Origin of the sequence: Streptomyces sp. NRRL S-37 (genome assembly GCF_000721605.1) — a bacterium.
Lineage (GTDB): Bacteria > Actinomycetota > Actinomycetes > Streptomycetales > Streptomycetaceae > Streptomyces.
The window spans coordinates 1-224,542 of the sequence record NZ_JOIZ01000016.1; the positions used below are offsets into that span (position 1 = coordinate 1).

211 protein-coding genes, 1 rRNA gene, 2 pseudogenes and 2 riboswitches (1 of these 216 cut by a window edge) are annotated in these 224,542 nt (G+C 73.0%); of the genes and pseudogenes, 101 read left to right on the plus strand and 113 right to left on the minus strand.

Going from position 1 to position 224,542, the window contains the following annotated elements; all coding sequences use genetic code 11:
- The 11 genes from rrf to IH50_RS0122550 all read left to right on the plus strand — a co-directional run.
- A 5S ribosomal RNA gene (gene rrf / locus IH50_RS38845) occupies nt 1-99 on the plus strand; the annotation flags it as partial.
- 107 nt (nt 100-206) lie between these two features.
- Entirely contained in the window at nt 207-815 is a 609-nt protein-coding gene (locus tag IH50_RS0122505) for a CDP-alcohol phosphatidyltransferase family protein (RefSeq protein WP_030865165.1), read from the plus strand.
- A gap of 115 nt (nt 816-930) precedes the next feature.
- Nucleotides 931-3,426 (plus strand): mannose-1-phosphate guanyltransferase, encoded by a 2,496-nt coding sequence (locus tag IH50_RS0122510; RefSeq protein ID WP_030865168.1) that lies wholly within the window; start codon nt 931-933, stop codon nt 3,424-3,426.
- 127 nt (nt 3,427-3,553) lie between these two features.
- Entirely contained in the window at nt 3,554-4,447 is an 894-nt protein-coding gene (locus IH50_RS0122515; protein ID WP_234328224.1) for a DUF881 domain-containing protein, read from the plus strand.
- Nucleotides 4,444-4,776 (plus strand): small basic family protein, encoded by a 333-nt coding sequence (locus IH50_RS0122520; protein WP_030808725.1) that lies wholly within the window; start codon nt 4,444-4,446, stop codon nt 4,774-4,776. The genes IH50_RS0122515 and IH50_RS0122520 overlap by 4 nt, the downstream gene beginning before the upstream one ends.
- A gap of 5 nt (nt 4,777-4,781) precedes the next feature.
- Nucleotides 4,782-5,681: a DUF881 domain-containing protein gene (locus IH50_RS0122525; RefSeq protein WP_037872720.1), complete on the plus strand. Its 900-nt coding sequence runs from the start codon at nt 4,782-4,784 to the stop codon at nt 5,679-5,681.
- A 61-nt stretch (nt 5,682-5,742) separates the two neighbouring features.
- A complete protein-coding gene (locus IH50_RS40015) occupies nt 5,743-6,675 on the plus strand; it encodes an FHA domain-containing protein (RefSeq protein ID WP_078914070.1) in 933 nt (310 codons plus the stop codon).
- Nucleotides 6,676-6,713: 38 nt separating this feature from the next.
- A complete protein-coding gene (locus tag IH50_RS0122535; protein ID WP_030865176.1) occupies nt 6,714-7,454 on the plus strand; it encodes a MerR family transcriptional regulator in 741 nt (246 codons plus the stop codon).
- Between the two features lie 84 nt (nt 7,455-7,538).
- On the plus strand, nt 7,539-8,012 hold the full coding sequence (locus IH50_RS0122540; protein WP_004934251.1) for a bifunctional nuclease family protein: 474 nt from the start codon (nt 7,539-7,541) through the stop codon (nt 8,010-8,012).
- Nucleotides 8,013-8,199: 187 nt separating this feature from the next.
- Nucleotides 8,200-8,883, plus strand: a complete 684-nt coding sequence (locus IH50_RS0122545; RefSeq protein WP_078914071.1) for a MerR family transcriptional regulator — start codon at nt 8,200-8,202, stop codon at nt 8,881-8,883.
- 59 nt (nt 8,884-8,942) lie between these two features.
- Nucleotides 8,943-10,334 (plus strand): DNA polymerase IV, encoded by a 1,392-nt coding sequence (locus IH50_RS0122550; RefSeq protein WP_030865180.1) that lies wholly within the window; start codon nt 8,943-8,945, stop codon nt 10,332-10,334.
- A 10-nt stretch (nt 10,335-10,344) separates the two neighbouring features.
- Here the strand turns inward: IH50_RS0122550 and IH50_RS0122555 are convergent, their stop codons facing one another.
- Complete coding sequence (locus IH50_RS0122555; protein WP_030865182.1) at nt 10,345-10,719, minus strand: PRC-barrel domain-containing protein; 375 nt, start codon at nt 10,717-10,719, stop codon at nt 10,345-10,347.
- Between the two features lie 114 nt (nt 10,720-10,833).
- Nucleotides 10,834-10,929: riboswitch (glycine riboswitch) on the plus strand.
- 174 nt (nt 10,930-11,103) lie between these two features.
- Between IH50_RS0122555 and gcvP the strand changes: the two genes are divergently transcribed.
- Complete coding sequence (gene gcvP / locus IH50_RS0122560; RefSeq protein WP_030865185.1) at nt 11,104-13,989, plus strand: aminomethyl-transferring glycine dehydrogenase; 2,886 nt, start codon at nt 11,104-11,106, stop codon at nt 13,987-13,989.
- Between the two features lie 40 nt (nt 13,990-14,029).
- Here the strand turns inward: gcvP and IH50_RS0122565 are convergent, their stop codons facing one another.
- From IH50_RS0122565 to IH50_RS0122595, 7 genes are all read right to left on the minus strand, one after another.
- Nucleotides 14,030-15,112 carry an ABC transporter ATP-binding protein gene (locus IH50_RS0122565; protein WP_030865188.1) on the minus strand — a complete coding sequence of 361 codons (1,083 nt, stop codon included), beginning with the start codon at nt 15,110-15,112 and terminating at the stop codon, nt 14,030-14,032.
- Nucleotides 15,112-15,939 carry a molybdate ABC transporter permease subunit gene (gene modB, locus IH50_RS0122570; protein ID WP_030865190.1) on the minus strand — a complete coding sequence of 276 codons (828 nt, stop codon included), beginning with the start codon at nt 15,937-15,939 and terminating at the stop codon, nt 15,112-15,114. The genes IH50_RS0122565 and modB overlap by 1 nt, the downstream gene beginning before the upstream one ends.
- The gene (gene modA / locus IH50_RS0122575; protein ID WP_030865194.1) at nt 15,936-16,730 is read right to left on the minus strand and encodes a molybdate ABC transporter substrate-binding protein; all 795 of its coding nucleotides are present in this window, start codon (nt 16,728-16,730) and stop codon (nt 15,936-15,938) included. Before modA ends, modB begins: the two co-directional genes overlap by 4 nt.
- A gap of 151 nt (nt 16,731-16,881) precedes the next feature.
- The gene (locus tag IH50_RS0122580) at nt 16,882-17,277 is read right to left on the minus strand and encodes a TOBE domain-containing protein (RefSeq protein ID WP_030865197.1); all 396 of its coding nucleotides are present in this window, start codon (nt 17,275-17,277) and stop codon (nt 16,882-16,884) included.
- 31 nt (nt 17,278-17,308) lie between these two features.
- Entirely contained in the window at nt 17,309-18,340 is a 1,032-nt protein-coding gene (locus tag IH50_RS0122585; protein WP_030865200.1) for a LacI family DNA-binding transcriptional regulator, read from the minus strand.
- Nucleotides 18,341-18,573: 233 nt separating this feature from the next.
- Nucleotides 18,574-18,774: a DUF5999 family protein gene (locus IH50_RS0122590; RefSeq protein WP_030833720.1), complete on the minus strand. Its 201-nt coding sequence runs from the start codon at nt 18,772-18,774 to the stop codon at nt 18,574-18,576.
- 314 nt (nt 18,775-19,088) lie between these two features.
- Complete coding sequence (locus tag IH50_RS0122595; RefSeq protein WP_030865203.1) at nt 19,089-19,673, minus strand: hypothetical protein; 585 nt, start codon at nt 19,671-19,673, stop codon at nt 19,089-19,091.
- Between the two features lie 561 nt (nt 19,674-20,234).
- Between IH50_RS0122595 and IH50_RS0122600 the strand changes: the two genes are divergently transcribed.
- Together IH50_RS0122600 and IH50_RS0122605 are read left to right on the plus strand one after the other, a co-directional pair.
- Nucleotides 20,235-21,752 carry a glutamate-cysteine ligase family protein gene (locus tag IH50_RS0122600; protein WP_030865206.1) on the plus strand — a complete coding sequence of 506 codons (1,518 nt, stop codon included), beginning with the start codon at nt 20,235-20,237 and terminating at the stop codon, nt 21,750-21,752.
- A 79-nt stretch (nt 21,753-21,831) separates the two neighbouring features.
- A complete protein-coding gene (locus IH50_RS0122605; RefSeq protein WP_030865209.1) occupies nt 21,832-22,632 on the plus strand; it encodes a CPBP family intramembrane glutamic endopeptidase in 801 nt (266 codons plus the stop codon).
- Between the two features lie 68 nt (nt 22,633-22,700).
- Here IH50_RS0122605 and IH50_RS0122610 read toward each other — a convergent pair whose 3' ends face one another.
- Nucleotides 22,701-23,510, minus strand: coding sequence for a PhzF family phenazine biosynthesis protein (locus IH50_RS0122610; RefSeq protein WP_030865212.1), 810 nt, complete (start codon nt 23,508-23,510; stop codon nt 22,701-22,703).
- Nucleotides 23,511-23,672: 162 nt separating this feature from the next.
- On the opposite strand from IH50_RS0122610, the gene IH50_RS40020 reads away from it, so the two are divergent.
- From IH50_RS40020 to IH50_RS0122630, 4 genes are all read left to right on the plus strand, one after another.
- Complete coding sequence (locus IH50_RS40020; RefSeq protein ID WP_078914080.1) at nt 23,673-24,305, plus strand: PadR family transcriptional regulator; 633 nt, start codon at nt 23,673-23,675, stop codon at nt 24,303-24,305.
- Between the two features lie 180 nt (nt 24,306-24,485).
- Nucleotides 24,486-25,019 carry a Clp protease N-terminal domain-containing protein gene (locus IH50_RS0122620; protein ID WP_030865217.1) on the plus strand — a complete coding sequence of 178 codons (534 nt, stop codon included), beginning with the start codon at nt 24,486-24,488 and terminating at the stop codon, nt 25,017-25,019.
- Nucleotides 25,020-25,086: 67 nt separating this feature from the next.
- Nucleotides 25,087-26,067, plus strand: coding sequence for an EamA family transporter (locus IH50_RS0122625; RefSeq protein ID WP_107062116.1), 981 nt, complete (start codon nt 25,087-25,089; stop codon nt 26,065-26,067).
- A 223-nt stretch (nt 26,068-26,290) separates the two neighbouring features.
- Nucleotides 26,291-27,247: a DMT family transporter gene (locus tag IH50_RS0122630; RefSeq protein WP_030865223.1), complete on the plus strand. Its 957-nt coding sequence runs from the start codon at nt 26,291-26,293 to the stop codon at nt 27,245-27,247.
- A gap of 93 nt (nt 27,248-27,340) precedes the next feature.
- Here the strand turns inward: IH50_RS0122630 and IH50_RS0122635 are convergent, their stop codons facing one another.
- Together IH50_RS0122635 and IH50_RS0122640 are read right to left on the minus strand one after the other, a co-directional pair.
- Nucleotides 27,341-27,817 (minus strand): hypothetical protein, encoded by a 477-nt coding sequence (locus tag IH50_RS0122635; protein WP_158801291.1) that lies wholly within the window; start codon nt 27,815-27,817, stop codon nt 27,341-27,343.
- A gap of 30 nt (nt 27,818-27,847) precedes the next feature.
- Nucleotides 27,848-28,531 (minus strand): pyridoxamine 5'-phosphate oxidase family protein, encoded by a 684-nt coding sequence (locus IH50_RS0122640; RefSeq protein ID WP_030865228.1) that lies wholly within the window; start codon nt 28,529-28,531, stop codon nt 27,848-27,850.
- 35 nt (nt 28,532-28,566) lie between these two features.
- On the opposite strand from IH50_RS0122640, the gene IH50_RS0122645 reads away from it, so the two are divergent.
- Nucleotides 28,567-29,904, plus strand: coding sequence for an aminotransferase class I/II-fold pyridoxal phosphate-dependent enzyme (locus IH50_RS0122645; protein ID WP_030865231.1), 1,338 nt, complete (start codon nt 28,567-28,569; stop codon nt 29,902-29,904).
- A 216-nt stretch (nt 29,905-30,120) separates the two neighbouring features.
- On the opposite strand, the gene IH50_RS0122650 is transcribed toward IH50_RS0122645, so the two are convergent.
- Nucleotides 30,121-31,068 carry a DMT family transporter gene (locus IH50_RS0122650; protein ID WP_030865233.1) on the minus strand — a complete coding sequence of 316 codons (948 nt, stop codon included), beginning with the start codon at nt 31,066-31,068 and terminating at the stop codon, nt 30,121-30,123.
- A gap of 75 nt (nt 31,069-31,143) precedes the next feature.
- Between IH50_RS0122650 and IH50_RS0122655 the strand changes: the two genes are divergently transcribed.
- Nucleotides 31,144-32,085, plus strand: a complete 942-nt coding sequence (locus IH50_RS0122655; protein ID WP_030865235.1) for a LysR family transcriptional regulator — start codon at nt 31,144-31,146, stop codon at nt 32,083-32,085.
- Here IH50_RS0122655 and IH50_RS0122660 read toward each other — a convergent pair.
- Both IH50_RS0122660 and IH50_RS0122665 read right to left on the minus strand, forming a co-directional pair.
- Nucleotides 32,060-32,530, minus strand: a complete 471-nt coding sequence (locus tag IH50_RS0122660; RefSeq protein ID WP_030865237.1) for a pyridoxamine 5'-phosphate oxidase family protein — start codon at nt 32,528-32,530, stop codon at nt 32,060-32,062. The genes IH50_RS0122655 and IH50_RS0122660 overlap by 26 nt on opposite strands.
- Nucleotides 32,531-32,585: 55 nt before the next feature.
- Nucleotides 32,586-33,089, minus strand: a complete 504-nt coding sequence (locus IH50_RS0122665) for a Rieske (2Fe-2S) protein (protein WP_030865241.1) — start codon at nt 33,087-33,089, stop codon at nt 32,586-32,588.
- Between the two features lie 190 nt (nt 33,090-33,279).
- Here IH50_RS0122665 and IH50_RS0122670 point away from each other — a divergent pair, with 190 nt between their 5' ends.
- A complete protein-coding gene (locus IH50_RS0122670; RefSeq protein ID WP_030865244.1) occupies nt 33,280-34,044 on the plus strand; it encodes a HipA family kinase in 765 nt (254 codons plus the stop codon).
- A complete protein-coding gene (locus tag IH50_RS0122675; protein ID WP_030865246.1) occupies nt 34,041-34,424 on the plus strand; it encodes a DUF3037 domain-containing protein in 384 nt (127 codons plus the stop codon). Before IH50_RS0122670 ends, IH50_RS0122675 begins: the two co-directional genes overlap by 4 nt.
- Nucleotides 34,425-34,528: 104 nt before the next feature.
- On the opposite strand, the gene IH50_RS0122680 is transcribed toward IH50_RS0122675, so the two are convergent.
- Nucleotides 34,529-35,095, minus strand: a complete 567-nt coding sequence (locus IH50_RS0122680; protein ID WP_030865249.1) for an excalibur calcium-binding protein — start codon at nt 35,093-35,095, stop codon at nt 34,529-34,531.
- A gap of 281 nt (nt 35,096-35,376) precedes the next feature.
- On the opposite strand from IH50_RS0122680, the gene fabG reads away from it, so the two are divergent.
- From fabG to IH50_RS0122705, 5 genes are all read left to right on the plus strand, one after another.
- Nucleotides 35,377-36,138, plus strand: coding sequence for a 3-oxoacyl-ACP reductase FabG (gene fabG, locus IH50_RS0122685; protein WP_030865253.1), 762 nt, complete (start codon nt 35,377-35,379; stop codon nt 36,136-36,138).
- A 13-nt stretch (nt 36,139-36,151) separates the two neighbouring features.
- The gene (locus IH50_RS0122690) at nt 36,152-36,910 is read left to right on the plus strand and encodes an SDR family oxidoreductase (RefSeq protein WP_030865255.1); all 759 of its coding nucleotides are present in this window, start codon (nt 36,152-36,154) and stop codon (nt 36,908-36,910) included.
- 279 nt (nt 36,911-37,189) lie between these two features.
- Nucleotides 37,190-38,776 carry an ABC transporter substrate-binding protein gene (locus IH50_RS0122695; protein WP_030865258.1) on the plus strand — a complete coding sequence of 529 codons (1,587 nt, stop codon included), beginning with the start codon at nt 37,190-37,192 and terminating at the stop codon, nt 38,774-38,776.
- A 90-nt stretch (nt 38,777-38,866) separates the two neighbouring features.
- Nucleotides 38,867-39,550 carry a uracil-DNA glycosylase gene (ung, locus tag IH50_RS0122700; RefSeq protein ID WP_030865262.1) on the plus strand — a complete coding sequence of 228 codons (684 nt, stop codon included), beginning with the start codon at nt 38,867-38,869 and terminating at the stop codon, nt 39,548-39,550.
- Nucleotides 39,551-39,689: 139 nt separating this feature from the next.
- Nucleotides 39,690-40,205 carry a tetratricopeptide repeat protein gene (locus IH50_RS0122705; protein ID WP_030865267.1) on the plus strand — a complete coding sequence of 172 codons (516 nt, stop codon included), beginning with the start codon at nt 39,690-39,692 and terminating at the stop codon, nt 40,203-40,205.
- Nucleotides 40,206-40,227: 22 nt separating this feature from the next.
- Here IH50_RS0122705 and IH50_RS0122710 read toward each other — a convergent pair whose 3' ends face one another.
- The 3 genes from IH50_RS0122710 to IH50_RS0122720 form a co-directional block, all read right to left on the minus strand.
- Nucleotides 40,228-40,584: a hypothetical protein gene (locus IH50_RS0122710; protein ID WP_324617149.1), complete on the minus strand. Its 357-nt coding sequence runs from the start codon at nt 40,582-40,584 to the stop codon at nt 40,228-40,230.
- A gap of 247 nt (nt 40,585-40,831) precedes the next feature.
- Complete coding sequence (locus tag IH50_RS0122715) at nt 40,832-41,344, minus strand: DinB family protein (RefSeq protein WP_030865272.1); 513 nt, start codon at nt 41,342-41,344, stop codon at nt 40,832-40,834.
- 30 nt (nt 41,345-41,374) lie between these two features.
- Nucleotides 41,375-41,977 (minus strand): TetR/AcrR family transcriptional regulator, encoded by a 603-nt coding sequence (locus tag IH50_RS0122720; protein ID WP_030865274.1) that lies wholly within the window; start codon nt 41,975-41,977, stop codon nt 41,375-41,377.
- A gap of 92 nt (nt 41,978-42,069) precedes the next feature.
- Here IH50_RS0122720 and IH50_RS0122725 point away from each other — a divergent pair, with 92 nt between their 5' ends.
- Together IH50_RS0122725 and IH50_RS0122730 are read left to right on the plus strand one after the other, a co-directional pair.
- The gene (locus tag IH50_RS0122725; protein ID WP_030865277.1) at nt 42,070-43,263 is read left to right on the plus strand and encodes an FAD-dependent monooxygenase; all 1,194 of its coding nucleotides are present in this window, start codon (nt 42,070-42,072) and stop codon (nt 43,261-43,263) included.
- Between the two features lie 13 nt (nt 43,264-43,276).
- The gene (locus IH50_RS0122730) at nt 43,277-44,182 is read left to right on the plus strand and encodes a Gfo/Idh/MocA family protein (RefSeq protein WP_030865280.1); all 906 of its coding nucleotides are present in this window, start codon (nt 43,277-43,279) and stop codon (nt 44,180-44,182) included.
- Here IH50_RS0122730 and lnt read toward each other — a convergent pair.
- Nucleotides 44,106-45,671, minus strand: coding sequence for an apolipoprotein N-acyltransferase (gene lnt, locus IH50_RS0122735; protein ID WP_030865284.1), 1,566 nt, complete (start codon nt 45,669-45,671; stop codon nt 44,106-44,108). The two genes, IH50_RS0122730 and lnt, sit on opposite strands and share 77 nt — an antisense overlap.
- A gap of 70 nt (nt 45,672-45,741) precedes the next feature.
- Nucleotides 45,742-46,227, minus strand: coding sequence for a nuclear transport factor 2 family protein (locus tag IH50_RS0122740; protein WP_030865285.1), 486 nt, complete (start codon nt 46,225-46,227; stop codon nt 45,742-45,744).
- A gap of 93 nt (nt 46,228-46,320) precedes the next feature.
- On the opposite strand from IH50_RS0122740, the gene IH50_RS0122745 reads away from it, so the two are divergent.
- Together IH50_RS0122745 and IH50_RS0122750 are read left to right on the plus strand one after the other, a co-directional pair.
- A complete protein-coding gene (locus tag IH50_RS0122745) occupies nt 46,321-46,932 on the plus strand; it encodes a DUF4291 domain-containing protein (RefSeq protein WP_030865288.1) in 612 nt (203 codons plus the stop codon).
- A gap of 45 nt (nt 46,933-46,977) precedes the next feature.
- Nucleotides 46,978-47,718 carry an SDR family NAD(P)-dependent oxidoreductase gene (locus IH50_RS0122750; protein ID WP_030865290.1) on the plus strand — a complete coding sequence of 247 codons (741 nt, stop codon included), beginning with the start codon at nt 46,978-46,980 and terminating at the stop codon, nt 47,716-47,718.
- 18 nt (nt 47,719-47,736) lie between these two features.
- Here IH50_RS0122750 and IH50_RS0122755 read toward each other — a convergent pair whose 3' ends face one another.
- The 3 genes from IH50_RS0122755 to IH50_RS0122765 all read right to left on the minus strand — a co-directional run bounded on the left by IH50_RS0122755 (nt 47,737) and on the right by IH50_RS0122765 (nt 49,565).
- Complete coding sequence (locus tag IH50_RS0122755) at nt 47,737-47,916, minus strand: hypothetical protein (RefSeq protein ID WP_030865293.1); 180 nt, start codon at nt 47,914-47,916, stop codon at nt 47,737-47,739.
- A 136-nt stretch (nt 47,917-48,052) separates the two neighbouring features.
- Nucleotides 48,053-48,928 (minus strand): undecaprenyl-diphosphate phosphatase, encoded by an 876-nt coding sequence (locus tag IH50_RS0122760; RefSeq protein ID WP_030865296.1) that lies wholly within the window; start codon nt 48,926-48,928, stop codon nt 48,053-48,055.
- Between the two features lie 166 nt (nt 48,929-49,094).
- Nucleotides 49,095-49,565 (minus strand): winged helix-turn-helix transcriptional regulator, encoded by a 471-nt coding sequence (locus tag IH50_RS0122765; protein WP_030865299.1) that lies wholly within the window; start codon nt 49,563-49,565, stop codon nt 49,095-49,097.
- Between the two features lie 132 nt (nt 49,566-49,697).
- On the opposite strand from IH50_RS0122765, the gene IH50_RS0122770 reads away from it, so the two are divergent.
- Nucleotides 49,698-50,867 carry a thiolase family protein gene (locus tag IH50_RS0122770; RefSeq protein ID WP_030865302.1) on the plus strand — a complete coding sequence of 390 codons (1,170 nt, stop codon included), beginning with the start codon at nt 49,698-49,700 and terminating at the stop codon, nt 50,865-50,867.
- A gap of 16 nt (nt 50,868-50,883) precedes the next feature.
- On the opposite strand, the gene IH50_RS0122775 is transcribed toward IH50_RS0122770, so the two are convergent.
- Nucleotides 50,884-51,657: a TVP38/TMEM64 family protein gene (locus IH50_RS0122775; RefSeq protein WP_030865305.1), complete on the minus strand. Its 774-nt coding sequence runs from the start codon at nt 51,655-51,657 to the stop codon at nt 50,884-50,886.
- 49 nt (nt 51,658-51,706) lie between these two features.
- On the opposite strand from IH50_RS0122775, the gene IH50_RS0122780 reads away from it, so the two are divergent.
- The 3 genes from IH50_RS0122780 (at nt 51,707) to IH50_RS0122795 (ending at nt 54,828) form a co-directional block, all read left to right on the plus strand.
- Nucleotides 51,707-52,435 carry a DNA alkylation repair protein gene (locus IH50_RS0122780; protein ID WP_030865309.1) on the plus strand — a complete coding sequence of 243 codons (729 nt, stop codon included), beginning with the start codon at nt 51,707-51,709 and terminating at the stop codon, nt 52,433-52,435.
- A 302-nt stretch (nt 52,436-52,737) separates the two neighbouring features.
- Nucleotides 52,738-53,907, plus strand: a complete 1,170-nt coding sequence (gene tuf, locus IH50_RS0122790) for an elongation factor Tu (protein ID WP_030865311.1) — start codon at nt 52,738-52,740, stop codon at nt 53,905-53,907.
- Nucleotides 53,908-53,982: 75 nt separating this feature from the next.
- Nucleotides 53,983-54,828: a spermidine synthase gene (locus IH50_RS0122795; protein WP_030865314.1), complete on the plus strand. Its 846-nt coding sequence runs from the start codon at nt 53,983-53,985 to the stop codon at nt 54,826-54,828.
- Between the two features lie 108 nt (nt 54,829-54,936).
- Here the strand turns inward: IH50_RS0122795 and IH50_RS0122800 are convergent, their stop codons facing one another.
- A complete protein-coding gene (locus IH50_RS0122800; protein ID WP_030865317.1) occupies nt 54,937-56,235 on the minus strand; it encodes an MFS transporter in 1,299 nt (432 codons plus the stop codon).
- Nucleotides 56,236-56,295: 60 nt separating this feature from the next.
- Nucleotides 56,296-57,318: a hypothetical protein gene (locus tag IH50_RS0122805; RefSeq protein WP_030865320.1), complete on the minus strand. Its 1,023-nt coding sequence runs from the start codon at nt 57,316-57,318 to the stop codon at nt 56,296-56,298.
- Between the two features lie 134 nt (nt 57,319-57,452).
- Between IH50_RS0122805 and IH50_RS0122810 the strand changes: the two genes are divergently transcribed.
- Entirely contained in the window at nt 57,453-57,890 is a 438-nt protein-coding gene (locus IH50_RS0122810) for a DUF4442 domain-containing protein (RefSeq protein ID WP_030865323.1), read from the plus strand.
- Nucleotides 57,891-57,974: 84 nt separating this feature from the next.
- Entirely contained in the window at nt 57,975-58,604 is a 630-nt protein-coding gene (locus tag IH50_RS0122815; RefSeq protein ID WP_030865325.1) for a DedA family protein, read from the plus strand.
- Between the two features lie 90 nt (nt 58,605-58,694).
- Here IH50_RS0122815 and IH50_RS0122820 read toward each other — a convergent pair whose 3' ends face one another.
- Nucleotides 58,695-59,225 carry a gamma carbonic anhydrase family protein gene (locus tag IH50_RS0122820; RefSeq protein WP_030865328.1) on the minus strand — a complete coding sequence of 177 codons (531 nt, stop codon included), beginning with the start codon at nt 59,223-59,225 and terminating at the stop codon, nt 58,695-58,697.
- A gap of 115 nt (nt 59,226-59,340) precedes the next feature.
- Between IH50_RS0122820 and IH50_RS0122825 the strand changes: the two genes are divergently transcribed.
- The 3 genes from IH50_RS0122825 to IH50_RS0122835 all read left to right on the plus strand — a co-directional run bounded on the left by IH50_RS0122825 (nt 59,341) and on the right by IH50_RS0122835 (nt 61,447).
- Entirely contained in the window at nt 59,341-60,138 is a 798-nt protein-coding gene (locus IH50_RS0122825; RefSeq protein ID WP_030865331.1) for an acyltransferase, read from the plus strand.
- A 155-nt stretch (nt 60,139-60,293) separates the two neighbouring features.
- Nucleotides 60,294-60,866, plus strand: a complete 573-nt coding sequence (locus IH50_RS0122830) for a helix-turn-helix domain-containing protein (RefSeq protein ID WP_030865334.1) — start codon at nt 60,294-60,296, stop codon at nt 60,864-60,866.
- Nucleotides 60,867-60,889: 23 nt separating this feature from the next.
- On the plus strand, nt 60,890-61,447 hold the full coding sequence (locus IH50_RS0122835) for a YbaK/EbsC family protein (RefSeq protein ID WP_030865337.1): 558 nt from the start codon (nt 60,890-60,892) through the stop codon (nt 61,445-61,447).
- A 68-nt stretch (nt 61,448-61,515) separates the two neighbouring features.
- On the opposite strand, the gene IH50_RS0122840 is transcribed toward IH50_RS0122835, so the two are convergent.
- Nucleotides 61,516-62,544, minus strand: coding sequence for a cation diffusion facilitator family transporter (locus tag IH50_RS0122840; protein WP_030865339.1), 1,029 nt, complete (start codon nt 62,542-62,544; stop codon nt 61,516-61,518).
- A 60-nt stretch (nt 62,545-62,604) separates the two neighbouring features.
- On the opposite strand from IH50_RS0122840, the gene IH50_RS0122845 reads away from it, so the two are divergent.
- A complete protein-coding gene (locus tag IH50_RS0122845) occupies nt 62,605-62,964 on the plus strand; it encodes an ArsR/SmtB family transcription factor (protein WP_030865342.1) in 360 nt (119 codons plus the stop codon).
- 10 nt (nt 62,965-62,974) lie between these two features.
- On the opposite strand, the gene IH50_RS0122850 is transcribed toward IH50_RS0122845, so the two are convergent.
- Together IH50_RS0122850 and IH50_RS0122855 are read right to left on the minus strand one after the other, a co-directional pair.
- On the minus strand, nt 62,975-64,198 hold the full coding sequence (locus IH50_RS0122850; protein ID WP_030865345.1) for a 4-hydroxybenzoate 3-monooxygenase: 1,224 nt from the start codon (nt 64,196-64,198) through the stop codon (nt 62,975-62,977).
- Between the two features lie 38 nt (nt 64,199-64,236).
- Complete coding sequence (locus IH50_RS0122855; protein ID WP_030865347.1) at nt 64,237-64,644, minus strand: CoA-binding protein; 408 nt, start codon at nt 64,642-64,644, stop codon at nt 64,237-64,239.
- 201 nt (nt 64,645-64,845) lie between these two features.
- Here IH50_RS0122855 and IH50_RS0122860 point away from each other — a divergent pair, with 201 nt between their 5' ends.
- From IH50_RS0122860 to IH50_RS0122870, 3 genes are read left to right on the plus strand one after another with little or no spacing between them, the layout of a single operon-like run.
- Nucleotides 64,846-65,559: a hypothetical protein gene (locus IH50_RS0122860; protein WP_030865350.1), complete on the plus strand. Its 714-nt coding sequence runs from the start codon at nt 64,846-64,848 to the stop codon at nt 65,557-65,559.
- Nucleotides 65,556-66,098 carry a SixA phosphatase family protein gene (locus IH50_RS0122865; RefSeq protein WP_030865352.1) on the plus strand — a complete coding sequence of 181 codons (543 nt, stop codon included), beginning with the start codon at nt 65,556-65,558 and terminating at the stop codon, nt 66,096-66,098. Before IH50_RS0122860 ends, IH50_RS0122865 begins: the two co-directional genes overlap by 4 nt.
- Before the next feature lie 28 nt (nt 66,099-66,126).
- Nucleotides 66,127-66,753 (plus strand): YigZ family protein, encoded by a 627-nt coding sequence (locus IH50_RS0122870; RefSeq protein ID WP_030865356.1) that lies wholly within the window; start codon nt 66,127-66,129, stop codon nt 66,751-66,753.
- Nucleotides 66,754-66,907: 154 nt separating this feature from the next.
- Here IH50_RS0122870 and amcB read toward each other — a convergent pair whose 3' ends face one another.
- Both amcB and IH50_RS0122885 read right to left on the minus strand, forming a co-directional pair.
- On the minus strand, nt 66,908-68,056 hold the full coding sequence (gene amcB / locus IH50_RS0122880; protein ID WP_030865362.1) for a cyclophane-forming radical SAM peptide maturase AmcB: 1,149 nt from the start codon (nt 68,054-68,056) through the stop codon (nt 66,908-66,910).
- On the minus strand, nt 68,053-70,320 hold the full coding sequence (locus IH50_RS0122885) for a tetratricopeptide repeat protein (protein ID WP_158801293.1): 2,268 nt from the start codon (nt 70,318-70,320) through the stop codon (nt 68,053-68,055). The genes amcB and IH50_RS0122885 overlap by 4 nt, the downstream gene beginning before the upstream one ends.
- 150 nt (nt 70,321-70,470) lie before the next feature.
- Between IH50_RS0122885 and IH50_RS0122890 the strand changes: the two genes are divergently transcribed.
- Both IH50_RS0122890 and IH50_RS0122895 read left to right on the plus strand, forming a co-directional pair.
- Nucleotides 70,471-71,634 (plus strand): exonuclease SbcCD subunit D, encoded by a 1,164-nt coding sequence (locus tag IH50_RS0122890; RefSeq protein WP_030865368.1) that lies wholly within the window; start codon nt 70,471-70,473, stop codon nt 71,632-71,634.
- Entirely contained in the window at nt 71,631-74,624 is a 2,994-nt protein-coding gene (locus IH50_RS0122895; RefSeq protein ID WP_030865371.1) for an AAA family ATPase, read from the plus strand. Before IH50_RS0122890 ends, IH50_RS0122895 begins: the two co-directional genes overlap by 4 nt.
- Nucleotides 74,625-74,634: 10 nt before the next feature.
- On the opposite strand, the gene IH50_RS0122900 is transcribed toward IH50_RS0122895, so the two are convergent.
- Nucleotides 74,635-75,081 (minus strand): Lrp/AsnC family transcriptional regulator, encoded by a 447-nt coding sequence (locus IH50_RS0122900; protein WP_030865375.1) that lies wholly within the window; start codon nt 75,079-75,081, stop codon nt 74,635-74,637.
- Between the two features lie 94 nt (nt 75,082-75,175).
- On the opposite strand from IH50_RS0122900, the gene IH50_RS0122905 reads away from it, so the two are divergent.
- The 3 genes from IH50_RS0122905 (at nt 75,176) to IH50_RS0122915 (ending at nt 77,386) form a co-directional block, all read left to right on the plus strand.
- Complete coding sequence (locus tag IH50_RS0122905) at nt 75,176-75,652, plus strand: rhodanese-like domain-containing protein (RefSeq protein WP_030865380.1); 477 nt, start codon at nt 75,176-75,178, stop codon at nt 75,650-75,652.
- 43 nt (nt 75,653-75,695) lie between these two features.
- Nucleotides 75,696-76,208, plus strand: a complete 513-nt coding sequence (locus IH50_RS0122910; protein ID WP_030865383.1) for an immunity 21 family protein — start codon at nt 75,696-75,698, stop codon at nt 76,206-76,208.
- A 332-nt stretch (nt 76,209-76,540) separates the two neighbouring features.
- Nucleotides 76,541-77,386 (plus strand): SDR family oxidoreductase, encoded by an 846-nt coding sequence (locus IH50_RS0122915; RefSeq protein WP_030865386.1) that lies wholly within the window; start codon nt 76,541-76,543, stop codon nt 77,384-77,386.
- Nucleotides 77,387-77,401: 15 nt separating this feature from the next.
- Here IH50_RS0122915 and IH50_RS0122920 read toward each other — a convergent pair whose 3' ends face one another.
- Together IH50_RS0122920 and IH50_RS0122925 are read right to left on the minus strand one after the other, a co-directional pair.
- Nucleotides 77,402-79,090 (minus strand): DUF885 domain-containing protein, encoded by a 1,689-nt coding sequence (locus IH50_RS0122920; RefSeq protein ID WP_030865389.1) that lies wholly within the window; start codon nt 79,088-79,090, stop codon nt 77,402-77,404.
- 32 nt (nt 79,091-79,122) lie between these two features.
- Entirely contained in the window at nt 79,123-79,614 is a 492-nt protein-coding gene (locus IH50_RS0122925) for an Lrp/AsnC family transcriptional regulator (protein ID WP_030865391.1), read from the minus strand.
- Nucleotides 79,615-79,674: 60 nt separating this feature from the next.
- Between IH50_RS0122925 and IH50_RS0122930 the strand changes: the two genes are divergently transcribed.
- Entirely contained in the window at nt 79,675-80,862 is a 1,188-nt protein-coding gene (locus tag IH50_RS0122930) for a trans-sulfuration enzyme family protein (RefSeq protein WP_030865393.1), read from the plus strand.
- 123 nt (nt 80,863-80,985) lie between these two features.
- Here IH50_RS0122930 and IH50_RS0122935 read toward each other — a convergent pair whose 3' ends face one another.
- The 3 genes from IH50_RS0122935 to IH50_RS0122945 all read right to left on the minus strand — a co-directional run bounded on the left by IH50_RS0122935 (nt 80,986) and on the right by IH50_RS0122945 (nt 85,076).
- The gene (locus tag IH50_RS0122935; protein ID WP_051767416.1) at nt 80,986-82,248 is read right to left on the minus strand and encodes a GNAT family N-acetyltransferase; all 1,263 of its coding nucleotides are present in this window, start codon (nt 82,246-82,248) and stop codon (nt 80,986-80,988) included.
- A 110-nt stretch (nt 82,249-82,358) separates the two neighbouring features.
- Nucleotides 82,359-83,945, minus strand: a complete 1,587-nt coding sequence (locus IH50_RS0122940) for an alkaline phosphatase D family protein (protein WP_030865398.1) — start codon at nt 83,943-83,945, stop codon at nt 82,359-82,361.
- A 300-nt stretch (nt 83,946-84,245) separates the two neighbouring features.
- Complete coding sequence (locus IH50_RS0122945) at nt 84,246-85,076, minus strand: alpha/beta fold hydrolase (RefSeq protein ID WP_030865400.1); 831 nt, start codon at nt 85,074-85,076, stop codon at nt 84,246-84,248.
- Nucleotides 85,077-85,239: 163 nt separating this feature from the next.
- Here IH50_RS0122945 and IH50_RS0122950 point away from each other — a divergent pair, with 163 nt between their 5' ends.
- Nucleotides 85,240-86,127 carry an RNA polymerase sigma-70 factor gene (locus IH50_RS0122950; RefSeq protein ID WP_030865402.1) on the plus strand — a complete coding sequence of 296 codons (888 nt, stop codon included), beginning with the start codon at nt 85,240-85,242 and terminating at the stop codon, nt 86,125-86,127.
- 161 nt (nt 86,128-86,288) lie between these two features.
- The gene (locus tag IH50_RS0122955; RefSeq protein ID WP_030865405.1) at nt 86,289-87,050 is read left to right on the plus strand and encodes a GntR family transcriptional regulator; all 762 of its coding nucleotides are present in this window, start codon (nt 86,289-86,291) and stop codon (nt 87,048-87,050) included.
- 429 nt (nt 87,051-87,479) lie between these two features.
- Here IH50_RS0122955 and IH50_RS0122960 read toward each other — a convergent pair whose 3' ends face one another.
- From IH50_RS0122960 to IH50_RS0122970, 3 genes are all read right to left on the minus strand, one after another.
- The gene (locus tag IH50_RS0122960; protein WP_030865407.1) at nt 87,480-88,637 is read right to left on the minus strand and encodes an ROK family transcriptional regulator; all 1,158 of its coding nucleotides are present in this window, start codon (nt 88,635-88,637) and stop codon (nt 87,480-87,482) included.
- 97 nt (nt 88,638-88,734) lie between these two features.
- Nucleotides 88,735-89,397 (minus strand): response regulator transcription factor, encoded by a 663-nt coding sequence (locus IH50_RS0122965; RefSeq protein WP_030865409.1) that lies wholly within the window; start codon nt 89,395-89,397, stop codon nt 88,735-88,737.
- Between the two features lie 14 nt (nt 89,398-89,411).
- Nucleotides 89,412-90,578 (minus strand): sensor histidine kinase, encoded by a 1,167-nt coding sequence (locus tag IH50_RS0122970; protein ID WP_030865411.1) that lies wholly within the window; start codon nt 90,576-90,578, stop codon nt 89,412-89,414.
- 108 nt (nt 90,579-90,686) lie between these two features.
- Between IH50_RS0122970 and IH50_RS0122975 the strand changes: the two genes are divergently transcribed.
- Together IH50_RS0122975 and IH50_RS0122980 are read left to right on the plus strand one after the other, a co-directional pair.
- Nucleotides 90,687-91,607 carry an ABC transporter ATP-binding protein gene (locus IH50_RS0122975; protein ID WP_030865413.1) on the plus strand — a complete coding sequence of 307 codons (921 nt, stop codon included), beginning with the start codon at nt 90,687-90,689 and terminating at the stop codon, nt 91,605-91,607.
- Between the two features lie 3 nt (nt 91,608-91,610).
- Nucleotides 91,611-92,336, plus strand: a complete 726-nt coding sequence (locus IH50_RS0122980; protein WP_030865415.1) for an ABC transporter permease — start codon at nt 91,611-91,613, stop codon at nt 92,334-92,336.
- Nucleotides 92,337-92,500: 164 nt separating this feature from the next.
- Here the strand turns inward: IH50_RS0122980 and mug are convergent, their stop codons facing one another.
- The 7 genes from mug to IH50_RS0123015 all read right to left on the minus strand — a co-directional run bounded on the left by mug (nt 92,501) and on the right by IH50_RS0123015 (nt 99,251).
- Entirely contained in the window at nt 92,501-93,049 is a 549-nt protein-coding gene (gene mug, locus IH50_RS0122985) for a G/U mismatch-specific DNA glycosylase (protein WP_063759502.1), read from the minus strand.
- Entirely contained in the window at nt 93,046-94,488 is a 1,443-nt protein-coding gene (gene purB / locus IH50_RS0122990) for an adenylosuccinate lyase (protein ID WP_030865421.1), read from the minus strand. Before purB ends, mug begins: the two co-directional genes overlap by 4 nt.
- A 72-nt stretch (nt 94,489-94,560) precedes the next feature.
- The gene (locus IH50_RS0122995) at nt 94,561-95,343 is read right to left on the minus strand and encodes an SGNH/GDSL hydrolase family protein (protein ID WP_030865423.1); all 783 of its coding nucleotides are present in this window, start codon (nt 95,341-95,343) and stop codon (nt 94,561-94,563) included.
- A gap of 58 nt (nt 95,344-95,401) precedes the next feature.
- Nucleotides 95,402-96,415 (minus strand): hemolysin family protein, encoded by a 1,014-nt coding sequence (locus IH50_RS0123000; RefSeq protein WP_030865426.1) that lies wholly within the window; start codon nt 96,413-96,415, stop codon nt 95,402-95,404.
- Nucleotides 96,416-96,430: 15 nt separating this feature from the next.
- Nucleotides 96,431-97,729 (minus strand): hemolysin family protein, encoded by a 1,299-nt coding sequence (locus tag IH50_RS0123005; protein ID WP_234328226.1) that lies wholly within the window; start codon nt 97,727-97,729, stop codon nt 96,431-96,433.
- A 159-nt stretch (nt 97,730-97,888) separates the two neighbouring features.
- Nucleotides 97,889-98,314: a GNAT family N-acetyltransferase gene (locus tag IH50_RS0123010; RefSeq protein WP_030865433.1), complete on the minus strand. Its 426-nt coding sequence runs from the start codon at nt 98,312-98,314 to the stop codon at nt 97,889-97,891.
- Nucleotides 98,315-98,429: 115 nt separating this feature from the next.
- Nucleotides 98,430-99,251: an ABC transporter ATP-binding protein gene (locus IH50_RS0123015; protein ID WP_030865435.1), complete on the minus strand. Its 822-nt coding sequence runs from the start codon at nt 99,249-99,251 to the stop codon at nt 98,430-98,432.
- A 181-nt stretch (nt 99,252-99,432) separates the two neighbouring features.
- Between IH50_RS0123015 and IH50_RS0123020 the strand changes: the two genes are divergently transcribed.
- Together IH50_RS0123020 and IH50_RS0123025 are read left to right on the plus strand one after the other, a co-directional pair.
- The gene (locus tag IH50_RS0123020) at nt 99,433-99,672 is read left to right on the plus strand and encodes a hypothetical protein (protein ID WP_030865436.1); all 240 of its coding nucleotides are present in this window, start codon (nt 99,433-99,435) and stop codon (nt 99,670-99,672) included.
- Between the two features lie 4 nt (nt 99,673-99,676).
- Nucleotides 99,677-100,051 carry a hypothetical protein gene (locus IH50_RS0123025; RefSeq protein ID WP_030865438.1) on the plus strand — a complete coding sequence of 125 codons (375 nt, stop codon included), beginning with the start codon at nt 99,677-99,679 and terminating at the stop codon, nt 100,049-100,051.
- Here the strand turns inward: IH50_RS0123025 and IH50_RS0123030 are convergent, their stop codons facing one another.
- The 4 genes from IH50_RS0123030 to bioB all read right to left on the minus strand — a co-directional run bounded on the left by IH50_RS0123030 (nt 100,052) and on the right by bioB (nt 103,952).
- Nucleotides 100,052-100,741 carry a class I SAM-dependent methyltransferase gene (locus IH50_RS0123030; protein ID WP_030865440.1) on the minus strand — a complete coding sequence of 230 codons (690 nt, stop codon included), beginning with the start codon at nt 100,739-100,741 and terminating at the stop codon, nt 100,052-100,054. It abuts the gene before it with no gap.
- Nucleotides 100,742-100,809: 68 nt separating this feature from the next.
- A complete protein-coding gene (gene bioD, locus IH50_RS0123035) occupies nt 100,810-101,526 on the minus strand; it encodes a dethiobiotin synthase (protein WP_030865442.1) in 717 nt (238 codons plus the stop codon).
- Between the two features lies 1 nt (nt 101,527).
- Complete coding sequence (locus IH50_RS0123040; protein WP_030865444.1) at nt 101,528-102,808, minus strand: adenosylmethionine--8-amino-7-oxononanoate transaminase; 1,281 nt, start codon at nt 102,806-102,808, stop codon at nt 101,528-101,530.
- Nucleotides 102,801-103,952 carry a biotin synthase BioB gene (gene bioB / locus IH50_RS0123045; RefSeq protein WP_030865446.1) on the minus strand — a complete coding sequence of 384 codons (1,152 nt, stop codon included), beginning with the start codon at nt 103,950-103,952 and terminating at the stop codon, nt 102,801-102,803. Before bioB ends, IH50_RS0123040 begins: the two co-directional genes overlap by 8 nt.
- Nucleotides 103,953-104,098: 146 nt before the next feature.
- Here bioB and IH50_RS0123050 point away from each other — a divergent pair, with 146 nt between their 5' ends.
- Nucleotides 104,099-105,226: an 8-amino-7-oxononanoate synthase gene (locus IH50_RS0123050; protein WP_030865449.1), complete on the plus strand. Its 1,128-nt coding sequence runs from the start codon at nt 104,099-104,101 to the stop codon at nt 105,224-105,226.
- 52 nt (nt 105,227-105,278) lie between these two features.
- On the opposite strand, the gene IH50_RS0123055 is transcribed toward IH50_RS0123050, so the two are convergent.
- Entirely contained in the window at nt 105,279-105,503 is a 225-nt protein-coding gene (locus IH50_RS0123055) for a DUF397 domain-containing protein (protein ID WP_030865451.1), read from the minus strand.
- 9 nt (nt 105,504-105,512) lie between these two features.
- Nucleotides 105,513-106,373, minus strand: coding sequence for a helix-turn-helix domain-containing protein (locus IH50_RS0123060; RefSeq protein ID WP_030865454.1), 861 nt, complete (start codon nt 106,371-106,373; stop codon nt 105,513-105,515).
- 212 nt (nt 106,374-106,585) lie between these two features.
- Between IH50_RS0123060 and IH50_RS0123065 the strand changes: the two genes are divergently transcribed.
- Nucleotides 106,586-107,047 carry an ATP-binding protein gene (locus IH50_RS0123065; protein ID WP_030865458.1) on the plus strand — a complete coding sequence of 154 codons (462 nt, stop codon included), beginning with the start codon at nt 106,586-106,588 and terminating at the stop codon, nt 107,045-107,047.
- Nucleotides 107,048-107,086: 39 nt separating this feature from the next.
- On the opposite strand, the gene IH50_RS0123070 is transcribed toward IH50_RS0123065, so the two are convergent.
- The 3 genes from IH50_RS0123070 to IH50_RS0123080 form a co-directional block, all read right to left on the minus strand.
- Complete coding sequence (locus tag IH50_RS0123070; protein WP_030865460.1) at nt 107,087-107,560, minus strand: C40 family peptidase; 474 nt, start codon at nt 107,558-107,560, stop codon at nt 107,087-107,089.
- A 3-nt stretch (nt 107,561-107,563) separates the two neighbouring features.
- A riboswitch (cyclic di-AMP (ydaO/yuaA leader) is annotated at nt 107,564-107,766 on the minus strand.
- A gap of 334 nt (nt 107,767-108,100) precedes the next feature.
- Nucleotides 108,101-108,409 carry a hypothetical protein gene (locus IH50_RS0123075; RefSeq protein WP_030865466.1) on the minus strand — a complete coding sequence of 103 codons (309 nt, stop codon included), beginning with the start codon at nt 108,407-108,409 and terminating at the stop codon, nt 108,101-108,103.
- Between the two features lie 7 nt (nt 108,410-108,416).
- Entirely contained in the window at nt 108,417-109,052 is a 636-nt protein-coding gene (locus IH50_RS0123080) for an ATP-dependent Clp protease proteolytic subunit (RefSeq protein ID WP_030865468.1), read from the minus strand.
- A gap of 68 nt (nt 109,053-109,120) precedes the next feature.
- On the opposite strand from IH50_RS0123080, the gene IH50_RS0123085 reads away from it, so the two are divergent.
- Nucleotides 109,121-109,408 (plus strand): type II toxin-antitoxin system Phd/YefM family antitoxin, encoded by a 288-nt coding sequence (locus IH50_RS0123085; protein WP_030865472.1) that lies wholly within the window; start codon nt 109,121-109,123, stop codon nt 109,406-109,408.
- A gap of 87 nt (nt 109,409-109,495) precedes the next feature.
- Here the strand turns inward: IH50_RS0123085 and IH50_RS0123090 are convergent, their stop codons facing one another.
- Nucleotides 109,496-110,497 carry a membrane protein gene (locus IH50_RS0123090; protein ID WP_030865475.1) on the minus strand — a complete coding sequence of 334 codons (1,002 nt, stop codon included), beginning with the start codon at nt 110,495-110,497 and terminating at the stop codon, nt 109,496-109,498.
- 107 nt (nt 110,498-110,604) lie between these two features.
- Here IH50_RS0123090 and IH50_RS0123095 point away from each other — a divergent pair, with 107 nt between their 5' ends.
- Both IH50_RS0123095 and IH50_RS0123100 read left to right on the plus strand, forming a co-directional pair.
- Nucleotides 110,605-111,234 carry a TetR/AcrR family transcriptional regulator gene (locus IH50_RS0123095; RefSeq protein ID WP_030865478.1) on the plus strand — a complete coding sequence of 210 codons (630 nt, stop codon included), beginning with the start codon at nt 110,605-110,607 and terminating at the stop codon, nt 111,232-111,234.
- Nucleotides 111,235-111,465: 231 nt separating this feature from the next.
- Nucleotides 111,466-113,067, plus strand: coding sequence for an alpha/beta hydrolase (locus IH50_RS0123100; RefSeq protein WP_030865481.1), 1,602 nt, complete (start codon nt 111,466-111,468; stop codon nt 113,065-113,067).
- A 70-nt stretch (nt 113,068-113,137) separates the two neighbouring features.
- On the opposite strand, the gene IH50_RS0123105 is transcribed toward IH50_RS0123100, so the two are convergent.
- The gene (locus tag IH50_RS0123105) at nt 113,138-113,860 is read right to left on the minus strand and encodes a lysophospholipid acyltransferase family protein (protein ID WP_030865484.1); all 723 of its coding nucleotides are present in this window, start codon (nt 113,858-113,860) and stop codon (nt 113,138-113,140) included.
- A gap of 165 nt (nt 113,861-114,025) precedes the next feature.
- Here IH50_RS0123105 and IH50_RS0123110 point away from each other — a divergent pair, with 165 nt between their 5' ends.
- Complete coding sequence (locus IH50_RS0123110; protein WP_030865486.1) at nt 114,026-114,481, plus strand: RpiB/LacA/LacB family sugar-phosphate isomerase; 456 nt, start codon at nt 114,026-114,028, stop codon at nt 114,479-114,481.
- 163 nt (nt 114,482-114,644) lie between these two features.
- Here IH50_RS0123110 and IH50_RS0123115 read toward each other — a convergent pair whose 3' ends face one another.
- The 4 genes from IH50_RS0123115 to IH50_RS0123130 form a co-directional block, all read right to left on the minus strand.
- A complete protein-coding gene (locus IH50_RS0123115; protein ID WP_030865488.1) occupies nt 114,645-117,110 on the minus strand; it encodes a SpoIIE family protein phosphatase in 2,466 nt (821 codons plus the stop codon).
- Nucleotides 117,111-117,248: 138 nt separating this feature from the next.
- Complete coding sequence (gene rocD / locus IH50_RS0123120) at nt 117,249-118,475, minus strand: ornithine--oxo-acid transaminase (RefSeq protein ID WP_030865490.1); 1,227 nt, start codon at nt 118,473-118,475, stop codon at nt 117,249-117,251.
- Nucleotides 118,472-119,284, minus strand: a complete 813-nt coding sequence (gene ddaH, locus IH50_RS0123125) for a dimethylargininase (protein ID WP_030865492.1) — start codon at nt 119,282-119,284, stop codon at nt 118,472-118,474. The genes rocD and ddaH overlap by 4 nt, the downstream gene beginning before the upstream one ends.
- A gap of 124 nt (nt 119,285-119,408) precedes the next feature.
- Nucleotides 119,409-119,912: an Lrp/AsnC family transcriptional regulator gene (locus IH50_RS0123130; RefSeq protein ID WP_030865494.1), complete on the minus strand. Its 504-nt coding sequence runs from the start codon at nt 119,910-119,912 to the stop codon at nt 119,409-119,411.
- Between the two features lie 77 nt (nt 119,913-119,989).
- Between IH50_RS0123130 and IH50_RS0123135 the strand changes: the two genes are divergently transcribed.
- Genes IH50_RS0123135 through IH50_RS0123150 form a run of 4 tightly spaced genes read left to right on the plus strand, consistent with a single transcriptional unit; the run spans nt 119,990 to nt 124,065 of the window.
- Nucleotides 119,990-120,763, plus strand: coding sequence for a LytR/AlgR family response regulator transcription factor (locus IH50_RS0123135; protein WP_030865496.1), 774 nt, complete (start codon nt 119,990-119,992; stop codon nt 120,761-120,763).
- A gap of 11 nt (nt 120,764-120,774) precedes the next feature.
- Nucleotides 120,775-121,131 (plus strand): hypothetical protein, encoded by a 357-nt coding sequence (locus IH50_RS0123140; protein WP_030865499.1) that lies wholly within the window; start codon nt 120,775-120,777, stop codon nt 121,129-121,131.
- Between the two features lie 19 nt (nt 121,132-121,150).
- Complete coding sequence (locus IH50_RS0123145; RefSeq protein ID WP_030865503.1) at nt 121,151-122,863, plus strand: cation acetate symporter; 1,713 nt, start codon at nt 121,151-121,153, stop codon at nt 122,861-122,863.
- Complete coding sequence (locus IH50_RS0123150; protein WP_030865505.1) at nt 122,860-124,065, plus strand: sensor histidine kinase; 1,206 nt, start codon at nt 122,860-122,862, stop codon at nt 124,063-124,065. Before IH50_RS0123145 ends, IH50_RS0123150 begins: the two co-directional genes overlap by 4 nt.
- A 21-nt stretch (nt 124,066-124,086) precedes the next feature.
- On the opposite strand, the gene IH50_RS41085 is transcribed toward IH50_RS0123150, so the two are convergent.
- The 7 genes from IH50_RS41085 to IH50_RS0123185 form a co-directional block, all read right to left on the minus strand.
- Entirely contained in the window at nt 124,087-124,263 is a 177-nt protein-coding gene (locus IH50_RS41085; protein WP_030865508.1) for a membrane protein, read from the minus strand.
- 13 nt (nt 124,264-124,276) lie between these two features.
- Complete coding sequence (locus tag IH50_RS0123160; protein WP_030865511.1) at nt 124,277-126,082, minus strand: serine/threonine-protein kinase; 1,806 nt, start codon at nt 126,080-126,082, stop codon at nt 124,277-124,279.
- Nucleotides 126,083-126,086: 4 nt separating this feature from the next.
- Nucleotides 126,087-127,358 carry a PASTA domain-containing protein gene (locus IH50_RS0123165; RefSeq protein WP_324617150.1) on the minus strand — a complete coding sequence of 424 codons (1,272 nt, stop codon included), beginning with the start codon at nt 127,356-127,358 and terminating at the stop codon, nt 126,087-126,089.
- Nucleotides 127,359-127,560: 202 nt separating this feature from the next.
- Entirely contained in the window at nt 127,561-128,511 is a 951-nt protein-coding gene (locus IH50_RS0123170) for a cytochrome c oxidase assembly protein (RefSeq protein ID WP_030865516.1), read from the minus strand.
- 208 nt (nt 128,512-128,719) lie between these two features.
- Nucleotides 128,720-129,745 carry a 6-phosphofructokinase gene (locus IH50_RS0123175; RefSeq protein ID WP_030865519.1) on the minus strand — a complete coding sequence of 342 codons (1,026 nt, stop codon included), beginning with the start codon at nt 129,743-129,745 and terminating at the stop codon, nt 128,720-128,722.
- A gap of 199 nt (nt 129,746-129,944) precedes the next feature.
- Nucleotides 129,945-130,673, minus strand: a complete 729-nt coding sequence (locus IH50_RS0123180; protein ID WP_030865521.1) for a type 1 glutamine amidotransferase — start codon at nt 130,671-130,673, stop codon at nt 129,945-129,947.
- A gap of 25 nt (nt 130,674-130,698) precedes the next feature.
- Complete coding sequence (locus IH50_RS0123185) at nt 130,699-131,937, minus strand: MurT ligase domain-containing protein (RefSeq protein ID WP_030865523.1); 1,239 nt, start codon at nt 131,935-131,937, stop codon at nt 130,699-130,701.
- 146 nt (nt 131,938-132,083) lie between these two features.
- Here IH50_RS0123185 and def point away from each other — a divergent pair, with 146 nt between their 5' ends.
- On the plus strand, nt 132,084-132,629 hold the full coding sequence (def, locus tag IH50_RS0123190; protein ID WP_030865526.1) for a peptide deformylase: 546 nt from the start codon (nt 132,084-132,086) through the stop codon (nt 132,627-132,629).
- Between the two features lie 74 nt (nt 132,630-132,703).
- Here def and IH50_RS0123195 read toward each other — a convergent pair whose 3' ends face one another.
- A complete protein-coding gene (locus tag IH50_RS0123195) occupies nt 132,704-133,345 on the minus strand; it encodes a TetR family transcriptional regulator (RefSeq protein WP_030865529.1) in 642 nt (213 codons plus the stop codon).
- A 170-nt stretch (nt 133,346-133,515) separates the two neighbouring features.
- Here IH50_RS0123195 and IH50_RS0123200 point away from each other — a divergent pair, with 170 nt between their 5' ends.
- Together IH50_RS0123200 and IH50_RS0123205 are read left to right on the plus strand one after the other, a co-directional pair.
- Entirely contained in the window at nt 133,516-134,742 is a 1,227-nt protein-coding gene (locus IH50_RS0123200) for an acyl-CoA dehydrogenase family protein (protein WP_030865533.1), read from the plus strand.
- Between the two features lie 103 nt (nt 134,743-134,845).
- Nucleotides 134,846-135,502 carry a transcriptional regulator gene (locus IH50_RS0123205; RefSeq protein WP_030865535.1) on the plus strand — a complete coding sequence of 219 codons (657 nt, stop codon included), beginning with the start codon at nt 134,846-134,848 and terminating at the stop codon, nt 135,500-135,502.
- Nucleotides 135,503-135,563: 61 nt separating this feature from the next.
- Here the strand turns inward: IH50_RS0123205 and IH50_RS0123210 are convergent, their stop codons facing one another.
- From IH50_RS0123210 to IH50_RS0123230, 5 genes are all read right to left on the minus strand, one after another.
- Nucleotides 135,564-135,800 carry a DUF6213 family protein gene (locus IH50_RS0123210; protein WP_030865537.1) on the minus strand — a complete coding sequence of 79 codons (237 nt, stop codon included), beginning with the start codon at nt 135,798-135,800 and terminating at the stop codon, nt 135,564-135,566.
- A gap of 25 nt (nt 135,801-135,825) precedes the next feature.
- Nucleotides 135,826-137,211, minus strand: coding sequence for an NADP-dependent succinic semialdehyde dehydrogenase (locus IH50_RS0123215; protein ID WP_030865539.1), 1,386 nt, complete (start codon nt 137,209-137,211; stop codon nt 135,826-135,828).
- A 76-nt stretch (nt 137,212-137,287) separates the two neighbouring features.
- Entirely contained in the window at nt 137,288-137,752 is a 465-nt protein-coding gene (locus tag IH50_RS0123220) for an NUDIX domain-containing protein (RefSeq protein WP_030865541.1), read from the minus strand.
- Nucleotides 137,749-139,287: an ATP-dependent DNA ligase gene (locus IH50_RS0123225; protein ID WP_030865542.1), complete on the minus strand. Its 1,539-nt coding sequence runs from the start codon at nt 139,285-139,287 to the stop codon at nt 137,749-137,751. Before IH50_RS0123225 ends, IH50_RS0123220 begins: the two co-directional genes overlap by 4 nt.
- 51 nt (nt 139,288-139,338) lie before the next feature.
- The gene (locus tag IH50_RS0123230; protein WP_030865544.1) at nt 139,339-140,286 is read right to left on the minus strand and encodes an NAD(P)/FAD-dependent oxidoreductase; all 948 of its coding nucleotides are present in this window, start codon (nt 140,284-140,286) and stop codon (nt 139,339-139,341) included.
- A gap of 77 nt (nt 140,287-140,363) precedes the next feature.
- Between IH50_RS0123230 and IH50_RS0123235 the strand changes: the two genes are divergently transcribed.
- From IH50_RS0123235 to IH50_RS0123260, 6 genes are all read left to right on the plus strand, one after another.
- Nucleotides 140,364-140,939: a helix-turn-helix domain-containing protein gene (locus IH50_RS0123235; protein ID WP_030865546.1), complete on the plus strand. Its 576-nt coding sequence runs from the start codon at nt 140,364-140,366 to the stop codon at nt 140,937-140,939.
- A 117-nt stretch (nt 140,940-141,056) separates the two neighbouring features.
- Nucleotides 141,057-142,034, plus strand: coding sequence for an NADPH:quinone oxidoreductase family protein (locus IH50_RS0123240; RefSeq protein WP_030865549.1), 978 nt, complete (start codon nt 141,057-141,059; stop codon nt 142,032-142,034).
- Complete coding sequence (locus IH50_RS0123245) at nt 142,031-143,212, plus strand: acyl-CoA dehydrogenase family protein (RefSeq protein WP_030865552.1); 1,182 nt, start codon at nt 142,031-142,033, stop codon at nt 143,210-143,212. The genes IH50_RS0123240 and IH50_RS0123245 overlap by 4 nt, the downstream gene beginning before the upstream one ends.
- Nucleotides 143,209-144,285: an acyl-CoA dehydrogenase family protein gene (locus IH50_RS0123250; RefSeq protein ID WP_030865555.1), complete on the plus strand. Its 1,077-nt coding sequence runs from the start codon at nt 143,209-143,211 to the stop codon at nt 144,283-144,285. Before IH50_RS0123245 ends, IH50_RS0123250 begins: the two co-directional genes overlap by 4 nt.
- A 179-nt stretch (nt 144,286-144,464) precedes the next feature.
- The gene (locus IH50_RS0123255) at nt 144,465-145,328 is read left to right on the plus strand and encodes a phosphatidylinositol-specific phospholipase C/glycerophosphodiester phosphodiesterase family protein (RefSeq protein WP_030865557.1); all 864 of its coding nucleotides are present in this window, start codon (nt 144,465-144,467) and stop codon (nt 145,326-145,328) included.
- A gap of 102 nt (nt 145,329-145,430) precedes the next feature.
- Complete coding sequence (locus IH50_RS0123260; protein WP_030865562.1) at nt 145,431-145,625, plus strand: hypothetical protein; 195 nt, start codon at nt 145,431-145,433, stop codon at nt 145,623-145,625.
- Nucleotides 145,626-145,646: 21 nt separating this feature from the next.
- On the opposite strand, the gene IH50_RS0123265 is transcribed toward IH50_RS0123260, so the two are convergent.
- The 3 genes from IH50_RS0123265 to xylB all read right to left on the minus strand — a co-directional run bounded on the left by IH50_RS0123265 (nt 145,647) and on the right by xylB (nt 149,216).
- Nucleotides 145,647-146,042, minus strand: coding sequence for a luciferase family protein (locus tag IH50_RS0123265; RefSeq protein WP_030865565.1), 396 nt, complete (start codon nt 146,040-146,042; stop codon nt 145,647-145,649).
- A 252-nt stretch (nt 146,043-146,294) separates the two neighbouring features.
- The gene (locus IH50_RS0123270; protein WP_030865568.1) at nt 146,295-147,503 is read right to left on the minus strand and encodes an ROK family transcriptional regulator; all 1,209 of its coding nucleotides are present in this window, start codon (nt 147,501-147,503) and stop codon (nt 146,295-146,297) included.
- Nucleotides 147,504-147,770: 267 nt separating this feature from the next.
- Nucleotides 147,771-149,216, minus strand: coding sequence for a xylulokinase (gene xylB, locus IH50_RS0123275; protein WP_030865571.1), 1,446 nt, complete (start codon nt 149,214-149,216; stop codon nt 147,771-147,773).
- Nucleotides 149,217-149,343: 127 nt separating this feature from the next.
- On the opposite strand from xylB, the gene xylA reads away from it, so the two are divergent.
- Complete coding sequence (gene xylA / locus IH50_RS0123280; RefSeq protein ID WP_030865575.1) at nt 149,344-150,510, plus strand: xylose isomerase; 1,167 nt, start codon at nt 149,344-149,346, stop codon at nt 150,508-150,510.
- A 426-nt stretch (nt 150,511-150,936) separates the two neighbouring features.
- Complete coding sequence (locus tag IH50_RS42090) at nt 150,937-151,326, plus strand: hypothetical protein (RefSeq protein ID WP_199822123.1); 390 nt, start codon at nt 150,937-150,939, stop codon at nt 151,324-151,326.
- A 158-nt stretch (nt 151,327-151,484) separates the two neighbouring features.
- Here IH50_RS42090 and IH50_RS0123290 read toward each other — a convergent pair whose 3' ends face one another.
- Both IH50_RS0123290 and IH50_RS0123295 read right to left on the minus strand, forming a co-directional pair.
- Complete coding sequence (locus IH50_RS0123290) at nt 151,485-152,756, minus strand: SWF or SNF family helicase (RefSeq protein WP_030865579.1); 1,272 nt, start codon at nt 152,754-152,756, stop codon at nt 151,485-151,487.
- Nucleotides 152,753-155,557, minus strand: a complete 2,805-nt coding sequence (locus IH50_RS0123295; RefSeq protein WP_078914074.1) for a DEAD/DEAH box helicase — start codon at nt 155,555-155,557, stop codon at nt 152,753-152,755. The genes IH50_RS0123290 and IH50_RS0123295 overlap by 4 nt, the downstream gene beginning before the upstream one ends.
- A 346-nt stretch (nt 155,558-155,903) precedes the next feature.
- On the opposite strand from IH50_RS0123295, the gene IH50_RS0123300 reads away from it, so the two are divergent.
- Nucleotides 155,904-156,086: a hypothetical protein gene (locus IH50_RS0123300; RefSeq protein WP_030865582.1), complete on the plus strand. Its 183-nt coding sequence runs from the start codon at nt 155,904-155,906 to the stop codon at nt 156,084-156,086.
- Nucleotides 156,087-156,275: 189 nt separating this feature from the next.
- Here the strand turns inward: IH50_RS0123300 and IH50_RS0123305 are convergent, their stop codons facing one another.
- The 3 genes from IH50_RS0123305 to IH50_RS0123315 all read right to left on the minus strand — a co-directional run bounded on the left by IH50_RS0123305 (nt 156,276) and on the right by IH50_RS0123315 (nt 158,501).
- Nucleotides 156,276-157,148 (minus strand): hypothetical protein, encoded by an 873-nt coding sequence (locus tag IH50_RS0123305; RefSeq protein WP_030865585.1) that lies wholly within the window; start codon nt 157,146-157,148, stop codon nt 156,276-156,278.
- Between the two features lie 138 nt (nt 157,149-157,286).
- A complete protein-coding gene (locus IH50_RS0123310; RefSeq protein WP_030865589.1) occupies nt 157,287-157,619 on the minus strand; it encodes a hypothetical protein in 333 nt (110 codons plus the stop codon).
- 282 nt (nt 157,620-157,901) lie between these two features.
- Nucleotides 157,902-158,501 carry a class I SAM-dependent methyltransferase gene (locus IH50_RS0123315; protein ID WP_030865591.1) on the minus strand — a complete coding sequence of 200 codons (600 nt, stop codon included), beginning with the start codon at nt 158,499-158,501 and terminating at the stop codon, nt 157,902-157,904.
- A 312-nt stretch (nt 158,502-158,813) separates the two neighbouring features.
- On the opposite strand from IH50_RS0123315, the gene IH50_RS0123320 reads away from it, so the two are divergent.
- Together IH50_RS0123320 and IH50_RS0123325 are read left to right on the plus strand one after the other, a co-directional pair.
- On the plus strand, nt 158,814-159,221 hold the full coding sequence (locus IH50_RS0123320) for a roadblock/LC7 domain-containing protein (RefSeq protein WP_030865594.1): 408 nt from the start codon (nt 158,814-158,816) through the stop codon (nt 159,219-159,221).
- 125 nt (nt 159,222-159,346) lie between these two features.
- On the plus strand, nt 159,347-160,267 hold the full coding sequence (locus IH50_RS0123325) for a DUF6397 family protein (protein WP_078914075.1): 921 nt from the start codon (nt 159,347-159,349) through the stop codon (nt 160,265-160,267).
- Nucleotide 160,268: 1 nt separating this feature from the next.
- Here the strand turns inward: IH50_RS0123325 and IH50_RS0123330 are convergent, their stop codons facing one another.
- Together IH50_RS0123330 and IH50_RS0123335 are read right to left on the minus strand one after the other, a co-directional pair.
- Nucleotides 160,269-161,135 (minus strand): acyl-CoA thioesterase, encoded by an 867-nt coding sequence (locus IH50_RS0123330; protein ID WP_030865598.1) that lies wholly within the window; start codon nt 161,133-161,135, stop codon nt 160,269-160,271.
- A gap of 19 nt (nt 161,136-161,154) precedes the next feature.
- Nucleotides 161,155-163,668, minus strand: a complete 2,514-nt coding sequence (locus tag IH50_RS0123335) for a DEAD/DEAH box helicase (RefSeq protein WP_030865600.1) — start codon at nt 163,666-163,668, stop codon at nt 161,155-161,157.
- Between the two features lie 145 nt (nt 163,669-163,813).
- On the opposite strand from IH50_RS0123335, the gene IH50_RS0123340 reads away from it, so the two are divergent.
- A complete protein-coding gene (locus IH50_RS0123340) occupies nt 163,814-164,608 on the plus strand; it encodes a metal-dependent hydrolase (RefSeq protein WP_030865603.1) in 795 nt (264 codons plus the stop codon).
- Nucleotides 164,609-164,628: 20 nt separating this feature from the next.
- On the opposite strand, the gene IH50_RS0123345 is transcribed toward IH50_RS0123340, so the two are convergent.
- The 5 genes from IH50_RS0123345 to IH50_RS0123365 form a co-directional block, all read right to left on the minus strand.
- Entirely contained in the window at nt 164,629-164,886 is a 258-nt protein-coding gene (locus IH50_RS0123345) for a type B 50S ribosomal protein L31 (RefSeq protein WP_030865605.1), read from the minus strand.
- Between the two features lie 15 nt (nt 164,887-164,901).
- The gene (locus tag IH50_RS0123350) at nt 164,902-165,372 is read right to left on the minus strand and encodes a DUF5709 domain-containing protein (protein ID WP_030865607.1); all 471 of its coding nucleotides are present in this window, start codon (nt 165,370-165,372) and stop codon (nt 164,902-164,904) included.
- A gap of 467 nt (nt 165,373-165,839) precedes the next feature.
- Complete coding sequence (locus IH50_RS0123355; protein WP_030865608.1) at nt 165,840-167,621, minus strand: ABC transporter ATP-binding protein; 1,782 nt, start codon at nt 167,619-167,621, stop codon at nt 165,840-165,842.
- Nucleotides 167,618-169,450, minus strand: a complete 1,833-nt coding sequence (locus tag IH50_RS0123360) for an ABC transporter ATP-binding protein (RefSeq protein ID WP_030865610.1) — start codon at nt 169,448-169,450, stop codon at nt 167,618-167,620. Before IH50_RS0123360 ends, IH50_RS0123355 begins: the two co-directional genes overlap by 4 nt.
- 192 nt (nt 169,451-169,642) lie before the next feature.
- Nucleotides 169,643-170,107 carry a MarR family winged helix-turn-helix transcriptional regulator gene (locus IH50_RS0123365; RefSeq protein WP_030865612.1) on the minus strand — a complete coding sequence of 155 codons (465 nt, stop codon included), beginning with the start codon at nt 170,105-170,107 and terminating at the stop codon, nt 169,643-169,645.
- Between the two features lie 100 nt (nt 170,108-170,207).
- On the opposite strand from IH50_RS0123365, the gene IH50_RS0123370 reads away from it, so the two are divergent.
- Nucleotides 170,208-172,007 carry an ABC transporter ATP-binding protein gene (locus IH50_RS0123370; RefSeq protein ID WP_030865613.1) on the plus strand — a complete coding sequence of 600 codons (1,800 nt, stop codon included), beginning with the start codon at nt 170,208-170,210 and terminating at the stop codon, nt 172,005-172,007.
- Nucleotides 172,008-172,050: 43 nt separating this feature from the next.
- Entirely contained in the window at nt 172,051-172,959 is a 909-nt protein-coding gene (mltG, locus tag IH50_RS0123375) for an endolytic transglycosylase MltG (protein WP_078914076.1), read from the plus strand.
- Here the strand turns inward: mltG and IH50_RS0123380 are convergent.
- The gene (locus tag IH50_RS0123380; RefSeq protein ID WP_030865619.1) at nt 172,919-173,989 is read right to left on the minus strand and encodes an NAD(P)-binding domain-containing protein; all 1,071 of its coding nucleotides are present in this window, start codon (nt 173,987-173,989) and stop codon (nt 172,919-172,921) included. The two genes, mltG and IH50_RS0123380, sit on opposite strands and share 41 nt — an antisense overlap.
- A gap of 92 nt (nt 173,990-174,081) precedes the next feature.
- On the opposite strand from IH50_RS0123380, the gene IH50_RS0123385 reads away from it, so the two are divergent.
- Nucleotides 174,082-174,504 (plus strand): secondary thiamine-phosphate synthase enzyme YjbQ, encoded by a 423-nt coding sequence (locus IH50_RS0123385; RefSeq protein ID WP_030865621.1) that lies wholly within the window; start codon nt 174,082-174,084, stop codon nt 174,502-174,504.
- 68 nt (nt 174,505-174,572) lie between these two features.
- Here the strand turns inward: IH50_RS0123385 and IH50_RS0123390 are convergent, their stop codons facing one another.
- Entirely contained in the window at nt 174,573-177,158 is a 2,586-nt protein-coding gene (locus tag IH50_RS0123390) for a DEAD/DEAH box helicase (RefSeq protein WP_234328227.1), read from the minus strand.
- 162 nt (nt 177,159-177,320) lie between these two features.
- Here IH50_RS0123390 and IH50_RS0123395 point away from each other — a divergent pair, with 162 nt between their 5' ends.
- Nucleotides 177,321-180,317 carry a helicase-related protein gene (locus IH50_RS0123395; protein WP_234328228.1) on the plus strand — a complete coding sequence of 999 codons (2,997 nt, stop codon included), beginning with the start codon at nt 177,321-177,323 and terminating at the stop codon, nt 180,315-180,317.
- 560 nt (nt 180,318-180,877) lie between these two features.
- Nucleotides 180,878-181,259 (plus strand): annotated as a pseudogene (locus tag IH50_RS40025) (transposase); the annotation flags it as partial.
- A gap of 255 nt (nt 181,260-181,514) precedes the next feature.
- Here IH50_RS40025 and IH50_RS0123400 read toward each other — a convergent pair.
- A complete protein-coding gene (locus IH50_RS0123400; protein ID WP_030865630.1) occupies nt 181,515-182,729 on the minus strand; it encodes an IS110 family transposase in 1,215 nt (404 codons plus the stop codon).
- Nucleotides 182,730-183,024: 295 nt separating this feature from the next.
- Here IH50_RS0123400 and IH50_RS0123405 point away from each other — a divergent pair, with 295 nt between their 5' ends.
- Genes IH50_RS0123405 through IH50_RS0123425 form a run of 5 tightly spaced genes read left to right on the plus strand, consistent with a single transcriptional unit; the run spans nt 183,025 to nt 192,878 of the window.
- A complete protein-coding gene (locus IH50_RS0123405) occupies nt 183,025-186,330 on the plus strand; it encodes a DUF4132 domain-containing protein (protein WP_051767419.1) in 3,306 nt (1,101 codons plus the stop codon).
- An 8-nt stretch (nt 186,331-186,338) separates the two neighbouring features.
- On the plus strand, nt 186,339-187,436 hold the full coding sequence (locus tag IH50_RS0123410; protein WP_030865634.1) for an AAA family ATPase: 1,098 nt from the start codon (nt 186,339-186,341) through the stop codon (nt 187,434-187,436).
- Nucleotides 187,433-189,766: a DUF5682 family protein gene (locus IH50_RS0123415; RefSeq protein ID WP_030865637.1), complete on the plus strand. Its 2,334-nt coding sequence runs from the start codon at nt 187,433-187,435 to the stop codon at nt 189,764-189,766. Before IH50_RS0123410 ends, IH50_RS0123415 begins: the two co-directional genes overlap by 4 nt.
- The gene (locus IH50_RS0123420; RefSeq protein WP_030865641.1) at nt 189,763-190,923 is read left to right on the plus strand and encodes a VWA domain-containing protein; all 1,161 of its coding nucleotides are present in this window, start codon (nt 189,763-189,765) and stop codon (nt 190,921-190,923) included. Before IH50_RS0123415 ends, IH50_RS0123420 begins: the two co-directional genes overlap by 4 nt.
- Complete coding sequence (locus tag IH50_RS0123425; protein ID WP_051767420.1) at nt 190,920-192,878, plus strand: hypothetical protein; 1,959 nt, start codon at nt 190,920-190,922, stop codon at nt 192,876-192,878. The genes IH50_RS0123420 and IH50_RS0123425 overlap by 4 nt, the downstream gene beginning before the upstream one ends.
- A 138-nt stretch (nt 192,879-193,016) precedes the next feature.
- Here the strand turns inward: IH50_RS0123425 and IH50_RS0123430 are convergent, their stop codons facing one another.
- The 4 genes from IH50_RS0123430 to IH50_RS0123445 all read right to left on the minus strand — a co-directional run bounded on the left by IH50_RS0123430 (nt 193,017) and on the right by IH50_RS0123445 (nt 199,702).
- Complete coding sequence (locus IH50_RS0123430) at nt 193,017-195,926, minus strand: ATP-binding protein (protein ID WP_030865650.1); 2,910 nt, start codon at nt 195,924-195,926, stop codon at nt 193,017-193,019.
- Nucleotides 195,927-196,125: 199 nt separating this feature from the next.
- Nucleotides 196,126-197,136, minus strand: a complete 1,011-nt coding sequence (locus tag IH50_RS0123435; protein WP_107062127.1) for a (-)-alpha-amorphene synthase — start codon at nt 197,134-197,136, stop codon at nt 196,126-196,128.
- Complete coding sequence (locus IH50_RS0123440) at nt 197,111-198,523, minus strand: cytochrome P450 (RefSeq protein WP_063759501.1); 1,413 nt, start codon at nt 198,521-198,523, stop codon at nt 197,111-197,113. Before IH50_RS0123440 ends, IH50_RS0123435 begins: the two co-directional genes overlap by 26 nt.
- Before the next feature lie 342 nt (nt 198,524-198,865).
- Nucleotides 198,866-199,702 (minus strand): universal stress protein, encoded by an 837-nt coding sequence (locus IH50_RS0123445; RefSeq protein ID WP_030865657.1) that lies wholly within the window; start codon nt 199,700-199,702, stop codon nt 198,866-198,868.
- 297 nt (nt 199,703-199,999) lie between these two features.
- On the opposite strand from IH50_RS0123445, the gene IH50_RS0123450 reads away from it, so the two are divergent.
- Both IH50_RS0123450 and IH50_RS0123455 read left to right on the plus strand, forming a co-directional pair.
- The gene (locus IH50_RS0123450; protein WP_030865659.1) at nt 200,000-200,470 is read left to right on the plus strand and encodes a cation:proton antiporter regulatory subunit; all 471 of its coding nucleotides are present in this window, start codon (nt 200,000-200,002) and stop codon (nt 200,468-200,470) included.
- A gap of 4 nt (nt 200,471-200,474) precedes the next feature.
- Entirely contained in the window at nt 200,475-201,722 is a 1,248-nt protein-coding gene (locus tag IH50_RS0123455) for a cation:proton antiporter (protein WP_030865661.1), read from the plus strand.
- Between the two features lie 31 nt (nt 201,723-201,753).
- Here the strand turns inward: IH50_RS0123455 and IH50_RS0123460 are convergent, their stop codons facing one another.
- On the minus strand, nt 201,754-202,839 hold the full coding sequence (locus IH50_RS0123460; protein WP_030865665.1) for a MerR family transcriptional regulator: 1,086 nt from the start codon (nt 202,837-202,839) through the stop codon (nt 201,754-201,756).
- Nucleotides 202,840-202,999: 160 nt separating this feature from the next.
- Between IH50_RS0123460 and IH50_RS0123465 the strand changes: the two genes are divergently transcribed.
- Nucleotides 203,000-203,305, plus strand: coding sequence for a hypothetical protein (locus IH50_RS0123465; protein ID WP_030865668.1), 306 nt, complete (start codon nt 203,000-203,002; stop codon nt 203,303-203,305).
- On the opposite strand, the gene IH50_RS0123470 is transcribed toward IH50_RS0123465, so the two are convergent.
- Both IH50_RS0123470 and IH50_RS0123475 read right to left on the minus strand, forming a co-directional pair.
- Nucleotides 203,271-203,759: a hypothetical protein gene (locus IH50_RS0123470; protein ID WP_030865671.1), complete on the minus strand. Its 489-nt coding sequence runs from the start codon at nt 203,757-203,759 to the stop codon at nt 203,271-203,273. The two genes, IH50_RS0123465 and IH50_RS0123470, sit on opposite strands and share 35 nt — an antisense overlap.
- A 100-nt stretch (nt 203,760-203,859) precedes the next feature.
- Nucleotides 203,860-204,258, minus strand: a complete 399-nt coding sequence (locus IH50_RS0123475; RefSeq protein ID WP_030865675.1) for a DUF5997 family protein — start codon at nt 204,256-204,258, stop codon at nt 203,860-203,862.
- Nucleotides 204,259-204,316: 58 nt separating this feature from the next.
- Between IH50_RS0123475 and IH50_RS0123480 the strand changes: the two genes are divergently transcribed.
- Complete coding sequence (locus IH50_RS0123480) at nt 204,317-205,069, plus strand: LysR family transcriptional regulator substrate-binding protein (RefSeq protein WP_030865678.1); 753 nt, start codon at nt 204,317-204,319, stop codon at nt 205,067-205,069.
- Between the two features lie 5 nt (nt 205,070-205,074).
- Here the strand turns inward: IH50_RS0123480 and IH50_RS0123485 are convergent, their stop codons facing one another.
- The 4 genes from IH50_RS0123485 to IH50_RS0123500 all read right to left on the minus strand — a co-directional run bounded on the left by IH50_RS0123485 (nt 205,075) and on the right by IH50_RS0123500 (nt 210,090).
- The gene (locus IH50_RS0123485; RefSeq protein WP_030865680.1) at nt 205,075-205,824 is read right to left on the minus strand and encodes a DUF4142 domain-containing protein; all 750 of its coding nucleotides are present in this window, start codon (nt 205,822-205,824) and stop codon (nt 205,075-205,077) included.
- A gap of 92 nt (nt 205,825-205,916) precedes the next feature.
- Complete coding sequence (locus tag IH50_RS0123490; RefSeq protein ID WP_030865684.1) at nt 205,917-208,733, minus strand: beta-L-arabinofuranosidase domain-containing protein; 2,817 nt, start codon at nt 208,731-208,733, stop codon at nt 205,917-205,919.
- A 164-nt stretch (nt 208,734-208,897) separates the two neighbouring features.
- The gene (locus tag IH50_RS0123495; RefSeq protein ID WP_030865687.1) at nt 208,898-209,593 is read right to left on the minus strand and encodes an HAD family hydrolase; all 696 of its coding nucleotides are present in this window, start codon (nt 209,591-209,593) and stop codon (nt 208,898-208,900) included.
- Nucleotides 209,594-209,613: 20 nt separating this feature from the next.
- Nucleotides 209,614-210,090 (minus strand): Lrp/AsnC family transcriptional regulator, encoded by a 477-nt coding sequence (locus IH50_RS0123500; RefSeq protein ID WP_030865691.1) that lies wholly within the window; start codon nt 210,088-210,090, stop codon nt 209,614-209,616.
- A 205-nt stretch (nt 210,091-210,295) separates the two neighbouring features.
- Here IH50_RS0123500 and IH50_RS0123505 point away from each other — a divergent pair, with 205 nt between their 5' ends.
- Together IH50_RS0123505 and IH50_RS0123510 are read left to right on the plus strand one after the other, a co-directional pair.
- Nucleotides 210,296-211,783 carry an FUSC family protein gene (locus IH50_RS0123505; protein WP_030865694.1) on the plus strand — a complete coding sequence of 496 codons (1,488 nt, stop codon included), beginning with the start codon at nt 210,296-210,298 and terminating at the stop codon, nt 211,781-211,783.
- A 94-nt stretch (nt 211,784-211,877) separates the two neighbouring features.
- A complete protein-coding gene (locus tag IH50_RS0123510; protein WP_030865698.1) occupies nt 211,878-212,927 on the plus strand; it encodes a lactonase family protein in 1,050 nt (349 codons plus the stop codon).
- 64 nt (nt 212,928-212,991) lie between these two features.
- Here the strand turns inward: IH50_RS0123510 and IH50_RS0123515 are convergent, their stop codons facing one another.
- The 5 genes and pseudogenes from IH50_RS0123515 to IH50_RS0123535 form a co-directional block, all read right to left on the minus strand.
- A complete protein-coding gene (locus tag IH50_RS0123515; protein ID WP_030865701.1) occupies nt 212,992-213,915 on the minus strand; it encodes a sirohydrochlorin chelatase in 924 nt (307 codons plus the stop codon).
- Nucleotides 213,916-213,999: 84 nt separating this feature from the next.
- Nucleotides 214,000-215,007: an N-acetylglucosamine kinase gene (locus IH50_RS0123520; protein WP_030865702.1), complete on the minus strand. Its 1,008-nt coding sequence runs from the start codon at nt 215,005-215,007 to the stop codon at nt 214,000-214,002.
- Nucleotides 215,004-215,681 (minus strand): uracil-DNA glycosylase, encoded by a 678-nt coding sequence (locus IH50_RS0123525; RefSeq protein WP_030865705.1) that lies wholly within the window; start codon nt 215,679-215,681, stop codon nt 215,004-215,006. Before IH50_RS0123525 ends, IH50_RS0123520 begins: the two co-directional genes overlap by 4 nt.
- 82 nt (nt 215,682-215,763) lie before the next feature.
- Nucleotides 215,764-216,919: pseudogene (locus IH50_RS0123530) on the minus strand (WD40/YVTN/BNR-like repeat-containing protein).
- 90 nt (nt 216,920-217,009) lie between these two features.
- Nucleotides 217,010-218,689, minus strand: a complete 1,680-nt coding sequence (locus IH50_RS0123535; RefSeq protein WP_030865712.1) for an acyl-CoA dehydrogenase family protein — start codon at nt 218,687-218,689, stop codon at nt 217,010-217,012.
- A 72-nt stretch (nt 218,690-218,761) separates the two neighbouring features.
- Between IH50_RS0123535 and IH50_RS0123540 the strand changes: the two genes are divergently transcribed.
- A complete protein-coding gene (locus tag IH50_RS0123540; protein WP_030865716.1) occupies nt 218,762-219,520 on the plus strand; it encodes a PaaX family transcriptional regulator C-terminal domain-containing protein in 759 nt (252 codons plus the stop codon).
- 72 nt (nt 219,521-219,592) lie between these two features.
- Here the strand turns inward: IH50_RS0123540 and IH50_RS0123545 are convergent, their stop codons facing one another.
- The gene (locus IH50_RS0123545) at nt 219,593-220,390 is read right to left on the minus strand and encodes a pectate lyase (protein ID WP_030865719.1); all 798 of its coding nucleotides are present in this window, start codon (nt 220,388-220,390) and stop codon (nt 219,593-219,595) included.
- Between the two features lie 238 nt (nt 220,391-220,628).
- Nucleotides 220,629-221,708, minus strand: a complete 1,080-nt coding sequence (locus IH50_RS0123550) for an NADH:flavin oxidoreductase/NADH oxidase (RefSeq protein WP_030865721.1) — start codon at nt 221,706-221,708, stop codon at nt 220,629-220,631.
- 127 nt (nt 221,709-221,835) lie between these two features.
- On the opposite strand from IH50_RS0123550, the gene IH50_RS0123555 reads away from it, so the two are divergent.
- On the plus strand, nt 221,836-222,195 hold the full coding sequence (locus tag IH50_RS0123555) for an ArsR/SmtB family transcription factor (protein WP_030865725.1): 360 nt from the start codon (nt 221,836-221,838) through the stop codon (nt 222,193-222,195).
- A 471-nt stretch (nt 222,196-222,666) separates the two neighbouring features.
- Nucleotides 222,667-223,134 carry a DUF6214 family protein gene (locus IH50_RS0123560; protein WP_030865729.1) on the plus strand — a complete coding sequence of 156 codons (468 nt, stop codon included), beginning with the start codon at nt 222,667-222,669 and terminating at the stop codon, nt 223,132-223,134.
- 67 nt (nt 223,135-223,201) lie between these two features.
- Here the strand turns inward: IH50_RS0123560 and IH50_RS0123565 are convergent, their stop codons facing one another.
- Nucleotides 223,202-223,864 (minus strand): DUF305 domain-containing protein, encoded by a 663-nt coding sequence (locus tag IH50_RS0123565; protein WP_030865732.1) that lies wholly within the window; start codon nt 223,862-223,864, stop codon nt 223,202-223,204.
- 189 nt (nt 223,865-224,053) lie between these two features.
- On the opposite strand from IH50_RS0123565, the gene IH50_RS0123570 reads away from it, so the two are divergent.
- Nucleotides 224,054-224,542 carry the 5' end (the start) of an LVIVD repeat-containing protein gene (locus tag IH50_RS0123570; RefSeq protein ID WP_030865735.1) on the plus strand. The gene runs 1,014 nt beyond the window's last position, so the window shows 489 of its 1,503 coding nt (coding positions 1-489); it begins with the start codon at nt 224,054-224,056; the stop codon falls past the right edge of the window.

Sequence of the window (224,542 nt, forward strand, 5' to 3'; positions counted from 1 at the left end):
GGGGAAACGCCCGGTTACATTCCGAACCCGGAAGCTAAGCCTTACAGCGCCGATGGTACTGCAGGGGGGACCCTGTGGGAGAGTAGGACGCCGCCGAACTCCTTTTAGAGCTCTGGCTCTCGGGCATACAGCCCGAGAGCCAGAGCTTTTTTGCGTTGAGGTAAGGTCGGTGCATCATCGACACGTTTCCCACAGGAGGATCCCGGGTGGAGGTCCAGGAGACGCGGGTCCAGACAGACCGCGTCCTCACCATCCCGAACATGCTCAGCATGGCACGGCTCGTTGGCGTACCGCTGTTCCTGTGGCTGATCCTCAGGCCGGAGTTCGGCGGCCCGAAGAGCGACGGCTGGGCCCTCTTGGTGCTGGCCTTCAGCGGCGTCAGCGACTATCTGGACGGCAAACTGGCGCGACGGTGGAACCAGATCAGCAGCCTCGGCCGGCTGCTCGACCCCGCCGCCGACCGGCTCTACATTCTCTCGACGCTGGTCGGCCTCACCTGGCGCGAGATCCTGCCCCTCTGGCTGACCATCGTTCTGTTGGCACGTGAGCTGGTCCTCCTGGTCATGGTGGGCATCCTCCGGCGGCACGGCTATCCGCCGCCGCAGGTGAACTTCCTGGGGAAGGCCGCCACCTTCAACCTGATGTACGCCTTCCCGCTGCTCCTGCTCAGTGACGGAACTGGCTGGATCTCGTCACTCGCTGCTATTTTCGGCTGGGCGTTCGCCGGATGGGGTACAACTCTGTATTGGTGGGCAGGAGTGCTTTACGTGGTCCAAGTCCGCCGTCTGGTTCGTGCGGACGCTGTGACCGATTGAACTCGCTGATCAGCACGCGCATCGTGGCGCGGCGGCCCGCACTGTAAAAGTGCCGGCCAGTCCTGGCGGGTGAAGTCGGTCAGACCGTCGTCTCTTCGAGGAGGACGCTTCCGACATGAAGGCCGTCGTGATGGCCGGGGGTGAAGGCACCCGCCTTCGCCCCATGACCTCAAGCATGCCCAAGCCGCTCCTGCCGGTGGCCAATAGGCCGATCATGGAGCATGTTCTGCGGTTGCTCAAAAAGCATGGGCTCAACGAAACCGTTGTGACCGTCCAGTTCCTTGCGTCACTCGTCAAAAACTACTTCGGTGATGGCGAAGAGCTCGGAATGGAGCTCACCTATGCCAATGAGGAGAAGCCACTCGGTACCGCCGGGAGCGTGAAGAACGCCGAGGAGGCACTGAAGGACGACGCTTTCCTCGTCATCTCCGGCGATGCCCTCACCGACTTCGATCTCACTGAGCTGATCAATTTCCACAAGGAAAAGGGAGCCCTGGTCACGGTCTGCCTGACCCGCGTCCCCAATCCGCTGGAATTCGGCATCACCATCGTGGACGAGGAAGGCAAGGTCGAGCGTTTCCTCGAGAAGCCGACCTGGGGGCAGGTCTTCTCCGACACGGTGAACACCGGCATCTACGTCATGGAACCCGAGGTCTTCGACTACGTCGACCCCGATGTGCCCGTCGACTGGTCCGGCGACGTCTTCCCGCAGTTGATGAAGGAAGGCAAGCCCGTCTACGGCTATGTCGCCGAGGGCTACTGGGAGGACGTCGGCACGCACGAGAGCTATGTGAAGGCGCAGGCCGACGTCCTGGAGGGCAAGGTCGACGTCGACATCGACGGCTTCGAGATCTCCCCGGGCGTGTGGGTCGCCGAGGGAGCCGAAGTGCACCCCGACGCCGTGCTCCGCGGGCCGCTCTACATCGGCGACTACGCCAAGGTCGAGGCCGGTGCGGAGATCCGCGAACACACGGTCGTGGGGTCCAACGTCGTCGTGAAGAGCGGCGCCTTCCTGCACAAGGCCGTCGTCCACGACAACGTGTACGTCGGACCGCACAGCAATCTGCGGGGCTGTGTCGTCGGCAAGAACACCGACATCATGCGCGCGGCACGGATCGAGGACGGCGCCGTCATCGGTGACGAGTGCCTGATCGGCGAGGAATCGATCGTCCAGGGCAATGTACGGGTCTACCCGTTCAAGACCATCGAGGCGGGCGCGTTCGTCAACACCTCGGTGATCTGGGAGTCCAGAGGACAGGCACATCTCTTCGGTGCCCGGGGCGTGTCCGGGATCCTGAACGTCGAGATCACACCGGAACTCGCGGTGCGGTTGGCCGGCGCGTACGCGACGACGCTGAAGAAGGGCTCGACCGTCACCACGGCCCGCGACCACTCCCGTGGTGCCCGTGCGCTGAAGCGAGCGGTCATCTCCGCGCTGCAGGCCAGCGCCATCGACGTACGGGACCTGGAGAACGTGCCGCTGCCCGTGGCACGGCAGCAGACCGCACGGGGCAGCGCGGGCGGCATCATGATCCGGACGACGCCCGGAGTGCCGGACTCCGTCGACATCATGTTCTTCGACGGACAGGGCGCAGACCTCTCCCAGGGCAGCCAGCGGAAGCTGGACCGGGTGTTCGCGCGGCAGGAGTACCGGCGCGCGTTCCCCGGGGAGATCGGGGACCTGCACTTCCCGGCCAGTGTCTTCGACTCGTACACGGGCTCGCTGCTGCGCAACGTCGACATCACCGGTATCGCGGAGTCCGGGCTCAAGGTGGTCGTCGACGCCTCCAACGGCAGTGCCGGTCTGGTGCTGCCGAGCCTGCTCGGCAAACTGGGCGTCGACTCGTTGACCATCAATCCCGGTCTCGACGAGTCCAGGCCGACCGAGACGGCCGAGATGCGGCGCTCGGGGCTGGTCCGGCTCGGGGAGATCGTGGCGTCCTCCGGCGCCGCGTTCGGCGTACGGTTCGACCCCGTCGGTGAGCGGTTGTCCCTCGTCGACGAGAAGGGGCGGATCATCGAGGACGACCGGTCGCTCCTCGTGATGCTCGACCTCATCGCCTCCGAGCGGCGCAGTGGCCGGGTGGCGCTCCCGGTGACCACCACCAGGATCGCCGAGCAGGTCGCGGCCTATCACGGCACGCAGGTCGAATGGACGACCACCTCGCCCGACGACCTCACCCGCGTGGGCGGCGAGGAGGGGACGATCTTCGGCGGTGACGGCAAGGGCGGTTTCATCGTCCCGGAGTTCAGCAGCGTCTACGACGGTACCGCGGCCTTCGTGCGGCTCATCGGGCTGGTGGCGCGCACCCAGCTCACGCTCAGCCAGATCGACGCGCGCATCCCGCGGGCGCATGTGCTCAAGCGGGACCTGGCGACCCCGTGGGCCGTCAAGGGCCTGGTGATGCGGCGGGTCGTGGAGGCGGCCGGAGACCGGTTCGTGGACACCACCGACGGCGTGCGGGTGGTGGAGACCGACGGCCGCTGGGTGATGGTGCTGCCCGACCCGGCCGAGGCGGTCACCCATCTGTGGGCCGAGGGCCCCGACGACGCTTCCGCACAGGCCCTGCTCGACGAGTGGTCCGCGGTCGTGGACAGCGCGGGCCGGTGAGCGGCCGGCGTCGGCGGTAGAACGAGCGGTACACGTGCGTGCCGGACAAGTGTCCCCAAGGGGGCCTGTCCGGCACGCCGGTAGGTCCGTTCGGAGGTAGTGGCCGCGGCGTGCGACGATGTGCGGCATGCCGCAGCAACCCCCCGTTCGGAGCACACCCGTGCGGCCCGCGCGCCCGGACGCCTCCATGTCGTTGCTCACCAACGTCATGGACCACAGCCTTGACGACGGATACGCCGAGGCCGCCGCGCGGAGGAAGACCTCCGGCGAGGGCGGCATGCCGAAGACCCTCAGGGCGAGGCTGGGGCTCGCCGTCGGCCTGGTGTTCGCCGCCCTGATCGTGACCGTCGGGGCCGCTCAGGCCCGGGTCGCGGCTCCCGTCGTCGCCAAGGAGCGCGAGGAGCTGATCGACCGGATCGACCAGGAGACCGAGGCCGCGGACAAGCTCGAGGACAGCGTCGACGAACTGCGCGCGGACGTGAGCGCGCGGCAGCGCGAGGCGCTCCGGGACAGCGGAGGCGACCGGTCCGCACTGGTGGGCATCCTGTCCGGCGCCGTCGCGGTGCACGGGCCCGGCGTGCGGCTCGTGGTGAACGACGCCAAGGACGCGAGTACGGGCGGCGACGGCGGTCCGCGGTCGACCACCGGCTTCTCCGACACCGGGCGGGTCCGTGACCGTGACATGCAGCGTGTGGTCAACGGTCTGTGGGAGTCCGGTGCCGAGGCCGTCTCCATCAACGGGCAGCGGCTGACGGCCCTGTCGGCGATCAGGGCCGCGGGAGACGCGATACTGGTCGACAACAGGCCGCTGGTGCCGCCGTACACGGTGCTCGCGGTGGGGGACGGCGGGGAGTTGAGTGACCGGTTCCAGAACAGCGCGGACGGGCTGTATCTGCATGCCTTGCAAGAGAACTACGGGATCCGGACGGCCCTCTCCGTGGAGGACGACGTCCGGCTGCCCGCCGCACCGAGTGTGATCGTACGTACCGCACAGCCGATAACCGAGAAGGGCACATCGTGATCGCCGTACTGGGCCTCGTCGTGGGAGTCGTGGCCGGACTGTTGGTCCGGCCCGAGGTTCCGGCGGTCGTCGAGCCTTACCTGCCGATCGCCGTCGTCGCGGCGCTCGACGCCGTGTTCGGAGGTCTGCGGGCCATGCTCGACGGCATCTTCGACGACAAGGTCTTCGTGGTCTCGTTCCTGTCGAACGTGGTCGTCGCCGCGCTGATCGTGTTCCTCGGCGACGAGCTCGGCGTGGGGGCCCAGCTGTCCACGGGTGTCGTCGTGGTCCTCGGTATCCGTATCTTCTCCAACGCCGCGGCGATCCGCCGGCACGTGTTCCGGGCGTGAGGCCGATGAGTGCGCACGAATCCGACGAGACGACGCGCCCGGCGGTGTCCCCGCCCCGGCCCGCACCGGACGCCTCGCCCCTGACCGGGCTGCGCAGGGAACTGCCCGCTGAGGTGCCCGCCGAAGTGCCCGCGAAGGCGCCCACACCGGCGGATGAGCACGTTCCGGAGCCCCCGCCCGGGCTGACCGGCCGACAGCGGCTGGTGAACGGGCTGTGGCCGCCGCGGGTGACCCGGGCCCAACTCATCGTCGCCCTTCTGCTGTTCGGTCTCGGTTTCGGTCTTGCCGTCCAGGTGGCGTCCAACAGCGACGGTGACAGCGCGCTGCGCGGGGCGCGCCAGGAAGATCTTGTGCGCATCCTCGATGAACTCGACGACCGCACAGAGCGTCTTGAGGACGAGAAGCAGGGACTCGAGAAGCAGCGCGACGAGCTGGAGAACAGCTCCGACCAGGCCGAGGAGGCCCGCAAGCAGACGATCGAGAAGGAGCGGCAACTCGGTGTGCTGGCGGGCACCGTGGCCGCGCAGGGGCCCGGGATCACGATGACCATCGAGGACACGAAGGGGACGGTCGAGGCGGACATGCTGCTCGACGCCGTCCAGGAGCTGCGCGCGGCCGGTGCCGAGGCGATCCAGGTGAACGATGTGCGGGTGGTGGCGGGCACCTATCTGACGGACTCCGGGAACGGTGTCGCCGTGGACGGGAACAAGATCACCACGCCTTATCGTTTCAAGGTCATCGGCAAGCCGCAGGACCTCGAGCCGGCGCTCAACATCCCCGGAGGCGTGGTGCAGACTCTCGAGAAGGAACAGGCCACCGTTACCGTGGAGCGGTCGGCCAAGATCGTCGTGGATGCCTTGCGGGTGGTGAAGCGGCCTGACTACGCTCGGTCGTCCTCCCAGTGAACCGGGGGTGCATGCGGGGCGTCCGGCGAGGGCATGAGGTTGCGGGGGGTCGGCGCACCGAATGGGTGGTGCGTGGTGGAAACTGTCTGGCGGAGGCGGACGTTGTGAAGATGTCCGGGTCGGCCAATGTGTTCAGTCAGGGTTCGTCCTGCCCCACGGGCGGGTCTGTTTCGGTCAAGGGGAATCGCCCGTGAAGTTGTTTGCGAAGTTGTTCGGCAAGAGCGCGCGGCGAGAGGGCAGCGACAACGCGACCGCTCGCCATCGCGCACAGCCTGAGGCGGAAGGTCAGCGTCCGCTGTACCGGGACCAGGTGGGTCAGGGCGCGTCGTCCGTTGACCCCGCACAGTCGGGCGGCATAGGTTTCGGGCAACCGTCGACCTCAGGTACGGGTGGAGAGTTCTCCGGCCCGTACGCGTCCCACGCCCCCGGGGGGCAGCCGCGGCAGGAGGATCCGTCCATGTCGGCCCTGGTGTGTACGAGGTGCGGCAACCGCAACGCGGAGAACAGCCGCTTCTGCTCCAACTGCGGCGCGCCGCTGAGGCCCGGAGTCACCCCGGAGCGCCCCTCGGAGACGACGTCCACGATCTCGATCTCCGGTCTCGAGGCCTACGACGCGGAGGCCACCGGCCAGACGCCGACGCCGATGCTCTCTCCCGAGGCGCAGGCGGCCGTCGACGCGCTGCCGGTGGGTTCCGCGCTCCTGGTCGTGCGCCGCGGGCCGAACTCGGGCAGCCGCTTCCTGCTGGACGGCGACCTGACCACGGCCGGGCGTCACCCGCAGAGCGACATCTTCCTGGACGACGTGACGGTCTCCCGCCGGCACGTGGAGTTCCGGCGCGGCCCGGACGGCTCCTTCACGGTGGCCGACGTGGGCAGCCTGAACGGCACGTACGTCAACCGTGAGCGGATCGACCAGGTCGCCCTGGCCAACGGCGACGAGGTGCAGATCGGCAAGTACCGGCTGGTCTTCTACGCGAGCCAGCGGGGCTACTGACCTCCCGGATCCGTCCGGGGGACCCCCAGGGAAGGTTCATGGTTCAGACACCGAGCGGCGGTGCCGGCGACGGCGCCGCCGCCGCGGGCACCGGACTGATGAGCATCGGCACGGTACTGGGCGTGCTGCGCGAGGAGTTTCCCGAGGTCACCATCTCCAAGATCCGCTTCCTGGAGTCGGAGGGGCTGATCGAGCCGCAGCGGACCCCGTCGGGGTACCGCAAGTTCAGCGCCGGGGACGTCGAGCGCCTCGGCCATGTGCTGCGCATGCAGCGCGATCACTACCTGCCGCTCAAGGTGATCCGTGAGCACCTCGACGCCATGGAGCGCGGTGAGGCCGTCCAGCTGCCGGTGCTGGGCCGTCCGGGGGACGGGGAGACCGCTCAGGAGCCCGCCGCCGAGGGGCCCGCGGTGGCGCGTATCGGGCGCGGCCGACTGCTGGCCGCGGCCGGCATCGACGAGCGGACGCTCGCCGAGTGGGAGTCGTACGGGCTGCTCGCCCCGGTCGAGGACGGCCTGTACGACGCCGAGGCGGTCACCGTCGCCGGGCTCATCACCGAGCTGGGACGGTTCGGGATCGAGCCGCGTCATCTGAGGGCGATGAAGGCCGCCGCCGACCGTGAGGCCGGGCTGGTGGACCAGGTGGTCGCCCCGCTGAAGCGCCACCGGAACCCGCAGACCAGGGCCCACGCGCAGGCGCGTACGAAGGAGCTGGCGGGGCTCACGATGAAGCTGCACGCGGCGCTGGTGCAGGCGGCACTCGGGATACGGCTGCCCTGAGACGGAGCGGCGCGGGGGCCCGGATCGGCCACCCGTTCCCTGCCCGACTACCCAAACGTCCCGGGCACGGCCTAGGGTTGCTGTGTGAACGAGCTCGATGTCGTAGGTGTCCGGGTCGAGATGCCCTCCAACCAACCGATCGTGCTGTTGCGTGAAGTGGGCGGCGACCGCTACCTCCCCATCTGGATCGGACCGGGGGAGGCGACGGCCATCGCCTTCGCCCAGCAGGGCATGGCACCCGCACGGCCGCTGACCCACGACCTGTTCAAGGACGTGCTGGAAGCCGTCGGACAGGAGCTCACGGAGGTACGCATCACCGATCTGCGCGAAGGTGTCTTCTACGCGGAGCTGGTGTTCGCCAGCGGGGTCGAGGTGAGTGCCCGCCCCTCCGACGCCATAGCGCTGGCCCTGCGCACGGGTACGCCGATCTACGGCAGTGACACGGTGCTCGACGACGCCGGGATCGCCATCCCGGACGAGCAGGAGGACGAGGTGGAGAAGTTCCGCGAGTTCCTCGACCAGATCTCGCCGGAGGACTTCGGAACCAGCAACCAGTGAGGGCGGCCGTCGGCCCGGTCGGCCGCCGGGGCTCACGCCGAGGGCATTCGGCTAGCCTTTCCCCGCGACGGGGTACGGGAAACCACTCTTAGGGTGATTATCACTCGGCGTGCCGAGTGTGGCGATCGTTGACGCACCCTTGGTGACTGCCTACCTTCGAGGAGGCAGGTCAAGGACGGAGGTCGGCGTGAGAAGCAGCGGCGACGGTACGGCTGGGGGTGCCCCCGGACGCGGTTTCGGGGCGAGCGGGCCGTACCCTCCCCAGAGCTCCCGGCTCCGTCCGAGCGGGGGGCATCCCGCGCACGGCGGTGCGATCGACCAGGTTCCGCAGCGACCGACGGCTGTGCCGAGCAGCGGAGGGGCGACATCCATGGCGTCCGAGGAGATCGGCTACCGGGGGCCCACGGCCTGCGCCGCCGCCGGCATCACCTACCGGCAGCTCGACTACTGGGCCCGTACGGGCCTGGTCGAACCGAGCGTGCGGCCGGCCCACGGATCGGGCACGCAGCGGCTCTACAGCTTCCGTGACGTCGTCGTGCTCAAGATCGTCAAGCGGTTCCTGGACACGGGCGTCTCCCTGCAGAACATCCGCACCGCGGTCCGGCATCTGGGTGAGCGCGGCTTCAGCGACCTGGAGCGCATGACGCTGATGAGCGACGGGGCCACGGTCTACGAGTGCACCTCGCCCGACGAGGTGCACGCCCTGCTCCAGGGTGGCCAGGGCGTCTTCGGCATCGCCGTGGGCGTGGTGTGGCGGGACGTGGAGAGCGCGCTGTCCCAGCTGCACGGGGAGCGCGTCGACACCGGGGAGACGCTGGTCGGGCACAACCCGATGGACGAGCTGGCGCGGCGGCGGAACAAGGCGGTCTGAGGCCGTCCGGGGCCGCCCGGGAGCGGCCGTTGTCAGTGGCGTAGGGCAGCATCGGAGATGTGAGATCCGCGCCCACGATCCTGCACCTCGACATGGACGCCTTCTTCGCCTCGGTGGAGCAGGCGTCCAAACCGAGCCTGCGCGGGAAAGCGGTCGTCGTGGGCGGGCTCGGGCCGCGGGGTGTGGTGGCCACCGCCTCGTACGAGGCGCGGATCTTCGGTGTCCACTCGGCGATGCCCATGGCGCAGGCCCGGCGACGCGCGCCGAACGCCGCGTACCTGGTGCCGAGGTTCGCTCTCTACCGGTCGGTCAGCGAGCAGGTGATGGGGTTGCTGCGGGCCCTGTCACCGCTGGTGGAGCCGCTCAGCCTGGACGAGGCGTTCGTGGACCTGGAGGCCGGCGGCACAGCCTGGGACGAGCGGTCGGCGCGGCTGGCCGGGGCGAAGCTGCGCGCGGACATACGGGCGGTCACGGGGCTCACCGGGTCGGTGGGGCTCGCGGCCTCCAAGATGCTGGCGAAGATCGCCTCGGAGCAGGCGAAGCCGGACGGACTGGTGCTGATCGAGCCGGGCACGGAGCGGGCCCTGCTGGGGCCGCTGCCGGTCCGCACCCTGCCGGGCGTCGGACCGGCGACCGGTGACCATCTGCGGCGGGCGGGGATCCACACGGTCGGCGAGCTCGCCGAGGCCGGGGAGGACGAGCTCGTACGGCTGCTGGGCAAGGCCCACGGCCACGCGCTGTTCGCGATGGCACTGGCCCGGGACGAGCGGCCGGTGGTGGCCGAGCGGGAGACCAAGTCGGTCTCGGTCGAGGACACGTACGACGTGGACATCCACGACCGAGTGCGGGTGGGGACGGAGGTGCGGCGGCTCGCGGACCGGTGCGTGCGCAGGCTGCGGGAGGCGGGTCTGTCGGGGCGGACCATCGTGCTGAAGGTGCGCCGGTACGACTTCTCGACCCTCACCCGGTCCGAGACGCTGCGGGGCCCCACGGACGATCCGGCGGTGGTGCGGGAGGCGGCCGCGCGGCTGCTGGACTCGGTCGACACGACCGGCGGGGTACGGCTGCTGGGCGTCGGGGTCAGCGGGCTGGCCGACTACACGCAGGAGGACCTGTTCGCGCAGGCGGCGGGCGTACCCGCCGACGACCTCCCGCGCGAGGAGGCCGAGGCCGTGCCCGCGCCGGAGCCGGAGACGCCCGCCGAGCGGCGCTGGCCGGCGGGGCACGACGTACGGCACGCCGTGTACGGGCACGGATGGGTGCAGGGCAGCGGGCTGGGCCGGGTCACGGCGCGCTTCGAGACGCCCGGCTCGGAGCCGGGCCGGGTGAGGACCTTCCGCGTCGACGACCCGGCTCTGCAGCCGGCGCAGCCGCTGCCGCTGGTGTCCCGGGGACCCGGGGAGGACGAGGGCGCGGAGACCGGTGGAGGGATGCGGACGGAGAGCCGGTGAGCGGGGCGGATCAGGCCGGCTTGTCGTTCCCGGCGAGTTTGCCGAAGTCGCGGTCCGGGAGGGGAGGGGGAGCGGCGAGGTCCAGGCCGTAGTGGTGGTAGAGCTGGAGTTCCTGTTCGGGGGAGAGATGGCGGCCCACGCCGAAGTCGGGTGCGTCCTTGATGAGGGCGCGTTCGAAGGGGACGTGGAGGGCGCCGTCGATGAGTTCGCTGGGTTCCAGGGGGACGAAGGCGTCCCTGCTGAACAGGCCGGTGCGTATCGCCGCCCACTCCGGTACGCCGGTGGCGTCGTCGAGGTAGATCTCGTCGATGGTGCCGATCCGGGTTCCGTTGCGGTCGAACGCCTTGCGGCCGATCAGGTGGCGCGGATCGATGTCGGTCTGCACAGGCCCTCCATTGGTCGCAAACTCATCCGTAAGCACTACAGAACGGCACAATCGGCTGGACGGCCACTCGAAGGTTCTGGTGCGGTGCTCGCTGGTACGCTGGCAAACGGCTGCTGACCCCGTGCGGGAGAGCCCTCCGGACGTCATCGGAGGCGCCGAAGGAGCAAATCCTCCCCGGAATCTCTCAGGCACACGTACCGCACGGACGAGGTCACTCTGGAAAGCAGGGCGGGTGTCGACGGCTTCCGCTCTCACCGACGGTGAAAGCCGGGCGCCTTCGGGCCGTCCGGTGAAGCTCTCAGGTCGAGATGACAGAGGGGGAGGCCGTTCGGGCACCCGCGCCGTGGTGCCCCTCGAAGGTCGTCGGACCAGGAGGCCTCCTCAATGACCGCCCCTCGCACTCCGCTCTCCGAGCTCGAACAGGGAATCCCCTTCGAGCAGCGCCATATCGGCCCCGACCATGAGGCCCGGGCCAAGATGCTCGCCCAGGTCGGCTACGGCTCGCTGGACGAGCTGACGGCCGCCGCCGTGCCGGACGTCATCAAGAACGCCGACGCGCTGGACCTGCCGGGTGCCCGGAGCGAGGCCGAGGTACTGGCCGAGCTGCGCACGCTGGCCGACCGCAACGAGGTGCTCGGCTCCATGATCGGGCTCGGGTACTACGGGACCTTCACCCCGCCCGTCATCCTGCGCAACGTGATGGAGAACCCCGCCTGGTACACGGCGTACACGCCGTACCAGCCGGAGATCTCCCAGGGCCGGCTCGAGGCGCTGCTGAACTTCCAGACCATGGTCGCCGAGCTCACCGGCCTGCCGACCTCGGGCGCCTCGCTGCTCGACGAGGGCACCGCCGCCGCCGAGGCGATGGCGCTGTCGCGGCGCATGGGCAAGAACAAGAAGGGCCTGTTCCTGGTCGACGCGGACGCGCTGCCGCAGACGATCGCCGTGATCGAGACCCGTGCCGAGCCGACCGGCGTCGAGGTCGTCGTCGCCGACCTGAGCGAGGGCATCCCCGCCGGGCTCGCCGAGCGCGAGATCAACGGCGTGCTGATCCAGTACCCGGGCGCCTCCGGTGCCGTACGCGACATCAAGCCGCTGATCGACCAGGCGCACGAGCTGGGCGCGCTGGTCACCGTCGCCGCCGACCTGCTCGCCCTCACGCTGCTGAAGTCGCCCGGTGAGCTGGGCGCGGACATCGCGGTCGGCACCACGCAGCGCTTCGGTGTGCCGATGGGCTTCGGCGGGCCGCACGCCGGCTACATGGCCGTGCAGGAGAAGATGGCGCGCAGCCTGCCCGGACGGCTCGTCGGCGTCTCCGTCGACGCCGACGGGCACAAGGCGTACCGCCTCGCCCTGCAGACCCGTGAACAGCACATCCGCCGCGAGAAGGCCACCAGCAACATCTGCACCGCCCAGGTGCTGCTCGCCGTCATGGCCGGGATGTACGCGGTCTACCACGGCCCGGAGGGGCTGCGGCTGATCGCCCGGCGCACCCACCGGTACGCCACCGTCCTCGCCGAGGGCCTGCGGGCCGGCGGGGCCGAGATCGTGCACGGCTCCTACTTCGACACGCTGACCGTGCGCGTCGCCGGGCGGGCCGCCGAGGTCGTCGCCGCCGCCCGTGACCACGGCGTCAACCTGCGCCTGGTCGACGCCGACCACGTCTCGATCGCCTGCGACGAGACCACCACCCGGGAGCGGCTGACCGCCGTGTGGAGTGCCTTCGGCGTCGACGGCGACGCCGAGGCGCTGGACGCGGCCGCGCGGGACACCCTGCCGGACGCGCTGCTGCGCGACGACGAGTACCTGACCCACCCGGTCTTCCGGCAGCACCGCTCCGAGACCGCGATGCTGCGCTACCTGCGCCGGCTCTCCGACCGCGACTACGCGCTGGACCGGGGCATGATCCCGCTGGGCTCCTGCACCATGAAGCTCAACGCGACCACCGAGATGGAGCCGGTCACCTGGCCCGAGTTCGGTCAGCTGCACCCCTTCGCGCCCGCCGAGCAGGCCCGGGGCTACCTCACGCTCATCCACGAGCTGGAGGAACGTCTCGCCGAGGTCACCGGCTACGACAAGGTGTCCCTCCAGCCCAACGCCGGCTCCCAGGGGGAGCTGGCCGGTCTGCTCGCCGTACGCGGCTACCACCGCGCCAACGGTGACGAGCAGCGCACCGTCTGCCTGATCCCGTCCTCCGCGCACGGCACCAACGCCGCCAGCGCCGTGATGGCCGGCATGAAGGTCGTCGTCGTCAAGACGTCCGACGACGGCGAGATCGACGTCGCGGACCTGCGGGCGAAGATCGCGCAGCACCGTGACGAGCTCGCCGTGCTGATGATCACGTACCCCTCGACGCACGGCGTGTTCGAGGAGCACGTCGCCGACATCTGCGCCGAGGTGCACGAGGCCGGCGGCCAGGTGTACGTGGACGGCGCCAACCTCAACGCCCTGGTGGGTCTGGCCAAGCCGGGCCACTTCGGCGGTGACGTCTCGCACCTGAACCTGCACAAGACCTTCTGCATCCCGCACGGCGGCGGCGGCCCCGGCGTCGGTCCGGTCGGTGTGCGGGCGCACCTGGCGCCGTATCTGCCCAACCACCCGCTCCAGCCGGAGGCCGGCCCGGAGACCGGCGTCGGGCCCGTCTCGGCGGCGCCGTGGGGCTCGGCGGGCATCCTGCCGATCTCCTGGGCGTACGTCCGTCTCATGGGCGGCGAGGGCCTCAAGCGGGCCACGCAGGTGGCCGTGCTCAGCGCCAACTACATCGCCAAGCGTCTGGAGCCGCACTACCCGGTGCTCTACACCGGCCCCGGCGGGCTGGTCGCGCACGAGTGCATCATCGACCTGCGCCCGCTGACCAAGGCGACCGGCGTCACCGTGGACGACGTGGCCAAGCGCCTGATCGACTACGGCTTCCACGCGCCGACGATGTCGTTCCCGGTGGCCGGCACGCTGATGATCGAGCCCACCGAGTCCGAGGACCTCACCGAGCTCGACCGGTTCTGCGAGGCGATGATCGCGATCCGCGCGGAGATCGAGAAGGTCGGCTCCGGCGAGTGGCCCGCGGACGACAACCCGCTGCGCAACGCCCCGCACACCGCCGCCGCGCTCGGCGGGGAGTGGGACCACGCGTACGCCCGCGAGGAGGCCGTCTTCCCGGCCGGGGTGAGCGCCGCCGACAAGTACTGGCCGCCGGTGCGCCGTATCGACCAGGCCTTCGGTGACCGCAACCTGGTCTGCTCCTGCCCGCCGCTGGACGCGTACGAGGACTGACACACACTGAAGGGGGCCCTTTGCGGAGGGCCCCCTTCGGCTACGCCGGGTACGCGTGGGTCTGCGCCGCCTTGACCGCCGCCCAGACCGTCGCGCCCGGACGCAGGTCGAGTTCGGCCGCGGCGACCGCGGTGAGGTCGGAGGCCAGGGCGAGCTCGCCGGTGAGCTCCGCGCGGATCTGATCCCCGTGGGTCTCCAGACCGGCGACCTCGCAGCGCCAGAGGTTGCGGGCGCTGGAGCCGGTCGGCCGGTCCCGGTACAGGGTGACGGCGCCGGGCGGGAACGCCACGAACGCGGGCCCGGAGAGGTCCTCCGTGGTGCTCACGGCGGGACCCGCGTCGAGCCGCACCGTGTGGCCGTCGGCCCGCCCGCGGTACAGGTTGAGGCCGACGAGCTGGGCGATGTACTCGGTACGCGGGTGGCGGGCGATGTCGGGGGGTGTGCCCTCCTGCACGATCCGGCCCCGCTCCACGACGACCAGGCGGTCGGCGAGCACCATGGCGTCCAGCGGGTCGTGCGTGACCAGGACGGCGACGGCCTCGAAGGCGGCCAGATGGCGGCGGAGCTGCGCGCGCACCTCCAGCCGGGTGCGGGCGTCCAGGGCGGCGAGCGGTTCGTCCAGGAGCAGCAGCCGGGGACGGGTGGCCAGGGCGCGGGCGAGGGCCACCCGCTGGGCCTGGCCGCCGGACAGCCGCCGGGGCTTGGCGCCCGCGTGCTCGGCCAGCCCCATGCGGTCGAGCCACTCGGCGGCCTGGGCGCGTGCCTCCGCCTTGCCGGCGCCCCGGCAGCGCGGTCCGAAGGCCACGTTGTCGAGGGCGGTCAGGTGCGGGAAGAGCAGATAGTCCTGGAAGACGACACCCACCGGGCGGGACTCCGGCGGGGTGTGGCGCAGATCCACGCCGTCCAGCCGCAGGTGCCCGGCGCCGAGCGGGGCGAGGCCTGCCAGGGCGCGCAGGGCGGTGGTCTTGCCGGCCCCGTTCGGGCCCAGCAGGGCGACGACGTCACCGGGCGCGGCGGTCAGCGCGACGTCCAGGCGGAAGGAGCCGCGGTCCACGACGAGGTGTGCGTCGAGCCCTTCGGCGGCCGGGCCCGGTGTCTTCCCGGCATTCTTCGGCACGGCCATCAGACGGCCCTCATCCAGCGGTCCCGCAACCCGGCCAGTACGGCGACGGACACCGCCAGCAGGACCAGGCTGAGGGCGATGGCGGCGGCCGGGTCGTTCTGCAGGGCGAGGTAGACCGCGAGCGGCATGGTCTGGGTGCGGCCGGGGAAGTTGCCGGCGAAGGTGATCGTCGCGCCGAACTCCCCGAGGGCCCGCGCCCAGGCCAGTACGGCACCGGCCGCGACGCCGGGGGCGATCAGCGGCAGCGTGACCCGGCGGAACGCGGTGAAGCGGGAGGCGCCCAGGGTGGTGGCCGCCTCCTCGTAGCGCGGGTCGGCGGCCCGCAGCGTGCCCTCGACGCTGATGACGAGGAACGGCATCGCCACGAACGTCTCGGCGAGGACGACGCCCGTGGTGGTGAAGGGCAGGGTGATGCCGAACCAGGCGTCCAGCCACTGGCCGACGACGCCGTTGCGGCCCAGGGCGAGCAGCAGGGCGACACCGCCCACCACCGGGGGCAGCACCAGCGGGAGCGTCACCAGGGCGCGGACCAGACCCCGGCCGGGGAAGTCCGTACGGGCCAGCAGCCACGCCAGCGGAACGCCGACGACCAGGCTCAGCGCGGTCGCCGTCGTGGCGCACAGCAGCGACAGGCGCAGCGCCTCCCACACCCCGGGGCTGGTCAGCTGCCCGGGGAGGTCCCGCCAGGGGGCGCGCAGGAGGAGGGCGAGGAGGGGCACCAGGAGGAACGCCATACCCAGGAGGGCGGGCGCGAGGAGGGCGAGGGGGACACCGCGGCCGGGGGCGCGGGGGCGTGCCTTCCGGGGGGTTTCCCGGCCGTCGGTCATGGCTTCAGGAATCCCGCCTCGGCCAGGACCTTCTGGCCCTGCGCGGACTTCACCAGCGCCACGAACGCCTTCGCCGCCGACGGATTGGGCGCGTTCTCGAGCCGGGCGATCGGATAGTCGTTGACGGCCTCGGCGGACTCCGGGAATTCCACGCCCTCCACCTTGTCACCGGCCGCCCTCACATCCGTGCGGTACACGAGGGCGGCGTCGGCCTCCTTCAGCCGGACCTTCGTCAGGGCGCTCTTGACGTCCTGCTCGTACGAGACCGGCTTCAGCTCGACGCCGCCGGCGGTGAGGGCGGTCCGCGCGGCGGCTCCGCAGGGCACCGTCTCGTCGCACAGCACGACCTTGAGGCCGGACGCGGTCAGGTCCTCGAGGGAGTCGATCGCGTGCGGGTTGCCCGGCGTAGTGGCGATCTCCAGCCGGTTGCGGACGAACGTGCTCGGGCTGCCCGCCGTGAGCCCCTCGTCCGTGACGAGCTTCATCGTCTTCGCGCTGGCCGCCGCGAAGACGTCGGCCGGGGCACCGCTGTTGATGCCGGCGGCCAGGCCGTCGCTGCCGCCGAAGTTGAAGGTGACCTCGGTCCCCGGGTGCTCCTTCTCGAACCGCTCGCCCAGCGTCGTGAAGCTCTCCTTCAGCGAGGCGGCCGCGAAGACGGTGACCGTGCCGGTGACGCCCTGCCCGCCGGACGCCGGCGAGCCCGAGCCGGACGCGGAACAGGCGCTCAGCATCAGTACGGCGGCGGCTGTCCCGGCACCGGCGATCCGAAGGGTCCCATGCGAACGGGGCATGTCGGAGCACTCCCTCTGCGGGTCTGCGGAAGAGCCCGCAACGCCCTCCCGCTACGCCGATCATACTGGCGCGTCTGCAAGGCGTTCACCCGATGTCGCATCGCATGAGCCAGGGAAAGTGGTCAGGGGGTACGCATGTGCGTCTCCATCGTCAGGTGCGGTCGATATGGACGTTCGTCGACTTCACGCGGGCCGTGGCCTCCATGCCGACCTCCAGCCCCAGTTCCTCGACGGCCTCCCGGGTGAGCAGCGAGACGAGGCGGTGCGGGCCGGCCTGGATCTCGACCTGGGCGGCGACGTCGCCGAGCTTGATCGCGGTGACGATGCCGGGGAAGGCGTTGCGGGCGGAGGTGTACGGAGTGCCCTCCTCGACGGCGCCGGCCCTGGCGAGTTCGACGGAGAACGCCGCCAGGGCCCGCCCGTCGACGAGCCGGCGTCCGCTGTCGTCGCGGTGGGTGGTGATACGTCCCGCGTCCGCCCAGCGGCGGGCGGTGTCCGGGCTCACGCCGAGCAGCCTCGCTGCCTGGCCGATCGTGTAGGACTGCATGCCGGTCACGATAGGTGGTGCCGGAGGCGCCTCAGCCCCGCTCGGCGGGAGCGGCCGTGCTCGCCCGGACGACGAGGTCCGTGCCCAGTTCCACACGGGGGGAGTCCGGCTGTTCGCCACGGGTGAGACGGAGCACCGTACGGACGGCGAGTTTGCCCATGTCGGCCAGGGGCTGGCGGACGGTGGTCAGCGGCGGCGCCGACCAGCGGACCTCCGGAAGGTCGTCGAAGCCGACCACGCTCATGTCCTCCGGGACCCTGAGCCCCCGGCCGCGCAGCGCCTCGATCGCCCCCAGCGCCATCTGGTCGCTGGCCGCGAACACCGCGGTCGGCGGCTCCGGCAGGTCCAGCAGGGCGTTGCACCCCGCGAAGCCGGCCTCCGGGCGGAAGTCACCGGGGACGATCAGCGATGCGTCGAGCGTGATGCCGGCGCCCTCGAGGGCCGCCCGGTAGCCGTCGAGCCGCGCGCGTGCGCAGAGCAGACGCGACGGCCCGGCGATCAGCCCGATCCTGCGGTGTCCCAGGGCCAGCAGGTGTTCGGTCGCGGCCATGCCGCCCGACCAGTTGGCGGCGCCGATGGTCGGCACGTCCGCGGCGGGGAAGCCGGCCGGGTCCACGACCACCAGCGGGACGCCCAGGATCTGCAACTCCTCGTGCAGTGTGTTCATCGCGGAGGTCACGAGGATGACGCCGTCGGACGCGCGCGCCCGCAGATTGCGCGTCCACTCCCGGGCGTCGCCGGAGCGTCCGTGGATCGCCGATACCACCGTGCCCGCCCCGGCCGCGTGGGCGGCCTCCTCGACACCGCGGATGATCTCCACCGCCCAGGGGCTGCCGAGGTCGTTGAAGACCAGGTCGAGCAGGACCGCGCGCGAGGTGGAGGCGTTGGGGCGCTTGCGGTAGCCATGACGGCGCAGCAGGTCCTCGACCCGGGCGCGGGTTTCCGGGGAGACGTCGGAACGGCCGTTGACCACGCGGGAGACGGTCGGCACGGAGACGCCGGCCTGCCGGGCGATCTCCGTGATCGTGACTCTGCCCCCGGCGTCGGCCTCATGTGCTGCCACTTGCCCCACCTCCGTGACGGAACCCGCGAAACTTCCAGGAGTCTTCCGGAAAGCGGGCGTCCGTGGGAAGGCGTCGCGGGACCGGCTCTTGGCGGAGGGGCCGGCCGGTCACCCCTCCCACGTGCCGGACCACGGTGGGTGACCGGTCCCGGACACGCGTCGGGGCCGGCGCGCAGAAGGTCCTGCGTCCGGCCCCTCGTCGCCTCGGGCGGCCCCGTTCCGCCCGGTCGTGCTCAGGCGGTGGTCAGGCTGGCGTCCCGGGGACGCTGCGGGGCGATGACCCTGCCGTCGGGCAGGAGTTCACCGGTGTCCTCGAAGAACACGACACCGTTGCACAGCAGGCTCCACCCCTGCTCCGGGTGGTGCGCCACGAGACGGGCGGATTCCCGGTCGGCGGAGTCTGCTGAGGGGCACGGTGGCTGGTGCTGGCACATGGGTGGGATCTCTCGCTCTGTGGTGATCTGTGAGTCGGCTGTCGTTTCAGTTCCGCGGCGTGAAGCTTCGTTCATGGCCGCCCCCCGTTGTGATAAGTCGGTCGGAAACCAGTGTTGCCCCGTGGGCGAGGATCCGCAGGGATTTCGCGGCACCGCTCCTCACAGCTTGAGGACGCGTCACCCGCGCGGACGGTTCATCCCAACTGCACTGTCACTTCGGGTGGTTCGCCGTGGCCGGATGAGGCTAGTCCGTCCGGGAGACACGTGTGCCCCGCCGCGTCGGGGGTCCGGGCGGCGGGGCACGGGGTGAACGCTCAGGCGGACGAGCCGAGCAGGCGGGTCGGTGCCACCCGGTGCGTCAGGACCGGGAGCAGGTCGGTGAACCGGTGCGGGCGGTGGGCCGCGATGCCGGGCGGCGCCGGGGCGAGCGGGACGAGCAGATCGGTGGCGGCCGGGTGTCCGGTGGCGCTGTCCGCGGTGGGATCGCCGTGCAGCCAGAGCGCCAGCATGTAGAGGCTCGGCACCGACAGCAGCCGGGGCTGGTACGGCTGTGTCATGGCCTCGGCCTGGCGCAGCGCGAGCTCGGTGGAGGTGATGTAGGGGCCCTCGAAGAAGCGGGAGAACGTCCAGCCGTCGGCGGTGGGCACAGTGTCCGCGGCGGCCACCGCGCGGTCGCCGGTGCGGATCAGGAAACGCCAGCCGGCCAGCCGGGTCGAGGTCCCGTCGTCGGGGGTGGTCCGGTCCAGGACGTGCACGGGAAGGGGCAGCTCGGGTGAGACGGGTCCCTGGGTGACGAGCAGGGAGGGGGTTCGGGCTTCGCGGACCGCGGTCGGCGAGGAGAGCGCGGTCAGGACGGAACGCAGTGCGGGCGCGGGAGCCGGGGGAACATGCAGCGGCATGGTGGGTCGCCTCTCATTCGAAGGCACAGTGGCGCGAGGGCGGGGCGTGGCGGGGCGGACGGCGCTGTCAGCTCGCGAAGGTCAGAGAGGCAGGGGCCGGGGGGCTGAGCCCGGGAGACGGAGGTGAGGAGTGCCGCACGCCACCTCCCGGCTGGATCGCTCGAACCGTGGGCGCCACCTTCTGCCTTGTGCGCAAAGTTTATACGACACGCGTTCGGGCTGTGTTTCGCCTAGCTGTTTTCGACCGGCGGAACAAGGGTACTTCTGGCCGGTAAAATGTGGAAATCATCCCGATCTCGGGCCGGATGCACGCCGATGACCTCGGATAATGGCCGCGAAGCGGTCGGCCTATTCTCGTCGGCGTTTTTCACGAGTTCGCAACCGACCCGTAAGGCGTCTTCTGTGCCATGCCTCGTGAATGTGCCACTGGTCACCCCGACCAGACTAGCGGTCGACGGTTCCGTCCGGGGCGTTATCGATCGCATCGACGGGGCATCCTCCCCTGTGGACCGGGACCCGGCGGCCGCTCTTCGGCCCGCCCGTGCGAGGAAGGACCCTTCGATGGGGGAGAAGGTCGTGGCAGGTCAGTTCGACCTGTCCGATCGCCAGCGCTACCGCGAGAAGCTCCGCAGCTGTCTGATGGGCTTGGAACGACTGCTGGCGGAGAAGCGGTTCGACCGCCCCAAGAACCTCATGGGGCTGGAGATCGAGTTGAATCTCGCGGGCGCCGACGGCATGCCGAAAATGTTGAATGCGCAAGTCCTCGAACGGATCGCCAGCAGGGACTTCCAGACGGAACTCGCCATGTTCAATCTGGAAGTGAACATCGCCCCCCACCGATTGGGCGGGCGGGTATTCGACCGGCTCGACGAGGAACTGCGCACTTCGCTCACGTACGCCGACCGGAAAGCCGGTGAAGTGGACGCGGGGATCGTGATGATCGGCATCCTGCCGACACTGGACCGGGACGACCTGGTCTCCTCGAATCTTTCCGATGTCGACCGTTACGCATTGCTCAACGAACAGATCGTGGCCGCGCGCGGTGAGGAGTTCACCCTCGACATCGACGGCGTCGAACGCCTCAGCTGCACCTCCAAGTCCATCGCCCCCGAGGCCGCCTGCACCTCGGTGCAACTGCACCTCCAGGTCACCCCGGAGCGCTTCGCCGGTGTGTGGAACGCGGCCCAGGCCGTCGCCGCCGCCCAGATCGCCGTCGGCGCCAACTCGCCGTTCCTCTTCGGCCGCGAACTGTGGCGCGAGTCCCGGCCCCCGCTGTTCCAGCAGTCCACGGACACCCGCCCGCCCGAGCTCCAGGCCCAGGGCGTACGGCCGCGCACCTGGTTCGGGGAGCGCTGGGTGACCTCGGCGTTCGACCTGTTCGAGGAGAACCTGCGCTACTACCCGGCCCTGCTGCCCCTCTGCGACGACGAGGACCCGCTCGAGGTGCTGGACCGGGGCGGTGTCCCCAGCCTCGCCGAACTCGTCCTGCACAACGGCACCGTCTACCGCTGGAACCGCCCCGTCTACGGCATCGCCGACGGCGTGCCCCACCTGCGCGTGGAGAACCGCGTGCTGCCCGCCGGTCCCACGGTCACCGACGTCATCGCCAACGCGGCCTTCTACTACGGCGTGGTCCGCGCCCTCGCCGAGGACAGCCGGCCGGTGTGGACCCGGCTGCCGTTCGAGGCGGCGGCCGCCAACTTCGACGCCGCCTGCAGGTACGGCATCGACGCCCGCCTCACCTGGCCCCGGCGCGGCCGTCTCGGCGGGCTGGGCGAGGTGGACGCGGTCACCCTCGTACGGGACGAGCTGCTGCCGCTCGCCGAGGCCGGGCTGGACGCGTGGGGGATCGAGCCGGCCGACCGGGATCTGTATCTCGGAGTGATCGAGGAGCGGTGCCGGCGAAGGGTGAACGGCGCGACCTGGCAGGCCGCGACCTTCCACCGGGCCCTCGACCTGGGCCTCGGCCGGGAGGCCGCCCTGGCCGCCACCACCCGCCGTTACCGCGAGCTGACGGAGCAGGGCGATCCGGTGCACAGCTGGCCGGTGGGACTGCCGGAACGGGTGCCCACGGGCTGACGCCGTCACCGGCCCCCCGGCCGGGCGCACAGCCGCTGCCCTCATACTGATCGGACCGATCGGTGATGTGGAGGCAGGTGTGCAGGCGGAGGCGGGCCCGGCGGCCGGTTCGTACCCTGAGCGGAGGCCCTCGCGGACGACGCTGCGCGACGAGACGCTTCTCGTGCTCGCGCTGTCGCTCGGCGCGAGCGGTGTGTCGGCCCTGATCAGCTTCGTCGGCTCGGTCACCGAACCGGGCGGCCTGAAGGACCAGGCGGCCACCCTCAACGCGTCGGCCGCGCCGGGCCGCCCCTGGCTGGACCTCGCCTGGCAGCTCTTCGGGATCACCACGGCGCTCGTCCCGGTGGCGTTGGTGGCGCACTTCCTGCTGCGTGAGGGCGCGGGGCCGCGCACCCTCGGCTTCGACCGCACCCGGCCCTGGTCCGACCTCGGCCGCGGAGCGGCGGTCGCGGCGGTCATCGGCAGCAGCGGCATCGCCTTCTACCTGGCCATGCGCGGCCTCGGCTTCAACCTCACCGTGGTGCCGGAGGCGCTGCCCGAGGTGTGGTGGAAGTACCCCGTGCTGATCCTGTCCGCGATGCAGAACTCGATCCTCGAAGAGGTCATCGTCGTCGGCTACCTGTTGCGCCGGCTGGACCAGCTGGGCTGGTCCCCGGGCGCCTCGCTGGCGGCCAGTTCGGTGCTGCGCGGCTCGTACCACCTCTACCAGGGCATCGGCGGCTTCATCGGGAACATGGTGATGGGCGTGGTGTTCGTGTACCTCTACCGGCGCTGGGGGCGCGTCGGGCCGCTGGTGGTCGCGCACACGCTGCTCGACGTCGGGGCGTTCGTGGGGTACGCGCTGCTGGCCGGCAAGGTGGGCTGGCTGCCGACGGCGTGAGGCGGCGGCGAAGGGGCGTGCGGCGCGGGCGGTTTCCCGGGGCCGCACGCCCCTTCGCCGTACCGGGTTCAGACCAGCAGATCGCCCTCGATGACCGTCACGGCCCGTCCGCCCAGCAGGGTGCGCCCGCCGCGTACCTCGGTGCGGACGCGGCCGGAGCGCGGTGAGGCCTGGAGGCCGGTGAGGGCGGGGCGGCCGAGGCGCTCGGACCAGTACGGGGCCAGAGCGGTGTGCGCGCTGCCGGTGACCGGGTCCTCGTCGATGCCGACGTTCGGGAAGAAGCAGCGGGAGACGAAGTCGTAGCCGAGGGCGGGGTTCTCTGCGCGGGCGGTGGCGATGAGGCCGCGCTCGGAGTAGGCGGCCAGGGCCTTGAGGTCGGGCCGCAGGGCGTGGACGGTCCGCTCGTCGGCGACCTCGACGAGCAGGTCCCCGATGTCCGGGCCGGTGTCGAAGGCCGTGAGCGGCCGGGCGCCCAGCGCCTCGGCGACGCCCTCGGGGACGTCGACCCGGGTGAGCGGGGCGGTGGGGAAGTCCAGGGTGACGGCGCCGTCCTCGCCGGGCGTGGCGATGAGGACGCCGCTGCGGGTGGCGAACCGCACCGGGCCCCGGTGCGCGCCGGTGGTGTGCAGGACGTGCGCGGTGGCCAGCGTCGCGTGGCCGCACATCGCGACCTCGGTGACGGGGGTGAACCAGCGCAGCGCCCAGTCGGCCCCGCCTCCCGCGGGGAGCGGGTGGGCGAAGGCCGTCTCGGCGTGGTTGACCTCCAGGGCGACGTTCTGCAGCCAGGGGTCGTCCGGGAAGGCGTCCAGCAGCAGTACCCCGGCGGGGTTGCCGGCGAAGGGCCGGTCGGTGAAGGCGTCGACGATTCGAATCCGCATGTCCTGACGGTAGAGGCTCCGTGAAGTCGCAGGCCAAGGCCAATTCGAGGGTGCCGGCCCGGTTGCCGCGGCTGTCGCCCGGGCGGAGGGGTTGTCGGACGAACTGTTCCGATATATCTTTGAAGCATCGCGACAGATCAACGACAGGATGGAGTGGTGGCGATGCGTACCCATGGTCACGAGCATGGACACGGTCATGGCGGCCCGCGTGGCGGTCGTGGCGACTTCGAGCGGCTGCGGGCGGCTTTCGGGCCTTTCGGCCCGGGGGGCCCGGGTGGTCCCGGCGGCCCCTTCGGCCCGGGCTTCGGGCATGGCGGCCCCTGGGGCGGGCGAGGGCGCGGCGGACCGAGGGGAAGGGCGCGGCGCGGTGACGTACGGGCCTCGATCCTGGCCCTGCTGAAGGACCGTCCGATGCACGGCTACGAGATGATCCAGGAGATCGCCGAGCGCAGCGGCGGAGCGTGGAAGCCCAGTCCCGGCTCGGTGTACCCCACCCTCCAGCTGCTGGAGGACGAGGGGCTGATCGCCAGCGAGTCCGAGGGCGGCAAGAAGCTGTTCTCGCTGACCGGCGCCGGCCGCTCGGCGGCCGAGGAGGGACCCGAGGCTCCCTGGGAGGAGGCCTCGCGCGGGGTCGACTGGGAGGCCCTGAGCGAGATCCGGCAGGCAGGCTTCGGCCTGATGGAGGCCTTCGGGCAGGTCTGGAAGACGGGCAGCAGGGAGCAGCGGGAGAAGGCTCTCGCCGTCATCAACGAGGCCCGCAAGAGGCTGTACCTGATCCTCGCCGACGAGGACTGACGGGCCGGTGAGGGCCGCCCGAGGGGCGTGACGCAAACCGGCGCGCGCCCCTCGGGCGGAAACACCCTGATCTCCTTCGCAAGGAGGAGATTCCGGCCCGGGGCATCCGCTTCCCGTGGGACGCCAAGATGCTTCCCGCCGGGGATGCCCCGGGCCCGTGGGGCTGATGGGGTGGGGGACGTGCAACCCCGTATCCCCCGGCAGCAGGCCCGCGAGCTCCATGAGCAGGGCATCCACCGCGCGGAGAACGATGTCAGGCTCGGCGCCGAACTGGCAGCGGTGGTGGCCGGTGCCCGGCGCAGAGCGGTCCGGGACGGGGACCGGCAGATCGACACCGCCCATCTGCTGCACTCGCTCCTGGAGTCCGACGCCGAGGTGAGGGCCGTCTTCGGCGAGGGCCCGCGGATCGCCCGGCTGCTCGGCTACCTGGTCCAGCGCAGCATCGGCTACGGGCTGCGCTGGCAGGGTGCCGTCGAGGACTCCGGAGGCGTCCCCGTGGTGACCGAGGCCGCGGGCCTCTCGCCGCTCGCCGCGGGCTGCATGGAGTACGCCCATGAGCGCGCCGCCCGTCACGGCCGCGGCCCGGCGTGCGGTACGGACCTGCTCGCGGCGATCGTCGCGGACCCCCGGGCGCGCGCCGTCGAGGTGCTCGAACGTGCCGGGATCGACCCCCGTGAACTGTTCGTCCGGCTCGAGGCGCCGTCCGGCCGGTGAGACAGGTGCCATAAAGGATGACGCTCCTGTCGGAGCCTGTCATCATGTGCCGGTGCCTACCTCTGTGATGACCCCGGGCGACCACCGGAAGGGCGTCGGACTCGGCCTCGCGCTGCTGTCCGCGCTGGCCTTCGGAGGTTCCGGTGTGGCGGCCAAGCCGCTGATCGAAGCGGGTCTCGACCCGCTCCACGTCGTGTGGCTGCGGGTGGCGGGCGCGGCGCTCGTCATGCTGCCGTCGGCGGTGCGCCACCGGGGACTCCTGCGCAGCAGGCCCGGACTGCTCGCCGGGTTCGGCCTGTTCGCCGTGGCCGGCGTCCAGGCCTGCTACTTCGCCGCGCTCTCCCGCATCCCCGTCGGAGTCGCCCTGCTGGTCGAGTACCTGGCGCCCGCGCTCGTGCTCGGCTGGGTGCGGTTCGTGCGGCGGCGGCCGGTGACCCGTGCCGCCGCGGTCGGCGTGGTCCTGGCGGTGGGCGGGCTCGCCTGTGTCGTGGAGGTGTGGTCGGGCCTCGGCTTCGACGCGCTCGGTCTGCTGCTCGCGCTCGGCGCGGCCTGCTGCCAGGTCGGCTACTTCGTCCTGTCCGACCAGGGCGGCGACGGCGACGAGGCACCCGACCCGCTCGGTGTGATCGCCTACGGGCTGCTGATCGGCGCCGCCGTCCTGACCGTCGTCGCCCGCCCCTGGTCCATGGAGTGGTCCGTGCTCACCGGCAGCGCGGAGATGGACGGCACCCCGGTCGCCGCCTTCGTCCTGCTGGCCTGGATCGTCCTCGTCGCCACGGTGGCCGCGTACGTCACCGGGGTGGTGTCGGTGCGACGGCTCTCCCCGCAGGTCGCCGGCGTCGTGGCCTGTCTGGAGGCGGTCATCGCCACCGTCCTCGCCTGGGTCCTGCTCGGCGAGCATCTGTCGGCACCGCAGATCGTGGGCGGCGCGGTGGTCCTGGCGGGCGCTTTCATCGCCCAGTCCTCGACCCCGGTGAAGGGCTCCGGGGAGCCGGTGGCGAGTGGCGGGACCGAACGGGAGTTGTCCACGCCGGGAACGACCGCCTAGGGTGCTGATCATGTACGCACGCGCACGTGTCCTCCCGCCTCCGGCCGCCTGAGGCGGGCACTCCGGTCCATCCGCCCGGCTGGTCGCCGGGCGTGACGGTGCTGCCCGCAGACGGAGTCCGCGGATCCCGCCGCCCCGGTCCCGGCCGGGACTGACCCGGGATCCCTTCCCGAACTTCCGCGCCCACGCCGACGCGCGTGGCGCGCCTCCGCGGAGAGAACACGTGTCGAACACCGTCTCCGGCCTGCCCGTCGGGCGAGGCCTCCTCTATCTGATCGTCGCCGGTGCCGCCTGGGGCACCGCGGGCGCCGCCGCGTCGCTGGTCTACCGGACCAGCGACATGGGCCCCGTCGCCCTGTCCTTCTGGCGCTGCGCCGTCGGCCTGGTCCTGCTGCTCGCCGTCCGGCCGCTGTCCCGCCGCCCCCGGCCCGCCGCACCCGAGCCGCTCGGCCGCCGGGTGCTGCGGGCCGGGGCCACCGGCACCGGGCTCGCGGTCTTCCAGACCGCCTACTTCGCGGCCGTCTCCGCCACGGGGCTCGCCGTGGCCACCGTCGTCACCCTCGGCGCCGGACCCGTACTGATCGCGCTCGGCGCGCGGCTGACCCTGGGGGAGCGCCTGGGGCGCGGCGGACTGGCCGCCGTCGTGGGCGCGCTCGCCGGACTCGTCGTGCTCGTCCTCGGCGGCGGAGGCGCGACCGTGGACCCGTGGGGCGTCCTGCTCGCCCTGGTGTCCGCGGCCGGGTACTCGGCGATGACGCTGCTCACCCGCTGGTGGGGACGTGACGGCGGCACGGACTCCTCCGGTACGACCGTCGGGGCGTTCGCCGTCACCAGCCTGGTGCTGCTGCCGTTCGCCGCGGCCGAGGGACTGGTGCCGCACACCGACGCCCCCGGCGCGCTGCTGTGCCTGCTGGCGTACATCGCCTCCGTGCCGACGGCGCTCGCGTACGGCCTCTACTTCGCCGGTGCGGCCGTCGTGCGGTCGGCCACCGTCTCCGTGATCATGCTGCTGGAGCCGGTGAGCGCGGCGGTGCTCGCGGTGGCCCTCCTCGGTGAGCGGCTGACGGCGGCCACGCTGGCCGGCACCCTGCTGATGCTCGGCTCGGTCGCGGGCCTCGCGGTCGGCGAGGCGCGGGGCGCGCGGACCCGCGGGGAGGAGCCGGACGTGGTGCCGGTGTGATGGCGCGGGGCCCTGCCGCGCGGGGGCCCCTCCGGCCGGGAGCGGCCCGGCCGGAGGGGCCCGCTCCGGTGCCCCGTCGTCCGAGCGACGCGGTCACTCGACGATCTCGACGGCGTCCGGCTTGGGGAACGGCAGCATCTCCCAGCCGGCGGGCCAGCCACGCACTCGACGCTCCCCTCGCTCGGCTTCGAGGATCCGGGGAACACGTCGCCTCCACCACTGGTGCGGATCCTCGTCCCGACCGGGCCACGGAACAGTGGCCGCGCGGAAACGGTCGTCGAGCTCGGTCAGTTCCGAAAGCCGCGCCGCCCGCACCCGCGGAGGCAGGAGCCGCCAGGCGCCCGCCAGCGCGTGCCGGCACCGGATTTCCTCGTCGAACTCCGGCGCGCACCACGCATAGCCCTCCTCCACGGCCGTCACGACGTCCCGCCAGCTCTTGAAGAGCGAGTTGAGCGTGTACGGCTCCCCGCCGGCCCGGCGTCCGGCGGTGGCCGGGACGGCGTGGCGCACCGCCTCGTACTCCTCGGCGGTCAAAGGCGCCCCGTCCGCGGGCGCAGGCGATCGGTCCATGGACCGACTGTCCCACGCCCCGGGCGCGGATCAGCGTCCCAGGGACGACAGGTAGCCGGGCAGCTCGGTGCCGGGGGCCAGGTCCGGGTCGGCGAGCGGGGTGCCGTAGCCCTTGCGCAGCGGGACGACGCCGGCCCAGTGGGGCAGGGCGAGGTCCTCGGGCTCGTCGTTGACACCGCCGGTGCGGAGCTTGGCGGAGACCTCGTCCAGGTCGAGGCGGATCACCGCGGTGGCGGCCAGCTCCTTCTTGTTCGCGGGCCGGGAGTCGGCGGCGCGGCCCGGTACGACATGGTCGACCAGGGCGTCGAGGGCCTGCCGCTTCTCCTCGGGGTCGGTCACGTCGTACGCCACGCCGTGCACCACCACGGAGCGGTAGTTGACCGAGTGGTGGAAGGCCGAGCGGGCCAGCACCAGCCCGTCGACGTGGGTGACGGTCAGGCAGACCGGGAGACCGGGGCCGGCCTGGCCCGCCGCGCGCAGCGGGCGCGAGCCGGTCGAACCGTGCACGTAGAGACGCTCGCCGACCCGGCCGTACAGCGTGGGCAGCACCACCGGCGCGCCGTCCCGGACGAAGCCGAGATGGCAGACGTAGCCCTCGTCGAGTATCGCGTGCACCAGCGCCTTGTCGTACGCGGCACGGTGGGGGGAGCGGGTGGGGACGGTGCGCTCGGTGGGCGGGTAGGTGTCGGCGGGCTGCCGCGGGGTTCCCTGCATGGCGTTCTCCATTGTACTAGTGCATAATTGGTTTTGTGCTAGGAGAGTATCGGATCAGTGGGCGGCGCGCAGCGGAGATTTCCGCGAGCATCGAGCGCGCGGTGGGGGAGGGGGCGCTGGGGCCGGGCGAACCGCTGCCTCCCCTGCGGGAGTTGGCGGAGCGGCTCGGGGTGAACCCGAACACCGTCGCCGCCGCGTACCGGACCCTGCGTGAGCGCGGGGTCATCGAGACCGCGGGCCGGCGGGGGAGCCGGGTGCGGTCCAAGCCGGCCACCACCGCGCGTGAACTCATCCGGGTGGAGGCCCCGCCGGGCGTGCGGAACCTGTCCGGGGGCAACCCGGACCCGGCACTGCTGCCCGCGCTGGCCGGGGCGTTCGCGGCGGCGGCCGGGGAGGGGGACCGGGAGCCGGTGCTGTACGGGCACGCGCCCGTGGAGCCCGAACTGGCGCGGCTGGCGCGGGCCTGGCTGGACGCCGACGGCGTTCCCGACGGGCCCGTCGCCGTCACCTCGGGCGCGCTGGACGCGATGGAGCGGGTGCTCGCGGCGCACCTCAGGCCCGGGGATGCGGTCGCGGTGGAGGACCCGGGGTGGGGGAGCCTGCTGGACCTGGTCCCGGCGCTGGGACTGCGGACCGTCCCCGTGGGGGTCGACGACGAGGGCCCGCTGCCCGATGACGTACAGAAGGCACTGACGGGCGGGGCGCGGGCCCTGATCGTCACGGACCGGGCGCAGAACCCGACCGGCGCCGCGCTGAGCGCCGCACGCGCGCGTGCCCTGCGCCCGGTGCTCGCCGGCCATCCGGAGACGCTGCTCGTCGAGGACGACCACGGGCACCACATCGTCGACCTGCCGCTGCACGCCTTGGCGGGTACGACCCGTAGCTGGGCCTTCGTGCGCTCGGCGGCCAAGGCCTACGGACCCGACCTGCGGCTCGCGGTACTCACCGGGGACGCGGTCACCCTCGACCGGGTCCGCGGACGGCAGCGGCTCGGGCCGGGCTGGGTCAGCAGGATCGTCCAGCGCGCGGTGGTGCGGCTGTGGAGCGAGGGCGCGGTGGACCCGGCGGCCGTGGCCGCGCGGTACGGGCGGCGCCGGGAGGCGCTGATCGGGGCGCTGGCCCGGCACGGGGTCGCCGCGCGCGGGCGCAGCGGCATGAACGTGTGGGTGCCGGTCCCCGACGAGACCGGCGCGGTCGCCCGCCTGCTGCACGCGGGCTGGGCGGTGGCGCCCGGCGCCCGCTTCCGGACGAACGCGGCGCCGGGGATCCGGGTCACCGTCTCGACGCTCACCGAGGAGGAGATCGGGCCGCTGGCCGAGGCGATCGCCGAGGCGATCGGTCCGGCCGGAGGGCCGGGGCGGACATATGCCTGAGGCAGTGTCCGGAAGTGCGGGCCACCTGCGGTCGGCTGCGTCGGTGGTGAGCTCCGGAGGCGCTGGCCGGGCGAGGGTGCTCGTGCGGCCCGGCGTTTGCGGGGTGCTCCCCTCACTCCCGGCTTCGTTCGAGCGGGGGGCCCATCGCCCCGGGGGCACCTCCCAGGCCTTTGAGGCACTGGGGAAGACACGACTGCCCGCGGTGACGGGGCGGGGCTACGCGGGCTTCCTCGGTCTCACCTGGGTGAGGGCCGCGCCGGCCAGGACGATCGCCGCGCCCACCGGTGTCGACCAGGTCAGGGTCTCGCCGAGGAGGGCGATACCGGCCGCGGCGGCGATCACCGGGACGAAGTAGGTGACCATCTGGCCGGTCGTCGGGCCGACCTCGGCGACCAGGCCGTACTGGATGAGTACGGCCAGACCCGTGCCCAGCGTGCCCAGCGCGGCGATCGCCAGCAGCGGGCCGACGGCGAACCCGGTCGGCAGCGTGGTGAACAATGGGGTGACGACGGCCAGTTGGACCGTGGCCAGCAGCAACTGGCCGCCGGTCAGGGACAGGTTCGAGTGGCTGCTGCCCGCCAGGGTGCGGCGGACGTAGATCCAGCCGACGGGGTAGCTCAGCGAGGCCAGCAGGGCCAGCGTCGTGCCGCGGGCGTCCAGGCCCGCGAAGCCCTGCCAGGCGCCCAGCACGGTCAGCACCCCGAGGAAGCCGAGGCCGAGCCCCGCCACCCGCACCCGGGTCGGCCGGTCCTCGGACAGCGCCACCAGCGACAGGGCCATGCCCCACAACGGCGAGGTGGCGTTGCAGATGCCGGCCAGTGTGGACGGGATGGTCAGCTCCGCGAAGGCGAACAGCGAGAACGGCAGGGCGTTCAGCAGGAACCCGGCGACCGCGAGATGACCCCAGGTGCGCACACCGCGCGGCAGCCCCTCCCGCCGCACCGCCATCGCCACCGCCAGGACGGCGGTACCGAAGGCCAGCCGGCCGAAGGTGACCTGGAAGGGGGCGTAGCCCTGGGTGCCGACCTTGATGAGGAGAAAGCTGAACCCCCAGATCAGGGAGAGCGCGCCGAAACGCAGCCGCCAGTCCAGGCGGGGGCGGACGGGTTCCGGGGCGGGACCGGCCGGGGCCGGTGCGGTGGTGGTCGCGGTGACGCTGCTCATGGACGCAACGATGCGGGACATCCATCTCGTAGCACAATCGAGATTTCGCACGCGATATCTCGTAGCATCGCTTACATGTTGAACCTGGAGCGCCTGCGCACCCTCGACGCCCTCGCCCGGCACGGCTCGGTCAGCGGCGCGGCCGAAGGACTGCACATCACGACCTCGGCCGTCTCGCAGCAGATGTCCAAGCTGGAGCGCGAGGTCGGCCAGCGGCTGCTGGCCAAGAACGGGCGGGGCGTCCGGCTCACGGACGCGGGCCGGCTGCTCGCCGAGCACGCGGCGCGCATCCTCTCCCAGGTCGAGCTGGCCCAGTCCGACCTGGAGGCGCAGCGCGGACAGGTCGCCGGTGAGCTGCGGGTCTCGGCGTTCCCGACCGCCGCGCGGGGACTGTTCCCGGTCGCGCTCGCGGATCTGCGCGAGCGGCACCCCGCGCTGCGCGTGCGCTCCCGCGAGCAGGAGCCGGAGCAGGGCATCCGGGGAGTGGTGCGCGGGGACCTCGATCTCGCGGTGGTGCTCGACTGGTACAACAAGCCGATGCCGCTGCCCGACGGCCTGGTCAAGGCGCCCCTGCTGGACGACCCGGCCGATGTGGCGCTCCCGGCCGGCCACCGGTTCGCCGGCCGCGACGAGGCGGACCTCGCAGACTTCGCCGAGGACGAGTGGATCACCTGGGGCGAGGGCGAGTTCTGCCACGAGTGGCTGATGTTCACCCTGCGCTCCAAGGGCATCGAGCCGGTCATCGGCCACCGCGCCGCCGAGAGCCACACCCAGCTCGGCCTGGTCGCGGCAGGGCTCGGCGTCTGCATCGCCCCGCTGCTGGGCCGCGACCCGCTGCCCGACGGGGTGGTGACCGTCCCGCTCCGGCAGCGCGTACGACGGCACGTCTTCGTCGTCTGGCGCGCGGACGCCGACCGCCGCCCGTCGATCCGGGCGGCGGTACAGGCCCTGCGGGCGGCGGGGGAGCGCGTCGGGGCGACGGGCGAGAGGCCTACGGCAGTGTCGGCAGCTTCCTGAAGTCCCAGGACACGATCTTCTCCGGGGTCAGGCGCAGCCAGGCGTGCCGGCCGTCGTGGGGCATCTCGTCCAGGCCGAAGTTCTTGCGGGCGAACAGCGTCTCCGGAACGTCGAGTTCCGCGCGCAGTTCGCCGGTGCGCGGGATCTCGCCCACGAACTCCGCCCGCCCGGACAGCTCCGCACCGCGCAGCTCGTCGTACTCCTCACCCGTGTCGACCACGATCGCCACCCGCGGATCCCGCCGCAGATCCGCCCAGCGCCTGCTGCGCACCACGGAGTACAGCCACAGCGAGGTGCCGTCCCAGGCGAACCAGAGCGTGCTGACGTGCGGTGCTCCGTCCGCGGACACGGTGGCGACCCGGCAGGTGCGCTGGACGGTGAGGAAGTCGTCCAGTTCACCGGGTGTCATCATGATCTTCCGGCCCCGGCGCTGCGTGGCGGTCATACGGTCCCTTCGTCTCTCGTGTCGTGCCCGGTGCCTGGTGCCTGGTGCCGGCGGCTCAGGCGAGGGTGATCGAGTCCCCGCTCACCGTGATCTCCACGGCGGGCAGCGGCTTGGTCGCCGGGCCGCTCTGCACACTGCCGTCGGCGATGGAGAAGTTGCTGTTGTGGCAGGGGCAGTTGATGACCCCGTCGGCGACGCTCTTCACCGCGCACCCCTGGTGGGTGCAGGTCGCCGAGAACGCCTTGAACTCGCCCGCCGTCGGCTGGGTGACGACCACCTTACGGTCGGCGAAGACCTTTCCGCCGCCCTCGGGGATGTCGGCGGTCGAGGCGAGCGGGTCGGTACCGGCGCCGGCGTTCCCGCCTCCGTCCGAACCCCCGCCGCTCGCGCCGCCGTCCGAGGAACCGCCGGCCGAGCCGGAGTCCGCGGAGGAGCCCGACGCGTCGTCGTCGGAGCCGCCGCACGCGGTCAGCGCGACGGCGAGGCCCGCCGCTCCGGCCGCCGCCACGACGGTTCGGCGAGCGGGTCCGGAGGTGCGGTGGAGCGATGCGCTGGTCATGCGTGTTCCTTCCGGGATACGTGATCTGGGGAGAGGTACGGTCGGCGGGCCCACGCCGTTCATGCGCTGCCGAGCCTGGCCTGTCCGCGGTCGGGCGGGCGTAAATCACGGCTGTCGTTTCGCTGTCGCCCCCGGACCGTCCCGCCCGGGTCGCCTCCGACGTGCGGCGACACGCCAGTAGCCTGGTGCGATGCTGAAGGAAGTCACCGCGACCCGGTTCATCGCGCCGCTGCGCGAGGGCGGCTCGCTGCCGGGACTGATCGAGGCCGACGACCTCGGCACGTACGTGCTGAAGTTCGCCGGCGCCGGACAGGGCCGCAAGACACTGGTCGCCGAGGTCGTCTGCGGGGAACTCGCCCGCCGGCTGGGACTGAGGGTGCCCCGCCTGGTCACCGTCGAACTCGACCCCGTGCTGGGGCTCGGCGAGCCCGAGCCGGAGGTGCAGCGGCTGCTGAAGTCCAGCGGCGGCACCAATCTCGGCATGGACTTCCTCTCCGGTGCCCTCGGCTTCGATCCGCTCGCCTTCGAGGTGAGCCCGGAGGAGGCCGGACGGATCGTCTGGTTCGACGCGCTGGTGAACAACGTCGACCGCTCCTGGCGCAACCCCAACATGCTCCGCCGGCGCGGCGAACTGTGGCTCATCGACCACGGCGCGACCATGATCTGGCACCACAACTGGCCCGGCGCGGCAGCCTCCGCCGCCCGCCCCTACGACGCCTCCGACCACGCCCTGAAGCCGTTCGCGCCGGACATCGCGTCCGCCGCGGACCGGCTCGCGCCGCGGGTCACCGAGGAACTGCTCGCCGAGGTCACCGCGGAGATCCCCGACCTCTGGCTGACCGGCGAGCCCGGCTTCGACACCCCGGACGAGCTCCGGTCGGCCTACGCGCGGCCGCTGATCGCCCGCGCGGCCACCGTCCACCACCACATCCACGGCCTCGAGGGGGACCAGTGAGCGACCGGCACGTCTTCGAGTACGCGCTGCTGCGGGTCGTACCGCGCATCGAGCGCGGGGAGTGCGTCAACGCCGGGGTGCTCCTGTACTGCCGCCCCAAGTCGTTCGTCGCGGCCCGCACCCATCTCGACGAGGCGCGGCTGCTGGCCCTCGACCCGAAGGCCGACCTGCCGGGTGTGCGGGCGGCGCTGCGTGCCGTCGAGGGCGTCTGCGCGGGCGGGGACGCGGCGGGGCAGGCGGCACGGGACGACGCCGGACGGCGCTTCCGCTGGCTGATCGCACCCCGGTCCACCATCGTCCAGCCCGGCCCCGTGCACACCGGGCTCACCACCGATCCGGCGGCGGAGGCGGAACGGCTGCTGGAACTGCTGGTGCGTTGACGGCCGCGGGCGGCCGGTGGCTTCCCGCACCCACGCGGCCCCGTGCCTCTTCCGGGCAGGTCCGGCCGACCCACCGCAAAGGGCGCGGGGAACAGCGCGACCGGCTACCGGCAGCCGCCCACGGCCCGTCGCCGCACGACGTATCCCGTCGCGGCCACCGCACTCGTCACGAACGTCGCCCCGATCCCCAGATCCCAGCCGCTGGGCCCGGACGCCGCCGAGCCACCTAGTCCGCCCTCCACACCGCGTGCAGGCGCGACGGAGGCGGAGGGCGCGGGCGCGGTCCGGGTCGCCGGCGCGGACGTGGGAGTCACGGTGCGCGTGGGCGTGACGGTCGTCGGCGCCGGTACCGGCGGCCGGGTGGGCGCAGCGGTCGTCGGTACCTGTGACGGTGACGGCGGCCGGGTTGGCGCCGGGGTGGCGGGGGCCGGACGGAAGGTGGACGACGTGAGACCGCGCCGGGGCAGCGCCTCGCAGGCCACTCCGTCGTCCGGACCCGGGTCCTCGTCGAGCCGGTGCGGATCGCTCCGGTCCGTGTCGAAGAAGACCTGCGCGTCCTCCTGGTAGGTGAAGTCGCCGCAGTCCAGGTCCTGGGCGTGAGCGGTGCCGGCCAACGGCACGATCGCGGCGAGCGCGATCAGTGTGCCCAGGGCACCGGTGCGACGGCGCATGGAGTGCCTCCTTTCCGGCCGCGGGTGGCTCGCGCTTCGACGCTAGGGGCCGTCCGGCGCCGGGGCGCGCAGCGCTGGGCCGATCGGGTGTTCCGCCTGGGGGCCGTCCACGGCGGGGCGGAGACGGTCCCCGCGCGGGGAATGGATCACACCCGCGCGGTGTGCCGTTGACACCGGGTGCCAGGGCTTCTAGCGTCACGTCTGCTGAAGGTACTAAGCGGTCGCTCACCGATGTCGGTCCGGCCGCAGGAGCCGCATCCCAAGCGCGAGGAGAAGCAGCAATGTCCACCACTGAGCAGCGGGTCGCGGTCGTCACCGGCGCCGCGCGCGGCATCGGCGCCGCCACCGCCGTACGACTGGCCGCCGAGGGCCGCGCGGTCGCCGTGATCGACCTCGACGAGGCCGCCTGCAAGGACACCGTCGAGAAGATCACCGCCGCCGGCGGCAAGGCGATCGCGGTCGGCTGCGACGTCTCCGACGAGGCGCAGGTCGAGGCGGCCGTCGCGCGGATCGCCGAGGAGCTCGGCGCGCCCACGATCCTCGTCAACAACGCGGGCGTACTGCGTGACAACCTGTTGTTCAAGATGAGCGTCTCCGACTGGGACACCGTCATGAACGTGCACCTGCGCGGCGCGTTCCTGATGTCGAAGGCCTGTCAGAAGCACATGGTGGACGCCGGGTTCGGCCGGATCGTCAACCTGTCCTCCTCCTCCGCGCTCGGCAACCGCGGCCAGGTCAACTACTCGGCGGCCAAGGCCGGCCTCCAGGGCTTCACCAAGACCCTCGCCAAGGAGCTCGGCAAGTTCGGCGTCACCGCCAACGCCGTCGCCCCCGGCTTCATCGCCACGGAGATGACCAAGGCCACCGCCGACCGCGTCGGCATGGGCTTCGAGGACTTCAAGGCCGCCGCCGCCACCCAGATCCCGGTCGCCCGCGTCGGCGAGCCCGAGGACATCGCCAACGCGATCGCCTTCTTCACCGGCGAGGCGGCCGGCTTCGTCTCCGGCCAGGTGCTGTACGTCGCCGGCGGACCGCTCGACTAGGAAGACCGGGAACATGACTGCTGTGGAACTCTCGGGCAAGGTCGCCCTGATCACCGGCGCCAGCCGCGGCATCGGCTACGGCGTCGCCGAGGCGCTGGTCGCGCGCGGCGACCGGGTCTGCATCACGGGCCGGGGCGAGGACGCCCTCAAGGAGGCCGTCGAGAAGCTCGGCTCCGACCGTGCCGTCTACGTCGCCGGCAAGGCACACGACGAGGCCCATCAGGCCCTCGCCGTCGAGCGCGTGATGGAGGCCTTCGGCCGGGTCGACTACCTGGTCAACAACGCCGGCACCAACCCGGTGTTCGGGCCGATCGCCGACCTCGACCTGAACGTGGCGCGCAAGGTGTTCGAGACCAACGTGATCTCGGCGCTCGGCTTCGCGCAGAAGACCTGGCACGCCTGGCAGAAGGACAACGGCGGCGCGATCGTCAACATCGCCTCCGTCGCGGGCATCGCGCCCTCGCCGTTCATCGCCGCCTACGGCGTCAGCAAGGCCGCGCTGATCAACCTGACCCAGCAGCTGGCGCACGAGTTCGCGCCCGGGGTGCGGGTCAACGCCATCGCTCCGGCCGTGGTGAAGACCAAGTTCGCGCAGGCGCTGTACGAGGGCCGGGAGGCGGAGGCCGCCGCCGGCTACCCGCTGGGCCGGCTCGGTGTGCCCTCCGACATCGGCGGTGCCGCCGCGTTCCTCACCTCGGACCAGTCGGACTGGGTCACCGGCCAGACCCTGGTCGTCGACGGCGGCATCTTCCTCAACGCCGGCGTCGCCTGAACCGGACGTCCCGCGCGGTGCGACACGTGCGCCGCGCGGGACGGTTCCGCACCTCGCGCGGGTGACGCGTGGGCCCGCGCGGGGCCCCTGTTCGACGATCCGGCACGGGCGTCCGTCGACGAGAACGGCGCCCGTGCCGGCGTACCGGGGTCGCGACGGTGCGTGACAACGTAGTCATCGGAGAGTTGATCTCAAGGGCCGTACAGATGGGGGGTCAACGGGGCGAACACTGCGGTATGGTCTGCCGACTCTTGGGACGGCAGAGCGAGGAGCGTGCGCGTGTTCAAGCGGAACCGATGCCTGCGGCGGGTGGCGGCCATCGCGTCCATAGCGTCCTTGATGACCGGGTGCGGCGTCCTGTCGTCCGACACCTCGGACGACGAGGGACCCATCGTCGTGGGAACCACCAGCTCGCCGAGCACGCTGGATCCCGCCGCCTCCTGGGACAGTTCCTGGGAGCTGTTCCGCAACATCTACCAGACCCTGCTGAGCTACCCGGTCGGCGCGAGCACCCCGCAGCCGGACGCCGCCAAGAGCTGTGAGTTCTCCGACGCCTCCAACCAGGTGTTCCGCTGCGAGCTGCGCGAGGGACTGACGTTCTCCGACGGCGACGCCCTCGACGCCCAGGCCGTCAAGCACTCCATCGACCGGATCCGGGAGATCGACGTCAACGGCGGCCCGGCCGGTCTGCTGGGCAGCCTCGAACGGGTGCAGGCGCCCAGCGAGCGCGAGGTCGTCTTCCACCTCGACAAGCCGGACGCCACCTTCCCGTTCGTGCTCGCCACCCCGGCCATGTCCATCGTCGACCCCGACGCCTACCCGGCCGACGCCCTGCGCGAGGACGACGGCGTCGTCGGCTCGGGTCCCTACACCCTCCAGTCGTACAAGGAGGGCGAGGAGGCCGAACTCGCCCGCAACGACCGCTACAAGGGCTTCGCCGAACGCCGGAACGACGCGGTGACCATCCGCTACTTCCAGGACTCCGGCACCATGGTCAAGGCGCTGCGGGACGACCGGATCGACCTGACCTACCGCGGTCTGGCGGCGGACGACATCATCGATCTCCAGGGCAAGACCTCCAAGGAGGAGGAGCTCCAGCTGATCGACGGCACCGGGACGGACATCAACTACCTGGTGTTCAACCCGGAGGACCCGTGGGCCGGCAAGAAGGCGGTGCGCCGGGCCGTCGCCCAGATCGTCGACCGCGCGGCGATCGCGCACAAGGTCTACAAGGACACCGTCGACCCGCTGTACTCCATGGTCCCCAAGGGGCTGACCGGGCACACCACCGGCTTCTTCGACGACTACGGCGAGCCCAGCGTGGCCAAGGCGCGGCGGATCCTCACCGAGGCGGGCATCACCGAGCCGGTCCCGCTCACCCTCTGGTACACCACGGACCGCTACGGCTCCGAGACCGCCCTGGAGTTCAAGGAGCTCGAGCGGCAGCTGGAGGCGTCGAAGCTGTTCGACATCACGCTCGAGAGCCGTCCCTGGAAGACGTACGTCGAGGGCTACCAGAACGGTGAGTACCCGGTGTTCGGGCGCGGCTGGGCTCCCGACTTCCCGGACGCGGACAACTTCATCGCCCCGTTCGTCGGCAAGCAGAACGCGCTCGGCACACCCTACGAGGCGACCAGGATCACAGACGAGCTGCTGCCCAGTTCCCGCCGGGAGAGCGACCGCGGGAACGTGGTGAAGCAGTTCGAGGAGGCCCAGCGGATCCTCGTCGACGACGTGCGGCTGCTGCCGCTGTGGCAGGGCCGGCCGTGCGTGGCGGCGAGCCGCGACATCTCGGGCGCGGAGCGGGCCCTGGACCCGTCCACGATCATGATGATGTGGCAGCTCTCCCGGAAGACGAGCTGGTAGAGCCGGGTACGGTCGTTCGCCGGGCCGGTTGTCAGTGGTCGCCTGTAGGTTTTGTGGTCTGGAAGCGACCGCACACGTAAGGACATTGACGTGACCGACATCGCCATGCTGCCCGAGTCCTGGCGCGGGGTTCTGGGCGACGAGCTGCAGCAGCCCTATTTCAAGGAGCTGACCGAGTTCGTCGAGGAGGAGCGGGCGAACGGTCCGGTCTACCCGCCCCGCGAGGAGGTCTTCGCGGCGCTGGAGGCCACGCCGTACGACAAGGTGAAGGTCCTGGTCCTCGGCCAGGACCCGTACCACGGCGAGGGCCAGGGACACGGTCTGTGCTTCTCCGTCCGCCCGGGCGTGAGGATCCCCCCGTCCCTGCGCAACATCTACAAGGAGATGCACGCCGAGCTGGGCACGCCCGTCCCGGACAACGGCTATCTGATGCCGTGGGCCGAGCAGGGCGTGCTGCTGCTCAACGCGGTGCTCACGGTCCGCGCCGGTGAGGCCAACTCGCACAAGGGCAAGGGCTGGGAGCGGTTCACCGACGCGGTGATCCGCGCGGTGGCGGACCGCCCCGACCCGGCGGTCTTCGTGCTGTGGGGCAACTACGCGCAGAAGAAGCTGCCGCTGATCGACGAGAGCCGGCACGTGGTGGTCAAGGGGGCGCACCCCTCGCCGCTGTCCGCGAAGAAGTTCTTCGGCTCCCGGCCGTTCACGCAGATCAACGAGGCGGTGGCCGCGCAGGGCCACGAGCCGATCGACTGGACGATCCCGAATCTGGGCTGACGTCGCCCCACCGGGTGCGGAGCGCTCCATCGGCCCCGCACCCGGCCCGCTCGAGGCGCTACGGAGCGGCTTGTGCGGTATCGCCCCGGCCTGCGGTTAGCGTCGGGGGCGACAGCCGGCGAGCGGTGCGGAGGACGTGGTGGCGGAGCGACAGGAGCGGGCGGCGCCGGACGCCGTGCTCACCCGGATCGGTCAGGTCGTGATGCTGCACCACGCGGGGGACCGTGAGGAGGCCCGGCACCGGCTGCTCGGCCTGTGGGCGGAGATCGGCGAGCACGGGGACCCGCTGCACCGCTGCACCCTGGCCCACTACCTCGCCGACACACAGGACGACCCCGAGGACGAACTGGCCTGGGACCTGCGGGCGCTGACGGCTGCCGAGGAGGCCGTGGACGACCGCGCCGGCGTGTCCGGGAAATCCCCCGCCGTGCGCGCGCTCTACCCGTCCCTGCAGCTCAGCCTGGCCGCCGACTACGCCCGCCTCGGCCGCCCCGACGCCGCCCGCACCCATCTCCACCGGGCCCGGGGCGCCGTCCGCACCCTGGCCGACGACCGCTACGGCGAGGGCGTACGGGCCGCCATCCGGCGGCTGGAGATCCGGCTGGACGAGGACGGGCCGCCCGAGGGCCGGTGGCCGCCGGAGCGACGTTCCTAGGACCGGCACCGCCCCGGCCGGTTCAGCGTCCGTACGTCTTCTCGCAGATGGCCGCCTCCGGGCTGCCCGGGCGCCAGCCGCCGTACCGCCTGCCCAGCGCGCACACGTCCGCTCCGCCGGAGGAACCGCGGCGCATCGACTCCGCCATGTCGGGGAAGTCCGTCGCGGGAGGCCGCGGCCGGCCGTTCCCGCCGGTCGCGGGACGGGGTGGCCGGGCCTGCCCGGTCCGGTCACCGGACGGTGCGTCCCGCTCCGGCGTGGCCCCGGGAGCGGCCCGGCGCGACGGGGGCGCGGAGGTCTTCGAGGGCCGGGACGGGCCGATCATCTCCAGGGCCTCGCGCGCCGGTGCCTGCACGACCTCCGTCTCGTCGCCCCCCACCGGACGCGGCTCCGGCCCCCGGGACGGTGCCGTCGCCGGTCCGGGCGCAAGGGGGCGGTGGACCGTCGTACAGCCCGAGAGGACCGAGAGGGCCACGGTCACCAGAAGCGTTGCTGTGGTCGTCGTTCGATGCACCCGCTCCACTCTGCTGGCTCCGGCCGCCCCGGGGAGGCCGGACGGACACCGCATGCCCCGCACGGGTGATCTCCCGCCCCGTACGGAGGTCCCGGGAGTGCCGCGGGTGACGTCAGTCGCCGGTGGCGCCGTCGATCCGTTCGCGGATCAGATCGGCGTGGCCGTTGTGACGCGCGTACTCCTCGATCATGTGCGTGTAGATCCAGCGCAGGGTGTACGGATCCTCGCTGAACCGGTGGCGGCCCCGGGACGGATCGTCGAGGGTGAAACCGGCCGCGCTGCGCCGGGCGGCGCCTATCTCGGACTGCCAGGTCGCGTACGCCTCCTGCCAGGTGTCCGCCCCGGTCAGATGGAACTCGCCGTCCGGGTCGGCCTCGCTGTAGTACAGGGGACCGGCGTCCTCGTCCGCGAGCACCCTGCGGAACCAGCTCCGTTCCACCTCCGACATGTGCCGCACCAGGCCCATCAGGGAGAGCTCCGAGGGCGGCACCGACGCGGTGCGCAGCTGTTCGTCGGTCAGTCCCTCGCACTTCTGGGCGAGGGTGTCGCGGTGGTAGTCGAGCCACCCCTCCAGCATGGTGCGTTCGTCGGCGTCGACGGCGGGTTCACTGCGTTCGGTCGTCATGCCGCCATCCTTGCCCGGCGTGAGCTTCCTTCACCAGGGCTTTTCGGTGCCGAGCATTCCCGCCAGCAGTTCCCCGAGGTCCGCGCGCACCTCCGCGAGGCTCGGCACGCGCGCGCTGAAGGAACCGGCCACGCAGGAGAACATCAGCCCGTCCGCCCAGGCGACCAGCGACAGGGAATGACGGTCGGGGTCCGTCGAGCCCAGCCCGGTGACGAGGGCGGTGAGCAGGTCGCGGAAGCGGGCACCGGCCGCGTCGAAGTGTGCCCGCAGCTCGGGGCGGCGGGTGGCCTCCAGGGCCAGCTCGTAGCGGGCGATCGTCAGCGCCCGGTTACGGGTCAGCGCGCGGTGCGTGGCCAGCGCCAAGGCGTCCACCAGTGAGCCGGCGCCGGCCCGTGGGTCGGGCATCTCGTGCAGTGCGAGGACCCGTGCCTCCCGCTCGGCGAGCCGCCGTACCGCCAGATCGAGGAGTGCCTGGCGGGTGCGCGCCAGATTCGAGGTGGACCCCTGGGGGAGTCCGGCCGCCTCGTCGACCGCCCGGTGGGTGAGGCCGCGCATCCCGCGTTCGGCGAGCAGGGCGAGGGCGGTGTCGGCGACGAGATCGGCACGGGCGGCGCCTGCGGTGCGTACGGACATGGAGGTCAAACTACCCACCTCACTACGGGTGTAGTACGTTGGAGTCCTGCGTTCACTACAGATGTAGTTCAGGTGGGGTGCGAGGAGGAGTCATGGCGCGGACCGAACGGGCGGTCGTCATCGGCGGAGGGATCGGCGGCCTGACCGCGGCGGCCGCCCTGCACCAGTGCGGTGTGCGGGTGACGGTGCTGGAGCGGGCCGGCTCGCTGGAACCGGTCGGCGCGGCCATCTCCCTGGCCCCCAACGCGCTGCGCGGCCTCGACGTCATCGGCCTCGGCGACGACATCCGCGCCCTGTCCGTCTGGCAGGGCGACGGAGGGCTGCGCGCGCCGGGCGGACGGTGGCTGTCCCGTACCAGCGCCGCCGCGGCGGCCGAGCGCTTCGGCGGCCCCCTCGTCCTGCTGCACCGCGCCACCCTCGTCGGCCGCCTGGCCGCACTGCTCCCGCCGGACGCCGTCCGCACGGCCACCGACGCCCGCCTCCTCGACCCCGGTGTCCCCGGCGACTCCGGCCGGCCGGCCCGCGTCGGCACCCCCGACGGCGAACTGGAGGCCGACCTCGTGGTGGCGGCCGACGGCATCCACTCCGCCGTACGCCGCGTGCTGTTCCCCGGCCACCCCGGGCCCGTGTACGCCGGGTTCACCACCTGGCGGATGGTGATCCCGCTGCCCGGCGTGGAGTTCGCCTCCCACGAGACCTGGGGCCGGGGCCGCATCTGGGGCACGCATCCGCTCAAGGACGGCCGGATCTACGCCTACGCCGCCGCCGTGGCCCCTGCCGAAGAGCACGCCCCCGACGACGAGCGGGCCGAACTGCTGCGGCTCTACGACGACTGGCACACCCCGATCCCCGAGGTACTGGCCGCCACCCGCCCCGAGGACGTACTCCGTCACGACGTCCACCACATCGCCGAGCCGCTGCCCGCCCACCACCACGGCCGGGTGGCCCTGGTCGGCGACGCCGCGCACGCCATGCCGCCGACCCTCGGCCAGGGCGGCAACCAGGCCATCGAGGACGCGATCACCCTCGCCCACCACGCCGGTGACCTGCCCGCCTACACCGCGACCCGGCTGCCCCGCACCACCAGGATCGCCCGCCGGGCCGTGCGGGTGGCCCGCTTCAACCTGATGACCGACCGCGTCGGCATCGCCGTACGCGACCGGGCGGTCGCCGCGCTGTCCAAGACCGGACCGGCCCTGCTCCTGCGCGGCTTCGACTCGATCGCCGGCTGGCGGCCGCCGCAGCAGCCGTATGCTTCGCAGCACAGCACGCAAGGCAAGGGCTAGAGGAGAACACACGGTGAAGGTCGGCTGCATCGGACTCGGTGACATCGCGCAGAAGGCCTACCTCCCGGTGCTCGCCCACCAGCCCGGAGTGGAACTGCACCTGCAGACCCGCACCCCCGCGACCCTCGACCGGGTCGCCGACGGCCTCCACCTCCCGCCCGCGCGGCGCCACGCGGACCTCGGCTCCCTGATCGCCCAGGACCTCGACGCGGCCTTCGTGCACGCGCCCACCGAGGTCCACCCCGAGATCGTGACCCGGCTCCTGGAGGCGGGTGTGCCGACGTACGTCGACAAGCCGCTCGCCTACGAACTCGCCGATTCCGAGCGGCTGGTGGCGCTCGCCGAGGAACGGGGCACGAGCCTCGCCGTCGGCTTCAACCGGCGCTTCGCCCCCGGCTACGTCCAGTGCGCCGACCACCCGCGCGAGCTGATCCTGATGCAGAAGAACCGCGTCGGACTGCCCGAGGACCCCCGCACGATGATCCTCGACGACTTCATCCACGTCGTCGACACCCTGCGCTTCCTGGTGCCCGGCACGGTCGACGACGTGACCGTGCGCGCCCGCACCGAGGACGGGCTGCTGCACCACGTGGTGCTCCAGCTCTCCGGGGACGGCTTCACCGCGCTCGGCGTGATGAACCGGCTCAGCGGCTCGGCCGAGGAGATCCTCGAGGTCTCCGGGCAGGACACCAAGCGTCAGGTGGTCAACCTCGCCGAGGTGATCGACCACAAGGGACAGCCCACCGTGCGCCGGCGCGGCGACTGGGTGCCGGTGTCGCGGCAGCGCGGCATCGAGCAGGCGGTGCTCGCCTTCCTGGACGCGGTCCGCGCGGGCGAGGTGCTCAGCGCCCGGGACGCGCTGGCGACCCATGAGCTGTGCGAGCGGGTGGTGCGAGCGGTCCACGAGCGCCCCGCCTGACCCGCGGCACCTCGGTGACGCCCCAGACCACGAGGATCACGGGGGCCCCGTACAGCGCCCAGTCGCCGAAGCGGACGTAGGGCGTGGTGCCGTGGGCCAGGGGAACCTCGTACACCCGCGCGGCGGCGGTGTCCGTGCCGAGCCGCGCGCCGACGCGCTCCCCGCTCGGCCCGTACACCGCGGAGACGCCCGTCAGGGTCGCGTGCACCATCGGGCGGCCGGTCTCGGCGGCCCGCAGCGCGCCGAGCGAGGCGTGCTGCGCGGGCGCCCAGCTCTGCTGGAACGTCGACGTGGAGGACTGGGCGAGCAGCACCTCGGCGCCGTCCTCGGCGAGATGCCGGCTCATGTCGGGGAACGCGGACTCGAAGCACACCATCGGGCCGATCCGCAGCCCGCTCCCCGCGTCCATCACCACCTGCTCGGAGCCCTGCCGGCGGTCCTCGCCGGCCGCCTCGCCGACGGAGGTCGCCCAGCCCAGCAGGGAACGGGCCGGGACGTACTCGCCGAACGGGACCAGCCGCATCTTGTCGTACCGGTCGCCGGTCGGGCCGTCCGGGCCGATCAGCACCGAGCTCTTGTAGATACCGGGCTTGTCCGACCGCCGGGCGTCCACGTTGACCAGGAGTCCGGCGCCCGTGTCGCGGGACAGCGCGGCCAGCCGCCGCGCGAGGTCGGGCCGGTCCCCGAGGTCGAAGCCGACGCTGCTCTCGCCCCAGACGACCAGGTCCACGTCCTGCCCGGCGAGCTCGCGCGTGAGCCGTTCCTCGCGGTCGAAGCGGCGGTCCGCGCTGCCGGGCCCGGCGACGACGCCCGGCTGCACGAGCGCGATCCGCACCCGGTCGTCGGTGCCGGGCCGGGGCGCGAGGACCCAGGCGGCGGAAGCGGCGGCGGCCGCGGCGACGAGCCCGGCCAGGGCGGGCACCCGGGCCCGCCGGACCGCGACCAGCACGGCCACGGCGACGTTCAGGACCACCACCAGGAAGCTGAGCAGCCACACTCCTCCGACCGACGCCAGCCGCAGCGCGGCCCCCACCTGCCACTGGCTCGCACCGAGCACGCCCCAGGGACCACCGAGCCCCTGCCAGGAGCGGACAAGTTCGATCACCAGCCACCCCGACGGCACCACGACGAGCGCGGCCGCGACCCGCCCGCGCGACGGCACCCCGCCGAGCAGCCGCCGCACCAGCCACCCCCACGGCGCCCACAACGCGCCCAGCAGGGCGGCGATGACGAACGTGAACACGTGCAGATTCGGCAGCAGCCAGTGGTGCATGGCCAGCATGAAGCCGAACCCGCCCCACCAGCCGTCGAGGGCCGCCCGTTTTCCCGTGGGAGCGGTACGGGCCAGCAGCACCCACGGGACCAGGGCGACGTAGGCGAACCACCACAGGGACGGGGCGGGAAAGGCCAGGACGGGCAGGGCACCCACGAGCGCGGCGACGGCCGAGCGCCGCCAGGGGGAGGTGAGCCAGTGGCCGAGCGTCTTCATAGGCGGCTCCCTACCCCGTGGTGCCTCCAGTGTGCGTCCCCCTGGTGATCCGGGACAGCGCACGCCGGGGTCAGCCGGTCACAGGAGCCGTCCGCCGGTCGGACGGGCGGCGCCACTTCTCCCGTACGACCACCTCGCTCAGCCGCCAGCCGTCGTCCGTGCGCAGCATCGCGAAGGCGCACCGGCCGCCGCACACGAAGTCCGGAGCGGCGAGGGCGCCGTCCTGCCCGGCGCGGCCCATCGGATTGACGTAGTCGGCCTGCACCTGGGCCGTGTCGCCGGTGTCCTGCTCCCAGACCCCGAACCGCACCCGCCGGTTGACGATCAGGTGCTGCCGCACGGGGAAGCCCCCAAGACGGTCCGCCAGCCATCCGGCCACCGCCCGGGCGCTGCCCTCGATGCCGCCGGCCGAGCGGTAGTCCGCCCGCCCGTCCGGGGTGAACAGCCCCCGGTACGCCTCCCAGTCACCGTCGTCCACGGCCACCGCGTACTCGGTGACGAGCCCGTCCACGGCCAGCCGGTCCCGCACGGTCGCGAGCTCCACACGCTGCGTCATCGGCTCAGTGTTGGCCATGGCACGTGCGCAGCCAAGGGGCGTGCGCGGATATTCGCTGGCCTTCGCCCTGTCGCGCGGCCGAGGCTGTACGCCGTGAACGATCAGCAGACCGCACAGCACCCGAAGTTCGAGGTGCGCGCCCGCCACACCGGGTCCACCCTCACCGTCTACCAGGCCTACCGCCCGAAAATAGGCCACGCGGCGGCACGCCACGGCCGCTTCCCGGCGTCGTGGAGCAGGGAGCGCATGACGTGGATCAAGCCGTCGTTCCTGTGGATGATGTACCGCTGCGGGTGGGGCACGAAGAAGGACCAGGAGACCGTGCTGGCCGTGGAGATCAGCCGGGAGGGTTTCGTGTGGGCGCTGCGGAACGCGTGTTTGTCGCACTACGTGCCCGCCCTGCACGGTGACGGCGGCACCTGGAAGCGGGAGCTGCGGATGGCGCCCGCGCGGGTGCAGTGGGACCCGGAGCGGGATCTGCGTCTCGACCCGTTGCCGTACCGCTCGCTCCAGCTGGGGCTCGCCGGGGAGGCGGCCGCGCGGTACGCGGACGAGTGGATCGTGGGCATCGAGGACGTGACACCGCTCGCCGCCGAGCTCCGCGCCCTGGTGCGGGAGGGGGAGCTCGGCCGTGCGGCCGGGCTGCTGCCCGAGGAGCGCCCATACCCCCTCGACGACGAGGTGCTCGCGCATCTGCGAGCCTGAGGATCCTCGTCCCGCGATCTTCGCGCTCTTCGCCTGGAGGTACTCATGAAGCGTCTCGTCACGGTGGTCACCGGCGGCAGCCGGGGAATCGGTGCCGCGACCTGTCTGCGGCTCGCGGCGGAGGGGCACGACGTGGCGGTGAACTACGTCCGGGACGCCGCGGCCGCCGAGGACGTGGCGGAGAGGGTGCGGGCGGCCGGGGTGCGGGCCGTGACCGTGCGCGCGGACACGTCCGTCGAGGCGGACGCCGACCGTCTCTTCGAGGTGGCGGAGCGGGAACTCGGGCCGCTGACGGGACTGGTGAACAACGCGGCGGTGACGGGGCCGCTGGGGCGGTTCACCGAGGTCGGGACGGACGTCCTGCGACGGGTCGTCGACGTCAACCTCATCGGCACGCTGCTGTGCTCACGGCGGGCGGCGCAGCTCATGACGCCCCGGGGTGAGGGCGTGATCGTGAACATCTCCTCGGGGGCCGCCACCCTGGGCAGTCCCGGCGAGTACGTCCACTACGCGGCGACCAAGGCCGCCGTCGACGCCCTCACCCTCGGTCTGGCCAAGGAGCTGGGTCCGGACGGCGTCCGCGTCAACGCGGTCGCGCCGGGACTGATCGACACGGAGATGCACGCCGCGATGGGGGCTCCGGACCGTGTCCGGGAGATGGCCGGGAGCATCCCGCTGCGGCGGGCGGGACAGGCCGAGGAGATCGCGGCGGCCGTGGCGTGGCTGATGTCGCCGGAGGCCTCGTACACCACGGGGACGGTGCTGCGAGTGGCGGGCGGGCGCTGAGCCGCGGCGCGGGGAGGGTCAGGCCGCCTTGACGACGCGGCCGCGGATCGCCGCCGCCCACTCGACCACCAGCAGTTCGTACTGCTCGCGTTCCTGGGCGGACAGGGACCCGCCCGCGCGCAGCCAGAGCGCGCGGATCTGCTCGTTGATTTCGGCGGCGGACCGCACGGAACCAGGGGTCACTAAATCGGGGGACATGCGGACAAGCCTAGGGCCAGGGACTGACAGTGCGCTACCGGACGGCTACGCGCACCGTATGTCTTCGGTCACGTGCCCGAGTCACGTTTCCGCCGGGGCACCGTTCCCGACGGGGAGGTGCGGGCCCCGTCGCGGCTCAGCCCGCCGACTCCGCCGCGTGCGGGCTGAGGGTGCCCATGGCGACCAGCACGATGATGACGATGCCGAGCGCGATGCGGTACCAGACGAAGGGCATGAAGCTCTTGGTCGAGATGAACTTCATGAACCAGGCGATCACCGCGTACCCGACGGCGAAGGCGATCACCGTCGCGAAGAGCGTCGGACCCCAGGAGACGTGCCCGCCCTCCGCGGCGTCCTTCAGTTCGAACGCGCCGGAGGCCAGCACCGCGGGGACGGCGAGGAGGAAGGAGTAGCGGGCCGCGGCCTCGCGCCGGTAGCCCATGAACAGACCGCCGCTGATGGTGGCGCCGGAGCGGGAGACGCCCGGGATGAGGGCCATGGCCTGGCAGACGCCGTAGATCAGACCGTCCTTGACGCTCAGGTCCTTCAGTTCCTTGCGCTCCTTGGCCACGCGGTGCCGGCCGCCGCTCTCGCTCCGTGCCGCGAGGCGGTCGGCGACGCCGAGCACGATGCCCATGCCGATCAGCATCGCCGCGGTGAGCCGCAGATCGCGGAACGGGCCCTCGATCTGGTCCTTGAGCGTCACCCCGAGCACACCGATCGGGATCGAGCCGACGATGACGAGCCAGCCCATGCGCGCGTCCTGGTCGCGGCGCATCTCCTTGTTCGTCAGCGAGCGGGTCCAGGCCGACAGGATCCGCCCGATGTCCTTGCGGAAGTAGATCAGGACCGCGGTCTCCGTGCCGATCTGGGTGATCGCGGTGAAGGCCGCGCCCGGGTCCTCCCAGCCGGAGAAGGCCGCGGTCAGCCGCAGGTGCGCGCTGGAGGAGACGGGCAGGAACTCGGTCAGCCCCTGGACGAGTCCGAGGATGAGTGATTCGAACCAAGACATGAGGTAGCGGAGTCCAAGTGCCGATCGTGGGACGGGCGACGGCGCACCGCACCGCCGTGAGCGGTGATCGATGATCGGGCGCGCCGAGGGGGAAGCGTAGCGCCCCAAGATGAACAGTCCCGCCACAGGGGCTCCACGGCCCCTCCCTCGGTGGAGAGCCGGCGGTTCAGGCCGCCGTGGGGCCGCTCACCGTCCACCCCGGCGCCTGCGGGTGCGAGGTCAGGTCCTCGTGACGCGCCTCGTCGCCGCAGGCCCGGCAGGTGACGACCGGGACGAACTCGTTGCCGCAGGCGTGCTCGAGCACCATGGGCAGGTCGCCGTCCTGGTGCAGATGGCGGTCGCCCCACTCCTTGAGGGTCAGCAGGACGGGCTCCAGTTCCAGCCCCGCCCGGGTGGGCCGGTACTCGAAGCGCTGCGGGCGCTCACTGTAGGGGTGCTTGACCAGGATCCCGGCGTCGACCAGCCGCCGCAGCCGGGTGGCCAGGATGTCGCGCGGAGCGCCGATGTTGCGCACCAGCTGGTCGAAGCGGCCGTTGCCCAGGCACACCTCGCGCAGAACCAGCAGGGAGTACTTCTCGCCGACCAGCGCGAGCGTATCGGCGATCGAGCAGGGACGCGGGTCTTTGGAGGCGGCCATACGGCCGAGTCTAGAGGAGGGTTTGCTTTTCCAACTGACAGGGCTATGGTGAGTTCGGATTTCCTACTCACCGGCACTTTCCTACTCACCGGTACGTCGTCCTGAACCGGTCCCGGCCAAGGAGGCCCACCCATGCGTGACGCGGTCGTCGTCGAAGCCGTACGCACCCCCATCGGCAAGGGCAAACCGCAGGGCGCCCTCGCCCATGTCCACCCCGTCGAACTCCTCGCCCACACCCTGCGCGCCCTCGTCGAGCGCTCCGGCGTGGACCCCGCGCTGATCGACGACGTCATCGGCGGCACCGTCGACCAGGTCGGCGAGCAGGCCATGAACACCACCCGCTACGCCGTCCTCTCCGCCGGTCTGCCGGAGTCCGTCCCGGCCACCACCGTGGACCGCCAGTGCGGCTCCTCCCAGCAGGCCGTGCACTTCGCGGCGCAAGGGGTCATGTCCGGTGCGTACGACCTCGCCGTCGCCTGCGGCGTGGAGTCCATGAGCCGGGTGCCGATGTGGTCCAACGTGCCCGCCGGCCAGGACCCCTTCGGTCCCGGAGTCGCCGGGCGCTACCCGGAAGGGCTCGTCCCGCAGGGCATCAGCGCCGAACTCATCGCCGCCAAGTGGTCGATCGGCCGCGAGCGGATGGACGCCTTCGCCGTCTCCTCGCACCGCAAGGCCGCCGCGGCCTGGGACGCCGGACTGTTCGACGCCGAGGTCGCACCGCTCGACGGCGTCACCCGTGACGAGTGCGTACGGCCGGACAGCACCACCGAGACCCTGGCCGGCCTGCGGCCCGCCTACCACGACCCGGTCTTCGCCGAGCGCTTCCCGCAGATCGAGTGGAACGTCACCGCGGGCAACGCCAGCCCCGTCAACGACGGCGCCTCCGCCGTGCTCATCACGTCGAGCGAGACCGCCGCCCGCCTCGGCCTGCGCCCCCTCGCCCGGCTGCACAGCTTCGCCGTCACCGGCTCCGACCCGCTGCTGATGCTCACCGGCGTCGTCCCGGCCACCGAGAAGGTGCTGCGCCGCGCCTCCCTGTCGCTCGACGACATCGACCTGTTCGAGGTCAACGAGGCGTTCTCCAGTGTGGTCCTGGCCTGGCAGCAGGAGACCGGCGTCGATCTGGCCCGGGTCAACGTGCACGGCGGCGCCCTCGCCCTCGGCCACCCGCTCGGCGCCAGCGGCACCCGGCTGACCACGACCCTGGTCCACGCGATGCGCGAACGCGGCGCCCGCTACGCCCTGCAGACCATGTGCGAGGCCGGCGGGCTCGCCAACGCGATGATCCTGGAGCGGGTCTGACGCACCGCCGGCCGGCTCACCGTCCGCGTAGCCGGTGCCGCTTGCGCCACGCCACCACCGCGCCCGCCAGACCCGGTACGGCGATGCAGGCCAGCGCGATCAGGAAGGCCGGGGACGTCGGCGTCGACGCGCGGGCGCCGGCCACCACGTAGGCGGCGGTGTTCGGGACCGACCCGAGCGCCGTCGCCAGCAGGAACGGCAGCAGGCCCATACGGGAGACCGCGGCGCAGTAGTTCGAGGCGGCGAACGGGATGCCCGGGAACAGCCGGGCCGCCAGCATCGAGCGGAAGCCGTGCCGGCTCAGCTGGTCGTCCGCGGCCTTCAGCCAGCGTCCGCGCAGCAGCGGACGGAGCGCCTCCTGGCCGAGGGCCCGCCCCAGGCAGAAGGCCAGCCCGGCGCCCAGCACCGTGCCGCCCAGCGCCGCGCCCAGGCCGAGCTGGGAGCCGAACAGCGCGCCCGCGGCGAGGTTCAGCAACGGGCGCGGCACGAACGCCACCGTGCACACCCCGTAGGCCGCCGCGTACGCCACGACCGCGGCGGCCCCGCCGAGCTGTGCGGGCCAGCCGTCGGTCAGCAGCCGCTGCGGCTCGAACGCGAGCACCAGCGACGCGGCGGTGACGAGGAGCACGACGAGCAGGGACAGCCGTGACCGGGGCGACAGCAGGATTCTGGCGCACCGGGCGGCGAATCCGGTGGCCGTGGCCGGCGGCAGTGGCGCGGCGAGGTTCGTGGCGGTGGCCCGGGGAGAGGCCGTGGCGGTGCCCCCAGAGCGGTTGGTGGCATCGAGCATTCGGTGACACTAACCGACAAATATGTGTGATCGCCGTAGTGTTCGTCTCATGCGCGTCACAGAGGACGGTACGGCGACGCCACGGGTGCCGGGCAGTCCGCTCGCCGACATGGTGCTGGAGCGGCTCACCGCCGCGTACGGGCCGGCGGCGGACCCGGAACGGGCCGTGGCGATGCGCGCCTACATGAAGGACGTCGCCCCCTTCCTCGGCCTGACCACCCCGGTCCGCCGCGCCCTGTCCCGCACGGTCGTGGCCGGGCTGCCCCGCCCCGATGAGGCCGACTGCGCGGCCGTCGCCCTGCGCTGCTGGGAGCTGCCCGAGCGCGAGTACCAGTACTTCGCCGTGGACTACCTGCGCCGTCACGTACGGCACTGCTCCTCGGGCTTCCTACCCGTCGCCCGGCACCTCGTCACCACGGTCCCCTGGTGGGACACCGTCGACCTGCTCGCCGCGCACGTCGTCGGGGCGCTGGTCGCCGCCGACCGGAGCCTGGCCGCCGAGATGGACGAGTGGATCGGCGACGACGACCTGTGGCTCGCCCGCACCGCCCTGCTCCACCAACTGCGGTACAAGGAGCGCACCGACACCGCGCGCCTCTTCGATTACTGCCTGCGCCGGTCGGGCCATCCGGACTTCTTCGTCCGCAAGGCCATCGGCTGGTGCCTGCGCGAGTACGCCAAGACCGACCCCGACGCCGTACGGTCCTTCCTGGCGCGCGAGCAGGGACGGTTCGCTCCGCTGTCGGTACGGGAGGCGATGAAGAACATCGGCGCGTAGGGGCGGCGCGGAAAACCATTCGACGCGGGGCGAGTCGTCGACGATGATCGACGACATGTTCCGGTACGCCTTCCACCTCGCAGCGTCCGCGGTCGCGGATGCCCCGAAGGCTGCCGTTCCCGTCTTCCTCGCCGCAGTCGACGGCGCCCGAAGCTGACCCTCCCCGGATCGTCCGGCGGACCCCCCAGGGGGAGGGTCGGCCAGGTTCCTGGGGTCCCCGTCCCGGCCGCGTGCCGATCCGCCGCGCCCGGGGCCGTCACGCGTCACCACGCGTCATCACCGAGAGGCTTCGAGGTACCGCCATGTCCAAGACGGCGTACGTCCGCACCAAACCGCATCTGAACATCGGCACGATGGGCCATGTCGACCACGGCAAGACCACCCTGACCGCCGCCATCACCAAGGTCCTCGCCGAGCGCGGCTCCGGCCGTTTCGTCCCGTTCGACCGCATCGACCGGGCACCGGAGGAGGCCGCGCGCGGCATCACCATCAACCTCGCGCACGTCGAGTACGAGACCGACACCCGGCACTACGCCCACGTCGACATGCCCGGCCACGCCGACTACGTCAAGAACATGGTCACCGGCGCCGCGCAGCTCGACGGGGCGATCCTCGTCGTCTCCGCGCTCGACGGGATCATGCCGCAGACCGCCGAACACGTGCTGCTCGCCCGGCAGGTGGGCGTCGACCACATCGTCGTGGCGGTCAACAAGGCCGACGCGGGCGACGAGGAGCTGACCGACCTGGTCGAACTGGAGGTCCGCGACCTGCTCTCCGCGCACGGCTACGGCGGCGACTCCGCGCCGGTCGTACGGGTCTCCGGGCTGAAGGCGCTGGAGGGCGACCCGCGTTGGACGGCGTCGATCGACGCGCTGCTCGACGCGGTGGACACCTATGTGCCCGTGCCCGAGCGGTACCTGGACGCGCCGTTCCTGCTGCCGGTGGAGAACGTGCTCACCATCACCGGCCGGGGCACCGTCGTCACCGGCGCGGTGGAGCGCGGCACGGTCCGCGTCGGCGACCGGGTCGAGGTGCTCGGCGCCGGGGCGGAGACCGTGGTGACCGGACTGGAGACCTTCGGCAAGCCCATGGAGGAGGCGCAGGCCGGGGACAACGTGGCGCTGCTGCTGCGCGGGGTGCCGCGCGATGCGGTGCGACGCGGGCACGTGGTGGCCGCGCCGGGCAGCGTGGTGCCGGGCCGGCGCTTCACCGCGCGGGTGTACGTGCTGTCCGCCCGCGAGGGCGGCCGCACGACACCGGTGTCGACCGGGTACCGGCCGCAGTTCTACATCCGCACGGCGGACGTCGTGGGTGACGTCGACCTCGGCGAGGTGGCCGTGGCGCGGCCCGGGGACACGGTCACGATGACCGTCGAACTGGGACGGGACGTGCCCCTGGAGCCCGGGCTCGGCTTCGCCGTCCGCGAGGGCGGCCGCACGGTCGGCGCCGGCACGGTGACGGCGGTCGGTTGAGCGGCGGAACGGCCGCCCGCCCCCGTACAGGGGGGGGCGGGCGGCCGTTCGTACGGGCGACGGCACAATGGGACGGTGAGCGAGCCCATCCCCGTGACCCGCGCCGTCGATCACGGCACCGCCAAACTGATGCCCGACGTCGACCGGGAACGGGCCTGGCTGCTGACCGTCGACGGGGCACCGCAGTCCTACGTCGACCTCGACGAGCCGACGCATCTGGAGTTCGAGTACGCGCGGCGGCTCGGGCACGTCCTCGACACCGCGGGCGAGCCGGGACGCCCCCTGGACGCCCTGCACCTCGGCGGCGGCGCGCTCTCCCTGCCCCGCTATCTGGCCGCCACCCGCCCCGGCTCCCGGCAGCACGTCGTGGAGTCCGACCGGGGACTGCTGGAACTGGTCGCCGAGCACCTGCCCCTCCCCGCCGGCGCCGATGTCACGCTGCACGCGGCGGACGCCCGCGCCTGGCTGGAGACCGCCCCCGACGACAGCGCGGACGTCCTGGTCGCCGACGTCTTCGGCGGCTCACGGGTCCCGGCGCACCTGACCTCCGTCGCCTACGCGCGGGAGGCCGCGCGTGTCCTGCGGCCCGGCGGGGTCTACCTCGCCAACCTCGCGGACGCGGCCCCGTTCGCCTTCCTGCGCTCCCAGCTCGCCACCCTGGGGACGCGGTTCGAGGAGCTGGCGCTGATCGCCGAGCCGGGAGTACTGCGCGGCCGCCGCTTCGGCAACGCGGTCCTGGCCGCCGCCCACCGGCCCCTGGACATCGCCGCCCTGTCCCGCGCCACCGCCGCCGACGCCTTCCCCGCGCGGGTCGAGCACGGCGCGGCCCTGCGGGACTTCACCCGCGGTGCGCGCCCGGTGCACGACGAGGACGCCGTACCGTCCCCCGTGCCCCCGGAGGGGGCGTTCGGCATCGGCTGACGCGGTGTCCGTGCCGGGCACGCCGAGGGGCGTTCGGTGGTGGCCGGTGCGGTGCTCGTGCCGGGTCCGGCGGTGTGGTCCCGTGCGACGTGGCGCGGGGCGCGCCCGTCATCCGGGTCCGCCGACGGGGCGTTCGGCGCCGGCCGACGCGCTGTCGGCGTTCGGGGCCGCGCCGGTGATCCGGAGGGTTCGGCGGCGCAGATTCCGTACGTCCGGGACGCACAGCACCGCCGCCGTGACGACCACGACCAGCGCCGCGCACCCCCACAGCGCCTCCGGGCGGCCGAACGCCGTCTCCGCGGGGCCCGCCAGGGCCATCGCCGCCGGCACCAGCGCGACCGAGCCGAACCAGTCGTACGCCGAGACCCGGGACAGCTTCTCCTCCGGTATCTCCTGGTGCAGCGCGGTCATCCAGGAGACGCCGAACACCTCCAGCGACACACCGGTCACGAACATCACCGCGCACAGCACGGTGACCGGCGCCGGCACGGCGAGCGCGGCGGACGGCAGGGCCAGCGGGAACACGCACAGGGTGCCGGCGAACAGCAGACGGCGCGGCTGCCAGCGGGTCATCAGCAGCGCGCCCGCCACCGTGCCCCCGCCGAAGAAGGCCAGCGCCACACCCCAGGGCCCGGCGCCGCCCAGGTGGTCCCGGGCGACGAGCGGCCCGTAGACCGCGTCGGCCGCGCCGACGACCGCGTTGGCGACGGAGAACTGGACGACGACGCCCCACAGCCAGGGCCGGCCGGTGAACTCCCGCCAGCCCTCCTTGAGATCGGCGAGCATGCCGCCGCCGGGGGCACGCTCCGGTATGTGCCTCACGTCGAGGAACGCCCGCAGCGCGGCGGCGACAGCGAACGCCACCGCGTCCGCCGCCAGCACCCACCCGGGCCCGATCGCGGCGACCATGGCACCGCCCAGCGCGGCACCGCCGAGGGTCGCCCCGTGCGTCGCCATCCGGAACACCGCGAACGCCCGGCCGGCCTCCTCGCCCCGCACCGACGACAGCAGCATGCCCTCGGCGGCCGGGTTGAAGAACGCCTGACCGGTACCGCCGAGTGCGCTGAGCAGCATCATCTGCCACAGCCGCGCCTCGCCCGCCAGCACCAGCGCCGCGAACGCGGCCTGCGAGACGCAGTTCAGGGCGTTGGCCGCGACCATCACCCGGTGCCGCGGCAGCCGGTCCGCGACGGCACCGCCGATCAGCAGGAACAGCACCAGGGGCAGGGTGCGGGCGGCGGCCACCAGACCCACGTCGCCGCCGTCGCCGCCCGAGCCCAGCACGGCGAACGCGGCGGCGATCAGCGCGCCGTGGCTGCCCAGGTTGGTCACCACGGCGGCGGCGGTCAGCAGGGAGTAGTTGCGGCCGGCCCAGGCGGGGCGGCGGCGGATGACGGTGGTCGGCACCCCGTGACTATCGCCGGGCCGCGGCCGACTTGCCAAATGGGCCGCCGCCCTCCCGACCCGCTACGACCCCTGCGGCCCGTCCTCCGTCAGGCGCACCGTGCTGAGGATCTTCTGCACGGTCTCCTCCGGGATCTCGTCCTTGACGCCCTTCGCGCCGTACAGGTTCCAGGTGACGAAGTCCCCGGCGCCGTTCTTGAAGGCGAACGTGATCGCCTTGCCCTCGCTGTCGCACTTGCCGTTCTGCGGCGTGTTCTCCGAGTGCGACGTGGCGACGTGGCCCTTGATGCCCGACGCCGTGGTGTACGCCTTCGGCTTGTCCTGCTTCACACTCTTCTTGTCGGGCTGCGTGTACCCGCCGTAGATCCACCACGGCACGCGGGTCTCGGCCGCCTCCTGGGTGGTCTTGGCGCCGTTCTCACCGCGGGTTCCGGCGGTGGCGAGGGCGGTGTCCTCCTCGCGGCCGTCCTTGTTGTCGTCGCTCGTGCACCACTTGGACTTCAGATACGCGGGAGCGGTGACGGTGGTGCGGTCCATCTCACCGTCCTTCTCCTCCCACTCGAAGCCCACACTGGTGCCGGGCGTCTCGATCTCCCAGTCGGCCGGGACGTCGAACTTGGTGCCGAAGCGGGTGTTGACGACGACCTGCCAGCCCGGAACGGTCGCCTTCTCCCCTTCGCCGCCGCGCGGGTTGTCGTCCGAGGCGGAGGCGCTCGGTTCGGCGGAGGTGTCCTTGGTCGCCGTCGCGGTCGGCTTGGCGCCCTTCTCGCCGTCGGCCTCGTCGTCCTTGTCGCCGCCGAGCACCAGGAACCCCGTGACACCGGCGGCCACGACGACGGCCGTCGCGGCGATGAGCGCCACCAGCTTCGTCCGGTTCTCGCCCCCGCCCTGCGGTGGCTGCGGCCCGCCCACCACGGTCTGCGCGCCCCACCCGGGCTGCTGCTGATACGGGTTCGGCTGCTGATGACCGGGCTGCTGATAGCCGGGCTGCTGATACGGATTCGGCTGTTGGTACCCCGGCTGCTGGTACGGGTTGTTCGACTGCGGGTTCTGCTCGCCCCCGGGCGGCTGCTGTCCTGGCCACATGGGCAGCCACCCTAGCCGCGCCAGGGACACGATTGGGTCACCGCCCTTTGACAGGGACGTAGCAAACCGGATGCCGCGCGGCATGGCGAGTTGAGGCTACTCGTGGGTAACCTGCGGTCATGAGCGCAGACCAGATGTCCATCGGCGAGATGCTCGCCGCCACGGTGCCCATGGCCCGGACCCTCAACCTCCAGTTCCTGGAGACCACACCCGAGCGGGCCGTGGTGGCCCTGCCGGACCAGGCCGACTACCACAACCACGTGGGCGGGCCGCACGCCGGCGCGATGTTCACCCTGGGAGAGTCGGCGAGCGGCGCGATCGTGCTCGCCGCGTTCGGGGACCAGCTCGCGCGGGCCGTACCGCTGGCCGTCAGCGCCGAGATCGCCTACAGGAAGCTGGCGATGGGCCCGGTCACCGCCACCGCGACCCTCGGCCGCCCGGCCGCCGAGGTCGTCGCCGAACTCGACGAGGGCGCGCGCCCCGAGTTCCCGGTCTCGGTCGCCATCCGCCGCGAGGACGGCGCCGTCACCGGCGAGATGACCGTCGTGTGGACCCTGCGCCCCAACGGCTGACCACCGGCACACCGGCGGGGCCGGTAGGCTTCCCGTTCGTGCGCCGGGACCGGCGCACGAACGGCGGACCGGGAGGACAGGGCGTTGCACGTGCAGGAGTGGCTCGAGACCGTACCCGCGGTCGCCGTGTACGCCCTGGTGGGGCTGGTCATCGGACTGGAGAGCCTGGGCATCCCGCTGCCGGGCGAGATCATCCTGGTCTCCTCCGCGCTGCTCGCCTCCCAGCACGGCGACATCGACCCGGTGGTCCTCGGCGCCAGCGCCACCGCCGGCGCGATCATCGGCGACTCCATCGGCTACGCCATCGGCCGCAAGGGCGGCCGGCCACTGCTGGCCTGGCTGGGCGCCAAGTTCCCCCGCCACTTCAGCGAGGGACACATCGCGACCGCCGAGCGCTCCTTCCAGAAGTGGGGCATGTGGGCCGTCTTCTTCGGCCGCTTCGTGGCCCTGCTGCGCATCTTCGCCGGCCCGCTCGCGGGCGTGCTGCGGATGCCGTACTGGAAGTTCCTGATCGCCAACGTCCTCGGCGGCATCGTCTGGGCGGGCGGCACCACCGCCGTCATCTACTACGTGGGCATCGTCGCCGAGTCCTGGCTGAAGCGCTTCTCCTGGCTGGGCCTGGTACTGGCGGTACTGATCGGCGTGACGTCGATGCTGGTCCTGAGGCGCAAGGCGAAGAAGGCGACCCCGGAACCGGTCGTCGCCGCCGAGTAGAAGCGTCCGAAGAGGCGCGGGGCTGTGCCGATGTGCGGCTCCGCGGGCGGGCGCGAGAGGCCCGGTCGGCCCACAGCCCGCCCGCCACCGTCACCCCTCGTGCTGTTCCCGGTGAACCCCGGCCAGCTCCGCGTACATCGTGCCGTTGAGGGTGAGCCCCTCGCGCTCCTCGGGGCTCAGTTCCCGCCGCACCTTCGCCGGCACCCCCGCCACCAGCGACCCCGGCGGCACCCGCATCCCCTGCGGCACCAACGCCTGCGCGGCGACAAGGGACCCCGCGCCGATCACGGCGCCATTGAGCACCGTCGCCCCCATCCCGATCAGGCAGTCGTCCTCGACGGTCGCCCCGTGCACCACGGCGTTGTGCCCGATGGAAACCCGCTCGCCCACGCTGACCGGGAACCCCGGATCGGCGTGCAGCGTGCAGTTGTCCTGCACGTTGCTGCTCGCCCCGACGGAGATCCGCTCCACGTCACCGCGCAGCACCGCCCCGTACCAGACGCTCGCCCCCGCGTGCAGCGTCACATCCCCGATCACCGAGGCCGTGGGCGCCACGAAGACGTCCCCGTCCACCTTCGGCTCCTTGCCCCCGATACCCGTGATCAGCGCGCGGTGCGTCATCGCCTTCTCCTCCACACGACGTCGTCGACACCCCGCACCGTACGCCGGCCCGGTGGGGTGAAGATCACAGGGGCGTGGGCCCGTCCCCGGGGTGCCCGCCGACTACGGTGAGCGGGTGCCGAAGCGCAAGAACACGTTCTCGTCCTGGTCGCGCCGCCTCGCTCAGCGCGCGGTCCACGCGGGCTGGGCCTGGGCGCAGCGCACGGGCTCGGTGACCGCCGAGCATCCCGGCCGCTTCCGCTTCGGGGCGATGGGAACAGGTACCAGGCTCGCCTTCCCGCTCGGCACGGTCTTCGGCGAACCCTGGATCCGGATCGGCGCGCACTGCATCGTCGGCGAGCAGGTCACCCTCACCGCCGGTCTGATGCCCGGCCTCGACCTCGGCCCCGAGCCGATCCTGCGCATCGGCGACGGGGTCGTGCTGGGCCGCGGCAGCCACGTCATCGCCGACACGACGGTCACCATCGGCAGCGACTGCTACTTCGGGCCGTACGTCTACGTCACCTCCACCAACCACTCCTACGACGATCCGCACGAGCCCATCGGCAAGCAGTGGCCGCGGATGGAGCCGGTGGAGATCGGCCCCGGCTGCTGGATCGGCACCGGCGCGGTGATCCTGCCGGGGGCGCGCATCGGACGGAACGTGGTGGTGGCCGCGGGCGCGGTGGTCCGGGGCACGGTGCCCGACCACGCCGTGGTCGCGGGCGCCCCGGCCCGTGTCGTACGCCGCTGGACGCCCGCCGACGGCTGGCAGCCGCCGCTGCGCACCCCGGCGCCCGTACCGATCCCGGAGGGCATCACCCCGGAGCAGTTGCGGGCGCTGTCGGAGCTGGACGAGGAGGACATCGCGCGGCTCGCGGAACCGGCCGAGGAGGACGCGGTCCGGCTCGCCGGGCTGGAACCCGAGGGCTGAGTTGCCCTCACCCGGTCGTGAGCGGCGCCGATTCCGGGCGCGGTACAGGGCGCCGATTCCGGTCGCAGTACAGTGCGACGGACGACCGGGTCCGCCCCGCGGCAGCCGGACACGGAGCCCCGGTCGCCCCACCTGCTGGACGGAACGGACGGAACGTGTCGGACCTCGACCTGCTGACCCAGTCCCTGGCGCGCAACGTCAGACGCTGGCGCACCGAGCGCGGTTTCACGCTGGACGCGCTCGCCGCGCGGGCCGGTGTCAGCCGCGGCATGCTCATTCAGATCGAACAGGCCCGCACCAACCCGAGCATCGGCACGGTCGTCAAGATCGGCGACGCGCTCGGCGTCAGCGTCCCCACCCTGCTCGACTACGAGCGGGGCCCGGAGGTCCGGATCGTCCCCGCCGACCAGACCGTGCGGCTGTGGCACACCGAGGGCGGCAGCTACAGCCGGCTGCTCGCCGGCACCGAGGCGCCCGGTCCGCTGGAGATGTGGGACTGGCGGCTCATGCCGGGCGAGAGCAGCGACTCCGACCCGCACCCCGCCGGCACGGTCGAACTCGTCCACGTCACGTCCGGGGAACTGACCCTCACCGTCGGCGGAACGGAGCACCGGGTGCCGGCCGGCGCCAGTGCCTCCTTCGAGGCCGACACGCCGCACACGTACGGCAACCGGGGCGACGCCCCGATGGAGATGATCATGACGGTCTCGGTGCCTCCCGTGCACTGAGGCGCCCCTGTTACGGTGCGGCCATGCGCGCACCCATCGGAGACTTCGACCACGCCACCCCCGCCCCCGACTGCCTCGACGAGCTGACCGCCCCGGTCGCCGCCGCCGTCCGCGCCTGGAGCGGCAGCGTCCCCGCGGACCAGATCCTCTACGTCGACACCGACCCGCGCTGGGCGGACACCACCGTCTTCGTCGAGCACTACGGCCGGGAGCTGCTGGAGCGGTCGGCGAACTGCGTGGTGGTGGCGGGCAAGCGGGGCGGAGAGACCACGCTCGCCGCCTGTGTCGTCCTGTCCACCACCCGGCTCGACGTCAACGGCGTCGTACGGCGTCACCTCGGCGCTCGCAAGGCGTCCTTCGCCCCGATGGACACGGCCACGGGGGAGACCGGCATGGAGTACGGCGGCATCACCCCGGTCGGACTGCCCGGCGACTGGCCGGTACTGGTGGACGCGGCCGTCGTGGACCTGCCGTATGTGCTCGTCGGCAGCGGCCGACGGCGCGGCAAGCTGCTGGTGCCGGGCAAGGCGTTCGCGGAGCTGCCCGGATCGGTCGTACTGGAGGGGCTGGGAGTGGCCTGACCGGTCGTACTGGAGGGGCTGGGAGCGGCCTGACCGGTCGTGCCGGAAGGGCCGGGAGCGGCCTGAGCTCACCGCACCGCGTGGTGGGCGAGCGGCAGGTGCGGATCCGCCGCGCCGGGCACCGGTTCCGGGTCGGCGTGGACCAGGGCCGCGGTCAGCCGGGGGACGGCGTGCAGCAGCGCGTGCTCGGCCTCGACGGCGACGCGATGGGCCGCGCGCACCGTCGCCTCGCCGTCCACCACGACCGCCACCTCCGCGCGCAGCCGATGGCCGATCCAGCGCAGCCGCAGCTCGCCCACCCCGCGCACCCCCGGAACCGCCGTCAGGGCCCGTTCGGCCCGGTCCACCAGTGCCGGGTCGACGGCGTCCATCACCCGCCGGAACACCTCCCGCGCGGCGTCCCGCAGCACGCACACGATCGCCGCCGTGATCGCCAGCCCCACCACCGGGTCCGCGTACCGCCACCCCAGGGCCGAGCCGCCGGCGCCCAGCAGCACCGCCAGCGAGGTGAACCCGTCCGTACGGGCGTGCAGCCCGTCGGCGACCAGCGCGGCCGAGCCGATGTCACGCCCGACCCGGATGCGGTACCGGGCCACCCACTCGTTGCCCGCGACCCCGGCCAGCGCCGCGACGGCGACCGCCGGGACGTGTGCGACCGGGCGCGGGTCCAGCAGCCGGTCGAACGCCGTCCAGCCGGCGAAGGCCGCGGACGCGGCGATCGTCAGCACGATCGCGATGCCCGCCAGGTCCTCCGCGCGCCCGTAGCCGTAGGTGAAACGGCGGGTGGCGGCGCGCCGCCCCAGGACGAAGGCGATGCCCAGCGGCACGGCGGTCAGCGCGTCCGCCGCGTTGTGCACCGTGTCGCCGAGCAGCGCCACCGAGCCCGACACGGCCACCACGGCCGCCTGCGCCAGCGCCGTCACGCCCAGCACCGCGAGCGAGACCCACAGGGCGCGCATGCCCCGGGCCGAGGACTCCAGCGCGGAGTCGAGCTTGTCCGCGGTCTCGTGGGAGTGCGGGGTGAGGAGGTGGGCGAGGCGGTGCAGCGGTGAGGCCCGGTGGTGCCCGTGCTCATGACGGTGGTGGCGGTCGCTCACGGTCGTCCCCTTCCGGTGCGCGGGTGGACACGGCGGCGCCCACCCCACCATTATGTGCGTATGAGCGCACGCATGCACTTGTCACCTGCGCACGGCGCGCACCCGCGCACTCCCGGCGAGGAGCACTTCGCGCTCGCGGCGGAACTGCTCGCCCTGCTCGGCGACCGCACCCGGCTGACCCTGCTGCACGCCCTGACCGGCGGCGAGGCCGACGTCACCACGCTCACCGAGGCCTGCGGCGCGGCCCGGCCCGCGGTCAGCCAGCATCTGGCGCGACTGCGGCTCGCGGGTCTCGTGGACACCCGCAAGAAGGGCCGCCGGGTGATCTACTCCCTGCGCGACGGCCATCTGCGGCGGCTGGTGGACGAGGCGCTGAACGTGGCCGACCACCGGATCGGCGACCGGCCTCCGCACGACTGACGGGCCCGCCTCAGTACCGCGCGGCCGTGCCCAGGTACTGCTCCGCGAAGGCGGCAGCGGCGGCGGGGGAGGAGAACAGGCGGCGCAGCCGGGCGACCGTGGTGCCCGCGCGGAACGGGTCGCCCGCCGCACTGCCGTGGTACAGCTCCGACAGCCACTGCGAGAACTCCTGGTAGTCCCACACGCGCCGCAGACACTCCTGCGAGTAACCGGCCAGTCCGCTGTCGTCGCCCTCGGCCAGCCGGGCGACCAGCGCGTCGCCGAGCAGGAACGCGTCGTGCAGGGCGAGGTTCAGGCCCTTGGCGGCGATCGGCGCGACCAGGTGGGCCGCGTCCCCGGCCAGGAAGAGCCGGCCGGACGCCATCGGCTCGGTGACGTAGTCGTGCATGTCCAGTACGCGCTTCTCGATCAGCCGCCCCTCGGTGAGCGGGGCCGCTCCGGCCGCCCCGAGCCGGCGCCGCAGCTCGGCCCAGACCCGCTCGTGCGGCCAGTCGTCCGGGTCGTCGCCGGGCGGGCACTGGAGGTAGTAGCGGGTCACCTCGGGGCTGCGGGGCATCTGACCGGCGAAGCCGTCCGGATGGCAGCCGAACAGGACGCAGTCGGCGGACGGCGGCGCCTCGGCGAGCAGGGCCAGCCAGCCGATGCCGTAGTCGTGCCGTGCCACCCGGGCCCGCCCCGGAGCGAGGGCGGCCCTGGTCACCCCGCGGGCCCCGTCGCAGCCCGCGACGAAGTCACAGGCGACGACCTCCCGCCGGCCGGTCTCCGGACAGACGTACGACACCGAGGGACGGTCGCCGTCCAGGTCGTGCAGCCGCACGTCGCGCACACCGAACCGCACGGCCCCGCCCCGCACGTCCGCGTACTCCCGCACCAGGTCCGTCACCAGCGACGGCTGCGGGTACACCCAGTGGTGACTTCCCGTCAGCTCCCGGTACGAGAAGCGGTACCGCTCCCCGCCGAAGCGGAACTCGCACGCGGTGTGCAGCCCGGCCCGCTCCAGCAGGTTCCGCGCGAGGCCCCGCCGCTCCAGACCCCGTACCGCCCGCTCCTCGATCACCCCGGCCCGCGGCCGCCGCTCGATGAACTCCCGGCTCTCCGTCTCCAGGACCAGACACTCCAGACCGGCCGCCCGCAGGATGTTGCCCACGGTGAGCCCGGCGGGCCCGGCACCCACGACGACGACCGGAAAGCGTCGCGGGGAAAGGGAGTCGAGGCGGGGAGAACGCTCGTCCATCGCGCCATTATGGCGGCCCGGCGCCCCCGGGACAGGCCCTAACCGAGCCGGGGTATCTCGATCGCCGGGCAGCGGTCCATCACCATCTCCAGGCCCGCCGCGCGGGTCCGCTCGTAGGCCGCCTCGTCGATGACGCCGAGCTGGAACCACACCGCCCCGGCGCCCCTGGCCACCGCCTCGTCCGCGACGGCCCCGGCCAGGTCGCTGTTGACGAACACGTCCACGACGTCCACCGGGAAGGGGATGTCCGCGAGGGAGGCGTAGCCCTGCTCGCCGTGCACGGTCTCGGCCTTCGGGTGCACCGGCACCACCCGCTTGCCGAACCGCTGGAGCACCTGGGCGACCCCGTACGCCGCGCGCTGCCGGTTCGACGACAGGCCGACCACGGCCCAGGTGTCACCGAGTCCGGTGAGGATCTTGCGGACCGTCGCCTCGTCGCCGTACACCGTCGGCCTCCCGGGAGTCGTGAAACAGCTGTCGCCCCGCACAACGAAGCGGGACGCGTGGTGATTCCCGAAACCGCCCGTCTCCGCCGGGAGGTGGACTGTACCGGCCACCGGGCCGCCCGGCGCCGGGAACCGCACACGGTGACCCGAAAAGCGGCCCGGATACCTGCGTACGCCCGCTCACGCGCCTACGCTCGCCTCGTGCTGCGCATCACCGACGCCCGAACCGGCGAACCCGTGGACGCCGCCCCCGCCCGGCGGGGCCTGATCCGGGTCGAGGCCCACACCCAGGGGTCCGACCCGACGAACCTGCGTGTGCTGCTCGTCGCCGACCTGCTCGTACGCGCCCTGGAACTCGGCGGCACGCCGGTCTGGGCGCTGCTCACCGGCGACCGGCGGCGGGCGGAACTCCGCGCGGCGGGCGCGGCCCTCGGGGTCCGGCCCTTCGAGGACGGCGGGGACACCGGCACCGGTCTGGGCGAGGCCCAGGTGCTGCACGTGGTGAGCGAGGGCGGCGCGACACCCGACGGAGTGCGCGTCGCCGTGGCCCCCGCGCACGGGGAGGCGGCCGGCGCCGACCCCGCCGCCCTGCGCCTGGCTCTGCTCGCCCGCCCCAGAAGCGAGCCCGTGACGATCGGCCCGGCCGTCCTGGGCGACGCCGCCGCAGCCCTCGACCGCTGGCGCCGCGCGGTCGCCGACTGGGCGCGACGGCCCTCGAAGCCGGTCCCCGACGCGGTACGCGCCGATCTGCGCACCGCGTGGGAGGACGATCTCGACACGGCCGGCGTGCTGGGCGTCCTCCGCGCGGTGGAGACGGACCCCGGCCTGGCGGACGGCGCCCGCTTCGAGACGTACGCCTACGCCGACCGGCTGCTCGGTCTCGACCTCACCCGGGACCTGGGGTCCCCGGCATGATCGAGCGTGCCGGGCCGGGACCGCTGCGCCGTCTGGTCGTCCTGCGCCACGCCAAGTCCGCCCGGCCGGAAGGCGTCACCGACCACGAGCGTCCCCTCGCCCCGCGCGGCCTCCGGGACGCCCCCGCCGCCGGACGCGCGCTCGCCCAGGCCGACTGCCTGCCGGGCCTCGCCCTGTGCTCCACCGCCGTCCGGGCCCGCCGCACCTGGGAGCTGGCCGCCGCGCAGTGGGGCACGCCCCCGCCGGTCCGCCACGACCCCCGCCTGTACCACGCCGACGTCCCCGGGCTGCTGGACGTGGTGCGCGAGACACCGGCCGAGGTCGAGACGCTGCTGCTGATCGGACACAACCCGGGCCTTGAGGACCTCGTCCTGACCCTGGCCGGCGACGGCCTGGACGACACCCTGGACCGGATCCGCGCCACGTTCCCCACCTCCGCGATCGCCGTGCTGTCCTGGCGCGGCGCCGCATGGCGGGACCTCGTTCCGGGCGCCGCCCTCCTGACGTCGCTGACCGTGCCCCGGGGCGGGCGACGGTAGCCCGCGCGGGGACGCATAGGCTGGCCGGATGCAGGACGAGTACCGCACCGTCGCCCGCGCGGGTGTGCACGAGACCGAGATCAACCGCTCCCGCTTCCTGTGCGCCCTCGCCCCGGCGGCCACCGAGCAGGAGGCGCAGGACTTCGTCGCGGCCGTCCGCAAGGAGCACGCCGACGCCACCCACAACTGCTGGGCCTACGTCATCGGCGCCGACGCCTCCACCCAGAAGGCCAGCGACGACGGGGAGCCCGGCGGCACCGCCGGCGTCCCCATGCTCCAGATGCTGCTCCGCCGCGACATGCGGTACGTCGTCGCCGTCGTCACCCGCTACTACGGCGGTGTCAAGCTCGGCGCCGGCGGCCTCATCCGCGCGTACGGCGGCGCCGTCGGCGAGGCACTGGACACCCTCGGCACGATCACCCGGCGCCGCTTCCGGCTGGCCACCGTGACCGTCGGCCACCAGCGGGCCGGCAAGGTCGAGAACGACCTGCGTGCCACCGGACGCGAGGTGCGCGACGTGCGCTACGGCGAGGAGGTCACGATCGAGATCGGCCTCCCGGACGCCGACGTGGACGCCTTCCGCACCTGGCTCGCCGACGTCACCGCCGGGTCGGCGGGGTTCGAGCTGGGCGGGGAGGCGTACGGGGACGCCTGAGGGGACTCACGAGACGGGCTCGTGCAGCGGGATGGGGTCGGAGCCGCCCGAATAGAGGGTCACGGCGTGCGTGCACGGGGCGTCTCCGCAGTCCTCGCAGACTTCGGCAGCCGGCGGGGGGAACAGCTCCGCACCGAGGGACCGCATGCGGGCCTCAACCGTGGGCTCTTCCGGCGACTCGTTCCGCATCGCGCATCACTCCTTCCACCAGAAGTTTTCTGCCGTTGCGGCAGAAGAGGGTCTCGGTCGCGTCCAGTCGGCCCGTCTCGAAGTACTTGTTGGCGGCCTGCCCGCCGCGGCAGTAGGCGAACAGGTCGCACACGGCGTGACAGGCGTCCACCCCGGCCAGGGCTTCGGCGACCCACGCGACCTCCTCGGCACGGGCGAGGCAGCCGGCCAGCCCCCGTTCCCGCACGTCGCCGACGGTGAACCGGCCGTGACGCGCGGAGGAGAAGCCGGCGAGGTCCGGGCTGAGCGGCACCACCTGCCCGTCCCAGGTGACCATGGGAAGCGGATCGACCGGCAGGCCGGCCCACCGTCCGGCCACACCGGCCAGCTCCGCCCTGACATACCGCCAGGCGTGCTCCAGGTCCCGCAGCGCCGTACGCCGGTCGGCGCGCCCACGAGCGGCCAGCGCGGCCCAGAACTCCGCGATGTTCTCGTCGTCGTGGAGGATCCCGGCATGCACGCCCTTGCGTTCCACCAGGTTCACCCCCAGAACGCGGCAGCCGAGAGCGGTGAACCACTGATGCAGTTCGGCCGCCTTGCGCGGGGACGGGTCGGACACGACGGCGACGGCCCCGAACGCGATGCCGTGCTTCTTGAGCAGCTCGATGCCGCGCAGCACGCGGTCCGTCGCCTCCCGGCCGGCGCGGTCCACCCGGTCGGTGCCGGGGCCGGGACCGTCGACACTGACGGAGACTTCGATCCGCCGCTCCGTGAACAGCCGGCACCACGCCTCGTCGATGAGCGAGGCATTGGTCTGCACGGCGTGCCGTACCGGGTGCCCACGGCCCGGAGGAAACCGGTCGAACAGCTCCCGCAGCCGGGACACCCCCGTGGCGAGTGGCTCGCCGCCGTGCCACAGCACGGTGACCGGGTGGTGTTCCGACCAGGAGTCGACGGTCCCCGCGACGGCGTCGGCGACCTCGTCGGACATCACGCGGGCGAGCCCACGGGAGGGCAGGTAGCAGTAGCGGCAGTCGAGGTTGCACAGCGGGGTCGGCTGGAGCAGGACGCGGGAACTGGTCTTCGCCAGTCGTGCGGCCGGGGCGGCGAGGGCCGGTGGCGGCGGCCGCGTCATCGGCTCCCCGCTTCCCCGAGCGCTTCTTCCTCCCTGTGCCCGGCGGCGGTGAGGAGCTTCAGCGTCTCGTCCTCGCCGTAGCGGTCGGCGACCTCCCGGTAGAGGCACAGCGCCTGGAGATGGGCCGCGACGGCCTCGTCGAGGCGGCCCGCGCGCCGCAGTGCGACTCCGAGGTCGTTGGCGGCGATCGCCTGGCCGTGCCGATGGCCCACCTCCTGCTGCTCCCGTACGGCGAGCAGGTGGGCGTCGACGGCCTCGTCGAGGCGGCCCAGCGCGGACAGGGCGACACCGAAGTCGTTCCACGCCGTGGCGGTACGTTCCCGGGCGCCCAGCTCCTGGAAGACCGCGCGAGCGGTGGTGTGCGCCGCCAGGGCTTCCTCGAGGCGCCCGGTCTCCCGGAAGGAGCGTCCCAGATTGTTCGTCGCGGTGGCCTCGTGGAACCGGTCGCCGACCGCGCGGAACATCTCGCGGGCCCGGGTGAGCGCGACGACCGACTCGTCACAGCGGCCCAGCTTGAACAGGGCGCGGCCGACGTTGTTCCAGGTCGACGCCTCAACCTGTCGGTCGCCGGCCGCGTGCACCAGCTCGCGGGCGCGTTCGTGGGCCTCGATCGACTCGTCGAACCTGCGCGCTTCGGTCAAGGAGACTCCCAGCATGTCCCAGCTCTTTCCCTCTTCGAGCCGGTCCCCGCGCGACGCGTGGATCCCGCGGGCCCGCGTGTGCGCCGCGACGGCCTCCTCGATCCTGCGGCTGTAGCGCAGGGCCAGCCCGAGAGCGTTCCACGCCCGGCCCGCGCCGAGGTCGTCGCCCAGGGCGCGTGCCGCCTCGACCGCGCACCGGTAGACGGACACGGCGTCATCGAAGTACCGCCGCCAGCTGAGATAGCCGTAAAGGCTCAGCGCCAGCTCCAGTCCGTCCCGTGCGTGGACGGGGTCGGACGCCCACAGCGCGGCGGAGACGAGGCCGGTGCGCTCGTGGTCGAGCCAGCTCAGCGCGTCCCTTCGGTCGCTGAACCCGGGGGCGGGGCCGGGACGGGACTGCACGTGCCGGTCGGCTTCCTCGGCGCGCCGCCGGTAGTGGGCGAGGAGCCGGGCCCGTGCCTGTGTGCCCTCGGCACGCAGCGACTCCTCGCGGGTCACGCGGTCCAGCGCGTAGGCGCGGACCAGGTCGTGCATGGTCCAGTAGCCGCGCACGCTGCCGGGCCCGACCAGATGGGCGCGGACCAGCACGTTCAGCTCCGGCCGAGGCAGCGCGCCGGCCCCGTACAGCATGGTGATCGCCTCATCGCTCGTCTCCGGTCCCGGGGCGAGCGCCAGCAGCCGGAACAGGCGGGAGGGGCCCGGACCGAGGCGACGGTAGGACAGGTCGAACGCGGCCCGCACGCCGCGTTCACCGTCGTCCAGGTGATCGATGACCGTGGCGGAGTCGGCCAGCTCCGCGACCAGTTCCGTCACCGGTTTGCCCGGATCGGCGATGAGCAGGGCGGCGGCGATCTGCAGCGCCAGGGGCAGATACCCGCACAGGGCGCACAGGTTCCCGGTCGCCTCGGGGGCGTCCAGGACGCGTGGGTCGGCGGGGGCGGCCGTGCGCAGGGCCACGTCCAGCACGTCGCGGGCCACCTCGGGCCGGAGGATGTCGAGACGGAGGAGGTGGGCACCGAGCTGCGGCATGGTGTCGCGGGAGGTGACGAGGACGCGGTGCGCGCCGTGGCCGGGCAGCAGCGGTCTGACCTGCCCGGGGTGCGAGGCGTTGTCCACCACGATCAGCACCGCGCCGCTCGTGCGGGCCCGTTCGGCCAGGACCGAGCGGTAGAGGCCGGCTCGTTCGTCCAGCGTCGTCGGCACGTGGGCGGCCGCCACGCCCAGGGCGCGCAGCAGGGCCTCCACGAGCTGTTCGGCTCCGGCGGGCGTCTCGTCGTAGCCGTGGCAGTCGACGAACAGCGCGCCGCCGGGGAACCAGCCGCGTTCCCGTGCCGTGTGAGCGGCTCGCACGGCCAGCGCGGTCTTGCCCACGCCGCCCAGCCCGGCCACCGCGGTCACCGGGACCGGAACGTGGCCGTCGGGGCCGGGGGCCAGTGCCGCCAGCAGCGCGTCGAGCTCCTCGGCGCGCCCGGTGAACTCGGCGGCGACCGGCGGAAGCGCGTCCTCTACGTGCGGCATGGGGCCGTAGTGGTGATGATGCTCCACCTTCTTCCCGATCGCCTCGCCCCGGAACGTCCCGTTGCGGAAGTCGATCCGGTCCCCGCTGTGTGTGTCCCCGCTCACACAGCCCATCCTGCCCTGAGAGGAAGGCCTCCGACAGGGCGGCAATCGGCAATGAATCCGACATAGCTGACGTTCATGGGATCTGTCCTGACGGGCGATACGGGAGTAACCGCCCGTGCTGTCGGGCCCTCCGGTTACGCTGCGGGGATCATGAGACTGCTGCACACTTCCGACTGGCACCTCGGCCGGTCCTTCCACCGGGTCGGCATGCTCGGTGCCCAGGCCGAGTTCATCGGCCACCTCGTCGCCACCGTGCGTGAGCGCGAGGTGGACGCGGTGGTCGTGTCGGGAGACGTGTACGACCGCGCGGTGCCGCCGCTCGCCGCGGTCGAGCTGTTCGACGACGCCCTGCACCGTCTCGCCGGCCTCGGCGTGCCGACGGTGATGATCTCCGGCAACCACGACTCGGCCCGCCGCCTCGGCGTCGGCGCCGGGCTCATGGGGCGCGCCGGCATCCACCTGCGCACCGAACCGTCCGCGTGCGGCACGCCCGTGGTGCTGTCCGACGGGCACGGGGACGTCGCCTTCTACGGGCTGCCGTACCTCGAACCCGCGCTGGTGAAGGACGAGTTCGCGGTGGAGAAGGCCGGCCACGAGCCGGTGCTCGCCGCCGCCATGGACCGCGTCCGCGCGGACCTCGCCACCCGCGCGCCCGGCACCCGCTCGGTCGTCCTCGCGCACGCCTTCGTCACCGGCGGCCAACCCAGCGACAGCGAACGGGACATCACCGTCGGCGGGGTGGCCGCCGTGCCCGCCGGGGTGTTCGACGGCGTCGACTACGTGGCGCTGGGGCACCTGCACGGCTGCCAGACCCTCACCGAGCGGGTGCGCTACTCCGGCTCCCCGCTGCCGTACTCCTTCTCCGAGGCCGCGCACCGCAAGAGCATGTGGCTCGTCGACCTGGCCGCCGACGGGGCGGTCACCGCCGAGCGGGTGGACTGCCCGGTGCCGCGCCCGCTGGCCCGGATCCGCGGCACCCTCGAGGAACTGCTCGCCGACCCCGCGCTGGCACGGCACACGGAGGCGTGGGTCGAGGCGACCCTCACCGACCCGGTCCGCCCGGCCGACCCCATGGCCCGCCTCACCGAGCGCTTCCCGCACACCCTCAGCCTCGTCTTCGACCCGGCCCGGGCGGCGGACGACCCCGCGGTCTCCTACGCCCGCCGCCTCGCCGGCCGCGACGACCAGCAGATCGCCGAGGACTTCGTCGCCCATGTGCGCGGCGCGGGACCCGACCCGCACGAGCGGGCCGTCCTGCGGGACGCCTTCGACGCGGTCCGCGCGGACGACGCGGTGCGGGAGGTGGCGCGGTGAGGCTGCACCGGCTGGACATGACGGCCTTCGGGCCCTTCGGGAGCACCCAGAGCGTCGACTTCGGGGAGCTGTCCGCCGCGGGGCTCTTCCTGCTGCACGGCCCCACCGGCGCCGGCAAGACCTCCGTCCTGGACGCCGTCTGCTACGCGCTGTACGGCTCCGTCCCCGGCGCCCGGCAGAGCGGCCAGGGCATGACCCTGCGCAGCGACCACGCCGCCCCGGGCGTCCGCACCGAGGTCACCCTCGAACTCACCGTCGCGGGACGCCGGCTGGAGATCACCCGGCAGCCGCCCTGGGAGCGTCCCAAGAAGCGCGGCACCGGTACCACACTGGACAAGGCCCAGACCTGGCTGCGCGAACGCGACGCCGCCTCGGGCACCTGGAAGGACCTCAGCCGCTCGCACCAGGAGATCGGCGAGGAGATCACCCAGCTCCTCGGCATGAGCCGGGAGCAGTTCTGTCAGGTCGTGCTGCTGCCCCAGGGCGACTTCGCGCGCTTCCTGCGCGCCGACGCCGAGGCCCGCGGCAAGCTGCTGGGCCGCCTCTTCGACACCCGCCGCTTCGCCGACGTGGAGAAGCGCCTCGCCGAACGCCGGCGGGCCGCCGAGTCCCGGGTGCGCGAGGGCGACGCCGACCTGCTCGCCGACGCGCACCGGATGCAGCAGGCCGCGGGCGGCTCCATGGAGCTGCCCGAGCTGACGCCCGGCGAACCGGGACTGGCCGAGGCCGTGCTGTCCGCCGCCGCCGTCGCCCGCAGCACCGCGCGGGAACAGCTCACCGCCGCCCGCTGCCGCCTCGCCACCGCCGAGTCCGCCCTCGCCGACGCCGGCCGCGCCCTGGACGCCGTACGCGAACGGGACCGGCTGCAACGGCGGTTCGCCGAGGCACGGGAGCGGGCGGACCGGCTCCGGGAGCGGTCCGGCGTTCATCACGAGGAGCGGGCCCGCATGGAGCGGGCCCGCAAGGCCGAGACCGTCGCCCCCGCCCTGGAGCTGCGGGACTCCGCCGGGGCCGAGCACGCACGGGCGGCCGGTGCCGAGCTGCGCGCGCGTGCCCTGCTCCCGGCGTCCCTCACGGACGCGGGGGCGGCCGGGCTCGCGGCCGCCGCCCGCCGGGCCGCCGAGGAACTGGGCGGGCTGGAGTCGGCCCGCCGCGCCGAGCGGCGACTGACGGAACTCCTCGGCGAGCGCGCCGACCTGGACCGCCAGGAACGCGCCGACGACGAAGCGCGGGAGGACGCGGAGACCTGGCTCGCGGACTGGGAGGAGACCCGTGCGGGTCTGCGGGCCGGCATCGAGTCCGCTCAGCAGGCCGCGACCATGGTCCGTGAACTCGCCGTGCGGCGCGACCCCGCGCGGCAGCGGCTGAACGCCGCGCGGCTGCGCGACCGGCTGGCCGGGGAGACGGAAACGGCCGAGGAGCAGGCCCGCGCCGCCCGGGAGCGGGCGCTCGCGGCGAAGCAGCACTGGCTCGACCTCAAGGAACAGCGGCTGAACGGCATCGCCGCCGAACTGGCCGCCGGTCTCACCGACGGCGAACCCTGCGCGGTCTGCGGCGCCACCGAACACCCCGCCCCCGCCCGCAAGACCGCCGGACACGTCGACCGCGAGACGGAGGAACGCGCCCTCGCCGGCCACCAGCACGCCGACGACCGGCGCGCGCAGGCCGAGCAGCGGCTCGGCGCCCTGCGGGAGGCGCTGGCCGCCGCGAGCGCCGAAGCCGGGGACGGCGCCACCGAACAGCTCTCCCGCGCGGTGGACGAGCTGGAACGGCAGTACGCCCAGGCCCGGGACGCCGCCTCCGTGCTGCACACCGAGCAGGAACGGCTGCGCCGCGCGGAGGACGAGCACGAGCTGCGGATCACCGCCCAGCGGGAGGCGGCCGTCCGGGCCGCCTCCCGCGTGGGCCACCGTGAGCGGCTGGACCGGGAACACGCCGCGCTGGAGGAGGAGCTGGCGCAGGCGAGGGGGGACGCCACCAGCGTGGCCGCGCGCGCCGCGGAGCTGGAGCGGAGCGTCGCACTGCTCACGGACGCCGCCGACGCCGCCCGCGCCGCCGAGGAAGCGGCCCAGCGGCTCAAGGAGGCCGACGCCCGGCTCGCCGACGCCGCCTTCCGCGCGGGCTTCGACACCCCGGAGGCCGCCGCCGAAGCCCTCCTCGACGACGCGGCCCATCGCGAGCTTCAGCGGCGCCTGGACGCCTGGCAGCACGAGGAGGCCGCCGTACGGGCCGTCCTCGCCGAGCCGGAGACCGTCGCCGCCGCACAGCAGCCGCCCGCCGATCCCGGCTCCGCGCAGCGGGCCGCCGAGGACGCCGGCCGTAGGGTGCGCGAGGCGGCCTCCGCGCGGGACGCCGCGGACAGGCGCTGTGCCGAACTCGACCGGCTCTCCGCGCGGGCCGCCGCCTCGGTGCGCCGGCTGGGTCCCCTGCGCGAGGAGTACGAGCGGGTGGCCCGTATGGCCGGACTCACCGCGGGCACCTCGGCGGACAACGAACGGAAGATGCGCCTGGAGTCGTACGTCCTCGCCGCCCGCCTGGAACAGGTCGCCGCCGCCGCGACCGCACGGCTGCACCGCATGTCGTCCGGCCGGTACACCCTCGTCCACTCCGACGACCGCACCGGCCGCGGCCGCAGCGGACTCGGACTGCACGTGGTCGACGCCTGGACCGGACGGGAGCGCGACACCGCGACCCTCTCGGGCGGCGAGACCTTCTTCGCCTCGCTCGCCCTGGCGCTCGGTCTCGCGGACGTGGTCACCGACGAGGCGGGCGGGGTCCGGCTGGACACCCTCTTCATCGACGAAGGCTTCGGCAGCCTCGACGACCAGACCCTCGACGAGGTCCTGGACGTCCTGGACTCCCTGCGCGAACGCGACCGCAGCGTGGGCATCGTCAGCCATGTCGCCGATCTGCGGCGCCGGATACACGCCCGGCTGGAGGTCGTGAAGGGACGCTCGGGCTCGGAGCTGCGCCGGCACGGCACCCGCTGAGGGCCGCGGTTCAGCGCCCCAGCGGGCGGCGCGGCAGCGGCGAGGAGTAGACGACGCTGGTGGTCACCGAGCCGAGCGTGCCGATCCGGCCCGCCACCTCCTCCAGGTGCCGCATCGAACGGGCGGCGACCTTGATGACGAAGCAGTCCTCGCCCGTCACGTGGTGCGCCTCCAGGACCTCGGGCGTCACGGCGACGAGGTCGTGGAACGGCTTGTAGTTCCCGGTCGGGTAGCGCAGCCGTACGAAGGCCAGGATCGGCAGCCCGATCCGTTCCGGGTCCACCACCGCCGCGTAGCCCCGGATGACCCCGGCCTCCTCCATGCGGCGCACTCGCTCGGTGACCGCGCTCGCGGACATCGAGACGGCACGGGCGAGTTCGGCGAAACTGGCCCGTCCCTCCCGCTGGAGGACGTCGAGGATGCGCCAGTCGGTGGCGTCCGGGGAATACGCGGTCATGCAGGAGAAGTAGCAGGGAAATCCCCGGCGGATCAAGGCGAAGGCCGGGGTTCTCCGCTTCAGGACCGGCTCCCGCGGCCGTAGTTTCTCTCCCATGACCACCACCACCGTGAACTCCGTCCTGCGCGTCGCCCCCGCCTCCCCGGCCGAGGCCGCCGCCCACTTCCGCGCGAGCCTCGCCTTCCACACCGACGTCTCCGACGTGGCCGCCGCGCTCGCGGCCGGCGGAGACCCCGGGTTCGTCCTGGTGGACTCCCGCTCCACCGAGGCCTGGGACCAGGGCCATGTCCCCGGCGCGGTGCACCTTCCCACCGCGCTCGTCCCCGAGCGGGCCGCGGAGCTCCTGGACCCGTCGGTCCCGGTCGTGACGTACTGCTGGGGCCCCGGCTGCGACGGCGCCGCCCGCGCCGCGCTCGCCCTCGCCGAACTCGGCTACCGGGTCAAGGAGATGCTCGGCGGATTCGAGTACTGGGTGCGTGAGGGCTTCGAGTGCGAGACCTGGCGGGGCCGGGAGCGCCGTACCCCCGACCCGCTGACGGCACCCGTGGACGCCGACGACTGCGGATGCTGAACCCCCGCTCCCGGCAAGGGAGTCGGCCCGGTAGGTTCTGCGCATGGTGCGACACGCGGAGCCGGTCACGGTCGAGTGGGTGGAGTCGGGCGGCGGGCCGCTCGTCGCGGTACCGGAGACGGTGCTGCCGTTCTGGACGGGCGCCGACGGCGACGAGACGGCCTCGGACTACGACCGGGCCTGCGAGGTGGACGGACTCGTCGGACTCCTCCCGGTCGGCGACGCGACGGCCCTGGTCCTGGGCGACGAGCCCGCCGCGACCGCCTTCCTTCCCGAACACGGCACCCTCGTCCGCCGGCTCGCCGGTGACTTCGAGGCGGAACTCCCGGCGAGCCTCCCGGCCGCGCTGCACACCGCGCGGTGGCAGCCCGAGGTGCACTGGAAGGTGCCCGGCACGGTCGTCCTGTTCGACGCGGCCTGGCCCGGCTCCGGCTCCACGGGCACCGGCCATGTGAGCCTCACGCTCGCCCCGGGCCGTTACGCGGTCCGCGCGGCCCGGGTCCAGCCGGGCCCGGAAACCTGGCTGGTCCTCGTCCGGCTCCGACCGCTGCCCTGACCGGCGGCCCGCTGTCACGGCGGTCGTGTCCATGGGGGACCCGGCCGTCCCCGGTCCGTGCACGCCGTGGACGGCCACGGCGTACGGTTCGGCCGGGAGCATGGTGGTCGCGCCGTTGAACCCGACCGTTGCCTTGACCGGTGGCCCGCCGTCACGGCGGGCGTGCCCGTGGGCGGCGAGCCCCGCCGTCCCCGGTCCGTGCACGCCGTGGACGGCCACGGCGCGTACGGACCGGGGCCCGGAGCACGGTGGCGACCGCACCGCCGGGCGGGCGGGTCGTCCGGCCGATATTCGCGTGCGCCGGCCCGCCCGGCCCCGCATCATGGACGATCATGCCCAAGCTCCCGCACCCCACGCCCGAAGCACTCCGCCGTGACCCCCTGCCCCTGCGGGGCCGGACCGCGCTGGTCACCGGGGCCAGCCGGCGCGGCGGCATCGGTCATGCCGTGGCCCGGCGTCTCGCCGCCTACGGGGCGAGCGTCTACCTGCACCACCACGTGCCGCACGACGCCGCCATGCCCTGGGGCGCGGACCGGCCCGAGGCCGTGACCGCCTCCGTGCGCGACGCCCTCGGCGACCCCGATGCGACCGTGCTCGCCGGTCCCGGCGACCTCACCGACCCCGCGGCCCCCGCCGAACTGCACGCCCGCGCGACCGAGGCGCTCGGCGGACGGCTCGACATCCTCGTCGCCAACCATGCCCTCAGCGGCTCCGACGGCGACCTCGACACGATCGACGCCGCCATGCTCGACGCGCACTGGGCCGTCGACGCCCGCTCGGTGCTGCTGCTCGTCCAGGCCCACGCCCGGCACCGAGCGGCCCTGCCGCCGCACACCCCGGGCGGGCGCGTGATGATGATGACCTCCGGGCAGGACATCGCCGGCGGCATGCCCGGCGAGATCGCCTACGCCCTCCAGAAGGGCGCCCTCGCCTCCATCACCCGCTCCCTGGCCACCACCCTGGCCGGGTATGCGGTCACCGTGAACACCGTCAACCCCGGCCCTGTGGACACGGACTACCTGACCGGCGACGCCTATGACGCCGTCGCCGCCCTTTTCCCCGCCGGCCGCTGGGGCATGCCCGACGACCCCGCCCGCCTCATCGCGTGGCTGGCCACGGACGAGGCGGACTGGATCACCGGTCAGGTCATCGACTCCGAAGGCGGCTTCCGGCGCTGACGGCGCCGGACCGGCTCACAGCGCCGACAGCTCGTCCACCAGGTCGTCCAGGCCCAGCGAGCCCTGGGACAGGGCGGCCATGTGCCACGCCTTGAGGTCGAAGGCGTCGCCGTGCCGCTCGCGGGCCTTCTCCCGGCCCAGCAGCCATGCCCGCTCGCCCAGCTTGTAGCCGATCGCCTGGCCCGGGATCGTCAGATAGCGGGTCAGCTCGCTCTCCACGAAGTCCGCCGGGCGGCTGCTGTGCGCCCCGAAGAACTCCTCGGCCAGCTCGGGCGTCCAGCGCTCGCCCGGGTGGAACGGCGAGTCCGCCGGGATCTCCAGCTCCAGGTGCATGCCGATGTCGACGATGACCCGGGCCGCCCGCATCATCTGCGCGTCCAGGTAGCCCAGCCGCTCCTCCGCGTCCGCGAGGAACCCGAGCTCGTCCATCAGCCGCTCCGCGTACAGCGCCCAGCCCTCCGCGTTGGCGCTGACCATGCCCACGGAGGCCTGGTAGCGGGAGAGGTTCTCTGACACGTGCACCCACTGCGCGAGCTGCAGGTGATGGCCGGGGACGCCCTCGTGGTACCAGGTCGAGACCAGGTCGTAGACCGGGAAGCGGGTCAGGCCCATCGTGGGCAGCCAGGTGCAGCCCGGCCGGGAGAAGTCCTCCGACGGGGGCGTGTAGTACGGCGCCGCCGCGCTCCCCGCCGGGGCGATCCGCGATTCCACCCTCCGCACCCGCTCGGCGAGGTCGAAGTGGGTGCCGTCCAGGGACTCGATCGCCCGGTCCATCAGGCCCTGGAGCCACGCGCGGACCTCGTCGACGCCCTCGATGTGCCGGCCGTGCTCGTCCAGGTGCGCCAGCGCCACCCACGGCGTGGCGGCCCCCGGCAGGATCTTCTCGGCCTCCTTCCTCATCTCGCCGAGCAGCCGGTGGTACTCCGACCAGCCGTACGCGTACGCCTCGTCCAGGTCGAGATCGGTCCCGTTGTAGTAGCGGGCCCAGCGGGCGTAGCGCTCCCGGCCCACCGTGTTCGGCGCGCCCTCGATGGCCGGCGCGTACACGTCGCGCATCCAGTCACGCAGCTCCACGACGGCCGCGGTCGCCGCGCGGGCGCCCTCGTCCAGCTCCGCGCGCAGCGCGTCCGGTCCCGCGGCGGCGAAGTCCTCGAACCAGCCCCGGCCCTCACCGGTGTCCGCCCACTCGCCGAGCTGCCCGATGAACGTCTCCGTCGGGCGCGGAGCCGCGTACAGCTTGCGCTCCAGGCCCAGCGCGAGGGACTCCCGGTAGCCCGCCAGCGCGGCCGGCACCGCGCGCAGCCGCTCGGCGATCGCCGCCCAGTCCTCCTCCGTCTCCGCCGGCGTCACGGTGAACACCTCGCGCACCGAGTGCGCGACCGTGCCCAGGTTGCCGACCGCGCGCAGGCCCTCGTCGGCCTCGTGTACGGCGAGTTCGGCGGTGAGCCGCTCGCGCAGCAGGCGGGCGCAGCGGCGCTCGATGCCGCTGTCCGCGCCGGGCCGCCGCTCGGCCTCGTCGAGCCGCGCGAGGGTGGCCCGCTGGAGCTCGGCGAGCGCCTCCTGTCCGGCGGGCGAGAGATCGGGCAGCCGGGAGGAGCTCTCCTTCACTCCGAGGAACGTTCCGGTGACCGGGTCGAGGGCGATGAGCTCGTCGACGTAGGTGTCGGCGACCTGACGGGGAAGCGCGCTGTTGGTCTGAGACATGCGGCCCATCCTGGTACGCGACTCCTCGCACGTCACCCGGTTTGAGCTGTGGGCGAAGGCGGCAGCAGGGGGCCGCAGTCCCACTGCTGGAAGATCAGCCGGGTCTCCACACGGGCCACCTCCCGCCGGGCGGTGAACTCGTCGAGCACCAGCCGTTGCAGATCCGCCATGTCCGCGACCGCGACATGCACCAGATAGTCGTCGGGGCCGGTCAGGTGGAACACGGTCAGCGACTCCGGCAGCGCCCGGATCCGCTCCACGAACGGCCCCACCAGCTCCCGGCGGTGCGGTCTGACCTGCACCGACAGCAGCGCCTGGAGCCCGCGCCCCAGCTTGGCGGGATCCAGCTTCAGCCGGTGCCCGAGGATCACGCCACAGCGGCGCAGCCGGGTCACCCGGTCCAGACAGGTCGACGGCGCGACCCCGACCTGCGCGGCGAGATCCCGGTACGTCGTCCGGGCGTCGTTCTGCAACAGCCGCAGCAGATGGAGGTCCACCGGATCCAGTACGACAGATTCGGCCACCGGCCGAACGTAACACGGGTTTCTGCTCCTTTGACCCGTTCGGTGTTCACCCTTCCGTCCATGGACTTGGGCATGGACATGCGACGCACCACCCGCGCACTCGCCACCGAGGCCGTGCACGCAGGCCGCGACGACCTCGCCGGACTGGGACTGCACGCCCCGCCGATCGACCTGTCGACCACCTACCCCTCGTACGACAGCCGCGCCGAGGCCGCCCGCATCGACGCCTTCGCCACCACCGGCGCCGAGCCGGAGGGCCCGCCCGTCTACGGACGGCTCGGCAACCCGACCGTCGCACGCTTCGAGACCGCCCTCGCCCACCTGGAGGGCACGGAGTCGGCGGTCGCGTTCGCCAGCGGCATGGCCGCGCTCAGCGCCGTCCTGCTGGTCCGCGGCTCGACGGGACTGCGGCACGTCGTCGCCGTACGTCCCCTGTACGGGTGCAGCGACCATCTGCTGACCGCCGGACTGCTCGGCTCCGAGGTGACCTGGACCGACCCGGCCGGAGTCGCCGACGCGCTGCGCCCCGACACCGGCCTGGTGCTCGTGGAGACCCCGGCCAACCCCACGCTCGCCGAGATCGACCTGCGGGCCGTCGCCCACGCCTGCGGCTCCGTGCCGCTGCTCGTCGACAACACCTTCGCCACACCGGTCCTCCAGCGTCCGGCCGCGCACGGGGCACGCCTGGTACTGCACAGCGCCACCAAGTACCTCGGCGGGCACGGGGACGTCCTGGCGGGCGTGGTGGCCTGCGACGAGGAGTTCGCCGGGCGGCTGCGCCAGGTGCGGTTCGCCACGGGCGGCGTGCTGCACCCGCTGGCCGGATACCTGCTGCTGCGCGGCCTGTCGACCCTGCCGGTACGGGTGCGGGCCGCGTCCGCGAACGCCGCCGAACTCGCCGGCCGGCTCACCGCCGACCCACGCGTGGCCCGGGTGCACTACCCGCGCATCGGCGGGGCGATGGTCTCCTTCGAGGTGCACGGGGACCCGCACGAGGTGATCGCCGGCGTACGCCTGATCACCCCGGCCGTCAGCCTGGGCAGTGTGGACTCCCTCATCCAGCACCCGGCCTCCATCAGCCATCGCATCGTCGACGCCGACGACCGCAGGGACGCCGGGGTGAGCGACCGGCTGCTGAGGCTCTCGGTCGGCCTGGAGGACGTCGAGGACCTGTGGGCCGACCTGGACGTGGCCCTGGGGGAGCGGGCCGGGACGCCCGCACCGGCGGAGGCGTCGGCCCGGGGCTGAGGCCGGGTACCCGGGGGACGGCCCGGCGCATCGCACCGCCGGGCCGCTCTTCGGACGCCCGCGCGGCGGCCATGCCCTCGTGCTCGCGCGCGGTGCCGGTGCCGCGCGCCCGCGCGTGACGGGCTACGGCCGGCCGACCCGCTCGCCGTGCTCCCGCCCCTCCTCCGCGCGGCGGTCCGCCGCGACGTCCAGGCGGGCCGTGACGACCAGCGTGCCCTCCTCGATCTGGTAGTCGAGCGGCAGCCCCAGGCCGCGCATCGCGGCGACCATGCCGGTGTTCGACGCCTGCGTCACGGCGTACACCTGGGCGCAGCCGTCCTCGGCCGCCATCGCCACCAGCCGGGTGAGCAGCTCGGAGCCGATGCCCCGCCGCTGCCAGGCGTCCTCCACGACCAGCGCAACCTCGGTCTCGTCGCCGTCCCACAGCAGATGGCCGAGGCCGACGATGCGGCCCGAGGCGGTCTGCGCGGCGAGCGTGCGGCCGAAGCGCGGGCTGAGCAGGTGGTTCAGATAGCGGTCGGCGTCGCCGACCGGCCCGTGGTATCGCATGCGCAGGGTCTCGGTGGAGCACCGTTCGTGCATCGCCCGTGCGGCCGCCAGATCGCCGGTGTCCGCGCGGCGCACGGAGACGGCACTGCCCTCGGGCAGCGTGAGGACGTCACGGCCGCGCGGGATCCGCGGCCCGAGCCGGGCGTCCAGCTCCACGAGTGCCCGCGCGCGGGCGAACTCGGTGGGGGTGAACGGCAGATACGGCCGCTCCACGGTGATCACCCCGCCCTCCGGGGCGCGCAGCCGGATCACGGTGTCCTCCAGGGAGCCCTCCTCGGGCACGGTCGCGGTCGCGCGGTGACCGCCGCCCGGCAGGGAGCGGATCGTGCACCGGCCCAGCAGCTGGCGCAGCGCGAGCGGCAGTTCGGCCGCGTCCTGCGCGGTGCGGGCGGCCAGCCCGAGGACCCGGGTCGGCGCGTCCACCAGATCGTGGGCGTCGGCCCGCTCGGTCCAGGTGTCCGCGCCCCCGGCGAGCGACACGGCGGCGACGAGGTCCGTCCCCTCCGGCGCCCGCAGCAGGAACTCGTCGACGGTGTCCTCGCCCAGCGGGTGCGTCTGCAGGCTCAGGATGTCGACCCGCCGCTCGGCCAGCGCCGTGCAGAGCGTGGCCAGCGCGCCCGGTTCGTCCTTCACCGTCGTCCGCATCCGCCACAGCACGCTGCCGCCGGCCCCGGCGGAGGGCGGCGGGGCACCGCCGGTATCGTGCGCCGGCGGTGCGTGGCCGTGGCGGCGTACCCACCAGGCGTGGAACGCCGCCGTGCACCGCGCGGCGAGTCCGGCCGGGTCCCGGCGGCCGTTCGCGGGGCCGCCGTGCGGGGTGTTCGTCACTTCAGACATGTCTCGACTCATACAGCCACTGTGAAGGAACCGTGTTTCGTGATCACGAACGTACTGTGACTGATGGGTAAAGCGCGCTTCTGACCGTTTTGTTGAGTTGCCGACCGAAGTTACTGGCCGACCAGGCCCGGCCGCAGCGTCTTCGTGAACAGCACGGTGCCGTCCTGCTCCCGCATCCGCACCGTCAACTCGCCGCTGTCGCCGTCGATGTCGACCTCGCCGAAGAACTGGTAACCGCCGATGGGCGAGACGTTCGAGGCGCTCGGCGCCTTCACCCACACCCGCTCGGGGCCGAAGGTGCCGTCGAGCGCGCTGGCCGGGAAGGCGCCCGCGTTCAGCGGACCGGAGACGAACTCCCAGAACGGCTCGAAGTCGTCGAAAGCGGCCCGCGAGGGCTGGTAATGCTGTGCCGAGGTGTGGTGCACGTCGGCCGTCAGCCACACCGTACCGGTGATCCGCCGGTGCTTGACGAACCGCAGCAGCTCCGCGATCTGCAACTCCCGCCCCAGCGGCGCCCCCGGGTCGCCCTGGGCCACCGCCTCCACGTTCTGCCTGCCCTCGGTCGTGTCGGGCACGACGAGACCGATCGGCATGTCGGCGGCGATCACCTTCCACACCGCCCGCGACCGCGACAGCTCCCGCTTGAGCCACTCCAGCTGCTCCCGCCCGAGGATGCCCTGCGGGTCCACGGTCTGGTCACCGGAGGAGTTGGCGTTGCGGTACGTCCGCATGTCCAGCACGAACACGTCGAGCAGCGGCCCCTGCCGCAGCACCCGGTACACCCGGCCCTCCCGGGCACCCGGCCGCAGCGTGGACATCGGGAAGTACTCGCCGAACGCGCGCCGCGCCCGGGCGGCCAGCACGTCGACGCTCTTCTCCGTGTACCGGGCGTCCGTGTCGGCGATCCGCTGGCCCGGGTACCAGTTGTTGCGCACCTCGTGGTCGTCCCACTGCACGATGGACGGCACCTGGGCGTTGAACCGGCGCAGGTTCTCGTCCAGCAGGTTGTAGCGGAAGTTGCCCCGGAACTCGGCCAGGGTCTCGGCGACCTTGGCCTTCTCCTCGGTGGTGAGGTTCCGCCAGACGCCGCCGTCCGGCAGGGCGGCGGTCGCGGAGAGGGGTCCGTCGGCGTAGATGGTGTCGCCGCTGAACAGGAAGAAGTCGGGGTCGAGCCGGGCCATCGCGTCGAAGATGCGGTAGCCGCCGACGTCGGGATTGATGCCCCAGCCCTGCCCCGCCAGGTCGCCCGACCACAGGAACCGCACACCGTCCCGGCGCCGGGCGGCGACCGTGCGGAACGTGCCGGTGACCGGCTCACCGGTGCGGCGCGGGTCGTCGGGGTCGGCGAGCAGCACCCGGTAGTGGATCTGCTCGCCGGACGGCAGCCCGTGCAGCCGGGTCGTACCGGTGAAGTCGGTGCCCGGGCCGAGCAGCGGACCGTGCCATCTGTGCGGGCGGCGGAACGACTCGGTCGCCGACGTCTCGACGATCATCCGCGCCGGACGGTCGGAGCGTACCCACACCAGCCCCGAGTCACGGGTGACGTCGCCGGTCTGCACGCCCCATTCGGCCCGTGGGCGCCCGGAGAGGGCGAAGGCGGGCGCCGCGCCGAGCGCGGTGGGCAGGGTCAGGGCCGCCGAGGCCGCGAGCGAGCCGCGCAGCACGGCGCGGCGGCCGGGGAGCGGACGGTGTGACATGGGATGCGCCTCCAGGGACGGGATCCGGCCAGTGTGCGCGACCACACCTACGCGGACGGCGCGGCCCGCACGCGAACACCGGGTGAACAACTCGCACGGGCGGGGGAGCGGGCCCCTGCCGGGCGGCGGCCGGCCGGGTCACGGTTCGACGGCAGCCGGGTCCCCGGGGCGAGCCGCACCGCCTCGCGCGGCGCGCGGTCTCACGGAGGCGGCGGGCCCTTCGAGGCCGGTCCGCGGTGCCGCCAGGACAGGACCGCACCGGGCGTTCCGGAAACGGGGCCGGCGTCGTACGGTCCGTCCTCAGCGGCTGCCGTCGAGGATGACGCGCGCGACCAGCGCCGGGTCGTCGTTCATCGGGACGTGACCGCAGCCGGGCAGCCGGACCAGCCGGGCCCGGGGGATGATCCGCTTGGCGCGGACGCCCTGGCGGGGGATCAGCAGCCGGTCCCGGGAGCCCCAGGCGACGGTCACCGGGATGCCGGGCACGTCGTCGGTGAACCGTACGGCGGTGCCCGCGCGGAGGGTCTCGGCGAAACCGGTGGCCCCGGCGAGCGCGAGCGTCTCGGCGACCACGGCCTCGGGGGAACGCCGCCCGGGACGGGCGTAGATGGTGCTGGTCAGCGCCGCCCGGCCGGCCGCGGAGCGGGCGAGGCGCTCGACCAGCGGAAGCGGCATCCGCTCCGCGATCCGCCGCATGGCGGTCAGCACGCCGAAGGCGTACCGCCGCTCGGCCTGCGTCCAGAAGCCCGCCGGGGACAGGGCGGTGACGGACCGTACGAGCCGTTCCCGGCCGAGTTCCAGGGCCAGCAGGCCGCCGAGCGAGTTGCCCGCGACATGCGGCCGGCCGAGCTCCAGTTTCTCGCACAGGGCGCCTAGGGCGGCGTTCATGGTCGGCAGGTCGTGGGCGAGGCCGCCGGGCAGCGACGGGGAGGCGCCGAAGCCGGGCAGGTCCACGGCGGTCACCTCGCGCTCGGTCGCCAGGATGTCCACCACCGGGTCCCAGGCCTGGCGGTGATGACCGATGCCGTGCAGCAGGAGCAGTGGTTCGCCGCGGCCCACGCGCGCGTAGGACAGGGTCACCGGCTGCGGGCCGAGGGGAGAGGTGACCTCGAAGGAGACGGTCGCGGACATGAGGGTGCTCCTCGTCTGGGACTCGCGGAAAGGGACGCCGCCCGGCGTCGTAGACAGCTTGTCAGCAATTACTACCGACGGGTAGCCCCACGGTCGGCGTGTCCCGCCGGCCGCCGGCCGGTGCCGCCTGGACACGGCCGCGCGGGTCGGCTGGGATGGTGCCGTGACCACCGACACCGTGACCGACGTCTTCGAGGAACACCGCCCCGTCCTCCTGGGAGTCGCCTACCGCATGCTGGGCCGGGTGGCCGACGCGGAGGACGTGGTGCAGGACGCGTGGCTGCGCTGGTCGGGCGGTGACCGGGCCGAGGTGCGCGAACCGCGCGGCTACCTGGTACGCGTCACCACCCGCCTCGCCATCGACCGGCTGCGCCAGATCAAGGCGCACGGCGAGACGTACGTCGGCCCGTGGCTTCCCGAGCCCTACGTCACCGACTTCGGCGACACCGTCCCGGACGCCGCCGAGCGGGCCGTCCTCGCCGACTCCGTCTCCCTCGCCGTCCTCGTCGTCATGGAGTCCCTGTCGCCCCTGGAACGCGCGGTGTTCGTGCTCCGGGAGGCGTTCGGCTACCCGTACGCCGACATCGCGGCCATGCTCGACCGCGGCGAACCGGCCGTACGCCAACTCGCCGGCCGCGCCCGCAGACACGTCGAGGAGCGCCGTCCGCGCTACGAGGTCGACCCCGCCGAGCGCCGCGACCTCACCGAACGCTTCCTGGCCGCGGCGGCCGACGGCGACCTGGCGGGCCTGCTGGAACTCCTCGCCCCCGACGCGCGCCTGGTCGGCGACAGCGGCGGCAGGTCGCGCGCCCCGCTGCGGGTCCTGGAGAGCGCCGACCACGTGGGGCGCTTCCTCCTCGGCGTCGCCCGCAAGGGCGTGCCGGACCTCTCCTTCCGCTTCCTGGAGCTCAACGGCGGACCCGCGGTGCTCGTCCTGTCCGCCGGCAAGCCCGACTCCGTCGTCCAGCTCGACGTCGCCGACGGGCGCGTCCGGACGGTGTACGTCATCCGCAATCCCGACAAGCTGCGTCCGCTCGCCGAGGTCCGGTAGGAGCCCCCGCGCCGGAGCCCCCGTCGCGACGGGGCCCGTCGTCGTGCCCGATTGGTATTGACCAAGGGTGAGAGGCGCCTTATGGTCGCAGATAAGTGAAACAACCTTTAATAAACAAGGGCGCTAAAACGCGGCCGGACACGGCGATCGTGGAGGACAGGGTGGGGACCACGCAGCTGGAAACGGTGCCGGAACCGAAGTACTGGCACCTCAGGACCGTGCTCAGTGAGGCGCTGGACTCGGAGTTCTCCGTGGGCGAGGTCCTGCCCAACGAGCGCGACCTCGCCGCTCGCTTCGGCGTCGCCCGCGCCACGCTCCGGCAGGCCCTGGAACAGCTCGAACTCGAAGGCCGGCTGCAGCGCCGCCGCGGCGTGGGCACGACGGTCGCCCCGCCGCGCATGGGCGTGTCCGTCGGCACGGCACAGCACGCCTGGCCCGGCGGACCGCACGACGCCTGGCAGACCCTCGACTGCGCGCCCGAGGTGCCGCCCGCCGCCGTCGCCGAGACGCTGGTGACCGGCCGCGACGAGCCCGTGCACGTCGTGCGGCGCTCCCGTGTCTCCCACGGCCAGCCCGTCGCCGCCGAACTCCTCTACATCCCGGCGGACTCGGTACCGGACCTGTCCGGCATCGACGCGCCGTCCGGCACCGCACGCGCGCGTGCGGTACTGCGGGAACTGCAGCGCCTGGAGCTGGAGCGGCAGGAGAACGCGGTGGAGCTCGGCTCCGCCCGCGCCGACGACGCGCGCGAACTGGACCGCCTGCCCGGCGCGCCCGTCCTCGTCGTCACCACCCGCTTCATCGCCCGAGGCCGCACCGCCGCGCTCTCCGTGGCCACGTACCGCGCGGACACCTGCCGCCTCACCTTCGGCGACTCGGGCGGCGTCGAGATCCACCACGGCCCGGAACGCCACGCGTCCTGACCTCCCCGTAACCATCCCGTGGCTGCGGTCAGCCACACCGCCGCAGCCGAGGGCGGCCACCGCCGCAGCTGCGGGCAGTCGTGCCTCCCCCAGTGCCTTAAGGGCCTGGGAGGTACCCCCAGGGCGGCACGGGTGGGCGCAGCTGCACCCCTCCAGCGGGGCGAGCGCAGACCCGCCCCCGGCCCAGCAGTCACCGGGGTGTCCATTGAGCGGGGGGTGTCACGCAGCCCGGCGTCAGCGAGGTGCCGTCGCGCCCACCCTCCCCCACTCTCGGCTTCGCTCGAGCGGGGGGACCCCCATCGCCCTGCGGCACGACTGCCCGCGGAGTGCGGCGGGAGACTGCCCGCGGAGTGCGGCGGGGACGCGGCGGGAGCCGGGGCGCGGAGTGCGGCGGGAGCCGGGGCGCCGGGCGCCGATACGACGTGCCCGCTACCGGCGGGCCGTCACCGTGCCCTCCACCGCGAAGAGTTGTTCCTCCACATGGTCGAGAGCCAGGCGCACCGCACCCGTGGCGACCGCCGCCTCACCGAGGTGGGACAGCGTGACCTTCGGCGGACGCAGGCAGTAGCGGGCCAGTTCGCGGCGCAGCGGCTCCAGGACACCGTCCAGGCCGGCCGCCCAGCCGCCGATCACCACCAGCTCAGGGTCGAGGGCCAGCACCAGCGCCGCCACGTCGTGGACGAGCCGGCGGATGAACCGGTCCATGGCCGCCAGCGCCCGCTGGTCGCCCTCGCGGGCCTGGGCGAAGACCTCGGCGACCGCCTGCTCGTCGAGCGGGTGCAGCGGCTCGTCCGTGGTGGACAGCAAGGTCTCGGGGGTCGCCTCCCGTCCCAGCAGATGCAGCGCGCCGATCTCGCCGGCCGCCCCGCCGTACCCCCGGTGCAGCCGCCCGCCGATCAGCGAGCCGGCGCCCGGACTCAGCCCGGCCAGTACGAACACCACGTCGTCGGTCTCCCGGGCGGCGCCCTTCCAGTGCTCGGCGACGACCGCCGCGTTGGCGTCGTTCTCCACCAGCACCGGACACTTGAAGGACCGGCTCAGCCGCTCGCCGAGGCCGAGGCCCGTCCAGCCGGGCAGCGCCGTGCCCAGCCGGACCGTACCGTCCGCCTCCACGATCCCCGGCGTACCCACGCCCACGGCCCGCAGCGAGCCGCGCGGGACACCGGCCCGCCGCAGCAGCTCCGCAACGGCCGTGCCGATCCGCTCCAGCCGCTCGTCGGCGTCGACCGTCTCGTCGACGTCCCGCGCCTGCGCGCCGATCACCTTGCCGTCCAGATCGGCCAGCAGCGCGGCCACCCGGTGCGCGCCGATCTCCAGGCCGAGCAGATGCCCGGCCTCCGCCCGGAACCGGAACCGCCGCGCCGGCCGCCCCTGCCGCCGCGCAGCCCCCTCCTCGGCCGCCGTCTCCACGACGAGACCCGCCTCGATGAGCCCCTCCACGACGCCCTCGACGGTCGGCCGGGACAGGCCCGTCACCCGGGTCACCTCGGTCAGCGTCGCGCAGTCCGTGGCCCGCAACGCGTGCAGCACCACCGCGGAGTTGATCCTCCGCAGCAGCGAGGGGTCCCCGCCGGTCAGCCGACCCACCGTCCGTCCTCCCAGCTCGTGCGCGTGTTGGGCGGATCGTACTCGGCACCGCAGGCCCCGGCGACCTCCGGGCACGGCCGCCCCCGCGGACGCGGTTTCAGCCCGGTGCCACGAAGCCCGACTCGTAGGCCGCGATCACCGCCTGGGTCCGGTCCCGCACCCCCAGCTTCGCCAGCACGGCGCTCACATGGGACTTCACGGTCTCCGTGCCCACCACCAGCCGCGTGGCGATCTCCGCGTTCGTCAGGCCCCGCGCCATCAGCCGCAGCACCTCCCCCTCACGGTCGGTCAGCCGCGCCCGCTCCAGCACGTCGCGCGCCGCGCGGTTGCCGTCACCGTCGGCGTATTCGGCCGCGAGCCGGCGCACCGAGGCGGGGAACAGCAGCGACTCGCCCTCGGCGACCAGCCGCACCGCGTGCACGATCTCCGCCGGCCGTGCCCGCTTCAGCAGGAACCCGTCGGCGCCCGCGCGCAGCGCCCCGTACACGTACTCGTCGTTCTCGAACGTCGTCACGACGAGGATCTTCGGCGGCGCGTCGACCGTCCGCAGCAGCGCCCGCGTGGCCTCGATCCCGTCCAGCAGCGGCATGCGCACGTCCATGGCGACCACGTCCGGCCGCAGTCGCCGCACCAGCGGGATCACCGCCGCCCCGTCGGCGGCCTCCCCGACGACCTCGATGTCCGGCTGCGCCTCCAGCACGGCCCGCAGACCCGCGCGTACGAGGGGTTCGTCGTCGACGAGCAGAACGGTGACCGGCATGCGGCCAGCGTAGATCAGCGCAACGGCAGCTCCACCCGCACCCGCCAGTCGCCCCGGTCGGGACCGGTGTGCGCCCGCCCGCCCAGCAGCGCCGCGCGCTCGCGTATGCCGCGCAGACCGCTGCCCCGGCCGGGCCCGGGCACCGCCCCGGTGAGCGGATTGCGGACCTCCAGGCCGAGCGAGCCGTCGTCGACCGCGATACGGACCCGCACGGGGACGGCGCCCGCGTGCCGCAGCACATTGGTCAGGGACTCCTGGAGGATGCGGTACCCCTCGCGGGAGACCGGCCCGGGCACGGTGTCCAGGGGCCCGGTCACGGCGACGTCGACCTCCGCGCCGGAAGCCCGCGCGGACTCCAGCAGCCGGTCGGCGTCCGTGAGGGCAGGGCGGCCGCCTGCCGGTCTTCCGGACTCGCGCAGGACGCCGAGGACCCGCTCCAGGTCCTCCAGGGCGGCCCGGCCGGTCTCCTCGATGGCGTCCAGCGCCCGCTCGGTGAAGGCGGGATCACCGGCCGCGCGGGCGGCGCCCGCCTGCACGACGGCCACGGTCAGGGCGTGACCGATGGAGTCGTGGAGTTCCCGGGCGATACGGGTGCGCTCCAGGAGCTGCTCGGTGCGTTCCTCCAGGGCGGCCAGCCGCTCGGCGGGGGAGGGGCCGAGCAGACGGCGGGCCAGCGCCGTGATCAGCCGGCCCGAGCCGACCGTGGTCGCCGCCAGGACCACCAGCACCGGAGGCAGCAGGAGGACGTGCCACCAACTGTGGCCTTCGAGGAGGAACGGCTCGCCGGAGGCCGTGTCCCCGCCGAACGCCACCACCAGGTCCACCGCGGCCATGAGCAGGTTCGCGGTGAACACGGAGGTGGCGCAGCCGATCAGCAGCCGCGCCTGAAGCCATACGACGAGCCTGCCCCGGTCGCCCCAGGAGGCGGACGGCGCGACGACGATGCCGGCGCTGTCGCTGTCGTGCCGCTGACCGGTCAGCAGCAGCCTGGCCTGCAGCCCCTCCACGGTGCGCATCGCGGGCACCAGCCCGACGGGCAGGAGCACCAGGGCCGCCGCCACCCAGGTCCACCACGCCTCCTCGAGGAACAGCCACATCGACGGCCACACGATCGCGATGAACAGATGCAGCGACCGTGTGTACGTCACCGCCCGGCCGAACGGGCGCAGCAAGCGGACCATTCCGTCATCGTGCCAGCCGCCGCTGACAGGAGACCTCCCCCGCCCGGGGGAGACGATCTCCACCGGCGGGGGAGGCCCCGACCCCGTACGAGCCGTCACGCTGCTGCCATGACCAGCATCGACGTCCAGGACCTCACCAAGGAGTACGGCACCCGGCGAGCCGTCGACCACCTCACCTTCCGCGTCCTGCCCGGCCGCGTCACCGGCTTCCTCGGCCCCAACGGCGCCGGCAAGTCCACCACCATGCGCCTGGTGCTCGGCCTCGACCACCCCACGTCCGGCTCCGCCACCATCGGAGGCCGCGCCTACACCACCTTCGAGGAACCCCTGCGCCAGGTCGGAGCCCTGCTCGACGCGCAGGCCGCCCACGGCTCCCGCACCGGCCGCGACCATCTGCGCGTCCTGGCGGCGAGCCACCGCATCCCGGACCGCCGGGTCGACGAGGCGCTGGAGGAGACCGGCCTGGGCCCGGTGGCACGCCGTCGGGTGCGGACCTACTCCCTGGGGATGCGCCAGCGGCTGGGCATCGCCGCCGCGCTGCTCGGCGACCCGGAGGTGATCATGCTCGACGAACCCTCCAACGGCCTCGACCCGGAAGGCATCGTGTGGATCCGCACCCTGCTGCGCCGGCTCGCGGACGAGGGGCGGACCGTCCTGGTCTCCAGCCATCTGATGAACGAGACCGCCTCCTTCGCCGACCACCTCGTCGTCCTCGGACGGGGCCGGCTCCTCGCCGACACCCCGATGCGGGAGTTCATCGACGCGCGCGTGCGCCCCGCCGTCCGCGTCCGCACCTCCGACCCCACCGCCCTCAAGAGCGTCCTCGCCGGGCACGGTCACGACGCCGTGGAGCATCCGGACGGCCACTGGACCGTGCCGGACGCGCGCGTGGACGACATCGGACGCCTCGCCTCCGCCGCCGGGGTGCCGATCCTCGAACTCACCGCGGACGAGGGCACGCTGGAACAGGCCTATCTGGATCTGACCGCCGCCGAGACCGAGTTCGCCGCACAGCCCCAGGAGGCCTGACCCATGCAGTTCGCACCCGTGCTCCGCGCCGAGTGGCTGAAGATCCGCACCGTCCGCTCGCTCCCCGGAGCCCTGTTCGCGCTGTTCGCCGCGACCACGGCGTTCTCCGCGATCGCCGGGGTCTCCGAGACGTCGGATCCCGAGTTCGACCCGCTGTTCATGGCCCTGTCCGGTGTCGCACCGGGGCAGATCGCCGCCATCTCCTTCGGCGCCATGGCCGTAGCGGCGGAGTACCACAACGGCGCCCTGCGGCTCTCACTGGCCGCGGTCCCGCGGCGCGGACGCTGGTTCGCCGCGAAGGCCACGGCGATCGCCGTCCCCACGCTGGCCGTGAGCCTGCTGACCGCCCTGGCCGCTCTCCTCGTGGCCCGGGCGGGGCTCGGTGAGGCGGCGAGCGGCCTCACCCCGGCCGAGCAGATCAGGGGCGTCGTGGGCTGCGCCGTCTACCTCACGCTGATGGCCCTGTTCGCCGCGGGCCTCGCGACCCTGCTGCGCAGCGGAGCGGCCACGCTGTCCGTGCTGATCCCCTTCATCCTCGTCGTGTCCTTCGTGATCGGGGACGCGGCCGGCACCGTCGCCGACTTCCTGCCCGACCGGGCCGGACAGGTGGTCCTGTACGAGACCCACGACGGAACGCTGGGCCCCTGGCCGGGACTGGCGGTCACCGCGCTGTGGACGGCCGCCGCACTGGCGGCCGGGGCGTGGAGCCTGCGCCGCCGCGACGCCTGACCGGAAGCCGCCGGCGCCCCGCCGCCCGCCCGTGCCGACGGGTTCACCGGACCGGTGGACATCGCCCGGCACATCGCCCGCATCGACGAGCTGCGCTTCCGCCTCTTCCCGGCGGAGTACGGCCCGCCGGACGTCGGAAACACCCCCGCCCCGGCCACCGGCCGTCACCGCCCGGCCGCGGCCTCCCGCAGCCGGGCGAACTCCTCCGCCAGCGTCGCCGGCGTCCAGTGCGCGTTCAGACCGCTGGGATTGGGCAGCACCCACACGCGGGTGTCGCCGATGGTCCGTTCCTGCGGCCCGACCCGGGCTTTCCGGTCGTCGAACGCCGCGCGGTACGCGGTGACCCCGAGCACGGCCAGCCATCGCGGCCGCAGCCGGGCCACCTTCAGGGCGAGCAGCCGTCCGCCCTCCCGGTACTCCTCGGCGCTCAGCTCGTCGGCCCGCGCGGTCGCCCGCGCCACCACGTTCGTGATCCCGAGACCGTACGACAGCAGTTCCCGCTGCTCGGACGGCCGCAGCAGCCGGGGCGTGAAGCCGGAGCGGTGCAGCGCCGGCCAGAAGCGGTTGCCGGGGCGGGCGAAGTGGTGGCCGGTCGCGGCCGTCGTCAGACCGGGGTTGATGCCGCAGAACAGCACGCGCAGGCCGTCCGCGATCACGTCCGGTACGAGACGGTCGCGGGCGGCCTCCAGCTCCTCCCGGGTGAAGCGCGTCAGAGGATCGCTCCGGGGGTGTAGCCGGCGGCCTCCGGGTGCCGCTTGACGAGCTCGTCGACGCGGGCGACCACGGTGGCGACCTGGTCGCCCGCGGCGCCGGTGAAGGACAGCTTGTCCGCCATCAGCGCCTCCAGCTCCGCGCGGCCGAGCGGCAGCCGCTCGTCGGCGGCGAGCTTGTCGAGGAGGTCGTTGCGCTCGGCCCCCTGCTCCCGCATGGCGAGCGCGGTGGAGACGGCGTTCTCCTTGATGGCCTCGTGCGCGACCTCGCGGCCGACGCCCGCGCGCACGGCGCCCATCAGCACCTTGGTGGTGGCGAGGAACGGCAGGTAGCGGTCCAGCTCGCGGGCGACGACCGCCGGGAAGGCACCGAACTCGTCGAGCACCGTCAGGAACGTCTCCAGCAGCCCGTCCAGCGCGAAGAACGCGTCCGGCAGGGCGACCCGGCGCACCACCGAGCACGACACGTCGCCCTCGTTCCACTGGTCGCCGGCCAGCTCGCCGGTCATCGAGGCGTAGCCGCGCAGGATGACCATCAGGCCGTTGACGCGCTCGCAGGAGCGGGTGTTCATCTTGTGCGGCATCGCGGACGAGCCGACCTGGCCCGGCTTGAAGCCCTCGGTCACCAGCTCGTGCCCGGCCATCAGCCGGATCGTCTTCGCCAGCGACGACGGCGCGGCGGCGAGCTGCACCAGCGCGGTGACGACCTCGTAGTCCAGCGAGCGCGGGTAGACCTGGCCGACGCTGGTGAACGCCTGCGAGAAGCCCAGGTGCCCGGCGATCCGCCGCTCCAGCTCCGCGAGCTTGCCCGCGTCGCCGCCGAGCAGGTCCAGCATGTCCTGCGCGGTGCCGACCGGGCCCTTGACGCCGCGCAGCGGGTAGCGGCCCAGCAGCTCCTCCACCCGGCCGTACGCGACGAGCAGCTCGTCGGCGGCGGTGGCGAACCGCTTGCCGAGGGTGGTGGCCTGCGCGGCCACGTTGTGCGAGCGGCCGGCCATGACCAGCTCGCCGTACTCGCCGGCCAGCTTGCCCAGGCGCGCCAGCACGGCCACCGTACGGTCGCGCATCAGCTCCAGCGAGAGCCGGATCTGCAGCTGCTCGACGTTCTCGGTGAGATCGCGGGAGGTCATCCCCTTGTGCACGTGCTCGTGCCCGGCGAGGTCGTTGAACTCCTCGATCCGCGCCTTCACGTCATGCCGGGTGACCTTCTCGCGCTCGGCGATCGAGGCCAGGTCCACGGTGTCGAGGACCCGCTCGTAGTCGGCGATCGCCGTGTCGGGCACCTCGATCCCGAGGTCCTTCTGGGCCCGCAGCACGGCGAGCCAGAGCTGCCGCTCCAGCCTCACCTTCTGCTCGGGCGACCAGAGCGTGGCGAGCTCGGCGGAGGCGTAGCGTCCGGCGAGGACGTTCGGGATACGGGGCTTGGCGGGCGCAGCAGTCACGTATCCGGAGTCTACTGGCGATTCCTGCAGGCCGGCGCCACCGGGTGGCCTGGAGGAAAGCACAAGGAGGCGCTACCGGCCCTCGTACGGCAGCAGCTCGGGCCGCTTCGGCGGCAGGCCGTCGCCCGAGGAGCGGCCGGTGAGACGGCGGCCGATCCACGGCAGCAGGTGCTGCCGCGCGAACCGGGCGTCCGCGACCCGACGGGCCACCCAGCGCGGCGGCAGCGTCGCCTCCGGGGGCAGATGCCACTCGGGGTCCTCCGGTGCGTGGCCCAGCGTCTGCCAGACCGCCTCCGCGACCCTGCGGTGCCCGTCCGCGGTCAGGTGCAGCCGGTCCACGTCCCACAGCCGGGGGTCGGCGAGCGACGGCGCCCCGTACAGGTCGACGACCAGTGCGCCGTGCTTCCCGGCGAGCTCGTCGACGCACTCGAACAGCGCCTCCATACGCGGGCGGAAGCGCTCCAGGACCGGACCCTGACGGCCGGGGCTGCGCATCAGCACCAGCTGCCCGCAGTGCGGCGCCAGCCGCTCCACGGCCTCCGTCAGCAGGTCCCGCACCCTCCCCATGTCGCACTTGGGCCGCAGGGTGTCGTTGAGCCCGCCGACCAGGGTGACGACGTCGGCCCGCATGGCGGCGGCGGCCTCGACCTGCTCGTCGACGATCTGCTGGATCAGCTTGCCGCGCACCGCGAGGTTGGCGTACCGGAAACCGGGCGTGACGGCCGCCATCCGCGCGGCGAGGAGGTCGGCCCAGCCCCGGTAGGTGCCGTCGGGGAGGAGGTCCGACATGCCCTCGGTGAAGGAGTCGCCGAGGGCGACGAGGCTGCTGTAGGGAGGAGTGGGATCAGTCTGCATGGCGACACAGATGGTATCCCGCGGCACATACCCGCCGGTCGGTCGCCCTCCCCCCGGCTCAGGCCCGCTGCCCGAACAGCTCCTGCAGCACGTCCTCCATGGTCACCAGCCCGGCCAGCCGCCCGTCGGCCCCGAGGACGGCCGCCAGATGCGTGCGGCTGCCCCGCATGGCGGTGAGGACGTCGTCCATCGGCGTGCTCTCCCGCACCCGCGCGATGGGCCGCATGTCGCCCAGCCGGAACGGCAGGTCCCGCGGCGAGGCGTCGAGGGCGTCCTTCACGTGCAGATAGCCGACGATCCGCCGCTGCTCGTCCACCACCGGGAAGCGGGAGAACCCGAACTCCGCCGACAGCCGCTCCAGCCCCTCCGGGGTGACCCCCACGCTCGCGTAGACGACGCGCTCCAGCGGCATCACCACGTCCCGCACCGGCCGCCGGCCCAGCTCCAGCGCGTCGTGCAGCCGCTCGCGCGCGCGGTCGTCGATGAGGCCCGCCTCGCCGGAGTCCTTCACGATCTGCGCCAGCTCGGAGTCCGAGAAGGACGCGGCGACCTCGTCCCGGGTCTCGACCCGCATCAGCTTCAACAGCGCGTTGGCGAACGCGTTGACCGCGAAGATCACCGGGCGCAGCGCGCGGGACAGCGCCACCAGCGGCGGACCCAGCATCAGGGCGCTGCGCACCGGTTCGGCGAGCGCGATGTTCTTCGGCACCATCTCGCCGAGCAGCATGTGCAGATACGTCGCGAGCGTCAGCGCGATCACGAACGACACCGCGTGCCCCGCGCCCTCCGGGACACCCACCGCGTGGAACACCGGCTCCAGCAGATGCGCGATGGCCGGCTCGGCGACGACGCCGAGGACCAGCGTGCACAGGGTGATGCCGAGCTGCGCGGCCGCCATCAGCGCGGACACGTGCTCCAGACCCCACAGCACGCTCTTCGCGCGCCGGTCGCCCTGGTCGGCGTACGGCTCGATCTGGCTGCGGCGGACCGAGATCAGCGCGAACTCGGCACCGACGAAGAAGGCGTTGACGACCAGCGTCGCCAGACCGATCAGCAGCTGTACGACGGTCATCGCCGTGCCCCCCTGTCATCCGTGGTCCCGGCCGTCCGCCGTTCCGCCGTCCGCTGTTCCGCCGTCCGCCGTTCCGCCGTCCGCTGTTCCGCCGTCCGCCGTTCCGCCGTCCGCCGTTCCGCCGTCCGCCGTTCCGCCGTCCGCCGTTCCGCCGTCCGCCGTTCCGCCGTCCGCCGTTCCGACCCGGGCGAGCTGGTCCACCCGCGCGAAGCCGTCGGCCGAGAACAGGGCGCGCCCGCTCTCGTCGGTGCCGGCCCGGGCCAGATCGGGGGTCTCGTGCGGGTCGTGCTCGTCGCGGACCTCGCCGACGACCTCCTCGACGATGTCCTCCAGCGTGGCCACACCGGCCGTGCCGCCGTACTCGTCGATCACCACGGCCATGGTGCGCCGCCCGGAGAGCCGGTCGAGGAGACGGTCGACGGTGAGCGATCCGGGGACCAGCAGCGGCTCGCGCATCAGCTCCGACACGGGCACCTGGGCACGGCGCTCCGCGGGCAGCGCCAGTACGTCCTTGACGTGGGCGGTGCCGACGACCGCGTCGAGGGTGTCGCGGTAGACGGGGAACCGGGACAGTCCGGTCGCCCGGGTCACGTTGGCCACGTCCTCACATGTGGCGTGCACCTCCAGCGCGATGACCTGGACGCGCGGTGTCATCACGTTCTCGGCGGTGAGGTCGGCGAGGTTCAGCGTGCGGACGAAGAGCTCGGCGGTGTCCGGCTCCAGGGCGCCCTCCCGGGCGGAGTGCCGGGCGAGCGCCGCGAGTTCCTGCGGTCCGCGCGCGGACTCCAGCTCCTCGGCGGGCTCCACGCCGAGGCGGCGCACGATGCGGTTGGCCGTGTTGTTCAGGTGGGTGATGAACGGGCGGAAGGCGGCGCTGAACCAGCGCTGCGCGTTGCCCACCCGTCTGGCGACGGCCAGCGGCGAGGAGATCGCCCAGTTCTTGGGCACCAGCTCGCCGACCACCATCAGGAACACCGTGGACAGGGCCGTGCCGATCACCAGGGCGAGGGAGCTCGCCACCGAGGCGGAGACACCGATGTCCTCCAGCGGGCCCGCGATCAGCGCGGCGATCGACGGTTCGGCCAGCATGCCGACCACCAGGTTGGTGACCGTGATGCCGAGCTGCGCGCCGGAGAGCTGGAAGGTCAGGTTCCGTACGGCCTTGAGGGCGCCCGCGGCCCCCCGCTCGCCGCGCTCGACGGCCCGCTCCAGCTCGGCCCGCTCGACCGTGGTGAGGGAGAACTCGGCCGCGACGAAGGCGCCGCAGGCGAGCGAGAGCAGGATCGCCGCCAGGAGGAGGAGCACTTCGGTCATCGGGTCACCTCTGTCCCATGGTCGGACAGGACGGGAACGGATGCGCGATGTCGCGGATCGGGAGGCTCGCCCATGGGCGGACGCACACAACCTTTCATGGAGGACCGAGTGGCCCCACAAGGGTAAAGGATCGGCAAAGGTGCGCTGTCGGGCCGTGGATCATCCGGTGAGGGGCTTCACCCAGCGCCGCCAGCGTTCCTCCCGCGCATACCCGGCGGAGCCCCAGGCATGATGGGCGGTCCTGTTGTTCTCGAGCACCATCGCGTCCGCGCGGCGCCCGCCGAGCCGTACGAACCGCTCCTCCGCGGCGGTCAGCAGCGCGGAGGCGATGCCCCGGCGGCGGTGGTCCGGACGCACCGCCAGCCGGTAGAGGTGGCACCGCCAGCCGTCGAAGCCCGCGATCACCGTGCCGACCAGCTCACCGCCGCTCTCCGCGAGGATCAGCGCCTCGGGGTCGCGGGCGACCAGCCGCTCCACGCCGTCCCGGTCGTCACTGATGCTCGTGCCCTCGGCGGCCACCTTCCAGAAGGCCAGCACGGTGTCGAGATCCTCGGGCGTCGCGGCCCGTACACGCAGCTCGGTCATGCGGTGATCACAGCACGTGTGCTCCCGCGCGACACGGCATTCCACGATGCGGACCACCCGGCCGCGTCTCCTCATACCGACCGCTCCGCACCACGCGGAACGCGCCCGCGCGGGGCTACTGGACACGTCCTTCGGACGGGCGGCCGAGGGTGTCCGCGGGGGCGCGGAGTACGTCGAAGCGCTTCATCCGTTCCAGCACCGACTCCGCCGTGGGCCGGCGCATCTCGTCCACGATCCGGCCGTCCGCGAGGAAGAGCACCAGATCGGAGTGGGCGGCGGCGCCCGGGTCGTGCGTGACCATCACGACGGTCTGTCCGAGCGCGTCCACGGCCTCGCGCAGAAAGCCGAGCACCTCGAGCCCCGCGCGGGAGTCGAGGTTGCCGGTCGGCTCGTCCGCGAAGATCAGCTCGGGGCGGGAGGCCAGCGCCCGCGCGCAGGCCACGCGCTGCTGCTGACCGCCCGACAGTTGCGCGGGCCGGTGCTTGAGCCGGTCCCGCAGCCCCAGTGTGTCGATGACCTGGTCCAGCCACTTCTCATCGGCCTTCTGGCCCGCGATGTCCATGGGCAGGGTGATGTTCTCCCGCGCATTCAGCGTCGGGATGAGGTTGAAGGACTGGAACATGAACCCGATCCGGTCCCGCCGCAGCCGGGTCAGCTCACGGTCCTTCAGCCCTGTTATCTCGGTGTCTCCCAGCCACACCTGTCCGGCGGAGACGGTGTCGAGCCCTGCCAGACAGTGCATGAGCGTGGACTTCCCGGACCCCGACGGCCCCATGACCGCGGTGAACCGTCCGCGCGCGATGTCCACGTCCACCGAGTCCAGGGCCAGCACGGTCGTCTCGCCCGAGCCGTACGCCTTGGTCAGACCGCGGGCGCGGGCCGCGATCCCGTCGGCCGACGCGAGGCCCGGGGCGTGTTCCGCAGCAGGTGTGGACAAGGCCGCCTCCGAGTGGACGTCAGGTCGTGCTCGTCGCGCCGAGGGTAGTGTGATATGGCCCACATCCGGTATCCCCCGTGGGTGCAGGTCCCCGATGCCGATGCAAGGGGCACGTTCTTCGTGTTCCCCGGCCCCGCCGCGGCACTTGCCGCCGCTAGCACCTCGGCGCTAGCTTCAAGGCATGGCGAAGACCCAGCTGAACGTGCGCGTGGACGAGGGCACCGCCCGCGCGGCACGGGAACGTGCCCTGGCGCGCGGGATGAGCGTGAACCGCTACATCGAGGAACTGGTCCGGCAGGACACCGGCGAGGCGGGCCGCGCCTTCGTCGAGGCCGCCGCCGACTTCATGAAGCAGTACGAGAGCGTCTTCGCCGAGGAATTCGGCAAGGAGCGCGAAGGCACGCGCGAAGGCCGACACTGAGCCGTTGAACGACCTGCGCATCGACCTCGCGTGGCTGCTCATGCTCGCCGAGCGGCAGACTCCGGGAGACCCCCAGGTCACCGACTGGGGCGCCCTCGTCGCCGCCGTCGCACGCCACGAGGCCGAGATATTCGACGTCCCCGTCTACGGCAGCCCGCACGCCCGCGCCGCCTCGCTGCTCCAGCTGCTGATCCACGTCCCCGCGCTGGAGCGCTCCAACGCCCTGTTCGCCTCCGCCGTCGCGTACGCCTATCTCGTCGCCGGCGGTCTGAAGGTCGTCACCTCGCCGGAGCAGGTGCGCGATCTGGCCCGCATGGTCAAGGACGGCGAGGCGACCGTGGACGACATCGCCGCCGAGCTGCGCCGCTGGTGCGAGTGATCAGCTCCCGTCGCCCGCCGGCCGCCACGCGGTGCCCATGACGCAGTACGAGGTGGGCAGCGCCGGTCCCTTGTCCGGCATCAGCACCCGCCGGTAGGGGCCGAGCTCGAACCCCGCCCGGCGCAGCGCGCCGACCGGGTCCCGCGCCACATGGCAGCCGCCGGCCAGCGGCGGCCACACCGTGCGGTCCAGCGCCCGCTGGGTGAGGCGCATGACCGGGCCGCCGCCCCGGCCGTGCTCGAAGAACCGCACCTCGCCGCCCGGCCGCAGCACCCGCCGCAGCTCCGCGAGCGCCCGCGGTACGTCCCGGACGCTGCACAGCACCAGGGAGAGCACCGCCGCGTCGAACGCCTCGCTCTTGACCGGCAGCGCCTCCGCCGCGCCCGGCGCCACGTCCACCGGCACCTGGGCGCGCAGGGCGGCCTCCACGGCCAGTGCCCGCAGCCCGCGCTCCGGTTCGATGGCGACGATCTCCGAGACGGTGCCCGGGTAGTGCGCGAAGTTCAGACCGTTGCCCGCGCCGATCTCGATCACCCGGCCGGACAGCCCGCCGAGCAGTCCGCGCCGTATCCCGGCCATCCCCGCGCGGGTCTCGGCGGCGACGCTGAGCCGGGCGTAGTACCGCGCGAACACCGGATGGTGCACGGCGTCCCGTTCCACCTTCATGGACCGGCCGGACCGTAGCTGCATGAGGACCTCCCCGGAACGGGCCTACGGCGATTCTCCCCCGAACCGGCGATCCACACCCCCGCTCGCCGTCAGGGCGCCTCGCGCACCCGGAACGTCTCCGCGTCCCAGGTCCCCTCGAGCCGGGGCGCCAGCCAGTGCGGTGCCGAGGCCCGGAACCCGGCGGGGTCCAGCGCGCCCGCCCCGGCCGGCACGGCGCCCAGCAGCGGGGCGCCGGTCACGTCCGGCAGGTCCAGCAGGTTGCACCGCGAGGCCAGGTCCGGCTCGGCGGGCCAGCTGCCGATCACCACACCCGCCAGGTCCAGCCCCCGCCCGCGCAGTTCACGGGCCGTCAGCTCCGTCACGTTCAGGGTGCCGAGCCCGGCCGACGCCACCACCAGCACCGGCGCGGCCAGCAGCGCCGCCGCATCCGCCAGCGTCCCGCCGGCCGCGTCGAACCGTACGAGCAGCCCGCCCGCGCCCTCCACCAGCACCAGGTCGTGCTCCGTGGCCAGCTTGGCGGCCCGCTCCGCGACCTCGTGCGGATGCACCGGCGCCCGGCCGGCCCGGCGGGCCGCCGTGGCCGGCGCCAGCGGATCCGGGTACCGGGCCAGTTCGGCCGTCGTCACCGCACCGGCGAGCCGCGCGACCTCCTCGGCGTCCCCGGCCTCCGCCGGAAGCACACCCGTCTGGGCCGCCTTCAGCACCGCCACCGACCGGCCGGCCGCCAGCGCCGTCGCGGCGAGGGCGGCCGTCACCACCGTCTTGCCGACCTCGGTGCCCGTGCCCGTGATCACCATCACCGGCATGTCATCCCTCCTTCGCCGCCGCGCACACCGCGCGGGCGATCCGCGCCACGTCCGCGTCACCCGTGACGTACGGCGGCATGGTGTAGATCAGATCGCGGAACGGCCGCAGCCACACGCCCTCGCGCACGGCGGCCTCCGTGGCCGCCCGCAGGTCGACGGCGTGATCGAGCTGGACCACCCCGATGGCACCGAGCACCCGCACGTCCCGCACCCCGGACAGCCCGGCCGCCGGCGCCAGCCCCTCCCGCAGGCCCGCCTCGATCCGCCCGACCTCCGCGCGCCAGTCCTGGCCGAGCAGCAGTTCGACGGAGGCGCAGGCCACGGCCGCCGCCAGCGGATTGCCCATGAACGTCGGCCCGTGCGCCAGCACCGGCACCTCGCCGCGCGAGATGCCCTCGGCCACCCGCGCGGTGCACAGCGTCGCCGCCATGGTCAGATAACCGCCGGTCAGCGCCTTGCCCACACACATCACATCCGGCGTCACCGCCGCGTGCTCCGCCGCGAACAGGGCGCCCGTGCGCCCGAACCCGGTCGCGATCTCGTCGAACACCAGCAGCACGCCGTGCGCGTCGCACGCCTCGCGCAGCACCCGCAGGTACGCGGGGGAGTGGAACCGCATCCCGCCCGCGCCCTGCACCACCGGCTCCACGATCACCGCGGCCAGCTCGCCGGCGTGCCGCTCGACCATGGACCGCAGGTGCTCGGCGTACTCCTCCTCGTACCCGGCCGGCGGTGCGTCCGCGAAGACCTGGCGCGGCAGCACCCCGGACCACAGCTCGTGCATCCCGCCCTCGGGGTCGCACACCGACATCGGCTGCCAGGTGTCGCCGTGGTAGCCGCCCCGCCAGGTCAGCAGCCGCCGCTTCTCCGGCCGGCCCAGCGAGCGCCAGTACTGCAGGCACATCTTCACCGCGACCTCGACCGACACCGACCCGGAGTCGGCGAGGAACACATGCTCGAGACCGTCCGGCGCCATGTCGACAAGGAGCTTCGCCAGCCGTACGGCGGGCTCATGGGTGAGCCCGCCGAACATCACATGGCTCATCCGTTCCAGCTGCCCGCGCGCGGCCTCGTTGAGCACCGGGTGGTTGTAGCCGTGGATCGCCGACCACCAGGACGACATCCCGTCGACCAGTTCGCCCGAGCCGTCGGCGAGTCTCAGCCGCACCCCGCTCGCCGACTCCACGACGAGCGGTTCCTGACGGCCCGGCATGGGCCCGTACGGGTGCCAGACATGCCGCCGGTCGAGCTCCAGCAGCTCGGCGACGGACCGCTCAGGCATTGGGCGCGAGGTCCGTTCCGGCTCCCCGGCGGCGCACGGCGACCAGGTCCGTACGGGGTTCCCCGGACGCACTCCCGCGGGAGTCCGCGGTCGCCGGACCGCACGCGCCGCCGCCCTCGCGGGAGCCGCAGCCGCCGCCCGCGCGGTGCTCGGGCAGCGTCACCTCACCGGCGCCCTCCACCTCGAACCCGGCGTCCGCGATCATCTCCAGGTCCGCCTTGCCGGCCTGGCCCTCGCTGGTGAGGTAGTCGCCGAGGAAGATCGAGTTGGCCAGGTGCAGCGCGAGCGGCTGCATCGTGCGCAGGTGCACCTCACGGCCGCCGGCGATCCGCACCTCGACGTCCGGGCAGACGAACCGCGTCATCGCCAGGATGCGCAGGCACCGCTGCGGGGTGAGGTGCCACTCCTCGGCGAGCGGCGTGCCCTCCATCGGGATCAGGAAGTTGACCGGCACCGAGTCCGGGTCCAGCTCCCGCAGCGAGAGGACCACGTCGACCAGGTCCTCGTCGGACTCGCCCATGCCGGCGATCAGACCCGAGCAGGCCGACAGACCGGCGGCGTGCGCCTTGCGCACCGTGTCCACCCGGTCGGCGTACGTGTGGGTGGTCGTGATGTCCCCGTACGTCGACTCGGACGTGTTGAGGTTGTGGTTGTAGGCGTCCGCGCCCGCCTCGCGCAGCCGCTCCGCCTGGCCGTCGGAGAGCAGACCGAGACAGGCGCACACCTCCACGCCCTCGTTCTGCTCCTTGATGGCCCTGATGGTGTCGGAGACCCGGTCCACGTCACGGTCGGTGGGACCCCGGCCGCTGGCCACCAGGCACACCCGTTTGGCGCCGCCCGCGAGACCGGCGGCGGCGGCCTGCGACGCCTGGTCCGGCTTGAGCCAGGTGTACTTCAGGATGTCGGCCTTGGAGCCGAGCCGCTGGGAGCAGTAGGAGCAGTCCTCCGGGCACAGGCCGGACTTGAGGTTGACGAGATAGTTGAGTTTCACCCGCCGGCCGAACCAGTGCCGCCGCACCTTCCCGGCCGCGGCCACCACATCGAGCAGGTCGTCGTCGGAGGTGGCCAGCACGGCCAGAGCTTCCCCGCGGGTCGGCGTCTCACGCCGAAGCCCCTTGTCCACCAGCGTGTTCAGCAGGTTCATGAGAGCCGATCCTGTCCTACCCGACCCGCCCGGGCCAAGGAGGGTTCGTACAACAGGGGCACTTCGAGGTGTGGGTATCGCCACACAGTGGTCCGCCCGGCCTCCCGCTAATGTCTGTGCACTGCCTACAAAAACCCGGAGGACCCATGGCGTTCGGCTGGATCGACGAACAGGCGGAGCTGCGCCGCCGGGCCGGACTCGTACGCACCCTGCGTCCCCGGGCCGCCGGCACGCCGCTGCTCGATCTGGCGAGCAACGACTACCTGGGCCTGGCCCGGCATCCGGAGGTCACCGAGGGTGCCGCGCGGGCCGCGCGGACCTGGGGCGGCGGGGCGACGGGCTCCCGGCTCGTCACCGGCACCACCGGGCTCCACACCGAACTGGAACGCGAACTGGCCGCCTTCTGCGGCTTCGAGGCGGCCCTGGTCTTCTCCTCCGGCTACGCGGCCAACCTCGCCGCCGTCACCGCGCTGGCCCCGCACGGCTCCAGGATCGTCTCCGACGCGGGCAACCACGCCTCGCTGATCGACGGCTGCCGGCTCGCCCGCGGTACGACACAGGTGGTGGCGCACTCCGATCCCGACGCCGTGCGCAAGGCGCTGGACGGGCACGACGGGCCCGCGGTCGCGGTGTCCGACACGGTGTTCTCGGTGGACGGCGACGCCGCCCCGCTCACCGGGCTCGCCGCGGCGTGCCGGGAGCACGGCGCGGGTCTGGTGCTCGACGACGCGCACGGTCTCGGTGTGCTCGGCGACGGCGGACGTGGGGCCCCGTACGCGGCGGGGCTGGCGGGCGCCGACGACGTCGTCGTGACGGTGACGCTGTCCAAGTCGCTCGGCAGTCAGGGCGGAGCGGTGCTCGGCCCGGCCCGGGTGATCGAGCACCTGGTCGACACGGCCCGTACGTTCATCTTCGACACAGGACTCGCCCCCGCCGCGGCGGGGGCGGCCCTGGCGGCCCTGCGGCTGCTGCGCCGTGAACCCGGGCGCGCGGCGCGGGCGGGCGAGGTGGCGCGGGAACTGCACTCCCGGCTGACGGCCGCGGGTCTGGAAGCGGTGCGTCCGGACGCCGCGGTCGTCTCCGTGCGTGCCCCTTCCCCGGAGCGGGCCGTGCGATGGGCGGCCGACTGCCGGGCGGCCGGCCTGTCCGTGGGCTGCTTCCGTCCTCCTTCCGTGCCCGACGGTGTCTCACGGCTCAGACTGACCGCCCGCGCGGACCTGTCCGGGGCGGAGATCGAACGCGCTGTACGGGTGATCGGCGAGACGCGGCCATGAGTCGGCGGACACGGCCGTGCGTCGCTCGACGACGGGCCGACCGGCCGGGTCGTCAGCCGACCGCGGCCACGAACTCCGTCCAGCTGGCGGGGGAGAAGAGCAGCGCGGGTCCGTCCGGGGCCTTGGAGTCGCGCACGGCGAGCAGTCCGGCCAGGGGGCCGGAGGCCGGCCGGGCCGTCTCCACGCAGTTGTTCGCCCCCGTGCTGTAGCTGCTGCGCAGCCACCTCACCTCGTGCAGTGCGAGAGCGGAAGGGATGGTCCGAGGCGGTACGGGCATCGTGCCTCCTTACGCGCCGACGGCTGTGCCGGCGATGAAATCCAACGAGTCCTCGGGTGAAAGGGCGTGGATCGAGAGGGCGTCGAAGGCCTCCGAGTACACCCGGAGGTCTTCTTTCCGCTCCAAGTGGAGGCTACTCGTCAAGTGGTCGAGAACAACCACGTCCAGATCAGAAGTGCGCGAAAATGAAAAGATTACGAAAGGACCGGTCACGCCGATGTGCGCGCCGGCACTGAACGGAAGGACCTGCAACCGCACTTGGGGCAGCCGGGCCGCCTCGACCAGCCGGTCGAGCTGACGTGCCATCACATCCGGACCGCCGACCTCCCGGCGCAGCACCGCCTCGTCCAGGACCGCGCTCAGCTCCAGCGGCGGTGTCGCCCGCAGCACGTCCTGCCGGGCCAGCCGCACCTCCACCAGCGCGTCCAGGCGCTCCTCCGACGCGTCCTCCAGGGCCGCCTCCGTCACGGCGCGCGCGTACTCCGGAGTCTGCAGCAGCCCCGGGATCACCGTGGTCTCCAGGGTGCGCATCGCGCTGGCCTGCGACTCCAGGCTGATGAAGTCCCGGTAGGTCGGCGGCAGTACGCCCCGGTAGGCGTGCCACCAGTGGTGCCGTCCGTCGCCGTCGCCGGAGCCCGACAGCACCAGCAGCAACTCCCGCAACTGCGGGTCGGCCACGCCGTAGACGTCGAGCAGTAACCGCACGTCGGCCGGTTTCACCCCGCTCGTGCCCGTCTCGATCCGGCTCACCTTCGACTGGTGCCAGCCCGCGAGGCGGGCCGCCTCACCGCTGGTGAGTCCCGCCGAGGTGCGCAGTGCGCGCAGTTCGGCGCCCAGTTTCCGGCGGCGCACCGCGGGACCGTGCTGCATGGACTTCTCCTTACTCCTTCCGAGCCGCCCGGATACGGTCTCCCGTCGCAGAGTTCACCGTTTTGAGCGACAGATATATGCACATCTTGGCGGATCGCCGCCCCGCGCCGTGCGGGGATGGCAGTCTGGCGGCGAAGCACCAGTGCGGGACCGTACTCGAACCATCCGCTCCGTGTCGGACTGCGGTCCCGTGGGAAAGGGACGACGTCGCCATGGCAGACCATCTGGAAGCATCCGTCACTCTGCCGAGCGATCCCGCCTCGGTCTCGGCCGCCCGTGCCCATGTGGTGGGCACGCTGAGGGAATGGGGCATGCCGGCGGACGCGGAACTGTGCGACACCGTCCGGCTGATCGTCTCCGAACTCGCCACCAACGCGGTGCAGCACACGTTCGGGCAGTCGCCCACGTTCACCGTGGACGTCGTCCTGGTCCGTGACGAACGGGTGCACATCGGTGTCACGGACAGCCACCCGCGGTTCCCCAAGCGGCTGCCCGCGGCGGTCCAGCAGGACAACGGCCGCGGGCTGGTCATCATCCGCTGGCTGACCGTGGAATGCGGCGGCAGGCTCAGGATCCGCCCCACGTGCGAGGGCGGCAAGACCGTGTCGGTCGAACTCCCGTGGACCGTCCGGGCCGCCGGGGCGGTCACGGCGGCCGGGCAGCAGGAGCAGTAGCCGGGCGGCGGTGCCCCGGGGGCACCGCCGCCCCCGGGGTCACCTCACCCGGCCGTACGAGACGCTGCGGGTCCAGATCTTCTGCAGACGCACCACGTCCCCGGTCTTCGGGGCGTGCCAGATCTTGCCCTTACCCGCGTAGATGCCGACGTGGTAGACGTAGCCGCCCGAATGGAAGAACACCAGGTCTCCCGCCCTGCGGTTCCCGGCGGAGATGTGGCGCGTCTTGTTGTACTGCTGGGCGGCGGTGCGGGGCAGTTTCTTGCCCGCCTTCTTGAACGAGTACAGCGTCAGACCCGAGCAGTCGAACCTGTACGGTCCCGTGGCGCCCCACTGGTAGGGCGAGCCCTTCTTGGAGGCGGCGACGCTCAGCGCCTTGGCGGCGGAGCTCGCGGCGGCCGCCTCCGAGGCGGCGCCGGGGACCACGACGGAGCCGCCCACGGCGGCCAGGGTGAGGGCCGAGGCCGTGCCGGCCCGGGCCATGAGAGACGGGACACGATTGAGCGCAGTCATGCGCAACCCTTCGTCAGCCGCCTGTGAAGGATGACCTGTCGGATTCGGGCTGGCGAAGTGGCCCGGCCGCACATGTGCGGCTTCACCCCAAGGACTGCTCGGAACTGACGTCCCGGCGGCCCGTCGTGCTTGGGTCCTCCACTCCTGCCGATCCACTCCTGTCGACCGGTCATCCGGGCGGCGGCAGGACTCGGCGTCCGCCCAGATCGCCCCGCCGCGGCGGCGGGGTCTTGTCGTCAGTCAGGGATCTTGGCTCATGGCGCGATCGAAATCCCAACGGAACGTGGGGTTTGTGTTGTTACTCACCAATCACCCGTTCGGGTGGACGCCTCCGTGTTCGGGCCCCCGTCGAGGGCCGGAGGGAGCCGCGGACCAGGGAGGGAAAGCGCCGTTCCGGCCGTGCGGTACGCGCGTTGCGCAACTTCGGGCACCCGAAAACAACAGGTTCGTCTACGCCGGACGGGGGTACGCCGTTTGGTCCGTTTCAACCCCGGCCGGGGCACACCGTCGCCCGGGGCCGCCGTCCGGGGGTCATGGATGTCAACTGCCGGGGGCCGGTGGCAGGGTGACCCTGGCCGTGCGCCGTTCGCCGTCCAGCACGCGCAGGGCCCGGGCCAGCGTGCCGGAGTGCAGTTCGCTCTCGCCGCGCCGGTGCATCAGGGTCAGCGCGTCGCGCAGCGCGACCGCCTTGCCGACCAGTGCCTGAGCCGCGCGCAGTCCGCGGTAGGTGTCACCGCCCAGGGCCGGGTTGACCCGGCCGAGCAGGTCGACGGCCTCGAGGTAACGGTCGATCAGCTCGGCCTCCGCGCGGGTCAGCGCGGGCAGCGGCGGCAGTTCCGGTGGCAGCATCCGCGGCTCACCTCGCGCCGGAGGCGGGGGACAGGCTCCTGCGGCCGGGCACGATCCGGTCCGCCAGGCCGTACTCCACCGCCGCCCGCGCGTCGAGGACCTTGTCCCGCTCGATGTCCGCCCGGACCTGCTCCGGGGTGCGGCCCGTGTGCCGGACCAGGATCTCCTCCATCCGCGACCGGACACGGGTCAACTCCTCGGCCTGGATCGCCAGGTCGCCGGCCTGTCCCTCGACCGGCTCCGGAAGGGAGGGCTGACGGAGCACCAGACGGGAGCCGGGCAGCAGCAGTCGCTTGCCCGGGGTGCCGGCGGCCAGCAGCAGTGCGGCGGCGCCCTCCGCCCGGCCCAGGCAGATCGTCTGCACGTCGCAGGAGACGTAGCGCAGCGTGTCGTAGATCGCCGACATGGCGTGGAAGGAGCCGCCGGGGGAGTTGACGTAGAGCGAGACGTCCCGGTCGGGGGAGTGGTGTTCCAGGTACATGAACTGCGCCATCACGTCGTTCGCGGAGATCTCGTCGATCTGTGTCCCGAGGATGACGATCCGCTCCTCGAGCAGCTTCGAGTAGGGGTCCGTCGTCCGGTTCCCCGATGCCGTGCGTTCGGTGAACTCGGGGAGGACGTGGCGGGCGGACGGTCGGGTCATGAGAGCCCCTCCTGCCTGGTTGTCTCTGTAAAAAATGTACAGGACGTACGTGACGTTATGATGGGTTCATGGCCTACGAGATTCCGGTTACCCAAGCCAGGGCTGAGCTCGCCGACCTCATCAACCGTGTGGTGTACGGCGGTGAGCGCGTCGTCGTGACCCGGCACGGCAAACCCCTCGTCGCCCTCGTCTCCGCCGATGACCTGCGACGACTCGAAGAGCTCGGGAAGGCGCCGGAGTCGGCCGAGGAGCAGGTGATCAGCACGGTGGCCGGTGTCCGCGAGGTCGCGTCCGCTCCCCGCGAACGGCAGCGCTTCGGCATCGCGGCGGAGCACCGGGGGACCGCGGGCTCGTAGACCCCACGACAGGACCGCGCGCCCCCGTCCGGTGCGGCGGGGGCGCGCGGTCCTTCCGTGCGGCCGGGGCGGCCCTCGGGTGGCCGGTCAGCCGACCAGGGCCGGGCCGGGCTCGGTGGCGGGTGCCGCGTTCCCCGTACGCTCCCTCAGCGCGCGGCCCAGGAGCACGGCGCCCAGACCCAGCGCTGCCCACCAGGTCAGCGTCAGGGCGGGGCCGGCCGCCGCCGCGCCGTCGAAGAAGGACACCGAGCGCAGCAGCGACACGCCCGCCCCCGGCGGCAGCCACTGGCCGATCGCCCCGGCCGGCTCGGGCAGCATCTCCGGCGCCGAGGACGCCCCTGAGAAGGGGTTGCCGATCAACATGATCACAAAGCCGCCGAGCGCGATGCCCGCCCGTCCGATCAGCGCCGCGAGTCCGGCGACGGCCGCACTCGTGGCCAGCGCGGCCAGCGCGAACGTGCCGGCCACCGCCCACCGGTTCCCCGGAACGGCGTCCAGCCAGTCGTGCGCCAGTGCCGCGGTCACCACGCCGACCAGGGCGGCGGAACCGGCCAGTGCGGCCACCGCGCGGGCGCCGCGCAGCCCCAGCAGCGTCACCGCGGCACCGGCGCCGATCCCGGCCAGGGCCAGCGGCAGCACGCTCGTGTTCAGGACCGCGCCGCGCGGGTCCTCCTCGGGGGCGGGCACCACGTCCACGGTGGCGACCTGACCGCCCGGGGCGGAGGCCTGAGAGGTCACCGCCTGCTGCAGCAGCTGGGCCACGACCGGACTCGCGGCGGACGCGGTGAGCAGTTTCGGCCCCTGCCCGGTGACGACGACCGCGCCGTACACCTCGCGGTCCTCGACCGCTTCCCGGGCGGCGGCCTCGTCCGCGTAGTGGTGGAGGTCGAAGGCGCCCTTTCGGTGCTCCAGCCGCTGCTCCACCGGCGCGGTCGCGGCGGCGGGGCCGGCCACGCCGAGCGGCAGGTCGCGGGGTGCCGTACGGGACGCGGGCCAGGCGAAGGCCCAGAGTGCCAGCGCCACCAGGACGGGGATCAGCAGCGTCACGGCGGCGACGCGACGACGCGGTGACAGGGTCGAAGGGGGCATGAGGACTCCGGCGGTCATAAAGAAGGATCGTTCGTTTTAAGTTCATGGCCACCGTCCCGCGCGGCCCGCTCCTTGTCAAGAAGGAATGTTCGTTTTAGATTTCGGTCATGGCCCGCGTATCCCAGGAACACCTCGACGCCCGCCGCCGCCAGATCCTCGACGGCGCCGCCTCCTGCTTCGCCCGCAACGGCTTCCACGCCACCTCGATGCAGGACGTGCTCAAGGAGACGGACCTCTCCGCGGGCGCCGTCTACCGGTACTTCCGGGGGAAGGACGAGCTGATCACCGCGATCGTGACCGAGGTGCTCGACACGGTGCGCGGCATCCTCGAACAGGCCGCCCAGGAGAGCCCGCCGCCCACCCCGGACGTGCTCGTCCCGCAGGCCCTGACCCGGATGAGGGAGCAGCGGCCGGCCACCCTGGACGGAGGCGAGTGGATGTTCCCGCGACTGATGATCCAGGTGTGGACGGAGACCACGCGCAGTCCCGAGCTGGCGGCCGTGCTGAGGGAGGGGTACGACAACGTCCGCAGGGCCTGGGGGAGGGTGGCCGAGGGGTATCAGGACGCCGGTCTGATGCCCGCCGACGCCGACACTGACGCGGTGGCGCGGGCGATGATCGCGCTCGTGCAGGGGTTCGCCACTCAGATGGCGCTCTTCGGGGGGATCTCCGAGCGGACGCTGGGAGAGGGGATGCGGGCGTTGACGGCCATGGGTTCCGCCCGCGCGGACACCTGACGGGTGGTGGTCGCCCCGGGGGCCGCGCCCCGTCCCCCTTCGGCCTGAACGGCCCCGTCCCCGACGCCGGACGGGCCGGAAGATCTCGGCCCGCTGAAGGCGCGTCCGATTGATGGAGCGTCAGTACCCGGTTATCGGATTGGCAAAGAACGGCCTCGAACCCTGTTCCCAGCCACCTCACAGCAGCGAGGATCCCCCTGCCCATCGCAACAACGCAGGGGGAGGCCCCACTTGAGGGACAGCGGACCGAAGAGGCGGGCGGCAGCGCTCGGTTCGGCCGGAGTGCTCGTCACGGCGACGCTCATAGCCGGCGCCGTCGCGGCGCCCACGGCGAGCGCGACGGCGGACACCCACCACGGCAAGGACCGCGAGGCCAGGGGCGTGGCGATCGCCGCCGCCCGGGCCGCGCGGACCGGCATCGACTGGCAGGACTGCCCCGCCGACTGGAACCTGGCCGAACCGATCCAGTGCGGCTGGGTCTCGGTGCCGATGGACTACGCCAAGCCGTACGGCAAGCAGATCAAGCTCGCCGTCGACCGCGTCGGCAACACCGGCACCAAGAGCGAACGCCAGGGCGCGCTCCTGTACAACCCGGGCGGCCCCGGCGGTTCCGGCCTGCGCTTCCCGGCCCGGGTCACCGCCAAGAACCCGGTCTGGGCCGCCACGGCCAAGGCATACGACTTCGTGGGCTTCGACCCGCGCGGCGTCGGCAAGTCCGCGCCCATCTCCTGCGCCGACCCGCAGGAGTTCGTCAAGGCGCCCAAGATGGACCCGGTGCCCCGCTCCGAGGCCGACAAGCGGGCCCAGCGCAAGCTCGCCCGCGAGTACGCCGAGGGCTGTCACGAGCGCAGCGGCGAGATGCTGCCGCACATGACCACGCCGAACACCGCGCGCGACCTCGATGTCATCCGCGCCGCCCTCGGCGAGAAGAAGCTCAACTTCCTCGGCGTCTCCTACGGCACCTACCTCGGCGCCGTCTACGCCACCCTCTTCCCGGGCCACGTCCGCCGCATGGTCGTCGACAGCGTCGTCAACCCCTCCCGCGAGAAGATCTGGTACCAGGCCAACCTGGACCAGGACGTCGCCTTCGAGGGCCGCTGGAAGGACTGGCAGGACTGGGTCGCGAAGAACGACGCGACCTACCACCTCGGAGACACCCGCGCCGAGGTCCAGGAACAGTGGCTCGCACTGCGCGCCACCGCCGAGAAGAACCCCCTCGGTGGCGTCGTCGGCCCGGCCGAGCTGATCTCCTTCTTCCAGAGCGCCCCGTACTACGACTCCGCGTGGGCCCCCACGGCGGCCGTCTTCAGCCAGTACGTCGCCGGCGACACCCAGGCGCTCGTCGACGCCGCCGCCCCCGACCCCTCCGACACGGCGGGCAACGCGGCCTCGGAGAACGGCAACGCCGTCTACACGGCCGTGGAGTGCACCGACGCCAAGTGGCCCGCCGACTGGCGCACATGGGACCGCGACAACACCCGGCTGCACCGGGACCACCCGTTCATGACCTGGGCCAACGCCTGGATGAACCTGCCCTGCGCCACCTGGCCGGTCAAGCAGCAGACGCCCGTCGACGTCCGGTCCGGCAAGGGGCTGCCGCCGGTGCTGATCGTCCAGTCCGAACGCGACGCGGCCACCCCGTACGCGGGCGCCGTCGAACTGCACCAGCGGCTCAGGGGATCCCGCCTCATCACCGAGCGGGACGCCGGGTCCCACGGCGTCACCGGCCTGGTCAACCCCTGCGTCAACGACCGGGTGGACACCTACCTGCTCACCGGCGAGGTGGACCGGTCCGACGTGACCTGCGCACCGCACGCCACGCCGAAGCCGTAACACCCACGCCGTACGGCACGAGGGGCGGCCGGAACTCCCCGGCCGCCCCTCGCCCGTGCGCGCACCGGGATCAGCCCAGCGGCATGCGCGGGAAGCGGCGCTTGTCCGCCCCGCGCTCGGCGTCCTGGGCCTTGGCGACGGCCGCGTACTGGTCGACGTACTCCTGCCCGGACAGGGTGAGGATGGCGTACATGAGCTCGTCGGTGGCGGCGCGCAGGACCGCCTTCTCGTTCTCCATCCCCGCGTAGCGCGAGAAGTCCAGCGGCTTGCCGAAACGGATCACCACCGGGTGGATCCGGGGGATCTTCCTGCCGGGCGGCTGGGCCTCGAACGTGCCGATCATCGCGCAGGGGATCACCGGGACGCCCGCCTTGAGGGCCATCACCGCGACACCGACCTTGCCCTTGTAGAGGCGGCCGTCGTGCGAACGCGTGCCCTCCGGGTAGATGCCCAGCAGTTCTCCCTTGCCCAGCACGCCGAGGCCCTCCCGGATGGCGGCCTGCCCGGCCTCCTTGCCGGAGCGGTCCACGGGGATCTGCCCCGCGCTGCGGAAGAAGAACGCCGTCAGCCGGCCCTTGAGGCCGGGGCCGGTGAAGTACTCGGCCTTGGCGAGGAAGGTGATGCGCCGCTTGAGCACGGCCGGCATCAGGAAGTGGTCCGAGAACGACAGGTGGTTCCCCGCGACGATGGCGGCGCCGGACGACGGCACGTGCTCCAGGCCCTCTATGCGCGGCCGGAAGACCAGACGCAGCAGCGGGCCCAGCAGCACGTACTTGAGCAGGTGGTAGAACAAGGACACGCTCCTCGACTCCGGCGGACGGGCGGTACCGCCGCGTCCCGGCAGGCCGTCCGGCACGTCGCGGGGTGCCAGTCTAGGCGCGGGCGGTGCGGCCCGGCATCAGGTTCGACGCGACCGGAAGGCACCGTGCCGGACGGCCGGCCGAGTAGGCTCGGACGCATGCGGATCTCCGTCTCCTCCGACATGGACGAACCCGTGGCCCGCGCCCTCCTCGCCGAACTCCGCGAGCGCGGCCACGAGGTACGCGCGCACGGCGCCCTGAACCCCGGGGACGATCCGCGATGGGCCGTCTGCTCGGAGGCGGCGGCCCGTGAGGTCGCCGCAGGCACCGCCGACCAGGCGGTGGTGTGCTGCTGGACCGGCACCGGCGCCTCGATCGCCGCGAACAAGGTGCCCGGTGTCCGGGCCGCCCTGTGCACGGACGCCTACACGGCGGACGGCGCGCGCCGCTGGAACGACGCCAACGTGCTGGCGATCGGCCTGCGGCTGACGTCCGGGCCGCTGCTGACGGAGATCCTCGACGCCTGGTTCGCCGGCGCGCCCAGCGACGACCCGGAGGACCGGCGCAACGTGGAACACACCGCACGCCTCGACCGGGAGCGCACCGGCCCCTGACCCGCCCGCGGCCGTACGACGGCCGGCGCCGTGCCGCCGGTGGCGCCACCCGGGAGGCGGCGCTCGGCGCGCTGTACGGCCGGCCCGCCCCCCTGGCCGACGCCGGCCCGTGCCCGGGGGACCGCCGCGTAGTCGATCGGCGCTTCCGCCATGGGCCCTCGGCTCACCCCAGTGGCTCGGTCAGTGGCTGCTCCGCCCAGATGATCTTCCCCTCGGGGACGAACCGGGTGCCCCACCGCTGGGCGAGCTGCGAGACCAGCAGCAGCCCGCGCCCGCCCTCGTCCATCGCGCGGGGATGCCGGAGATGGGGTGCGGTGGCGCCGCCGTCGAACACCTCGCACACCAGCGCCCGCTCGTGGATCAGCCGCAGCCGCACGGGGCCGCCGGCGTGCCGTATGGCGTTGGTGACCAGTTCGCTGACGACCAGCTCCGTGGTGAAGACCAGGTCGTCCAGCCCCCAGCGGGCCAGCTGCCGGGTGCTGGTCCTGCGGGCCTCGGCCACGACCGCCGGGTCCGCCGGCAGGTCCCAGACCGCGATCCGTCCGGGAGCGAGACGTTTGGTACGGGCCATCAGCAGGGCCACGTCGTCGTACGGTCTGGCCGGGACCAGCATGTCGACCACCGCACGGCAGCTCGGCTCGAGCGCGGTCGCGCTGCCCCGCAGGGCCTGCCGCAGCCGTTCGCGGTCGGTCTCGTCAGGTGAGGGCCTTCCGTCGGGCGAGGGCTTCCCGCCGGTCAGCAGACCGTCCGTGTGCAGGGCGAGCGTGCTGCCCTCGGCCAGGGTCAGCTCCACCGCTTCGAACGGCGGGCCGCCCACACCGAGCGCCGGTCCCTGCGGGAGGTCGACGAAGGCGACCGTGCCGTCGGGTGCCACCACGGCGGGCGCGGGATGGCCGGCGGCCGCCATCGTGCACTGCCCGGTCACCGGGTCGTAGACGACGTACAGACAGCCGGACCCGACGGACCGGCCGGGGAAGTCCCCGGACTCCCCGTCGCCCTCGTCCCGTGCCAGCCGGGACGCCAGGTCGTCCAGATGGGCGAGCACCTCCTCGGGCGGCAGGTCGATCGCGGCCAGCGTCCGTACGGCGGTGCGCAGCCGGCCCATGGCCGCGGCGGCGTCGATGCCGTGCCCCGGCACCTCGCCGACGACCAGGGCGACACGGGCGCCGGACAGCGGGATCAGGTCGTACCAGTCACCGCCCAGCCCGGTCAGCTCGTCCGCCGGGCGGTAGCAGGCGGAGACCTCCACGGCGTCCTGCTCGGGCAGCCGGCGGGGCAGCAGACTGCGCTGCAGGACCAGCGCGGCGTCCCGCTCGCGGGTGTAGCGCCGGGCGTTGTCCACGCAGACGGCGGCGCGGGAGACGAGGTCCTCGGCCAGATGGAGGTCGTCCTCGGTGAAGGGGTCGTGCCGACGGCGGAAGAACGCGGTGATGCCCAGGGTGACGCCCCGGGCCCGGACCGGGACGATCATCGCACTCCGCAGGCCGAGCTCCAGGAAGGTGGACTCCCGGCCGCCCGGCGGCGTGGCCCATGCCAGGGCGAGCGGGTCGAGCCGCTCCTGGAGCCAGGACCGGCCCGTGGTCAGACAGCGCACCGGCGGGGAATCCGCCAGGTACCACAGGACCGTCCCGGTCTCCACGGCCGCCCGCGGCAGGTCCTCGTGCAGCGACCGGTCGCCCGCCCGGCACAGCGGCACCCGGCCGGAACCGGTGGGCGGGCCCGGCTGGACCTCGGCGCCGCGCAGCACCGGCTCCAGCAGCTCCACGACAACGTAGTCCGCGAGTTCCGGCACGGTCACGTCCGCCAGTTCCTGCGCGGTGCGCAGGACGTCCAGGGAGCGGCCGATGTGCTTGCCGGCCCGGTCGAGCAGGGCGAGGCGCTGACGGGCGCGGTGCCGCTCGGTGACGTCCACGACGGTGTAGTACACGCCCTTCGGGCGGCCCCGGGCGTCGTCGAGGCGGGTGAACGACAGCACGTGCGCGGTCTCGCGCAGCGGTGCCGAGCGGGCCCGGCCGACAAGCTCGTAGCCGACCACCTGTTCCCCGGTGTCCAGGACGTGCCGCATCCGCTCCTCGACGGCCTCGGCGTCCAGCCCCGGCTGGATGTCCGCGAACCGCAGCCCCAGGCGCCGCCCGGCCGGCCCGCCGCCGAACTGTTCGAGCGCGGCGTTGGACCACACGAAGCGCAGCTCCGTGTCCACGATCGCGATGCCGATCGGCGTCCCGGTGACCATCTGCTCCAGCATGGCGCGGCTCATGTCCCAGCCGGGCGCGTCGGCCAGCTCCGACAGCAGGACCAGCAGCGACGAACGGCCCCGCGGCTCCACGGTCGGCGTGATCCGCACCATCACCGCGACCGGCCGCCCGTCCTGGTGCCGGGCCGTCAGCAACCCCGCCCAGTCGCCGCCCGAGCGGCACCGCTCGACCAGGTCCGGCACCCGCTCGGCGTCCTCGGGGACCAGCAGCTCGGCGAACTTGCGGCCCACGGCCTCGGCGGCGCGGTACCCCAGCAGCCGCTCGGCCCCGGCGGTCCAGCTCGACACCATGCCGTGCGGATCGAGCAACAGGGGAACGGCGTCGGCCACATCGAACCCTTGCCGGGCAACGTCCTGCTCCTTGTGTCCGCCCACGGCCGGCCTCTCTGTCGCTGAGAGTGGTCCATCCCCTCTTGTCCCCATCTTCACCCTTCGGGCGGGATGAGGGCTTCCTGGGATACGCCGTCCCCCGCCGGGCCACCGCCGGGCCCTTCCGCGGGGGACGGCGGGGGCTCAGACCTGCCGGGCCAGGACCTTCTCCAGGGTGCGCAGGGCACCCTGCAGCTCCTCCGCCGTGACGGTCAGCGGCGGGGCCAGGCGGACGGTGGAGCCATGGGTGTCCTTGACCAGGACGCCCTCCCGCATCAGGCGTTCGCTGATCTCGCGGCCGGTGCCGAGCGCCGGGTCGACGTCCACGCCCGCCCACAGACCGCGGGAGCGGAACCCGACCACGCCCTTGCCGACGAGCGCCTCCAGACCCTCGCGCAGGAGCACGCCCAGTTCCGCCGCCCGGCGCTGGAACTCGCCCGTCTCCAGCAGCTCCACCACGGCCGTACCGACCGCCGCGGCCAGCGGATTGCCGCCGAAGGTCGACCCGTGCTCACCCGGATGGAGCACCTCGAGCACCTCCCGCCGGGCCACCACCGCCGACACCGGGACGATGCCGCCGCCCAGCGCCTTGCCGAGCAGCACCACGTCCGGGACGACCGACTCGTGCTCCACGGCGAGCGTGCGGCCGGTGCGGCCCAGCCCCGACTGGATCTCGTCCGCGACGAACAGGCACCCCGCGCGGCGCGTCAGCTCCCGCACCCCGGTGAGGTAGCCGTCGTCCGGGACGATCACGCCCGCCTCGCCCTGGACCGGCTCGATCAGCACCGCCGCAGTCGTCTCGTCGACCGCCGCCTCCAGCGCCGCGAGATCGTTGTACGGCACCACCCGGAAGCCCGGGGTGAAGGGGCCGAACCCGGCCCGCGCGACCTCGTCGGTCGAGAAGCTCACGATCGTCGTCGTACGACCGTGGAAGTTGTCCGCCGCCACCACGATCGTCGCCCGGTCCGCCGGGACGCCCTTCACGTCGTAGGCCCACTTGCGGGCCACCTTGATCCCGCTCTCCACCGCCTCCGCGCCGGTGTTCATGGGCAGCACCATGTCCAGCCCGGTCAGCGCGGCCAGCCGCTCCGCGAACTCCGCGAGCCGGTCGTTGTGGAACGCGCGCGAGGTCAGCGTGAGCCGGTCGAGCTGGCGGTGCGCCGCCTCGACCAGCGCCGGATGCCGGTGGCCGAAGTTGAGCGCCGAATAGCCGGCCAGCATGTCGAGGTACCGCCGGCCCTCCACGTCCTCCACCCACGCGCCCTCCGCGCGGGCGACGACCACGGGCAGCGGGTGGTAGTTGTGCGCGAGGACCGGCTCCTCCGCGCCGATCAGCTCGGCGGACGTACGCGCGGGGACGACAGCAGTCATGAGCGGATCTCCTGTGTGCAGCACTTGATGCCCCCGCCCGCCTTGTGGAACTCGGACAGGTCGACGGGGACGGGGACGTAACCGCGGTCGGCGAGCCGGGCGGCCAGGGCGGCGGCCCCGGGGGAGATGAACACATGGCGTCCGTCGGAGACGGAGTTCAGCCCGAACGCCGTCGCGTCCTCACGGGTCGCGAGCACCGCGTCCGGATACAGCCGGGCGAGCACCTCGCGGCTGCCCGGGGAGAACGCCTCCGGGTAGTACGCGACGTTCTCCTCGTCCAGCACGAACAGCGCCGTGTCCAGGTGGTAGAAGTAAGGATCCACCAGCGTCAGGCCGATCACCGGCACCCCGAAGAACTCCTGCGCCTCGCGGTGCGCCTCGGGAGTGGTGCGGAAGCCGGTGCCGGCGAGGATCCAGCGCCCGGCGGGCACCAGGTCGCCCTCGCCCTCGCACACCGACCCGGGGTGCTGGACGTCGTACCCCTCGGCCTTGAACCAGGCCTCGTACGGCACGGACTCCGGGCGCCGCTCGGGCGCCAGGAACAGGGAGCCGAAGACGCGGCCCTCCACGACGACCGCCGCGTTCGCGGCGAACACCATGTCGGGCAGTCCGGGCTCGGGCGTCACGCTCTCCACGGTATGACCGTGCTCGCGGTAGGCGGCGATCAGCGACCGCCACTGGCGCTGCGCCAGGGCGACGTCGACGGGACGGTCGGGACGCATCCAGGGATTGATCGCGTACCGGACGGCGAAGTGTCTGGGTTCGCAGACGAGATAGCGCCGCCGGGACGCCACACGGAAGTCGGGCACAGAGGGGTTCCTCCGCTTCCACGCGGTTGCGACAAGGGGTGAGACCACGGTAGGAAGCGAGTGATACGGGCGACAAGGAACAAAAGCTGCGCGTTCACGCAGGAACGCTGCGTGGTTCCCCCGTTCAGCGCACGTCCGCTGCGCCGTCCGGCGCCGGCTGACTCACTCCCGCCTCAGGACTGTCCGGCAGCAGATGGGACAGCACCATCACACTGATCGTCTTCCGGATGAACGGCTCCTGGCGGATCCGCTCCAGCACCTCCTCGAAGTGCTCCACGTCCCGCGCCCGCACGTGCAGCAGCGCGTCCGCGCCCCCGGTCACCGTCATCGCCGCGGCGATCTCCGGATGGTTGCGCACCACCTCCGCCAGCCGCCGCGGCGGCGCCGCCCCCTCGCAGTACACCTCCACGTACGCCTCGGTGCGCCAGCCCAGCGCCGACGGCCGCACCGTCGCCGTGAACCCGGTGATCACCCCGGTCTCGCGCAGCCGGTCCACCCGGCGCTTGACCGCCGTCGACGACAGCCCGACGGCCGCGCCGATCTCGGCGAAGGACGTCCTGGCGTTCGCCATCAGCGCGGTCACGATCTTCCGGTCGAGTTCGTCGAACGACGCGGGCCTGCTGTGCATGCGGGCACTGTATCCAGCGCGAACGCCCATGTCCGGGGCATGTCCAGACGTGGGAAACCCCCCTACACTCCACCTTCATGCTGCGCGCCCTCGCCGTCGACGACGAACGCCCCTCACTGGAGGAACTGCTCTACCTGCTGAACACCGATCCCCGCGTCGCCGGCGCCGAGGGCGCCGGCGACGCCACCGAGGCGCTGCGCCGCATCAACCGCGCCCTGGAGTCGGGCCCCGACGGACCCGAGGCCATCGACGTCGTCTTCCTCGACATCCAGATGCCCGGCCTCGACGGACTCGACCTGGCCCGGCTGCTCAGCGGGTTCGCCCGGCCGCCGTTCATCGTGTTCGTCACCGCCCACGAGGACTTCGCCGTCCAGGCCTTCGACCTCAAGGCCGCCGACTACGTCCTCAAACCCGTCCGCAGGGAACGCCTGGCCGAGGCGGTCCGCCGCGTCGTCGAACTGCGCGCCGCCGCCCGGCGCGGCACCGCCGCCCCGCGCATCCCCGTGCACGAACCCGACCCCGACCACATACCCGTCGAGCTCGGCGGCGTGACCCGCTTCGTCCCCGTCGACGACATCACCCACGTCGAGGCCCAGGGCGACTACGCCCGCCTGCACACCGACCGGGGCAGCCACCTCGTACGGATCCCGCTCTCCACCCTGGAGGAACGCTGGCGCTCCCGCGGCTTCGTCCGCATCCACCGCCGCCACCTGGTCGCCCTGCGCCACATCGGCGAGCTCCGGCTCGACGCGGGCACCGTGAGCGTCCTGGTCGGCTCCGAGGAACTCCAGGTCAGCCGGCGGCACGCCCGAGAACTGCGGGACCTGCTGATGCGCCGGACCACGAGCTAGGGGGAGGACGCGTGCCCCAGGACCCGACCGAACGCCGCGTGGTCGTCACCGGCCCGCCCCGCCGCACCCGCCGCTCCCCCGCCCACTACCGCCCGCGCACCGAGATCGACGAGCAGACCACCCTCGGCCACACCTACGTCCGCTCCCTGATGCGCATCCAGGTGCGCACCGGACTCGCCGTGTTCGCCGTCCTCGTCCTGCTCGTCGGCCCGCTCCCCCTGGTCTTCGCCGCCGCCCGGGACGCCCGCCTGGAGTGGGCGGTGCTCGGCTTCGGGCTGTACCCCCCGCTGGTCCTGCTCGCCCGCTGGTACGTGCGCCGCGCCGAACGCAACGAACGCGACTTCGTGCGGCTCGTCGAGGACCGCTGAGACCGGGACGCACACCGCCGTGAACTCCACCTACGCCGTTCCCGCCGTCGCCCTCGTCGTCCTCGCGACCGTCCTCGTCGGCGCCTTCGGCCTGCGCGTCTCCCGCACCACCTCCGACTTCTACGTCGCCTCCCGCACCGTCGGCCCCCGCCTCAACGCCGCCGCCATCAGCGGCGAGTACCTCTCCGCCGCCTCCTTCCTCGGCATCGCCGGACTCGTCCTCGTCCAGGGCCCGGACATGCTCTGGTACCCGGTCGGCTACACCGCCGGCTATCTGGTGCTGCTGCTGTTCGTCGCCGCCCCGCTGCGCCGCTCCGGCGCCTACACCCTGCCCGACTTCGCCGAGGCCCGGCTCGCCTCGCAGACGGTACGGCGGCTCGCGGGTGCCTCCGTCGTCGGCGTCGGCTGGCTGTACCTGCTGCCCCAGCTCCAGGGCGCGGGGCTCACCCTGACCGTCCTCACCGGGGCGCCCGACTGGCTCGGCGGGGTGATCGTCGCCGTGGTGGTCACCGTCATCGTCGGCGCGGGCGGCATGCGCAGCATCACCTTCGTCCAGGCCTTCCAGTACTGGCTGAAACTCACCGCCCTGCTCGTCCCCGCCCTCTTCCTGATCACCGCCTGGCAGAGCGACGGCGCCCCCAGCCACGCCTTCGACGAGCCGGCCGCCTTCCGCGAGCAGCGGGTGGTCCGCGTCGACGACACCCTCGACCTCCGGCTCGAGGGACCGCTCACCGTCACGGTGGACGGCACCGTCGACGGCCGCGACCTCGACGGCACCGAAGTGAGCCTGCCCGCCGGCACCCACCGCGTCGACGGCGGCACCCGGCTCACCTTCGCCGAGGGCACCGAGGTCCCCGCCGCCGGACGCGGCGCCGACGACGCCCTGTCGCCCTCCCGCGCCGAGTCCCGCGAGGAACGCCCGCTGTACGCCACGTACGGGCTGATCCTCGCCACCTTCTTCGGCACCATGGGCCTGCCCCACGTCGTGGTCCGCTTCTACACCAGCCCGCACGGCGTCGCCGCCCGCCGCACCACCGTCGCGGTCCTCGGCCTGGTCGGCGCCTTCTACCTCCTCCCGCCGGTCTACGGCGCCCTCGGCCGGCTCTACGCGCCCGAGCTCACCCTCACCGGCGACGCGGACGCCGCCGTCCTGCTCCTGCCCGGACGCATGATCGGCGGGACGGGCGGCGACCTCCTCGGCGCGCTGGTCGCCGGGGGCGCCTTCGCCGCGTTCCTGTCGACGGCCTCCGGGCTCACCATGGCCGTCGCCGGCGTGCTCACCCAGGACGTGCTCCCCACCCGCGGTGTACGGCACTTCCGGCTCGGCACCGTGCTCGCCATGGCCGTACCGCTCGGGGCGAGCCTCCTGGTCGGCGGGCTGCCGGTGGCCGACGCCGTGGGGCTCGCCTTCGCCGTGTCGGCCTCGTCGTTCTGCCCGCTGCTCGTCCTCGGCATCTGGTGGCGCCGGCTCACCCCGCCGGGCGCCGCGGCCGGGATGCTGGTGGGCGGCGGTTCCGCGTTCCTCGCCGTCGCCGCGACCATGGCCGGCTACCCGGGCGCGGGGCCCTGGCACGCCCTGCTCGCCTGGCCCGCGCTGTGGTCGGTGCCGCTGGGCTTCCTCACCATGATCCTGGTGTCCCTGGCCACCCCCGGCCGGGTGCCGCCCGGCACGGCGGCGGTCCTGGCCCGCTTCCACCTGCCGGAGGAGCTCCGTACGGAGGTGTCCGCATGAGCGGTTTCCTCGCCGGTCTGCTCGTCGCCGTCCTGCCCCTGCTGGCCGCCGGGTTCTGGATCGGCCGGCGCACCGCCCGCCCCGCCGGCCTCGCCGGACTCGGCACCCCCGTCGAGCACGCCACCTTCGAGACCCTGCACACCGCGTCCCTGGCCACGCCCCCGCTGCGGGCCGGCCTGACGGAGGAGACCGCCGGCAAGTCCGCCCGCAAACTGCGCTCCCTGCTGGGCACGGACGCCCTCTGCCTCACCGACCGCGACCGGGTCCTCGTCTGGGACGGCGTCGGCGCCCACCACCGCGCCGAGATCATGGAACGCCTCACCGGCCCCCTCGACACCGGCCGCGGCGAGGCCTTCCCGCTCACCTGCGACACCCCCGACTGCTCGGTGCGCTGGGCGGTCGTCGCCCCGCTCACCGTCGACGACCGGGTGCACGGCGCGCTCGTCGCCTGCGCGCCCCGCGAGTCCGCGGTCCTGGTCCGGGCCGCCGGGGAGGTCGCCCGCTGGGTCTCCGTCCAGCTCGAACTGGCCGACCTCGACCAGTCCCGCACCCGCCTCATCGAGGCCGAGATCAGGGCCCTGCGCGCCCAGATCTCCCCGCACTTCATCTTCAACTCGCTCGCCGTGATCGCCTCGTTCGTGCGCACCGACCCCGAACGGGCCCGCGAACTGCTGCTGGAGTTCGCCGACTTCACCCGCTACTCGTTCCGCCGGCACGGCGACTTCACCACCCTCGCCGACGAACTCCACGCCATCGACCACTATCTGGCGCTGGTGCGGGCACGCTTCGGCGACCGCCTCTCCGTCACCCTGCAGATCGCCCCCGAGGTGCTGCCGGTCGCGCTGCCCTTCCTCTGCCTCCAGCCGCTGGTGGAGAACGCCGTCAAGCACGGCCTGGAGGGCAAGGCCGACACGTGCCGCATCCAGATCACCGCACAGGACGCCGGCGCCGAGGCCCTGGTCGTCATCGAGGACGACGGCGCCGGAATGGACCCCGGCCTGCTGCGCCGCATCCTCGCCCGCGAGGTCAGCCCCACCGGCGGCATCGGACTGTCCAACGTCGACGACCGGCTCCGTCAGGTCTACGGCGACGACCACGGCCTCGTCATCGAGACGGCCGTGGGCGCGGGGATGAAGATCACCGTCCGGCTGCCGAAGTACCAGCCGGGCGTGCACCTGACGGGGCGGCTCACCCCGAAGTGAGGCCGGCCGCCCCGGCGCCCCTCAGGTGCTGCGGGTGGCCACCATCCCCAAGGTGATCAGCCCCAGGACGACCCAGCCGAACCACAGCCAGCCGTTGCTGCCGAGCGCCACCGTGTACGCCGTCACGGCGACCAGACCGCCGACGGTGAGCACCCCCATGGTCTTCGTCGACGTGGAACCGTTCGTGGAACCGGGCATCGCGACACCCTCCTCATGGTTCGGCTCCCTCCATGGTGCCCCCGTTCTGCCTCCTTACGGTGCACACGACGACATGTGTGCCCGATTTCCAGGGCCCCTCGCTGGTCCACGACCCCGCTTCGTGGACCGACGGGTCGAAACCGTAGTCACGCGGCGGAACCTCGCGCGCACACGCCGTGTCCGACTCGGTACGTGCCTCGGCGAGCGTGACGTCCTCGCCCAGCCGGGTGAACCCGAGCACCTGCTCGTCGTACCTCCCGTCGCACGACACCAGCCGCGCCTCCCGGCGGGACCGCACGTCCAGGCAGTCCCGCCGCTGCATCGTCGCCGTGTCGGCGAACGCCGTCCCCGGGCGGCGCCGGTCCCCGAGCGGCCCGTACACCGGCCCGTGCGCCCCCAGCACCAGACAGGCGGTACGCCCCCCGGCCGCCTCGAACCCGTCCGGCGTGGGTACGACGGCCAGAGCGCGTACGTCGGCCAGCCGGCCGCGCAGCTCCCGCGTCCGTTCCTCGCAGCGGGCCGGGCCCCGCTCCCGCGCCTCCTCGTCCGAGGCGGCCTCGACGAACGCCACGACCTGTCCGTCGGGTGCCTGGTCCGCGCAGGTCGGGTCGCGGGTCAGCCGGGGCGTGCCGGTGAACGGGGAGCCGCCGGGCCAGTCGGCCAGCACGCAGTCGCCCTCCTTCAGCGGCTGGACCAGCCCGACGGCCTCCCCGTACGGCACCGCCGTCCCGCCTCCGTCCTCCCGGCCGGCCAGCGCGTACCAGGCACCGCCCAGCGCCAGCACCAGGCCCAGCCCGCCGACGAGGGCGGCGCGCAGCGCGTGCGGGCGGGGGCGGCGGCGGGTGCCGGTGGCGGCGGGGCCCCGCGCGCCCGCCTCGGGCGCCGGGTGCGCGGAGGCGGCCCAGGGCGGCTGGGAGCCGAGGTCCGTCCGCGTCCGCGCGTACGCCTCCGTCTGGGGCGTCACGATCCGCGCCAGCTCGGCCTCCACCTCCCGCGCCGTCGCCCGCAGCTCCGGATCCTTGGTGAGCAGCCCCCGCAGCACCGGCTCCAGCGCGCCCGCCCGTACCGGTGGACGCGGGTCCTCCATGACCACGGCGGTGACCGAGGCCAGCGGGGACTCCCGCGCGAAGGGGCCGTGGCCCTCCACCGCGTGGTAGAGCGTGCAGCCCAGTGAGAACAGGTCGGCCGCGGGGGTGGGCGGACCGCCGGTGGCCCGCTCCGGCGCCAGGTAGCCCGCCGTGCCGACCAGCGCGGACGCCATCGTGTACCGCGTCTCCCCGGTGTCCGGCTGCACCGAGATCCCGTAGTCGGTGAGCAGCACCCGCCCGTACGGTGATCCGGTGCGGTCCGGTGCCAGCAGGATGTTCGCCGGTTTCACGTCCCGGTGCATCACGCCCCGCTCGTGCCCGGCGGTCAGCGCGTCCAGCACGGCCAGCCCGATCCGGGCGCACTCGGCGGGGGCGGGCGGACCGCTCCGGGCGAGCAGTTCCCGCAGGTCGACGGCGCCCGCCACGTACTCCATGACGATCCACGGCAGTCCCTCGTGCTCCAGCACGTCGTGCACGGTCACCACATGGGGGTGACCGCGCAGACCGGCTGCGTGCCGGGCCTCGGCGCGCGCCCGGGCGACCCGGGCCTCCCGCTCCTGGCCGGGCTCGGCCGGGTCGCCGAACACGATCTCCTTCAGCGCGACCTCGCACGCGAGTCTCTGGTCGTGGGCGAGCCAGACGTGCCCCATGCCGCCGCTGCCCAGCCGGCGCAGCAGCAGATAGCGGCCGGCGATGACCCGGCCCACTCCCGACGTCGGTGATGAGGGCATCCGGTCACTCCCGGGTCCGGCGGGGGCGCTCAGCGGGGGCGCTCGTGGTGGGTGCTTCGGAGGTGGCGGGCACGCTCGTGGCCGGAGCGCTGCTCGCGGGTCCGCCGGTGGGCGGCGGGGGAGTGGTGCGGGGAGGCACGGAGGTGGTTCCGGGGGGTTCCGGAGGCGCGGAACGCGTGGAAGGCGGTGCTGGGCCGGACGAGGTGCTCGGCGGAGGTGGCGGTGCTGAGCCGGCCGGCGTGGACGGGGCGTCTGACGTCCCGCTCGGCGACGCCGGCCGCTCGGACCTCGACGGGCCGGAGGACGGGGAGGACGGCTCGGACGGTGAGGACGGCGAGGACGGCTCGGACGGCGCGGAAGGGGATGCGGGACTCGTCGTCGGCCGTGACGGTTCCGGGTCCGGGGGAGTGGTCCCGCCACCGGACGGACTCTCGTCCCTCACCACGCTCAGCGTGACATGCGTCCCGAACCGCAGCTCGGCCCCGGCGGCCGGATCGGACGCCGTGACCCGCGCGCCGTCCGGCGGCAGGTCCTCCCCGTCGTACGCGACCGCCAGCCCCCGCCCGGCCAGCCGCCGGCTCGCCTCACCGAACGTGGTGCCGATGAGGGACGGCACCGCCCGCCGCTTCCTCGTGTCGAAGGCGGTGTCCTCCTCGCCCGCCGTCCCCACGGGCCGCTCGATGCCCCGGCCGGGATCCTCCACATCGACGAGGGCGATCCGCTTCAGTTCGTGGGACGCGGGCCGTACGACCACGACCTCGGAACGGTCGTACCCCTTCCACCGCTCGTTTCCGTCGTCGAACGAGACGGAAATCCTGTTCCTGTCCCCCTCGAAGGGCCGCAGCGGATTTCCGCACGAGCACTTCACCGCCGGCATCCCCTGATCGTCGACCAGAATCGCGATTCCCGCCTGAAGCAGTGCGTTGAAGGGAACAGCCTTTCCCTTTTTGTAGTCGTGGTTCCGCACCAGAGTGTCGTGACGCAGGAGAACAGGGGTGAGCCCGTCGAGATACCCCGGTATCTCATCCTTGCGGAGATCCAGCGCCCCGGCCCAGGCACGTGCCTTGCGGTCGTTGCGCGGCTCGGCGAGATACCGCTTCAGCCGCGCGACGTCGCAGATCGACGCCTTGCCGGTGCCCCCGTACAGGCCGGGTGTGTCCCCCTGCTGGAGACCGCCGCGAGCGGGCCGCGACCGCACGTCGGCGTCCCGCCCGAGTCCGCTGCGCTCGTCGAAGAACGGCGCGAGGGAGGCGGCCCCCGCGGCCACCGCCTTCACGTCGAACAAAGGTGCACTTGAATCGCACCCACTGGCGACAAGAAGTAATAACGACAGGACGGCGATCTTCCGAATCGCCGCTTTTCCCGCCCTGCGCGTGAACACGTGAAGTGCCATCACCGCTCCCCCTTGCGGTTCCCCCCGACGCATTCATGCTACCGGTGGAGAATCCCCGTTCAAGGGGATCGCGGAGACGGTGATTTCAGTTCCCGCGTGCGTTCAGTGAGGCCAGGTAGGCGTTGTACGCCTCGAGTTCCTTGTCCCCGTCCCGGTCGGCGGCACGGTCCTTGCGCCTGGCCTGCCGCTGGTCCGAGGCGTACCACTGGAACAGCAGCGCGAGCAGCACCAGGACGGAGGGGACCTCGCTGAACGCCCAGGCGATACCGCCGGCCGCGTTCTGGTCGGACAGCGCGTCGACGGCGAGCGAGCCGGGCGGATTCTCGAAGGTCGTGACCATCGGCGTCGACGCCATCATCAGCGCGATGCCGAAGAACGCATGGAACGGCATGCCCGCGAACAGCTCCAGCATCCGCATCAGATACCCCGGCCGGTGCGGCCCCGGGTCCACCCCCATGATCGGCCAGAAGAAGACCAGACCGACGGCGAGGAAGTGCACCATCATCGCGATGTGCCCCACCTTGGAGCCCATCAGGAAGTCGAACAGCGGGGTGAAGTAGAGGCCGTACAGACTCGCGATGAACATCGGGATGGTGAACACCGGGTGGGTGACGACCCGCATGTAGCGGCTGTGCAGCAGCATCAGCAGCAGCTCGCGCGGCCCCTTGCGGCCCCGCCCGGCCGGCGGCAGCGCGCGCAGGGCCAGGGTGACCGGGGCGCCGAGCAGGATCAGGATCGGCGACACCATGCTGATCACCATGTGCTGCACCATGTGCACACTGAACATGACCATGCCGTAGTCGTTCAGCCTGGTGCACATCATGAGCCCGATGCTCAGCACACCGGCGATGAACGCGACGGTCCGCCCCACCGGCCACTTGTCACCGCGCCGCACCAGCCGGACCACACCCCAGCCGTACAGTGCCAGCCCGAGCAGGCAGGCGATGAGGAAGAAGGGGTCCGCCGACCAGCCGAGCCCTCGCCCCAGCGTGAACGGCGGCAGATCCATGGTCATGCCGTGCCCGCCGTGATCCATCCACCGGCTCCTGTTTCGTGGGGGTTGTACGCAGTCTGTCCGCACTCAGCGTACGACCGACCCCGGCCACACCTGTGACCGGGGTCGGGGAGACACCCTCCAGGGGCGCGGGGCTGTATCGACATGCGGCTCCGCCGCGTGGGCGCGATCAGCCACCGACGGCCCGCAGCCCGCGATTCACCTCACGGACCGAGCCGGGCCCGGTACTTCAGAGAACGCACTCCGCTTCCGCGTACCGTTCCTCCGGCACCGTCTTCAGCGTCTCCACCGCCTCCGCGAGGGACACCGTCACGATGTCGGTCCCGCGCAGCGCGGTCATCCGCCCGAACTCCCCCCGGTGCACCGCCTCCACCGCGTGCCACCCGAACCGCGTCGCCAGCACCCGGTCGTACGCCGTGGGCGTCCCCCCGCGCTGCACATGCCCGAGGATCACCGGCCGCGCCTCCTTGCCGAGCCGCGACTCCAGCTCCAGGGAGAGCTGCCGCGCGATGCCGGCGAACCGCTCGTGGCCGTAGACGTCCTTGCCGCCCTCGTCGAAGTCCATGGTCCCGGCCTTCGGCTTGGCCCCCTCCGCGGCGACCACGATCGCGAACCGCTTGCCGGCCGAGAACCGCGCGCCGACCTTCGCGGTCAGCTCGTCGATGTCGAAGGGCCGTTCAGGGACGACGACGGCGTGCGCGCCGGCCGCCATGCCGGAGTGCAGCGCGATCCAGCCCGTGTGCCGGCCCATGACCTCGACGATCAGCACCCGCTGGTGCGACTCGGCGGTGGTCTTCAGCCGGTCCAGGGCCTCGGTCGCCACGCCGACGGCCGTGTCGAAACCGAAGGTGACGTCGGTGACGGCGATGTCGTTGTCGATGGTCTTCGGCACACCCACTATCGGCAGGCCGTTGTCCGACAGCAGCCGGGCCGCCTTCAGTGTGCCCTCACCACCGATCGGGATGATCGCGTCCAGGCCGAGCTCCCGGACGTGCCCCTTGGCCCGCTCCACGCCGTCCCGCAGGTGCTCGGGGCGGACCCGGGAGGAGCCGAGGATGGTGCCGCCGCGGGCGAGGATGCCGCTCACGGCGTCGAGGTCGAGCTTGAGGTAGTCGCACTCCAGGAGGCCCTTCCAGCCGTCCCGGAAGCCGATGACCTCGTCGCCGTGGTCGACGACGGCGCGGTGCACGACGGACCGGATGACGGCGTTCAGGCCGGGGCAGTCGCCGCCGGACGTGAGGACACCAATGCGCATAGCCCGAAACAACCTTCTCGAAGTGGGCCGGGACCGGACCGCGTCGTCCGGCTCGATCTCCGCCACCCTAGCCGCTCCGGGGGGCGGGGCCGCACCTGGCGTCCGCCTGCTGGACGACCCCGCTCACCTGTGCGGACCAGCCGTCAGACGGGCCGGTTACGCGGGGGTGTCGGGAGGTTGTCCGCAGGCGGACGGAGACTCACGCGGGCTGCTGCGCCGCCGCGATGCGCTCGCTCCGCAGCGCCTCGTACCAGCGGTCGTCGGTCGGCGGCAGCGCGTTGACGTCGAGCGCCAGCTTCAGCAGCAGGTCCGCGATCTGCGGGTTGCGGGCCAGCACCGGACCGTGCATGTACGTACCGAAGACGGTCTCGTTGAACGCGCCCTCCGTGCCGTCCCCGGTGCCGTTGCCGTTGCCGAAGCGCACCTGGGCGAGCGGGCGGGCCGAGGGACCCAGGTGGGTGACGCCCTGGTGGTTCTCGAACCCGGTCAGTGGGGGCAGGCCCAGCTGCGGGTTGACGTCACCGAGCACGTCGCCGACGCACCGGGCACCCTCACCGCGTACCGAGACCACGTCGAGCAGGCCGAGACCGGGCTCGCGCTGGCCGAGGTCGTTGATGAACTCGTGGCCGAGGATCTGGTAGCCGGCGCAGACCGAGAAGACGATCGCGCCGTTGCCCACCGCCCGCTGCAGACCGCCGTCGCGGCGCAGCCGCTCGGCGGCCAGCCGCTGCGGACGGTCCTCGCCGCCGCCGATCAGGTAGATGTCGCCGGAGGTCGGGATCGGCTGGTCGCTGCGCACGTCGAGCCGCGCCACGTCCAGGCCGCGCTGCCGGGCCCGGCGCTCCACGACGAGGACGTTGCCCTGGTCGCCGTAGGTGCTGAGCAGGTCCGGGTAGATCCACACGACCCGCAGCTGGTTGTCGCTCACTTCAAGTCCCCTGGGGTGTCGTTGGTCAGTTGCCGACGCGGCGGCGCAGGTCCTGGAACGCGGTGTAGTTGGCGATGACCTCGATCCGGCCCGGCGGACACAGCTGCACCGCCTGGTCGAGGTTCTCGCAGACCTGGAACTGCTGGTTCGCGACCTCCAGGCGCACCGCGAGGTCCAGCTTCCGGTCACCGATGACGCAGATCGGGTGGCCGGTCAGCCGGGTGTAGTCGACGTCCCACAGCCAGGAGGTGTCGGTGCCGTCGGCGCCGCGCGCGTTCACCGAGAGGATCACCGGGGTGGGCGGCGGGTCGATCAGCGAGAACGTCTCCAGCCAGCCCGCGGGGTTCTTGGCGAGCAGCAGCCGCAGATCACGGCCCTCGAACTGGACCACGTCGTAGCGGCCGGCCACGGCCTGCACCTGGTACATGCGCTCCAGGGCGACCTGCGGCGGCACCCCGAAGACGGCGGCGACGGCCGCGGAACTCGCGGCGTTGGCCTTGTTGGCGCGGCCCGGCAGCTGGAGGTGGATCGGCCAGGCGGAGCCGTGCGGGTCGAGGACGTGGTCGCCGGAGAGCGCCCAGCTCGGCGTCGGCCGGCGGAAGCCGCACTCGCTGCAGAACCAGTCGTCGCCCGGGCGCTGCATCACACCGCCGCAGGACGGGCAGGACCAGGCGTCGTCCTTCCACATCTGGCCGGCGGCGACCCAGATCACGTTGGGGGAGGAGGACGCGGCCCACACCACCAGCGGGTCGTCGGCGTTGGCGACGATCACGGCCTTGGAGCCGGCCAGGCCCTCGCGCCAGTTCTCCGCGAGCATCCGCGTCTCGGCGGCGCGGTCGAGCTGGTCGCGGGAGAGGTTGAGCAGCGCGATGCACTTGGGGTCGGTGTCCCGGGCGACGCCCGCGAGGTACTTCTCGTCGACCTCGATGACGCCGAACCTGGCGTCCGAGCCGCCGGCCAGCGCCGAGGTGATGCCGGCCGGCATGTTGGCGCCGAGCGCGTTGGAGACGACCGGCCCGGCGGCCTTGAGGGCCTCGGCGATGAGCCGGGTGGTGGTGGTCTTGCCGTTGGTCGCCGAGACCAGGGTCACGTCCAGGTGCTGCGCGAGCCGGGCCAGGAGATCGGGGTCGAGTTTGAGCGCCACCCGGCCGCCGATCACCGAACCGCTGCCGCGTCCGGCGGCGCGGGATGCCGCCGCGACCGCCTTGCCGGCGGTCACGGCCAGCTTGGCCCGCGGCGTGAGCGGGTCCGAGTTGCCTGCCATCAGTTCTCGATCCTCCTTGCGTACGCGCCGCGTCTGTGCCTGACGGCCACGTGGTGAGACCTCAGCCTATCGAGATCCGTTCGCACTCCAGAACCGCGGCACCATCGTGAGACGGGCGCTGCTGGGAGGACCGTACTCTGACGGGCATGCGACAAGGCTCCATCCCCGGCGTCCACGGACGTGTACGGCCCCTCACCCTGCTCGGCGCCCCGGTGCTGCACGCGCCCTGCCGGGAGGTCACCGGCTTCGGTCCGGAACTCGCACGGCTGGTGGACGATTTGTTCGCCACGATGTACGCGGCGCGGGGTGTGGGCCTGGCCGCCAACCAGATCGGCGAGCCGCTGCGGGTGTTCGTCTACGACTGCCCGGACGACGAGGACGTCCGGCACCTGGGCCATGTGGTGAACCCGCGGCTGGTGGAGACGGACGGGGTGGTGGTCCGCGGCCCCGAGGGCTGTCTGTCCCTGCCCGGCCTGGAGGCGGGGACGGAGCGGTACGACCACGCGGTCGTCGAGGGCTTCACGGTGACCGGCGAGCCGGTCACCGTCCACGGCACGGGTTTCTTCGCCCGGTGTCTGCAGCACGAGTGCGACCACCTGGAGGGCCGGATCTACGCCGACCGCCTGACGGGCCGGCGCCACCGGAAACTGATGCGGCAGGTGGCCCGGGCCTCCTGGCGCCGGACGGACTGAACACCCCGCGGCCCCGCGCCCCTCGCCGCGTGGGCCCGGCCGGCCGTACACAATGCGCAGACGATCTGTGAAGATCAGAACCCCGGACCTCCCACCTTGTCCCCCGCCGCCGCGAGGCGCCCCCACAGCAGATCGGCCAGACTGCGCACCAACTCCGCCCGCGAACAGGGCCGTTCGCCCAGCCACCAGTCGCCGGCCGCATGCATCATGCCGACGATGCCGTGCCCCCACACCCGGGCCAGCCGCCGGCCGTCCGGGCCGAGGTCCAGCCGGTCCCCGATGACCTGGGCCAGCTCCTCGCCCATCCGGCGCAGCAGCGGCGCCGAGTGCTTGCCGACGTCGAAGCCCTGGTCGCTCTGCGACTCCTCCGCCGGGTGCATCAGGAACCGGTACACCTGGGGCCGTGCCTCGATCGCCGAGAGGTAGGTGTCCAGGGTGGCCTCGACCCGTTCGCGCCGGTCGGCCGGGGCGTCCAGGGCGGCCCGCAGCGAGTCCAGCAGCGCGTCGGTGTGCCGCTTGGCCAGGGCGGCGTAGAGTCCTCCCTTGTCACCGAAGTGCCGGTAGAGGATCGGCTTGGTGATGCCGGCCTCGGCGGCGATCGCGTTCATCGAGGCACCCGGCCCGTCGCGCAGCACCACCCGGTCGGCGGCCTCCAGCAGTTCGCGCCGGCGTCGGTCGGCGGACCGCTGCTGATCGGTCCGCTGTGTGGTGTTCATGATCTCTCCCCACCCGTGCTGATTCGGTGACGCCTGCGCAAACTAACACTGAGGGCGATCCGGTCATCGAACGGGATGCCGACCGGTCCGGGGGAGTTGACTTTTCCTACCCGTCGGTAACAGACTCGGGGTTACCGCAAGTAACATGCATGTGCGCCGCTGGAGGGGACATGGCCGAGTTCACCATGGAGCTCAACGACGAACAGAAGGAGGTCCGGGACTGGCTGCACGGCTTCGCCGCCGATGTGATCCGCCCCGCGGCCGCCGAATGGGACGAGCGTGAGGAGACTCCCTGGCCGGTCATCCAGGAGGCCGCCAAGGTCGGCATCTACTCCCTGGACTTCTACGCCCAGCAGTACTTCGACGCGACCGGCCTCGGCATCCCGATGGCCATGGAGGAGCTCTTCTGGGGCGACGCCGGCATCGCCCTGTCGATCGTCGGCACCGGCCTGGCCGCCGTCGGCGTCCTCGCCAACGGCACCGAGGAGCAGATCGGCACCTGGATCCCCCAGATGTACGGCGACGCCAATGACGTCAAGGTCGCGGCCTTCTGCTCCTCCGAGCCCGACGCCGGCTCCGACGTCGCCTCGATGCGCACCCGCGCGGTGTACGACGAGGCCAAGGACGAGTGGGTGATCAACGGCACCAAGACCTGGGCGACCAACGGCGGCATCGCCAACGTCCACGTCGTGGTCGCGGTCGTCGACCCCGACCTCGGCTCCAAGGGCCACGCCTCCTTTATCGTCCCGCCGGGCACCCCGGGCCTGTCCCAGGGCCAGAAGTTCAAGAAGCACGGCATCCGCGCCTCGCACACCGCCGAGGTCGTCCTCGACGACGTGCGCGTGCCCGGCTCCTGCCTGCTCGGCGGCAAGGAGAAGCTGGACGAGCGCCTCGCCCGCGCCCGCGAGAAGGCGAAGCAGGGCGGCGAGCGCGTGAAGAACGCCGCCATGGCCACCTTCGAGGCGTCCCGGCCCGCCGTCGGCGCCATGGCGGTGGGCACCGCCCGCGCGGCGTACGAGGTCGCCCTCGACTACGCGACCACGCGCGAGCAGTTCGGCCGCCCGATCATCGACAACCAGGGCGTCGCCTTCCAGCTCGCCGACATGCGCACGCAGATCGACGCCGCCCGCCTGCTGGTGTGGCGCGCCTCCTGGATGGCGATCAACGGCAAGCCGTTCACGGCGGCCGAGGGTTCGATGTCCAAGCTGTTCGCCAGTGAGACGGCCAAGAAGGTCACCGCCCAGGCCATACAGATCCTCGGCGGCAACGGCTACACCCGCGAGTACCCGGTGGAGCGGATGCACCGTGACGCCGCGATCTACACCATCTTCGAGGGCACGAGCGAGATCCAGCGCCTGGTGATCGCCCGCACCCTGTCGGGCATGCCCATCCGCTGAGGCCGGCCACCCGGACGACCCGGCGGTGCGGACGGCACCGCCGGGTTACCCCCGCCCCGCTCCCGGGAAAGGCTCGTGCGTGACCGACGCGACGGAGGACGCGATGACACGCACGGCCCGGGAACTGCTGGAGACGACCACCAGGGAACTCACCCCCGACCCGGGGTCCAACCCCCTGGTCCCCCTGATCGCCCGCGGCGAGGCCGACCGGGCCGTTCTGGCCGCGCTCGCCCTGGAGCAGCGCCGGGTGATCCCGGCGGACCGCCGCGCCTTCCTGCACCTGGCGGAACGGGCCGATCCGGAGTCGGCCGCGTACTTCACCGCCCTGGCCGAGGGCGAGACCCTGGCGGCGGAACACCTGAAGGCGTTCACGGCCGCGTGCGGCGTGGACGAGGAGCGGGCGGACGCGTACGAGCCCCTGCCGGGCTGCCAGTCCTACCCCGCGTACGTGGCCTGGCTGGCCCTGAACGCCGAACCGTCGGACGTGGTGCTGGCCCTGACGGCGAACTTCTCGGCCTGGGGCGGCTACTGCGCGACGATCGCGAAGGCCCTGCGCACCCACTACGGCTTCACGGACAAAGCCTGCGCCTTCTTCGACTTCTTCGCCGAACCGGCCCCGGCCCTGGACGAAGCAGCCACGGAGGCAGTGCGGACCGCCCTTGACGAGGGCCGCCTCGACGAGAACCGCGCCCGCGCCTACGCCCGTCTGCTCCAGGCGTACGAGGCGAAGTTCTGGGCAACGCTCGGACAGCACACCTAGGGGCGCGGGGAACTGCGCGAGAAACCACGACGGACCCGCACCCGGCGCTGAACCCGCGGAGCTACGGCGCACCCCCACTGCTATGGGCGATACACGCCACGTCGATCCGATCGGCAAGCTTCGCCAGCTCGATCGTCAGCGCGGCGACCGTGTCCTCGTCGAGCCCTTCCTCCCCCGCCTCGACGAGCCGGACCCACCGCCCGCCCACCGTACGCAGCAGCTTGCTGACATCGGCAGCGGAAACCTGGAGGGTCCCGCGGTCGTCGACGATCAGAGGCAGAGTCACTTCGCGGTTCACAGTCGGGATCGTAACCGCGCGGACATCACGCACCCTGCCAAACCGTGGTGATGTTGCAGAACTCGCGGATTCCGTGCCCGGACAGCTCACGCCCGTACCCCGACCGCTTCACCCCGCCGAACGGGAACGCCGGATGGGACGCCGTCATCCCGTTCACATACACACTGCCGGCCTCCAGATCCCGTACGAACCGGTCGACCTCGGCCTCGTCGCGGGTCCAGACGTTGGAACTCAGCCCGAAGTCGGTGTCATTGGCGATCAGGACCGCCTCGTCGATGTCCGCCGCGCGGTACAGCGTGGCGACCGGGCCGAAGGCCTCCTCGCGGTGGATGCGCATCTCCCTGCCGATGCCGGCCAGGACGGTCGGCGGGTAGAACCAGCCGGGTCCGTCGGGGCGCTCGCCGCCGCACAGCACGGTGGCGCCCGCGCGGACGGCGTCGTCGACCAGCTCTTCCAGGTCGCTGCGGCCCTTCTCGCTGGAGAGGGGGCCGACGTCGGTCTCCTCGTCCATCGGGTCGCCGACCTTCAGCGCCCTCATGCCCGCGACGAAGCGTTCGGTGAAGGCGTCGTAGACGTCCGTGTGCACGATGAACCGCTTGGCGGCGATGCAGGACTGCCCCGTGTTCTGCGTCCGCGCGGTGACCGCCACCTCGGCGGCCCGGTCCAGGTCGGCGGAGGGCATGACCACGTACGGGTCGCTGCCGCCCAGCTCCAGCACCGTCTTCTTGATCATCTCCCCGGAGGTGGCGGCGACGGCGCGGCCCGCGGGCTCGCTGCCGGTGAGGGTCGCCGCCTTCACCCGCTCGTCCCGCAGGAGGTCGTCGACCGCGGCGGAGCCGATGAGCAGGGTCTGGAAGCAGCCCTCGGTGAAGCCCGCGCGGTGGAACAGGTCCTCCAGGTACAGGGCGGTCTGCGGCACGTTCGAGGCGTGCTTGAGCAGGCCCACGTTGCCCGCCATCAGCGCGGGCGCGGCGAACCGCACCACCTGCCACAGCGGGAAGTTCCACGGCATCACCGCGAGCACCGGGCCCAGCGGCCGGTAGCGCACCAGGACCCGGGAGGCGCCGGAGTCCTTCACGTCGGAGGCGTCGGGTTCCTCGTCGGCGAGGAGTTCCGCCGCGTGATCGGCGTACCAGTGCATCGCCTTGGCGCACTTCGCGGCCTCCGCGCGGGCCTGCTTGACCGGCTTGCCCATCTCCGTGGTGATCACCCGGCCGATGGTCTCCTGATCCTCGTCGAGGATCTCGGCGGCCCGGTGCATCAGACGGGCGCGCTCGGCGAAGGTCGTCGTCCGGTACGTCCGGAACGTGGCCTCCGCGAGCTGGAGCCGGTGCCCGATCTCCTCCTCGTCCATGGGGTGGTACGTCTTGACCGTCTCGCCGTTCGCCGGGTTCACCGTGGCGATGTGCATCGCTGACCTCCCTGGGGCGGGCTGTGCTTTTTGACCTTCCCGCGCGGTGGTGGGCGGCGCAACGCGGGAGGTCTCCTCAGGGCGAGTGCTCCGCCAGGCGGTCGAGAAACGCGGTCTGCGCGCCGACGATCACCTCGCGGGCCCGGTCCAGGGGGAACCACGCCACCCGGTCCAGCTCCGGGAACTCCCGGACCCGCCCCGACCCGGGCGGCCACTCCATCTCGAACGTGCCCGGGACGACCGCTGCCGGGTCGAGGTCCGCCTCCACCGCCCAGGCCGTGACGGTCTTCCCGCCGGACTGCCGGACCTCCCCGAGCGGCAGTGCCTCCCCGTCCGGCGGCGGCAGCCCCAGCTCCTCCCGGAACTCGCGGCGCGCCGCCTCCCAGGCCGGCTCACCGGGGTCGTACTCGCCCTTCGGCACGGTCCACGCCCCGCTCTCCCGCCGGACGAAGAACGGGCCGCCCATATGACCGAGCAGCACCTCGACGCCCTGACCGGTGTGCCGGAACAACAGCAGCCCGGCGCTGCGGGCGCCCCTCACGGCCGTACCCCGGGGTGCGCGGCGAGCAGGGTCTCCACCGTGTCCGCCTCCTCGGGGCGCTTGTCCTCGCGGTAGCGGATCACGCGGGCGAAGCGGAGGGTGACGCCGGCCGGGTAGCGGGTGGAGCGCTGGAGGCCGTCGTAGGCGATCTCCACGACGAGTTCGGGGCGCACCGTCACGACGTAGCCGCTCTCGTCGACCGCCAGCTCCCGCAGCCGCTCGGTCTGCCAGGTCAGCATCGCGTCGGTCAGGCCCTTGAAGGTCTTGCCGAGCATGGCGAAGCCGCCGTCGGCGGTGCGGGCGCCCAGGTGCAGGTTGGAGAGCTTCCCGGTGCGGCGGCCATGGCCCCACTCGGCCGCCAGCACCACCAGGTCGAGCGTGTGGACGGGCTTGACCTTCAGCCAGGACGCACCCCGCCGGCCCGCGCTGTAGGGGGCGTCCAGGCCCTTGGCCACGACGCCCTCGTGGCCGCGCTCCAGCGTCTCGGCGAGGAACCCCTCCGCCGCGCCCGGATCCCCGGGGCCCGACACGAGGGTGCGCCGCACCCGCATGGGCTCCGGGACCAGCCGGGCCAGCTCCGCGTGGCGCTCGGTGAACGGCAGGTCCAGCAGGTCGCGGCCGTCGACGGAGAGCGCGTCGAAGAAGACGGGGGAGACCGGGACCTCCCGTGCGGCCGTGGCCACGTCCACCCGGGAGCCGACCCGTCCGGCGGTCTCCTGGAACGAGCGGGGGCGGCCGTCCTCGTCGAAGGAGATGACCTCCCCGTCCAGGATGAACCGCTCGCCCCGCAACTCCCGCGCCGCCGCCGTCACTTCCGGCAGCCGGCTCGTGATGTCGTCGAGGGTGCGGGTGTACACGCGCACGGTGTCCCCGTCGCGGTGCACCTGGACGCGGATGCCGTCCAGCTTCTCCTCGACCGCGCAGGCCCCCAGCTTCTCCACCGCCTCCGCGACCGAGGAGGCGCTGTGCGCCAGCATCGGCAGCACCGGCCGGCCCACGGTCAGCCGGAACCGCTCCAGCGCCCCGGGGCCGTCCGCCAGCAGCGCCCCGGCCACCGACTGGAGCGAACCGGCCAGCATCACCGCCCGCCGCACATCGGCCGGCGGCGCCCCCGTCGCCCGCGCCAGCCCTTCCACCGCGACCGCGTCCAGGGCGCCCTGCCGGACCTCGCCGGTGAGCAGCCCGGACAGGAACCGCTGCTCGTCCTCGGTGGACGCGCCCAGCAGCTCGCCGACCAGGCGGGCCCGTTCGGCCTGCGATCCCGGACCGGACACCTCGCCGAGCGCGGTGAGCAGCGCGTCGACCTCGCGCACCGTCAGCGACGGCTCGGCGGCGGGGGCGACCGGACGGCTCAGCACCTTCCAGCCGACCCCGATACGGCCCTGTGGCAGCCGGCCGGCCAGATACGGGATGACGACCGGCACGTCGTCCGCCTCCGCCTCCCGGAACAGCCCGGCGAGCAGCTCGATCTTCCGGGACCGCGCCGAGGTGGCGGCGACCTCCTGGGACACACGGGCCAGCCGGGACAGCAGCATGCAGTCATAGTGCTCCGGAGACGGGCGCTCCACACCCCCGCCGTCCGGCGGCTACCCGTTCACCGCGGCGTCCAGGCCGGTCATCAGCAGGTCCCCGACGATCGCGGCCGCCGCGCGGTAGCCGCCGCTCGCCGCGTGCACCACCTGCTCGGCGAAGCCGATCGCGTTGCCCGCCGCCCAGACCCCGGGCACCGTGGTCAGGCCGGTCGGGTCGACGACCGGGTACGCCCCGAACGGGGTCTCGTTCATCTCGGCGCCCAGCGCCTCCAGCAAGGACGTCTGAGGCACCGGGCGCGGCCCGACGAAGAGCACGGAGCGGGCGTGGATGGTGCCGTCGGCCAGCCGCACCCCGGTGAGCCGGTCGTCCTCGACCACCAGCTCCGCGACCTCACCGGGCACCACCGCGACCCCGGCGGCGGCCAGCCGGCGCAGGTCCAGGTCGGACAGTTCCTCCTCGGCGACCCGGTGCAGGAAGAAGGTGACGTCCTTCGACCACTGGGACACCATCAGCGCCTGGTGCACGCTCATCGCGCTCGACGCGAGCACACCGAACGGCTCGTCGCGCACCTCCCAGCCGTGGCAGAACGGGCAGTGCAGCACGTCCCGCCCGAACCGCTCGGCGACCCCGGGGACGTCCGGCATCTCGTCCTTCAGCCCGGTCGCCACGATCAGCCGCCGGGCCCGTACGGCCGGTCCCGCGTCGAGCGCGACGGTGAAGTCCTCCCCGTCCTTGGTGACGTCCGTGACCCGGTCCCGGACGAGTTCCACGCCGTAGCGCGCGATCTCCTCCCGGCCCAGCGTCAGGAACTCGGCCGGTGCCATCCCGTCCCGGGACAGATAGCCCTGCATGTGCGACGAGGGCGCGTTGCGCGGCTCGCCCGCGTCGACGACCAGGGTGCGGTGCCGGGCCCGGCCGAGCACCAGTGCGGCGGAGAGTCCCGCCGCCCCGCCTCCGACGACGACCACGTCATAGGGCTCGTCCGTGTAGGTCTCGTTCATCGTGACCACCTCCACGACGACAGTCGCCCAGCCCTTGCCGTATTGACAAACAACTTTGCCGAACCTGCAATATTCGTATGACTACGGACGACGTTCTCGCGGAAGTGGGCCCCCGGCTGCGGCGGATCAGGAAGGAGCGGGAGGTGACCCTCGCGGCGCTGTCCGAGGCGACCGGCATCTCCGTGAGCACCCTCTCCCGGCTGGAGTCCGGCCTGCGCAAACCCAGCCTGGAGTTGCTGCTGCCGATCGCGCAGGCCCACCAGGTGCCGCTGGACGAACTGGTCGGCGCCCCGCCGGTCGGTGACCCGCGCATCCGCGCCTCCCAGCCGATCCACCGCTACGGCCGCACCTTCTGGCCGCTCACCCGGCAGCCCGGCGGACTCCAGGCGTACAAGGTGCTGGAACCGCAGCGGAAGCTCGAGCCCGAGCCGCGTACCCACGAGGGCTACGAGTGGCTGTACGTGATGTCGGGGAAGCTGCGCCTGGTGCTCGGCGAGCACGACGTCGTCCTGGTGGCCGGGGAGGCGGCCGAGTTCGACACGCGGGTGCCGCACTGGTTCGGGTCGACGGGGGAGGGGCCCGTGGAGTTCCTCAGCCTGTTCGGTGCGCAGGGGGAGCGGATGCATGTGCGGGCGCGGCCCAAGCGGCCGTGACGGACACGTCTGCCGGGCGTGACGGACACGACGGTTCCCTGATCGACAAGCGACCGCTTAGTATGCGGTGGATCCGGTCAGGCGAACCCGACGTTCACGCTCCCGTGGAGGCCCCGCATGCAGGCATGGCAAGTGCACGAGCTCGGCGAACCGGGCGAGGTGATGCGCCTTGCGGAGGTGGCCCGGCCGGCACCCGGTGACGGGCAGGTTCTGCTGAAGGTGCGTGCCGCCAACATCAACTTCCCGGACGCGCTGATGTGCCGGGGCCAGTACCAGGTCAGGCCACCGCTGCCGTTCACCCCGGGCGTGGAGATCTGCGGCGAGACCGAGGACGGGCGCCGCGTGATCGCCAACCCCGCGCTGCCCCACGGCGGCTTCGCCGAGTACGCCGTCGCGGACGCCGCCGCGCTGCTGCCCGCGCCGGACGCACTGGACGACGCCGAGGCCGCCGCCCTGCACATCGGCTACCAGACCGGCTGGTTCGGCCTGCACCGCCGGGCCCGCCTGGAGGCCGGCGAGACCCTCCTCGTCCACGCCGCCGCCGGAGGGGTCGGCAGTGCGGCCGTACAGCTCGGCAAGGCCGCCGGCGCCACCGTCATCGGCGTGGCCGGCGGCGCCGCGAAGGCGACCGTCGCCCGTGAACTGGGCTGCGACGTGGTGATCGACCGGCACGAGCAGGACGTCGTCGCCGCCGTGAAGGAGGCCACCGGCGGCCGGGGCGCCGACGTGATCTACGACCCCGTCGGCGGCCAGGCCTACGCCCAGTCCGCCAAGGCCGTCGCCTTCGAGGGCCGGATCGTCGTCGTCGGCTTCGCGAGCGGATCCATCCCCAGCCCCGCCCTGAACCACGCCCTCGTCAAGAACTACGCGATCCTCGGCCTGCACTGGGGCCTGTACAACACCAAGAACCCCGAGCTGGTCCGGCACTGCCACGAGCAGCTCACCGAACTCGCCGCGCGGGGCGCGATCAAGCCGCTGGTGAGCGAGCGCGTACCGCTCACCGGGGCCGCCGACGCCGTGCAGCGGGTCGCCGACGGTGTCACCACCGGACGCGTCGCCGTGCTGCCCCCGACGGAGAACGGAGCCGCCACATGACCGACACCGCCGAACTGCGCCGCATCACCCGGGACTTCCTGGCCGAGCACCCTCCGGCCGGCACGGAGCGCCTGGACTTCCTGCGCGCCCGCTTCGACGCCGGACTCGCCTGGGTTCACTTCCCCGAAGGGCTCGGCGGACTCGGTCTCCCGCGTTCGCTCCAGGCCGTCGTGGACGCCGAGCTGGCGGCCGCCGGGGCACCCGACAACGACCCGCGCCGCATCGGCATCGGCCTGGGCATGGCCGCGCCGACCATCCTCCAGTACGGCACCGAGGAGCAGAAGCGGCGCTTCCTGAAGCCCCTGTGGACCGGCGAGGAGGTCTGGTGCCAGCTCTTCAGCGAGCCCGGCGCCGGGTCCGACCTGGCCGCCCTCGGCACGCGTGCCGTCCGGGAGGGCGACGACTGGGTGGTCGACGGGCAGAAGGTGTGGACGTCCAGCGCCCACCTCGCCCGCTGGGCCATCCTCATCGCCCGCACCGACCCGGACGTACCCAAGCACCGGGGCATCACCTACTTCGTCTGCGACATGACCGACCCCGGTGTCGAGGTGCGGCCACTGCGCCAGATCACCGGCGAGGCCGAGTTCAACGAGGTCTTCCTCACCGGCGTCCGCATCCCCGACGCCCACCGCCTCGGCGAGGCCGGCGACGGCTGGCGGGTCGCGCAGACCACCCTGAACAACGAACGCGTCGCCATCGGCGGCATGCGGCTGCCCCGCGAGGGCGGCATGATCGGCCCGGTCGCGAAGACCTGGCGCGAACGGCCCGGACTGCGCACCCACGACCTGCACCAGCGGCTGCTGAGGCTCTGGGTCGAGGCGGAGGTCGCCCGGCTCACCGGCGAACGCCTGCGCCAGCAGCTCGTCGCCGGACAGCCCGGCCCCGAGGGCGCCGGCATGAAACTGGCCTTCGCCCGCCTCAACCAGGAGATCAGCGGCCTGGAGGTGGAACTGCGGGGCGAGGAGGGCCTGCTGTACGACGACTGGACCATGCGCCGCCCCGAACTGGTCGACTTCACCGGCCGTGACGCCGGCTACCGCTACCTCCGCTCCAAGGGCAACAGCATCGAGGGCGGGACCAGCGAGGTCCTGCTGAACATCGTCGCCGAGCGCGTCCTGGGCCTGCCCGCCGAGCCGCGCACCGACAAGGACGTCGCATGGAAGGACCTGGCCCGATGAGCGATCTCCTGTACTCGGAGGAGGAAGAGGCGCTGCGCGCCGCCGTCCGGGACCTGCTCACCGACCACTGCGACGCGGCGGGCGTGATCGCCCGTACCGAGTCGGACACCCCGCACGACCTGTCCCTGTGGAAGACGCTCGCGGACGGCATGGGCCTCGCCGGCCTGCTGGTCCCCGAGGACCGGGGCGGCCAGGGCGCCACCCACCGCGAAGCCGCCGTCGTCCTGGAGGAGTTGGGACGCGCGGTCGCTCCCGTGCCGTATCTGACGAGCGCCGTGGTGGCCACTGAGGCGCTGCTGGCGTGCGAGGACGGCGGTGAACCGCTGGCCGAGCTGGCGTCCGGGCGCCGCATCGGTGTCCTCGCCGTCGGCCTGCACACCGCTCCCGGCGCCGCGTTCACCACCGTACGGCTGGAGGACGGCGTACTGCACGGGGAGCTGACCGGCATCGCGGACGCCGCCGTCGCCGACGTGCTGCTCGTGCCGGCGGACGACGGCGGGCTGTACGCGGTGGAGGCCGGCGCGGCCGCCGTCACCCCGCAGGTCTCCCTGGACCTGACCCGTCCGGTGGCCCGGGTGACCCTGGACGGCGCGCCCGGACGCAGGCTGGGTGACGCGGGAACCGCCGTACCCCGTGCCCTGCGGGCCGGCGCCGGACTGCTCGCCTCGGAGCAACTCGGCTCCGCCGAATGGTCGCTGACGGAGACCGTCCGCTACCTGAAGGACCGCACGCAGTTCAACCGCCCCGTCGGGGGCTTCCAGGCGCTCAAGCACCGGCTCGCCCAGCTCTGGCTGGAGGTCGTCAGCCTCCGCGCCGCCGCGCGGGGCGCCGCCGACGCGCTCGCGACCGGCGAGGACACCGCCGTGGCGGTCACCGTCGCCCAGGCCTACGCCGCGCCCGTCGCGGTCCGGGCCGCGGAGGAGGCACTGCAACTGCACGGCGGCATCGGCATGACCTGGGAGCATCCGGTGCACCTGCACCTCAAGCGCGCCAAGGCCGACTCGATCGCCTACGGCACGGCGGGCGCCCACCGCGAGGCGCTGGCGGAACTGGTCGATCTGAGAGCACCCTGACCGGCCGGACGACGGAAGAAGCCCGCCCCTCCGGGGGCGGGCTTCTTCCGCGCACCCCGCTCCGGTGAGGTGAACGACCGACGGCGGATCGGCCAACTCCCCGCATCGTCCTGCTCATTGGCCACCCGTGAGCCTCATACTCTCCCTGGTCCCGTACGGTCCTTCCAGGGAGGCAGAGCATGGCCCTCACCACCCGTCGCAGAGCCCTCACCACCCTCGGCGCCGCCCTCGCCGGCACCGCCGCCCTCCCCGCGGCGCAGGCACTGGCCGGCGAACGGAAACACCGGCCACGCCCGTTGTGGCGAGCCCACGCCCACAACGACTACGAGCACCCCCGCCCCCTCCTCGACGCCCTCGACCACCGCTTCGGCAGCGTCGAGGCCGACGTCTACCTGGTCGACGGCCGACTCCTCGTCGCCCACGACCCCGAGGACCTCGACCCGTCCCGCACCCTCGAATCCCTCTACCTCGACCCGCTCGCCGCCCGGGTCCGCGCCCACCACGGCTCGGTGTACCGCGGGCACCGCAAGGCGCTCCAACTGCTGATCGACATCAAGACCGAAGGTGCGGCCACCTACCTCGAACTCGACCGACGGCTGAGCCGCTACCGGAACCTGTTCACCACCTGCGCGCACGGCAGGGTGCTGCCCGGACCGGTCACCGCCGTCGTCTCCGGCGACCGCGCGGCCCGCGCGCCCATGGAGGCCCAACGGGTGCGCCGCGCCTTCTACGACGGCCGGCTCAGCGACCTCGGCAGCACCGCACCGGCCTCCTTCGTCCCGCTGATCAGCGACAACTGGACGCTCAACTTCACCTGGCAGGGCGTCGGCGCCTTTCCCGACGCCGAGCGCCGGAAACTCCGCGACATCGTGGGCACCGCCCACACGCACGGGCAGCGGGTACGGTTCTGGGCCACCCCCGACCTGCCGGGCCCCGCCCGCGACGCGCTCTGGGGCGAACTGGTGGCGGCGGACGTCGACCACCTCAACACCGACGACCTCGCGGGGCTCGAATCCTTCCTCGACGCCTGCCGGAGGGCGTGACACCACACGTTCGGAGGACAGGTCAGCCGCCCGGACGAACCTTCCGTTACGCCACACTTGCGGCCGAACGCCGCGAAACGGATGTGGCGGAGGAGGTTGACGATGGCCATTTCCATCTCTGTGGTGCTGCTGCTGGCGGTCCTTGCGGTGATCTTCCTGCGCAACGGCGGGCTGAAGATCTCCCACGCGCTGGTCTGTCTGCTGCTCGGTTTCTATCTGGCCAGTACGAGCATCGCGCCCACGATCCACAGCGGCCTCACGGCGACCGCCGACATCGTCGGCGGTCTGCGGCCGTGAGGCCACCGCGCGGAGCGTGGTTCAGCGGTCGGCCACCGCGTCGCGCGGCAGCACGGTGACGCGGTGGAAGTTGCACCCCGCCGGTGCCGCCGATGCGGACGGGGGCCTGTTCTGGTGCGCCTTGAGGGCGACGCTCACCAGGCTGAGCAGCAGGTCCACGTCCGTGGCGCAGTCCAGATGCACCGTCACCCAGTCGGAACCCGGGACCACTTGTATCGCGCTCGACCCGCCCAGGTCGTAGTGGAAGCGCTGGATGGCGCGACGGGTGAGGTGGAGGTCCACGTCCCGCGCGGAGTGGAAGTGGACGATCTCGGCACGGGCGGTGCGGAGGGCCTGCCCCGTACCGCAGCCGGCCGGACAGGCCGTGAGATCGGACCAGGTGAGCAGTCGCTCCATGGCTCGCTGCGCCGGTGTCATGCCCTCATCGTTGCCTGCTCAACGTCCGGACACCAGGAGTTGGGCGATTCGTAATCGAGCGGTGAGGTGGTGAGACCGCCGGAACCCCGGCGAGAAGCTGACCCGTGATCATGTCATGGCAGCCGGGAAGCTCGTGACCTGGTACGGCGTTCCCGTCCCCGTGTGCGACCGTGACGGCCGCCGCGCGGCGGCGACGCCCCCGCGCGGCTTCGTGCGGAATCCGAGGGAAGACGTGTCCGCGTGGCCCGCGTGTCAGGCCCGTTCGGCCACCGCCGCCGGGTCGTCCAGGACCCCCCGCACCACCGAGTGCGCCGCGCCCAGCAGCGGGCCCTCGGGGCCCAGCGGGGACACGGAGACGGGACAGGCCGGCCCCGCGGTGCGGCGGGCCAGTTCGGAGCGGAGCGACGGCAGCAGCCAGGGCGCGAGCCCGGACAGGGCTCCGCCCAGCACCACGCTCTCGGGGTCCAGCAGGTTGACCGCCCCGGTCAGGGCGATCCCGAGCGCCGTTCCCGCGTCCTCCAGGGCGCGCCGCACGTTCGTGTCGCCCTGTTCGGCGCGGCCCGCGAGGAGGCCGACGCGGTCCTCGCCCGGCTCCAGTCCGGCCGCGCGCAGCACCGCCTCCTCGCCGGCGTACTGCTCCAGACAGCCCCGTCCGCCGCAGGCGCACTCCGGTCCGTCCGGCCGTACCGGTACATGGCCCAGCTCGCCCGCGAAGCCGCGGTTTCCGTGCAGCAGCCGCCCGTCCACGACGACCGCGGCACCGATACCGATCTCGGCGGAGACATGGAGGAAGTCGCGCGGGGTGTCCTCGCCGAGCCACAGTTCGGCCAGTGCGCCGAAGTTGGCCTCGTTGGCCACGGTGAGCGGCAGGCCCGCCGGGAGCAGGTCGCCGAGGTCCGTGTCGAGCCAGCCGAGGTTCGGGGCGCGTACGACGGTCCGGGCGTCACGGGCCACCAGACCCGGTACGGCCACGGCGAGCCCCGCCGGCCACAGGCCCTCGCCCTCCGCCTCGGCGACCACCCGCTCTATCAGCTCGGTGAGTTCCCCGAGTACCGGCCCGGGGGAGCGGTCCCGGTTCGGGACGTGCCGCACCGCCCGCGACCGGACCCGTCCGCGCAGGTCGACCGCGCAGACCGCGAGATGGTCGACGCCGATCTCGGCGCCGATCCCCGCGGGGCCGCGCCCGCTGACGGCGAGCGCCGAGCCGGGACGGCCCACGCGGCCGGGCCGCTCGGGGCCCAGCTCCTCCAGCAGTCCCGAGCGGATGAGCTCGTCGACCAGCGTGGACACCGCCGCGCGGGTCAGGCCGATGCGGGAGGCGACGGTGGCCCGGGACAGCGGGCCCTCGGCGCTGACGGCGTGCATCACCCGCGAGAGGTTGCGGCGGCGCATGCCCTGCTGGGTGTCGGGCAGCGCGCGCCCCGGACCGGCCGGGCGGGTCTTGTGCGGCGGTGCGCTCATTCCTCCGTCGTTCCTCGGTCTCTGCGGCCGTGGTCGGCCTGTCGGCCGACGTCGGCCGGTCCGTGCCGGTGGGCAGGTGCCTGCTGGCACGCGCCGGTCGGTTCGTGCCCGTCGGCTGGTGTCGGCGGGCCGGTGCCCGCCTGCGGTCCGTGCCCGCGGGCTCGTGCCGGTGGGTCGGTGCCGGCAGGTGGGTGCCTGCCGGTCCATGCCGGTGGGCCGGTGTCCGGCGGTCCGTGCCCGCAGGCCGGTGCCGGCCCGTCGGTATCGTCAGTCGGTGTCCGTGCCGCGGTCCAGCAGCGGGGCCGCGTCGGAGAGTACCCCGGCCAGCCTGGCCAGTGTCTCCTCGTCCCGCTCCACGGCCTCCAGCACCGGGCCCGCCGCCGTGCCCCAGCGCCGGGCGACCGCGGCCGGGTCCTCCCCGGTGAGCAGCCCGGCCGCCTGCGCCGCCGCACCGAGCGCGACCAGCTCCTTGGCCTGCGGCACCTGCACGGCCCGCCCCGACAGCCGCCGTACGGTCTGCTGCCAGGCAGTGCCCCGGGCGCCGCCGCCGATCAGCAGCAGGGGCGCCGACGGGTCGGCGTCCTCGTCGAGGACCAGGTCCAGCGCGGCCAGCAGGGAGTACACGGCACCGTCGTACGCGGCCTGGAGCAGCTGTCCGCCGGTGGTGTCGTGGCGCAGTCCGTGCAGGAGGCCGGAGGAGTTGGGCAGGTTCGGGGTGCGCTCGCCGTCCAGGAAGGGCAGCAGCGTGACGCCGCGTCCGGGTTCGACGGCCTCGCGGTCCAGGTTCAGCAGCGCCGCGACCCGGTCCACGGCCAGCGTGCAGTTGAGCGTGCAGGCCAGCGGCAGCCAGTCGCCGCGCGCGTCGGCGAACCCCGCCACCGTGCCGGTCGGGTCGGCCGGCCTGCGCTGCGTCACCGCGTACACCGTGCCCGAGGTGCCGAGGCTCATCACCGGCGTGCCGGGACGCACCCCGAGGCCCAGGGCGGCGGCGGCGTTGTCACCGGTGCCGCACGCCACCAGGGTGCCCTTGGAGAACGGCAGGTCGTGGCCGTCGCGCACGGTCCCGGCCACCTCGCCGGGCCGCACCACACGCGGCAGCAGCGCCGGGTCGAGCCCCACGTGCGCGAGGATCTCCTCGTCGTACGCCTCCGTCCCCGAGGCCCACCAGCCGGTGCCGGAGGCGTCGCCGCGGTCGGTCGTGCCCTGCCCGGTGAGCCGCTCGGTGAGGTAGTCGTGGGGGAGCCGGACCGCCTTGGTGGCGCGCACAGCGTCCGGCTCGTGCTCCGCCAGCCAGGCCCACTTGGTGACCGTGAAGGAGGCGGCGGGCACGCTTCCGGTGCGCTCGGCCCAGAACTTCGCGCCGCCCAGCTCCTCGATCAGCCGGCGGCCCTGCGGCGCGGAACGCACGTCGTTCCACAGCAGCGCCGGACGGACGGGCTCCCCGTTCCCGTCCAGGGTGACCAGGCCGTGCTGCTGCCCGCCGATCGACACCGCGGCGGCCTCGTGCGCCGCCTCGCCGCACTGGCGCAGCGCCTCGGACAGGGCGTCCCACCACTGGCGCGGGTCGCTCTCCCGGCCCGCCCCCGAGGTCACCGTGTGCGGTGCCTGGCCGCTCGCGACGACCCGGCCGGTGGCCACGTCGACGACCAGCGCCTTGGTGGACTGGGTGGATGTGTCCACGCCGACGACGAGCGGACCCTCGGCTGCTGACATCGGTCTCTCCCTCTGCTGCGACCCACTTCCGCGACTCGGCGGGGTGTGTCTCTTCCCAGAAATGTTCCTGCATACTAATTTGTAAACCGCCATGACGAAATAGTCTCAGCGAGCGAGGAGCCGCGGCATGAACTACCAGCCCACCCCCGAGGACAAGTTCACCTTCGGACTGTGGACCGTCGGCTGGCAGGGACGGGACCCCTTCGGTGACGCCACGCGGCGTGCCCTCGACCCGGTCGAGTCGGTGCGGCGCCTGGCCGAGCTCGGCGCCCACGGCGTCACGTTCCACGACGACGACCTCATCCCCTTCGGCTCGAGCGACAGCGAGCGCGAGGAGCACATCAAGCGGTTCCGGCAGGCGCTGGACGACACCGGCATGAAGGTGCCGATGGCCACCACCAACCTGTTCACCCACCCGGTGTTCAAGGACGGCGGCTTCACCGCCAACGACCGCGACGTGCGCCGCTACGCGCTCCGCAAGACCATCCGCAACATCGACCTCGCGGCCGAGCTCGGCGCCGAGACCTACGTGGCCTGGGGCGGTCGTGAGGGCGCCGAGTCCGGTGGCGCCAAGGACGTGCGGGACGCCCTCGACCGCATGAAGGAGGCCTTCGACCTGCTCGGCGAGTACGTCACCTCCCAGGGCTACAACATCCGCTTCGCCATCGAGCCCAAGCCGAACGAGCCGCGCGGCGACATCCTGCTGCCCACCATCGGCCACGCCCTGGCGTTCATCGAGCGCCTGGAGCGCCCGGAGCTGTACGGCGTCAACCCGGAGGTCGGCCACGAGCAGATGGCCGGGCTGAACTTCCCGCACGGCATCGCGCAGGCACTGTGGGCGGGCAAGCTCTTCCACATCGACCTCAACGGCCAGTCCGGCATCAAGTACGACCAGGACCTCCGCTTCGGCGCGGGCGACCTGCGCGCCGCGTTCTGGCTGGTGGACCTGCTGGAGTCGGCCGGCTACGAGGGCCCGCGGCACTTCGACTTCAAGCCGCCGCGGACCGAGGACTTCGACGGCGTGTGGGCCTCGGCGGCCGGCTGCATGCGCAACTACCTGATCCTCAAGGAGCGCGCGGCGGCCTTCCGCGCGGACCCCGAGGTGCAGGAGGCGCTGCGCGCGGCCCGTCTGGACCAGCTGGCCCAGCCCACGGCGGCCGACGGCCTCCAGGCCCTGCTCGACGACCGGTCCGCCTTCGAGGACTTCGACGTCGACGAGGCCGCCGCGCGGGGCATGGCCTTCGAGCGCCTCGACCAGCTGGCGATGGACCACCTGCTGGGCGCCCGGGGCTGAACCCCGGCCGCGAGGGCGTGCCCGTCCCACCCCTGCCACGGGACGGCCACGCCCTCGCACGCGTGTCCGGGCGGACCGCGCCCCCAGGTGCGGTTCGCCCCCGGCCGTGGCCGACGTGACGACCGCGCGGAACCACACACGCGCGCGGTGGCGTGCGTCCGGGCCGACGTGGGGCCTCTCGGCGGCGGCGTCCCGCGCGATGACGCGGGACGCACCGGCCCGGTACGCATCCCGCGTGCGCCCTCGCGCGGTACGACCGCGTGGCGCACGCGAGCGGTACGGGCCAGGCCCGTCGCGCGGACGGTGCTGTGCCGGGCGCGCGCTCCGCGTGGGGTACGCCGTCAGCATGGCGCCCGTGCCCTGAGTCCGTATCAACTTCCGCGCAGTGTCCTCGCGCGGACCCCGTGCGCGGCGACGATGGTGTGCATGGCCACGCCACCCGTACCGCCCCGGCCGCCGGACGGCGGCAGTTTCGGACCACCCCCGAACGACGGCGCGCCGCCGACCCGCCCTCCCGGCGGGCGCAGGCTCGTGCTCCTCCTGCTCGCCGTCGTCGTCGCCGTCGTGGCCGTGTCCCTCGTCGTCCTGATGGCCACGGGCGACGACGGCTCGCCGGACAAGGAGTCCACCGAGAGCGGCACGGGCACCGGCGGCTCACCCGCTCCGTCCCTGGGCATCCCCTCCGAGCTGCCCAGCGGCCTCCCGAGCCGGCTCCCCTCCGGTTTCCCCACGGAACTGCCGTCCGGGTTCCCGAGCGAGCTGCCGAGCGGCCTGGAGTCGCTCCTGCCGTCCCTGGGCGACCTGGAACTGCCCTGACGACACCGCACGGAACACGGCCACCCCCTGGAGGGGCCTTCCGCCGAGACCGTCGCCGGATCCTCGCGGGAACTCCTGCCGGGTCCGGCGGCCGCGTTCCTCGCGGTACGGCCGCCGGGCCGGTCGTGGCTTCGGTGCGGTGACGAACTCGCCGGCGGCTACCTTTCGGGTGCGCGTTCCGCCGTGGCCAGTGCCGTCGCCGGGTCCTGGGAGGAATCCCCCGCCGGGACCCACCGGCCGCGTTCCTCGCGGTACGGCCACCAGTGTCCCTCGCGGTCCAGGCGTAGCTGGACGGGCGCGCCGGCCACCGTCCACCGGTTGGCCCGGGCCCGGAGCACCGGCCGTTCGTCCTCCTCCCACGCCGAGTCGAGGGCGGCACGCGCACGTGCCAGCCGTTCGCCGTCCACGGTCCACTCCTCGTCGAGCACGGCCAGGGCCGCCGTACCGCCGTGCCGCCAGGCCCGTACGGCCAGGGCCAGCCCTTCCCGGCCGCGCCCCGACCCCTCGGCGAGCCGCTCCGCCACCGCGCCGCCGGGCTCCCCGGCGGCCAGCCGCACCGCGTCCCGCGCGACGGCCGGTTCCGGTTCCACGGGCTGCCGTTCGTGCCCGTCCTGGAGTGCCCGGGCCAGCAGCCGGTGGGCCTGTACGGCGGTCCGGGCGGCCAGGAACTCCAGCGCGGGCGGATCGATCCCGGCCGCGGGCTCCGCCTCCGTGTCCAGCGACGGCGGAACCCCCGGCTCCGAGGGGAGGGCGGGGGCGCCGGGAAGCGACGGCAGGATGTCACCGGCCGCGTACGCCTCGGCCGCGTCCACGCCTTCCGGGCCCTGGGCGGGCCGCCCGGCGGACGTGTCGCCCCGGGCCTGGAGCGCGTCCAGCAGGGCACGTTCACCCCGCCCCCGCATCAGCAGCAGGACGAACGGGTCCTGGTCCAGCAGCCGGGCCACCTGATAGCACAGCGCCGCCGTGTGGCCGCAGTGGTCCCAGGCGTCGCAGTCGCACTCCGGCTCCAGATCGCCCAGGCCCGGCAGCAGTTCGACCCCGGCCAGCTCCGCGTCCTCGACCAGCTGCGTCGGCATCTCGCGGTCGAGCAGCGCCGCGACATGCCCGGCCCGTTCCACGGTCATGGCCAGGAACCGGTCCCACTGCTCCCCGGACAGCTCCTGCAGCAGCACGTCCGCGCGGTGGGCCGTACGGTCCCGGTCCAGTACGACCGCCGTGATGCGCCCCGGCCGTACGGACACCGCGCCGACCGCGCCCGCGCGTGCCAGCGCGCGGCCCGCCTTGAGCTGCCGGGAGTCCAGCGCCGTACCCTCCAGCGCCGTCAGCCAGGCCAGGCCCCACCAGCTCTGCGCGAAACCGCGCCCCCGCGCGGGCGGCAGCGCGGCGAAGACGCGCTCCACGCCGGCTTCGTCACCGTCGTACCGGGTCATCGCAGTCCCCCTCGCAGTCCGACCAGTTCCGCCAGCTCGGCGTCGGTCAGTTCGGTGAGCGCCGCCTCGCCGGAGCCGAGCACCGCGTCGGCCAGTTCACGTTTGCGCTCCAGCAGCCCGGCGATACGGTCCTCGATGGTTCCCTCGGCGATGATGCGGTGCACCTGCACCGGCCGGGTCTGGCCGATGCGGTACGCGCGGTCCGTCGCCTGCGCCTCGACGGCGGGGTTCCACCAGCGGTCGTAGTGCACGACGTGCTCCGCGCGGGTGAGGTTCAGCCCCGTGCCCGCCGCCTTCAGCGACAGCAGGAAGACCGGGACCTCGCCGTCCTGGAAACGGCGCACCATCGCCTCGCGCTCGGCGACCGGCGTGCCGCCGTGCAGGAACTGCGTCGGCACGCCCCGCGCGGCCAGGTGCCGTTCCAGCAGCCGCGCCATCCGCACGTACTGTGTGAACACCAGGATGCCGGCCCGCTCGGTGAGGACCGTGTCGAGGAGTTCGTCCAGCAGCTCCAGCTTCCCGGACCTCCCGGCGACCACCGGCCGCTCCTCCTTGAGGAACTGCGCCGGGTGGTTGCAGATCTGCTTCAGGCCGGTCAGCAGCTTCACGATCAGCCCGCGCCGCGCCATACTGCCGGCGCCCGCGATCTCGGCCATCGCCTCGCGCACCACGGCCTCGTACAGCGCCGTCTGCTCCTGGGTGAGCGACACCGCGTGATCGGTCTCCGTCTTGGGCGGCAGCTCGGGCGCGATCCCGGGGTCCGACTTGCGGCGGCGCAGCAGGAACGGCCGTACCAGACGGGCCAGCCGGTCCGCCGCGGCCGGGTCCTGCCCGCCCTCGACGGCGTCCGCGTACCGCCGCCGGAAGGTGCCGAGCCGGCCCAGCAGGCCGGGGGTCGTCCAGTCGAGGATCGCCCACAGTTCCGACAGGTTGTTCTCCACCGGCGTGCCGGTGAGCGCCACACGCGCGCGTGCGCCGACGGAACGCAGTTGACGGGCCGTCGAGGAGTACGGGTTCTTCACGTGCTGGGCCTCGTCGGTGACGACCATGCCCCAGGGGACCCCGGCGAGCCGGGGGGCGTCCAGCCGCATGGTGCCGTACGTGGTGAGCACCACCTCGCCGTCGGCCACGTCGTCCAGCGTCCGCCGCGCGCCGTGGAAGCGGCGCACCGGGGTGCCGGGCGCGAACCGCTCGATCTCCCGCTGCCAGTTGCCCATCAGGGAGGTCGGGCAGACCACGAGCGTGGGGCCCGCGGACTCCGGATCGGTCTGACGGTGCAGATGCAGGGCGATCAGGGTGATGGTCTTGCCGAGCCCCATGTCGTCGGCGAGACAGCAGCCCAGGCCCAGGGAGGTCGTCCGGGCCAGCCAGTTCAGGCCGCGCCGCTGGTAGTCCCGCAGCGTGGCGGCGAGCGCGGCGGGCTGCTCGACGGGCTCCTGCGCCTCGGGGTCCGCGAGCCGGTCCCGCAGAGCCGCCAGCCACCCGGTGGGCCGGACCTCGATCCGGCCGCCGTCGACCTCCACGGAGCCTGTCAGGGCCGCGCCGAGCGCGTCGACCGGCGTGATCGTGCGGTCCTGGCGCGCACGGGCCCGGGCCAGTTCCCGCGGGTCGATCAGGACCCACTGGTCGCGCAGCCGCACGAGGGGGCGGTTCGCCTCGGCCAGCCGGTCCAGTTCCTCGCGCGTGAGCCGCCGGTCGCCCAGGGCGAACCACCAGTCGAAGGCGAGCAGCGCGTCGGCGGACAGGAACGACGGCCCGTCCGTGGACCCGGCCCTCCCGGGCCCGGGCCCGTCGTCTGCGGGACCGACCTCCGCGCGGGTGGTGAGCTCCCGGACCAGTTCCCTGGGCCAGTGCACGTCGACGCCCGCGCCGGCGAGTGCCCGGCCGCCTTCGCCGAGGAGTTCGGCGATCTCCTCCTGCGCGAGGTCCACCGCGTCCGGTACGGTCGCCGACAACAAGGGGGTGAGCGGCGCCCAGGCCCGTGCCGCGCGGCGGAGCGCGAGCAGGGCGTCCATCCGCGCGCGGGAGTCGAAGGCCGCGTCGAAGGCGCCGGCCCACACCTCGCCGGCGTCCGCGACGAGCGCGGGGTCGTGCACGCCGTGCATCTGGAGGACGGCGCGGAACGACACGTCCGCGGCGTCGGCCGCGTCCGTGAGCCCGCGCGCCTCGATCCGCAGCGACAGCCGTACGCCGGCGTCGTGGCCGGCGGCGATGCCGGCGGCCCAGGTCCGCAGTTCGGGCAGCCGTTGCGGCTCCGGTACCGCGAAGGCGGCGGTGCCGGTCGCGAGACGGGCGGCGGGGGAGCGGGGGAGGGTGTCGGCGACCGCGTCGAGGAAGGCGCGCAGCAGCCGTTCGGGGTCGGGCAGCCGCGGCGGCACGGTGCCGTCCAGCGGCGTCGCGTGCGCCTCCGGCGGCATCGCCGCGGCGAGCCGGCGGATCGCCTCGACGTCCTCCGCGTCCAGCGGTCCGACGCGCCAGGCGTCGTGGTCGGCGGGGGAGAGGCCGGGCAGCAGCAGACCGCGCGCCACCAGGTGCAGGGCGTGCACGGCTGCGGCGCCCCAGAACCGGGTGGCCCGGTGCCCGGCACCACCGGCCCGCGCGCGTGTGAGGAACGGGAGCGCGTCGCGTACCGGCAGCACGGTGGCGGGCACACGCACCGCCTCGATCCCGTCGTCGCCGGGTACCACGACGGTCAGCTCCCCGGCCGACGCCGCGTCGGCGTCCACGGTCGGCGGAGGCGAGCCGTCGGGCCGCCAGAACGCGACCCGGCCGGTACGGGCGGGGTCACCCGGGACGAACACGGCCGGACAGTCGGCCGGCTCGAAGTGTGCGGAGTGTGCGGAGTGTGCGGCGGAGAGTACCGGGTGAGTCGTCTGCGCAGTGATGACAGGATTCCTCAAACTTGACTAGTGAAGCTGGAATCGCCGAGGGTACAGCACGGTCGGCGCCGACCGGATGTGCCTGAGCTGTGAGACGGGTCACCATGAAGGTGCGTCGGGCCTCCCGCCCGGGAGCCCTCCGACAGGCTCTCGAAGACCTTAGGGGTCGCGCCTCAGGGATGTCTCAGGGCCGCGGTCCGGAACCGTCGCGGGCGCGGGCCCGTTTTCACGGCAGAGAGCGGCAGTGGCCGCGAAGGAGGCGACACTCATGTCGAAGAACGCCAAGATCGCCGCGGGGGGTGTGGCGGCCGGACTGATTCTGTTCGTCTGGCTGCCCTGGTGGGCCGCCCTTCTGATCATCCTGGGGGTCCCGGCCGCCGCGTACCTCACCCTGGACCCCGCACAGCGGCGCAGGCTGCGCCGCGTCTCGCGCAAAGAGCTGGGCCGCTGAGGCGCCACGGCGTCACCGCCTCACCGGAGCCCGGCGCGCAGGAAAGGGGCCGATCGCGGAACCGCCCCACGGTGAGGGACCGCCCTCGCCGTCATCGAGGGGCCGGTGCCCTGTGGAACGGCGTCCACACGTGGGGTTTCACCACACGCTGACGTCCACCGCACCTGGCCCTCGGGAAGCCGCGTGTGCTCAGAGCGGTCGTACGGCCATCCGTTCGAGCGCTTCGAGCAGGCCCGGCAGCTCCGGGCCCCGGCCCACCGGCAGGACCTCGCCGGGTTCGTCGTCGAGCAGGACGAACGCGATGTCGTCGGTCCGGGCCACCAGCGACCAGCCGGGGCCGTCGGCGCGCAGGATGCGCGCGCCACCCGGGGCGAAGGACGAGCGGACCCGGCCGAGCGGCGGCGGCGAGTCGACGTACGCGCGCGCCTCCGCCAGCACCCGCCGGAGCCTGCCGTGCCCCGGCTGCCCGTCCGTCCTGCCGCCCGTTTCCTCCGTCCGGCCGTCCTCCGCGGGCTCCTCGGCGTCGTCGGCCGCCCGGGCCGAGCCGCCCGGCGCCGGGAACGCCGCGTCGTCGACCTGCTCCCGCCAGACCGCCCACTGCAGGGCGACCTCGTCGGCACCCAGCCGGCGCTGGGCCGGTCCCCAGGCCCCGGTGTCCGGCGGGGACAGCGGGGGACCGTCCGCGGCGTCCGGGCCGGGATCGTGCGGCGCGGGCACGTTCGGCGCGGCGACGGCCACCGCGAGGGGCCAGCCGGGCAGCGCGGCGACGACCGTGCGCTCGTCCGGCGACAGATCGTGCTCCATCCCGCAGTCCCAGGACGCGATCGCGACGGCGACCAGCGAGACGTCGTCGACGACGACGGTCCACCGGGCGCCCTCGCCGTCCTGGCCGAGCACCAGGCCGTACCCGTCGGCGAGGGGCGGAAGGCCGAGCGCCGCGCACGCCTCCGGGTAGTCGTCGCCCAGCACGCTCGGGAACTTCGCCGGCGTCAGCAGCGCCGCCGTGAGCACATAGAGCGCGTCGTCCGCGGCGGCGACGGCTTCCTCGTCCGTCCCGGCCATCCCAGCCTCCCCATCGCTTCGTCCACCGGCGCGCACCCTATGCCGACCCCGAGCCGCTTGTCACGACCTCCGCAGCCATGCCCGGAGCTGCAGGTTTCCGGCCGGACGGGGCGAATCGACCACGTGCCGGCGGACGGTTCAGGCGGCCGGAAGCCCCAGCAGCGCCCGCGCGACCGTCCCCGGGGACTCGTCCCGCTCCCGCGCGAGCGCGATCACCGCCCGGCACGCCAGCTCGTTCACCCCGAACGACAGCGCCTCCGGCGACACCCAGCCGGCCGCCTCGTCGATCCGGTCCTGATCGTCCTCCACGCAGGCCGAGACGTACACCGCGGCGGCCTCGAACAGATTGTGCGGACGCTTCTCCCGCCCGGTCCGCTTCTCACGCCCGACCCGCTCCTCCCGCCCGGTCCGCTCCTCCGCGCGCCACCTGCCGATCACTCTGCTCCCGATCCCCCGAACCCTTCCCCACATGCGGTCCGCCTTCCCCGGCACGGTTGTCCTCGCCGACCGTTCATCTCCTGCCGTTCAACGTAGAGTCGCGGCTCCGACAGCAGAAGAGGGCAGCCCGGCGCAGCACTCCGGAACCCGCGCCGTTCCGCGGACCGGCCGGCTGCTCGCCCGGACGGCAGAGCTCACGGAGCGGTCCGGCGGGCGCGGCCACCGGCCGGCGGACCCGGGAACCACCCCGTACCGGGACTTCGGAGCGGCCCGGTGCGGAACCCGGACCGGACGCCCGGCGCGTGACCGGGCGCTCTAGTCCGCGCGGACGGCCAGCGCCAGGAAGCGTGTGTCCTCGTCGGTGTACGACGTCATGCGCCACCCCGAACGGGACAGCAGTGCACGGAGATTCGGCTCCGCGCGGAGGTCGTCCGGGGAGAGCGTGCGACCCTGCCGGGCGGCGAGCGCAGCCCGGCCGACCGGATGGAACAGCGCGAGCACGCCACCCGGCCGCACCACCCGCGCGATCTCCCGGAGGTTGCCGGCCGGATCGGGCAGGTGGGCGATCAGACCCGCCGCGAACACGGCGTCCAGTGTGGACGGGCGCAGCGGCAGCGCGGCGACGTCGGTCAGCAGCAGCGCCCCGTCACGGTCCCGTCCGGCCCGTGCCGCCTCCCGCAGCATGGCCGGCGTCAGATCCGCGCCGAGGATCACGCCCGAGGGCCCCACGGCCGCACGCAGCGGCGGCAGGGCGCGCCCGGTGCCGCAGCCCGCGTCGAGCACCCGGTCCCCCTCGCGCAGCCCGAGTCCGGCGACCGCGGCGGCGTAGACCGGACCGTCGTCGGGGAAGCGGCGGTCCCAGTCGGCGGCACGCGCGGTGAAGAACTCCTGGACGTGTGTGTGGTCGTCGCTCATGCTCCGCATGATCCCCCACCGGGACGGGCGACGCCCTTGTGCGACGCACGCGAGCGCGACTCGGGCAAGGAGGTGCTGATCCGGCTCGTCGAGTACGCCGGACGCGTGCACACCGCCCGGCTGCCCGACTCGGTGGGAGGACCGCGGGATCCGGGCTCGCGCCACTGTTCCTCGGTCATCTTCCGTCCCTTGGCTCCCGTCCTCCTTGCCCGGTGCCCGGTCCTGGGGAAGGCTGGCGCGAGGGCCCTCCCGCCAGGAGGGAACGGCACACGGGGCAGACCACGGGGAAAGAACCAGGGGGAGACACACGACATGGCGCAGAACCAGGGACTCGACTGGCTGCTGGACGACCTGACCCAACGCGTCGAACACGTACGGCACGCACTGGTCCTGTCCAACGACGGACTGGTGACGGGCGCGAGCACGGGACTGCGGCGCGAGGACGCGGAACACCTCGCCGCCGTCTCGTCCGGACTGCACAGCCTCGCCAAGGGGTCGGGCCGGCACTTCGGCGCGGGCGGGGTACGCCAGACGATGATCGAGTTCGACGACGCGGTGCTCTTCGTCACCGCGGCGGGCACCGGCAGCTGTCTGTGCGTACTCAGCGGAGCGGAGGCCGACATCGGCCAGATCGCGTACGAGATGACCCTGCTGGTCAACCGGGTCGGCGAGCATCTGGAGGTGGACGCCCGCCGACAGAAACCAGGCACAGAACTCTGACCTGCCAGTCCGTCCTCCGCCGCGGAGTTATCCACAGGCTCGCCACGGAGAGTGATGAAGCGGCTACGGTTTTTCCGGCGGCGCACCCGGCGCCGGCCGCCCACACTCCACGGGGGAAGACGAACATGCCCGGACAGCACACCATCGCGCATGACACCACCGCCATCGCGGCGCGGCCCGCGGCGGCGCGGGAGGTCCGGGTCGGCCCGGGCCGCGCGGCCCGCGAACTCGGTCTCAAAAGCACCGAGTTCGACCTCGCCGTACAGCTCGGGCGGATCCGCACGGTCCTCGACGGCGACGGAGGGGACCGGTGGGTCGACCGGGCCGAGATCGAGCGGCTCCGTGCCGGGCCGGGGTTTCCGGAGGCCCTGCGCCGGAGCGTGCACGCCGTGGGCACCACGGAGGGCGCCGCCCTCATCGACGTGACGAAGACCCGGTTCACCCGCCTCGCGAGGCTGGGCCTGCTGGTGCCCGTGAAGTTCTACCTGAACCGCTACCGCGCCGTGGTCTGGCTCTACCTGGCCGAGGAACTGCGGCTGTTCGCGGCCGACGACAGGAACCTGCCCCTTCTGACGGGGCGCACGCCCGAGAGCCTCAGGAGCCAGCTCGACACCGGTATCGACCTGCGCCCGCGCAACTGGCGCGCCCGGCAGCTGGGCTTCATGCTCCGCCGGACCGACGACCCCTGGGCGCGCGCCGGGGCCGTGGCGTCACTGCTCGGCCCGCCGCATGTGTCGGAGGCCGTCCCCGACCACTACGACCGCTCCCACCTCAACGGGTTCCGCCGGCCGCCGCCGTCCCACGGCGCGCCCGGCTCACCGGCCGCGGACCTGGCGGAAGAGCTCATGACCGCTCAGGACCCGGACGAAATCGCCCGGCTGCAGGCCGATCTGGTCCGGCTGACGGAGAGGGCGCGGGCACACCGGCCGGCACCCCGTCCCGCTCCCCGCCGGCCGGAGCCGGTTCGGCGCGCGCCGGAGGCCGTCGAGCCGGTACGCGGGACGTCCCGCGGCCTGCTGGGCCGGTGGTGGCGCGGAAACCGGTGACCTACAGGGCCCGGAACAACCCCTCCTGGACGACGGACACCAGCATCCGCCCCTCCAGGTCGTAGATCCGGCCGCGGGCCAGACCCCGCCCGCCCGTGGCGATCGGCGACTCCTGGTCGTACAGGAACCACTCGTCGGCGCGGAACGGACGGTGGAACCACATCGCGTGGTCCAGCGACGCCATGTCGAAGCCGCGCGGCCCCCACAGCGGTTCCACCGGGATCCGCACGGCGTCCAGGAGGGTCATGTCGCTGGCGTACGTCAGGGCGCAGGTGTGAACCAGCGGATCGTCACCGAGCGGTCCGACCGCGCGCATCCACACCGCGCTGCGCGGCTCGGCGCCCTTGACGTCGTCGGCGTTCCAGCGCAGCCGGTCCACATAGCGGATGTCGAAGGGCTGGCGGCGCGCCATCCGCTCCAACTGCTCCGGCAGCGCGCCCAGATGCTCACGGATCTCGTCCGACACCGTCGGCAGCGACTCGGGGTCCGGGACCTCGCGGGCCGGCGGCAGCTGGTGTTCGAAACTCCCCTGTTCAGGCTTGTGGAAGGAGGCGGTCAGATTGAAGATCGTGCGGCCCTGCTGCACCGCGGTGACCCGGCGGGTCGTGAACGACCGGCCGTCCCGCACCCGTTCGACCTGGTACACGATCGGCACCCCGGGTCTGCCCGGACGCAGGAAGTACGCGTGCAGGGAGTGCACGGGACGGTCGCCCTCCGTGGTGCGGCCGGCGGCGACCAGGGCCTGGCCGGCCACCTGGCCTCCGAAGACCCGCTGCAGTGACTCCTGCGGGCTGCGGCCACGGAAGATGTTGACCTCGATCTGCTCCAGGTCGAGCAGGGCGACGAGGCTCTCGGCCGGATTCGTCATGGGTGGGGTTCTCCTGTGCTCACAGCTGGCCGACATCGGTGACCCGGACGACCGCGCGGCCCTCCGCGTCGGAGGCGGTGAGGTCGACCTCGGCACTGATGCCCCAGTCGTGGTCGCCGGCGGGATCGTCGAAGATCTGCCGGACCCGCCACAGCCCGTTCTCCGGCTGCTCCTCGATCAGCAGCAGCTTCGGCCCGCGGGCGTCGGGACCGGTGCCGAGCTCCTCGTATTCGTCCCAGTACTTGTCCATCGCCTCGCCCCAGGCATCCGCGTCCCAGCCGCCCTCGGCGTCCAGCTCGCCCAGCTCGTCCACCTGATCGAGGGCGGCGAGCTCGACCCGGCGGAACATGGCGTTGCGGACCAGGACGCGGAAGGCACGCGCGTTGGCGGTGACCGGCTTGACCTGGTCGGCCCTCTCCTGCGCCTCCTCGGCGGTCATCTCCTCCGGATTGGCCAGCTGCTCCCACTCGTCCAGCAGGCTGGAGTCGACCTGGCGCACCGTTTCGCCCAGCCAGGCGATCAGATCCTCCAGGTCCTCCGACTTCAGGTCGTCCGGGACGGTGTGCTCCAGCGCCTTGTAGGCACTCGCGAGGTAGCGCAGCACGATGCCCTCGGTGCGGGCCAGCTCGTAGTGGGACACCAGCTCGGTGAACGACAGCGCCCGCTCGTACATGTCCCGGATCACGGACTTCGGCGACAGCGGATGGTCACCGACCCAGGGATGGCTCTTGCGGTAGGTGTTGTACGCGTGGAAGAGCAGCTCCTCCAGCGGCTTCGGGTAGGTGATGTCCTGGAGCCGCTCCATGCGCTCCTCGTACTCCACCCCGTCGGCCTTCATCGCGGCGACCGCCTCGCCGCGCGCCTTGTTCTGCTGGGCGGCGAGGATCTGGCGCGGATCGTCCAGCGTGGACTCCACGACGGACACCATGTCCAGCGCGTACGACGGCGACTCGGGGTCCAGCAGTTCGAACGCGGCCAGCGCGAACGTGGACAGCGGCTGGTTCAGCGCGAAGTCCTGCTGCAGGTCCACGGTGAGGCGGACGATCCGGCCCTCGGCGTCCGGCCGGTCGAGCTTCTCGACGATGCCGCCGTCCAGCAGCGAGCGGTAGATGGCGATCGCCCGCCGGATGTGCCGCAGCTGCTGCCTGCGCGGCTCGTGGTTGTCCTCCAGCAGCCGCCGCATCGCCTCGAAGGCGTTGCCGGGCCGGGCGATCACCGACAGCAGCATGGTGTGCGTGACCCGGAAGCGGGAGGTCAGCGGCTCCGGCTCGGAGCCGATCAGCTTCTCGAAGGTCTGCTCGCTCCAGGCGACGAAGCCCTCGGGCGCCTTCTTGCGCACGACCTTGCGGCGCTTCTTCGGGTCGTCGCCCGCCTTCGCCAGCGCCTTCTCGTTCTCGACGACGTGCTCGGGGGCCTGGGCCACCACGAAGCCCTCCGTGTCGAAGCCCGCACGCCCGGCGCGGCCCGCGATCTGGTGGAACTCCCGGGCCCGCAGCGTGCGCACGCGGGTGCCGTCGTACTTGGTCAGGGCCGTGAACAGCACCGTGCGGATGGGGACGTTGACGCCCACCCCGAGCGTGTCCGTGCCGCAGATGACCTTCAGCAGACCGGCCTGCGCGAGCTTCTCCACCAGCCGCCGGTACTTGGGCAGCATGCCGGCGTGGTGCACGCCGATGCCGTGCCGGACGTAGCGGGACAGATTACGGCCGAACTTGGTGGTGAAGCGGAAGTTGCCGATCAGCTCGGCGATCCTGTCCTTCTCCTCGCGCGTGCACATGTTGATGCTCATCAGCGCCTGCGCCCGCTCCACCGCCTGCGCCTGCGTGAAGTGCACGATGTAGACCGGCGCCTGCCGGGCCTCGAGCAGATCGGTGAGCGTCTCGGTGAGCGGCGTGTACCGGTACTCGTAGGACAGCGGCACGGGACGCGTCGCCGAGCGGACCACCGCGGTGGGACGGCCGGTGCGGCGGGTGAGGTCCTTCTCGAAGAAGGAGACGTCGCCGAGCGTCGCCGACATCAGCACGAACTGCGCCTGCGGCAGCTCGAGGAGCGGGATCTGCCAGGCCCAGCCGCGGTCCCCTTCCGCGTAGAAGTGGAACTCGTCCATCACGACCTGGCCCACGTCGGCGTCCTTGCCGTCGCGCAGCGCGATCGACGCCAGCACCTCGGCGGTGCAGCAGATGACCGGGGCGTCGGCGTTGACGGACGCGTCGCCGGTGAGCATGCCGACGTTCTCGGTGCCGAAGACCTTGCACAGCTCGAAGAACTTCTCCGACACCAGCGCCTTGATGGGCGCCGTGTAGAAGGTGACCTCGTCGCGCGCCAGGGCGGCGAAGTGGGCGGCCGCGGCGATCATGCTCTTGCCGGAGCCCGTGGGCGTCGACACGATCACGTTCGCCCCGGAGACCACCTCGATCAGCGCCTCCTCCTGGTGCGGGTAGAGCGTGAGACCGCGCTCCTGGGCCCACGACTCGAAGGCTTCGTAAAGGGCGTCGGGGTCGGCGGTCGGCGGCAGCTGATCGATGAGGGTCACGCCCCCATCTTGCCTGCCCACCCGGCCGATGGGGGAATCGGCTGCGGGCGTGAAGATCGCGAACGCTACGCTGTGTCGCCGGCGGGGCGTCAACGCACCGGGCCGACCGGCCGGTGGCGAACGAGGAATGGGGCGGGCAACGGCGATGATGGGACCAGCACACTCACTGTCGGGCGCCGCGGCCTGGCTCGGGGTCGGCGCGGCGACGGCCGCGGCCGGACACCCCATGCCCTGGCCGGTGCTCCTGGCCGGCGCCCTGATCTGCGCCGGCGCCGCGCTCGCCCCCGACCTGGACCACAAGGCGGCCACCATCTCACGGGCCTTCGGCCCCGTGTCCCGCTGGCTGTGCGAGATCGTCGACAAGCTGTCCTACGCCGTCTACAAGGCCACCAGGAAGCAGGGCGACCCGCGCCGCTCAGGCGGGCACCGCACGCTCACGCACACCTGGCTGTGGGCGGTGCTGATCGGCGCCGGCACCGCGGTCCTGGCGATCACGGGCGGCCGCTGGGCGGTGCTGGCCATTCTCTTCGTGCACATGGTGCTGGCCATCGAGGGCCTGCTGTGGCGGGCGACGCGCGGCTCCAGCAGCGACGTCCTGGTGTGGCTGCTGGCCGCGGCCTGCGCCTGGATCATCGCGGGCGTCCTGGACCAGCCGGGCCACGGCTCCGACTGGCTGTTCACCGAGCCGGGCCAGGAGTACCTGTGGCTGGGGCTGCCGGTCGTCCTGGGCGCTCTGGTGCACGACATCGGGGACGCACTGACCGTCTCCGGCTGCCCGGTCCTGTGGCCGATACCGGTGGGCCGCAAGCGCTGGTACCCGGTCGGCCCGCCGAAGGCGATGCGGTTCCGGGCGGGCAGCTGGGTGGAGCTGAAGGTGCTGATGCCCGTGTTCATGCTGCTGGGCGGAGTGGGCTGCGCGGCGGCGCTCAATGTGATCTGAGGGCCGCGCCCGTCCGGGACTCAGCCGCCGGAACCCTCACCGCCGTACCGGCGCTCGAAGCGGGCGACACGGCCCTCCGTGTCCACGGTCCGGGCCTTGCCCGTGTAGAACGGGTGGCTCTCCGAGGAGATCTCCACCTCCACCACCGGGTAGGTCTCGCCGTCGTCCCACTCGATGGTCCGGTCGCTGGTCGCGGTGGACCGGGTGAGGAAGGCGTATCCGGCGGCACGGTCCCGGAAGACGACCGGGTGGTAGTCGGGGTGCTTGTCCTGCTGCATGGATGCTCCTCGGGGTCAGCCCGGCAGGTTGTCCTCGTCGACGACATGCATCGCGGCCTCTTCGGCGGAGGCGGCCGCGCCGTCGATGCCGACGTCCATGGCGACCAGGGCCTCCTCCTCGTCCTCGTGCGCCCCTTCGTCGGGAGCCACGAGCCGGCCGGAGCGTGCGGCTCCGACCTCGTGGTCCAGGAGTTCCCCGTCGGTGTCCTCGGAATCGCCCAGGCCGTCGCCGTCGGGTGCGAGGGAGTCGGGCTGCTCCTCGGCGAGCCGCTGCTCCAGGGTCTCGCCCCGGTGGCGTTCCCCGGCCGTCACGCCGGTGTGCTCCACCGCCCAGGGACGTTCCGGCGGGGACCAGCCCCGGTCGAGGGGATCGTCGACCCCGTCGTACTCGAGGGTGTCCTCCGCGTCGAGCAGCCCGGTGTCCTCCCTCTGCTCGGAACCGTCGGGCTGGTAGACGTCGTCTCCCCATCCGTCGGCGCTGTTCACAGGTACCTCCAGGGGGTGGGGACGGGCCCCTTCTCACCGCGGACCGCGGCGGGCCGCCGCTGCACGGGGCACTGGCGCCGTCCGTACCCGGTCCGCCGGGCCCCGGGCGTCCCCGAGCCGGTGCCTGACTCCAGCCTTCCACCGGAGCTCCCCACCGCGCAACGGCACACCACCGGCGGGCCGCGCGCCCGGGATCCCCGCCCCGCCCGGCACCCCGCCGGTGCCCCGTCCCACGGCCCGGAACCGTCCCCGGGCCACAAGCCCCGTACGGGTACGGCCGTCGGCGCGGGCAGCGTTCCCCGGTCCCACCGCTGCCGGGGCGCCGGATACCCGGGGCCGGCGGCCGGCCGGGAGTGCGGCATGGTGCCGCCGGCCCGGCCGCCGTAGTTCCGGTCCGGCCCGAGGTCACACCGGCGGGCCCGGGGGGACCTCGCCCACCGGGCCGCCCCCGCCGTGGCGGCGCGTGCTCAGCCGTGCCAGGAGCGCCACAGCGCCGCGTACGCCCCGTCCGCCGCGACCAGGTCGTCGTGGCTGCCCAGCTCGCTGATGCGGCCGTCCTCCACGACGGCGATGACGTCCGCGTCATGGGCGGTGTGCAGGCGGTGGGCGATGGCGATGACGGTCCTGCCGTCCAGGACACGTGCCAGGGAGCGCTCCAGGTGCCGTGCCGCGCGCGGGTCGAGCAGCGAGGTCGCCTCGTCCAGGACCAGCGTGTGCGGGTCGGCCAGTACCAGCCGGGCCAGCGCGATCTGCTGGGCCTGGGCCGGGGTGAGCGCGAACCCGCCGGAGCCGACCTCGGTGTCCAGGCCCTCGCCCAGCGCACGGGCCCAGCCGTCCGCGTCGACCGCCCCGAGCGCCGCCCACAGTTCGGCGTCCTGCGCGTCGGTCCTGGCGAGCCGCAGATTGTCGCGCAGGGAGCCGACGAAGACATGGTGCTCCTGGTTGACCAGGGCCACATGTTCCCGGACCCGTTCCGCGGTCATCCGCGACAGTTCGGCGTCGCCCAGGGTGACCCGCCCGTCCCGGGGCGCGTAGATCCCGGCGAGCAGCCGGCCCAGGGTGGACTTGCCCGCACCCGAGGGGCCGACCAGTGCCAGCCTGGTCCCGGGGGCGACCTCGAGGGACACCTTGCGCAGGACGTCCACGCCCTCCAGGTAGCCGAAGCGCACCTTGTCCGCGTGGACCCGGCGCCCCTCGGGAGCAAGACCGGCGTCACCGGCGTCGGGCTCGATGTCCCGGACCCCGACCAGCCGGGCCAGCGACACCTGCGCCACCTGCAGCTCGTCGTACCAGCGCAGGATCAGCCCCACCGGGTCGACGAGCATCTGCGCGATCAGCGCGCCCGTGGTCAGCTGGCCGACGCCGATCCAGCCCTGGAGGACGAACACCCCGCCGATCATCAGCACCGAGCCGAGCACGGTGACATGGGTGATGTTGACGACGGGGAAGAGCACCGACCGCAGCCAGAGGGTGTAGCGCTCCCAGGCCGTCCACTCCTTGACCCGCTGGTCGGACAGTGCCACACGGCGCGCGCCGAGACGGTGCGCCTCCACGGTCCGCCCCGCGTCCACGGTCTCGGTGAGCGCGGCGGCCACGGCGGCGTACCCGGCGGCCTCCGAGCGGTAGGCGGCCGGCGCCCGCCGGAAGTACCAGCGGCAGCCGATCACCAGCAGTGGCACGGCGAGCAGCACGGCCGGTGCCAGCTCGGGCGCCGTGACGACCAGTCCGCCCAGCAGCAGCGCCGCCCACACCACGCCGATGGCCAGTTGGGGCACGGCCTCGCGCATGGCGTTGCCGAGCCGGTCGATGTCGGTCGTGATCCGCGACAGCAGATCACCCGTGCCCGCCCGTTCCAGTACGCCCGGCGGCAGCCCGACCGACCGCACCAGGAAGTCCTCGCGCAGATCGGCCAGCATCCGCTCGCCGAGCATCGCCCCGCGCAGCCGTACCTGCCGGACGAACACCGCCTGGAGGACCAGCGCGAGCACGAACAGCGCGACCGTGAGCCCCAGATGCGGCTCCCGCTCCCGGTCCGAGACCCGTTCCACGAGTCCGCCCAGCAGGTACGGGCCCACCATCGAGGCGAGCACGGCGACCGTGTTCACGGTGATCAGCAGTACGAAGGCCCGGCGGTGCCTGCGCAGCAGCTCGCCCACGTAGGCGCGGACGGTCGCGGGCGCACCCACCGGCAGCGTGCTGGCCGCGGTCGGGGCCGCCGGGTCGTAGGCCGGTGGCGCCACGCCGATCATGCCGTCTCCTCGATCTCTTCCAGTTCTTCCAGCCGGTGCAGGACCTCGTCCTCGCGCAGGACGCCGTCCTTGTCCAGGACCTTTGCCGACGCGGCCTCGTCCTCGGTCTCGCGCGTCACCACGGCCCGGTACCGGGGTTCGGTGCGCACCAGTTCGCGGTGGTCGCCGACCGCCGCGACGGTGCCGCCGTGCAGGAACACCACCCGGTCGGCGCGGTCCAGCAGCAGTGGGGACGAGGTGAACACCACGGTGGTGCGCCGCGCCCGCAGTTCGCGCACGCCCTGGGCGATACGGGCCTCGGTGTGCGAGTCGACGGCCGAGGTCGGCTCGTCCAGGACGAGCACCTCCGGGTCCGTGACCAGCGACCGGGCCAGCGCGAGCCGCTGGCGCTGCCCGCCGGACAGGGACCGCCCGCGCTCGGTGATCCGCGCGTCCATCGGGTCGTCGGCGTCCACCGAGCCCTGCACCAGGGCCGCCAGCACGTCCCCGCACTGCGCGGCGTCCAGCGCGTCGCGCGGGTCGACCGCGCCGGACGCCGGCACGTCGAGCAGTTCGCGCAGGGTGCCGGAGAGCAGCACCGGATCCTTGTCCTGCACGAGGACGGCCCGGCGGGCGGAGTCCAGCGGCAGTTCGTCGAGCGGCACCCCGCCGAGCAACACCGGGGTGCCCCGCTCGGAGGCGTGCCCGCCGAGCCGTTCGGCCAGCCGTCCCGCCGCGTCCGGGTCCCCGCACACCACGGCGGTGAGCCGGCCCGTGGGGGCGAGCAGACCGCTCTCCGGGTCGTACAGGTCTCCGGCCGGGTCCTCGGCGGCGCGCGATCCCGCGGTGTCCGTGGCCCGCTCCAGCGACAGCACGCGCGCGGCCCGCTTCGCCGAGGGGCGCGAGAAGGAGTACGCCATCGCGATCTCCTCGAAGTGCCGCAGCGGGTAGGTGAGCACCATGACCGAGCTGTAGACGGTGACCATCTCACCGACGGCGATCCGGCCCTCGCGGGCGAGATGTACGCCGTACCAGACCACCGTGATCAGCAGGATTCCCGGCAGCAGCACCTGGATCGCGGCGATCAGGGCCCACATCCTGGCGCTGCGCACGGCGGCGTGACGAACCTCCTGGGAGGCGCGGCGGTAGCGGTCGAGGAACAGTTCCTCGCCGCCGATGCCGCGCAGTACGCGCAGCCCGGCGACGGTGTCCGAGGCGAGCTCGGTGGCCCGGCCGGCCTTCTCCCGCTGGACGTCCGCCCGCCGGGTGGCGCGGGGCAGCAGCGGCAGCACCGCGATCGCCAGCACCGGCAGTCCCACGGCGACGACGACCCCCAGTGCCGGCTGGTAGACGACCAGGCCGGCGCAGACCAGCACGATGGTGACCGCCGCCGCGGTGAACCGCGACAGGGCCTCCACGAACCATCCGATCTTCTCGACGTCACCGGTGGAGACCGCCACGACCTCACCGGCGGCGACCCGCCGGGTCAGCGCGGAGCCCAGCGTCGCCGCCTTGCGGGCCAGCACCTGCTGGACGCGGGCGGCGGCGGTGATCCAGTTGGTGACGGCGGCGCGGTGCAGGAAGGTGTCGCCGACGGCGTTGCCCGCGCAGGCCAGCGCCATCAGGCCGCCGGCCAGCGCGAGCCGGCCGCCGGAGCGGTCGACCGCGGCCTGGACGGCGACGCCGACGCAGAACGGCAGCGAGGCCACGGAGGCGAAGTGCAGCAGGCCCCAGGCCAGCGACTTGAGCTGCCCGGACAGCTGATTCCGGAAGAGCCACCACAGGAATCGGGGACCCGAGCGGGCGTCGGGCACCCCCGGGTCGGGAAACGGAAGGTCTTGGATCTGCATGACGTCCCAGTGGCTCGGATCAGGGGGCGGCGGAAACGGGGAAAGACGGAGGTGCGCGCAGTCCGGGGACGGCGGCAGCAAACCGTGACAGGTTGACCCCGCTACGTACCGGGAGGCAAACGGTTTTCCGCACGAGCGCACAGAACCGGCGGTCCGGGCGGCCGGCACCGCCGTACCGTCACGTCACACGGGTCATACGGACGCGTCGCCGCACCGCGTGGGAACCGCCCCGTCGATCAGGATGTCCAGCAACTCGCCCAGTGCCTCGCGCTGGGCTTCCCCCAGCGGGGCCAGGATCTCCTCCGCGGCGGACCGGCGCGCGGCGCGCAGTTCGCGCAGGGCCGCGCGCCCGTCGTCGGTGAGCTCGATCCGGATCACCCGCCGATTGGCCGGATCCGGTACCCGCCGTACCTTGCCGTTCGCCTCCAGCCCGTCGACCAGTGTGGTGACGGCGCGGGGGACCACCTCCAGCCGCTCGGCCAGATCGGCCATGCGGGGCGGTGAACCGTAGTGTGCGAGGGTGCGCAGCAGCCGTGACTGGGCAGGAGTGATACCGAGTTCGCGCCCCTCCAGATGGCGCTTCTGGATGCGGTGCACCCGGCGGGTCAGCCGAAGCAACTGCTCGGCCAGCAGGCCGTCGGGATCGGGGGCGGTCATACGGGAACAATATCAGGATGCCGTTCATTGTGAGTATAGGTAACAATGAGCTGTGCTCATCCCGCTCCCGGATCACCGGGCACCCTCACCGAAGGAGACCATGCACCCCGACCACGAACCCGCCTGGACCCCGCCCGCCGGCGCCGAGGAGCAGCCCCGGCAGGTGCGGCGCATCCTGAGGCTCTTCCGTCCCTACCGGGGCCGCCTCGCGATCGTCGGCCTGCTCGTCGGCGCCGCCTCGCTGGTCTCGGTGGCCACCCCGTTCCTGCTGAAGGCGATCCTCGACGTCGCCATCCCCGAGGGCCGTACCGGGCTGCTCAGCCTGCTCGCGCTCGGCATGATCCTCAGCGCCGTCCTCACCAGCGTCTTCGGCGTGCTGCAGACCCTGATCTCGACCACCGTGGGCCAGCGCGTGATGCACGACCTGCGCACCGCCGTCTACGGCCGGCTCCAGCGCATGTCGCTCGCCTTCTTCACCCGCACCCGCACCGGTGAGGTCCAGTCCCGCATCGCCAACGACATCGGCGGCATGCAGGCCACCGTGACCTCCACGGCGACGTCCCTGGTCTCCAACCTCACCAGTGTGGTCGCCACCGTCGTCGCGATGCTGGCGCTCGACTGGCGGCTGACCGTGGTCTCGCTGGTCCTGCTGCCGGTGTTCGTCTGGATCAGCCGCCGCGTCGGCAATGAACGCAAGAAGATCACCACCCAGCGCCAGAAGCAGATGGCGGCGATGGCCGCCACGGTCACCGAGTCGCTCTCGGTCAGCGGCATCCTGCTCGGCCGCACCATGGGCCGCTCCGACTCCCTGACCGGCGCCTTCTCGGACGAGTCCGAGCGGCTGGTCGACCTGGAGGTCCGGTCGAACATGGCCGGCCGCTGGCGCATGGCCGTCATCACGATCGTCATGGCCGCCATGCCGGCGATCATCTACTGGACGGCCGGCATCGCCCTGCGGACGGGCGGCCCCGAGGTCTCCATCGGCACCATCGTCGCCTTCGTCTCGCTCCAGCAGGGGCTGTTCCGCCCGGCCGTGAGCCTGCTGTCCACCGGCGTCCAGATCCAGACGTCGCTCGCGCTCTTCCAGCGCATCTTCGAGTACCTCGACCTCCCGATCGACATCACCGAGCGCGAGGACCCGGTCCACCTCGACCGGGTCAAGGGCGAGGTCCGCTTCGAGGGCGTCACCTTCGGATACGACAAGAGCGGCCCCGTCCTCGACGGCATCGACATCACCGTCCCCCCGGGCGGCAGCCTCGCCGTGGTCGGGCCGACCGGCGCCGGCAAGTCCACCCTCGGTCACCTCGTGCCACGGCTGTACGACGTCACGGGCGGCCGGGTCACCCTCGACGGCGTCGACGTCCGCGACCTCGACTTCGACACGCTGGCCCGCGCGGTGGGCGTCGTCTCCCAGGAGACGTACCTCTTCCACGCCTCGGTCGCGGACAACCTGCGCTTCGCCAAGCCGGACGCCACCGACGAGGAGCTGCACGCGGCGGCGCGGGCCGCGCAGATCCACGACCACATCGCCGCCCTGCCCGACGGGTACGACACGGTGGTCGGCGAGCGCGGCCACCGGTTCTCCGGCGGTGAGAAGCAGCGGCTGGCGATCGCCCGCACCATCCTGCGCGACCCGCCGGTCCTGGTGCTCGACGAGGCCACCAGCGCCCTGGACACCCGTACCGAGGCCGCCGTCCAGGAGGCCATCGACGCGCTGTCGGCCGACCGCACCACGATCACCATCGCCCACCGGCTGTCCACCGTCCGGAATGCCGACCAGATCGTGGTCCTCGACTCCGGCCGCGCGGTCGAACGCGGCACGCACGAAGAGCTGCTGGAGCGTGGCGGGCGCTACGCGGCCCTCGTACGCCGGGACGCCCAACTGGAGCCGACAAGATGAAGATATGCCGGGTTTGTGGCGATATGCGGGTTACCGTGCCCGCATGCAGACGAACACTCCGTCACGGAGCACGATCCGACTGACGCGCCGGGGCCGTTTCGCCCTCGCGGCGCTCGGGGCCGTCGTGGCCGGCACCGCCGTGGCGGTACCGCTGCTGATCATGAACGGCGACGACGACTCCCGCCCCACGACCCTGGTGATCCCGGAGGGCTGGCGCGCGAGCCAGGTGTACGCCGCCGTCGACAAGGTCCTCGACCTGCCCGCCGGCACCACGAAGAAGTCCCTCCCCAAGGCGGACCTGAAGCTGCCCGACGAGGCCGGGGGCGACCCGGAGGGATACCTCTTCCCGACGACCTATCCGCTGAAGGGGAAGGCGACCCCGCAGAAGCTGCTGTCCCGCATGGCCGACACCGCCGACAAGAAGTTCAACGGAGCCCCGATCGCCGCCGGCGCGCAGCGCAACGCGATGAACGTCTACCAGGCGGTCACCGTCGCGAGCATCGTCCAGGCGGAGGCGGCCACCAAGGCCGACATGGGCAAGGTGGCCCGGGTGATCTTCAACCGGCTGGAGCGCGGGATGCCGCTCCAGATGGACTCCACCGTCGACTACGCCCTGAACCGCGGGGCGCCGCGCACGACGGCCGCCGACACCGAGATCGACAGCCCCTACAACTCCTACCGGCGCATGGGGCTGCCCCCGACCCCGATCGGCAACCCCGGCGAGGACGCGGTGCGCGCCGCGATCAACCCCACTCCGGGCGACTGGCTCTACTTCGTCACCGTCAAGCCGGGTGACACCCGCTTCACGGCCGACTACGCGGAACACCAGCGCAACGTCGCCGAGGCCGGCGCACAGGGGAAGAAGACGGACGAACCGTCGAAGAAGGAAGTGAGCGGCGCGCCCCCGGCCGTCACGCCGCGGCCCGCTCCTCCCGCGCCGTCAGCCGCCTGATGTCCCGCACCGCCGCGCGTCCGGCCCGGTTGGCGCCGATGGTGCTCGCCGAGGGGCCGTAACCGACCAGATGGATCCGCGGATCGGCGACCACCCGCGTGCCCTCGACCCGGATGCCGCCGCCCGGCTCCCGCAGCCGCAGCGGAGCGAGATGCCCGACGGCGGGCCGGAAACCGGTCGCCCACAGGATGACGTCGGCCGCCACCCGCCGTCCGTCCTCCCATTCCACACCGTCGGGCGTGATCCGCTCGAACATGGGCCGCCGGTCGAGCACACCGTCCGCCAGACCCCGGCGGATCACATCGTTGAGCGGCAGCCCCGTCACGGAGACGACACTGCGCGGCGGCAGACCCTGCCGCACCCGCTCCTCGACGAGCGCCACGGCCGCCCGGCCCGCCTCCTCGTCGAAGGGGCCCTCGCGGAAGACCGGAGGCCGCCGGGTCACCCAGGTCGTGGCCGCCGCGTACGGCGCGATCTCCAACAGGTGCTGGGTGCCCGACGCGCCGCCGCCCACCACGACCACCCGCTGCCCGGCGAACGCCTCCGGTCCCGGGTACCGCGCCGTGTGCAACTGCCGTCCCCGAAAGGTCTCCTGGCCCGGAAAGCGGGGCCAGAACGGCCGGTCCCAGGTGCCGGTGGCGTTGATCAGCGCCCGCGTCGACCAGTCGCCGTCCGAGGTCTCCACCCGCAGCCGCCCGCCGGATCCCTCGCGCACCGCCCGTACGTCCACCGGACGCCGTACCCGCAGGCCGAAGGTCCGCTCGTAGCGGTCGAAGTACTCGCCGATCACCTCGGAGGAGGCCCGTGCCGGATCGGCGCCCTCCAGCTCCATGCCGGGCAGCGCGTGCATCCCGTGCACCTTGCCGTACGTCAGTGACGGCCACCGGAACTGCCAGGCGCCGCCGGGGCCGGGGGAGTGGTCCAGCACCACGAAGCCGCGGTCCGGCTCGAACCCGGACCGCCGCAGGTGATAGGCGCTCGACAACCCGGCCTGACCGGCGCCTATGACGACCACCTCGACCTCGCGCATGTCGTTCACGCTTCCACCAACCGTACGGAGGCCGTGGATCTTCCCGTCGGCGCTCCCGCGGGAACCCCGGCGCATGGGCCAGGATGGAGCACATGTCCGATGCCTTCACCACCCGAGTCCTGAACATCGCCACCGGCTCCGACGAGAGGGTCGTCGACATCACCGGCGACTGCGAGTCCTTCCTGCGGGAGACGGCGGCCGGCCGGGACGGCCTGCTGAACGTCTTCGTGCCGCACGCCACGGCCGGGATCGCCATCATCGAGACCGGCGCCGGCAGCGACGACGACCTCCTGGCCGCCCTGCACACCCTGCTGCCCGCCGACGACCGCTGGCAGCACCGCCACGGCAGCCCCGGCCACGGCCGCGACCACGTCCTGCCCGCCCTCGTCCCGCCCCACGCGACGCTCCCGGTGGTGGACGGACGGCTGGAACTGGGCACCTGGCAGTCGGTGTGCCTGGTCGACACGAACGTCTCGAATCACGACCGTACGGTGCGGTTGTCGTTTCTCGGATAGTTCCGCGACATCCGTGACTGGAGGAGTGATCTCCGGCCGTACCAAGTGAGAAACGTGCCCCGCGTCCGTCAGCCGCCAGTGAGCAGGCGTTCACGCTCGGCCGCCACGATCTCCCGCGCCAGCTCGGCGTCCGTGATATCGAACGCTTCCGGGGCGCTGTCAGCGGTTTCGGAGACGCGGGCGAACTCCGCGAAGAGTTGATTCTTGCGCGCCAGTATCTCGATGATGCGTTGGTCGACGCCTTCTTCGGAGAGCAGGCGGTGTACTTGTACCGACTCCAGCTGCCCCATCCTGTGGGAGCGGCCGATTGCCTGCCATTCGGTCGTCGGCTTGAGCTGGGGTTCGCAGATCACGACGACCGACGCCGCCTGGATGTTCAGACCGACGCCGCCCGCCACGATCTGGGCGACGAGGACGGCCCCGTGGGGGGCCTGGGAGAACTCGTCGACCATGCTCTGTCGCTTCGCGGCGGACACGGAACCGGTCAGGGGCCCGAAGACCTTCCCCGGGAGGACCGACGCCACTTCGTCGAGGACATTGCGGAAGTACGAGAAGACCAGCACCTTGCGCTTGTTGTCCTCCGCCTCCTGGACGATGTCGATGAGGCGTTGCATCTTCTCGGATTTGACGCCGGCGAGCAGGGCGGCCTGGCGCATGGCCGCGAAGTTGCCTTCGATGACAGCCGCGCGGTAGTGCTGCTCGTCGACGCTGGACATCGGCATCCACTCGTCGACCTCGACCCGCTCCGGGAGCTCGGTGAGGACGTCTTCCTGGTTGCGCCGCAGGTAAGCCGGGGCCACCTGCTTCCGGAACTGGCGAGGAGCGAGCTCCGAGGCACTGACCGACAGGTCCGGCCGGAGGTAGCCGACGAGATTGCGGAATTCCTCGATCCTGTTCTCCAGCGGGGTGCCGGTCAGGAGGACTGCTCGCTCCGATGCGTGGATGAGGGCCGTGGAACGCTGGGTGCGTCGGGCATCCGGATTCTTGATGTAGTGCGCTTCGTCGAACACCAGGCATGCGGGTGCGGCGCGTCCGGGTATCCGTCCCTCCATCCAACCGAGGGTGTCGTAGGTGGTGACCGCGACTCCGCCGTTGCGGATCCAGGACCTCAGCGCGTCGTCGCGACCCGGCCCGTGCAGGCGGTACGCGCGCAGGTCGGACTTCGTCCGGACTTCGCGCACCCAGTTGGTCACAACGGTGGCGGGACACACCACCAGGAAATGGAAGGAGCCTTTGGCGTGCAAGTGGGTGAGCACGGCAAGGGATTCGACCGTCTTCCCCAGGCCCATCTCGTCGCCGATGATGACCTTCCGCTGCACGATCGCGAAGCGTGCGCCGAATGACTGGTAGCCGCGGAGAGACGCCTTGAGATGGCTGGTGTCGAGCTTGAGTTCCCTGACCGCGGCGACGATCTCGGCCGGCAGGTCCCCTTGGCTCTTCTCGGCGTCGTCCGCCAGGAATCCGAGCTCCGCGAGCATCGCGTAGTAATCGGCCGGCCGGGCGCTGAAATCCTCCCAGGGATCACCGTCTGCGACGTCGGCCCCACCGTTGAGCAACGCCCCGCGGCGCTCAACGGCCGTCAGCGCGGCACGCAACTCGGCGACGGTCCGGGCTTGGGGGACAAGAACGACGTGGGAGGCCCGGGAATCGAGACTCTGGAGGAGCGGTCGTACCGCGTCGGCGGCGGCGAGGTCCGCTGTCGCGTTGCGGATCGAGCGTGCCGTGTCCCACGCCCGCAGCGCCGTGAGGAGCTTCGTGGTGGCCTGGGACCGGTTCTTGATGTCGATGCGGACCGGCATCTCGTCCAGCGTGGTCTGCCAGATGGTCCGCGCGGCGCCGACCATCCGGTTGCCCGTCGTCTCACCGACTCCGGGAAGCGATCGAATCCGTGATCTCTGGTCGAGGACCTGCTGCACGTTCCCGATTCCGGCATCGATCAGGGCATTGATGCGCAGCTGGCCGCTGGTTGCGTCCTTGAGCCGTTCGACGGGCATTTCGGCGAGCAGCTTGCGCACCTCGGCCTGCCGGACGGCATTGCCGGCGGCGCTGACCGCCGTCCTGAACTCGTTCTCTTGGTGCAGGGCCCGGTCCATCGCGGCGAGCGCGGTCCTGGCGGCGTCCAGTTCACGCCGTTCGACGAGTTCGGCCCGGGCGCCGAGGCGGTGGCCGAAGCCGACGGCGTCATCGAGGAGGGCCGGGAGTCCGACCGAGGGGACGGCACTTCCGTTCCGAGCCGCCAGGCTTTCCAGGTCGGTGACGAGCCGGGTGCTCGCAACCTGCTCGTGCAGCGAGGCCAGGTAGGCCGCAGCCTGCCCCGCTTCGTTCTTGCGGCTCTTGCCCGAGAACAGACGGCGGGCGCCGAACAGCGCCCGGACGGCCGTCAGCGCTCGGTCCGCGTCGCCGGTCAACTGGTCGATGCCCTGCCGGACAGGGGCACTGAGCTCCGGAAGAGCCCGGCGTCGGGCCAGGGAGGCCACCAGGTCGGTATCAGACGGCGTGAGCTGCAGTACGCGCCATGCGGTGCTGCTCCCGGTCCCGAGTGACGTCACGCGCCCGAGGAGTCGCCTGGCGGCGTCCTCCGCCGCCGTCTCGACCGGCTTACGCTGCTCGACGATCTGCACCGCGAGCTTGCGCCACCCGCTGATCTCCTCCACCACACCACGCAGGTGCTGACGTGCTTCTCGCTCCATTACCCCCGCCACTCGCACAACCTCTGGGAAGATTAGCGACCCCGGTCGGCGAACGTCGACGGGGGTCAGGGAACCGCCGGAACGTCCGAGTAGCGTTCGCCGGCCGCCAAGCAGGAGGTTGTGTACGTGCTGCTCGAGGAGCTCAAGCCGGGACTGCGGATCAGCGGACTCATACCGGCGGAGGCAGTCACGGTCATCGCCGCCCAGTGGCACGGTGCGAACGCGGTCGAGCTGACCTACAAGACCGCCGGGGGCGGCCTCGACCAACGGGTCGTCTTCCGCAAGGACGAGGACAGGCTGAGCGTCGCGCACCGTGGCAGCCGCGCCTTCGACGCGCCCGCCGGCGACTTCAGACTGGCCGCGGAAGCCCAGCGGATCTCACTGGCCGGCTTGTTCGACCCGATGCTCGCCGTGGCGACCAGTGACGTTCAGCCGCTCCCGCACCAGATCCGCGCCGTGTACGGCGAGCTCCTGCCCCGTACACCGCTGCGCTTCCTGCTCGCCGACGATCCGGGCGCGGGAAAGACGATCATGGCTGGCCTCTACATCAAGGAGCTCTTGCTGCGCGATGACGTCAAGCAGTGCCTCATCGTGGCCCCGGGAGGCCTGGTCGATCAGTGGCAGGACGAGCTCTTCTTCAAGTTCGGCCTCCGTTTCGACCTGCTCACGAACCAGCTCATCGACTCCCAGCCCCATGTCAACGTCTTCGAGACCCACCCGCTGCTCATCGCCCGCATGGATCAGCTCTCCCGTAACGAGCACCTGAAGGCCCAGCTCCAGGAGACGGAGTGGGACCTGATCGTCGTCGACGAGGCGCACCGCATGGGTGCCCACTACTTCGGCGGCAAGGCGGAGAAGACCAAGCGGTTCCAGCTCGGTGAGATCCTCGGCGAGCTCACTCGTCACCTGCTCCTGATGACGGCGACCCCGCACTCGGGGAAGGAGGAGGACTTCCAGTTCTTCCTCACGCTGCTGGACCGTGACCGGTTCGAGGGCAGGCGGAGGAAGAGCGCCGACGTCAGCGGGATCATGCGGCGCATGATCAAGGAGGACCTGCTCACCTTCGAGGGCAGGAAGCTCTTTCCCGAGCGCATCGCGGAGACCGTCCCCTACGAGCTCACGGCACTCGAGTACGACCTGTACGAGGACGTCACCCACTATGTCCGTGAGGGCATGAACCGCGCCGGCCGCATCGGTGGCAAGCGCAGGAACACGGTCGGCTTCGCGCTCACCGTTCTGCAGCGACGCCTGGCCTCCAGCCCGGAGGCGATCCACCGGAGCCTCGTGCGGCGTACCGAGCGCCTGGAGCGCAAGAGGCAGGAGATCCTCGACGGGACCTCTCGCGAGAGCATGCCCACCGTCGACCCAGTCGACTTCGACACTGACGAGCTGAACGCCGAAGAGATCGAAGAGCTGGAGGAGGAACTGCTCGATGCCGCGACGGCGGCGGAGACGGTCGAGGAACTCGACGCCGAGCTCATCGAGCTGAGGGCATTGGTGAAGACGGCGCAGCGGGTCCGGGAGGCCGGTACGGACCGCAAGTGGACCGAGCTGTCCGCCCTCCTCCGCGACCACGCGCTGGTGACGGACGCCCATGGCCGGCCCCGGAAACTCATCATCTTCACCGAGCACCGCGACACCCTCCGCTACCTGCAGGACAAGATCGGGTCGCTGCTGGGCGAGCCCGGTGCCGTCAGGGCCATCCACGGCGGCGTACGCAGGGCGGAGCGCCGGCAGATCACCGAGGAGTTCACCAAGAACCGTGATGTGCGGATTCTGCTGGCCACCGACGCCGCCGGCGAGGGACTCAACCTGCAGGCCGCACACCTGATGGTCAACTACGACCTGCCCTGGAACCCCAACCGCATCGAGCAGCGCTTCGGCCGCATCCACCGCATCGGCCAGGAGGAGGTCTGCCGGCTCTGGAACCTCGTCGCCTCCAACACCCGCGAGGGTGAGGTCTTCACGCGCCTGCTGGAGAAGCTCGACCAGATGCGCGAGACGTACGGCGGGAAGGTCTTCGACGTCCTGGGGCAGGCGTTCGCCGAGACCCCGCTGCGGGACCTGCTCCTCGACGCCATCCAGTACGGTGAGCAGCCGGCTGTCAGGAACCGGATGCACGAGGTCATCGACAGCACCGTCGGAGAGGGCCTCAAGGACCTCCTGGACGAGCGTGCGCTCGCTGTGGAGCACTTCTCGGACGCCGATCTCCGCGCCTTGCGTGCCGCGATGGACGAAGCCCGCGCCCGACGTCTTCAGCCCCATGACATCGCATCGGTCTTCAAGGGCGCCTTCACCCGGCTCGGCGGCCGGATCGTCGCGCGCGAACAGGGGCGCCACGAGATAGCCCACGTGCCGCAGCGCGTCCGCTCGGCAGGCGACGGGCCCATCGCCACCCGCTACGATCACGTCACCTTCGACCTCGACCGCGTCCGGCCCGACGCCCGCGCCCACGTCGACCTGCTCGTCCCCGGCCACCCGTTGCACGACGCCGTCATGACCGAGACCATCCGGACCTTCGAGGGCGCCCTCAACCGGGGCACCGTCCTCGTCTCGGCCACGCTCGAAGAACCGAACCTTCTCGTCGGGGTGGTCGAAGAGGTCGCGGATGCCACCGGTGCGTCGGTGGCCCGGCGGTTCGCCTACCTCTACGTCGACAGCCGCGGCACTGTGCGGCCGGCCGGCCCCGCGCCCTACCTCGACTGCGCCGATGCGCCCGACGGCGCGTCGGCCGACATCGCGCGTGGTCTTCCCTGGCTCGCGGATGCCGAGGCCAAGGCGACCAGCTGGATCATCGCCAACCGGCTTCCCGCGTATCTGGCCGAGGTCCAGCCCCGTCGCCTGGCAGAGTTGGTCAGGACCCGCGAACTGGTGACCGAGCGCCTGACCTCCGAGAAGGAGCGGCTGCTCCTCGACGCTGCTGCGGCCTCCGAGAAGGAACGGAGGGGCGAGAAGCCCAAGGAGTCCTCCGCGAGCCTCCACCGCAAGGCTGCCGGGCTTGATGTACGGCTCCGGGAGCGTCTCGCACTGCTCGACCAGCAGCAGTCGATGTCGACGAAGCCGCCACAGATACTCGCCGCGGCGCTTGTGCTGAGCGCCCCCGGTCCGCTCTCTCGCACGTGATGATCGCTCGTGTGTGATCACGGGACGGCGTGAAGCGCGGCGGACATGCGATTCGGCTGATCCGCAACAGGTCGAGTACCCGCCGACGCCCACCGGTTCCCGCGTGCTGAGCCGCCCACCAGGACAGGGTCTGGTGAGGCCCGGCTATGCTGCGGGTCGTCTTGACGGAGGTCGGCGGACACAGGCGTGGGCATCGCCTGCTTCAGCTTCTGCTGCTGGCGCCGCACGGCCGCGGACCGGGCCGCCCGGCAGTCCTGTTCCCCTCATCCCTCCCCCGCAACCCCTGTCAACGCCCTTACCCGGGAAGGGGTTCCCTGAGGAGAGAGGGGTGGCCGATCAGGACCGCGGCGGGCACCGCCCTCTGCCGGACGGGTCGGCGACCGGCGCTTGCGTCACCCTCGTATGCGCCGCGCATGCCTTCCGGACTTCGCGACGACCGGCCGAAGTCCCCAGGAGACGTGGCGTCGGCCTGAACCTCTGCCGCATCGTCTGCGAGCCACGGAAACCGAAGCCGGGACCCTACGGCCACCGTTCCCCTCGGATGCCGGCGTGCAGCAGGAACAAGATCCGGGGTCTCCCGGATCCGCGCGGACCTCGACGAACGACTGGACGCCTTCCGGACCCGTCCGCTGGGCCACATCCGCTTCCCCCGCCTGTTCCTCGACGCCACCTACGTCAAGGCCCGCGTCGACCACCGCATCGTCTTCCAGGCGATCGTCATCGCCACTGGGGGCACCCCCGGCCGAGGGCTGGGGGAGCGTCACCCAGGACGGCGGCCGCGAGGTCGTCGGCGTCGTGGCCGGTGACAGCGAGACCGAAGCCTTCTGGATCCGGTTCCTGCGTCACCTGCGGGAACGCGGACTGAGCGGCGTCCGCCCGGTCATCTCCGACAGCCACAGCGGCCTGGTCAAAGCGATCCGCAAGGTCATGCCCGGGGCTGCCCGGGAAAGTCGCTCGTCGGCCCGCCTCGTACAGCCAAGCCGGAGCCCCCGTCGGCCTTCCGGTCGCACAGCACCTCGCCGGTGCGGCGATCGGTGCAGGAGGCGATCCGCGGGAAGGCCGTGCCCCGTACACCTGATGCGGGTCGAAAGCGCGGGCGGCGCAGGAGAGTTGATCGTGAGGGGCGGGGGATCCCGCGATGCGGATGTGCCGCTGCCGGGCGTGCACGGGCCCGCCCGTTGATGCTCCTATTGGCTGTCAAGCGGCGGTGAGCCAGTCGCGGTAGGTGTTGGCGAGGTCGTCGTCTCGGCGGATTCCGCGTTCGAGGGTGGAGATCGTGGCGGGCCAGACTCCGAAGTGGCGGGCCGCTGCGGTGAGGGTGATGTTCTTCGACTGTCGCAGGGGGCGCAGGTCGGCGATGTTTGGGATGGTGACCGTGGTGGTCAGGCAGCGGAACATCTCCCGGGCGATGGCCCGTTTCAGCAGCCGGATGATTTCCTTCTTGGTTCGGCCGGCGGCGGTCTGCCGTGCCACGTAGTCGCGGGTGCGGGGATCGCTGGACATGCGGACCAGGGCGATGCGGTAGAGGGCGGCGTTGGCCGCCCGGTCGCCGCCTCGTGAGAGGCGGTGCCGGTTCGTGCGGCCGCTGGAGGCGGGGACGGGGGCGGCTCCGCAGAGGGCGGCGAAGGACGCCTCGGTCCGCAGGCGTTCGGGATTGCCTCCGGCGGTGACCAGCAGCTGGGCGGCGGTGTCGGGGCCGACGCCGTAGGCGGCCCGCAGGCCGGGGTTGTGGACGGTGACCTCACTGTCGAGGGCCCGGGTCAGGGCCTGGTGTTCGGCGGTGAGTTCCCTGACGCGCCGGGCGAGGCTCTTCAGCGCGGTGAGGACCGCTGTGTGGACCGCGTCCCCGGCCGGTCGCAGCCGGGCCAGGGCGTCGATCCGGTCGGCGCCCTTGAGCTGCCCGAACTTGGCGCGGATGCTCTCGGGCGCGGTGACGAGGATGTGGGTGATCTGGTTGAGGGCGGCGGTGCGTGCCTTGACGGCGGAGCGGGCGGCGTTGTGCAGGGCGCGTATGCCGGCGACGGTGTCGTCCTTGGGCGAGCTGGAGGCCCGGCCGGACAGGGCGGCGCGGGCGGCGGCGTAGGCGTCGATGGGGTCGGACTTGCCGATGCGGCGGCGTTCGGCCCGGTCGGGCCGGTTGACCTCGACGATGTCAAGGCCCGCCGAGCGGGCGGCGCGGGTGAGGCCGGCCCCGTAGGAGGCGGTGCCTTCCACCCCGATCGCCCTCACGTGGCCGTGGGCGCTGAGGAAGGCCAGGGCCGCGGCGTATCCGGCGGCGGCAGTGGCGAACTCGGCGTCCGCGAGGTGACCGCCGTTGTCGCTGATGACCGCGACGTGAATGGTGTCGGCGTGGGAGGCGACGCCGCCGAACACGATCTGGTCCGTGGTGTCGTCCGCGACCGCTGATGTCATGCTGATGCTGCCTTCCCAGCCGAAGGTGGGCGCCGGCCGGGTGGCGCAGACAGGACATTGAGGGGGCTTCTGACCAAGCTCCTATCAGGTCATGTTCCGCCCGGCCGGAGCCATGAGAACAGGTCCCGGCGGCCGGACAGAACAACTTGAGGACAGCCCAGCAGGGCGTCAGTCAGTGCCCGAGCCACGACCACCGGAACCTGAGTATCAGCATCAATGTCAGTGCCGAGGTCTAACGTGATCGGCAACTGCTCATGAGGTCCCCGCGCGACGGGTGACGGGGAGGAACAGCGCCATGCACCAGGAAATCGCCGACGAGGACCGGTTCGAGATGCCCGCCGCCTGGCTGCGGGCCCTGCCCGTGCTCCGGGCCGACGTGAAGCCGGCCGGGGACGCGGTGGAGAAGGCCGCTCGCCACTACGCGCAGGAGGCGGCCTGGTTCGAGGAGATGTTCTCCTCCTCCGGCAGCGACCCGGAGCTGGTGAAGGAGGGCCGGGCCCACCGGGCGGGCAGTCCCTCTCCGCTCGGAGCCGCCGTGGAGATCGCCGTCGGCTGGCACCACGCGATGGTGGACGTGCTCGTCGACGCCTGCGTGACCGAACACGGCCTGCCGTTCACCGCTCGTGCCGTCGTGGAGCTGGGATGCGTCAACCCCCATTACAAGCAGGCAGGTTCCCGGCGGTACGACGCGGCGCTGCGGAGAACGGCCGATTACCGGGCCTACCACGTGTGGGAGACCGCCGCCCGTGTCCGGGACCTGCTCGCGGCGGCCGACGAGGAGACCCGACGGCGGGCCGTCGAGGCCCTCGCCGGCCTCCGGGACAGCGCCGAGCGCCGCATCGTGGTCTCCTACCTGGTACCCGAGGAGCATGCCTGGGTCGACGAGTGCTGCGACGGCCCGATACCGAACGACTCCGCCCTGCGGCGCATGCTCCTTCTCTCCCTGTACCGGCCGGAGCAGATCGCCCGCATCGGCCAAGGAGCACGACTCGGCTGGAACGGCTGGAACCTCCGACTGCTCGCCACCCTCGCGAACCGGCTCGGTCCCGTCGTCGGGTACCTGCTGGAGGACGCGTTCGACGGAGCCTACGGATCCGACGGACACCGGGCCGTCGCGGGCTGGGCCGCCGAACTGCCCACCGACGACGCCTTCCGCCTGCTGCTGGAGAAGGGCGGCGACCGCAATGTCCGCCCCGCCCTGCTCGACGCCATGAACCGCTACCCTCGGCGGGCCCTGCGGCTGCTCTCCGCCGCCGCGGCGGGCGACAGCGAACAGGCCTCCCTCTCCCGGATGTTGCTGCCCCTGCACGTGGCGACCCACCCGGAGCTCACGAAGGAGACGTTGCCCACCCTGCCCGAGGCGTCCGCAGCCGTCGTCGCCCCACTGCTGGGGCGAGGCGAACGGGACGCGGAAGCGCCTGCGGAGGCGCTCCCCGCCCTGCTGGTCGCCCCGCCGTGGACCCGGAAGCGCACCAGCCGCAAGGCCCGCGTGGCCCGCGACGTCCCCGGGGCGCCGCAGGCCGAGGTGGCCTGGAAGCCCGGGGAACAGGAGGACTGGGCGGCCACCGCCGTCGCCGAAACCCCCTGGTGGCGCGAGTACGACTGGTCCCGCGAGATCCAGCAGATGCAGCAGGGGACGTGGCGGGGCAACATCCACGCCGCCCGCCTCTTCGTCACCGGCCCCGAGGACGTCGTACGCCCACTGCTCGACGCCTTCGCCCCCGAGCGCGTCTGGGACACCGAGAGCCACCTCAGGCCCGTCGCCGCCCGCCACGGCCTGCACGCCCTGCCGATGCTGAGCCGGCTCGCCGCCCGCCACCCGGCCACCGCCGGCGGCCTGCTGCTGCCCTACCGCAGCGTCGAGGTGGCCCGGCAGATGGCCGAGTGGCTGGTGCGCCGCCAGTCGCTGAGGCCCACGGTTCTCGCCTGGCTCCGCCGCCACGGCCGGGCCGCGGCAGCCTTCCTCGTGCCCGACGCCGTCGGCCCGACGGGCACGTCCCGCACCCACGCCGAACACGCCCTGCGGCAACTCGCCGCGGAGGTGGGCGCCGAGGCCGTGCGGGAGAGCACCGCCGGCTGCGGCGCCGAGGCCGAGGAGATCGTCGCCGACCTCCTCGCCGGCGATCCGCTGGAGGCCGCCCTCCCGGCGAGGATGCCGTCCCCCTGCACCTGGGCCGACCCCGCCCTGTTCCCGCAGATCCGGCTCACCGGCGGCCGCGGCGCCCTGCCCGCCGACGCCGTCCGCCACGTGACGACCATGCTGCAGATCTCCAAGCCCGGTGACGTCTACCCCGGCCTCGCCACCGTCACCGAGCACTGCGACGCCGGCTCCCTCGCCGAGTTCGCCTGGGCCCTCTTCGAGACGTGGCGGTTCCACGGCATGCCGGCCAAGGACAGCTGGGTCCTCCACGCCCTCGGCCTCCTCGGGGACGACGAGACCGTCCGCCGTCTCACCCCCCTCGTGCGTGCCTGGCCCGGTGAGAACGCCCACCACCGGGCCGTCGAGGGCCTCACCGTCCTCGCCGCGATCGGCACCGACACCGCCCTGCGCCATCTGCACGGCATCTCCCAGCGGGTGCCGTTCAAGGCCCTCAAGAAGCGGGCCCGGGAGAAGATCGACGAGGTCGCCGAAGGACTCGGCCTCACCACCGACCAGCTCGCCGACCGGCTGGTCCCCGACCTCGGCCTCGCCGACGACGGCAGCACCGTCATCGACTACGGCCCGCGCCGCTTCACCGTCACCTTCGACGAACAGCTCCGCCCCTGTGTCCGAGACGAGACCGGCAAGCTCCGCAAGGCCCTGCCGGCCCCGGGCGTCAAGGACGATCCGGAACTCGCCCCCGCCGAGCGCAAGCGGTTCGCCGCCCTCAAGAAGGAGGTCCGGACGATCGCCTCCGACCAGCTGCGCCGCCTGGAGGCCGCCATGGTCACCGGCCGTTCCTGGACCGCCGCCGAGTTCCGCGAACTGCTCGTCGCACACCCCCTTCTGCGCCACCTGGTGCGCCGCCTGGTCTGGCTCGGCGACGGCGACGGCGACGGCACGGTGACCGCGTTCCGTGTCGCCGAGGACCTCACCCTCGCCGACGTCCACGACGACGCATGGTCCCTCCCCGCCGACGCCACCGTGCGCCTCGCCCACCCCCTCCATCTGGGAGACGAACTCGAGGCCTGGGCCGACCTCTTCGCCGACTACGAGATCCTCCAGCCCTTCCCGCAGCTCGGGCGCCCCGTGCACGCCTTCACCGACACGGAGGCCACCGGCCACCGGCTGACCCGCTTCGAGGGCGTCACCGTCCCCGTCGGCAAACTCCTCGGCCTCACCAAGCGCGGCTGGGAACGCGGCACGCCCGAGGACAACGGCGTGGAACGCTGGTTCTCCCGCCCGATCGCCCGCGACCGCCACCTCGTCATCGCCCTCGACGACGGCATCGCCGTCGGCATGGTCAACGAGTTTCCCGACCAGACCCTCGAGACCATATGGATCGACACCGCCCCCGGTGACTACTGGGGCAGCCGCACATACCCGCACCGCCTCGGCGAGATCGACCCCGTCATCGCCTCCGAGATTCTCGCCGACCTGACCGACATCACCGCCAAATGAGCCCCGCCATGACCACAGTGAGCGACCCGCACCCGCCCCGCCTGCAGCGCCCGCCCGCGGAAGTGCGCCACGCCGACGAACTCGCCGAGCTGCGTACCGGGGACACCGGCCCGCGGCCGCCCGGCTGGCAGCTCAGCCTCCGTGCCGCCCTCCGCTTCGTGATCGGAGACCCCGACGCGGGCATCAGCCGCAAGTTCGTCGGCAGCCCCTCGCTCGTCGAACGGGCCCTGGTGACCCTGGCCACCAACCGGGGTCTGATGCTCGTCGGCGAACCCGGCACGGCCAAGTCGCTGCTCTCCGAGCTCATCGCGGCAGCCGTCAGCGGCACCTCCACGCTCACGGTGCAGGGCGGCGCGGCCACCACCGAGGACCAGATCAAGTACTCCTGGAACTATGCCCTGCTGGTCTCCGAAGGCCCCTCCCGCCGCTCCCTGGTGCCCGCCCCCATGCTCCGCGGCATGGCCGAGGGACGCATCGTCCGCTTCGAGGAGATCACCCGTTGCCCCCTCGAGGTCCAGGACTGCCTGCTCTCCCTGCTCTCCGAACGCGTCGTCGCCGTCCCCGAACTCGACGGCGACGACGGCATGGTCTTCGCCCGCCAGGGCTTCAACGTCATTGCCACCGCCAACACCCGTGACCGTGGCGTCAATGAGATGAGCGCCGCGCTCAAACGCCGTTTCAACTTCGAGACCGTCTTCCCGATACCCGACCTCGACACCGAACTCGCCCTCGTCGAAGCCGAGTCCACCGCCCTGCTCCGCGAGTCCGGAGTCGAGCGGGCACCCGACCGGGACGTCCTCGAGGTACTGGTCGGTACCTTCCGTGAACTGCGCGGCGCACCCGGCCAGGGCGACCGGCCCTCCGCGGTGATGAGCACCGCCGAGGCCGTCTCCACGGCCCACGCCGTCGGCCTGCGCGGCTGGTTCCTGCGTGGCGAGGCCGGAAACGCCGCCGATATCGTCTCCTGCCTCGCCGGCACCGCCGCCAAGGACAGCCCCGAGGACCTCGCCCGCCTGCGCCGCTTCCTCGAACAGCAGGCCCGCCTGCGCCGAGGCCCCCAGTGGCAGGCCCTCCACGAGGCCCGGCACCTGCTGGACCAACGGTGAGCACCGCCCGCGTCACCTTCCTGGGGGTGCGCCACCACTCACCGGCCTGCGCCGGCCTCGTCCGCCGCACGATCCGCGAACTGCGCCCGGCACACGTCCTGGTCGAGGGCCCCGCCGACATGAACGACCGGATCGGCGAACTGCTCCTCGGACACGAACTGCCCATCGCCGTCTTCAGCCACTATCGCGACACCGAACGGGTCGCCACCTCCTGGACCCCGTTGTGCGCGTACTCCCCGGAATGGGTGGCACTCACCGAGGGCCGGACCGCGGGCGCCGAGGTCCGGTTCATCGACCTGCCCGCCTGGCACCGCGCCTTCACCGACCGCCCCGACGGCGCGGCCAACCGCTACGCCGACGCCGAGGCCCGCTACAGCCGCGCCACCGAACGGCTCCGCGCCCGTTACCGGGTCGACACCGTGGACGCCCTGTGGGACCGCGTCTTCGAGATCGCCGATCCGGACGGCCTGCAGGACCGCCTGGACGCCTACTTCACCCTGGTGCGCGGCGACACCGAGGCCGACGACGGGGACCGCGCCCGCGAGCAGTACATGGCCTCCTGGGTCCGTGCCGCAGTCGCACACGCCGGCGGCCGGCCGGTCCTGGTGGTGACCGGCGGCTTCCACCAGCCCGCCCTGCGCGCCCTCACCGCCGCCCCCGGCACGTCTCCGGGCGCGGAACCCGCCGCATGGCCCCCGGTGCCCGCCCCGCCCGACGGGGCCGCGGGCGGCAGTTTCCTGGTGCCCTACTCCTTCCGCCGGATGGACGCCTTCGCCGGCTACCAGTCCGGCATGCCGTTCCCCGGCTACTACCAGCACCTGTGGGACGAAGGCCCCGACGCGGCCGCGGAAACCCTCCGTCGCACCGTCGTGGAACGGCTCCGCGCCCGCCGCCTCCCCGCCTCCACCGCCGCCCTGATCTCCGCCCACACCCTCACCGAGGGCCTCGCCGCGCTCCGCGGACACCCCCGCCCCGCCCGCGTCGACGTCCTGGACGGCCTCGCCGCCGCACTGATCACCGACGACCTCGACCAGCCGCTCCCCTGGAACACCGACGGCCCCCTGAGGCCCGGCGCCCACCCCGCCGTCGTCGAAACGGTCGTCGCCTGCACCGGCGACCGCACCGGCCGCCTCCACCCCGACACCCCGCTGCCGCCCCTGGTCCACCACGTGACCGCCGAGGAGATCCGCCTCGGCCTCGACGGCGACCGCACCCTCGACCTCGACCTCACCACCCCCCGAGGGCTCGAACGCAGCCGCTTCCTCCACCAGCTGCGCATCCTCGGCATCCCCGGCCACACCCGCCTCACCGGCCCCGACCACGGAGCCGACCCCCGCGACCACGAAACCTGGGAACCCCGCCCCCGCACCGGCCGCGACGCCGCACTGACCGAGGCCGGCGCCTACGGAGCCCGCCCCGACGAGGCCGCCACAGCCCTCCTCGCCCGCCGCCTCCGCGACACCGGTACGGCCGCCGACGCCGGGACCACCGCCGACCTCCTTTTCGACGCCGTCCTCTGCGGAGCCGGAACCCTCTCCCGCGACCTCCTGGACGGCCTCGCCCACCGGATCCGCACCACCGCCGACCCCGGACCCCTCGGGCGGGCCCTCGCCGTGGTCCTGGGCCTCTGGCGCCACGACCGCGTCTTCGGTACCGCCCGTGACCCGCTGCTCGGCACCGTCCTCGACCACGCCGTCGACCGGCTCTTCCACCTGGTGGAGGGCCTCCACGGCGGCCCGCCCGGCGTCGACGTCCCCCGCCTGCGCGCCCTGACCGCCGCCCGCGACGCCCTCCTCCACGCCGCACCCGCCCTTGCCCTCACCCCGGAAACCGCCGCCGCGACCGCCGCCCGCATCGCCCGCGACCGGCACGCCCCCGCCGACCTGCGCGGCGCCGCCCTCGGCCTGTGCCGCGCCCTCGGAGCCCCGGCCGAACCCGCCGGCGAGGCCGAAGCGTTCGCCGGCGCGGCCGACCCCGCCGTCCTCGGCGACTGGCTGGCCGGCCTGCTCGCCCTCGCCCGCGAAGAGATCCTGCGGCCCGCCCCGAAGGGCGAACAGTCCCTGCTCGACACCCTGGACGGCGTCGTCACCACCATGACCGACGACGTCTTCCTCCGCGCCCTGCCCGCCCTGCGTCAGGCCTTCGCCTTCTTCCCGCCCCGGGAACGCGAACGCGTCGCACAACTCCTCCTCGACCGCCGGAACCTGCACGGCTCCGCCCGCACCCTGCTGCGCACCACCGCCGACCCGCTGCTCCTCGCCCGTGCCGCGGCCCTCGAGGAACACACCGGCCTCCTGCTCGACCGGCACGCCCTCGGAGCACCCCGATGACCCCCGACGACCCCCGCGCGGGACTGGAACGCTGGCGGCTGATCCTCGGCGCCCCCGCCGAACGCCGCACCGGCGGCCTCGACGGCCCGGACGCCGCCCGCGACACCGCACTCCAGTGGCTCTACGGCCGTGACGACGACCTCGCCCGCCGTGGTGAACGTCGCGGCACCGCCGGCGGCCGGGAGGGCGGCGACGGCCCCTCCACGCTCGCCGTCGTCGACTGGCTCGACGACATCCACCGTCTCTTCCCCCGGGAGACGGTCGAACGCCTCGAACGCGACGCCGTGGAGACCTACGGCATCGACGAGATCGTCACCGATCCCGACGTTCTTCTCCGCGTGGAACCCAGCACCAGCCTGCTGCGGGCCGTGCTGCGCACCAAACACCTGATGAACCCGCGGATCCTGGCCGCCGCCCGGCGCATCGTCGAAGCCGTCGTGCGCGACCTGACCGAGCGGCTGAGGCCGGAGATCCGGCGCGCCCTCACCGGAGCCCGCTCCCGCCGCCCCAGCCGAACCCCCCGCGCCCGGAACTTCGACTTCAGGGCCACGATCCGCGCCAACCTCGCCCACTACCGGCCCGAGGACCGCCGCATCCTCATCGAGCGGCCGCACTTCCACTCCCGTACCCGCCGCCACATCGAGCAGTGGCAGCTGATCCTCCTCGTCGACCAGTCCGGCTCCATGGCCGGATCCGTGATCCACTCCGCCGTCACCGCCGCCTGCCTGTGGGGCCTGCCCGGACTGCGCACCCACCTGGTCGCTTTCGACACGCAGGTCGTCGACCTCACCTCCGACGTCACCGACCCCGTCGAACTCCTGATGAAGGTCCAGCTCGGCGGCGGCACCGACATCGCCCGCGCCGTCGACTACTGCGCCGGTCTCGTCGACAACCCGCGCCGCACGATCGTCGCCCTGATCACCGACTTCTACGAGGGCGGCGACGCCCATCGCCTGACCCGCACCGTCCGCGACCTGACCGGACAGGGCGTCACCGTCCTCGGCCTCGCCGCCCTCGACGAGGAGGCCGCCCCCTCCTACGACCGCGACCTGGCCGGCCGCCTCGCCGAGGCCGGCGCGCACATCGGCGCCATGACCCCCGGCCACCTGGCCGAATTCGTCGCCGAGAGAATGGCCCACGGAGGACGAACGGCATGACCCGCACCGACCTGCTCGCCCTCACCCCCGACACCCTCGCCGCTCTCGCCAACCGCGGCCTGGTCAAACGCGCCGCCAAGGACCTCGACGCCGGAGCAGGCCCCGACCTGGACGTCACCAGCGACCACACCGTGCACGGCCGCTTTCCCGACGGCACCGAGACCCGGCTGCCGCCCGGCGCCACCCTGCGGGACGCCCACTGCAGCTGCGGGGCCCACGGAGTCTGCCGCCACCGCATCGGACTCGTCCTCGCCTACCAGCGCACCGCGACCGCACCGGACACCCCGCCGCCTTTCACCGACTGGTCCCCCGGAAGCATCGACGACACCGCCCTCGCCGAGACCTTCGGCCGTCCCGCCCTCGCCGCGGCCCGTCGCACCCGCGACCGCGGCTACCGGGCCGTCCTCCACCGCCCCACCCCCGCCGACCCCGTTCCCGCCGTCGAACTCCCCGCCTGCACCGTCCGCTTCCCTGTGCCCCACCGCCCCGGCTTTGCCGTCACCGATGCCGCCGAGCCGCTGCGCGGCGCGACGGTCGTGCTCGCCGTCTGGGCCTTCCGGGCAGCCGACCCCGAGGGCAGCGACCGGGTCACCGTCGGAGGAAGGGAAACAACCCCGGACAACGGTGACAGCGCCCACCGCGCGGCCATGGACCTGGTCGACGAACTCCTCGTCGAAGGCGTCCCCCAGGCCGGCCCCGTCCTGGACGGAACCCTCCGCCGTGCCGGCGCCGCCCTCACGGCCGCCGGCCGCCACTGGCCCGCCGCGGCCCTCGAGGAGATACGCCACCAGCTCGCCGAGCACGCCGTCCGCGGCGCCCGCCACGACCGCGAGACCCACGCCCTGCTCCTCGCCGAACTTCACGCCCGCCACCGCGCCGCCCCCACCGACCCCGCGGCCGTCCTCGGCACTGCCGAGACGGCCCGCACAGCCTTGCGCCGAGTCCGCCTCGTCGCCCTCGGCTGCCACGTCGACGGCTCCGCCCGCGACCGCACCGCCGACGTCTTCTTCGCCCACCCCGATGCCGGTGTCGTCCTCGTTCTGCACAAACGCTGGGAGCTGCCCGACGGTCCGGCGCCCACCGGCCACGACCTCGGCTCCCGCAGGATCCTCGGTACGAACCTGCGCACCCTTGCCGCCGCCAACGTGGTCAGCGAGGCCACCTCCCGCACGGCCGGCCGCGCCGTGGAGATCTCCCGCGGCCGGATCGCCACCACGTCCGTCACCCCCGTCGGCGCCGCCTGGGACGACCTGCCGCCCGGGCTGCTGGTCACCGACCTCGCCGCACAGTTCCCCGCCCCCGGTGCCCTCCCTCCCCGGCTCATCCGCCCTCGGGTGGAGGCCGAGTCCATGCGCGTCCTCGCCGTCGCGGAGGCCGGACCCGTGCGGTACGACCCGGCCGCACAGCGCCTCGAAGCCGTCCTTCACGACCCGGCCGGCAACGAGGCCTTGCTGAGCACCGCGTACAACCCCCACTGCCCCGGCACTCTGGACGCCCTGGCCGACGCCCTCGCCTCCGGCACCGTCGACCGGATCAGCGGTTCCCTCCGCCATGACCGGGGCAGGGTCCTCCTCGCCCCTCTCGCCGTCCGCACCTCCCGCGGCGTCCTCGTCCCCGACCTCGCCCCCGGCGACGGCGACACCGCCCTCCCCGTCGCCCCGCACCCCCCGGACGACCCCCTCACCACCGCCTTGGAACAGGCCCTCGCAGCCCTCGCCGAGGCCGCCCACCGCGGTCTGAAGAACCTGACCGCCACCGACCACGACATCCTCGAATCGGCAGCCGCCCTCCTGCACCGAACCGGCTTCCACACCACCGCGGACAAGGTCTCCGCTGTGACGACCACCCACCGTACCCACGGCCCGGTCCCCGCCACTTCTCACTGGCACACCGCCGTCATCCGCCTCGCCGCAACCCTGGAACTCCACCGGACCGGCTCGTACACATCGCCGTGACCGGACATGACACCACCTCACCGAGCACGCCGACGCCGTCGCCCGCCCCGGTGGACCGGACGGCCTGCGTCCGGCGCGTCGCACGCGGGCGGGCCCCAAGAGCCGCAGACCGTTCGGCCGTTCCGGGCCGCGGCTCGTTCACGGCCGGGGCCGGGGAAACGACTCCAGTGCGGCCGCCAGGCCCGAGGCGTCCGTGCCGATCTTGCGGTAGACCGACGAGAGCAGATGGCGCACGCCCTGCTCCGTGAGGTGCAGCTTCCCGGCGATCACCGCCGTGGACGCTCCCCGGACCGTCAGCTCGGCGGCCTCCCGTTCGGGCGCGGTGAGGGTGTCCGTCTGGGCGTAACGCAGGGGCAGCGGCCGCAGTCCGGCCGCGGCGAGCTCGTCCCTGGCCCGTGCCGCCAGCGCCTCCGCGCCGCAGTGCACGGCGCCCTCCAGCCCACGGTAGAGGCGGTCGGCGGCCTCCTGCACCTGCCCGGTGCGGGACAGCGCCGCCCCGTGGCCGACCAGGGCGCGGGCCAGCTCGTAGGCCGCGGGCGACTGTTCCAGGTGGCCGACGGCCTCCGCGTGCAGGTCGAGCGCGGCCGGGCCGCCGGTCACCTCGGCCAGCGTGTGCAGGGCCTGCCCGATCGCCGAGGCCGCCCCGAAGTCCCGGGCCCGCTTGACCGCGTCCTGCGCGTGCCGGACCGCCCGGTCGGGTGCGCTGCGGGCGAGCGCGGACGCCAGCCCCGACTGCCAGGCGCACCAGGCGGGATTGCGCCACTCCCGCCCGTCCAGCCAGTCCCCGACGTCACGGAGCAGCGCGGCGGCCTCGTCCGCGCGGCCCTCCGCCAGCAGCAGCTCGGCGTAGACCGTGCGCGGGTCGGGGTAGATGACGGCGTTCGGGACCAGCTTGCCGTAGCGGTGCTGGTCGGCGATCCGGCGTGCCTCCGCCGTACGCCCGCGGGCCAGGAGCGTCTGGATGAGGATGCCGACGGCGAACCACTGGGCGGGCACCGCCCCCTCCACCCGGTCGGCGATGCGCAGCCCCTCCCGGACCAGGTTCTCCGCCTCGGCCAGGGAGCCCCGGCGGTAGCGGATGTACCCGGAGAGGGTCTGGCCCAGGGTGAGGTGGGAGCCGCGCCAGCCCTTCGCCTCGCACTCCGCCATGCCCTTGCTGAACAGTTCCTCGGCCCGCCGCGGCCGGTCGGCGTACAGGAACACCATCGCCACCGCCACCGGCACCTCGAAGCCCCGGTTCTCGTCGGTCCAGCTCAGCCCGCCCCGCAGGGCCCGCTCGGCGTACTCGAGGGCCGTCCGCCGCGGCTCGCCGCACACCACCGCCTCCCAGGCCCGCAGGCCCAGGATGTACCGCTCCTCCAGGCCGCGGCCGGTCACCTTCGCGGCCAGCCTGGCGAGCCGGCGCGAGCGGGCGGCGGAGTCCGGTTCGTCGGTGCGGTACGAGCTCCACACGAAGTGGTCGGCCTGCATCCGCAGCCTGATCCGGGGGTGCGGGGTGCGCCGCGCCTCGTCGGCGGCGACGGCCGCGGCCTCGGCCACCTGGTCGATGTGCGCCAGCGCCTGCGTGAGCCGGTACACGATGGACGCCCGCAGTTCCGGGTCGAGGCCGGGCTCCGCCAGCGCCTCACGGAGGTGCGCGACCGTGGCCGTGGGCTTGATGAGGAAGGTGGAGGAGGCGAGTTCGTGCAGCAGCTCGGCGCGCTGCTCCGGCAGTGGCGGCTCCTGGAGCGCCCGCGTCAGCAGCCGCCGGGCCGCTTCCGGGGCGCCGGCGCGCATGTACTCGCGGGCGGCCTCGCGCAGACACGCCACCGCCTCGGCGCGGCCGTCGCAGGGCACCTCCAGCAGGTGCCGGGCGGCCGCCGCCGGCCCGAACCCGGCGGCGCGGACGGCCTCGGCGGCCCCGTTGTGCAGTCCGACCCGCAGCGCCGGGGGAATGGAACGGTAGACGGTGGTGGCGATCAGCGGGTGGACGAAGGCGAGTCCGTCCCCGGTCCCGTCGTCCTCGGCCAGGATCCGGGCGGCGCGCAGCCGCTCCGTCGCCTCGGCGGCCGCCTCACTGCCGACCACGGCGATGGTGGCGGCGAGCTCCTGCGACACGGACTCGCCGAGCACGGCCGCGGCGTAGGCGAAACGGACGGTGGACGTTCCGAGGGCGTGCAGGCGTTCGATCAGTCCGCGGCCCTTGAGCGCCGCGGCCAGGTCCCGCATCGCGCGCAGCTCGTGCCAGGCGCCCCGCAGATTGCGTTCGCCCAGGCGGATGGCGAGTTCGACGGTCTCGAACGGGTTTCCCCCGGTGGCCTGCCGGCATTCCTCGCAGAACTCGTCCTCGGCCCCGTCCCCCACCTCGTCCCTGACGATCCGCGCCACCGCCTCGGAGGTGAGCGGCTTCAGCGCGTAGGGGCGGGTGCCGAGGCTGCCCGGCAGGGCGCGCAGCGGCTCCGCCTCGCGCGGCAGGTCGTCGGGCCGGTGGGCGAGGACGATCAGCAGCGGCAGGTCCGCCACCCGGGGGGCGAAGGAGGTGATCCAGTCGAGGGACTCGATGTCCGCCCAGTGCAGGTCGTCGAGCAGCAGCACCATGGGTGCCTTCCGCGCGGCGAGCCGGGTCATGACCCAGTCCAGGCCCTCGCGGACACCGGACGGGTCGGGCACATGGGGGCCTGGCCCCGCTTCCAGGCCGAGCGCGGTGGCGACGACGTCGTACCAGCTGCCGAGGAACGCGCGGAGCTCGTCGCCGTCCATCGCGGCCAGCGGGGGCTGGAGGAGCCGGCGCACCACACGGAACGCCAGCTCCTGCTCGTTCCGGCCGCCGCAGCCCGACAGTACGGTGATCCCCTGGGCCAGCGCGCGGGAGCGGGCCTGCGCCAGCAGCGCCGTCTTGCCCATCCCGCCCGGCCCGGTGAAGACGAGGAGCCCGCCGCGCGGCGTCTGCGGCACCCCGTCCCGGGTGTCCCGCAGGGCCGCCAACGCCTCGTCCAGCGCCCGCAGTTCCCGTCGGCGCTCCAGCAACGGCCGGGACTCCGTGACATGCTGCCGCCGCTCGGTCGTCATGTGCCTTACCGCTTCCTGTCGTTCGGCCAACGGGTGGCAGACGAGCGTATGCCTGCCGCGGCGCACCGTGTCCGTCTTCCGGTACGACCACGACAGGACGGGTGAATCGAAGGCGGCGGCGGCTTGAGGCATCCCTCCTGTGGGTAGGGGTATTCGAATGGATCGCGCCCGGGGGCGCGGGCCCGTGGTGGCGCCCGGGTCAGGCCGGGGCCGCCGCCGTGTCGGCGTAGCGCGGCACGGTGCGGGACCAGTGGAAGCACCCCCGGATCCAGCCGGCCATGTCCTCCGCGTAACCGACGGCCGAGGGACTCAGCCGCGGCCTGATCTCCTCGAAGAGGCCGACGAACTCGTCGATCGCGCGGTTGATCTGCCGGATCGCCAGCATGACGGCGACCGGCAGGGAGCAGCGGTGGGCCCGCTGGTGGGCGAGGGCCAGATTGATCATCCCGCCGTCCCGCCGCTCCTTCACCGCGGAGTACAGATCGGGTATCCACACCGCCGCGTCGGCCGACAGCCGGGTCAGCCGCCGCATCGCCGGGTGCTGCAGCTCCGCGTCGGACAGTTCGCACGGCTGGGCCGCCTCGCACAGCGGATGGAAGGGCTCGACCCCCGCGGTCAGCGACCGGATCGACGTGCACAGTCCGGTAGGCAGCGGGGCGGTGTCGGCCTGCGCCACCGCCTCGTACAGCAGGCCGTGCACGTACTCACGGCTCTTGACGGCCCATCGCGCCGCCTGGGCGGGCGTGCACCGCTCGCGGACCTGCCGGTGCAGATCGGCCAGGGCGGCGCCGAGCGGCGTCGACGGTGACGCGTCGTCCCGCAGTACGGCGATGCTCTCGTCCAGCATGGGCAGCAGCCGGCCGGGTCCCCGCCGGCCCACCTCCTCCGCCCGGTCGTCGAAGACGAATTGATAGGCGATCTGATTGGCGACGATCTGCAGCAGGCCGGAATCCATTTCCGGGCCGTTGTAGGAGGCGAGCTGGGCCGGACGGGTGCGGGCGATCATTTCCGGAACCCAGCTTTCGTCCGCCAGTCCCGTTTCCCGCAGCCACTTCTCGACGCCCTCCGTGACCTGGTGTTCGTGCGGATTGGCCCGGAACGGGAACGGCATGTGCAGATGGGTGTCGATCAGGTCCCTGAGACCGGCGCCGGGAATTCCGTGCAGGGTGCCGGCCGTGATGTCCTCATGTGTGGTCGACAAGGTTGTCACCCGCCCCTCGGGACTGCCGGCCGAGCCCGCCACCGCGCGGTTCGCAGATCATCCGCAGCGACCTGGGGCCCAGCGTCACCGCGGGGCGCACCGGCGCGACGGGCCCCGGGGGGTGCCGCAGCCGCCAGCGCCGGGCGATGGCCGCGACCGCCACCGTGCTCTGTGCCATGGCGAAGGAGTCCCCGAGACATTTCCGGCTGCCCGCGGAGAACGGGACCATCGCGCCGTACGGCTGGTCGGTGTGCTCACCCGACAGCCACCGCTCGGGCCGGAACCGGTCGGGGTCGGGGAACGACGAGGGCGCGTGGTGCAGCAGGTACGGGCTGTAGAGAACGGTGGTCCCGCGCGGCAGACGGCGCCCGCCGAACTCGACGTCCCTGGTGGTGGACCGGGTGAAGAGCCAGCCGGGCGGGGAGTGGCGCAGGGTTTCGGTGACCACGGCCCGGGTGTAGGGCAGGCGCGGCAGGTCGTCGGAGGTGGGGAGGGCGCGCCCGGCCAGTACGGAGTCGACCTCGGCGTGCAGCTCGCGCTCGGCCTCCGGGTGCTGCGCGAGCAGGCTGAACGTGGAGGACAGGCCCAGGGAGGGGCTCTCCGACCCGGTGAGCAGCAGGGAGACGAGCTGGTCGTGCACCTCGCCGGGGGTCACCCCGTGTTCCCCGGCGTCGGCCGCCGCCAGCAGGACCCCCAGCAGATCGTCGCGCGGTTCGCCCGCGCGGCGCTCGGCGATCGCCGCGTCCACGAGCCGGTGCAGACGGGTGACCGCGTCCCGGTACCGGCGGTTGGCGGGCAGGGGCACCCGGAACAGGACGTCGACCGGGACGACCGTACGTACGAACAGGCCGTGGACGATCCCGGCCAGGCAGTCCCGCACCTCGGCGGCCCGCGCCGCGTCGAGCGAGTCGGAGAGCAGGACCCGGCTGATCGCCCCCGTGGTCAGGGTCATCATGGCCGCGCTGACGTCGATCTCCCGCCCCGCCCGCCACGCGCGGCACACCGACTCGGCCTCCTCGCCCATCGCCTCCGTCAGGCCGGCGACGCGGGACGGACGGAAGGCGGGCTGCAGCAGCCTGCGCTGCCTGAGGTGATCGCCGTGCGGGCAGGTGACGACCCCGTCCCCCATGAGGGCCCGGAGCCGCTCGTAGAGGGGGCCGCCCTTGTCGAAGGTGCGGGTGTCCCTGAGCATCTCGTGGACCAGTCGCGGGTGGCACACCACCCAGGCGCGCATCGGACCCAGGCGTATCTCCACCAGATCACCGTGCGCGGACAAAGAATTCAGAAACTCCAGCGGGCGTCGGAACAAGGCGATACCGTGGCCGACGGACGGGAATATGCCCGGCGCGATTCCCGACCTCCAGGCCGGTGCCGGTTCATCAACGCGATTGCTCATCGAATACCACCTGTCTCGAGCGACATAAACGGAATTCAGTGAGTCCACATATACGAGTCCACATACATGTGGCACTCGAACCTTGTCCTGCCCGCACCGGACCGGTACCCGACGCGCCCCGTCCCGTCGCCAAGGGGGCGCACGGGTGCACGGGGAGCGCAGGAATTCAGCCGTGCGCCTCGGCGAAACGGGCGAACCGGACCGGTGCCGAGCGGGTGCCCGGTGAACGGCCGGACAGGGCGCGTGCACACGTCCCGGGGCGCGGGCCGGGTACACGGTCCCGTCGCGCTGCGGCGAGGAAGTCCCCACGAGGAGAGGGGACACCCTCTCACTCGTACCGCTTCATCCCGTGCCGCGGACGACGGCGACGGGACAGTCGGCGTGGTGCAGCAGTGCCTGGCTGACCGAACCGAGCAGCATCCCGGCGAAACCGCCGTGACCGCGGGCCCCGGCCACCACCAGTTGGGCCTCCCGGCTCGCGTCGAGCAGCGTGTGCCGTACCCGTGCCCGCTCCAGGCGCAGCTCCACGGCGACCCCGGGCCGGTCCTCCCGCCACGGCGCCACCGCCTCCTCCAGCAACCGCTGGTGCCGCTCACGGAGCCGGTCGAGGTCCACCACCACGTTCAGCGGATCGGCGGGACCCTCGTACGGCGTCGGCTCGCTCCAGGTGTTCCACACATGCGTCGCGACCAGCGGCGCCCCGCGCAGCGCGGCCTCGGCGAAGGCGAAGCCCGCCGCCGCGGCCCCGGCCGGGGAGCCGTCCACGGCGAGGAGCACGGGCCCCTCGGGGCCGGGACGACCGCGGACCACCATCAGCGGGCCGTGCCCGTGCGCGGCCAGCTGCACGACCGTCGAGCCCAGCAGCAGATCCCCGAAGCCGCTGTGGCCCCGTCCGCCGACCACCGTCAGCACCGCGTGCCGCGACTCGCTCCGCAGGACCGTCAGCGTCTCACCGGACGCCACGGTCCTGGCCACCTCCAGTCCCGGCGCACGGTCGCGGGCACGCTGCTCGGCCCCCGCCAGAACCCCGTGGATCATCGGGTCGAGATCGGCCGGGCGGCTGAACGCGTGCACGATCCGCAGCCGCGCGCCGCGCAGCAGGGCCTCCTGCCCCGCGACGTCGACCGCGGCGAGACTGGACGGCGAACCGTCCACTCCTACGACGACCGTGTCGTTCACCACTCGCTCCCGTCCCCGGCGTTTCCTCCGGGTACCCGTGGGAAGGAGCGCGTATCCACCCGTCCGACCTGCGGCGATACGGGCTCCCCGGAAATCCTCGGTTCCGTCGCGCCCCCTGTCCATCCGTCACAACACCCATGTTCCGGCCGAATGGCGGGATGGCACCATTGCCCCCGTGGGGGTGGATCACCCGTGCCGTTCGACGGCACGGCCGGCACCCCGCACCGGACGACATCGACCATCGACAGACCATCGACAAGAGAACCGGGAAGGGGACGGGCTGTGCCTGCTCCACGGATGAGCGCCACGCCGCTGCCGGGCATCGGCGTGAAATACGACCTCACCACGCGTGAGCACGAGCACCTGTCCGTGATCGCGCACCGCGATGGTGCCCGCACGGTCAACGTCTACCGCTCCGACGACCCGGACGCCTGCGCCCGCTCGATGCGGCTGACCGTCGCCGAGTCCGCCGCGCTGATCGACGCGCTCATGCCCGCCCACCACAGCCCCAACCTGCTGCACACCACCGACCTGGGGCTGGTCGCCGAGCGCATCGAGCTGTCCGCCGTCTCCCACTGGAACGGCCGGCTGCTGGGCGACACCCGGATGCGCACCGACACCGGCGCCTCGATCGTGGCCGTGCTGCGGCGGGCCGAGGCGATCCCGTCCCCCGCGCCGGACTTCCGGCTGGCCGGTGGTGACACGCTGATCCTGATCGGCACTCGCGAGGGCATCGACGCCGCCGCCGAGATACTCGGCAGGGAGTGAGCGCGTGCACTCTTCTGCTGTCTTCCTGATCGAATTCGGTGCCATCATCCTCGGCCTCGGCCTGCTGGGGCGGCTCGCCGGGCGCCTCCAGTTCTCCCCGATCCCCCTCTATCTGCTGGCCGGTCTCGCTTTCGGCGAGGGCGGGCTGCTGCCGCTCGGCGCGAGCGAGGAGTTCGTCGCGATCGGCGCCGAGATCGGCGTCATCCTGCTGCTGCTCATGCTCGGCCTGGAGTACACGGCCAGCGACCTCGTCTCCAACCTCAAGACCCAGTACCCGGCCGGCCTCGTCGACATGGCGCTCAACGCCCTGCCCGGTGCCGCCATGGCCCTGCTGCTCGGCTGGGGCCCGGTCGCCGCGGTGGTGCTGGCCGGCGTCACCTGGATCTCCTCCTCCGGCGTCATCGCGAAGGTCCTCGGCGACCTCGGACGGCTCGGCAACCGAGAGACCCCGGTCATCCTCAGCATCCTGGTGCTCGAGGACCTGGCCATGGCGGTCTACCTGCCGATCATCACCGCCTTGCTGGCCGGTGTCAGCCTCGCCGCAGGCAGCGTCACGCTGGCCATCGCGCTGGGGGTCGCCGGGCTCGTGCTGTTCGTCGCCGTCCGTTACGGACGGGTGATCTCCCGCTTCGTCTCCAGCGACGACCCGGAGAAGCTGCTGCTGGTGGTGCTGGGCCTGACCCTGCTGGTCGCGGGGCTCGCCCAGCAGTTGCAGGTCTCGGCGGCCGTGGGCGCGTTCCTGGTCGGCATCGCCCTGTCCGGTGAGGTCGCCGAGGGCGCGCACAACCTGCTGGCGCCGCTGCGGGACCTGTTCGCCGCCGTGTTCTTCGTCTTCTTCGGCCTGCACACCGACCCCCAGTCGATCCCGCCGGTGATCCTGCCCGCCCTCGGGCTCGCCGTCGTCACCGCGCTGACGAAGATCGCCACCGGGTACTGGGCCGCCCGCCGGGCCGGGATCTCGTCCAAGGGGCGCTGGCGCGCGGGCGGCACCCTGGTCGCCCGCGGCGAGTTCTCCATCGTCATCGCCGGTCTCGCGGTCACCGCGGGCATCGAACCGGACCTCGGCCCGCTGGCCACGGCGTACGTCCTGGTCCTGGTCGTCCTGGGCCCGCTCACGGCCCGCTACACCGAGCCCGTCGCGCTGCGCCTGACCGCCCGGCGCGGCGCCGCCGCCGGCGCCGCGCCCGCACGGGCCACGGCGCCGGCCGCGGAGACGCTGGAACCGGTGGACGAGAGCCGGTCCGAACGCTGAACGGGCCGGCGCCCGGCCCGCGGAGAACGCTCTAGTCCTCCAGCCGTACCGGCATCAGGAGCGAGAGCGTGTGCTCGTCGTCCGGCCGGCGGATCACGAGGGGCGCCGTGGGGGCGCCGAACTCGAGGACCAGCCGGTCGCCGGCGCCCGCGGCGAGCGCGTCCAGCAGGAACGCGCGGTTCACGGCGACGAGGTCCGGGCCGTCGGCCCCGTCCCCGGCCAGGGCGACCGAACCGTCCTCCGCCACCTCCAGCACGCTGAGGTCGTAGGGTTCACCGCCCTGCTCGCGCGACTCGCGCATGCGGGCGGGGCCGGTGCGCACCGCCTCCCGGAAGGCCGGCACGTCCACCAGGGCGCGCCGCCCCGCCGGGAGGCGGAGGAGACGCCGGTAGTCGGGGAAGTCGTGGCCGAGGCACTGGCCGGCCGTCTGCCGGTCCCCGGCCTCCAGGGTCACGCGGTCACCGTCCACGGCGAGCCGGACCCGCTCCTCCCCGCTCAGCAGCGCCCGCATCGCGTCGGCGAGCGGAAGGGGCACGGTGACCTGGAGGCGGGGCCCGCCGTGTCCGTCGGCGGCGGCGCGCGCCACGGCCATCCGGTACCGGTCGGTGGCCACCAGGCGCAGCGTGTCGCCCTCGACGTCGAAGAGGATCCCGCCGAGCACCGGCAGCTCCGGGTCGGTGGCGGCCGCGAACCGGACCGCGTCCAGCGCGGCGGCCAGCCCGGGGCCGGAGAGGGACAGCCGTACGGCGGTGTCGGTGCGGAGCGAGGTCATGGGGTTCTCCCTGTGGTCGAGCAGGACTCGGAGTGCGGAGAACTCGGCGCGGGCATCGGACAGCCCCCGCTCCAGCCGGCGCAGATGCGCCCGAAGGAGCTGCCGTACGAGATCGGTGTCGGCGCCCGCCCAGCCGGCCAGTACCAGCCGGATGTCCGCCAGCGGCATCCCGGCCCGGCGCAGCCGGGCCAGCAGCCGGGCTTCCTCCAGCTGCCCGGGGGCGTACCAGCGGTAGCCGCTGACCGGGTCCACCCGGTCGGGGACCAGGACACCGGCACGGTCGTAGAACCGCAGGGCGCTGACGCCCAGCCCGCTGTCCCGGGCCATCTCACCAATGCTGCGCATCTCGCTCTCCACACCCGGAACCCTGATCCCTCGACAAGGTCGAGGGTCAACCCCGGCCCGTTCCCGCCCGGCCAGGGCCGTACGGGTGACGGCTTCACCCGACCCGGCGGACCTGCGGCCACCGGCGCACCACCGGCGCACGGGGGCGCGTTGGACCGGTATGGACAGCACTGAGACGGCGCGGCGCCTTCTCGGGTACGACGCCGCGGGCCGGGTGTACGCCGAACTCACCAGCGGGTACGGCGGTCATACGCCGATCTGCACCGCCCTCGTCGCGGAGTGGCGGGCCAAGGGGTACACGGTTCCGGAGCACCGCGACGGCCTGTGGGCCTCCTTCGCCGCCGCCACGGTCAGCGAGCGCGCGACGGTGCTGCCCGTGCCCTTCCCCGTCCCTCTGCTGAGGACGCCCGCCGAGGACCCCGGTGAGAAACTCACCAGCCCTCCGGACCCGCCGGCTCCGCGCTGACCGGCGCCAGCACGGCGAGCGTGCCGGTCGCCCCGCGCAGCGCCCGTTCGAGCGGACCGGGGGCGTGCAGGGTGCCGGTGCCGTCCGGCGGGACCAGCCACTCCAGACGCCCGGCCGGCCGGTAGGGCGGCGGTACGGCGACCCAGGACCCGCGGCCCACGTGCCGCACCCCGAAGCCGACCCACTCGCTGGCCGGGTCGGGCGGCAGGAAGAACCCCACTCTGCGGGCCGTGACGTCCACCAGCGTGGGTCCGGGCACCTTCAGGGGGTCGCGCCACAGGATGTCCAGGGCGAGCAGCCCGAGTCGGTCGGGCACGCTCAGCACGTCCCAGTACCGGCCCGCCGCGAGCAGCGCCGTGCCCTTGCCGTGGTCCCACTCGCGCTTGCACTCCTGCGGGTCCGTGGCTGCCGCGGCCAGCCACTCGACGGCTTGCTTCCACATGACGCTGTGCATGTCCACCCCGGGCACGGTCGGCCGCGCCGCTGCGGGCGCGTGCGGTAGGGACATGCTGGTAGATATTTCTATCCACCGGAAGGGTGGCGCGGGCTGGCGTTTAGGGGGTGTCGTCGCCCGCCGCGCGCTCCGCGTCCCGCTTCCTGATCCGGGCCGCCTCCTTGCGGACCTCGGCCTGGGTGGCGCGCTCCCGCTCCAGCCACTCGGGACGCTCCTCCTTCAGCGCCTCGATCTGCTCGGTGGTGAGGGCCTCGGTGATCCCGCCGCGCGCGAGGCCGGAGATGGACACACCCAGCTTCGCCGCGACCACCGGGCGGGGGTGGGGGCCGTCGCGCCGCAGGTCCCGCAGCCACTGCGGCGGGTCGGCCTGGAGCGCGTTCAGCTCGGCGCGTGAGACGACACCGTCCCGGAAGTCGGCGGGGGTGGCGTCGAGGTACACACCCAGTTTCTTCGCCGCGGTCGCGGGCTTCATGGTCTGGGTGCTCTGGTGCTGCGTCATGACGTCCAGGGTATCGAGCGTGTGCGCGGCCGCCGACCACGGCCGGTAACCTGGCCAGGTGACAGGCTCGGAAGTGTCCCCCTCGTTCCGGCTCGTGTACGTACCCGGTGTGATGCCCGACAAATGGGTGCGCGTCTGGAACGAGCGGCTGCCCGACGTCCCGCTGACCCTCACGCAGGTCCCCGCCCCGGCGGCGCAGGGACTGCTGCTGGACGGTGACGCCGACGCGGGTCTCGTCCGGCTGCCCGTCGACCGTACGGTCCTCAGCGCGATCCCCCTCTACACCGAGCAAACGGTCGTCGTGGTGCCCAGGGACCACCTCGTCACGGCGGCCGACACGGTGTCCCCGGAGGACCTGGCCGACGACATCGTGCTGCACCCGCTCGACGACGTCCTCTCCTGGGAGAGCCTGCCCGGACGGCCCGCCCTCGAACGCCCCGCCACCACCGCCGACGCGATCGAACTCGTCGCGGCCGGGATCGGTGTGCTCGTCGTCCCGCTGTCGCTCGCCCGGCTGCACCACCGCAAGGACCTCACCCACCGGCCGCTCGAAGGGGCCCCCGAGTCGAGCGTGGCGCTGTCCTGGCCCGAGGCGGCGACGACGGACCGGGTCGAGGACTTCATCGGGATCGTCCGCGGCCGGACCGTCAACAGCACCAGGGGCCGCACCCAGCAGCCGGCGCCGGCGAAGAAGCCCGCACCCGCCGCCCGGCGGCAGCCGGCCGGCGGGTCGGCCGCCCGCGGTCGCCGGGGAGGCACCGGCGGCACGGCGAAGAACCCGCGGCGGGGCAAACCCCGCCGCAGGTCCTGACCCGGCTACCGGACCGTCGGGGACGGTGACGGCGCCGGGGACGCCGTGTTGAGGTCCTCCAGCCCCTTGGGGATCTCCAGCGCGAGGACCGGCGCACCCGCCTGCGGAGCCGGCGGGGTCACCTGCTCCGCGGGCATCTTGGGCGGGCTGGTCTGCTGGAAGTTGACCTGCTCCTGATTGACCAGCCCCGTCTTCTCCAGCACCGTGATGTGGTCGAGCACCGTGTCGTTGGCCTGGTCGGCCAACTGCCGGACCAGGGTGTTCCTGGTGTTGGCCCGGATGTTGGCGATGGCGGGGAAGATCTGCCCGTGCGTCACGCGCATGATGTTCACCGCCGTGGAGTCGAACTCCTTGCCGCTGGTGGACTTCACGGTCTCCACGAACCCCTGCTGCTGCGGTGACGCCTGGTTCGGCAGCGTGATGCCGAGCTCCAGGGAGATCTTGCGGCAGCTCTCGTCGAGCCGGCCGTGGCCGACGACCAGGTGCTCGCCCGCCTCCTTCATCTCCGGCGTCGTCCCCCGCTCCATCGCCAGCAGCCCCAGCGGGTGCTCCCACAGCCCCGCCGCGCGCACCTTCACCACGAAGTCGCGGTCCGCCTCGGTCAGCGGGCCGTAGTTGGTGTTGGCCACCACCCGGTCCTGCTTGGTCGATGTGTTCTGTACGCCCAGCATGGTGGGATAGGCGAGCGCGGTGAGGGTGAGGATCATGGCTCCGCCCACGAACGCGGTTCCTGCCGTGCTGCGCGAGATGCGCATCGTGCCTCCTGGGATATGAACGGCCCAACAGCAGGAAGTACGGACGCCGGGCGCGGGACAATCACCGTCCGGGAAAAATTTTTCGGCCGGCCTCAGTCGGCGTAAGCGGCCCTCCGCGCCGTACTCACCACCTTGTCGCCGTCCGTGCGGCTCAGCAGGCCCTCGGACACCCAGGCCGCCACCGTGGACCGCACCCGTGTCACCAGCGCTCCCTTGCCACGGAAGGGCGCCCCGGCCCAGATCTCGTCGAGCAGCGTCGTGCCGTCGCTCCGGGCCGGGTTGGCGACTCCGGAGTCGGACGTGCCGAAGATCACACGTGGTTCCGAGCGCCGGAAGTAGACGTGGGCCGGGTCCTCGGTCCCCTCCGCGAAGGGCGCCAGCTCGATGCCGTCCAGCGTGTAGTGCAACGGCTTGTCCGGGACCGGGGTGAGGGAGGGCAGCAGATCGCCGGAGAGGCCGGCATTGCGGTACAGCCCGAACCGTACGGCGTCCGGGCCCGGCCGGCGGGCGACCAGGTTGACCGGACCGTGGAACAGGGCCTGCAGCGCGGGATCGTCGGGGGTCCGCTCCACCCGCAGCCGGAAGGGCACGGAGATCCGTACGGTGTCGCCCTCACGCCAGGTCCGCGAGACGCCGAAGTAGCGGCCGGGGACCGGGGTACCGGGCGCGGCACGCCCGTTGACGGTCACCCGGAAGCCCGCGGTCGCCCAGGACGGCACCCGCAGCAGCAGGGTGAAGGAGGCCCGGCCGCCGCCGATGGTGAGCGTGCTGCCCTGCTCCTCGGGGTAGCGGGTGGTCTGCGTGACCGTGACGCCCTTCTCGGCCCAGGTCAGCCGGGAGGCGCTGTAGAGGTTGACGTACAGGGCGGACCCGTCGGCCTTCGCGAAGTACACCGAGTCCTGGTACTTCGTGGCGCTCTCCATGCCGGTGCCCTCGCAGCAGGTCGTCCCCTGCTTGGGCGTGTAGTCGCGCACATGACCGGGCGTCAGGCCGATGAAGTAGGTGACGAGCGGCTTCTCCGCGTCCGGCCGGTCCTGCTTGGAACCGAGCACCTGGTTGAACAGGGCCCGCTCGTAGTAGTCCATGTACGCCGGATCCTGCTCGTGGAAGAACAGCGTCCGGCTCAGCTTGAGCATGTTGTACGCGCAGCAGGACTCGGCGGTGGTGTCGGTGACCGTGCCCGCGATCACGTCGCGGGCCTTGAAGAACTCGCCACTGCTGGTGCCGCCGATCGCGTACATGCGGTGCGGTACGACCATGCCCCAGAAGTTCTTCGCGGCCGTGAGGTAGCGCTCCTCGCCCGTCTCGTCGTACAGCCGCGCCAGGCCGGTGAAGACCGGGATGTGCTGGTTGGCGTGGAGTCCTTCGAGGACGTCGGTGTTCGCGGCGCAGGCGTCGATGAGCCGGTCCAGGTCGAACAGGCGGGCCAGAGCGAGGTGTTCGGCCCGTCCGGTGACCGCGTGCAGATCGCAGACCGCCTCGACGACGCCGCCGAACTCCCCGCTGGAGAACAGCCCCCACATCCGCTGCAGGGTGGCCGCCGGCAGCACGGACAGCCGCGCGTGCATCCAGTCGCCCATGCCGGACGCGAGATCGAGCGCCCGGTCGTCGTCGGTGGCGAGATACGCGTCCAGCAGCCCTCTGAGGATCTTGTGCGCGGTGTAGTACGGCGCCCATACGCGGGTGTAGTCGCTGCCGGTCATCGACTCCAGTTCGATGAACTGCGTCTCCGGGTAAGCGGCGAGGAAGCCGGGATGACCGGGCGCGCCCCAGGTGCGGCGCAGGACGGCGTCGAGGCCCCGGCCGGAGGCGTCCGCGAACGTCCCCCCGGCCGTCTCGTCGAAGGCGTACGACGCCAGGTCGCCCCGGCCGGCCGAGGCGTCGGCGGCACGGCGGCTGTGCAGTCCGTCGATCTCGTCGGCGGTCAGCGCCCGCGCGTAGACGTTGACGTCCTCGAACGCGCCCGCGAAGACCGGGTCGGCGGGGAAGTGGGAGCGCCCCAGCCAGTGGTCCGTGAGGGTGCCGATCGTGGCCGGGGTCAGTGTGATGTCCGTGCTCCGGGCCACGGCGGTGCCGTCGACGTAGAGGGTGCCGGTGCCGTCGGCGAGGGTCACGGCCAGGTGGCTCCACTCGCCGACCGGCAGCGGCGCGGTGCCGTCGAGGCCCTGCTCGCCGCCCGGCCCCGAGGTGGTCACGGCGAACCGCGGCACCCCGTCCGCGTTGCGGGCGGCCAGATACAGGTAGCGGGTGGTGTCGTCGCCGAAGTCGAAGACCCTGGCCCAGGCGGCGTCGTGCGCGGGGCGCACCCACGCGGACAGGGTGAGGGCGGGGGAGCCGGTGAGGACGGCCGAGGGAAGGTCCACGTACTGGTACGAGCCGCGCACGTTCTCCGCCGCGCGGCCGAACCGTCCCTCGACGCTCAGCACGGCCGGATCGTGGCGCAGGGCGTCCCGGACCTCGGCCAGGGCTTCGACCATGGTGGCGATCCGGTCCGCGAAGACCTGCTCGCCGGTGCCGCGGTACGCCTGCGCCAGCATGGTCAGGAAATGGCCGGTGTAGTGGCCGCGCAGATTGCCGTTGGCCTCCCCGTCCAGCCCCTCCCAGCCACCGGGCGCGACCGCGCCCCGGGTGGACAGGCCGGCGTTGGCGCGGAAGACCTGGAGCAGCCGGTGCACGTCGTAGCCACGGGCGTGGTCGAGCATCAGCCGCTGTTTGCCGGCGAAGACGCCCGGTCCGAGCGTCACGTCCTCCAGCCCGAAGGGCCGTACGGTCCACGCCGCCGGTACGCCGGAAGCGGCGGCCGGCGCGGCGGGGGCGGCGACGGCGCGCCCGGTGGTCGCGGCGGAGACCGCGGTCGCCGTCAGGGCGGCCGCCTGGAAGAGGGTTCGTCTGGAGAGGGGCCGTGCCATGGGATGCTCCTCTGTTCGGTATTACGAACGCTGTACGAACGATCGGCCAGACGATAGAGAGGGGACGGAAAGGCGTCAACGGTGCGGGAGCGACCGGTTCCGGACGTTCGCCGAGGGCGCGCGGACGGAGGGAGCCGGTCAGGGGCGCCGGGTGGCGGGAGCGGTCAGGGGCGCCGGGCGGAGTCCGTCAGCCAGGCGTGCGCGGCCCGCGCCGTGAACTCCGCCTGTCCGCCCCGCAGCAGCAGACCGGCGGTGGCGAACTCGGGCGCGTCGGCCTGGGCGGCGACATAGGGGACGGCGATACAGCGCATCCCGGCCGCGTGCGCGGCGGCGGCACCCGGGGCCGCGTCCTCGACCACGACGCAGTAGGCCGGGTCCGCGCCGAGCCTGCGGGCCGCCTCCAGGAAGACGTCGGGGGCCGGCTTGCCCCGCGCGACCTCGTCGGCCGACACGACGGTGCGCAGATACGCGTCCAGGCCCGTCCCGGCCAGGACCGCCCCGATGGCGACGGGCGAGGAACCGGAGGCCACGGCCATCGGCACCCCCTCGGCCGCCAGCAGTCCGACGAACGTCCGCATCTCCGGATACACCCGCGTCGAGGCGCCGGCCAGCTCCAGATAGTGGCGGTCCTTGACCGCGAGCAGCTCCTCCACCGGGGCGGACAGCCCGTACCGCTCCCGCCAGTCGGCGAGCGTCTCCCGGGTGCTGATCCCCACGTAGCGCTCGTGCTCGGCCCAGGAGAAGTCCGGCACCCCGTACGCGGCGAGGGTCCGCCGGCCCGCCTCGTAGTAGTTCGGCTCGCTGTCCACGAGCGTTCCGTCGAGATCGAAGATGACCGAGAGGCCGCCGGGGGTGCTCATGGGGTCCATGATGACAGGGCTCACTTCCGCGCCGTGCGGCCGATCGACTCCACCAGCGGCAGCAGGCGGTGCGGGACGCGCTCGCGCAGCGCCACCTCGGTGCGGGTGCGGACCACGCCGGGCAGGCTGATCAGCTTCTGGACCACGTCCTCCAGGTGCGCGTTGTCGCGCGCCACCACCCGGGCCAGCAGATCACCGCCGCCCGTGGTGGAGAACGCCTCGACGATCTCCGGTACGGCGGCCAGCGCGTCGCCCACCTCGTCCAGGTGCCCCTGGGTGACCTCGATGTGCACGAACGCGAGGACGGGATGGCCCAGCGCGGCGGGGGAGAGGACGGGGCCGGTACCGGTGATCACCCCCTCGCGCTCCATGCGGTCCAGGCGGGCCTGAAGGGTGCCGCGGGCGACCCCGAGGATGCGGGCGTACTCCCGCACGCTGGTGCGCGGCTGCTCCAGCAGCAGCCGCAGGATGCGGGTGTCGAGCTCGTCCACGGCCATGAGATCCGAAGTGTCCCCGTATCGGCCATTGGCACTTGGACGGCCGTAGGAATGCCGCGAACACTGTACCAATGGCCCACTCCTGCGGGACTCGGTTGAGCCAGTGGTGGAAGAGATGCTGATATGGAGGGGTCGATGGCGCTGCGGACCCCGCGGCGCCTTTTTCGTGCCACGGCGCACACCAACGAGTTCCAGGGGGCGGTACGTGCTGAAAAGGGTGTTCATGGCTCCGGACCCGGGCCGGATCCGGCTGCGCTTCGCGGCGCGGGCCGTGCTCGGCATCGGTCTGGCCGTCGTCGTCTGCGGCCTGGCCGGGCACTCGCTCACCGGTGCCGTCACCGGCGGGCTCGCCGCGCTGCTCGCCCTGTTCACCGTCACCGACGCCACCGTCCGCGGACAGGCCCTCACCACGGCGCTGCTGCCCGCCGTCGGCCTGCCGGTGCTCGCCGCCGCGGCCGTGCTGCACGACCACCCGGTCGCCCGCGACCTCACCTTCCTCGCCGTGGTCGGACTCGGCGTGTACGCGCGCCGCTGGGGCCCGCGCGGCCACAGCCTCGGCGTCTTCGCCTTCATGACCTACTTCGTGGCGCAGTTCCTGCACGCGAGGACCGCCCAGCTCCCCGAGCTGTACGCCTCCCTCCTGCTGTCCGTGCTCGCCGCGGCCGCGGTGCGCTTCGGACTGTGGTGCTACGAGCGCCGGCTGCCCCCGGCCGCCGTGCCGGCGCCGCCCGCCGGCACCGGGCTGGCCCGGGTGACCACCCGCCAGGCGGTCCAGGCGACCGCCGGCGCGGGCTTCGCCCTGGTCGTCGGCCAGCTGGTGTCCGGGCAGCGCTGGTACTGGGCCGTCGGCGCCACCTGGTGGGTCTTCGTCAACACCGCCTCGCGCGGCGAGACCCTGGTCCGCGGCTTCCGGAGGGTGCTCGGCACCGTCATCGGCGTCGGGCTCGCGTTCCTCGTCGCCGTCCCCGCACACGGGGACGGGCCGTTGACCGCGCTGGTCGTCGCCGTCGCCGTCTTCGGCATTTTCTACACGGCCGCCGTGTCCTACACCTGGATGATGCTCTGGGTGACGGTGCTCGCCGCCATGCTCTACGGCCTGCTGGGCGTGCTCACCCCCGGTCTGCTGGCGCTCCGGCTCACGGAGACCGCCGTCGGCGCGCTCGGCGCCGTGCTGGCGGTGGCGTTCGTCCTGCCCGTGACCACGCACAGCGTCACCGACGCCTGGATCCAGCGGGCCCTGCGCTGCGTCCACGCGTGCACCGCCCAGGCGGCCGCACGGCTGGCCGGGGCCGCGGACGCCGACCCGGCGCCGGTGGTGGCGGAACTGGAACAACTGCTCGCCCGGGTGCGGCTCTCGGTCGCCCCGCTGGTGCATCCGCTCAACCCCATGCTCGGCCGTAAGCGGCGCGCCCGGCGGGTGCTCGCCCTGCTCGACGACTGCGCCCGGGAGATCCGCGGCCTCGTCGCCGTCGCCGCCGACCCGGAGGCCTCGCACGACGCCCGGCTGGCCGCCGCCTGCTGGCGGGTCGAGGCCGCCGTCGAGGCGCTCACCGGCGGCCGGGACATCGCCGTACGGACCTCCCCGGCCGGGACGGAACCCGCCCTGGCCCATCTGCACGGTCTGGAACGCGCCCTCGCCGAGCTGGCCGCGCCGCTGCGTGCGCCGTCCGGCTCCCCGCTGGTCGGGGCCTGACACGCGCGGACGCACCGGGCGGCTCTCTGGTCTAGACCTGAAGTGATCGGCTGCTACCGTCACCCCGGTCGGCACAGGACGAGAGGGGACAGCCGTGGCGGACGGCAGACGGCGGGCGTTCATCGGGTCGTTCACGGCGGCGGGAGGCCCCGGCATCGTCACCGCGGCCATCACCCCCGGCAGCGGCGCGCTGACCGTCCTGAGCACCGTGGACGTCGTACCCGACCCGTCCTACCTGGCCCTGTCGCCCGACGGCCGCATGCTGTACGCGGTCAGCGAGACGGCCGACGGTTCCGTGGCCGCGTTCCGCGTGACCGCGGACGGGCCGCGGCCGGCCGGACGCCAGGTGCGGGTGGACGGCAGCGGGCCGACCCACCTCAGCCTCTTCGCCGGACACGTCCTCACCGCGAACTACGGCTCCGGCAGCGTCAGCGTCGTCCCCGTCCGCCCGGACGGCGGCCTCGCACCGGTGTCCGGGGTGCTCCGGCACAGCGGCTCCGGCCCTCACCCGCAGCGCCAGCAGGGCCCGCACGCCCACCAGGTGCAGCCCGACCCGAGCGGCCGCTGGGCGGTCGGCGTCGACCTCGGCACGGACTCGGTACGGGTCTGCACCCTGGCCGGCGGCGTGCTCGCACCGCACCGGGAGATCGCCCTGCGCCCCGGCTCGGGCCCGCGGCACCTGGCCTTCCACCCGGACGGGGCGTACGCGTACGTCCTCAACGAGCTCAGCCCGACCCTCGTCGTCTGCCGCTGGGACGCCGCCGGCGGCGCGCTCAGACCGCTCGCCGAGATCCCGGTCCTGCCCGGCGCCCCGGCCGGCGACGCCTATCCGTCCGGGGTGGCCGTCTCGCCCGACGGCCGCTTCGTGTGGACCGCGACCCGCGGCGAGGACGTCCTGTCGGTGTTCGCGGTCGAGGGGGAGGGGACGGCGCTGACCCTGCTCACCACCGTCCCCTGCGGCGGTCACTGGCCCCGCGCGATCACCGTCTCCGACGGCGTCCTGTACGTCGCCAACGAACGCTCCGGGGACGTGACCTGGTTCGCGCTCGACCCGGACACGGGAGTGCCGCGGCGCGCCGGCTCGGTCCCGGTACCCGCGGCGTCCTGCGTGGTCACCGGCCGGCCGGAGCCCGAGGGGACATGACGAAGGGCCCGCTCCACGTACGTGGAGCGGGCCCTTCCGGCGTCGTGCGGGAGAGCCGGCCGGGTCAGTGGGCCGGGGTGTTCTGCGCCTGCTGCGGGGCGATGCCCAGCGCGGTCGTGTACTTGGCCAGTGCCAGCTTGCCGATCGCCGGGTACGGGCCGAGCGCCTCGGCGGCGGAGCACTCCGCCTCCTTCGCGGCCTCCTCGATCAGGCCGGCGTCGATCTCCGGGCCGATCAGGTACGGCGCGAGCGCCAGCTGCTGCGAGCCGGAGCCACGGAGCTGCTCGGCCACGGAGGCGATGGAACCCTCCTGGTCCAGGGCCGCCGCCATCACCGGCACGGCGAGGCGCGCGGCGAGCAGCATGCCGGTGATCCCGGCCGCCTGCACGGCCTCGTCACCGCCCACGGAGGCCAGGATGATGCCGTCCGCCGCGGTCGCCACGGTGAACAGGCGGGCACGGTCGGCGCGGGCCAGACCGGCCTCGGAGAGCCGCACGTGCAGCGCCTCGGCGAGCAGCGGGTGCGGGCCCAGCACATCGGTCAGCTCGGCGGCGACACGGCTGTCCATCACGGCCTGGCGGATCTGGCGCAGCAGCGAGCTGTCCGGGCCGGCGAGCAGCGGCACGACGACGGCGACGGGGCCGTCGGGCTCCTTGACGTCCATGCCGGCGTCGCGGGCCTGCTCGAAGCGGGCGGTGCGCTCCTCGGCCGCGTACGCGAGGACGGACCGCAGCGTCGGGAATTCCTCGTCGTCACCGTCGAGGTAGCCGATCCGGGCGTCCAGACCGGGCAGCTCGGAACGGGCGATGCTCACGACCTCGTCGGCGAGCGAGCGGGTGGCACTACTGGGCGCACCCGGCACGGCGAGGACGAGCGCGGGCGCGTCCTCGGGAGCCACCAGCGGCTCGGGACGGCGGTGCCGCCCCGGCTGACGGGGGCGCGGCATTCGTACTGGCAGGCCGGACGCGGGCCCAGTGGGGGTGCTCATGTTGCCGCATGTTAGTGGTTTCCCGGGCTCCTCTGTTCGGGGAGGGTGCGGGTGAGCGGTATCCGTCCGGTTTTGTCTGATGAGTTACGTACGGACGTCGGCCGCGCGGGTGACGTCCTCACCTGCCGGACCCGTCGCACACAGCAGCTTCTCGTCGCCCGGGAGGGTGAACGAGCCGGCGGCGAGGTCCTCCGCGATGCGGACCGCCCCGTGCAGGGGATCCCCTTCGGCCGTGATCCGCCGCACCCCCGGCAGCCGCTCGGCCAGCTCCTCGTCCAGGGGTCCGAGCAGCACGGCACCCATCCGGAACAGGCCACCGGTGAGACCGACCACCCGCTCGCCCGCCGCCGGGCACACGGCCGCGGCGGAGCCGGCCATGTGCCGGGCCGCGGCCCGCAGCACCGCCACGGCGACGGGGTCGCCGTCGGCCGCGCACGCGCCCACCCGGGGCGCGAAGGAGGCGAGCACGGCCGGCCGGTCGGTCCGCGGATACAGCCGCCCGGGCAGTCCGGCCGCCGGACCGAACAGGTCCTCGGCGCTCGCCAGCAGCCGCGCGGAGCCGCCCTCCCGCCCGTCGTGCGCGCGCAGTGCCGCCTCGAGACCGGCTCTTCCGATCCAGGCGCCGCCACCGCAGTCGCCCAGCAGGTGCCCCCAGCCGTCCGCCCGGCGCCAGCCGGTCAGATCGGTGCCGACCGCGATCACCCCCGTACCGGCGGCGATCACGGCACCGGGCCGCGCCCCGAGGGCACCGACGTACGCGGTGACGGCGTCGGCGGCCAGCACCACCCGCCGCACCCCCAGTGCACGGCCGAGCGCCCCCGGCAGCTCCGCGCGCAGCGCGTCCCCCAGACTGGCCAGTCCCGCGGCCCCGACGACGGCCGCCTCCAGCCCCTCGACCCCGGCCTCCGCGCACAGGGACCGCGCCATCGGGACCAGCTGCTCCATGAGGTGCCCCGGGTCGATGCCCCGCGCCCCCGTCCGTACCGGTTCCCCGGAGGCGCCCCGGGCCAGTGGCCCGCGCCCGGCGGCCCCGACGGCGACCCGCAGGCCGGAGCCCCCGGAGTCCACGGCGAGGAAACCGGGCCCGGTCACGGCAGGCGCCAGTCCACCGGTTGGCCGCCCTGGCGGATCAGCAGGTCGTTGGCCCGGCTGAACGGGCGGGAGCCGAAGAAGCCGTAGTCGGCCGACCTCGGCGACGGGTGGGCCGACTCCACCACGGGCAGATCGCCCAGCATCGGACGGCAGTTGCGGGCGTCCCGCCCCCACAGGATGGAGACCAGGGGCTTGCCCCGGCCGGCCAGCGCCCGTATCGCCTGCTCGGTGACCTCCTCCCAGCCCTTGTCACGGTGATTGCCCGGCTTGCGCGGGGCCGTCGTCAGCGCCCTGTTCAGCAGCAGTACACCTTGCTTGGTCCACGGCGTGAGGTCGCCGTTCGACGGCTGGGGCAGACCCAGGTCGGTGTTCAGCTCCCGGAAGATGTTGATGAGGCTGCCCGGCAGCGGCCGCACCTCGGGCGCGACCGAGAACGACAGTCCCACCGCGTGCCCCGGGGTGGGGTACGGGTCCTGCCCGACGATCAGAACGCGTACCTCGTCGAAGGGCTGCTGGAAGGCGCGCAGGACGTTCGCCCCGGCCGGGAGATAGGTGCGTCCCGCGGCGATCTCCGCGCGCAGGAAGTCCCCCATCCCGGCGATCCGTTCGGCCACCGGCTCCAGGGCCTTCGCCCAGCCCGCTTCGACGATTTCATTCAAGGGTCGTGGTGCCACGGGCGTCACCTTACTGCCGCGACGGCGGCGGAGATCAACCAGTGGCCAGGACCGGACGGGATCCTCATGAGGCTCACGCGGTTCACGCGACGACCGCCGCCCGTACGCACAGCACGTCCGGCAGATGTGCCGCCAACTGCCGCCAGCTGTCGCCGTCGTCGGCGGACGCGTACACCTCGCCGTTGCGGTTGCCGAAGTAGACGCCCGCCGGGTCCGCGCCGTCGTGGCACATCGCGTCGCGCAGCACCGTGCCGTAGTGGTCCTCCCGCGGCAGCCCCGCCGTCAGCGGCTCCCAGCTCCTGCCCGCGTCCGCCGTCCGGAAGACCCGGCAGCGCCGGCCGGCCGGCACCCGGTCGGAGTCGGCGTTGATCGGGAACACGTACGCGGTGCCGGCGCGACGGGGATGGGCCACCACCGCGAAGCCGAACGTCGACGGCAGGCCCTCGCCGATGTCCGTCCAGCTCCCGCCCGCGTCGTCGCTGCGGTAGACCCCCCAGTGGTTCTGCAGGTACAGCCGGTCCGGGTCCGCCGCGTCCCGGGCGACCTTGTGCACGCACTGCCCGAACTCCGGGTTCGGGTCCGGCAGGAACACCGCGGACACCCCGGAGTTGGACGGGGCCCAGCTCGCGCCGCCGTCCAGGGTGCGGAACACGCCCGCCGTGGAGACGGCCACCGTCACGGCGCGCGGATCACGCGCGTCGGTCAGCACGGTGTGCAGGCCCTCACCACCGCCGCCCGGAACCCACTTCGCCCGCGTGGGGTGTTCCCACAGCGGCCGGACCAGTTCGAAGGTCTCCCCGCGGTCCTCCGAGCGGTACAGCGCGGCCGGTTCCGTCCCCGCGTACACCACGTCCGGTTCGGCCTCGGAGGGGTGCAGCTGCCAGACCCGCTCCAGCGAAGCCCCCGTGTCCTTGGGGAACCTGACGGCGGGCCGGGCCGGTTCGGTCCAGCTGCGGCCCAGGTCGTCGGAGTGGAACACCGAGGGGCCCCAGTGCGCGCTGTCCCCGCCGACCAGCAGCCGCGGACTCGCGCCACGGGTGTCGACGGCGATCGAGTACACGGCCTGCGCGTTGAAGTAGGGACTCTCGTCGAACTCCCAGGCGTCACCTCGCCGGCGCCCGATGAACAGGCCCTTGCGGGTGCCCACGGCGAGCAGTACCTCGGTCATGCCGACCACCTCCGCGACGTCTTCGTCGACGCCCTCGATCCAGGACACCGGCCAGTCTGCACCCCACCACTGACAGTCACCCCCGGACCGGCGTCGCCGCAGGTCGGAGCCTGTGCGGACGGGGACGGGGATGCCCGTGCGCGGTGGCCGGACGACGGGGTCAGCCGCCGTCCGGCAGTGCGCGGCCGAGGATCGCGTCCAGGCCGGCCGTCGTGGGCAGGGTGCCGAAGGCGTGCCCCCAGTCGCCGCCCAGCCGCGTCGCGCAGAAGGCGTCGGCGACGGCGGGCGGGGCGTGCCGGACGAGGAGGGAGCCCTGGAGGGCCAGGGCCATCCGCTCCACCAGCCGCCGGGCGCCCGCCTGCGACCCCTCGGCCAGCCGGTCCTTCAGCCCGGCCACGGCCGCGTCCAGCCGGGCGTCCGCCCCGCGCGTCAGGGCGAGTTCGTCGAACAGCGCCTGCGCGGTGGCCGGGTCCCGGCCGAGCGCCCGCAGCACGTCGAGGGCGTTGACGTTCCCCGAGCCCTCCCAGATCGACAGCAGCGGGGCCTCGCGGTAGTGCCGGGGCATCCCGGACTCCTCGACGTAGCCGTTGCCGCCCAGGCACTCCAGGGCCTCGGCGGTGAAGGCCGGGCCCCGCTTGGTGACCCAGTACTTCCCGACCGCCGTCGCGATCCGGCGGAACGCGGCCTCCCCGGCGTCCCCGCGCACCGCGCGGTCGGCCGCTCCGGCCAGGCGCAGGGTGAGCGTCGTGGCGGCCTCGGACTCCAGTGCCAGGTCGGCCAGCACGTTGCGCATCAGCGGCTGGTCCACCAGCCGCGCCCCGAACGTGCTGCGGTGCCGCACGTGGTGGCCGGCCTCGACGAGCGTCTTGCGCATCAGCGCCGCCGACATCATCACGCAGTCCAGCCGGGTGCAGTTGACCATCTCGATGATGGTCTTCACACCCTGCCCCTCCGGGCCGACCAGCCAGGCGACGGTCCCGTCGAACTCGGGCTCGGAGGAGGCGTTGGAACGGTTGCCCAGTTTGTCCTTCAGCCGCTGGATGCGGAAGCTGTTGCGGGTGCCGTCGGGCAGCACGCGCGGCACCAGGAAGCACGACAGCCCGCCCGGGGCCTGCGCCAGCACCAGGAACACGTCGCACATCGGCGCCGACGTGAACCACTTGTGGCCGCGCAGGGTGTACACGCCCGGCTCGGCGGTCGGAGCGGCCGACGTGGTGTTCGTACGGACGTCGGAGCCGCCCTGCTTCTCGGTCATCCCCATGCCGGCCAGCAGGCCGCGCTTCCCGGCCGGCACGCCGAGGTCCGGCTCGTACTCCCGGCTGGTCAGCCCCGGCTCGTACACCGCCGCCAGCTCCGGCTGCCGGCGCAGGGCGGGCACCGCCGCGTACGTCATGGACGTCGGGCAGCCGTGCCCCGCCTCGGTGTGCCCCCACGCGAGTCCCTTGGCGGTACGGACGACATGGGCGCCGGACCGGTCGTCCGCCCAGGGCGCGGCGGCCAGCCCCTCGGCGACGGCCGCGCGCATCAGGTGGTGCCAGCTCGGGTGGAACTCCACCTCGTCGACACGGTGCCCGTACCGGTCGTGGGTGCGCAGGACGGGCCCGTGGCGGTTGGCCTGATCGCTCCACTCCTGCACCTGCGCGCTGCCGGCCAGCCTGCCGGCCCGGCGCAGTTCCTCCTCGGCCCAGCCGGCGCCCTCCCGCCGCAGCCCCTCCAGCAGGGCGATGTCGTCGGAGGCGTCGTAAGGGGCCAGGGGAGGGGGCTGATTGGTGACGTCGTGGGTGGCGCCGCCGGGTGCGCCGGAGTCCTGCTGCCGCTCATCCGCGAGTGTGGGGGCCATGACCCGAGTGTTGCACTATCAATACAGTCGCAGCAATCATGCAACATGATCGACGTCGTAGAGTACGGCCCCATGCGGAGGAACGACCCGGCTCCACCGGACGACCCCCGGCCGCGCCCGCTGTCCGCGCGGTCGGTCGTGCTGAGCCTGCTGCTCGGTACGCACCCTCCGGAGCTGTCGGCGAGGGAGCTCGGGCGGCTGGTGGAGGGCTTCGACGTCGGCGGGTCCACGCTCCGCGCGGCGCTCAGCAGGATGGTCGCCGCCGGTGACCTGCGGCGCACGGACACCGGCTACCGGCTCAGCGAACGGCTGCTCGAACGCCAGCGCCGCCAGGACGAGTCCGTGGAACCGCGCACACGCGCGTGGGACGGCGACTGGGAACTGGTGGTGATCACCGCGACGGGCCGGGGGCCCGCCGAACGCGCGGACCTGCGCACCCGGCTGGCGGCCCTCCGGCTCGCCGAACTCCGTGAGGGCGTGTGGCTGCGTCCCGCCAATCTGGAGCGCGGCCTGCCCGCCGCTCTCGACGAGGTGGCCGAACGCTGTACGGCCCGCCCCGGCCGGCCCGCCCGTGAGCTCGCCGCGCGTCTGTGGCCGCTGGACACCTGGTCCGGTACGGCCCGCGCGCTCCTCGGCCACATCGACCGCGCCGCTCGCCCCGCCGAGCGGCTCACCGCGTTCGCCGCCGTCGTGCGCCATCTGCTCGCCGACCCCGTCCTGCCCCCCGCCCTGCTGCCCGCCGGCTGGCCGGGCGACGCGCTGCGGTCCGCCTACGGGGAGTACCGGCGGGAGCTGACGGGGGAGGTGCGTTCCCGCGTGGGAGGCGCGTGAGGGCGTACAGGGGCCGGCCGGCCGTACGAGACGCCGCGCGGGACGCCTCGTACGGCCGCTGCCCGTGGGGGGTTACCGGTAGGTGATGTCGGACGAGGAGTACTTGCAGTACGTGCCGTCGGCGCCCGAGCCGTTGCTGCTCGGCTCGTCACCGTCGTCGTTGCCGATGTACTTCTGGCAGGGGACGATCTTCTTGCTGCTGTCCCCGATGATCGTGATGTTCCGCAGGGTCGCGCTGTCGCCGTAGTTGGTGTTGATGCCGGCGAGCCTGCTGCCCTTCCAGTTCACCTCGATGGTGTTGAGGTTGATCGTCCGCTTGTACTGCTTGGAGCAGTTGCCGCAGGAGCGGACGAAGGTGCCGAAGTTCTTGACCGCGAAGTTCGACACGTTCAGCGTTCCGGCGCCGTTGAACTGGAACACCTTGTCGCTGGCTTCCTTGGCGCCGCCGCCGCTGACGGTGTAGACCGACCCCGACGACGTGCCCTTGAACGTGGCGGCGTCCTCGCCGACGTCCTCCCACCAGACGTTCTGCAGCGTGCAGGAGCCCTTGCAGTGGATGCCGTCGGCCGCGGGGGCGCCCAGGATGACGTTCTTCAGGACCGCGCCGTTCGCCAGTTCCAGGATCGGGCCCTGGTCCTCGTCCTGACTGCCGGAGCCCAGGTCGCCGGTGCCGTACAGGCGCTTCATCCCGTAGTCCTTGGTGCCGGACACGGAGATGGTGGAGGAGACGCCCTGGCTGCCGTTGGCGGTCGGCCAGGTGGCGGCGCTCGCCGGGGAGGCGCCGGTGGTCATGACCATGCCAACAGAGAGACCCAGGGTGGCGAGTGCGCCCGTCAGTGCGCGGGCGCGTGGTCGTTTCGCGGAAGTCATGTCGTTCCTTCTGTCGTGGTGTGGGGGTGTGGACCAAGTACGTGAACGACGTTCGTGATGGTGCGCGGCATGCCCGGTCCGTTGCCGTGAGCGGGTCACGCTGCTGAACGGGAAACGTATGGGGTAAGCGCTTTCTAGTCAACGCCCCGCGAGGGTCACATTCGGCCAGGAAAGACCGACGCCGACGGCTGGGGCGCGAGGAGCACCCCGAGCCGCCGGCGTCGGTGGCGGTACGGGCTCAGACCGAGCGGTGGTACTGGTCCGGCACGTGGACCTCGCCGCCCAGCTCACGGGCCGCGTGCCGGGCCCACGAGGGGTTGCGGAGCAGCTCGCGGCCGAGGAACACCGCGTCCGCCTCGCCGTTGGCCACGATCTTCTCCGCCTGCTCGGCGTCGGTGATCAGTCCCACGGCGGCGACCGGCATCGGCGTCTCGTTCCGCGCCCGCGCGGCGAAGGGGACCTGGTAGCCCGGCCCGGTCGGGATGCGGACCCCGGAGGCGTTGCCGCCGGTGGAGACGTCGAGCAGGTCGATGCCGTGGGCGTGCAGCTCGGAGGCGAAGCGGACGGTGTCGTCCGGGGTCCAGCCGGACTCCTCCAGCCAGTCCGTGGCCGAAATGCGGAAGAACAGCGGCTTGTCGTCCGGCCACTCCTCGCGCACGGCGTCCACCACCTCGAGCGCGAACCGCGTCCGGTTCTCGTACGAGCCGCCGTAGGCGTCGGTGCGGTGGTTGGAGTGCGGGGACAGGAACTCGTTGATCAGGTAGCCGTGGGCGCCGTGGATCTCGGCGATCTCGAACCCGGCGGCGAGCGCGCGGCGCGCGGCGGCGCGGAACTGTTCGACGATCTCATGGATCTGTTCGACGGACAGCTCGTCCGGCACCGGATGCCGCTCGTCGAAGGCGACCGCGCTCGGAGCCACCGGCTGCCAGCCGTGGGCGTCCGGCCCGGCGGGCGCGCCGCCCTTCCAGGGCCGCTCGGTCGACGCCTTGCGTCCGGCGTGCGCGAGCTGGACGGCGGGGACGGTGCCCTGTGACACGAGGAAGCGGGTGATCCGGCGGAACGCCTCGACCTGGGTGTCGTTCCAGATGCCGAGGTCGTACGGCGAGATCCGGCCCTCCGGCGACACGGCGGTGGCCTCGACGACGATCAGGCCCGTGCCGCCGGCCGCGCGGGCCGCGTAGTGCGCGAAGTGCCAGTCGCCGGGCGCGCCGGTCCCGGGCCCTTCGGGCGCGGCCGAGTACTGGCACATCGGCGGCATCCAGACCCGGTTGGGGATGGTCACGTCGCGCAGGGTGCAGGGCTGGAACAGCGTGCTCACGTCGGACTCCGTTCGGCGGGGGACCAGAGGAGGGATCGGCTCGTACGATAGGCATCGTAATACGGGAGGTGTCAAACTATGATGCCTTTCGTACAATGAGGTTCCCCGGACCGCACCTGGAGCCGCCGTGACGACCGCCGTCCCCGCACCCAGCAGCCGCGATCTGCCGCACCCGGCGCGCGAGGAGATCCGGCTGGAGGGCGTGCTGCACGCGCTCTCCGACCCCGTACGGCTGCGGATCGTCCGCGAACTCGCCGCCGTGGGTGCCGAGCTGACCTGTTCGCAGTTCGACCTGCCGGTCACCAAGTCCACCACCACGCACCACTTCCGGGTGCTGCGCGAGAGCGGTGTGATCCGGCAGGTCTACGAGGGCACCGCCAAGATGAACGGCCTGCGCCGGTCCGACCTGGACGACCTCTTCCCGGGCCTGCTCGACTGCGTGCTCGCCGCCGCCGCCCGCCAGTCCCTTCGCCAGGGCACCGGCTGACCCGGCCACCGCCGGGCGGCTCGCTGCCGGCCGCCCGCTCGGCGTGCGGGTGTTCCCCCCGGGGGCGATCGCTCGCCGGTGTGTGCGGGAGCCGGGGATCCCGGCGCAGTGCCCACCGGAGTCCGGCCCGGCCGGCACCCCGCAGCGGACCAGGCCGTACGGACCCAGCAGCCGGTACAGGACGTCCACGCGCGCCCGGGCGTCCTGCTGGACGAGGTCCTGGGCGGTGTAGCACCCGCTCGGCCCGGAACCGATGACGGCGACACGCGGCGCGGCGGAACTCCTTACCCGGGGATCGACAGGAGATCGCTGCTGTCTCCGGCAGGGCACCGCCCACGCTCCGCTGACAGGGTGCCGTCCGCCGTCCGGGGCGCGTGTTCTACGGAGGGAAACTGATCACGCGATTACGTTGCGTGTGTGTTTGAGGCATCTTTTCTTCATCTTTCCGATCGCTCTCCGGCGGAGGGCGCGGTGTCCGTGTGGCCCGCGTGGGAGGTGCGGGAGGGGGAGCGGGCGACCCGGTGGCTCCATGTGCGGCTGGTCTTCGGCGACGGGGCCCGCATCGACGCGCTGGCGACGGTGTGCGAGGGGTGGGTCTGCGTCGAGGACGTACGGGCCCGGCCCGCGCTGGCCCTGGAGGACCTCGCCCTGTTCGCCGACTGGATCGAGGGGCCACTGGCGCGGGCCTGCGGCGCCGAGCCCGAGCCGGACCCCGGGGACGCTTCCGGTACGGGCGCGCACCGGGAGCGTCCCGACCGGCCGAGGGGGCCGCGGGAACACGGTCTCGTGGCGGGGGCGTACCGCGCGGCGCAGGAGCGGGGAGCCGATCCGGTCCTCGCCGTGATGGACGAGACCGGGTACAGCCGGCGCGGTGCGCTCAGGCTCATCGGCCGGACGCGCGACGCGGGGCTGCTGCCCTCGCGGCACGCCCGGCGCTGAGCCGCTCCGCCGGGCACCGGGCCGCCCCGCCGGGGCGCCGGCCGCCGTCACGGCGTGCCGCGCACCGTCATATCAGGTCGCGCATCCGGCTGATCTCGCTGGTCTGCTGGGCCACCACGTCGTCCGCCATCTCCTCCATCCGGATGTTGTTGCCCTGCCCCTTCAGCTCGGTGGACATGGTGATCGCCCCCTGGTGATGCGTGATCATCAGGGTGAGGAAGAGCTGGTCGAAGGCCTTGCCGTCGGCCGCGCGCAACTGCTTGAGCTGGGCCTGTGTGGCCATTCCGGGCATCGTGGCGTGGTCGTGCCCGTGTCCGTCGTCCCGCTCCGCCTTGTCGTGGCTCTTCAGCCACCCCTTCATCGCCTTGATCTCCGGCTGCTGCGCGGCGGCGATGCGCTCGGCCAGCTTGACGATCTTCGACGACTCGGCGCGGTCCGGCACCAGTCCGGTCATCTCCAGGGCCTGCGCGTGGTGCTGGATCATCATCCGCGCGTAGGACACGTCCGCCGCGTTGGGGGAGTCGTCCTCGACGCGCTGCCGTTGGGCCTCCTCGGCCGACAGGGTCCGGTTGGCCTCCCCGGGCTCACCCGGCGCGATGACCGAAGGCCCGGCGGCGGCGGTCGACTTGGTGTCGTCCGTGCCGGAGTCGCAGCCCACGAGCCCGAGTACGGCCAGAGCGGTCAGCCCGGCCGCGATGCGGGACACGCGTGACGCACGGCGGTAGTGCACAAGGACCTCCTGTGGCAGGCGTATGGCGGAACACCTCGTGAGTGTCGACGACCGTCCTAGCACCTTCCGCGCGTCAGTGATCAAAAAACTTCGTTGCAAGTGTGTTGCCCCCTGTTGGTATGAGCATGTCCACGACGATACTGCCGGTGCGAAACCGTTCCGACGTGAACGGAACCAGGGAGGAAAACAGTGATCCTGTTGAGTGTTTCCCGAACCCGGCGCAGACGGCTGGGAGTTGCCGCGGCGGCCGGCGGACTGCTGGCCGCGCTGCTCACCGCCGCGCCGGCCGCGGCGATCCCCGACCCCGGGGACTCGCCGGCCGCCGAGAAGGAGGTGTCGCGCAGCGACCAGGCGGAGGCGCGCGCGGCCATCCGGAGCGGCGAGATACCCGCCCAGGACGAGGTCGTCCACTCCGACAACATCCGGCATGTGGCCAACATCCCCAAGGACGCGCTGTCCGGCACCAACTCGGACCTGGCCTTCCAGGGCCGGTACGCCTTCGCCGGCAACTACGACGGCTTCCGCATCTTCGACATCAGCAACCCGAAGGCGCCGAAGACGGTGGCCCAGGTGCTGTGCCCCGGCTCGCAGAACGACATCTCCGTCTCCGGCGACCTGCTGTTCCTGTCCACCGACTCCTCGCGCAGCGACAGCAGTTGCAACAGCACCACCCAGCCG

What these genes read in the sequence shown, in the direction of transcription:
- IH50_RS41085 (WP_030865508.1), bottom strand. Translation starts at nt 124,263, where the DNA reads ATGCCCGGTTCCACGAACGGTTCCACGTCGACGAAGACCATGGGGGTG.
- IH50_RS0122865 (WP_030865352.1), top strand. Translation starts at nt 65,556, where the DNA reads ATGATCGAGCGTGCCGGGCCGGGACCGCTGCGCCGTCTGGTCGTCCTG.
- def (WP_030865526.1), top strand. Translation starts at nt 132,084, where the DNA reads ATGCGACAAGGCTCCATCCCCGGCGTCCACGGACGTGTACGGCCCCTC.
- IH50_RS0123405 (WP_051767419.1), top strand. Translation starts at nt 183,025, where the DNA reads ATGCACCAGGAAATCGCCGACGAGGACCGGTTCGAGATGCCCGCCGCC.
- IH50_RS0122765 (WP_030865299.1), bottom strand. Translation starts at nt 49,565, where the DNA reads ATGGCCGCCTCCAAAGACCCGCGTCCCTGCTCGATCGCCGATACGCTC.
- IH50_RS0122760 (WP_030865296.1), bottom strand. Translation starts at nt 48,928, where the DNA reads ATGTCTTGGTTCGAATCACTCATCCTCGGACTCGTCCAGGGGCTGACC.
- IH50_RS0122820 (WP_030865328.1), bottom strand. Translation starts at nt 59,225, where the DNA reads ATGACGCACCGCGCGCTGATCACGGGTATCGGGGGCAAGGAGCCGAAG.
- IH50_RS0122535 (WP_030865176.1), top strand. Translation starts at nt 6,714, where the DNA reads ATGGTTCAGACACCGAGCGGCGGTGCCGGCGACGGCGCCGCCGCCGCG.
- IH50_RS0122660 (WP_030865237.1), bottom strand. Translation starts at nt 32,530, where the DNA reads ATGACCGCCACGCAGCGCCGGGGCCGGAAGATCATGATGACACCCGGT.
- IH50_RS0122690 (WP_030865255.1), top strand. Translation starts at nt 36,152, where the DNA reads ATGACTGCTGTGGAACTCTCGGGCAAGGTCGCCCTGATCACCGGCGCC.
- IH50_RS0122835 (WP_030865337.1), top strand. Translation starts at nt 60,890, where the DNA reads ATGCGCGCACCCATCGGAGACTTCGACCACGCCACCCCCGCCCCCGAC.
- IH50_RS0123330 (WP_030865598.1), bottom strand. Translation starts at nt 161,135, where the DNA reads ATGACGAATCCGGCCGAGAGCCTCGTCGCCCTGCTCGACCTGGAGCAG.
- modB (WP_030865190.1), bottom strand. Translation starts at nt 15,939, where the DNA reads ATGACCGACGGCCGGGAAACCCCCCGGAAGGCACGCCCCCGCGCCCCC.
- IH50_RS0123010 (WP_030865433.1), bottom strand. Translation starts at nt 98,314, where the DNA reads ATGACCGAGCTGCGTGTACGGGCCGCGACGCCCGAGGATCTCGACACC.
- IH50_RS0123185 (WP_030865523.1), bottom strand. Translation starts at nt 131,937, where the DNA reads ATGGCAGGCAACTCGGACCCGCTCACGCCGCGGGCCAAGCTGGCCGTG.
- IH50_RS0122590 (WP_030833720.1), bottom strand. Translation starts at nt 18,774, where the DNA reads ATGTGCCAGCACCAGCCACCGTGCCCCTCAGCAGACTCCGCCGACCGG.
- IH50_RS0123230 (WP_030865544.1), bottom strand. Translation starts at nt 140,286, where the DNA reads ATGAACGAGACCTACACGGACGAGCCCTATGACGTGGTCGTCGTCGGA.
- IH50_RS0123085 (WP_030865472.1), top strand. Translation starts at nt 109,121, where the DNA reads ATGGCCTACGAGATTCCGGTTACCCAAGCCAGGGCTGAGCTCGCCGAC.
- IH50_RS0123440 (WP_063759501.1), bottom strand. Translation starts at nt 198,523, where the DNA reads ATGAGCAATCGCGTTGATGAACCGGCACCGGCCTGGAGGTCGGGAATC.
- IH50_RS0123235 (WP_030865546.1), top strand. Translation starts at nt 140,364, where the DNA reads ATGACTACGGACGACGTTCTCGCGGAAGTGGGCCCCCGGCTGCGGCGG.
- IH50_RS0123315 (WP_030865591.1), bottom strand. Translation starts at nt 158,501, where the DNA reads ATGAGCGACGACCACACACACGTCCAGGAGTTCTTCACCGCGCGTGCC.
- IH50_RS0123075 (WP_030865466.1), bottom strand. Translation starts at nt 108,409, where the DNA reads ATGCTGCCACCGGAACTGCCGCCGCTGCCCGCGCTGACCCGCGCGGAG.
- IH50_RS0123500 (WP_030865691.1), bottom strand. Translation starts at nt 210,090, where the DNA reads ATGGCCGTGGACGAGCTCGACACCCGCATCCTGCGGCTGCTGCTGGAG.
- IH50_RS0122740 (WP_030865285.1), bottom strand. Translation starts at nt 46,227, where the DNA reads ATGACGCAGCGTGTGGAGCTCGCGACCGTGCGGGACCGGCTGGCCGTG.
- IH50_RS0123005 (WP_234328226.1), bottom strand. Translation starts at nt 97,729, where the DNA reads ATGACCGAAGTGCTCCTCCTCCTGGCGGCGATCCTGCTCTCGCTCGCC.
- IH50_RS0122945 (WP_030865400.1), bottom strand. Translation starts at nt 85,076, where the DNA reads ATGTCCGCGACCGTCTCCTTCGAGGTCACCTCTCCCCTCGGCCCGCAG.
- IH50_RS0123095 (WP_030865478.1), top strand. Translation starts at nt 110,605, where the DNA reads ATGGCCCGCGTATCCCAGGAACACCTCGACGCCCGCCGCCGCCAGATC.
- IH50_RS0122565 (WP_030865188.1), bottom strand. Translation starts at nt 15,112, where the DNA reads ATGGCCGTGCCGAAGAATGCCGGGAAGACACCGGGCCCGGCCGCCGAA.
- IH50_RS0122845 (WP_030865342.1), top strand. Translation starts at nt 62,605, where the DNA reads ATGAGCGCACGCATGCACTTGTCACCTGCGCACGGCGCGCACCCGCGC.
- IH50_RS0122770 (WP_030865302.1), top strand. Translation starts at nt 49,698, where the DNA reads ATGCGTGACGCGGTCGTCGTCGAAGCCGTACGCACCCCCATCGGCAAG.
- IH50_RS0123200 (WP_030865533.1), top strand. Translation starts at nt 133,516, where the DNA reads ATGGCCGAGTTCACCATGGAGCTCAACGACGAACAGAAGGAGGTCCGG.
- IH50_RS0123240 (WP_030865549.1), top strand. Translation starts at nt 141,057, where the DNA reads ATGCAGGCATGGCAAGTGCACGAGCTCGGCGAACCGGGCGAGGTGATG.
- IH50_RS0123060 (WP_030865454.1), bottom strand. Translation starts at nt 106,373, where the DNA reads ATGCAGCACGGTCCCGCGGTGCGCCGCCGGAAACTGGGCGCCGAACTG.
- IH50_RS0122640 (WP_030865228.1), bottom strand. Translation starts at nt 28,531, where the DNA reads ATGCAGGGAACCCCGCGGCAGCCCGCCGACACCTACCCGCCCACCGAG.
- IH50_RS0123490 (WP_030865684.1), bottom strand. Translation starts at nt 208,733, where the DNA reads ATGGCACGGCCCCTCTCCAGACGAACCCTCTTCCAGGCGGCCGCCCTG.
- IH50_RS0123325 (WP_078914075.1), top strand. Translation starts at nt 159,347, where the DNA reads ATGCCCGGACAGCACACCATCGCGCATGACACCACCGCCATCGCGGCG.
- IH50_RS0123175 (WP_030865519.1), bottom strand. Translation starts at nt 129,745, where the DNA reads ATGCGCATTGGTGTCCTCACGTCCGGCGGCGACTGCCCCGGCCTGAAC.
- IH50_RS0122935 (WP_051767416.1), bottom strand. Translation starts at nt 82,248, where the DNA reads ATGTCTGAAGTGACGAACACCCCGCACGGCGGCCCCGCGAACGGCCGC.
- IH50_RS0123320 (WP_030865594.1), top strand. Translation starts at nt 158,814, where the DNA reads ATGGCGCAGAACCAGGGACTCGACTGGCTGCTGGACGACCTGACCCAA.
- IH50_RS40020 (WP_078914080.1), top strand. Translation starts at nt 23,673, where the DNA reads ATGCGTACCCATGGTCACGAGCATGGACACGGTCATGGCGGCCCGCGT.
- IH50_RS0122980 (WP_030865415.1), top strand. Translation starts at nt 91,611, where the DNA reads ATGCAGTTCGCACCCGTGCTCCGCGCCGAGTGGCTGAAGATCCGCACC.
- IH50_RS0123340 (WP_030865603.1), top strand. Translation starts at nt 163,814, where the DNA reads ATGATGGGACCAGCACACTCACTGTCGGGCGCCGCGGCCTGGCTCGGG.
- IH50_RS0123470 (WP_030865671.1), bottom strand. Translation starts at nt 203,759, where the DNA reads ATGCACAGCGTCATGTGGAAGCAAGCCGTCGAGTGGCTGGCCGCGGCA.
- IH50_RS0123545 (WP_030865719.1), bottom strand. Translation starts at nt 220,390, where the DNA reads ATGACTTCCGCGAAACGACCACGCGCCCGCGCACTGACGGGCGCACTC.
- IH50_RS0123420 (WP_030865641.1), top strand. Translation starts at nt 189,763, where the DNA reads ATGACCCCCGACGACCCCCGCGCGGGACTGGAACGCTGGCGGCTGATC.
- IH50_RS0123110 (WP_030865486.1), top strand. Translation starts at nt 114,026, where the DNA reads ATGCGGATCTCCGTCTCCTCCGACATGGACGAACCCGTGGCCCGCGCC.
- IH50_RS0122655 (WP_030865235.1), top strand. Translation starts at nt 31,144, where the DNA reads ATGTTGAACCTGGAGCGCCTGCGCACCCTCGACGCCCTCGCCCGGCAC.
- IH50_RS0123205 (WP_030865535.1), top strand. Translation starts at nt 134,846, where the DNA reads ATGACACGCACGGCCCGGGAACTGCTGGAGACGACCACCAGGGAACTC.
- IH50_RS0122525 (WP_037872720.1), top strand. Translation starts at nt 4,782, where the DNA reads ATGAGTGCGCACGAATCCGACGAGACGACGCGCCCGGCGGTGTCCCCG.
- IH50_RS0122920 (WP_030865389.1), bottom strand. Translation starts at nt 79,090, where the DNA reads ATGTCTCAGACCAACAGCGCGCTTCCCCGTCAGGTCGCCGACACCTAC.
- IH50_RS0123090 (WP_030865475.1), bottom strand. Translation starts at nt 110,497, where the DNA reads ATGCCCCCTTCGACCCTGTCACCGCGTCGTCGCGTCGCCGCCGTGACG.
- IH50_RS0122905 (WP_030865380.1), top strand. Translation starts at nt 75,176, where the DNA reads ATGACCACCACCACCGTGAACTCCGTCCTGCGCGTCGCCCCCGCCTCC.
- IH50_RS0122965 (WP_030865409.1), bottom strand. Translation starts at nt 89,397, where the DNA reads ATGCCGGTCACCGTTCTGCTCGTCGACGACGAACCCCTCGTACGCGCG.
- IH50_RS0123360 (WP_030865610.1), bottom strand. Translation starts at nt 169,450, where the DNA reads ATGCAGATCCAAGACCTTCCGTTTCCCGACCCGGGGGTGCCCGACGCC.
- IH50_RS0123215 (WP_030865539.1), bottom strand. Translation starts at nt 137,211, where the DNA reads ATGCACATCGCCACGGTGAACCCGGCGAACGGCGAGACGGTCAAGACG.
- IH50_RS0123130 (WP_030865494.1), bottom strand. Translation starts at nt 119,912, where the DNA reads ATGCACAGCAGGCCCGCGTCGTTCGACGAACTCGACCGGAAGATCGTG.
- IH50_RS0122810 (WP_030865323.1), top strand. Translation starts at nt 57,453, where the DNA reads ATGTCCATCGGCGAGATGCTCGCCGCCACGGTGCCCATGGCCCGGACC.
- IH50_RS0123020 (WP_030865436.1), top strand. Translation starts at nt 99,433, where the DNA reads ATGGCGAAGACCCAGCTGAACGTGCGCGTGGACGAGGGCACCGCCCGC.
- IH50_RS0122595 (WP_030865203.1), bottom strand. Translation starts at nt 19,673, where the DNA reads ATGCCGCTGCATGTTCCCCCGGCTCCCGCGCCCGCACTGCGTTCCGTC.
- IH50_RS0123255 (WP_030865557.1), top strand. Translation starts at nt 144,465, where the DNA reads ATGGCCCTCACCACCCGTCGCAGAGCCCTCACCACCCTCGGCGCCGCC.
- IH50_RS0123355 (WP_030865608.1), bottom strand. Translation starts at nt 167,621, where the DNA reads ATGATCGGCGTGGCGCCACCGGCCTACGACCCGGCGGCCCCGACCGCG.
- IH50_RS0122625 (WP_107062116.1), top strand. Translation starts at nt 25,087, where the DNA reads ATGACCCCGGGCGACCACCGGAAGGGCGTCGGACTCGGCCTCGCGCTG.
- IH50_RS0123305 (WP_030865585.1), bottom strand. Translation starts at nt 157,148, where the DNA reads ATGGCCGGGACGGACGAGGAAGCCGTCGCCGCCGCGGACGACGCGCTC.
- IH50_RS0122870 (WP_030865356.1), top strand. Translation starts at nt 66,127, where the DNA reads ATGCAGGACGAGTACCGCACCGTCGCCCGCGCGGGTGTGCACGAGACC.
- IH50_RS0122850 (WP_030865345.1), bottom strand. Translation starts at nt 64,198, where the DNA reads ATGGACGAGCGTTCTCCCCGCCTCGACTCCCTTTCCCCGCGACGCTTT.
- IH50_RS0123260 (WP_030865562.1), top strand. Translation starts at nt 145,431, where the DNA reads ATGGCCATTTCCATCTCTGTGGTGCTGCTGCTGGCGGTCCTTGCGGTG.
- bioD (WP_030865442.1), bottom strand. Translation starts at nt 101,526, where the DNA reads ATGCCGGTGATGGTGATCACGGGCACGGGCACCGAGGTCGGCAAGACG.
- IH50_RS0123225 (WP_030865542.1), bottom strand. Translation starts at nt 139,287, where the DNA reads ATGCTGCTGTCCCGGCTGGCCCGTGTGTCCCAGGAGGTCGCCGCCACC.
- IH50_RS0122515 (WP_234328224.1), top strand. Translation starts at nt 3,554, where the DNA reads ATGCCGCAGCAACCCCCCGTTCGGAGCACACCCGTGCGGCCCGCGCGC.
- IH50_RS0123365 (WP_030865612.1), bottom strand. Translation starts at nt 170,107, where the DNA reads ATGACCGCCCCCGATCCCGACGGCCTGCTGGCCGAGCAGTTGCTTCGG.
- IH50_RS0123270 (WP_030865568.1), bottom strand. Translation starts at nt 147,503, where the DNA reads ATGAGCGCACCGCCGCACAAGACCCGCCCGGCCGGTCCGGGGCGCGCG.
- fabG (WP_030865253.1), top strand. Translation starts at nt 35,377, where the DNA reads ATGTCCACCACTGAGCAGCGGGTCGCGGTCGTCACCGGCGCCGCGCGC.
- IH50_RS0123070 (WP_030865460.1), bottom strand. Translation starts at nt 107,560, where the DNA reads ATGACTGCGCTCAATCGTGTCCCGTCTCTCATGGCCCGGGCCGGCACG.
- IH50_RS0123475 (WP_030865675.1), bottom strand. Translation starts at nt 204,258, where the DNA reads ATGACGCAGCACCAGAGCACCCAGACCATGAAGCCCGCGACCGCGGCG.
- IH50_RS0122970 (WP_030865411.1), bottom strand. Translation starts at nt 90,578, where the DNA reads ATGGTCCGCTTGCTGCGCCCGTTCGGCCGGGCGGTGACGTACACACGG.
- IH50_RS0123370 (WP_030865613.1), top strand. Translation starts at nt 170,208, where the DNA reads ATGCACCCCGACCACGAACCCGCCTGGACCCCGCCCGCCGGCGCCGAG.
- IH50_RS0123000 (WP_030865426.1), bottom strand. Translation starts at nt 96,415, where the DNA reads ATGACCGTCGTACAGCTGCTGATCGGTCTGGCGACGCTGGTCGTCAAC.
- IH50_RS0123245 (WP_030865552.1), top strand. Translation starts at nt 142,031, where the DNA reads ATGACCGACACCGCCGAACTGCGCCGCATCACCCGGGACTTCCTGGCC.
- IH50_RS0122670 (WP_030865244.1), top strand. Translation starts at nt 33,280, where the DNA reads ATGCTGAAGGAAGTCACCGCGACCCGGTTCATCGCGCCGCTGCGCGAG.
- gcvP (WP_030865185.1), top strand. Translation starts at nt 11,104, where the DNA reads ATGACCGCCCCTCGCACTCCGCTCTCCGAGCTCGAACAGGGAATCCCC.
- IH50_RS0123195 (WP_030865529.1), bottom strand. Translation starts at nt 133,345, where the DNA reads ATGAACACCACACAGCGGACCGATCAGCAGCGGTCCGCCGACCGACGC.
- IH50_RS0122680 (WP_030865249.1), bottom strand. Translation starts at nt 35,095, where the DNA reads ATGCGCCGTCGCACCGGTGCCCTGGGCACACTGATCGCGCTCGCCGCG.
- IH50_RS0122650 (WP_030865233.1), bottom strand. Translation starts at nt 31,068, where the DNA reads ATGAGCAGCGTCACCGCGACCACCACCGCACCGGCCCCGGCCGGTCCC.
- IH50_RS0123515 (WP_030865701.1), bottom strand. Translation starts at nt 213,915, where the DNA reads ATGAGCACCCCCACTGGGCCCGCGTCCGGCCTGCCAGTACGAATGCCG.
- IH50_RS0122940 (WP_030865398.1), bottom strand. Translation starts at nt 83,945, where the DNA reads ATGTCACACCGTCCGCTCCCCGGCCGCCGCGCCGTGCTGCGCGGCTCG.
- IH50_RS0122635 (WP_158801291.1), bottom strand. Translation starts at nt 27,817, where the DNA reads ATGGACCGATCGCCTGCGCCCGCGGACGGGGCGCCTTTGACCGCCGAG.
- IH50_RS0123535 (WP_030865712.1), bottom strand. Translation starts at nt 218,689, where the DNA reads ATGGCCCCCACACTCGCGGATGAGCGGCAGCAGGACTCCGGCGCACCC.
- IH50_RS0123425 (WP_051767420.1), top strand. Translation starts at nt 190,920, where the DNA reads ATGACCCGCACCGACCTGCTCGCCCTCACCCCCGACACCCTCGCCGCT.
- IH50_RS0122580 (WP_030865197.1), bottom strand. Translation starts at nt 17,277, where the DNA reads ATGCAGTCCTACACGATCGGCCAGGCAGCGAGGCTGCTCGGCGTGAGC.
- IH50_RS0123030 (WP_030865440.1), bottom strand. Translation starts at nt 100,741, where the DNA reads ATGCAGCTACGGTCCGGCCGGTCCATGAAGGTGGAACGGGACGCCGTG.
- IH50_RS0123410 (WP_030865634.1), top strand. Translation starts at nt 186,339, where the DNA reads ATGACCACAGTGAGCGACCCGCACCCGCCCCGCCTGCAGCGCCCGCCC.
- IH50_RS0123265 (WP_030865565.1), bottom strand. Translation starts at nt 146,042, where the DNA reads ATGACACCGGCGCAGCGAGCCATGGAGCGACTGCTCACCTGGTCCGAT.
- IH50_RS0123385 (WP_030865621.1), top strand. Translation starts at nt 174,082, where the DNA reads ATGTCCGATGCCTTCACCACCCGAGTCCTGAACATCGCCACCGGCTCC.
- IH50_RS42090 (WP_199822123.1), top strand. Translation starts at nt 150,937, where the DNA reads ATGGCCACGCCACCCGTACCGCCCCGGCCGCCGGACGGCGGCAGTTTC.
- rocD (WP_030865490.1), bottom strand. Translation starts at nt 118,475, where the DNA reads ATGACTGCTGTCGTCCCCGCGCGTACGTCCGCCGAGCTGATCGGCGCG.
- IH50_RS0122725 (WP_030865277.1), top strand. Translation starts at nt 42,070, where the DNA reads ATGGCGCGGACCGAACGGGCGGTCGTCATCGGCGGAGGGATCGGCGGC.
- IH50_RS0123380 (WP_030865619.1), bottom strand. Translation starts at nt 173,989, where the DNA reads ATGCGCGAGGTCGAGGTGGTCGTCATAGGCGCCGGTCAGGCCGGGTTG.
- IH50_RS0122665 (WP_030865241.1), bottom strand. Translation starts at nt 33,089, where the DNA reads ATGACCAGCGCATCGCTCCACCGCACCTCCGGACCCGCTCGCCGAACC.
- IH50_RS0123450 (WP_030865659.1), top strand. Translation starts at nt 200,000, where the DNA reads ATGAGCGCCACGCCGCTGCCGGGCATCGGCGTGAAATACGACCTCACC.
- IH50_RS0123400 (WP_030865630.1), bottom strand. Translation starts at nt 182,729, where the DNA reads ATGACATCAGCGGTCGCGGACGACACCACGGACCAGATCGTGTTCGGC.
- xylA (WP_030865575.1), top strand. Translation starts at nt 149,344, where the DNA reads ATGAACTACCAGCCCACCCCCGAGGACAAGTTCACCTTCGGACTGTGG.
- IH50_RS0122900 (WP_030865375.1), bottom strand. Translation starts at nt 75,081, where the DNA reads ATGACCGCGTATTCCCCGGACGCCACCGACTGGCGCATCCTCGACGTC.
- IH50_RS0123150 (WP_030865505.1), top strand. Translation starts at nt 122,860, where the DNA reads ATGAGCGGTTTCCTCGCCGGTCTGCTCGTCGCCGTCCTGCCCCTGCTG.
- IH50_RS0123465 (WP_030865668.1), top strand. Translation starts at nt 203,000, where the DNA reads ATGGACAGCACTGAGACGGCGCGGCGCCTTCTCGGGTACGACGCCGCG.
- IH50_RS0122805 (WP_030865320.1), bottom strand. Translation starts at nt 57,318, where the DNA reads ATGTGGCCAGGACAGCAGCCGCCCGGGGGCGAGCAGAACCCGCAGTCG.
- IH50_RS0123540 (WP_030865716.1), top strand. Translation starts at nt 218,762, where the DNA reads ATGCGGAGGAACGACCCGGCTCCACCGGACGACCCCCGGCCGCGCCCG.
- xylB (WP_030865571.1), bottom strand. Translation starts at nt 149,216, where the DNA reads ATGTCAGCAGCCGAGGGTCCGCTCGTCGTCGGCGTGGACACATCCACC.
- IH50_RS0122510 (WP_030865168.1), top strand. Translation starts at nt 931, where the DNA reads ATGAAGGCCGTCGTGATGGCCGGGGGTGAAGGCACCCGCCTTCGCCCC.
- IH50_RS0123485 (WP_030865680.1), bottom strand. Translation starts at nt 205,824, where the DNA reads ATGCGCATCTCGCGCAGCACGGCAGGAACCGCGTTCGTGGGCGGAGCC.
- IH50_RS0123495 (WP_030865687.1), bottom strand. Translation starts at nt 209,593, where the DNA reads ATGAGCACCCCCGGCGGCCTCTCGGTCATCTTCGATCTCGACGGAACG.
- IH50_RS0123170 (WP_030865516.1), bottom strand. Translation starts at nt 128,511, where the DNA reads ATGGATCACGGCGGGCACGGCATGACCATGGATCTGCCGCCGTTCACG.
- IH50_RS0122975 (WP_030865413.1), top strand. Translation starts at nt 90,687, where the DNA reads ATGACCAGCATCGACGTCCAGGACCTCACCAAGGAGTACGGCACCCGG.
- IH50_RS0123160 (WP_030865511.1), bottom strand. Translation starts at nt 126,082, where the DNA reads ATGCCCTCATCACCGACGTCGGGAGTGGGCCGGGTCATCGCCGGCCGC.
- lnt (WP_030865284.1), bottom strand. Translation starts at nt 45,671, where the DNA reads ATGAAGACGCTCGGCCACTGGCTCACCTCCCCCTGGCGGCGCTCGGCC.
- IH50_RS0122995 (WP_030865423.1), bottom strand. Translation starts at nt 95,343, where the DNA reads ATGCAGACTGATCCCACTCCTCCCTACAGCAGCCTCGTCGCCCTCGGC.
- IH50_RS0123290 (WP_030865579.1), bottom strand. Translation starts at nt 152,756, where the DNA reads ATGACCCGGTACGACGGTGACGAAGCCGGCGTGGAGCGCGTCTTCGCC.
- IH50_RS0122750 (WP_030865290.1), top strand. Translation starts at nt 46,978, where the DNA reads ATGAAGCGTCTCGTCACGGTGGTCACCGGCGGCAGCCGGGGAATCGGT.
- IH50_RS0122915 (WP_030865386.1), top strand. Translation starts at nt 76,541, where the DNA reads ATGCCCAAGCTCCCGCACCCCACGCCCGAAGCACTCCGCCGTGACCCC.
- IH50_RS0122780 (WP_030865309.1), top strand. Translation starts at nt 51,707, where the DNA reads ATGCGCGTCACAGAGGACGGTACGGCGACGCCACGGGTGCCGGGCAGT.
- IH50_RS0123460 (WP_030865665.1), bottom strand. Translation starts at nt 202,839, where the DNA reads ATGCGCAGCATTGGTGAGATGGCCCGGGACAGCGGGCTGGGCGTCAGC.
- IH50_RS0122910 (WP_030865383.1), top strand. Translation starts at nt 75,696, where the DNA reads ATGGTGCGACACGCGGAGCCGGTCACGGTCGAGTGGGTGGAGTCGGGC.
- IH50_RS0123250 (WP_030865555.1), top strand. Translation starts at nt 143,209, where the DNA reads ATGAGCGATCTCCTGTACTCGGAGGAGGAAGAGGCGCTGCGCGCCGCC.
- IH50_RS0123055 (WP_030865451.1), bottom strand. Translation starts at nt 105,503, where the DNA reads ATGCCCGTACCGCCTCGGACCATCCCTTCCGCTCTCGCACTGCACGAG.
- IH50_RS0123430 (WP_030865650.1), bottom strand. Translation starts at nt 195,926, where the DNA reads ATGACGACCGAGCGGCGGCAGCATGTCACGGAGTCCCGGCCGTTGCTG.
- IH50_RS0123050 (WP_030865449.1), top strand. Translation starts at nt 104,099, where the DNA reads ATGGCGTTCGGCTGGATCGACGAACAGGCGGAGCTGCGCCGCCGGGCC.
- IH50_RS0123345 (WP_030865605.1), bottom strand. Translation starts at nt 164,886, where the DNA reads ATGCAGCAGGACAAGCACCCCGACTACCACCCGGTCGTCTTCCGGGAC.
- IH50_RS0123065 (WP_030865458.1), top strand. Translation starts at nt 106,586, where the DNA reads ATGGCAGACCATCTGGAAGCATCCGTCACTCTGCCGAGCGATCCCGCC.
- mltG (WP_078914076.1), top strand. Translation starts at nt 172,051, where the DNA reads ATGCAGACGAACACTCCGTCACGGAGCACGATCCGACTGACGCGCCGG.
- modA (WP_030865194.1), bottom strand. Translation starts at nt 16,730, where the DNA reads ATGCCCCGTTCGCATGGGACCCTTCGGATCGCCGGTGCCGGGACAGCC.
- bioB (WP_030865446.1), bottom strand. Translation starts at nt 103,952, where the DNA reads ATGAACCTGCTGAACACGCTGGTGGACAAGGGGCTTCGGCGTGAGACG.
- amcB (WP_030865362.1), bottom strand. Translation starts at nt 68,056, where the DNA reads ATGACGCGGCCGCCGCCACCGGCCCTCGCCGCCCCGGCCGCACGACTG.
- IH50_RS0122930 (WP_030865393.1), top strand. Translation starts at nt 79,675, where the DNA reads ATGGACTTGGGCATGGACATGCGACGCACCACCCGCGCACTCGCCACC.
- IH50_RS0122775 (WP_030865305.1), bottom strand. Translation starts at nt 51,657, where the DNA reads ATGCTCGATGCCACCAACCGCTCTGGGGGCACCGCCACGGCCTCTCCC.
- IH50_RS0122715 (WP_030865272.1), bottom strand. Translation starts at nt 41,344, where the DNA reads ATGACGACCGAACGCAGTGAACCCGCCGTCGACGCCGACGAACGCACC.
- IH50_RS0122600 (WP_030865206.1), top strand. Translation starts at nt 20,235, where the DNA reads ATGGGGGAGAAGGTCGTGGCAGGTCAGTTCGACCTGTCCGATCGCCAG.
- tuf (WP_030865311.1), top strand. Translation starts at nt 52,738, where the DNA reads ATGTCCAAGACGGCGTACGTCCGCACCAAACCGCATCTGAACATCGGC.
- IH50_RS0123310 (WP_030865589.1), bottom strand. Translation starts at nt 157,619, where the DNA reads ATGTGGGGAAGGGTTCGGGGGATCGGGAGCAGAGTGATCGGCAGGTGG.
- IH50_RS40015 (WP_078914070.1), top strand. Translation starts at nt 5,743, where the DNA reads ATGGGTGGTGCGTGGTGGAAACTGTCTGGCGGAGGCGGACGTTGTGAA.
- IH50_RS0122755 (WP_030865293.1), bottom strand. Translation starts at nt 47,916, where the DNA reads ATGTCCCCCGATTTAGTGACCCCTGGTTCCGTGCGGTCCGCCGCCGAA.
- IH50_RS0123080 (WP_030865468.1), bottom strand. Translation starts at nt 109,052, where the DNA reads ATGACCCGACCGTCCGCCCGCCACGTCCTCCCCGAGTTCACCGAACGC.
- IH50_RS0122890 (WP_030865368.1), top strand. Translation starts at nt 70,471, where the DNA reads ATGAGACTGCTGCACACTTCCGACTGGCACCTCGGCCGGTCCTTCCAC.
- IH50_RS0122720 (WP_030865274.1), bottom strand. Translation starts at nt 41,977, where the DNA reads ATGTCCGTACGCACCGCAGGCGCCGCCCGTGCCGATCTCGTCGCCGAC.
- IH50_RS0123300 (WP_030865582.1), top strand. Translation starts at nt 155,904, where the DNA reads ATGTCGAAGAACGCCAAGATCGCCGCGGGGGGTGTGGCGGCCGGACTG.
- IH50_RS0123040 (WP_030865444.1), bottom strand. Translation starts at nt 102,808, where the DNA reads ATGCCTGAGCGGTCCGTCGCCGAGCTGCTGGAGCTCGACCGGCGGCAT.
- IH50_RS0123135 (WP_030865496.1), top strand. Translation starts at nt 119,990, where the DNA reads ATGCTGCGCGCCCTCGCCGTCGACGACGAACGCCCCTCACTGGAGGAA.
- IH50_RS0122610 (WP_030865212.1), bottom strand. Translation starts at nt 23,510, where the DNA reads ATGCGGATTCGAATCGTCGACGCCTTCACCGACCGGCCCTTCGCCGGC.